The organism is Agrobacterium sp. 16-2014-1-2a (genome assembly GCF_053522705.1).
Genome location: NZ_JBNWBX010000004.1, coordinates 114,533 through 345,218, shown reverse-complemented (window position 1 = coordinate 345,218; position 230,686 = coordinate 114,533). Strand labels below are relative to the sequence as shown.

Annotated in this window: 198 protein-coding genes and 2 pseudogenes (2 of these 200 cut by a window edge); 83 read left to right on the top strand and 117 right to left on the bottom strand. The window is 57.8% G+C overall.

Going from position 1 to position 230,686, the window contains the following annotated elements; genetic code table 11:
* The 9 genes and pseudogenes from ACQZ45_RS15740 to ACQZ45_RS15700 all read left to right on the top strand — a co-directional run.
* Nucleotides 1-211: pseudogene (locus tag ACQZ45_RS15740) on the top strand (integrase core domain-containing protein) (its annotated part extends 155 nt beyond the left edge of the window); the annotation flags it as partial.
* A gap of 255 nt (nucleotides 212-466) precedes the next feature.
* Nucleotides 467-1,354 (top strand): methyltransferase domain-containing protein, encoded by an 888-nt coding sequence (locus ACQZ45_RS15735; RefSeq protein ID WP_174047785.1) that lies wholly within the window; start codon nucleotides 467-469, stop codon nucleotides 1,352-1,354.
* Between the two features lie 46 nt (nucleotides 1,355-1,400).
* Nucleotides 1,401-2,450, top strand: a complete 1,050-nt coding sequence (locus ACQZ45_RS15730; protein ID WP_111801878.1) for a hypothetical protein — start codon at nucleotides 1,401-1,403, stop codon at nucleotides 2,448-2,450.
* Nucleotides 2,447-3,721, top strand: coding sequence for a capsule biosynthesis protein (locus ACQZ45_RS15725; RefSeq protein WP_174066353.1), 1,275 nt, complete (start codon nucleotides 2,447-2,449; stop codon nucleotides 3,719-3,721). The genes ACQZ45_RS15730 and ACQZ45_RS15725 overlap by 4 nt, the downstream gene beginning before the upstream one ends.
* A gap of 6 nt (nucleotides 3,722-3,727) precedes the next feature.
* Nucleotides 3,728-4,381: an ABC transporter ATP-binding protein gene (locus ACQZ45_RS15720; protein ID WP_065660364.1), complete on the top strand. Its 654-nt coding sequence runs from the start codon at nucleotides 3,728-3,730 to the stop codon at nucleotides 4,379-4,381.
* A gap of 36 nt (nucleotides 4,382-4,417) precedes the next feature.
* The gene (locus ACQZ45_RS15715) at nucleotides 4,418-5,680 is read left to right on the top strand and encodes a capsule biosynthesis protein (RefSeq protein WP_174066351.1); all 1,263 of its coding nucleotides are present in this window, start codon (nucleotides 4,418-4,420) and stop codon (nucleotides 5,678-5,680) included.
* Nucleotides 5,681-5,686: 6 nt separating this feature from the next.
* Complete coding sequence (locus tag ACQZ45_RS15710) at nucleotides 5,687-6,796, top strand: hypothetical protein (protein ID WP_174066349.1); 1,110 nt, start codon at nucleotides 5,687-5,689, stop codon at nucleotides 6,794-6,796.
* The gene (locus ACQZ45_RS15705; RefSeq protein WP_236759694.1) at nucleotides 6,797-7,603 is read left to right on the top strand and encodes an ABC transporter permease; all 807 of its coding nucleotides are present in this window, start codon (nucleotides 6,797-6,799) and stop codon (nucleotides 7,601-7,603) included.
* A gap of 5 nt (nucleotides 7,604-7,608) precedes the next feature.
* On the top strand, nucleotides 7,609-9,873 hold the full coding sequence (locus ACQZ45_RS15700; RefSeq protein ID WP_174066347.1) for a glycosyltransferase: 2,265 nt from the start codon (nucleotides 7,609-7,611) through the stop codon (nucleotides 9,871-9,873).
* A 21-nt stretch (nucleotides 9,874-9,894) separates the two neighbouring features.
* Here the strand turns inward: ACQZ45_RS15700 and ACQZ45_RS15695 are convergent, their stop codons facing one another.
* The 5 genes from ACQZ45_RS15695 to ACQZ45_RS15675 are packed head-to-tail and all read right to left on the bottom strand — an operon-like array spanning nucleotide 9,895 to nucleotide 22,442.
* Entirely contained in the window at nucleotides 9,895-11,184 is a 1,290-nt protein-coding gene (locus ACQZ45_RS15695; RefSeq protein ID WP_174066345.1) for a capsule biosynthesis protein, read from the bottom strand.
* Nucleotides 11,181-12,788: an LTA synthase family protein gene (locus ACQZ45_RS15690; protein ID WP_174066411.1), complete on the bottom strand. Its 1,608-nt coding sequence runs from the start codon at nucleotides 12,786-12,788 to the stop codon at nucleotides 11,181-11,183. Before ACQZ45_RS15690 ends, ACQZ45_RS15695 begins: the two co-directional genes overlap by 4 nt.
* A gap of 2 nt (nucleotides 12,789-12,790) precedes the next feature.
* Complete coding sequence (locus ACQZ45_RS15685) at nucleotides 12,791-13,579, bottom strand: SDR family oxidoreductase (protein WP_174066343.1); 789 nt, start codon at nucleotides 13,577-13,579, stop codon at nucleotides 12,791-12,793.
* Between the two features lie 25 nt (nucleotides 13,580-13,604).
* Nucleotides 13,605-15,005, bottom strand: coding sequence for an aminotransferase class I/II-fold pyridoxal phosphate-dependent enzyme (locus tag ACQZ45_RS15680; RefSeq protein WP_421414308.1), 1,401 nt, complete (start codon nucleotides 15,003-15,005; stop codon nucleotides 13,605-13,607).
* Nucleotides 15,006-22,442 carry an SDR family NAD(P)-dependent oxidoreductase gene (locus ACQZ45_RS15675; protein ID WP_448742354.1) on the bottom strand — a complete coding sequence of 2,479 codons (7,437 nt, stop codon included), beginning with the start codon at nucleotides 22,440-22,442 and terminating at the stop codon, nucleotides 15,006-15,008. It abuts the gene before it with no gap.
* A 276-nt stretch (nucleotides 22,443-22,718) separates the two neighbouring features.
* Here ACQZ45_RS15675 and ACQZ45_RS15670 point away from each other — a divergent pair, with 276 nt between their 5' ends.
* Complete coding sequence (locus tag ACQZ45_RS15670; RefSeq protein WP_419458342.1) at nucleotides 22,719-23,897, top strand: polysaccharide biosynthesis/export family protein; 1,179 nt, start codon at nucleotides 22,719-22,721, stop codon at nucleotides 23,895-23,897.
* 555 nt (nucleotides 23,898-24,452) lie between these two features.
* Nucleotides 24,453-24,812: a DUF982 domain-containing protein gene (locus ACQZ45_RS15665; protein WP_111803963.1), complete on the top strand. Its 360-nt coding sequence runs from the start codon at nucleotides 24,453-24,455 to the stop codon at nucleotides 24,810-24,812.
* Between the two features lie 450 nt (nucleotides 24,813-25,262).
* Here ACQZ45_RS15665 and ACQZ45_RS15660 read toward each other — a convergent pair whose 3' ends face one another.
* Nucleotides 25,263-26,369 carry a citrate synthase/methylcitrate synthase gene (locus ACQZ45_RS15660; protein ID WP_174066337.1) on the bottom strand — a complete coding sequence of 369 codons (1,107 nt, stop codon included), beginning with the start codon at nucleotides 26,367-26,369 and terminating at the stop codon, nucleotides 25,263-25,265.
* Here ACQZ45_RS15660 and ACQZ45_RS15655 point away from each other — a divergent pair.
* Nucleotides 26,332-27,639 (top strand): citrate/2-methylcitrate synthase, encoded by a 1,308-nt coding sequence (locus ACQZ45_RS15655; RefSeq protein WP_236759693.1) that lies wholly within the window; start codon nucleotides 26,332-26,334, stop codon nucleotides 27,637-27,639. The genes ACQZ45_RS15660 and ACQZ45_RS15655 overlap by 38 nt on opposite strands.
* Before the next feature lie 313 nt (nucleotides 27,640-27,952).
* Here ACQZ45_RS15655 and ACQZ45_RS15650 read toward each other — a convergent pair whose 3' ends face one another.
* The 3 genes from ACQZ45_RS15650 to ACQZ45_RS15640 are packed head-to-tail and all read right to left on the bottom strand — an operon-like array spanning nucleotide 27,953 to nucleotide 29,799.
* A complete protein-coding gene (locus tag ACQZ45_RS15650) occupies nucleotides 27,953-28,654 on the bottom strand; it encodes an SDR family oxidoreductase (RefSeq protein ID WP_448742353.1) in 702 nt (233 codons plus the stop codon).
* 19 nt (nucleotides 28,655-28,673) lie between these two features.
* Nucleotides 28,674-29,204, bottom strand: coding sequence for a lipocalin family protein (locus ACQZ45_RS15645; RefSeq protein WP_448742375.1), 531 nt, complete (start codon nucleotides 29,202-29,204; stop codon nucleotides 28,674-28,676).
* 31 nt (nucleotides 29,205-29,235) lie between these two features.
* The gene (locus ACQZ45_RS15640) at nucleotides 29,236-29,799 is read right to left on the bottom strand and encodes a hypothetical protein (RefSeq protein ID WP_421386970.1); all 564 of its coding nucleotides are present in this window, start codon (nucleotides 29,797-29,799) and stop codon (nucleotides 29,236-29,238) included.
* Between the two features lie 246 nt (nucleotides 29,800-30,045).
* On the opposite strand from ACQZ45_RS15640, the gene ACQZ45_RS15635 reads away from it, so the two are divergent.
* The 3 genes from ACQZ45_RS15635 (at nucleotide 30,046) to ACQZ45_RS15625 (ending at nucleotide 31,529) form a co-directional block, all read left to right on the top strand.
* Nucleotides 30,046-30,483, top strand: a complete 438-nt coding sequence (locus ACQZ45_RS15635; RefSeq protein WP_013761025.1) for a curlin — start codon at nucleotides 30,046-30,048, stop codon at nucleotides 30,481-30,483.
* Between the two features lie 65 nt (nucleotides 30,484-30,548).
* The gene (gene csgH, locus ACQZ45_RS15630; RefSeq protein WP_421386957.1) at nucleotides 30,549-30,947 is read left to right on the top strand and encodes a curli-like amyloid fiber formation chaperone CsgH; all 399 of its coding nucleotides are present in this window, start codon (nucleotides 30,549-30,551) and stop codon (nucleotides 30,945-30,947) included.
* Between the two features lie 168 nt (nucleotides 30,948-31,115).
* Nucleotides 31,116-31,529, top strand: a complete 414-nt coding sequence (locus ACQZ45_RS15625; protein WP_162685982.1) for a curlin — start codon at nucleotides 31,116-31,118, stop codon at nucleotides 31,527-31,529.
* Between the two features lie 218 nt (nucleotides 31,530-31,747).
* Here ACQZ45_RS15625 and phrB read toward each other — a convergent pair whose 3' ends face one another.
* The 6 genes from phrB to ACQZ45_RS15595 all read right to left on the bottom strand — a co-directional run bounded on the left by phrB (nucleotide 31,748) and on the right by ACQZ45_RS15595 (nucleotide 38,543).
* Nucleotides 31,748-33,271, bottom strand: coding sequence for a (6-4)DNA photolyase (gene phrB / locus ACQZ45_RS15620; RefSeq protein ID WP_421386955.1), 1,524 nt, complete (start codon nucleotides 33,269-33,271; stop codon nucleotides 31,748-31,750).
* A 44-nt stretch (nucleotides 33,272-33,315) separates the two neighbouring features.
* Nucleotides 33,316-33,876, bottom strand: a complete 561-nt coding sequence (locus ACQZ45_RS15615; RefSeq protein WP_421386953.1) for a GNAT family N-acetyltransferase — start codon at nucleotides 33,874-33,876, stop codon at nucleotides 33,316-33,318.
* Nucleotides 33,877-33,972: 96 nt separating this feature from the next.
* Nucleotides 33,973-34,968: a hypothetical protein gene (locus tag ACQZ45_RS15610; RefSeq protein WP_448742352.1), complete on the bottom strand. Its 996-nt coding sequence runs from the start codon at nucleotides 34,966-34,968 to the stop codon at nucleotides 33,973-33,975.
* 150 nt (nucleotides 34,969-35,118) lie between these two features.
* Nucleotides 35,119-36,444, bottom strand: coding sequence for a putative bifunctional diguanylate cyclase/phosphodiesterase (locus ACQZ45_RS15605; protein ID WP_121557539.1), 1,326 nt, complete (start codon nucleotides 36,442-36,444; stop codon nucleotides 35,119-35,121).
* Between the two features lie 288 nt (nucleotides 36,445-36,732).
* Nucleotides 36,733-37,758 (bottom strand): SAM-dependent methyltransferase, encoded by a 1,026-nt coding sequence (locus tag ACQZ45_RS15600; RefSeq protein WP_448742351.1) that lies wholly within the window; start codon nucleotides 37,756-37,758, stop codon nucleotides 36,733-36,735.
* A complete protein-coding gene (locus ACQZ45_RS15595; protein ID WP_421386949.1) occupies nucleotides 37,755-38,543 on the bottom strand; it encodes a DUF1295 domain-containing protein in 789 nt (262 codons plus the stop codon). The genes ACQZ45_RS15600 and ACQZ45_RS15595 overlap by 4 nt, the downstream gene beginning before the upstream one ends.
* A gap of 192 nt (nucleotides 38,544-38,735) precedes the next feature.
* Here ACQZ45_RS15595 and ACQZ45_RS15590 point away from each other — a divergent pair, with 192 nt between their 5' ends.
* The 7 genes from ACQZ45_RS15590 to ACQZ45_RS15560 all read left to right on the top strand — a co-directional run bounded on the left by ACQZ45_RS15590 (nucleotide 38,736) and on the right by ACQZ45_RS15560 (nucleotide 44,387).
* Nucleotides 38,736-40,109 carry an NAD(P)/FAD-dependent oxidoreductase gene (locus ACQZ45_RS15590; protein WP_333704709.1) on the top strand — a complete coding sequence of 458 codons (1,374 nt, stop codon included), beginning with the start codon at nucleotides 38,736-38,738 and terminating at the stop codon, nucleotides 40,107-40,109.
* On the top strand, nucleotides 40,106-40,924 hold the full coding sequence (locus tag ACQZ45_RS15585; RefSeq protein WP_065705574.1) for a DUF1365 domain-containing protein: 819 nt from the start codon (nucleotides 40,106-40,108) through the stop codon (nucleotides 40,922-40,924). The genes ACQZ45_RS15590 and ACQZ45_RS15585 overlap by 4 nt, the downstream gene beginning before the upstream one ends.
* Entirely contained in the window at nucleotides 40,911-42,143 is a 1,233-nt protein-coding gene (locus ACQZ45_RS15580) for an SAM-dependent methyltransferase (RefSeq protein WP_065705577.1), read from the top strand. The genes ACQZ45_RS15585 and ACQZ45_RS15580 overlap by 14 nt, the downstream gene beginning before the upstream one ends.
* Nucleotides 42,144-42,173: 30 nt before the next feature.
* On the top strand, nucleotides 42,174-42,551 hold the full coding sequence (locus tag ACQZ45_RS15575) for a DUF2147 domain-containing protein (protein WP_019566744.1): 378 nt from the start codon (nucleotides 42,174-42,176) through the stop codon (nucleotides 42,549-42,551).
* Nucleotides 42,552-42,571: 20 nt separating this feature from the next.
* Nucleotides 42,572-43,003 (top strand): DUF2177 family protein, encoded by a 432-nt coding sequence (locus ACQZ45_RS15570; RefSeq protein WP_025594888.1) that lies wholly within the window; start codon nucleotides 42,572-42,574, stop codon nucleotides 43,001-43,003.
* 131 nt (nucleotides 43,004-43,134) lie between these two features.
* A complete protein-coding gene (locus ACQZ45_RS15565) occupies nucleotides 43,135-43,677 on the top strand; it encodes a sigma-70 family RNA polymerase sigma factor (protein ID WP_004431393.1) in 543 nt (180 codons plus the stop codon).
* Nucleotides 43,674-44,387 carry an anti-sigma factor gene (locus tag ACQZ45_RS15560; RefSeq protein ID WP_013761042.1) on the top strand — a complete coding sequence of 238 codons (714 nt, stop codon included), beginning with the start codon at nucleotides 43,674-43,676 and terminating at the stop codon, nucleotides 44,385-44,387. Before ACQZ45_RS15565 ends, ACQZ45_RS15560 begins: the two co-directional genes overlap by 4 nt.
* 45 nt (nucleotides 44,388-44,432) lie before the next feature.
* Here the strand turns inward: ACQZ45_RS15560 and ACQZ45_RS15555 are convergent, their stop codons facing one another.
* The 3 genes from ACQZ45_RS15555 to ACQZ45_RS15545 form a co-directional block, all read right to left on the bottom strand.
* Nucleotides 44,433-45,149, bottom strand: coding sequence for a DUF72 domain-containing protein (locus ACQZ45_RS15555; RefSeq protein ID WP_065705678.1), 717 nt, complete (start codon nucleotides 45,147-45,149; stop codon nucleotides 44,433-44,435).
* A 66-nt stretch (nucleotides 45,150-45,215) separates the two neighbouring features.
* Nucleotides 45,216-45,809, bottom strand: a complete 594-nt coding sequence (locus ACQZ45_RS15550; RefSeq protein WP_013761044.1) for a general stress protein — start codon at nucleotides 45,807-45,809, stop codon at nucleotides 45,216-45,218.
* A gap of 21 nt (nucleotides 45,810-45,830) precedes the next feature.
* Entirely contained in the window at nucleotides 45,831-46,148 is a 318-nt protein-coding gene (locus ACQZ45_RS15545) for a PepSY domain-containing protein (RefSeq protein WP_013761045.1), read from the bottom strand.
* Between the two features lie 289 nt (nucleotides 46,149-46,437).
* On the opposite strand from ACQZ45_RS15545, the pseudogene ACQZ45_RS15540 reads away from it, so the two are divergent.
* The 3 genes and pseudogenes from ACQZ45_RS15540 to ACQZ45_RS15530 form a co-directional block, all read left to right on the top strand.
* A pseudogene (locus tag ACQZ45_RS15540) lies at nucleotides 46,438-46,539 on the top strand (DUF892 family protein); the annotation flags it as partial.
* An 85-nt stretch (nucleotides 46,540-46,624) separates the two neighbouring features.
* Complete coding sequence (gene katE, locus ACQZ45_RS15535) at nucleotides 46,625-48,769, top strand: catalase (RefSeq protein WP_065705580.1); 2,145 nt, start codon at nucleotides 46,625-46,627, stop codon at nucleotides 48,767-48,769.
* A 117-nt stretch (nucleotides 48,770-48,886) separates the two neighbouring features.
* Entirely contained in the window at nucleotides 48,887-49,696 is an 810-nt protein-coding gene (locus ACQZ45_RS15530) for a transglutaminase-like domain-containing protein (RefSeq protein ID WP_004431379.1), read from the top strand.
* A gap of 158 nt (nucleotides 49,697-49,854) precedes the next feature.
* Here the strand turns inward: ACQZ45_RS15530 and ACQZ45_RS15525 are convergent, their stop codons facing one another.
* From ACQZ45_RS15525 to ACQZ45_RS15515, 3 genes are all read right to left on the bottom strand, one after another.
* A complete protein-coding gene (locus ACQZ45_RS15525) occupies nucleotides 49,855-50,778 on the bottom strand; it encodes an SRPBCC family protein (RefSeq protein WP_448742350.1) in 924 nt (307 codons plus the stop codon).
* Entirely contained in the window at nucleotides 50,775-51,116 is a 342-nt protein-coding gene (locus tag ACQZ45_RS15520; RefSeq protein WP_065705679.1) for an ArsR/SmtB family transcription factor, read from the bottom strand. The genes ACQZ45_RS15525 and ACQZ45_RS15520 overlap by 4 nt, the downstream gene beginning before the upstream one ends.
* A 132-nt stretch (nucleotides 51,117-51,248) precedes the next feature.
* Nucleotides 51,249-53,039, bottom strand: coding sequence for an ABC transporter ATP-binding protein (locus ACQZ45_RS15515; RefSeq protein ID WP_448742349.1), 1,791 nt, complete (start codon nucleotides 53,037-53,039; stop codon nucleotides 51,249-51,251).
* Here ACQZ45_RS15515 and ACQZ45_RS15510 point away from each other — a divergent pair.
* Nucleotides 52,971-53,204, top strand: a complete 234-nt coding sequence (locus ACQZ45_RS15510; RefSeq protein WP_162163082.1) for a hypothetical protein — start codon at nucleotides 52,971-52,973, stop codon at nucleotides 53,202-53,204. The two genes, ACQZ45_RS15515 and ACQZ45_RS15510, sit on opposite strands and share 69 nt — an antisense overlap.
* Before the next feature lie 282 nt (nucleotides 53,205-53,486).
* On the opposite strand, the gene ACQZ45_RS15505 is transcribed toward ACQZ45_RS15510, so the two are convergent.
* On the bottom strand, nucleotides 53,487-54,476 hold the full coding sequence (locus ACQZ45_RS15505; RefSeq protein WP_025594897.1) for a Bug family tripartite tricarboxylate transporter substrate binding protein: 990 nt from the start codon (nucleotides 54,474-54,476) through the stop codon (nucleotides 53,487-53,489).
* 176 nt (nucleotides 54,477-54,652) lie between these two features.
* Between ACQZ45_RS15505 and ACQZ45_RS15500 the strand changes: the two genes are divergently transcribed.
* The 4 genes from ACQZ45_RS15500 (at nucleotide 54,653) to ACQZ45_RS15485 (ending at nucleotide 57,309) form a co-directional block, all read left to right on the top strand.
* On the top strand, nucleotides 54,653-56,131 hold the full coding sequence (locus tag ACQZ45_RS15500) for a PAS domain S-box protein (RefSeq protein WP_004431372.1): 1,479 nt from the start codon (nucleotides 54,653-54,655) through the stop codon (nucleotides 56,129-56,131).
* Nucleotides 56,132-56,271: 140 nt separating this feature from the next.
* Complete coding sequence (locus tag ACQZ45_RS15495) at nucleotides 56,272-56,451, top strand: CsbD family protein (protein ID WP_004431371.1); 180 nt, start codon at nucleotides 56,272-56,274, stop codon at nucleotides 56,449-56,451.
* A 31-nt stretch (nucleotides 56,452-56,482) separates the two neighbouring features.
* Nucleotides 56,483-56,806 carry a BON domain-containing protein gene (locus tag ACQZ45_RS15490; protein WP_004431370.1) on the top strand — a complete coding sequence of 108 codons (324 nt, stop codon included), beginning with the start codon at nucleotides 56,483-56,485 and terminating at the stop codon, nucleotides 56,804-56,806.
* Nucleotides 56,803-57,309, top strand: coding sequence for a DUF992 domain-containing protein (locus tag ACQZ45_RS15485; RefSeq protein ID WP_004431368.1), 507 nt, complete (start codon nucleotides 56,803-56,805; stop codon nucleotides 57,307-57,309). Before ACQZ45_RS15490 ends, ACQZ45_RS15485 begins: the two co-directional genes overlap by 4 nt.
* Nucleotides 57,310-57,390: 81 nt before the next feature.
* Here the strand turns inward: ACQZ45_RS15485 and ACQZ45_RS15480 are convergent, their stop codons facing one another.
* Nucleotides 57,391-57,939: a hypothetical protein gene (locus tag ACQZ45_RS15480; RefSeq protein ID WP_448742348.1), complete on the bottom strand. Its 549-nt coding sequence runs from the start codon at nucleotides 57,937-57,939 to the stop codon at nucleotides 57,391-57,393.
* 135 nt (nucleotides 57,940-58,074) lie between these two features.
* On the opposite strand from ACQZ45_RS15480, the gene ACQZ45_RS15475 reads away from it, so the two are divergent.
* The 3 genes from ACQZ45_RS15475 (at nucleotide 58,075) to ACQZ45_RS15465 (ending at nucleotide 60,715) form a co-directional block, all read left to right on the top strand.
* Nucleotides 58,075-58,737, top strand: a complete 663-nt coding sequence (locus tag ACQZ45_RS15475) for a response regulator transcription factor (RefSeq protein WP_065705589.1) — start codon at nucleotides 58,075-58,077, stop codon at nucleotides 58,735-58,737.
* Complete coding sequence (locus tag ACQZ45_RS15470) at nucleotides 58,734-60,092, top strand: sensor histidine kinase (protein WP_065705591.1); 1,359 nt, start codon at nucleotides 58,734-58,736, stop codon at nucleotides 60,090-60,092. The genes ACQZ45_RS15475 and ACQZ45_RS15470 overlap by 4 nt, the downstream gene beginning before the upstream one ends.
* A 170-nt stretch (nucleotides 60,093-60,262) precedes the next feature.
* Nucleotides 60,263-60,715 (top strand): GNAT family N-acetyltransferase, encoded by a 453-nt coding sequence (locus tag ACQZ45_RS15465; protein ID WP_065661923.1) that lies wholly within the window; start codon nucleotides 60,263-60,265, stop codon nucleotides 60,713-60,715.
* 53 nt (nucleotides 60,716-60,768) lie between these two features.
* Here ACQZ45_RS15465 and ACQZ45_RS15460 read toward each other — a convergent pair whose 3' ends face one another.
* The 8 genes from ACQZ45_RS15460 to ACQZ45_RS15425 all read right to left on the bottom strand — a co-directional run bounded on the left by ACQZ45_RS15460 (nucleotide 60,769) and on the right by ACQZ45_RS15425 (nucleotide 70,415).
* Nucleotides 60,769-62,421 carry an OFA family MFS transporter gene (locus tag ACQZ45_RS15460; RefSeq protein WP_448742347.1) on the bottom strand — a complete coding sequence of 551 codons (1,653 nt, stop codon included), beginning with the start codon at nucleotides 62,419-62,421 and terminating at the stop codon, nucleotides 60,769-60,771.
* A gap of 132 nt (nucleotides 62,422-62,553) precedes the next feature.
* Complete coding sequence (locus ACQZ45_RS15455) at nucleotides 62,554-62,892, bottom strand: formate dehydrogenase subunit delta (protein WP_019566726.1); 339 nt, start codon at nucleotides 62,890-62,892, stop codon at nucleotides 62,554-62,556.
* A gap of 71 nt (nucleotides 62,893-62,963) precedes the next feature.
* Entirely contained in the window at nucleotides 62,964-65,846 is a 2,883-nt protein-coding gene (gene fdhF / locus ACQZ45_RS15450; RefSeq protein ID WP_065705596.1) for a formate dehydrogenase subunit alpha, read from the bottom strand.
* Between the two features lie 4 nt (nucleotides 65,847-65,850).
* The gene (locus ACQZ45_RS15445) at nucleotides 65,851-67,407 is read right to left on the bottom strand and encodes a formate dehydrogenase beta subunit (RefSeq protein WP_448742346.1); all 1,557 of its coding nucleotides are present in this window, start codon (nucleotides 67,405-67,407) and stop codon (nucleotides 65,851-65,853) included.
* A complete protein-coding gene (locus ACQZ45_RS15440; RefSeq protein WP_448742345.1) occupies nucleotides 67,404-67,883 on the bottom strand; it encodes a formate dehydrogenase subunit gamma in 480 nt (159 codons plus the stop codon). Before ACQZ45_RS15440 ends, ACQZ45_RS15445 begins: the two co-directional genes overlap by 4 nt.
* 112 nt (nucleotides 67,884-67,995) lie before the next feature.
* Nucleotides 67,996-68,931, bottom strand: a complete 936-nt coding sequence (locus ACQZ45_RS15435; protein ID WP_004431358.1) for a LysR family transcriptional regulator — start codon at nucleotides 68,929-68,931, stop codon at nucleotides 67,996-67,998.
* Nucleotides 68,932-69,046: 115 nt separating this feature from the next.
* Entirely contained in the window at nucleotides 69,047-69,763 is a 717-nt protein-coding gene (locus ACQZ45_RS15430; protein WP_065661919.1) for an aspartate/glutamate racemase family protein, read from the bottom strand.
* A gap of 22 nt (nucleotides 69,764-69,785) precedes the next feature.
* Nucleotides 69,786-70,415 carry a flavin reductase family protein gene (locus ACQZ45_RS15425; RefSeq protein ID WP_004431356.1) on the bottom strand — a complete coding sequence of 210 codons (630 nt, stop codon included), beginning with the start codon at nucleotides 70,413-70,415 and terminating at the stop codon, nucleotides 69,786-69,788.
* Nucleotides 70,416-70,544: 129 nt separating this feature from the next.
* Between ACQZ45_RS15425 and ACQZ45_RS15420 the strand changes: the two genes are divergently transcribed.
* Nucleotides 70,545-71,222, top strand: coding sequence for a GntR family transcriptional regulator (locus ACQZ45_RS15420; RefSeq protein ID WP_065705601.1), 678 nt, complete (start codon nucleotides 70,545-70,547; stop codon nucleotides 71,220-71,222).
* 8 nt (nucleotides 71,223-71,230) lie between these two features.
* Here ACQZ45_RS15420 and ACQZ45_RS15415 read toward each other — a convergent pair whose 3' ends face one another.
* The 7 genes from ACQZ45_RS15415 to ACQZ45_RS15385 form a co-directional block, all read right to left on the bottom strand.
* Nucleotides 71,231-72,241, bottom strand: a complete 1,011-nt coding sequence (locus tag ACQZ45_RS15415) for an ABC transporter ATP-binding protein (RefSeq protein WP_065705603.1) — start codon at nucleotides 72,239-72,241, stop codon at nucleotides 71,231-71,233.
* Nucleotides 72,238-73,221: an ABC transporter ATP-binding protein gene (locus ACQZ45_RS15410; RefSeq protein ID WP_065705605.1), complete on the bottom strand. Its 984-nt coding sequence runs from the start codon at nucleotides 73,219-73,221 to the stop codon at nucleotides 72,238-72,240. Before ACQZ45_RS15410 ends, ACQZ45_RS15415 begins: the two co-directional genes overlap by 4 nt.
* Nucleotides 73,214-74,707 carry an amidohydrolase family protein gene (locus tag ACQZ45_RS15405; RefSeq protein WP_065705607.1) on the bottom strand — a complete coding sequence of 498 codons (1,494 nt, stop codon included), beginning with the start codon at nucleotides 74,705-74,707 and terminating at the stop codon, nucleotides 73,214-73,216. The genes ACQZ45_RS15410 and ACQZ45_RS15405 overlap by 8 nt, the downstream gene beginning before the upstream one ends.
* A complete protein-coding gene (locus tag ACQZ45_RS15400) occupies nucleotides 74,707-75,900 on the bottom strand; it encodes an amidohydrolase family protein (protein WP_065705609.1) in 1,194 nt (397 codons plus the stop codon). The genes ACQZ45_RS15405 and ACQZ45_RS15400 overlap by 1 nt, the downstream gene beginning before the upstream one ends.
* A 5-nt stretch (nucleotides 75,901-75,905) precedes the next feature.
* Nucleotides 75,906-76,856, bottom strand: a complete 951-nt coding sequence (locus tag ACQZ45_RS15395; RefSeq protein WP_448742344.1) for an ABC transporter permease — start codon at nucleotides 76,854-76,856, stop codon at nucleotides 75,906-75,908.
* Between the two features lie 18 nt (nucleotides 76,857-76,874).
* Complete coding sequence (locus tag ACQZ45_RS15390; RefSeq protein ID WP_004431345.1) at nucleotides 76,875-77,843, bottom strand: ABC transporter permease; 969 nt, start codon at nucleotides 77,841-77,843, stop codon at nucleotides 76,875-76,877.
* 171 nt (nucleotides 77,844-78,014) lie between these two features.
* Nucleotides 78,015-79,580 carry an ABC transporter substrate-binding protein gene (locus ACQZ45_RS15385; RefSeq protein WP_112493222.1) on the bottom strand — a complete coding sequence of 522 codons (1,566 nt, stop codon included), beginning with the start codon at nucleotides 79,578-79,580 and terminating at the stop codon, nucleotides 78,015-78,017.
* A gap of 168 nt (nucleotides 79,581-79,748) precedes the next feature.
* On the opposite strand from ACQZ45_RS15385, the gene ACQZ45_RS15380 reads away from it, so the two are divergent.
* Complete coding sequence (locus ACQZ45_RS15380; protein ID WP_112175604.1) at nucleotides 79,749-81,239, top strand: amidohydrolase family protein; 1,491 nt, start codon at nucleotides 79,749-79,751, stop codon at nucleotides 81,237-81,239.
* Between the two features lie 244 nt (nucleotides 81,240-81,483).
* On the opposite strand, the gene ACQZ45_RS15375 is transcribed toward ACQZ45_RS15380, so the two are convergent.
* From ACQZ45_RS15375 to ACQZ45_RS15345, 7 genes are all read right to left on the bottom strand, one after another.
* The gene (locus tag ACQZ45_RS15375) at nucleotides 81,484-82,539 is read right to left on the bottom strand and encodes a porin (RefSeq protein WP_448742343.1); all 1,056 of its coding nucleotides are present in this window, start codon (nucleotides 82,537-82,539) and stop codon (nucleotides 81,484-81,486) included.
* 507 nt (nucleotides 82,540-83,046) lie between these two features.
* Entirely contained in the window at nucleotides 83,047-85,197 is a 2,151-nt protein-coding gene (locus ACQZ45_RS15370; RefSeq protein ID WP_448742374.1) for a putative bifunctional diguanylate cyclase/phosphodiesterase, read from the bottom strand.
* Nucleotides 85,198-85,537: 340 nt separating this feature from the next.
* Nucleotides 85,538-86,473, bottom strand: a complete 936-nt coding sequence (locus tag ACQZ45_RS15365) for a 2-hydroxyacid dehydrogenase (RefSeq protein WP_065688576.1) — start codon at nucleotides 86,471-86,473, stop codon at nucleotides 85,538-85,540.
* Between the two features lie 23 nt (nucleotides 86,474-86,496).
* Entirely contained in the window at nucleotides 86,497-87,228 is a 732-nt protein-coding gene (locus tag ACQZ45_RS15360; protein ID WP_065688575.1) for an amino acid ABC transporter ATP-binding protein, read from the bottom strand.
* Complete coding sequence (locus tag ACQZ45_RS15355; RefSeq protein WP_025594916.1) at nucleotides 87,209-87,868, bottom strand: amino acid ABC transporter permease; 660 nt, start codon at nucleotides 87,866-87,868, stop codon at nucleotides 87,209-87,211. Before ACQZ45_RS15355 ends, ACQZ45_RS15360 begins: the two co-directional genes overlap by 20 nt.
* Nucleotides 87,865-88,569 (bottom strand): amino acid ABC transporter permease, encoded by a 705-nt coding sequence (locus ACQZ45_RS15350; RefSeq protein ID WP_004431329.1) that lies wholly within the window; start codon nucleotides 88,567-88,569, stop codon nucleotides 87,865-87,867. The genes ACQZ45_RS15355 and ACQZ45_RS15350 overlap by 4 nt, the downstream gene beginning before the upstream one ends.
* A 66-nt stretch (nucleotides 88,570-88,635) precedes the next feature.
* Nucleotides 88,636-89,439, bottom strand: coding sequence for a transporter substrate-binding domain-containing protein (locus ACQZ45_RS15345; protein ID WP_004431321.1), 804 nt, complete (start codon nucleotides 89,437-89,439; stop codon nucleotides 88,636-88,638).
* 296 nt (nucleotides 89,440-89,735) lie between these two features.
* On the opposite strand from ACQZ45_RS15345, the gene ACQZ45_RS15340 reads away from it, so the two are divergent.
* Together ACQZ45_RS15340 and ACQZ45_RS15335 are read left to right on the top strand one after the other, a co-directional pair.
* A complete protein-coding gene (locus ACQZ45_RS15340) occupies nucleotides 89,736-90,056 on the top strand; it encodes a hypothetical protein (RefSeq protein ID WP_004431319.1) in 321 nt (106 codons plus the stop codon).
* A gap of 157 nt (nucleotides 90,057-90,213) precedes the next feature.
* Nucleotides 90,214-91,236, top strand: coding sequence for a LacI family DNA-binding transcriptional regulator (locus ACQZ45_RS15335; RefSeq protein ID WP_019566709.1), 1,023 nt, complete (start codon nucleotides 90,214-90,216; stop codon nucleotides 91,234-91,236).
* A gap of 61 nt (nucleotides 91,237-91,297) precedes the next feature.
* Here ACQZ45_RS15335 and ACQZ45_RS15330 read toward each other — a convergent pair whose 3' ends face one another.
* The 7 genes from ACQZ45_RS15330 to ACQZ45_RS15300 all read right to left on the bottom strand — a co-directional run bounded on the left by ACQZ45_RS15330 (nucleotide 91,298) and on the right by ACQZ45_RS15300 (nucleotide 98,323).
* A complete protein-coding gene (locus ACQZ45_RS15330) occupies nucleotides 91,298-92,326 on the bottom strand; it encodes a trans-3-hydroxy-L-proline dehydratase (protein WP_065688573.1) in 1,029 nt (342 codons plus the stop codon).
* 10 nt (nucleotides 92,327-92,336) lie between these two features.
* Entirely contained in the window at nucleotides 92,337-94,046 is a 1,710-nt protein-coding gene (gene lhpI / locus ACQZ45_RS15325; RefSeq protein WP_065688572.1) for a cis-3-hydroxy-L-proline dehydratase, read from the bottom strand.
* Nucleotides 94,047-94,157: 111 nt separating this feature from the next.
* Nucleotides 94,158-95,399, bottom strand: coding sequence for an NAD(P)/FAD-dependent oxidoreductase (locus tag ACQZ45_RS15320; protein ID WP_065688571.1), 1,242 nt, complete (start codon nucleotides 95,397-95,399; stop codon nucleotides 94,158-94,160).
* Entirely contained in the window at nucleotides 95,399-96,121 is a 723-nt protein-coding gene (locus ACQZ45_RS15315) for an amino acid ABC transporter ATP-binding protein (protein WP_004431309.1), read from the bottom strand. Before ACQZ45_RS15315 ends, ACQZ45_RS15320 begins: the two co-directional genes overlap by 1 nt.
* Nucleotides 96,114-96,767, bottom strand: coding sequence for an amino acid ABC transporter permease (locus ACQZ45_RS15310; protein WP_004431304.1), 654 nt, complete (start codon nucleotides 96,765-96,767; stop codon nucleotides 96,114-96,116). Before ACQZ45_RS15310 ends, ACQZ45_RS15315 begins: the two co-directional genes overlap by 8 nt.
* Nucleotides 96,768-96,779: 12 nt before the next feature.
* Entirely contained in the window at nucleotides 96,780-97,445 is a 666-nt protein-coding gene (locus tag ACQZ45_RS15305) for an amino acid ABC transporter permease (protein ID WP_065688570.1), read from the bottom strand.
* A 71-nt stretch (nucleotides 97,446-97,516) separates the two neighbouring features.
* Entirely contained in the window at nucleotides 97,517-98,323 is an 807-nt protein-coding gene (locus ACQZ45_RS15300; protein ID WP_013761084.1) for an ABC transporter substrate-binding protein, read from the bottom strand.
* 326 nt (nucleotides 98,324-98,649) lie between these two features.
* Here ACQZ45_RS15300 and ACQZ45_RS15295 point away from each other — a divergent pair, with 326 nt between their 5' ends.
* Nucleotides 98,650-99,687, top strand: a complete 1,038-nt coding sequence (locus tag ACQZ45_RS15295) for an Ldh family oxidoreductase (RefSeq protein WP_065688569.1) — start codon at nucleotides 98,650-98,652, stop codon at nucleotides 99,685-99,687.
* A 112-nt stretch (nucleotides 99,688-99,799) separates the two neighbouring features.
* Here the strand turns inward: ACQZ45_RS15295 and ACQZ45_RS15290 are convergent, their stop codons facing one another.
* From ACQZ45_RS15290 to ftsZ, 3 genes are all read right to left on the bottom strand, one after another.
* Nucleotides 99,800-100,765 carry a dihydrodipicolinate synthase family protein gene (locus tag ACQZ45_RS15290; protein ID WP_065688568.1) on the bottom strand — a complete coding sequence of 322 codons (966 nt, stop codon included), beginning with the start codon at nucleotides 100,763-100,765 and terminating at the stop codon, nucleotides 99,800-99,802.
* Between the two features lie 108 nt (nucleotides 100,766-100,873).
* Complete coding sequence (locus tag ACQZ45_RS15285) at nucleotides 100,874-101,572, bottom strand: GntR family transcriptional regulator (RefSeq protein ID WP_004431295.1); 699 nt, start codon at nucleotides 101,570-101,572, stop codon at nucleotides 100,874-100,876.
* Between the two features lie 202 nt (nucleotides 101,573-101,774).
* The gene (gene ftsZ, locus ACQZ45_RS15280; protein WP_019566702.1) at nucleotides 101,775-102,737 is read right to left on the bottom strand and encodes a cell division protein FtsZ; all 963 of its coding nucleotides are present in this window, start codon (nucleotides 102,735-102,737) and stop codon (nucleotides 101,775-101,777) included.
* A 378-nt stretch (nucleotides 102,738-103,115) separates the two neighbouring features.
* On the opposite strand from ftsZ, the gene ACQZ45_RS15275 reads away from it, so the two are divergent.
* Complete coding sequence (locus ACQZ45_RS15275) at nucleotides 103,116-103,559, top strand: response regulator (RefSeq protein ID WP_004431292.1); 444 nt, start codon at nucleotides 103,116-103,118, stop codon at nucleotides 103,557-103,559.
* Nucleotides 103,560-104,001: 442 nt separating this feature from the next.
* Here the strand turns inward: ACQZ45_RS15275 and ACQZ45_RS15270 are convergent, their stop codons facing one another.
* The 8 genes from ACQZ45_RS15270 to melA (ACQZ45_RS15235) all read right to left on the bottom strand — a co-directional run bounded on the left by ACQZ45_RS15270 (nucleotide 104,002) and on the right by melA (ACQZ45_RS15235) (nucleotide 114,146).
* Nucleotides 104,002-104,148 carry a DUF1127 domain-containing protein gene (locus tag ACQZ45_RS15270; protein ID WP_004431290.1) on the bottom strand — a complete coding sequence of 49 codons (147 nt, stop codon included), beginning with the start codon at nucleotides 104,146-104,148 and terminating at the stop codon, nucleotides 104,002-104,004.
* 214 nt (nucleotides 104,149-104,362) lie between these two features.
* Nucleotides 104,363-104,965, bottom strand: coding sequence for a hypothetical protein (locus ACQZ45_RS15265; protein ID WP_448742342.1), 603 nt, complete (start codon nucleotides 104,963-104,965; stop codon nucleotides 104,363-104,365).
* Nucleotides 104,966-105,178: 213 nt separating this feature from the next.
* Nucleotides 105,179-106,552: an alpha-glucosidase/alpha-galactosidase gene (melA, locus tag ACQZ45_RS15260; RefSeq protein ID WP_065688631.1), complete on the bottom strand. Its 1,374-nt coding sequence runs from the start codon at nucleotides 106,550-106,552 to the stop codon at nucleotides 105,179-105,181.
* A 21-nt stretch (nucleotides 106,553-106,573) separates the two neighbouring features.
* Nucleotides 106,574-108,238, bottom strand: coding sequence for an ABC transporter ATP-binding protein (locus tag ACQZ45_RS15255; protein ID WP_111828774.1), 1,665 nt, complete (start codon nucleotides 108,236-108,238; stop codon nucleotides 106,574-106,576).
* 12 nt (nucleotides 108,239-108,250) lie between these two features.
* On the bottom strand, nucleotides 108,251-109,387 hold the full coding sequence (locus ACQZ45_RS15250; protein WP_013761093.1) for an ABC transporter permease: 1,137 nt from the start codon (nucleotides 109,385-109,387) through the stop codon (nucleotides 108,251-108,253).
* Nucleotide 109,388: 1 nt separating this feature from the next.
* Complete coding sequence (locus tag ACQZ45_RS15245; RefSeq protein ID WP_448742341.1) at nucleotides 109,389-110,396, bottom strand: ABC transporter permease; 1,008 nt, start codon at nucleotides 110,394-110,396, stop codon at nucleotides 109,389-109,391.
* Nucleotides 110,397-110,483: 87 nt separating this feature from the next.
* Nucleotides 110,484-112,571, bottom strand: coding sequence for an ABC transporter substrate-binding protein (locus tag ACQZ45_RS15240; protein WP_065688565.1), 2,088 nt, complete (start codon nucleotides 112,569-112,571; stop codon nucleotides 110,484-110,486).
* Nucleotides 112,572-112,679: 108 nt separating this feature from the next.
* Nucleotides 112,680-114,146: an alpha-glucosidase/alpha-galactosidase gene (melA, locus tag ACQZ45_RS15235; protein WP_065688630.1), complete on the bottom strand. Its 1,467-nt coding sequence runs from the start codon at nucleotides 114,144-114,146 to the stop codon at nucleotides 112,680-112,682.
* A gap of 197 nt (nucleotides 114,147-114,343) precedes the next feature.
* Here melA (ACQZ45_RS15235) and ACQZ45_RS15230 point away from each other — a divergent pair, with 197 nt between their 5' ends.
* Complete coding sequence (locus ACQZ45_RS15230; RefSeq protein ID WP_013761096.1) at nucleotides 114,344-115,237, top strand: AraC family transcriptional regulator; 894 nt, start codon at nucleotides 114,344-114,346, stop codon at nucleotides 115,235-115,237.
* A 73-nt stretch (nucleotides 115,238-115,310) separates the two neighbouring features.
* A complete protein-coding gene (locus ACQZ45_RS15225) occupies nucleotides 115,311-115,778 on the top strand; it encodes a hypothetical protein (protein ID WP_065688564.1) in 468 nt (155 codons plus the stop codon).
* A gap of 12 nt (nucleotides 115,779-115,790) precedes the next feature.
* Here ACQZ45_RS15225 and ACQZ45_RS15220 read toward each other — a convergent pair whose 3' ends face one another.
* Genes ACQZ45_RS15220 through ACQZ45_RS15210 form a run of 3 tightly spaced genes read right to left on the bottom strand, consistent with a single transcriptional unit; the run spans nucleotide 115,791 to nucleotide 120,347 of the window.
* A complete protein-coding gene (locus ACQZ45_RS15220) occupies nucleotides 115,791-116,702 on the bottom strand; it encodes a DMT family transporter (protein ID WP_448742340.1) in 912 nt (303 codons plus the stop codon).
* Nucleotides 116,699-119,101, bottom strand: coding sequence for a PIG-L family deacetylase (locus ACQZ45_RS15215; protein WP_448742339.1), 2,403 nt, complete (start codon nucleotides 119,099-119,101; stop codon nucleotides 116,699-116,701). Before ACQZ45_RS15215 ends, ACQZ45_RS15220 begins: the two co-directional genes overlap by 4 nt.
* A gap of 19 nt (nucleotides 119,102-119,120) precedes the next feature.
* Nucleotides 119,121-120,347, bottom strand: a complete 1,227-nt coding sequence (locus ACQZ45_RS15210) for an ROK family transcriptional regulator (protein WP_013761100.1) — start codon at nucleotides 120,345-120,347, stop codon at nucleotides 119,121-119,123.
* A 244-nt stretch (nucleotides 120,348-120,591) separates the two neighbouring features.
* Here ACQZ45_RS15210 and ACQZ45_RS15205 point away from each other — a divergent pair, with 244 nt between their 5' ends.
* Genes ACQZ45_RS15205 through ACQZ45_RS15180 form a run of 6 tightly spaced genes read left to right on the top strand, consistent with a single transcriptional unit; the run spans nucleotide 120,592 to nucleotide 127,109 of the window.
* Entirely contained in the window at nucleotides 120,592-121,857 is a 1,266-nt protein-coding gene (locus tag ACQZ45_RS15205) for an extracellular solute-binding protein (RefSeq protein ID WP_019566690.1), read from the top strand.
* Between the two features lie 16 nt (nucleotides 121,858-121,873).
* The gene (locus ACQZ45_RS15200) at nucleotides 121,874-122,815 is read left to right on the top strand and encodes a carbohydrate ABC transporter permease (RefSeq protein WP_004431252.1); all 942 of its coding nucleotides are present in this window, start codon (nucleotides 121,874-121,876) and stop codon (nucleotides 122,813-122,815) included.
* A complete protein-coding gene (locus ACQZ45_RS15195) occupies nucleotides 122,812-123,654 on the top strand; it encodes a carbohydrate ABC transporter permease (protein ID WP_019566689.1) in 843 nt (280 codons plus the stop codon). The genes ACQZ45_RS15200 and ACQZ45_RS15195 overlap by 4 nt, the downstream gene beginning before the upstream one ends.
* 4 nt (nucleotides 123,655-123,658) lie before the next feature.
* Entirely contained in the window at nucleotides 123,659-125,173 is a 1,515-nt protein-coding gene (gene argH / locus ACQZ45_RS15190) for an argininosuccinate lyase (RefSeq protein WP_421439852.1), read from the top strand.
* Nucleotides 125,173-126,213, top strand: coding sequence for an ABC transporter ATP-binding protein (locus ACQZ45_RS15185; RefSeq protein WP_448742338.1), 1,041 nt, complete (start codon nucleotides 125,173-125,175; stop codon nucleotides 126,211-126,213). Before argH ends, ACQZ45_RS15185 begins: the two co-directional genes overlap by 1 nt.
* The gene (locus ACQZ45_RS15180; RefSeq protein WP_174003802.1) at nucleotides 126,210-127,109 is read left to right on the top strand and encodes a carbohydrate kinase family protein; all 900 of its coding nucleotides are present in this window, start codon (nucleotides 126,210-126,212) and stop codon (nucleotides 127,107-127,109) included. Before ACQZ45_RS15185 ends, ACQZ45_RS15180 begins: the two co-directional genes overlap by 4 nt.
* A 12-nt stretch (nucleotides 127,110-127,121) precedes the next feature.
* Here the strand turns inward: ACQZ45_RS15180 and betC are convergent, their stop codons facing one another.
* Together betC and choX are read right to left on the bottom strand one after the other, a co-directional pair.
* Nucleotides 127,122-128,636, bottom strand: a complete 1,515-nt coding sequence (gene betC, locus ACQZ45_RS15175; protein WP_112295970.1) for a choline-sulfatase — start codon at nucleotides 128,634-128,636, stop codon at nucleotides 127,122-127,124.
* Between the two features lie 14 nt (nucleotides 128,637-128,650).
* Nucleotides 128,651-129,604: a choline ABC transporter substrate-binding protein gene (choX, locus tag ACQZ45_RS15170; protein WP_111809831.1), complete on the bottom strand. Its 954-nt coding sequence runs from the start codon at nucleotides 129,602-129,604 to the stop codon at nucleotides 128,651-128,653.
* Nucleotides 129,605-129,698: 94 nt separating this feature from the next.
* Between choX and ACQZ45_RS15165 the strand changes: the two genes are divergently transcribed.
* Nucleotides 129,699-130,595: a choline sulfate utilization transcriptional regulator gene (locus ACQZ45_RS15165; RefSeq protein ID WP_004431240.1), complete on the top strand. Its 897-nt coding sequence runs from the start codon at nucleotides 129,699-129,701 to the stop codon at nucleotides 130,593-130,595.
* Nucleotides 130,596-130,625: 30 nt separating this feature from the next.
* Here the strand turns inward: ACQZ45_RS15165 and ACQZ45_RS15160 are convergent, their stop codons facing one another.
* Nucleotides 130,626-132,077, bottom strand: coding sequence for an aldehyde dehydrogenase (locus ACQZ45_RS15160; protein WP_065688559.1), 1,452 nt, complete (start codon nucleotides 132,075-132,077; stop codon nucleotides 130,626-130,628).
* 16 nt (nucleotides 132,078-132,093) lie between these two features.
* Nucleotides 132,094-132,291 (bottom strand): hypothetical protein, encoded by a 198-nt coding sequence (locus ACQZ45_RS15155; RefSeq protein ID WP_448742337.1) that lies wholly within the window; start codon nucleotides 132,289-132,291, stop codon nucleotides 132,094-132,096.
* 132 nt (nucleotides 132,292-132,423) lie between these two features.
* On the opposite strand from ACQZ45_RS15155, the gene ACQZ45_RS15150 reads away from it, so the two are divergent.
* Entirely contained in the window at nucleotides 132,424-133,299 is an 876-nt protein-coding gene (locus ACQZ45_RS15150; protein ID WP_421476213.1) for a helix-turn-helix transcriptional regulator, read from the top strand.
* A gap of 87 nt (nucleotides 133,300-133,386) precedes the next feature.
* Here the strand turns inward: ACQZ45_RS15150 and ACQZ45_RS15145 are convergent, their stop codons facing one another.
* Both ACQZ45_RS15145 and ACQZ45_RS15140 read right to left on the bottom strand, forming a co-directional pair.
* Nucleotides 133,387-134,130, bottom strand: a complete 744-nt coding sequence (locus ACQZ45_RS15145) for an SDR family NAD(P)-dependent oxidoreductase (RefSeq protein WP_004431234.1) — start codon at nucleotides 134,128-134,130, stop codon at nucleotides 133,387-133,389.
* Between the two features lie 26 nt (nucleotides 134,131-134,156).
* Entirely contained in the window at nucleotides 134,157-134,546 is a 390-nt protein-coding gene (locus tag ACQZ45_RS15140; protein ID WP_025594944.1) for a DoxX family protein, read from the bottom strand.
* A 153-nt stretch (nucleotides 134,547-134,699) separates the two neighbouring features.
* Here ACQZ45_RS15140 and ACQZ45_RS15135 point away from each other — a divergent pair, with 153 nt between their 5' ends.
* On the top strand, nucleotides 134,700-135,083 hold the full coding sequence (locus tag ACQZ45_RS15135; protein ID WP_035200376.1) for a winged helix-turn-helix transcriptional regulator: 384 nt from the start codon (nucleotides 134,700-134,702) through the stop codon (nucleotides 135,081-135,083).
* 5 nt (nucleotides 135,084-135,088) lie between these two features.
* Here the strand turns inward: ACQZ45_RS15135 and ACQZ45_RS15130 are convergent, their stop codons facing one another.
* Genes ACQZ45_RS15130 through ACQZ45_RS15115 form a run of 4 tightly spaced genes read right to left on the bottom strand, consistent with a single transcriptional unit; the run spans nucleotide 135,089 to nucleotide 138,985 of the window.
* Entirely contained in the window at nucleotides 135,089-135,901 is an 813-nt protein-coding gene (locus tag ACQZ45_RS15130; RefSeq protein WP_313594710.1) for an ABC transporter ATP-binding protein, read from the bottom strand.
* A complete protein-coding gene (locus ACQZ45_RS15125) occupies nucleotides 135,898-136,932 on the bottom strand; it encodes a FecCD family ABC transporter permease (RefSeq protein WP_448742336.1) in 1,035 nt (344 codons plus the stop codon). Before ACQZ45_RS15125 ends, ACQZ45_RS15130 begins: the two co-directional genes overlap by 4 nt.
* A gap of 2 nt (nucleotides 136,933-136,934) precedes the next feature.
* Nucleotides 136,935-137,978, bottom strand: a complete 1,044-nt coding sequence (locus ACQZ45_RS15120) for a FecCD family ABC transporter permease (protein WP_448742335.1) — start codon at nucleotides 137,976-137,978, stop codon at nucleotides 136,935-136,937.
* Nucleotides 137,975-138,985 (bottom strand): iron-siderophore ABC transporter substrate-binding protein, encoded by a 1,011-nt coding sequence (locus ACQZ45_RS15115; RefSeq protein WP_448742334.1) that lies wholly within the window; start codon nucleotides 138,983-138,985, stop codon nucleotides 137,975-137,977. Before ACQZ45_RS15115 ends, ACQZ45_RS15120 begins: the two co-directional genes overlap by 4 nt.
* A gap of 222 nt (nucleotides 138,986-139,207) precedes the next feature.
* Between ACQZ45_RS15115 and ACQZ45_RS15110 the strand changes: the two genes are divergently transcribed.
* A complete protein-coding gene (locus ACQZ45_RS15110) occupies nucleotides 139,208-141,328 on the top strand; it encodes a TonB-dependent siderophore receptor (protein WP_065688551.1) in 2,121 nt (706 codons plus the stop codon).
* A 131-nt stretch (nucleotides 141,329-141,459) separates the two neighbouring features.
* Here ACQZ45_RS15110 and ACQZ45_RS15105 read toward each other — a convergent pair whose 3' ends face one another.
* Entirely contained in the window at nucleotides 141,460-142,353 is an 894-nt protein-coding gene (locus tag ACQZ45_RS15105) for a helix-turn-helix domain-containing protein (RefSeq protein ID WP_198927936.1), read from the bottom strand.
* Between the two features lie 252 nt (nucleotides 142,354-142,605).
* Between ACQZ45_RS15105 and ACQZ45_RS15100 the strand changes: the two genes are divergently transcribed.
* Complete coding sequence (locus ACQZ45_RS15100; protein ID WP_004431216.1) at nucleotides 142,606-142,782, top strand: hypothetical protein; 177 nt, start codon at nucleotides 142,606-142,608, stop codon at nucleotides 142,780-142,782.
* Nucleotides 142,783-142,837: 55 nt separating this feature from the next.
* Here the strand turns inward: ACQZ45_RS15100 and katG are convergent, their stop codons facing one another.
* Nucleotides 142,838-145,009 (bottom strand): catalase/peroxidase HPI, encoded by a 2,172-nt coding sequence (gene katG / locus ACQZ45_RS15095; RefSeq protein WP_060642599.1) that lies wholly within the window; start codon nucleotides 145,007-145,009, stop codon nucleotides 142,838-142,840.
* A 216-nt stretch (nucleotides 145,010-145,225) separates the two neighbouring features.
* Between katG and ACQZ45_RS15090 the strand changes: the two genes are divergently transcribed.
* Complete coding sequence (locus ACQZ45_RS15090) at nucleotides 145,226-146,146, top strand: hydrogen peroxide-inducible genes activator (RefSeq protein WP_013761123.1); 921 nt, start codon at nucleotides 145,226-145,228, stop codon at nucleotides 146,144-146,146.
* A gap of 31 nt (nucleotides 146,147-146,177) precedes the next feature.
* On the opposite strand, the gene ACQZ45_RS15085 is transcribed toward ACQZ45_RS15090, so the two are convergent.
* From ACQZ45_RS15085 to ACQZ45_RS15075, 3 genes are all read right to left on the bottom strand, one after another.
* A complete protein-coding gene (locus ACQZ45_RS15085) occupies nucleotides 146,178-147,158 on the bottom strand; it encodes a DUF535 family protein (protein ID WP_112152740.1) in 981 nt (326 codons plus the stop codon).
* Between the two features lie 326 nt (nucleotides 147,159-147,484).
* Entirely contained in the window at nucleotides 147,485-148,819 is a 1,335-nt protein-coding gene (locus ACQZ45_RS15080) for a sensor histidine kinase (protein ID WP_112152741.1), read from the bottom strand.
* Nucleotides 148,816-149,490 carry a response regulator transcription factor gene (locus tag ACQZ45_RS15075; protein WP_004431205.1) on the bottom strand — a complete coding sequence of 225 codons (675 nt, stop codon included), beginning with the start codon at nucleotides 149,488-149,490 and terminating at the stop codon, nucleotides 148,816-148,818. Before ACQZ45_RS15075 ends, ACQZ45_RS15080 begins: the two co-directional genes overlap by 4 nt.
* 189 nt (nucleotides 149,491-149,679) lie before the next feature.
* Here ACQZ45_RS15075 and ACQZ45_RS15070 point away from each other — a divergent pair, with 189 nt between their 5' ends.
* The 5 genes from ACQZ45_RS15070 (at nucleotide 149,680) to ACQZ45_RS15050 (ending at nucleotide 156,337) form a co-directional block, all read left to right on the top strand.
* On the top strand, nucleotides 149,680-150,828 hold the full coding sequence (locus ACQZ45_RS15070; protein ID WP_065688629.1) for an efflux RND transporter periplasmic adaptor subunit: 1,149 nt from the start codon (nucleotides 149,680-149,682) through the stop codon (nucleotides 150,826-150,828).
* A 1-nt stretch (nucleotide 150,829) separates the two neighbouring features.
* Complete coding sequence (locus tag ACQZ45_RS15065; protein ID WP_448742333.1) at nucleotides 150,830-153,967, top strand: efflux RND transporter permease subunit; 3,138 nt, start codon at nucleotides 150,830-150,832, stop codon at nucleotides 153,965-153,967.
* A gap of 624 nt (nucleotides 153,968-154,591) precedes the next feature.
* Entirely contained in the window at nucleotides 154,592-154,726 is a 135-nt protein-coding gene (locus ACQZ45_RS15060; RefSeq protein ID WP_269085635.1) for a hypothetical protein, read from the top strand.
* Between the two features lie 69 nt (nucleotides 154,727-154,795).
* Entirely contained in the window at nucleotides 154,796-155,347 is a 552-nt protein-coding gene (locus ACQZ45_RS15055) for a hypothetical protein (protein ID WP_139104363.1), read from the top strand.
* A 225-nt stretch (nucleotides 155,348-155,572) separates the two neighbouring features.
* On the top strand, nucleotides 155,573-156,337 hold the full coding sequence (locus ACQZ45_RS15050; RefSeq protein ID WP_081308588.1) for a class I SAM-dependent methyltransferase: 765 nt from the start codon (nucleotides 155,573-155,575) through the stop codon (nucleotides 156,335-156,337).
* 162 nt (nucleotides 156,338-156,499) lie between these two features.
* Here ACQZ45_RS15050 and ACQZ45_RS15045 read toward each other — a convergent pair whose 3' ends face one another.
* Nucleotides 156,500-157,042 (bottom strand): NUDIX hydrolase, encoded by a 543-nt coding sequence (locus tag ACQZ45_RS15045; protein ID WP_019566666.1) that lies wholly within the window; start codon nucleotides 157,040-157,042, stop codon nucleotides 156,500-156,502.
* Nucleotides 157,043-157,155: 113 nt separating this feature from the next.
* Here ACQZ45_RS15045 and ACQZ45_RS15040 point away from each other — a divergent pair, with 113 nt between their 5' ends.
* The 3 genes from ACQZ45_RS15040 to ku (ACQZ45_RS15030) all read left to right on the top strand — a co-directional run bounded on the left by ACQZ45_RS15040 (nucleotide 157,156) and on the right by ku (ACQZ45_RS15030) (nucleotide 159,693).
* Nucleotides 157,156-157,800, top strand: coding sequence for a DUF47 domain-containing protein (locus ACQZ45_RS15040; protein ID WP_112152743.1), 645 nt, complete (start codon nucleotides 157,156-157,158; stop codon nucleotides 157,798-157,800).
* A complete protein-coding gene (locus ACQZ45_RS15035) occupies nucleotides 157,800-158,804 on the top strand; it encodes an inorganic phosphate transporter (protein WP_004431194.1) in 1,005 nt (334 codons plus the stop codon). Before ACQZ45_RS15040 ends, ACQZ45_RS15035 begins: the two co-directional genes overlap by 1 nt.
* Before the next feature lie 97 nt (nucleotides 158,805-158,901).
* Nucleotides 158,902-159,693, top strand: coding sequence for a non-homologous end joining protein Ku (gene ku / locus ACQZ45_RS15030; RefSeq protein ID WP_065660285.1), 792 nt, complete (start codon nucleotides 158,902-158,904; stop codon nucleotides 159,691-159,693).
* 3 nt (nucleotides 159,694-159,696) lie between these two features.
* On the opposite strand, the gene ligD is transcribed toward ku (ACQZ45_RS15030), so the two are convergent.
* The 9 genes from ligD to ACQZ45_RS14985 all read right to left on the bottom strand — a co-directional run bounded on the left by ligD (nucleotide 159,697) and on the right by ACQZ45_RS14985 (nucleotide 171,715).
* Nucleotides 159,697-162,189: a DNA ligase D gene (ligD, locus tag ACQZ45_RS15025; protein WP_065688542.1), complete on the bottom strand. Its 2,493-nt coding sequence runs from the start codon at nucleotides 162,187-162,189 to the stop codon at nucleotides 159,697-159,699.
* A gap of 3 nt (nucleotides 162,190-162,192) precedes the next feature.
* A complete protein-coding gene (gene ku / locus ACQZ45_RS15020; RefSeq protein ID WP_019566663.1) occupies nucleotides 162,193-163,023 on the bottom strand; it encodes a non-homologous end joining protein Ku in 831 nt (276 codons plus the stop codon).
* Complete coding sequence (locus ACQZ45_RS15015; protein WP_065688540.1) at nucleotides 163,020-163,304, bottom strand: hypothetical protein; 285 nt, start codon at nucleotides 163,302-163,304, stop codon at nucleotides 163,020-163,022. The genes ku (ACQZ45_RS15020) and ACQZ45_RS15015 overlap by 4 nt, the downstream gene beginning before the upstream one ends.
* 19 nt (nucleotides 163,305-163,323) lie before the next feature.
* A complete protein-coding gene (locus ACQZ45_RS15010) occupies nucleotides 163,324-164,217 on the bottom strand; it encodes an SDR family oxidoreductase (RefSeq protein WP_448742332.1) in 894 nt (297 codons plus the stop codon).
* 207 nt (nucleotides 164,218-164,424) lie between these two features.
* The gene (locus tag ACQZ45_RS15005; RefSeq protein ID WP_111789932.1) at nucleotides 164,425-166,764 is read right to left on the bottom strand and encodes a bifunctional diguanylate cyclase/phosphodiesterase; all 2,340 of its coding nucleotides are present in this window, start codon (nucleotides 166,762-166,764) and stop codon (nucleotides 164,425-164,427) included.
* Between the two features lie 186 nt (nucleotides 166,765-166,950).
* A complete protein-coding gene (locus ACQZ45_RS15000; protein ID WP_448742331.1) occupies nucleotides 166,951-168,054 on the bottom strand; it encodes a hypothetical protein in 1,104 nt (367 codons plus the stop codon).
* Between the two features lie 244 nt (nucleotides 168,055-168,298).
* Nucleotides 168,299-169,837, bottom strand: a complete 1,539-nt coding sequence (locus ACQZ45_RS14995; protein ID WP_370953851.1) for an ABC transporter substrate-binding protein — start codon at nucleotides 169,835-169,837, stop codon at nucleotides 168,299-168,301.
* 116 nt (nucleotides 169,838-169,953) lie between these two features.
* On the bottom strand, nucleotides 169,954-170,934 hold the full coding sequence (locus ACQZ45_RS14990; RefSeq protein ID WP_013761138.1) for a mannonate dehydratase: 981 nt from the start codon (nucleotides 170,932-170,934) through the stop codon (nucleotides 169,954-169,956).
* A 67-nt stretch (nucleotides 170,935-171,001) separates the two neighbouring features.
* Nucleotides 171,002-171,715: a FadR/GntR family transcriptional regulator gene (locus ACQZ45_RS14985; RefSeq protein ID WP_004431172.1), complete on the bottom strand. Its 714-nt coding sequence runs from the start codon at nucleotides 171,713-171,715 to the stop codon at nucleotides 171,002-171,004.
* A 205-nt stretch (nucleotides 171,716-171,920) separates the two neighbouring features.
* Here ACQZ45_RS14985 and ACQZ45_RS14980 point away from each other — a divergent pair, with 205 nt between their 5' ends.
* From ACQZ45_RS14980 to ACQZ45_RS14965, 4 genes are read left to right on the top strand one after another with little or no spacing between them, the layout of a single operon-like run.
* Entirely contained in the window at nucleotides 171,921-172,949 is a 1,029-nt protein-coding gene (locus ACQZ45_RS14980) for an ABC transporter permease (RefSeq protein WP_004431168.1), read from the top strand.
* Complete coding sequence (locus tag ACQZ45_RS14975; protein ID WP_448742330.1) at nucleotides 172,946-173,845, top strand: ABC transporter permease; 900 nt, start codon at nucleotides 172,946-172,948, stop codon at nucleotides 173,843-173,845. Before ACQZ45_RS14980 ends, ACQZ45_RS14975 begins: the two co-directional genes overlap by 4 nt.
* Nucleotides 173,832-174,677, top strand: coding sequence for an ABC transporter ATP-binding protein (locus ACQZ45_RS14970; protein WP_025594967.1), 846 nt, complete (start codon nucleotides 173,832-173,834; stop codon nucleotides 174,675-174,677). Before ACQZ45_RS14975 ends, ACQZ45_RS14970 begins: the two co-directional genes overlap by 14 nt.
* The gene (locus tag ACQZ45_RS14965; RefSeq protein WP_025594968.1) at nucleotides 174,674-175,411 is read left to right on the top strand and encodes an ABC transporter ATP-binding protein; all 738 of its coding nucleotides are present in this window, start codon (nucleotides 174,674-174,676) and stop codon (nucleotides 175,409-175,411) included. Before ACQZ45_RS14970 ends, ACQZ45_RS14965 begins: the two co-directional genes overlap by 4 nt.
* 108 nt (nucleotides 175,412-175,519) lie before the next feature.
* On the opposite strand, the gene ACQZ45_RS14960 is transcribed toward ACQZ45_RS14965, so the two are convergent.
* The 7 genes from ACQZ45_RS14960 to ACQZ45_RS14930 form a co-directional block, all read right to left on the bottom strand.
* Nucleotides 175,520-176,572, bottom strand: coding sequence for an ABC transporter ATP-binding protein (locus tag ACQZ45_RS14960; RefSeq protein ID WP_448742329.1), 1,053 nt, complete (start codon nucleotides 176,570-176,572; stop codon nucleotides 175,520-175,522).
* Nucleotides 176,573-176,590: 18 nt separating this feature from the next.
* Nucleotides 176,591-177,433, bottom strand: a complete 843-nt coding sequence (locus ACQZ45_RS14955) for a carbohydrate ABC transporter permease (protein ID WP_035200343.1) — start codon at nucleotides 177,431-177,433, stop codon at nucleotides 176,591-176,593.
* Entirely contained in the window at nucleotides 177,423-178,355 is a 933-nt protein-coding gene (locus ACQZ45_RS14950) for a carbohydrate ABC transporter permease (RefSeq protein WP_111789927.1), read from the bottom strand. The genes ACQZ45_RS14955 and ACQZ45_RS14950 overlap by 11 nt, the downstream gene beginning before the upstream one ends.
* 10 nt (nucleotides 178,356-178,365) lie before the next feature.
* Nucleotides 178,366-179,637 carry an ABC transporter substrate-binding protein gene (locus ACQZ45_RS14945; protein ID WP_448742328.1) on the bottom strand — a complete coding sequence of 424 codons (1,272 nt, stop codon included), beginning with the start codon at nucleotides 179,635-179,637 and terminating at the stop codon, nucleotides 178,366-178,368.
* A gap of 49 nt (nucleotides 179,638-179,686) precedes the next feature.
* On the bottom strand, nucleotides 179,687-181,288 hold the full coding sequence (locus tag ACQZ45_RS14940; RefSeq protein WP_448742373.1) for an FAD-dependent oxidoreductase: 1,602 nt from the start codon (nucleotides 181,286-181,288) through the stop codon (nucleotides 179,687-179,689).
* Nucleotides 181,289-181,293: 5 nt separating this feature from the next.
* Entirely contained in the window at nucleotides 181,294-182,364 is a 1,071-nt protein-coding gene (locus ACQZ45_RS14935) for a LacI family DNA-binding transcriptional regulator (RefSeq protein WP_448742327.1), read from the bottom strand.
* 210 nt (nucleotides 182,365-182,574) lie between these two features.
* Complete coding sequence (locus ACQZ45_RS14930) at nucleotides 182,575-183,312, bottom strand: carboxylesterase family protein (protein ID WP_448742326.1); 738 nt, start codon at nucleotides 183,310-183,312, stop codon at nucleotides 182,575-182,577.
* Nucleotides 183,313-183,599: 287 nt separating this feature from the next.
* Here ACQZ45_RS14930 and ACQZ45_RS14925 point away from each other — a divergent pair, with 287 nt between their 5' ends.
* On the top strand, nucleotides 183,600-185,666 hold the full coding sequence (locus tag ACQZ45_RS14925) for an ATP-dependent helicase (protein ID WP_448742325.1): 2,067 nt from the start codon (nucleotides 183,600-183,602) through the stop codon (nucleotides 185,664-185,666).
* Between the two features lie 23 nt (nucleotides 185,667-185,689).
* Entirely contained in the window at nucleotides 185,690-186,769 is a 1,080-nt protein-coding gene (dinB, locus tag ACQZ45_RS14920; RefSeq protein ID WP_076846020.1) for a DNA polymerase IV, read from the top strand.
* Nucleotides 186,770-187,067: 298 nt separating this feature from the next.
* On the opposite strand, the gene ACQZ45_RS14915 is transcribed toward dinB, so the two are convergent.
* Nucleotides 187,068-189,239 carry a TonB-dependent siderophore receptor gene (locus ACQZ45_RS14915; protein WP_448742324.1) on the bottom strand — a complete coding sequence of 724 codons (2,172 nt, stop codon included), beginning with the start codon at nucleotides 189,237-189,239 and terminating at the stop codon, nucleotides 187,068-187,070.
* 272 nt (nucleotides 189,240-189,511) lie between these two features.
* On the opposite strand from ACQZ45_RS14915, the gene ACQZ45_RS14910 reads away from it, so the two are divergent.
* The 10 genes from ACQZ45_RS14910 (at nucleotide 189,512) to ACQZ45_RS14865 (ending at nucleotide 198,888) form a co-directional block, all read left to right on the top strand.
* A complete protein-coding gene (locus ACQZ45_RS14910) occupies nucleotides 189,512-190,336 on the top strand; it encodes an ABC transporter ATP-binding protein (RefSeq protein WP_448742323.1) in 825 nt (274 codons plus the stop codon).
* Nucleotides 190,333-191,376 carry a FecCD family ABC transporter permease gene (locus tag ACQZ45_RS14905; protein WP_448742322.1) on the top strand — a complete coding sequence of 348 codons (1,044 nt, stop codon included), beginning with the start codon at nucleotides 190,333-190,335 and terminating at the stop codon, nucleotides 191,374-191,376. Before ACQZ45_RS14910 ends, ACQZ45_RS14905 begins: the two co-directional genes overlap by 4 nt.
* On the top strand, nucleotides 191,373-192,413 hold the full coding sequence (locus ACQZ45_RS14900) for a FecCD family ABC transporter permease (RefSeq protein WP_448742321.1): 1,041 nt from the start codon (nucleotides 191,373-191,375) through the stop codon (nucleotides 192,411-192,413). Before ACQZ45_RS14905 ends, ACQZ45_RS14900 begins: the two co-directional genes overlap by 4 nt.
* 7 nt (nucleotides 192,414-192,420) lie before the next feature.
* Nucleotides 192,421-193,380, top strand: a complete 960-nt coding sequence (locus ACQZ45_RS14895) for an ABC transporter substrate-binding protein (protein WP_448742320.1) — start codon at nucleotides 192,421-192,423, stop codon at nucleotides 193,378-193,380.
* A gap of 96 nt (nucleotides 193,381-193,476) precedes the next feature.
* On the top strand, nucleotides 193,477-194,373 hold the full coding sequence (locus ACQZ45_RS14890) for a MurR/RpiR family transcriptional regulator (protein WP_448742319.1): 897 nt from the start codon (nucleotides 193,477-193,479) through the stop codon (nucleotides 194,371-194,373).
* A 152-nt stretch (nucleotides 194,374-194,525) separates the two neighbouring features.
* Entirely contained in the window at nucleotides 194,526-195,095 is a 570-nt protein-coding gene (gene rfbC / locus ACQZ45_RS14885; protein ID WP_112199234.1) for a dTDP-4-dehydrorhamnose 3,5-epimerase, read from the top strand.
* 2 nt (nucleotides 195,096-195,097) lie between these two features.
* On the top strand, nucleotides 195,098-196,153 hold the full coding sequence (gene rfbB, locus ACQZ45_RS14880; protein WP_448742372.1) for a dTDP-glucose 4,6-dehydratase: 1,056 nt from the start codon (nucleotides 195,098-195,100) through the stop codon (nucleotides 196,151-196,153).
* A 5-nt stretch (nucleotides 196,154-196,158) separates the two neighbouring features.
* Nucleotides 196,159-197,052 (top strand): dTDP-4-dehydrorhamnose reductase, encoded by an 894-nt coding sequence (gene rfbD, locus ACQZ45_RS14875; protein WP_448742318.1) that lies wholly within the window; start codon nucleotides 196,159-196,161, stop codon nucleotides 197,050-197,052.
* Nucleotides 197,049-197,915, top strand: a complete 867-nt coding sequence (gene rfbA / locus ACQZ45_RS14870; RefSeq protein ID WP_065660259.1) for a glucose-1-phosphate thymidylyltransferase RfbA — start codon at nucleotides 197,049-197,051, stop codon at nucleotides 197,913-197,915. Before rfbD ends, rfbA begins: the two co-directional genes overlap by 4 nt.
* Before the next feature lie 127 nt (nucleotides 197,916-198,042).
* Nucleotides 198,043-198,888 (top strand): glycosyltransferase family 2 protein, encoded by an 846-nt coding sequence (locus ACQZ45_RS14865; RefSeq protein WP_065688627.1) that lies wholly within the window; start codon nucleotides 198,043-198,045, stop codon nucleotides 198,886-198,888.
* 40 nt (nucleotides 198,889-198,928) lie between these two features.
* Here ACQZ45_RS14865 and ACQZ45_RS14860 read toward each other — a convergent pair whose 3' ends face one another.
* The 4 genes from ACQZ45_RS14860 to ACQZ45_RS14845 form a co-directional block, all read right to left on the bottom strand.
* Entirely contained in the window at nucleotides 198,929-199,852 is a 924-nt protein-coding gene (locus tag ACQZ45_RS14860) for an NAD-dependent epimerase/dehydratase family protein (RefSeq protein WP_065660258.1), read from the bottom strand.
* A gap of 15 nt (nucleotides 199,853-199,867) precedes the next feature.
* Nucleotides 199,868-202,936: a glycosyltransferase gene (locus tag ACQZ45_RS14855; RefSeq protein ID WP_448742317.1), complete on the bottom strand. Its 3,069-nt coding sequence runs from the start codon at nucleotides 202,934-202,936 to the stop codon at nucleotides 199,868-199,870.
* Between the two features lie 223 nt (nucleotides 202,937-203,159).
* A complete protein-coding gene (locus tag ACQZ45_RS14850; RefSeq protein ID WP_065688518.1) occupies nucleotides 203,160-203,897 on the bottom strand; it encodes a class I SAM-dependent methyltransferase in 738 nt (245 codons plus the stop codon).
* A gap of 85 nt (nucleotides 203,898-203,982) precedes the next feature.
* Entirely contained in the window at nucleotides 203,983-204,366 is a 384-nt protein-coding gene (locus ACQZ45_RS14845) for a GtrA family protein (protein ID WP_448742316.1), read from the bottom strand.
* A 451-nt stretch (nucleotides 204,367-204,817) separates the two neighbouring features.
* Between ACQZ45_RS14845 and ACQZ45_RS14840 the strand changes: the two genes are divergently transcribed.
* Together ACQZ45_RS14840 and ACQZ45_RS14835 are read left to right on the top strand one after the other, a co-directional pair.
* On the top strand, nucleotides 204,818-206,581 hold the full coding sequence (locus ACQZ45_RS14840) for an ABC transporter ATP-binding protein (RefSeq protein ID WP_065688517.1): 1,764 nt from the start codon (nucleotides 204,818-204,820) through the stop codon (nucleotides 206,579-206,581).
* A 433-nt stretch (nucleotides 206,582-207,014) separates the two neighbouring features.
* The gene (locus ACQZ45_RS14835) at nucleotides 207,015-207,794 is read left to right on the top strand and encodes a 2-keto-4-pentenoate hydratase (RefSeq protein WP_065688516.1); all 780 of its coding nucleotides are present in this window, start codon (nucleotides 207,015-207,017) and stop codon (nucleotides 207,792-207,794) included.
* A 143-nt stretch (nucleotides 207,795-207,937) separates the two neighbouring features.
* On the opposite strand, the gene ACQZ45_RS14830 is transcribed toward ACQZ45_RS14835, so the two are convergent.
* Nucleotides 207,938-208,888, bottom strand: a complete 951-nt coding sequence (locus ACQZ45_RS14830) for a bile acid:sodium symporter family protein (protein ID WP_004431095.1) — start codon at nucleotides 208,886-208,888, stop codon at nucleotides 207,938-207,940.
* 208 nt (nucleotides 208,889-209,096) lie between these two features.
* Nucleotides 209,097-209,897: a hypothetical protein gene (locus ACQZ45_RS14825; RefSeq protein WP_065688515.1), complete on the bottom strand. Its 801-nt coding sequence runs from the start codon at nucleotides 209,895-209,897 to the stop codon at nucleotides 209,097-209,099.
* A 138-nt stretch (nucleotides 209,898-210,035) separates the two neighbouring features.
* Between ACQZ45_RS14825 and ACQZ45_RS14820 the strand changes: the two genes are divergently transcribed.
* Entirely contained in the window at nucleotides 210,036-211,103 is a 1,068-nt protein-coding gene (locus tag ACQZ45_RS14820; protein WP_065688514.1) for a linear amide C-N hydrolase, read from the top strand.
* Between the two features lie 32 nt (nucleotides 211,104-211,135).
* Here ACQZ45_RS14820 and ACQZ45_RS14815 read toward each other — a convergent pair whose 3' ends face one another.
* The 4 genes from ACQZ45_RS14815 to ACQZ45_RS14800 form a co-directional block, all read right to left on the bottom strand.
* Nucleotides 211,136-212,092: a hypothetical protein gene (locus tag ACQZ45_RS14815; protein ID WP_065688513.1), complete on the bottom strand. Its 957-nt coding sequence runs from the start codon at nucleotides 212,090-212,092 to the stop codon at nucleotides 211,136-211,138.
* 99 nt (nucleotides 212,093-212,191) lie between these two features.
* Nucleotides 212,192-213,877 (bottom strand): ABC transporter permease, encoded by a 1,686-nt coding sequence (locus ACQZ45_RS14810; protein ID WP_035200257.1) that lies wholly within the window; start codon nucleotides 213,875-213,877, stop codon nucleotides 212,192-212,194.
* On the bottom strand, nucleotides 213,874-214,959 hold the full coding sequence (locus tag ACQZ45_RS14805; RefSeq protein WP_004431090.1) for an ABC transporter ATP-binding protein: 1,086 nt from the start codon (nucleotides 214,957-214,959) through the stop codon (nucleotides 213,874-213,876). Before ACQZ45_RS14805 ends, ACQZ45_RS14810 begins: the two co-directional genes overlap by 4 nt.
* A gap of 116 nt (nucleotides 214,960-215,075) precedes the next feature.
* On the bottom strand, nucleotides 215,076-216,068 hold the full coding sequence (locus ACQZ45_RS14800; protein ID WP_013762397.1) for an ABC transporter substrate-binding protein: 993 nt from the start codon (nucleotides 216,066-216,068) through the stop codon (nucleotides 215,076-215,078).
* Nucleotides 216,069-216,362: 294 nt separating this feature from the next.
* Between ACQZ45_RS14800 and ACQZ45_RS14795 the strand changes: the two genes are divergently transcribed.
* A complete protein-coding gene (locus ACQZ45_RS14795) occupies nucleotides 216,363-217,496 on the top strand; it encodes an ROK family transcriptional regulator (RefSeq protein WP_448742315.1) in 1,134 nt (377 codons plus the stop codon).
* 91 nt (nucleotides 217,497-217,587) lie between these two features.
* On the opposite strand, the gene ACQZ45_RS14790 is transcribed toward ACQZ45_RS14795, so the two are convergent.
* From ACQZ45_RS14790 to ACQZ45_RS14765, 6 genes are all read right to left on the bottom strand, one after another.
* Nucleotides 217,588-218,382 carry an inositol monophosphatase family protein gene (locus ACQZ45_RS14790; protein WP_025594993.1) on the bottom strand — a complete coding sequence of 265 codons (795 nt, stop codon included), beginning with the start codon at nucleotides 218,380-218,382 and terminating at the stop codon, nucleotides 217,588-217,590.
* Complete coding sequence (locus tag ACQZ45_RS14785; protein WP_065703303.1) at nucleotides 218,370-219,266, bottom strand: glycerophosphodiester phosphodiesterase family protein; 897 nt, start codon at nucleotides 219,264-219,266, stop codon at nucleotides 218,370-218,372. Before ACQZ45_RS14785 ends, ACQZ45_RS14790 begins: the two co-directional genes overlap by 13 nt.
* A 47-nt stretch (nucleotides 219,267-219,313) precedes the next feature.
* Entirely contained in the window at nucleotides 219,314-220,177 is an 864-nt protein-coding gene (locus ACQZ45_RS14780; RefSeq protein WP_065688511.1) for an ABC transporter permease, read from the bottom strand.
* Nucleotides 220,177-221,031, bottom strand: coding sequence for an ABC transporter permease (locus ACQZ45_RS14775; RefSeq protein WP_060642645.1), 855 nt, complete (start codon nucleotides 221,029-221,031; stop codon nucleotides 220,177-220,179). Before ACQZ45_RS14775 ends, ACQZ45_RS14780 begins: the two co-directional genes overlap by 1 nt.
* The gene (locus ACQZ45_RS14770; protein ID WP_065688510.1) at nucleotides 221,031-222,071 is read right to left on the bottom strand and encodes an ABC transporter ATP-binding protein; all 1,041 of its coding nucleotides are present in this window, start codon (nucleotides 222,069-222,071) and stop codon (nucleotides 221,031-221,033) included. Before ACQZ45_RS14770 ends, ACQZ45_RS14775 begins: the two co-directional genes overlap by 1 nt.
* 85 nt (nucleotides 222,072-222,156) lie before the next feature.
* Entirely contained in the window at nucleotides 222,157-223,386 is a 1,230-nt protein-coding gene (locus ACQZ45_RS14765) for an ABC transporter substrate-binding protein (protein ID WP_065688509.1), read from the bottom strand.
* Between the two features lie 145 nt (nucleotides 223,387-223,531).
* On the opposite strand from ACQZ45_RS14765, the gene ACQZ45_RS14760 reads away from it, so the two are divergent.
* A complete protein-coding gene (locus tag ACQZ45_RS14760; RefSeq protein ID WP_065688625.1) occupies nucleotides 223,532-224,680 on the top strand; it encodes an ROK family transcriptional regulator in 1,149 nt (382 codons plus the stop codon).
* 57 nt (nucleotides 224,681-224,737) lie between these two features.
* Here ACQZ45_RS14760 and ACQZ45_RS14755 read toward each other — a convergent pair whose 3' ends face one another.
* The gene (locus ACQZ45_RS14755; RefSeq protein ID WP_065688508.1) at nucleotides 224,738-226,720 is read right to left on the bottom strand and encodes a phosphatase PAP2 family protein; all 1,983 of its coding nucleotides are present in this window, start codon (nucleotides 226,718-226,720) and stop codon (nucleotides 224,738-224,740) included.
* Nucleotides 226,721-226,951: 231 nt separating this feature from the next.
* Nucleotides 226,952-228,232 carry an ABC transporter substrate-binding protein gene (locus tag ACQZ45_RS14750; RefSeq protein WP_004431072.1) on the bottom strand — a complete coding sequence of 427 codons (1,281 nt, stop codon included), beginning with the start codon at nucleotides 228,230-228,232 and terminating at the stop codon, nucleotides 226,952-226,954.
* Nucleotides 228,233-228,426: 194 nt separating this feature from the next.
* Here ACQZ45_RS14750 and ACQZ45_RS14745 point away from each other — a divergent pair, with 194 nt between their 5' ends.
* Nucleotides 228,427-230,686 carry the 5' portion of a hypothetical protein gene (locus ACQZ45_RS14745; RefSeq protein WP_065688507.1) on the top strand. The gene runs 266 nt beyond the window's last position, so only the first 2,260 of its 2,526 coding nucleotides appear in the window; its start codon is at nucleotides 228,427-228,429; its stop codon lies off the right edge, out of view.

Here is a 230,686-nt window from a genome sequence, read left to right as displayed (position 1 = left end):
GCCGACCGACAATGCGTTCATTGAAGCGTTCAATGGCCGCTTCCGCGCCGAATGTCTGAATCAGCACTGGTTCCTGACCCTTGCGGATGCCCGCGAAAAGATGGAGGATTGGCGTATAGACTATAATGAGTTTCGGCCGCATGGTGCGATCGGCAATAAGGTGCCGATCTCGCTGATGAAATCAGGAGGCTCAACCAGCCCGCCTCCCTGAATGAAGCCGGAAAACTCTAGCCTCAGTTGGTCCAGAAACCTGGGGCGGTTCAAAAACGCCGAGGCTCTAATCGCTGCCGGATGAAATTTCAGTGGCAGATCATTCTGGAGCAACGAAGCCCAATTCTGCCAGAAGATGATTGATTGACAGCGCTGTTGGATGATATCCCCAGTTGCGTTGATGGATGTGACTTCTCTATTTGCGGCATCCCGCCACGACCGAACAATGCTTAGTTTCCAAACAGACAGGAATTTGATGAAAGTCTTTCCTAATATGTCGGCGAGTTTTCTATCGCTTCTTAGCCGACTTTCATCTTGGGTCTCGAACACTGCAACCCACAACGCTGGTTCAGCCAACGAAGACAAAGTAAACGCCGGGGTCTTCGCGCAATTTGAGATGCGGCAACCTAGTCACCAAAATGCTATTGATGCGATACCGGGCTGGAGCTCCTCCTTTCCGGTTCCGGGGCTGCAGGCAGGAAATGTTCCGCTATTTCAGGATGGACGGATATTGTCCGCGCTAAATGCCTATGGATCGCTCGAAGGGGCCGAGGTCCTCGAGGTCGGCCCTCTCGAAGCAATGCACACGTTCATTCTCAACAAACAACGGCCAGCCAACATCGACGCTATAGAAGCCAATCAATCATGTTTTTTGCGGTGTCTTGTAACTAAGGAAATCCTGAAGCTTGATAAGGCTTCGTTTTATCTGGGCGATATCCAGAAATGGCTCCAGAGCACTCAAAAGACATACGATTTTGCTCTTGCCTCCGGCGTCCTTTATCACATGCCAGATCCGGGAGAGTTTCTTCATCTACTTTCCAAACGTGCCAATGCATTGTTCATATGGACTCATTTCTTCGATGAAAGTGCTATGCCACCTTCGGATGTCCGTAGGCGTCCATTCAGCGGTAAGATCGAACTCCGCTCGGTGGCTGGTATGGAACTCCACTACCACGAAAGGAGCTATCAGAACGCGGACCAGAACGCCTCATTCTGCGGGGGCATGAAGGATCGCCATTTTTGGCTAGAAAGAAGTGAAATAATATCGCTGCTCGAGCGTTTGGGGTATTCGAAAATTGAAATTCAGGCCATAGACAACAATCATCCTGGTGGCCCATGCTTTTCGGTATTCGCCAGACGATAGTTAAGTCTAGGGTGGTGACTTTAGGTGTAAGAGCGGACTCGGACGATTGCTGTTCAACGTCGAATATGATCATGGGAGCGTCATAGAGGGGTACTTGATCCCCGACGGCTTTTCTGAAGAAGCTACGATCTTCGTCACTATGGACGATGGCAGAGACGTGGCAATTGCGTGTGACCAACCGAAACCAGCTGTCGTGCAATCAGGTCGCCATGCGACCGGGATGGTTGGGTTCCGGATTGATGCAACCCGAATTTTGGATCTCGCCAAGCAGCGGAGACTATCTATTCGAGATTCAAAAACGGGCCTCCTGATCTATCGTCGTTCGCCGATCGATAATCCGGTTCAACACAAGATTTTGCGTCTTGAGCTTAGCATTTTGCCGATGATGAAGTTCGACGCTTTTTGTGAAGAAAGTTTTCAGTACGCTATTTCAGGCGTAGAACGTTTTGGTCACGAAACGACAATGCAGGCATTTCACCTCAATGCAGGGTCGTCGGTCTATATCAGCGGCAGGATTCTGCTGCGCAACTACGAAGACTTCCTTGACAGGGGATTCCAGGCTATCGCCGATATTCCCGACCCGTACTACGAGATGGCTTGCCGCCTCTTTACCCTCAATCGCCTCACCAGAAGCATGCCAAATTTCCTTGGAGATCGTGATCGACTGATCTTATCCCCGGCTGCTGAATACTTTTCTGAAATTAACTTAGCGGATGACCGGGCATTGAAACGTGCGCTACAGAAGGCACCGGATAAGGTCCGACGGGTGCTGATTTCACCCATCACACAGCAATTCGTCTGTACATATCCCGAGCAAAGAATAACACGTAAAGATATTGCGCCAGCGATCGGCGCACTTGCCCGCTTTACCGTTGTTGGTCATGGAGACAACAGCGTTCATTTCCAACAAGGCGTGGGAGAGCTTCTTTCTGTACCTCCCATTGACGTCCCTGTGGTCAGCAAGCACTCTATCCTCAAAGATTTGGCCTTGAGGTTACGCCAAATACCTGTTGCTGAGACGATGCTGGAAGAAGATCTCATCTTCGACCACTATGTGCGCCAAGCTGTTGCGCCCGATGTTAAGGTGCAGGGATGACCGATACGATTACGAAGTCCGCGAAAACCAAAGCGGAAACCGATCAAATTCCGCTCGAGCTTCAAGAGACACCAAAAACGACGGGGTGGCTTCGTCTCTATGAGTCGGGAAGAAGGCGTCTACTCACGAAGGCTCCGCCCCAGATCGAGATCGAGACCGCAAACGAACCCGAGCTCCAACATGGCGGCAAGACGCCATGGGGTCTTATTACATTTGTGCTGCTTGTTCTAATTCCGTTCTTGGCATCGCTGATATATTTCATCTTGATTGCGTCCGATCAATATACATCGGAGGCGCGCTTTGCCGTGCGATCCTTGGCAGATGATGGTTCAAGTGAACGGGTCGATACCGGGATCATGAGCATGCAGTCGTCCTCCCAGGACGCGTATGTTGTGACGAGTTTTATCCACTCGGCTGAAATTTTACGACGTCTGGACGGCAAAATTGACTATCGGGCTATTTTTCAGCGAGATGACGCGGATTTTTTGGCGCGGTTCGACAAGCGTGGCTCTCATGAAGACTTCCTGAAATATTGGATGAAACACGTAGTAGCCTACATCGACGGACCCTCCGGAATTATCATCTTAAAGGTTCAGACCTTTACACCCGAGGATTCTGTGAACCTTGCCAAAGCTATCCTCGAAGAAAGCGAAAAGCTCGTCAATGAACTGACGGTTCGCGCGCGCGAAGATATGATGTCGAGTTTTCGCGACGAAGTAGAACGAACGGATCGCTTGTACCAAGCGGCACTTGGTAACCTGAACCGGTTCCAACAAGGTAGCGGTCTTCTGAATCCGACCGAACAGGCTCAACAGAAAGGTACTTTGCTCACTGGGCTGTTAGGCAGAAAGCTCGAAATGGAAAGCCAAATTTTTGTGCTGCGCCAAGCTAAAAATACGGATTCTCCGCGCTATCGACAACTGAGCCTTGGCCTTGAAAGCATCAATCAGCAGATCGATGGTATCCGTGCACAGATTACGGGCGGGGCCGACGCTTCGCTCGCCAATGTCATATCGAATTTTTCGGTAGTTGAGACAGATCGCGTGGTGGCGGAGAAGCTCTATGAAGCCGCGAGACGAAACTATGATCAGGCATTTGCCGCGGCTCTTCGGAAGGCACTTTATCTCACGGTGTTCGTCAATCCGGCCTTGCCAGAAGAGGCGCTCTATCCCCGTCGCTTCCTTTCGCCTGTTCTGATTATGCTTGGATTGCTCACAGCCTGGACCATTCTCGCGCTTGCCTGGGCGTCGGTTGAAGATCACAGGCTCTAGAACAAAATGATCCGTTTTCAGAATGTTTCGAAACACTTCAAAACCCAAAGCCACAAGAAAGTAATTCTCGATCGGGTGAGCCTCGAATTCGAACGCGGTTATTCCTATGGAATCCTCGGCGTCAATGGTGCTGGCAAATCAACAACCATGCGCATGATAGCAGGAACAATACTGCCGAACTCTGGTCGTATCAGCAAAAACGTTCGCGTCTCCTGGCCGCTCGGCTTTGCCGGCGGTTTCAACTCTGCAATGACCGGCAAAGAGAACCTCAATTTCGTCGCCAGGGCATATGGTGAAAATCCCGAACGCGTCTCAAGGTTCGTAGAAGAATTTGCAGAACTGGGTGACTATATCAACGCGCCTGTTCGGACCTATTCATCTGGCATGGGTGCTCGTCTTGCCTTTGGTCTTTCCATGGCCATCGAGTTCGAATGTTATCTTGTCGACGAAGTCACGGCCGTTGGCGACGCACGCTTCCAAAAACGTTGCAAGGAGGCATTTGACAGCAGGCGTAGGAATTCTGACATCATCATGATTTCTCACGGTATGGAGACAATAAAGGCTTATTGCGAAAAAGCTTTTTTGCTCGTGGATGGCCGAATGATGTATTACGATGACGTTGAGCTTGGAATCGAAGCCTATTACCGCCTCAACAGATAGCTATCTATCGCGACGCGATACATTATGGAGGCTTATTTGGCGCCGCAGAATGAAAGCAGCAATGGACCGGTGAGCGGGCTTGAGGCCAGTAGAGTTATTTCCCAGCGTCTGACTTCGTCAGCGCGTAAACTCCGCTTTTCAACCTCTTCAAGAAGCAGCCTTTTTAAGGCAGTCGGCCTTCGGCCTAGGCTGAGTGACCGACTTTTCACAGCGACCGTGCTCTTATTTGCCGTCCTTCTTTTTGCCATTCCGAACGTAACCGCATTGCTTTATTATGGCATCTTTGCTTCCGATCAATATGAATCGGAAACTCGTTTTACTGTCCGTTCCTCGACACCGGCCCTCGGCAGAGACCAAATTGCGCGAGTAACCGGTGTTCCTTCTGCAAAAATCGTCCAGGACACTCAAATTGTAACTAACTTCATCAACAGCCACGAAATGATCGATATGTTGCGTGATCGCAACATTGACCTGCAGAAGCTTTTTGGTAGTGCCGACATTGACTGGTGGGCTCGCCTCCCCGGTGATGCAACTGCTGAGGAGACGAGGGATTACTGGGCGCATATGGTCACAGCGACCGTCAATGCATCAAGCGGGATTGTCACGGTAAAGGCCAGGGCATTTGCTGCCCGGGACGCTGCTGTTCTAGTAAGCGAGATCGTTAAAGCGTCCGAAGTCATTGTGAACCAAGTCAACGATCGCATCTGGAAAGATGTCATTGCAACCGCCGAGACAAGCCTCGAAAACGCAAAGCAACAGCTTCAAAAGGCTCGCGAAACAGTCGCCTCGACCCGCAATAGAGAAGGCGTTTTGAGCGTCAGTAATAGCTCCCAGATTATTTCGACTTTGATTGGTACGATCGAGAATGAACGGCTGAATCTTCAACAGCAATACAATTCGCGGATTGCGGTTGTCTCAGCTGACTCGCCGCAAATGCGCGTGCTGAAACGCGAAATCAGCAGCAAGGAACAGCAGCTCTCCGATCTCAATGCGCAACTCGCCGGCATCGGGAGTGAGCGTAGTCTAGCAGACGTATCACAGGACCTTTCACAGCTTGAGTTGGCCCAAAACCTTGCCGAACAACAGTTCTCGTCGAGTGTCAGGACACTTGAGCAGGTCCGTTTTATCAGCAAGCAACAGCTTCTCTATCTTGACAGTTTTCTCGCACCGCGTGTTCCGGATGAAGCGAACTATCCTAAGCGTCTTCTCTGGATAAGCCTGACCGTCATTGCTAGCTTGATCACCTGGGCTACAGCGACCAGTTTGCTTTACTTTGCCCGCAGCCGTCTGATGCAATGAAGTCCTATGGCTGACAGCTCAATCCGACAACGCCTTTATGCTGCATTGCCGAAACCGACGGCAAGAGTGGGCCCGATCAACAATCAAATATCAATCCGGCGCCTGCTGGTGCTTCGCAATGGGCCAAACCCTACCTTCAGTTACTATCTTGAAGAGAGGCTCAAACGAACGCCCATTCCCGCAGAAATACGCAATCTCGACGAATTCCTGGGTGACGTCGATCCTGACGGCCTTTTTGTGATCGTTTGTCGATATATCAGACCTCGACAGTTACTTTGGATGTACAGGCATCGAAAAAGTTTCGCAGGGACCAGTCTCATGATCGATGACGATATTGCCGCAACTGTCGTCGACAAGGAAGGAACGCTCGGGTACAAGGCGTACTTGGCTGCGATCGGGCTTGTGCCCATCCCTGTCCTAAACAATATCCTGTCTGATATATGGGTCTCGACTCCCCGCCTCGCTGACAGATTGAAGAGGGACGACGCGCGTCAACCCGTTGTTCTTCCACCCTTCCCACCCGCTGACACCTACACACCTTCGCCACCCGGAGACGATGGGAAAGAGGTGAAAATGGCGTTTCATTCAACGGGCAACCACGATCTGGAACATGAATTTCTGGTCCCAATTGTGCGAGATGCTCTGGCGCTGTGTCCTAACCTGTCATTCGAGGTAACGGCGTCATCGCATCGGCTGGAACGATTATGGATCAGTGCAAGACTTCCCCCACGGCGCTTGACCGTAAAATCTCACAGGAGTTGGAACCAGTACCTGTCTGAGACGAAACAACAGCATATTGATATTCTGCTGGTTCCTCTCTTACAGAGCAGAATGAACAATGTCAGATCCGGCACGAAACGTTTCGATTGCGCTCGCATGGGCGCCGCGGCAATTTTTTCTAATGGACAAGTCTACGGTGAGGCCGAATCCGCTGGCGAGATATTGATTGAGAACAACCCAAGAATTTGGCTAGAAACAATTCTCAACCTTGCGAGGAACAGCGAGCTGCGACGCAAGGCCAGAAATGCCACCGAAGCTTCGATTATGGCCCATCTCGCGAAAACTCAAAGCCAGCTCCCGTTCCACCGGAATGAGCAGAGATCCCAGGACACCTGAATGACAGGGCATAATACTATTGAGCGAACGAGCATCCTCAATGCACTTTCCGAGAAAAAAAATGTGATGACAGCTGTCATCCTGCGGGATATGCGCAGCCGCTTTTTCAATCACGGGCTAGGGTTTTTGCTCGTCTCCCTGTGGCCTCTCGCTCATATGCTTATTCTGCTAACTATCTACACGGTAATGGGCCGTAAAGCGCCGTATGGTGACAGCCTGAACGTATTTTTTGCGACAGGATTAATCCCGACGCTGGCGTTCATGTACGTTTCGCGATTCATGTCGCTGTCGCTGATCATGAACCGCACTATGCTGTCGTTTCCCGTTGTTACGGTAGTCGACATTATGATGGCACGCGCTTTTCTGGAAGTCGTGGCCGCAGCTCTGACCTTATTTTTTATGTTTATGATTTTGCTCGCACTTGGCGACAATCCCTTTCCGGCAGATCCTTTCGAGGCGGTATATGCCTATCTTGCAATTATTCTGCTAGCAGTCGGTGTCGGTTTCCTTGCCGGTGTAATCGCAATGTTCGCGCCCTTTTTCGTAACGATCTATGCGCTGACTATGATCGTTGTCTACATCTCATCTGGCACCCTTTTTGTTTCTGCTGCTCTTCCCGAGCGCATTGCTTACATTCTGTCCTGGAACCCGGCCTTCCATGCAGTGGAATGGATGCGTCTTGCCTATTACCCAGGGTACAGCGACAAATGGCTAGACAGGAGCTATATCATTGGTTTTGGTGCAATATCTTTGTGTTCCGGCCTCTTTTTGGAAAGGGTGCTGAGAATGAAAATGCTGGAAGGATAATAGATATGACATTGCGAATTCGCTCCAGCAGAGATCTTATTTCAATCAATCTTCTCGATCCCAACCGGTGGGAAAGCACCGGCGACGACCCATTTTTTGATATCCGCTTCAACACCCTTCGAAAGCCAATACTGGTCGCGTTTCTCCGTACAACGGATGGAGAGATGATCGAGCCAAAAGTCTACCTGAACAGGGGGCACGGTTACCGAGAGCGCGATACAGTGCAGCACGAACCCGGCCATAGTTTCATTGTAACCGCAGATGTTGGACGTTTGGGTTTAGTGAAGTCCCTGCGGATAGATCCATCGGCTCAACCTGGGGAGTTCTCCTTCCAGATAGAGGCCTTTCCAAACTGGGATAGCGCAGAACATGTGATCAAGCTCAGAATGGAAGCCGATATGCAGAGCGCGAAACGCTGGGATATCGGCCGACTGCCGCGGTTTCGGCTCAAGCTGCCATCGCCTCGCCTCCGACATGCTAGATCACAGGTCCTAGAATTTATCGATACACAGTATGGACTGGCGCAAAAACTACACGTTGCTCGCCCTGAGCCAAATGACAATGTATGGCTCAGTATTGTAGTCCCGGTTTATAATGCCCCGAAGCGCTACCTCGACGATCTCGTGAAGTCATTCGAGAGGCAGCACACAGAGGGCGTCGAACTGATTCTCAGTGACGACGCCTCGACCTCAGAAGAGACGTTGCGCTTTTATGAGGTATTGGCCAAGCGTAATACCATCAAGATTGCTCGTAGTGGCGTGAATAGAGGTATCGCCAACGCGACGAACGAGGGCCTCGCTCTGGCTTCAGGTACGTGGGTGACGTTGCTCGACCATGATGACCTTATCGCTCCGCATGCGTTGAAGATGATTGCTGCGACGATCGTTGCAAACCCTCAATGCCAATTCCTCTATACGGATGAGGTTGTCGTCAATGATCGCCTTGTTCCTGATGGATTAATGCTGAAGCCTGCCTTCGACCCGGTCCTGCTGACGGGCGTGAATTACATCAACCATTTCTCGGTTTATCGTCATGATCGTTTACGTAGGATTGGATATCTCAGAACGGCTTTCGATGGGTCGCAGGATTATGATCTTCTGTTGCGTTATCTTGAGGGGATTCCAGAGCAGCATGTTATCCATATCCCCTATCCTGCCTATTGGTGGCGCCGGACCGGCCAGACCTACTCCCGCCGTTTTATGGATAAAGCGACTGAAGCCGCGCGTCTTGCACTTTCAGAGAGATTTCAGCGCGAAGGCCAGGTGATCAAAGTGGTGCCGGCCCTAACCGAAACCCTCCACCGCGTGGAGTTTTCTCTTCCCAAAGGACTCGACTGGCCAAAAATTTCGATCATCATCCCTAGTAGAGATAGTTTCGACCTCATAAGCACTGTCCTCAAAGGACTGTTTGAGGACACAGATTACCAAAACCTAGAGGTCATTGTCATTGACAATGGAACCACTGATCGACGCGTTCTGGAACTATATCGAAGCTACACGGAATCAAAAAAGAACTTCTCAGTCACCATAGCCGAAGAGGCTTTTAATTTCGCCCGGGCGATAAATCGCGGGATGGAAAAGGCCTCCGGCGAACACTTCCTGATACTCAATAACGATATTGAAGTTATCGATGCAGGTTGGCTGAAAGAAATGGTCTCGTGCCTGAAATTTGACGCCACGGGGATTGTCGGCGCCAAGCTTCTATATCCTAATAAGAAAATTCAACATGCTGGTGTGATTGTTGGTTTTGGCGGATTAGCTGGGCACTGGTATCTCAACAAGCCAGCCAATTTCGGAGGGCCAATGAATCGACTGCATTTGCGAAACTCGGTAACGTGTGTGACTGGCGCTGCAATGTTGATATCCGGGGATTGTAAGGAGATAGTTGGTTCTTGGGACGAAGAGAATTTCGCCGTCGCATATAACGATGTTGACTATTGCATCAGGGCCCATAAGGCGGGCTTCAGGATTGTATGGACGCCGTTTGCGTGCATGTACCATCATGAGTCAGCCTCTCGTGGGTCAGATCTCGTTGGAGACAAGAAACGCCGTTTCGAACAGGAAAAAGAAAACCTGCGCCTATTGCACGGCACTGATACATTTGAAGATCCTTCGATCAATCCAGGCTACGAAAAGAGGCATTCGACGCCAGGTTTGGAGTTGCCCGTTCACCTTGCGCCTGCCCGCGCAGGTCTGAGGATCCAGCCCACGCGCGATCGTAACCAGATTAGTTCTGCAACAACGCGAGACAGGCCGACAGAGAGAGATTGATAACCTCCACCTGCTCCCACCTCAGGCTTCGAGGTACAATCGGGGTGAATGTTTCTCAGGCTTTTTCCGGGGGGCATGACCGCTGTCCCCGCCCGGAGAGTTTACGGTTCCATCGAGTATTCGCACTGCGATGCCTTCAGCTGCCGCCGAAGAACCTGCTTTTGAAGAGAGATTGCCTCGAACCTGGATTGAAGCTGCCAACAAACGATAGAACGCTGCCGCCAATTCCTTATTTGGTTTTTGAGGGTCTTCCCAAAATTGGTCCAGCTTCTTTTGATCCGTCATACCGGCGACGTCGTAAATCGCCGTTCCAAGCACTTTGGCCGGAATTCCATCAGAAATCCCATGAAGGGCTGCGGTAGAGTTGACAGTGACAATTCCAGAGCACCCAGAAATCAACGCGGCAAGGTCACCTGCACCAAAGTAATAGACCCGATCGCCAATGCTCAACCTCTTCGACATTTTATCTATAAATCGGCGCCATGAAATCAGTCCATTGTCAAGCGGGTGCACCTTAATCACAAGCCGAGTATTTCCTGGGGCAAAAGAGGCAAAAGAGGTCAGCACTTCGGCAATAGCTTGCTTTTGACTGCGATAGGGTGAATGCGCACGAAGCTGGAAATCCGTCTCAAGTTGAAGCGGATACACAAACCACGGTTGATCCGCTTTATTTAACGCGAACAACATTTCTTGCGCCCTGGATGCTCGGTGTCGTTTTGTCGCGAGTTGAAGGATCCAGCCTGCATACTCTACCAGAGGATGAAACAACGAGTGTCGCTGATAATGAGGATAGAGCGGGTGGAAAAAGACAGAGGGAAGATAGTAGGCGAGATCGTATAGCGCTTCTGCGAGAAAGGTTTGGCGATAACGAGGTGTCCGGTCAATTTCGGGCAAGAGGGCTGCGGCAGACAAGATCACCCCCGGCTCATTTGGAAAATGGGAATTGGACGATGTACCATTCATCTCCACTGTGACCCAATCAGGACGCAGGTAGCCCATCTCGATCGCGACGATTGCTATACCATGCGCCTTGGCGGCCATAATGGCCTCCTGATGGTATGGTCTTTCCTCACCGAACAAGATGATGGTTTTGATATCCTGATCCTTCAGGAACTTGCGGATGAAGTTGCCCCAGTTCTGCGGACGACCACGATAATTGACTGCCTCTCCCCTGCTCCAGAAGAGCTGGTCGCCGAAATTGAGATTGATGCGATAGCACGCATGACCTGCCCGAGTGAGATTCCCGGCGATCATGGAAAAAAGCGGAGAAGCAGGCCCTTGGAGAAAGAGATAAGGTCCCTGCGAAGTCATTTGAATCGCTCCTTGTATAGATGCGCATGCCAAAGGAGCGTCTCGAACAACGTCCACGGGGCCTCGATCCGAGATGCCGTTGCGACGTGCTTGCTCTCTTTTGCTCTAGCGAGCGGCACGATAAAATAGTCTGTACGAGGGTCAGGGAAAGGGTCGGCGTATTCTTTTAAAAGCGGTGCATGGTCGCCATAAAATGCTAGCCAGACCGGACGATCATACTTATCCAACTCCGCGACAAGACGGGCTAGGGCATCATCCGCTTTGCGCAATAGTTCCTTGTATATCTCAATCGGATCATTCATGCCTTCGACGCGACCCGCCTCCCAAGGGCCGTGATTGGCCATGGAAGCTACGAAAAGAAGGGCTGACTGCCGTTTCTCCAACCCCTCGGCAATTTCCAGAACTTTCTCGGTCAGGCGCATGTCCGACACGTAGGCGCCATCACGTGCAGGAACATGATCGAAATCATCGAGCATCGTCATTTCGCCAAAACCGAAAATTGGCATGGCCTTGTGCCTAAGAAAGAAGGTTCGGTCATACGGATGGATGAAATGTGTATACCATCCAACCTTCCGCAGCTTGTTGGGCCACACAATATCCGCGTAATGCGACGCGCGAAGATAAGGATAACTGGCATCGGCGTGAACGTCGTCCGGCTGGAGACCACTCAGAACAGCAAACTCGGTCCTCAGCGTATAACCACCTTCAAATACGCTGATAAGCCGGCCCCACTGCGCGGCCCGCTCCTTTAAAACATCGATGGTCGGGAGATTTAGGTCGTCGCATCCGACGTTGCGCAGATCCATGAAGGATTCCGACTGCCAGAAAATCACCAGAGGCGATTCACGGCTGGGCTCTCCTAAAAAATCGTGAATAACGCTTTGAAGGCCCTTGGCGAGTTCTTCAATAATCGCCTCTCGCCGCATGCCAAGCCACATCATGAAATGGTAGCTGACGGAGGTGAAGGTTCCGAACCGGGTCGTGTTCGACTTGACGTTGAGTGTCCTGAGAAGCCATTGCGCGACCAATGCCGCGACACGTCCGATCGGCTTTACAAAAAGCATGAGAATGCAGAGGCTCGGCACGAGTACACCGACCAGAATCCACAACCATGTGTGATGCGACGGTATAATCGAGGGCTCGGCAATCATAAACAGCGCGGAAACGCCAAAGACATACGACAGCGCCATGATCCAGAACAGCACATTGAAGTTCGTCGCGTAAAAAATGCTCTTATACTTGAATACATCAACAACCAGCGCGATATCCGAGAATACGAGTGGCTCGCGGATAAAAATATATTTTGCTCGTGATATGCCGGTGAAGATCACGAAAAAGCTGATCGTTCCAAGTCCCGAGTAGAACGGCCGCCAGGATATGGCGAAGAAAATTGAATACACGAACAATATGATTGGAAGCCTGGCGAGTTGTTCGACAACAATCCGCTGGGGGCTGTGTTGCAGACGATTTTCCTGCCTAACCCGTTTCGGTATGGCGAACGGATCGGTCAGGTAAACAATCATTGCGGCCACGACAAAGGATACGGCCGTAAGAGAAACGGGTTGATCCTCGTGAAGAGAAATGTCGAACAGGAGTGATTCCATCGTCAAGCCTGCATCCGCTGCAAGCGCCGATATAGAACCGGTTTTATGAATGCAGAAAACCACCATAAAAGGGTCAAGGAGGCCCCAAAGTGCACTTGCGCCGTTCCCCTGTCTATACCAATGACAATCTTTCTTGCTACCTGATCCGCCGGCCAAGGCGCAACTGCACCCATCAGGTGCCGGGCAGCTTGCGGGCGCAGAGGTATCTCACGCTCATATTGCGGCGTAAGCGTATCGGGCGGAAAACTAACGCCGACGGTGACGCCCGCATTCGCGACCTCAATCCGCAGGGATTCCCCAAATGAAGATAGCGCCGATTTCGACGCACAATAGGCGCTGTAGCCCGGAATGCCGATGAGGGCAGCACCGGACGATACCAGCATGATGTGGCCGCTGGCTCGCTTTTTCATGCCATTAAGGACCGTCCGAACCGCGTTCACGCATCCAAGAAAATTGACGGATAATTGTGCCTCAAAAATACCTGCCGATTGAGCATCGAACTCTTGCGGATCAACCCGCCCGGCTGACGCCACCAGTATATCGCAGGGACCGTGATTCGCTTCAGCGGCAATAATCGCCTCTCTCAATTCCCTTTCATCGCTCACATCCGCCGAGGCGATAAACACGCCCCCCCCTGCCCCGAGGTCCGCCCCGGTGAGCGCACGGGCAGCGGTAAGAAGCATCCCTCGCCTGCGGGCAATCAGAGAAACCCGGTAACCTCTACCTAAATAAATTTTGGCGACCTCCAGGCCGATACCACTCGATCCGCCCGTGATAATAATGTGAGGCATAGGCCGTTTCCAAACTCGGGTCTGACTAGCTGAATAATTTTGCGACTTGCTGCATATCGAGGCTTCCGAGTCCGACGTTGCGTTTCAACAGATCGTTCAGACTATTAGCCGTTAGATGCACGGCTGTCTCAATATGGCCTCTGGTGTGATCGCTAGTCAGAAAAAACCGGATCCGAGCCATGCCCTCCTGCACTGCAGGATAGATGATCGGCAGGGCATTGACACCTGCATTCAATAATTCGTTGGATAATTGCACAGCCCGCAGGGAGTCACCAACAATGACAGGAACGATGGAATGACCTCCGCTAGTGCCTGTATCCAGCCCGGCTCGGCGTGCAACATCGAGGAACAAGCTACCGTTTTCACGTAACCGTGCAACGCGATCCGGCTCGTTTTCAAGGATCGAAAGACTGGCTAGCGCGCTGCTTGCCAATACCGGCGGGAGACCCACGCTATAAACAAAGCCGCCTGCATTTGCCTTTAATATCTGGATGAGGGCGGAACATCCCGCTACATAGCCGCCGCAACTGGCGGCTGTCTTAGACAGTGTGCCCATCCAGATATCAACATTTGACGGATCGATTCCGAAATGTTCGAAGGTTCCTCTTCCCTTCTCGCCCAAAACTCCCAACGCATGAGCCTCATCAACCATGAGCCAGAATCCAAACTTGCCCCTCAGGCTGATCAAATGCGGAAGTGGAGTGACGTCCCCGTCCATCGAATACACGCCCTCGACAACCACGAGAATCCGCTCGAACTCGCCCTCAATACCGATCAGAATATTTTCCAGATCGGCAATGTCGTTATGGCGGAAAAAACGACGAGTAGCACCGGATAGCTTTATCCCGGCAAGAACGCTGTTGTGGATCAACTCATCATGGATCACCAGATCCTTTGGCCCCATTACGCAGCTGATGACGGTCGAATTAGTGAGATAACCGCTGACAAAACAGACAGACGCCTCCGTTTCATAGATGGAGGCTAGCTTCTGCTCCAGAAGTCCATGCTGTGGCCGCTCGCCCGCGACCAGTCGACTTGCAGATGCCGATATACCGAATTTATCGATAGCCTCGACGGCAGCAGCATGCACGGCCGGATGGCTGTTTGTGGCAAGATAATCATAGGACGCGAAGTTGATGACTTCCCTGCCGCCAATACGCGTGGTGGCGCCAGCTGCCCTCTCATGCGACCGGTAGAAAGGATTATCGACTCCTGCAAGCCCGCTAATCGCCTTTTGAGCGAGGATCTTCTTGTATTCCGCCAGATCCTCAAAACGCTTAGGAGCTTTTATCCGCTCCGGCATTCGCCTGTTGACCCGCGATAGCCGGTTCTGACCAGCCGCCTCATGTCGGTCACGCAGCAAGTTCAAATAGTTGGCGCCAGCATTTTTCGTCCCGTCGGCGTCGCCGTTTTCGTCATCCACCATCTAAACTCTTTTCCGTTCCTGCGTTGTGGCACCATGCTTTTCAGCCAACGCTGCCAAAAAGGACGCGTCCTCCGGTCCCCCGTCTTCTCTGTCAGTCGCGGAGCTTGACACCACCTTATCGTAAAGCTTCTGCACGATGTCACCGATCGTTGCGCCCTCTCCCATTCCCGAGAACGGAATATCTATCCCGCTCTTCTGCTGGAAACTCGCACCAAGTTCCATTGCCATCAAGCTGTCCAATCCGATGTCCTTGAGAGCCTTGTCAGACTTGATGCTGTCTTCCGCAACCTTGAGGATCGAGGAAATTTCAGCGGCAAGGAACTCGTGAAGAAGGGCGCTCGCCTCCTCACGTGTCTTTCCGGCGACGAGCGTAGCGAGGTCGATCCTGTCCCCTTCTCCTCCGCCCGCATTCGAGATAGCGGTGCGTGGAATGGCCGAAAAAAGTGGTTGCGACGCGAGCGGCAGCGACGCCGCGCTAGCCCAATCGATCTCGGCAACCATGACCACGGCTTCATCGATCGTTCCGCCATCCTTCAGGAGCACGCGCTCGACGAAACTGAGTGCACGCTTTGCCGTCAACGCCGTCTTTCCTATACGCCGCGCTAGAATGTCATTCACACCGGTGTTGCGCGTAAGAAATCCTGCGTCGGCAATCGCGCCGAAGCCAATCGCTACCCCAGGGAGACCCACAGCTCTTCGCGACCTCACCAGACCTTCGAGATATCCGTTCGCGGCAACATAGTTGGCTTGGCCCGGATTTCCGATCATCGTGGTTGCCGACGAGAACAGCAAAAACAACTCCAGTTCGTCTTTGCGTGTCAGGCGATCTAGATTGCCGGCGCCATTCGCCTTCACCTCGATGACCGCTTGATTGCGTTGACGATCCAGATTGGAAATCAGCGCATCATCAAGGACCATGGCGGCATGGACAACGCCCTTGACAGGACCGTAAACGCGCAATTTCTTAAGTAGCGCATCAAGCGAGGCTTCGTCAGTGACATCACATGAATGAACACTCGAAGCGATACCAGCAGCATTCCACCGAGCAGTGGCCGCAAGGGTTTCCTCATCAGGAACACCACGTCGGCTGCAAAGAGCAACATGCGTCGCGCCGCGACTCGCTAACCAGTCCGCCGCCGCGAGCCCGAAACCACCAATGCCGCCGACGACTAGGTACACACCCGGGCTCAATTCGAGATGGTGCGCTCCTGATTTTTGCACTGCGTCCCTTTTGGGCTGCGGTGGACGAATGATGATTTTGCCAATATGCCCGGCATTCTGCATCAGACGAAATGCGGGGGCGGTTTCGTCATAATTGAAGGACCGGTAAGGCAGCGGAACGAGCTTGCCCTCAGCGAATAGTGCCCCGATCTCTCCGAAAATACGTCTCGTAAGCTCGGGCGCATTGATCAAAAGCTGGTCGGCATCGATCCCAAAATACGAGATATTGCGGCGGAAGGGTCGAAGAGCAAGCTTGCGGTCGGAGTAATAGTCCCTCTTTCCGAGTTCCAGGAAACGACCGAAAGGCTTCAGGAGCTCGAAACTGCGCTCCATTGCTTCGGCGAACAGGGAGTTCAGCACCAGTTCGACGCCCTTGTCGTCGGTAACGCGTAGGACGTCACCGACAAATGCAAGAGAGCGGGAATCAAAGACGTGATCGGCACCAAGCAGCGACAGGAAACGTCTTTTTTCGACGGTACCCGCTGTTGCAATCACTTTTGCCCCACGAAGCTTTGCGATCTGGAGCGCCGCCAGCCCGACGCCTCCGGCTGCGCCGTGGATAAGGATCGTCTCACCCCGGCCGATGCGGCCAAGCTCAACCATCGCATAATACGCCGTCAGGAACGCTACAGGAACCGTGGCGGCCGCCGCCGGATCTATCCCTGCCGGTATCTTGGTGAGCCCATCTCGAGCTACCGTGATGTGCGTCGACAGGGCCTGAGATGCGATGCCCATAACCTCATCGCCCGGAACAAAGTCTGTGACGCCCTCGCCCACAGCAACAACGGTTCCCGACATTTCCATACCGATCGTGGCGCCGGCAAAACCGTCCTCCAAAGCTTCTTCCGGCAACAATCCCATGGACCACATGACATCACGGAAATTCAGCCCCGTCGCAGCAACCCTCACACTGACTTCGCCAGCCGCCGGCGCTGGTATCCTGTTTTGCTCCCAAGAAATCGAATCGATGCGTCCCGCAAAAAGCTGGCGGATCGTCGCGCTCTCGAAATTTTTTGTCTTCAAACTCGCAGATCTGGCGTGGCCGGGTACAGCCCGCACGACGGAGAGCAGCGCGGTTCTCCGATCCTGTACCCATTCCCTGTCTCGGCCGTCACAAGACAGTATCATAGAGACTGCGTTGAACCTCATCGCGCCATCGGCCACCGGGTCCAGCAGAAAAACCTCCAGTTCGTCATATTCATTCTGCAAGACGCGACAGAAGGTCCAGACACCGCTTGCCGTGGGATCAGGTTCTGCCGAACCGGCAGGCGAACCACCTTCGGCAAGGACGAGCAGTCTCATCCGAGAAGGCGAATTTTGGGACCTCATATGTTTGCGTGCGGCCTCAGCAAAAGCGCTGATGATTTGGATCGCATCCTGCAAACAGTCAGACCCTTTACACTGGCGTCTCGTATCGAACACGAACGCGAGCGCGCCCTCCTTGTCCGTGAAGAAAGTTGCGAACTCCGCTTCGGCACCCCTTGTCGTACAACGCAGTGGCTCGAAGACCGTCGAGGAAGCGTGTTCGCCATCAACTATTTCCACTACGGCCGCAAACGGCATTGTCTTGGCCGATTCAACCGCTAGAGCGCCCGACCCCTGAGCCTCTACGAGCAAAAGCGCACCGTGGGCACTCTCGTGTTGCCGGATATGTGTTTGCGAGAAGCCGCACTCGGCAAGAAGCGCGCGCCATTGTGCCTCGGTGGCAAATTTCCCAATCGGAAACTCGGGCGTGGCGCTGCCGGAGAACCAGCCATCCGTAAGGCCGAAAACAAAATCCGCAAACCCGGACGATGCCAGATCAACGATAGCAACGGTCGCAGCGACAGAGCCGGCGATACGTTGAACGGCTTGCAGGCGCTTGTCCCGGTGCAGCTTTCCATAGACATCGCCGCTGGCGCTAACGACAAGGTCAGCCCGAGTTAATGAAACAGGATTATCGAGGTCCAGGCAGGAAATCGACGGATTGCGCTCAAAAGCGATCTCGAGCGTCCGACGCAAATGGTCGGAGGGCTCAGCGATGATGAGCTGCGCACCTTTAAGCGCCGCCAGTTCGGCCAACCTTTGACTGAAAGCCGGCGATACCGCGCAGATCTCAATGATCGTAAAGCCATCACCTTGCTGGATATCTCCCAGCGCGTTCTCGACTGCTGCCAACACAAGTAACTCGCGCTCGCGCGCGAAGGCGGTATGGTGGCGAACATGGTCCATTGTTGCTTCGCTCACGAACGAAACGCTGTCCTCAGTCCGTGATAAGGAAGACTGAACGGAAAGCCGCGCCAGCGTTTCTCTATAAGCGTTATTGACGAGCACAGCCTCGGCAACACGGTCGGGAAAACGGATGTTGATCTGGCCAAGAAGTTCTTCGACCGACGGCAGTTCGCAGGGCTGCTGCAACAGCCACCCCTCCTCATTGGACTGCACCATTCCAGCATCCTCGAGCGCATAAAGACAACTCGAAAGATAGCATTGAAAACCCTGATTTCCCGGCAGCGCAGAAAACGTAACAGCGTCCTTGCCATCTGCTAGCAGCCGGGCGACATCGAACGAAGCCCGAAGCACGGCGGCAGTGAGAATAATCGTGCCTTCAGCGGGAGCGATGGAATCGACCATTGGCAGGTATCCGCGTCCATCCACTTTGGCGGGCTTACTCGAAACGGTCGCTTCGACGGCGTCCGGCACCGCCTCATAATGAAACGTGGCCGTTTCCAGGGTCGTATGTTGTCGCAGCCAAGTGCGGCGAAAGCGACAGTCATCAAGAGATGAAACCAGTGTTCCGTCTGCTGCGATGAGATCGATTCTTGCTTTGAGACTGTGGGGGCTGAAGCGTTGAATCTCGATGACGGCGCTTGCGATAGCCTTCGCTGATGAAGCGAACCGAACCGAACCAAACCGCACTGGAATATAGGGGGCACCGTCGGCCTCGCCCGTCAACAAAGCGAAAAGAGCAACAAGGCCATGGAACGCAGCATCGGTCGAGACCGGATCGAGACCATAGCTAAGATAGGGATGGACAGGAGCGGCAGCAGGCTGCAACTCTACCAGGATATGCTTTTCGTTGTAGACTTCGGCCTTATTCAGAAGTTGGAAACAGGCGGCATAGTCCAGACCAAAACTCCGGGCCGTCTGATAGGCCTCCGCGCCACCGATCTGATGGATTTTTGCGGTACTGGAAGGCCGAAGCCTCACACTACCAATACTTTCAGTCGGCTTGCGACTGCGTGCCGTGGCATGGATCGTCCACCCATTGTCACTCAGATACTCACGTGAGGCAATTTCGATAAAACCGGTCTCAGGTGAAAGTTTGGTCGACAGCTCGATGAGCTTGGTTTCCCGCAGCTCCAGCGGGCGGAAAATTTCGAGGTTCGTGATCTCTACGTCCGAAACGCCGTAAAATTGCCGTGCAGCCTGAAGCGCTATTTCTATAAATGCGCTGCCCGGCAGAATGGGTTTGCCGTCAACTACATGCCCGGCAAGATCCGGAAACAGCTGTGCGTCCAAATGGTTCTTCCAGGCGGAGGAGTTGGGATCGGTGCGCCAACCAAGCAGGGTGTATGTGCCATCGGCGCCATCGCGCCCAAACAAGTTGATTCCGTCCGTGGTCGAATTTGGTCGATAGCTGACATTCTCGAACGGAATGATCGGTAGGTCGCATGGTGCTATGTAATTCATCGAAGTCGATGGTACGTCGACGCCGTGTGCCACTGCGCGAAGTACAATGGACGTGACGGGGTCAGAATCGCCATCGAGCCCAGGGCGGCTGAGTGTGGGCAAAACCACGGCAGCTGCGGATTGCTGCCTTACAGTTTCTGTCACATAGCTCGACAGAATGGGTCGAGGGGATATCTCCAGGAAAAGGTTGCCACCATTCTCAACGGCAAGACTGACCGCCGCCTCGAAGGCAATCGGTTCACGGACATTCTTCCACCAGTACTCGGAATCGAGCTGGGCGCCGTCGATCAACGATCCAGTCACTGTTGAGATGAAGGGTGTATGGCCGGACTTCGGCGTTAATGGGGGCATATCCCGCAGAAACGCCATCTTCTCGCTATCTATGATAGGATGATGGAAAGGGTAATCGATATCAAGTACATGCACGACCTGACGCGACACTTGAGACAAAGCCTTGAATTGCTTGATCTCTTCAATCGGACCGGAAATCGTCACCGAGTTGCGGGCATTTATCCCGGCCACGACAATGTTATCCAGACCATGCTCTTTGGCAAAGGCGACGGCAAACGCCTCCGACATCACGGCGGCCGCCATCGCGCCCTGGCCCGCCAGGGAATGCTGATGCCTGGACCGAACAGCGACGATCGTAACGGCGTCCTTTGCTGAGAGGATACCCGCCGAGTAGGCAGCTGCCACCTCCCCTACGGAATGGCCCAGCACGAGGTCCGGTTTGACACCCTTTTCTACAAGGCAGTCCGTCAAGGCAGCCTGAAGGGCAAAGAGTATCGGCTGCGCCACTCGAGTGTCGCGCAGGGTCCTTTCCAAATCTCCAGCCTCAAGCAGTGCTGAAAGGTCAAGGCCGGCCTGCTTTAAAAACAGGTCGCTGAAGGCGTCAAATTTGGCCCTGAAGTCTAGATTGCCCTTGTAAGCGTCAAGTCCCATTCCAGCCCATTGGGATCCGTTACCAGCATAGACGAACACAGTCTTGACTGACTTGCCCGGCGTTTGGCCAACGTGAGCTCGATCACCTTCCCCGTCGCTCAGATAACCCGATAGAACTGACGCTATGTCACTGGCACTATCGCCAAAGGCTGCGAAACGGTGTTTGAGCGCCATGTTATTACTGGAGGAAACAAGCTGCTCAACCTGTTCGGCCGAAGACGAAGACAGCCGTGAACCGTAGTCCTGCAACAGCGACTCAAGCGCCGACTGCGTGTGTGCGGACAGAACAAACAAGCCGTTAAATGGCGCCGTATCGACAGAAATAGGTTCCGGTGGATCGGAGATCACCACGTGCACGTTCGTGCCACCGAACCCGAACGAGTTTATGCCCGCAAGTCGGCGCTTTTCGCCCCGTTCTATTGGGCGTGCGGCACGGTTCACCTCAATATTCAAACCATCGAAGTCAATCGTCTGGTTTAGGACATCAGCGTGCAATGTGGCGGGCAGGAAGTCATTTTCCAACGCCAGCATCGCTTTGATAAGCCCCAATATTCCTGATGCAGGCTCCGCATGTCCAATATTGGACTTGATCGACCCGATCGGGAGCGGCTTGGACCTGCCTTGCGCGATGACGGTTCCGATAGCCCACAGCTCCGCCGGATCGCCTACCTTAGTCCCAGTTCCGTGCCCCTCAACGAACACTAGATCGTTGCAGTCAAGGCCAGTGTCATTATAGAGTGCACTCAATAGCTGCGCTTGCGCTTCTCTGGATGGCAACGAAATACCATTGGTCCTGCCGGACGAGTTAACACCGCTGGCGACTAATGTCGCGCGGCTGCGTGCGCCCTCGCCGGCTACACGGTCCGCGCGCCTCAATATGACGGCCCCTGCACCCTCGGCGCGAACATATCCTTCCCCATTCTCCGCGTAAGCTCGGCAGAGCCCCTCCGGCGACAGCATTCTGGCCTGCGAGAATCCGACGAATGGAAAAGGATGCAGAAGAAGATTGACGCCACCGACGATAGCGGTATCGATTTCTTCGTCCTCGAGAGCCTGCCTGGCATGATGAAGCGCTACGAGCGACGAAGAGCATGCCGTATCAATCGTCATGCTCGGTCCTTTGAGACCGAATATATGTGAAATACGATTTGAAATGATCGAAAGTGTGTTGCCGGTCATGAAGTGAGGCCCGCCGGAGGCCGGATCCTCAACCTGGAGGTTGCCACTATCCAAAGACGACGCGCCAATATAGACGCCAACGCGCTCCCGCTTGAGTTGTTGAGGATTTACCCTTGCATCTTCAAGCGCACGCCAGACCGTTTGGAGAAGAATGCGCTGTTGCGGATCCATCTGAGCTGCTTCGCGCGCCGATAGCCCGAACAAGGCGGCATCAAATTCGAAAACATCATCAATCACGCCAGCCGCGAATGTGTATGCTTTACCCTGAACGCTTCTTGCAGGATGCCAGAAACGCGCCGGATTCCAGCGTTCAGCGGGTATTGCGGTAACTGCGCACTTCTCTTGTTTTAAGAGAATAAGCAGTTCCTGCACATTTTTTGCGGAGGGAGCAACGCATGCGCGTCCGAGAATTTCGACTGCCATAATTCATCCACTTAGGGCATCACCGGCACATGATCTGTCTCTAGCTTAGCCCCGAAAAAACTCAAATTTTGCAACTTTGCGTAGCCGCAAGAAAACGGCCAATTGGTTCGCAGCGAAAACACTGACGAACGAGTACAACTGATGCGCTGCTTTTCTGATGCCAAATTTTCGTCCCGCTGCAAAGGTTTTTTTTGGAGAAGGGTTTGGCAGGGTAGCCATCATTAATAGTTTCTTGCTATTGGGTTTGCACCTTTGAGTTTTATGTATGGGGAAATTGTGAAGAAAGCTGGCTTGTTATTGGTGGGGCTAGGACTGACATCGTGCAACAATCTTCCCGGTGACGGACCATTGGCATCTGACGTGCTTGAACAGTCCAAACAGTCGATGACGCGCACTTCCGCAGGGCAAAATGTTGTATTCGATGTCATCGACATCGACGTAAATTCCGCGACGCTGATATCAAAATTCGACGGAAAACTGCTGCAAAGTCGGTTCGGTATCGGCGGAGGTGTGAAAAGACCGGTGATTGGCATCGGAGATCAGTTGAAGATCACGATCTTCGAAGCGGGCTCCAATGGTCTTTTTTCGACAGGCGACTCTAAGCAGACTACACTGGACATCGTGGTGCAACCGGACGGCAAGGCAGCGATCCCTTACGTTGGCCTCGTGACGTTTTCAGGCAAGACGTTGGAGCAGGCGCGACAAACAATTTTGACGGCACTTGCAAGTAAGGCTGTCGAACCGGACGTCATTATCAACACCACTAGCACTGCGTCTCGAAACGTCACAGTCTCCGGCGCTGTCAAGAGCCCCGCCGTGGTGCCGCTCAATCTGGTTCCCGAATCGATTATGGAGGTGCTTGCCAAGGCGGGTGGACCTACGGCACAACCTTACGAAAGCTACGTGACACTGACACGGCAGTCGAAGACGGGAACAGTGCTTCTCAAAACGTTGGTGCAGAACCCGCAGGAAAATGTCTACGTTCAACCGGGGGACCAAGTCTTCGTCACCCGCGAGCCTCGCACGTTCACCGTCCTTGGATCAGTGAAAGCAAACAACCGGCTCGAATTTGGCGCGAACGACCTTAACCTGTTGGAAGCCGTTGCACTTGCTGGAGGTGGCTCGGCGGGTACAGGCGACATGAAGGGATATTTCGTGTTCCGGTACGAAGAGCCAGACATCATCATAGACCTCGTTGGCCAGCAGAAGTTTAATGACTTAATCCACCGGGGTATGCGCCCGGACAAATTCGGCCGCTACCCCATCGTTTATCGTTTCGATATGACGCGAGCCGGAAGCATGTTGGTCGGTCAGAACTTTGATGTGAAAGCTCGCGACGTCATATATGCGTCGCGCCATCCATCTATAGACTTCACGCGCTTTGTGACGATAATCGGCCAGCCAATTAGCATCGTCTCCGGTGGCGCGGGTATTTACAATAACTTCAATGACTAACGAGCGCACTTCACGTTAACCCGCTTTCGTACCCATCAAAATTGCGTGGCGCAAACAGCTCTTCTATTCGGACACACCGGATCGTCAGGCTTCTCCGATAGCATAAACGAGCCAGTCTGCGCAGTGGCGAAGCCCTCACTGTAATTCATCGCGGCGTATCGCGTCAGCTATCAAGGGGCGTATTCCCTACATCGCTTGTAGCATTTTCGGCACGGGACCCCGCAGCCAGTCAAAGCCAAGCGTCTCTTTAGAAACGAATCTACCTCCACCGAGGCGGAATCGTACATCTTGCAAATAGCAGTTTTTGTTGGCCACAATGGCACTGGCCAATCCCCACCATCAGCGGATATCGGCAGCGATTGACTCCTCCGGTTTGTGCTTTCGATCTTCTATTTCTGATGAGTGTCCTGTCGAAAGCAAGGAAGGTTCAGTAACTAAACATAGGGTGGAGAGCGACAGGAAATCTTTTCAAATTTACGGTTTTCTCTTGATTTTGAACAAGCTCCACGCAAGGGCAACAAAGTAATATGCTCTTTATTTGTTTGGAGAACATCAATGGAATCTGGAAGGTGGTACAGCACTGTCAAGATCGAGCTCGGCGGCCAGAGTCGGATTTATGCCCGCATCTCGTCGACACGTGGTGCGGCATCGTATCTCCTTGATCAATGGCCAGGCGCTCGAGATATGTCGTACAAAGAGGCCGTAGTATCGTGCACGAAAGCGCTTAAAGGCGAGGTGAATGACGAAATCGCGTTCACCAGCTTCATCCATGCAGCCTCTATCTCCGGGCTTAGATACGTAAGCACTCCAGAAGCATCGCCCGATAAGTTCGAACAGGACATCAGAAAAGCGTTGAGGCAATCGATTTTGAGCGATTTCGGAGCGATGCTTGTTGTCGATCGTCAGCGGGACTAGGACAACCTAGTTGCGCGTCCCTATAAACAGGCCCCCACTGTAGGCTGCGGCATTGTTAAACGCCTGGCCTCTCTGCATTTTGGAAATGCGACTTTTAGTTTAGGTGACACAAGGTCTGCGCAATGCAACTTGTGCTTAATTAAGCCAAGACAAATGGGTTTTGTGCAATGCCGGTTGAGCAGAACGATTATCCAGAAGATGTGAAAATGATGGCTTGGGTCATCACGTCCAAGCACCTCTGCCGTGGCGAGAAAGATGTAAACAGAATTGTCGCCGATGCGATCTGGCAGGAGCGCCAGAGATGGCTCGGTCAAACGACAAACCAAACGTCTGGCATTCAATCTGCTTGGTAAGGGTGGGCCGACGCAATTTCGATGACATTATGGACTCACACTGTCAATCGGCGACGTTTGGATTAGTGTTAACACGCGTCACACCGACGTAATGATCTCATCTCGGTTGAGGGCCTATATAGCGGGACTGTGGCCGGATGAGCCGTCCAGTGCGCTCCTGTTCCAGCACGTGCGCTGTCCAGCCCGCCATTCGTCCTGCTGCAAACACATTCGTAAAACTGTCGCGGGGGAAACCAACGGCCTCCAGTACAAGCGCCGTATAGAATTCTACATTTGTCTGCAGTGGGCGCAGGGGCTTCTTTTCCTTTAGAAGCGCCAGCGCCTCCTCCTCCACCTTAGCCGCAAAGGCAATGCGATCGGAGCCGTCCGCGAGAGCCGAAACAGCCCCTTTTAACACGTCTGCACGCGGATCTCGCACGCGGTAGATCCGGTGGCCGAAACCCATCAAGCGCTCGCCCCGGGCCAATGCAGCTCGCAGCCAGGTACTTATGTTTGCCTCTGATCCAATCGCGTCAAGCATATCGAGCACTGGACCCGGCGCTCCGCCGTGGAGAGGCCCCTTCAAGGCACAAAGCGCCCCAACCACAGATGAAAAAAGCCCCGCCCCCGTCGAGGCAATTACCCGCGCGCTGAAGGTGGAAGCATTCAATCCATGATCGGCAACCGTGGTCAGGTATGCATCAAGCGCCCTCACCTTATCTGGCGACGCCTGAGCACCGGATATCATGTACAGAAAGTCGGCTGAAAAGGAGAGCATGGCATCGGGCGCAATCGCGACAAGACCCCGCCTGCTTCGGACGATGGTCGCGGCAAAGACCGGAACGGCCGCAACAGCCATCACGTGATGCGGAGTGCTTTCCTCGTCTGGCAAAGAAGACAACAGAAGGCGCAACGCCTCGACAGAGGAAAGATTGGGCAGGACGGGAAGCAAGGGCTGCATGAGGTCGAACGCGCGCTGCCGTGCCGCTCCCAGTTTAACTCGAATGCTCTGCATAGTCATCACCTCCGGGGTCTGCCCGTCCCAGAGGAGTTCCAGCATCTGCTCGAAAGACCAGTCAGCCAGTTCCGCCAAGTGATGTCCGCGAATGATCAGTTCACCCGCCTGTCCATCCACGTGACTGAGGATGGTTTCGGCGGCGATGACTTCATCAAGGCCGGAAGCCGGAATGCGGCCAACGAAAGCGGGTATTGCAGACACTGTCATTCTCCTCAGTTCAACGCGAACGGCCTTGAAGATGGTGCAGCGCATATATATCGTCAATCTTGATTCATATAATCAATATGAGAACGCCATGCACCATTCTGACAAATTCATGACAGCCGCTCACGCCGCTTCCGAATTGGGCATAAGCCGGGCAACACTTTATGCGTATGTGAGCCGTGGACTTATCCGCACCAGCGGCTCGCCGGATGAACCCCGTCGCAGGCTCTACAGCGCACATGACATTGAAGCGTTGAAAAAAAGAAAGGCCGTTGGGCGGCGGCCGAAACAGGTGGCGGCGACCGCACTGGACTGGGGACTGCCAGTGCTGGAATCCTCAATTACCGAGATCGCCGAAGGCCAGTTGCGCTATCGTGGCCGAGACGCCCTAGAACTTTCACAGGATGCATGTCTCGAGGATATTGCCCGACTACTCTGGGATTGCGGCAACGATGATCCTTTCGCTGACATAAAGGCCGCTCCATCGCCATGGCCACATGCTGTCCTCGACCACGCGCGGGAGCTGCCGCTGACGGAGCGGTGTCAGACGCTCCTTCCTTTGGTTGAAGCTGGCCGCCTCACCGCCTGGCAGCGCGACAATCGTCGTCTATGGCCTGGCGCCGCTAACATGTTGCGAGCCACAGCTGCCGCCTGCGCCTCACGTCAGCCGGACAAGCGGCCAGTTCACCTGTTTCTTGCAGATGCCTGGCAGGCGGACAGCCTCGGCGCGGATCTTATCCGTCGGGCCCTCGTTCTGCAGGCCGACCATGAACTCAACGCCTCGACATTTGCCGTACGCGTCGTTGCGTCCACAGGCGCGTCGCTCGGCGCTTGTCTGAACGCCGGACTATCCGCCCTGAGTGGGCCCTTGCACGGTGGAATGACCAGCCTTGTCGAATTGCTTTTCGATGAACTGGAGCAGTATGGGGATGCTGAGCGCGTGATCGATCAACGTCTCCGGCGAGGTGAAACAATTCCTGGCTTTCACCATCCGCTTTATCCGGAAGGGGATCCAAGAGCGAGCGGTTTGCTTCCACATCTGCCGCCTGGAGCACTGCGGGACGAACTGTTGCAAGTCATGAACGAGACCGCCGGACAATTACCGACCTGTGATGTCGCTCTTGTCAGCCTGCGCCGTAGCTTAAATCTTCCCCGCGGTTCAGCTCTGGCCCTTTTCGCGATTGCTCGAACTGTGGGCTGGGTCGCGCATGCTCTGGAGCAAAAGCTCGATGGCAAGCTAATAAGACCTCGAGCCCGGTACTTGGGGCATTAGGTAGGCCGGCTTGATATGTTGCCTAAGAGCAGTTGAGAATCAAGGTCGTAGCAGCTGGAGGGGCAAAGTCGATTCGGGATTGCGAGCGTCGCGATTCTTTTCAACAAAACCTTATTTGGTCGTTCCAACAAGGGCGCCTTTGCATCGTAAATTACTCTTGTTCAATAGCCCCGACGCTAATTGCGCGCCTCCTCAGCCGGACACACCGTTATGGGAGTGAGCAAATCACGAGACAACCAGGAAAGAGTTTCAGCGGTATGATGGCCCATCATTCGCTCACTTCAAATTCGCCGGCGTCAACGAATGCCGGCACTCACCATTCGATCCTTGAACCGTCATAGGCAAAAAACTGCCCTGTTTGTGCCGGTGTGAGACCATCGATTGTTTCCATCAGGCGCGCGGCAGACTGCTGCGGGGTGAACAAGTCTTTGCCCTTCGAAAATTGCTGGGACAGCTCTGTTTCGACTGTTCCGGGATGAAGCGCCACGATGATGGCCTGTGGGTTTGTGCGGGCGATTTCGATGGCTGCGGTTCGGATGATCTGATTTTGAGCGGCCTTGGACGCCCTGTAGGAGATCCATCCGCCCAATCTGTTGTCGCCAATCGAGCCAACACGCGCGGACAGGGAGGCAAAAATAGTTCGCCTGTCTCTGCGCAGAAGCGGGGTGAGATACTTCAAGAGCAAAGCAGGGCCTATGGCATTGACCGCAAACTGCCTCGCCATGTGAACTTCGTCGATCGCCCTTATCGACTTTTCTGGACCGGCACCATCGACCGTCAAGGCACCGGTTGCATTGAAGATCAGGTCGAAGGAGCCGCGCTGAGCCTCCAGACGGGCGGCAACTTCGCGCACTGTGGTTTCGTTCGTTATGTCGAGACCATCGACGCTTCGCGAGAGCGGCAAGGCGAGCGCGCAACGAGGGTCGGCATCGAAGTACGACAACAGGGCTCCACCAATGCCGCCGGATGCGCCCAAGACGATCGCCCTGTAGCCATTTTCAAGCGACTGCATCATCCATGCGCTCCATCAGCTGTTATTTCTGGACCGGAAACTCGAGCTTGGTGACGTCGTAGCCAAGCTCACGTGCTTTCGTGATCATTTTATTGAGCTTCGTTTTGGACGGGATGTTGCGGGCGTAGATCCACACATCGTCGGTTGACGGGTTGGCGCTGATGAACCAGGACTTATCAGGCGATTTGTAGAAAACCCAATAATTGAATGTGATGAAAAGAGGGTAGCGAACGCGCATCTTCGCATTGGTTGATCCAAAATCCTCGATCTTGCCAACGCCGTTCACCGTCTTGAGGCGACCCTTCGGATTTCCTGCTCGACAGCCATCTTCTATCAGCACTTCATCTGCCGATGCTCCCTGCCGATAGGTGGAATATCCTGCAACACATCCGTCTGTCAGCAACATGGGTGTACGGCCGATTTCAAGCCAGGTACCGCGGTAATGATCGAGACCCACGGCAACTGGTTTGGGGGCTGCGGAAACCGCAGAACCGGCAAACACAAACAGCGAAAATGTCAGGGCACCAATCACACGGTTACAATTTCTAAGCATAAACTCCTCCTGTCGATGGCACGGCTCTTGTTCAGATTTCGGTTCGCCGTGAAATGCCGGCATATCTAAGGGCGATAAAGACCATGAGGCTGGCGGCAGAGAACGCATTCAGATTGAGAAGCGTTGCAAGATCATCTGCCGACCAGGATTGCAGCGGCGCGCCCAGAAACGTCCGCGAGAAAAAGAAAGCGATGAAGACGAGGATTGCCATCGCATATTGCCAGAGCTTCTCGTCTGCGCGGAACGACATGGCTGAAAGCATGATGCAGGCTGCGAAGAAAAATTCGGTGCCAGAAGCATGGCCGAATATTTTGGTTTCAAACAGCGTGTCGATTGTTCCCACCAAAGGGAGAGCGAGGCGCGCGGCCAACGGGGATTTTTTCGCCAGGAATGGTATCGCGAGAAAGAATGGCACCGACAATAGGGTGACAAGCGATGCCATGGCTCCGTCATCGACCAGATACCACACGTAAAGCGGATAAAATGGCTTGTTGAGGATGATGACCCAGGCAACGGTTATGGTTGCTCGTGTCAGATCATCTCTTGCAGCAGACCCTTCATTTGCGGGCTGGCTAGCGCGGCTTTGAAGCTCCATCGGACCCAGATTCGTCTCCCTTTTCGCCTGAACATTGAAGGCGCAAGCCATGTACGAAAGGCGAGCCAATTTGGTTTCATCCTGCCAAGAAAACTTTAGTCATCATGTTCGTCACCATTGTCGCGACGCTGGTGACCATACCCCGCCAATGAACCACGACTGAATAATCTCTTCAGCTTCCGTTCCAACGGGACCGTCTACAACAAAGACGTTCAACCGCGGTCTTATCCGCCTGAGGAGACAGTCATGATCCGTACGTCTTTCGTTGCAATTGCACTCTCCGCTCTCGTTGGCTTCACCGCCACGGCCCCCGCCATGGCCAACGATGTGCGCATCGAACAATATGGCTGGTCGAACTCTGCCGGTGGCGCACAGGAAGGTTATGGCAACCGGATCCGCACCTACCAGAACGGCGGCTATAACCGGATCGTCGGCCATCAATATGGTCGTCACAACCTTTCGGCTGTGGGTCAGGAGGGGCACGACAATTATGGCTCCACCTATCAGAACGGCAGTCGCAACGTGGCGGGCATCGGCCAGTTCGGCTCTAACCACACCACCATCCTGACTCAGGACGGCAACGGCAACATCGCGGCCGGCGTTCAGGTTGGCCGTGGATGCAGCGCGAATGTGAACCAGGGCGGTAATGACAATGTAGCGGCCTTCGTGCAGGCCTGCCCTTAAGCAGCCACGGGCCTTGACGAGCAACTGGTCGAGATCAAGTCAACAGATCATCAAGGAGACTAGCCATGCCCCATAGCGTCACACATCCACGCCGCCTGCCGGCTATCCTTGCCGTTGCACTGCTCCCCTTCGGCGCCATTGCAGCCATGTCGACCGCAAATGACCTGAGCGAAGGCAAGCTTTGCGAGATCAAGGCAACACCACAGGCGGGCATGGTCAGGTTGGAGGCCTTCGCAAAGGGCAACACCGGTGCTGGAGGTACCTATGCCTTTCACGTCGAAAATTCAGGAGGCAGCGGGAGTTCCGTCATCAACCAGGGCGGCGGCTTTGATGCCGCTGCCGGGCGTTCGCAACTTCTGAGTTCGGTAACGCTTGGCGCAAAGGGAGCGCAGTACAAGGCAGTGCTGGATCTCGAAATCGATGGCAGGCGCTTCAGCTGCACGAAGCAGGTTGGCGGCGACTAGGCTGACCTCAACCATACATTTCCACCAGAGAGGGCGCCAGTTGAGCGCCCTTTTCTTTGATCCTCCTGCAGCGACTGAACGACATGTGAATGGGCAATTCCGTTCGGGTTCAGTTGCAGGATGCGAAAGTGGATCATCGGCAAGGGCGCTGACAGAATGGAGATCAGAATGACCCGCAACGTGTTGAAACTTCTCACCGTCACTCTGCTTGTTGGAGGCCTTGCGCCGCTCGGATTTACGGCTCCCGCCCATGCCGGTGGCCGCATTTCCTTTGACCTCGCGCCCGGCAATTCCGGGGATGGGGATCTGTTCTCAACCGGGCTGCGCGCCTACTCGCTTTATCGCGATCTGAAAGACGCAGACATCCGGCAATTGGGCCGGGGAAATGCGGCAGGCATCGCGCAGAACGGTCGCGGCAATCTCGGCTTTATCCGGCAGCGGGGCAACGGCCATTCCGCAACGCTGCAGCAAAACGGCAATAACAATGCCTATGGCATTTTCCAGTATGGGCGGAACACCGAAACCAACGTGGAGCAGAACGGAGACAACGGCAGCGGCCTGACATTCAGCTACGGCTGGTAAGTGATAGTTTAAAGTAAGCTGAGAAACCCGGCAGGCTTCACTTCGTTTCCGATAGCTCGCCTTCGCCGCTCTCATCATTGGCGCCATTGCCGCATGGACCGGCGGCGCTGTCGGTACCACGCGGAGCCGAGTTTACGAGCCGCGTCATGACGGAGACATGCGCAGCGACAGCTCTGATCGGGTATCCCGCCGTCGGCAAAAACAGAGAAAGAGCCGCGTCAGCTCAGACGATTTAAAAACAGAGCCGCCTTTGCCCTGATATCATGGCGGACGTCTTCGCTCATCCGGGACCATGTGGCGTAGGGCTGCGCCAGCCGATGGTTGGATTTCAGCCTTTCACGGTTGCGGGCCAGAAAATCCCAATAGAGCGCGTTGAATGGACAGGCCTTGTCACCGAGACGCTCCTTGGGATCATAGCGGCAATTACTGCAATAGTCCGACATGCGATTGATGTAGTTGCCACTTGCGGCATAGGGTTTTGTTCCGAGAAAGCCGCCATCGGCGAACTGGCTCATGCCGATCACATTCGGCAGCTCAACCCATTCATAGGCATCCGCATAGACCTCGAGATACCATTGATGAACGGCCTTCGGATCGATGCCGGCGAGAAGGGCAAAGTTTCCCGTGATCATCAGTCGCTGAATATGGTGAGCATAGGCATTTTCGATGGTTTCCGTAATTACGGTCGCCATGCAGTTCATGTGGGTTTTGCCCGTCCAATAAAAGTCTGGCAGCGGCCTGTCGTTTTGGAAGAAATTGCTGTCGACATAGTCCGGCCCGGCAAACCAGTAGATGCCACGCATATATTCCCGCCAGCCGATGATCTGGCGAATGAAACCCTCGACGGCATTGAGCGGTGCCGCGCCCTCGTAGTAGGCGCGCTCCGCCGCCCTGCAGACCTCCAGCGCATCCAGCAGCCCGCAATTGATGTAAAAAGACAGAAGCGAGTGGTTGAGATACGGGTCATCCTGCAGCATGGCATCCTGCGTGGCGCCGAAATTCATCAGGAAATCGTTTATGAAGGCACTGAGCGCCCGCTCGGCATCGGCGCGGGTGACGGCGAAACCAAAGTTCTCAAGCTTGCCGAAATTGTCGGGAAACAGCCGCTCGACGGTGTCGATGACGTCCCTTGTTATCCTGTCCGGTGCGAAGACCGGGTGTCTTGGCCTCAGCAAATCCGGCTTGGCGGGGCTGCGGTTTTCCGAGTCAAAATTCCAGCGTCCGCCGACCGGCTCTTCGCCATTCATCAACAGGCCAGTCTTGCGGCGCATTTCCCGGTAAAAATATTCCATCGTCAGGCTTTTGCGCCCGGCCGCCCAGCGCTCGAACTCCTCGTGGCTGGCAAGAAAGCGCCGATCAGCGCGGATATCGACCTCGATATTGAAGGCACTGGCGAAGCGCTCGATCTCTGACTTGACGCGCCATTCTCCAGCCTCGGTGACGCAGATCCTGGAAGGGGTCAGGTCGTTTAACGCCCGCTGCACCTCGCCGGAGAAGGTGCCCGCATTGTCGCGATCATCAATCCGCGTGTAGCGAACCCGGTATCCTTCGCCACGCAGTTCCTCGGCGAATTGGCGCATGGCGGAAAAGATGAAGGCGATCTTCTTTTTGTGATGGCCGACATAGGTAGCCTCCGCCATTACCTCGCAAAGCAGGATCGTGTCGCGCGTCTTGTCGACCCCATCCAGCGAAGATAGGGAGAAAGATAATTGATCGCCGAGGATCAAGACCAGTTGAGACACCGACAATTTCCTTCAAAGCCGACATAATCATCACCTGCGCAAGATCACGGGCTAGACGCCCACTCCCTCCTCAGGGTGGCATAGATGAATTCGTCCCCCCAGGTGCCGCCAAACCGGTCATTCTCGATCAAATGCGCTTCTTTGCGCAGGCCAAGGCGTTCAACAACGCCGATCGATCCGTGGTTCAGGGCATCCAGCCGCGCGAAAATCCGGTGATATCCGAGCGTCTCGAAGCCGAGGCTGATCATGGCCCGGACGGCTTCCGTCGCATATCCCTTGCCTGAAAAATCAGGATTGAAGACATAACCGACTTCCGCCTGCAAAGCTGCCTTGCTCGCGATTTTAAACAGGACTTCACCGATCAACGTGTCATCGTCACTGCGCGTAACGGCAAGTCGCAACGTGTCGCCGTCCTCTTCGAACGGAGCCTCGAGCAGCGCTGCGAATTGGGTTTTCACCGCATCATCCGAAGGGGGTTCGGCATAGAGGAAACGGTAGACGTCATCGCGCGTGTGGTAATCGGCGTATGATGCGAGATCAGCGGCCTGGAATTTACGAAGGATCAGCCGGTCGGTCTTTATCGGTAGGTAGGTCTCAGGGTTCATTAATGCGCACTTTCAATAATGCGCGATATCTGGGGTCGCGGGCACCTGATCGCAAGAGAGACCTCCATCGAGATCGTTCAGAGTATCTGGTCCACGCTAGTCGGAAAGGATAGCGAGAATCTCTCCGTCTCTGTTCAGCACGCTTGACCGAGGCGACACCGGTTCAGAACCGGTGGACGCAGAAGATGGTGTTATCAACCATGCACCGGGATAATCAGTCCGGATGTGCCGGGAATTGAGGCGAATTCCACTACCGGCTGCGAAGTGGAGCGCGCCCGCCGTTGCTCCCTTCGACAAAACCGCGCTTCGGATTTCATAGAGTTTTCTTTCGCCATCAAGGGCGAGCGTGACATCCTCAAGAGCGAAATCATCAATGCGGATAGCCTGGCCCGTGGGCGTTTCGAGAACCCACCTGTCGGAATCAACGAAACCGTCAGTATAGACATTGCCGGAGGAGGCACGCAGAAACGTGCCCTTCGGCAAGACAATGCCGTCGACGATATTCCCGTCGGCAAGGACACATCGGCTGAAAGCGGATACATCCCCGTCAGCCTTCAGGTCGAACTCCACCGGTTGTGCCGCATCGCAGCGCCAGCCGCTCTGCAGGGTCACGCCGTTGCCCGTCACCCGCATCGTCTCCGGAACAAAGCCGACGGTCTCATAATTCCCGTTGGTTTTTATCGCGATATAGCGGGCGATCTCGACGGCATCGACATTCGCGACCAACACGGGATGGGGGAAGACCGCGCGGTTGAAGGATTCCCTGGTGTCGGCCACGGCCAGTTCAAGTTTCGTGCCTTTGGGCATGTCGATCTGGCCAAGGCGCACCGGCTCCCCAAGCTCCGGGCGATAGCTAGACGCCATTTCCCTGTCATAGGCACGCATCTGGAGATAGAAATTACCGAACTGCCAAAGTGTAAAAATCGCAATGGCGGTCGCCAGACCATAGGGCAGCATCATCGGGCGCGCCCAGCGGCCTCCTGCGTATCGTGCAACCAACACCACTGTCCAGATACCCCAGACCAGTGTCGTGGCAAGAAGGAAGGCAAGCAAAAGCAGCGTTTCGACGGAGGGTAGTGCTACTGGGATCATGCGAACCAACGAAATGATGCGGATCGGTTGCGATCCTGACAGGCAAGATAGCTCTACCCGACGAATGGTGCATTGTTCAACGCCCGGATCTGCCTGCCGGCACACCACTGAATTCGATCCGGATGCCTCACCCTGTCGCAAAACGTCCGGTCAGGACGATGGACGGGCGGCATATTGCTCGAACTCGACAAGGCTCGTCGGCCTCGCAAAAAGATAGCCCTGAAACAATCGGCAGCCGTAGGACAGCATCATCCGCAGCTCCGCCTCGGTCTCCACGCCTTCGGCCAGAACTTCCAGCGAAAGGTCGTGCCCCATCTGGACGATGTTTCGCGTGATTGTCGCCATACGCCCGCTTTCGGTCACACCCGTCACGAAGCTGCGATCAATCTTGATCTGTTTGAGCGGCAATTGCCGGAGGTAGCTCAGTGAGGAGTAGCCAGTGCCGAAATCGTCGAGTGAAATCGTGAAGCCGGAACGATCAAGGAGCTTCATTTTCGCGATCGCTGCCTCTATGTCGAATAGGAAAACGCTCTCGGTCAGCTCCAGCTTTAGAAGCTGTGGCTTGATGCCCTGAGACGAGGCGGCATCAAGAAGCTGCCCGGAAAATCCCGCGTCGACGAAATGATCGGCAGTGATGTTGATCGACAAGGTGAGATTCTGGGTTGCCGGGTTCTCCTGCCATCTCGCAAGTGTCTTGCAGGCTTCCGCAATGACCCAAGCGCCGATTGTCGGCATGAAACCGGTTTGCTGCGCAAGCGCGATGAAATCGGCTGGCGGGATGTATCCCCGTTTCGGGTGGTTCCACCGCAACAGCGCCTCTGCGCCAAGCAGCGTGCCATCCGCGCGAACCTGCGCCTGGTAGAAAAGTTCAAACTGGCCATTCGAAAGCGCGGAGCGAAGTTCCAGGGCTTTTTTCGTATGACTGCGAAACTGCGCCTGCATGGCGGCGACACCGCCACACAGCATCAACGCTGCGAAAACGCTGTTGAACCAGGCGCTGATGCTGCGCACATCCTGCGGCATGGGGCTACTGAACGAAAACCGCGCGGCGGACGCGCAGAAATAAACAAAGGCCGCGAGACTTGCCGCGATGACCAGAAACTGGGTGGCGGAACGCTGGCGTTGAAAATTCATGTAGCCGACGAAGATGATGACGAGCAGGTAGAGATGCGTCGTCCTCGGTACGGTATCGTCGGAGACATCGATAGCGACGGAATACCAGCAGACGAACAGGATGCAGGCGCTCTGAGCCAGAATGAGTCCGAGGGAAAAGTGGCCCATCAGGCAAGTCAGCCAGCACGGCACGATCGCAATCCCTAGAATGAGGAGGCTGAGCGCAATGCCCCATCTTTCCGTGAGAATGAAAAACACGAACCAGCCAGTCGCCAGCGCCACGCCCATCCAGGCTGCAACTCGACACAGGAGAAGAAGATGCTGCGAATATTCCTCTCGGTCTTTTGTTTTCTGAAAAGGCATGCTGACCCTTGGCTTGGACTACGGGGCGAGCCCGCTCCTTGATGCAAAAGCCGAACGGAAGCTAGACGAGGTCGCCGAACTTCGCAGATTTCAAAAAACGGGGTTAAGCAAACAGGAATGAAATACACAAATTTTGCACGATCAAATCATGCACAATCAATCGCATATCCATTTTTCCCGCTTCGCCGGCCTCAGCGGCCTGCGCCAACCGAGGAGACACCTTCGCCGCATCGCGACGAAGGGCGAAGCGGCGCCGGATTGGGTTCGCATGCGCGTGTTTGCAGCGATCTAGACGCGCGCCATGAGGTAGTGTCCAACGCCCCAGACCTTGCCGTCTTCGTGCCCGAAAAGACCTGCCGTCGCGAGGAAGAACAGTCTCCAACGCCGTTCCCACAAGCGCGCATCGTTGCCGTAGACCCGCTGCAGGATCGGTCGGATACGGTCGATCTCCCGGTCGAAATTTCCAAGCCAGTCGAGGGCCGTCCGGCTGTAATGTGATCCCGACCAGCGCCACTCCTGTTCCACGGTGAAAAGCGCTGGGAAACGGTGAGGAAGATCGAAGGCAGGCATAATGCCGCCGGTGAAGAAATGCTGCGCGATCCAGTCTGCCCGGTTGCCATGGTCGAAACGATAGGATCGATCCCGGTGATTGAAGACGTGAAGGAAGAACTTGCCCTCGGGCGTCAGCCACGAGCGGACGCGTTCGAACAATGCCTGCCAGTTCGACATGTGCTCGAACATTTCCACCGATACGACACGGTCGAAACGCTCGTCAGTGGTGAAATCATTCATATCGGCCGTCACCACCGAGAGGTTCGATAGCCCACGCTCGTTTGCGCGTTCGATTATATACTGGCGCTGTGAAGCAGAATTTGAAACGGACGTAATCCGCGCATTGGGAAACCGGCCGGCCATATAAAGGGAGAGCGAACCCCAGCCACAGCCGAGTTCGAGAATATTCATCCCGTCCTGCAATCGGGCATGGGAAACGGTCTCTTCCAGCGCCAATGTTTCAGCTTCATCCAGCGTTGTCTGAGCATTGGGATAAAAGCAGCACGAATACTTTCTTTGCGCGCCAAGTGCGATTGCAAAGAATTCAGCCGGCACCTCGTAGTGCTGCCTGTTCGCCTCGTCGGTGTGTGTGGCGACGGGAAATTTCGCCATATCAGTCACAAAAGCGTTTTCTTCCGCCGCCGGAACGCCGGCAAGTCGCCGTTTAGTGCGCGCGCAGAGCATGTCGATGCCGGCAAGCGTCATATTGTCACTCAGCGGTGCGCGTTCGGCAGCATTGATGGCGAATGCGAGCATGTTCATGGCGTGTCCTCATTCTTGCGTGGCCCCGGAAAGAAGGCGTTGACGCGGTTTTGCAGGGCGCGGAATTTCTCTCCGCGTGATTTCAGCATGTGTTCTTCGAGCGGGGGAATGCCGGAGACGTGGACGAGCAGCCAGTACATCATGGCTGGCGCAGCAAGCGACAGCCATGACCACGGCTGCGCATGGATGGCCAACAACGGAAAGCCGCACCAGAAAAGCCACTCGAAAAAGTAGTTGGGATGACGCGAATAACGCCACAGACCAGCCTCGCAGACGCCGGTTTTGGCCTCCGGGGTTTTTCTGAACTGTGAAAGCTGTGCATCGGAGGTCGCTTCTCCAACAAGCGCACCAGCCGCGACGATCAACGCTATCACATCGATAATGCTTGGAAGTGGCAGAGGATTGCTGGCGGCAAGATAGACGGCGAGAACCAGCACAAAGGCGGCAACGGCCTGAATCTGAAGAAAGGCGAATAGCCGCAACGAGGCATTGCTGCCCCATTCTTCTATAAGCTTCGCGTAACGTGGATCTTCGCCACCTCCCCTCGTCCGCATGCCGATGTGTCCCGCGAGCCGCAGCGACCACACCAATACGAGAAAGAGAACCGCTCCCCGGCGCCAGCTATCTCCATCGGAAAACAAGACGGCAACCACGCCGCCGACCCCGACACTCGCAGACCAGACGGTGTCGATCCAGCCACTCGATCCTGTGTAACGCTGCAACGCCCAGGCTGCCGCCATCAGAAGCGACATCAGCACGGCAAGGGCCAAAACAACAGACATCATCACCATTCCGCTCACTGTATTCGAAGGACTTCAGACCAAGTTTCCAGTGGCAACTACGGGCGAGACGGCAAAAGAGTTTCAAGCGCCTGACAAAATTCTGAAAAATTTGCGCGCCGCTGAAACTTATCGATCCGCTCCTTCGTATCTGTCGCAGGCCGTAAAACTGAATTGTGAATGCAATAGCGAGGAACCATGTTCGATACCGAAGCCAAAAGAAAAGACAGCCGGCGAAACATCGCCGTGATCGGAACAGGCATTTCCGGTCTGTCTGCGGCCTGGCTTTTGTCGAAACGGCATGATGTCACGGTTTTCGAGGCTGCGGACCGCGTCGGCGGCCACAGCAACACCGTGACGTTCAAAACTGAACAGGGTGTGGTGTCTGTCGATACGGGGTTCATAGTCTATAATGAGGTGACGTATCCCAATCTGACGGCACTTTTCAAAACGCTGGGAGTGACGACCGCGGCATCCGACATGTCCTTTGCCGTTTCACTGGATGATGGCGGTTTCGAGTATTCCGGCGGCTCTGGCTTTGGCCTTTTGGCGCAAAAGAGAAATGCCGTTAGACCGCGCTTCTGGGCAATGCTTGCCGACCTCTTGCGCTTTTATCGCAATGCCCCGCGCGATCTGCCGATGATGGGCGACATGTCGCTCGATGAGTATCTTTCTCAAAACAACTATGGCGACGCCTTTCGCAACAATCATCTTTACCCGATGGCAGCAGCCATCTGGTCTACCCCGGCCATGGAAGTCGGCCGTTACCCGGCAGCACATTTCGTGAAGTTCTGCAGCAATCACGGCCTGCTGTTGCTCCGCAACCGGCCCGTCTGGCGCACCGTTGTCGGCGGCAGCCGGGAATATGTGAAACGACTCACTGCGCCATTCGCCGATCGCATTCGGCTCTCGACACCTGTGACGCGCATCCACCGCCTGGCGGACGGGGTCGAGATCGCCAACACTAACGGCGAATTCGAACGGTTCGACGATGTGGTGATTGCCACACACGCAGATCAGGCGCTGGAGATGCTGACGGACGCGACGCAAGCCGAACGGCGCATTCTCGGCGCGTTTGGCTATACGAAAAACAGGGCGGTACTGCACACGGACAGCAGTTTCATGCCCCGCAGGCGCACCGCCTGGTCAAGCTGGAACTATGTGGCCGATACACGCATTGAAACGGGGCAGCCGAGCATCACCTACTGGATGAACAAGCTTCAGCCTCTGGGTGCAATCCCTGACACCTTCGTAACGCTGAACCCGACGCGCGAACCGGAAAAGGGAAAAATCATCACCGAGGAAACCTACCACCATCCTGTTTTTGATGCCGGCACCGAGCAGATGAGGCAGGAACTTTGGGCCTTGCAGGGTTTGAGAAACACCTGGTTCTGCGGCGCCTATTTTGGGTCGGGTTTTCATGAAGACGGCATTCAGGCAGGCCTTGCCGTCGCCGAGGATCTGGGCGGCCTGTCGAGGCCCTGGAAGGTTAACGATGATAGCGGCCGGATCGTCCGTCTGAATTTGGCTTCGCGGAAAAGAACGATCAAACTCGTTGAGGCGATCCCATGACGTCTCATTTCTCCTCCGCCCTTTTTCCCGGACATGTCATGCATGCGCGCTTCAAGCCGAAAGCGCACAGGCTCGCCTATCGCATTTACTCGCTGCTTCTCGACCTTGATGAACTCGACGCGCTTGACCGTAAGCTGCGGCTGTTCTCCGTCGATCGTTTCAACCTGTTTTCCTTTCACCGCCGGGACCGCGGCGACGGGAGCAAGATGGAATTGCGCAACCAGATCGAAAACGCCATGACGGCGGCAGGCATGACCGTCGATGGTGGTCAGATCCGTCTGCTCACCATGCCGCGCATCCTTGGCTGGGCCTTCAATCCACTCAGCGTTTTTTTCTGCCACGGCCGGAACGGGTCTCTCAAAGCCATTCTATGGGAAGTCGACAATACGTTCGGCGAGCGGCATTCCTACCTTATCCCGGTGGAAACCGAGGGTGCGGCCGAGATCGTCCAGCGCTGCGACAAGGCCTTCTATGTCTCGCCCTTCATGGACATGGATCTCCGTTATGTATTCCGGGTCATTCCACCCGGCGACAAGCTGAAGATCGTTATCGATACATTTGACGATGAGGGGCCAGTCCTGACTGCAAGGCATCTGGCGCGGCGTGTCGAGCTGACCGATGGCGCGCTGCTGAAGGCTTTTGTCACCATCCCCTTTCTTACCCTCAAGGTTGTTGCAGGCATCCATTGGGAAGCACTTAAAATATGGCTCAAGGGTGTGCGGTTGAGAAAACGACCGCGTCCACCGTCTGCCCCTGTCTCCTTCATTCACCCATCACCATCGCAAATCGAGGCCAAACTTCATGACCCCGTTTGACAATCTCAACGAACTATCGCTGGAAAACACGCAGATGCGGCAACGCACCGGTCCCGAAGGCTGGCTCATGGCCAAGCTCTTGAACAACGTCTCCAAGGGCAGACTGCGCGTCATGCTGCCCGGTGGCGGCGTGATTGAGAAATCCGGGGAACATGAGGGCACAGAGGCGACGCTTGTTCTCCATCGCTGGCGCGCGCTACGGCGGCTTATCCTCAATGGCGACATCGGTTTTGCCGAGGGTTACATCGAAGACGACTGGTCCACACCGGATCTGACCGCCCTGATCCGTTTTGCGGCACAGAACACCGACGCTTTCGGGGGATCGACGCGCGGTAGCCTGCCCATGCGCCTCATCAATCGCCTTGGCCACCGGCTGAACGCCAATACAAAGCGCGGCAGCCGCCGCAACATCGAGGCCCATTACGATCTCGGCAACGAATTCTACCGGCAATGGCTCGATTCCTCGATGCTCTATTCGTCGGCGATTTTCGACGATACGACGCCGACGCTTGAGGCGGCCCAACTCAAAAAACTCAACCGCATCGTCGACAAGCTGCAATTGAACGGCGGTGAGAGCGTATTGGAGATTGGCTGCGGCTGGGGGGCGCTTGCAATTCACCTCGCGACCCAGGCGGATGCCAACGTTACTGGCCTCACCCTTTCGCCCTCGCAGTTGAATTGGGCAAAGGCGGCAGCGGAGAAAACCGACAAGGCTGAGCATATCGATCTCAGGCTCGAGGACTACCGCGATGTCGAAGGCAAGTTCGACCGCATCGTTTCCGTCGAGATGTTCGAAGCGGTCGGTGAGGCCTATTGGCCGAGCTATTTCGAAACACTGAAACGCTGCCTGAAACCCGGCGGGCGCGCGGTACTGCAAATCATCTCCATTGAACCTGCCCGGTTCGATAACTACCGGCGAAACGCGGACTTCATCCAGAAATACATCTTTCCCGGCGGCTTTCTGCCATCTGACGAAGCCCTTGAAAGAGCAATCGGCAGGGCGGGTCTGAGCCTCACCGATACCGAGCTTTTCGGCCAGTCCTATGCCCGCACGCTGGCGGAATGGCGCCAGCGTTTCCATGCGCGCTGGCAGACAATCTCGCTGCTGGGTTTCGATGACCGCTTCAGGCGGCTCTGGGATTATTACCTCTGCTACTGCGAAGCCGGCTTTACCGAGGGCACCATCAATGTTGGCTTCTACACGATCGAGCACAAATAAGAGGCGGGGCAACAACTGCGGAGAAAGACGATGAAAATCAATCCTTTGATAATCGCATCCGTCCTGGGTCCGATGCTCGCGGCCTCTGGTGCCGGAGCAGCCGACATCGACGGAAACTGGGCGCGCGGCGACGGCAACGCGAAAGTGCTGATCGCGCCCTGTGGCGACAATATATGCGCCACCAATACCTGGATCAAACCGGGCACTCCCGAGGAAAAGACCGGTGACCGGCTGATCATGACCATAAAGCCAGATGAAACAGGCGTCTATTCGGGCACCGCCTTCGATCCGCAACGCGACAAATCCTACAAGATAACCGTGACGGTTGATGGCAACAGCATGACCACCAAGGGCTGCATTGTCGCTGGTCTCCTGTGCAAGGGCATTACCTGGGCCCGCATCAACTAGACTCTGGAAAGGACAAACCGATGAAGACCTATATCTCAGCCTACTTCTTCACCCTCATCGCCTTTCTGGTGATCGACTTCATCTGGCTAAGCACCATGGCGTCGCGGCTTTATCGCCCGGCGATCGGCGATCTTCTGGCTGAGAACTTCCGACTGGCCCCAGCGATCATCTTTTATCTCATCTACGCGGCCGGACTGACCTTTCTTGCGGTTCGTCCAGCCCTCATATCAGGCCAGTGGACGACCGCGTTGGTTTATGGTGCAGCCGTCGGCTTCATGGCCTATGCCACATATGATCTCACCAATCAGGCAACGTTGAAAAGCTGGTCCACGACATTGACCATCGCAGATCTTCTGTGGGGCACTTTCGTGTCCGCGGCCGCTGCCATCATCGGTTACCTCGTCACGGTACGGCTGGTCGGTCCACTGCAAAATCCGGCAGGTGTGTTATGACAGCGACCATCCCTGCCGCCTGCTTCCACCCGGCCAATTTTTGGCCGGGAAGACGTGAACTTCATTTCGCGCATGCCTTGCCTTCCCACAAAGGACAACCCTATATAGGAGGCGCAAGAAGGGATGTTCGAATGCAGGGTACAGAGATAGCAACGCTCATAAACCGCGTCGGCATGGGCGATCGCTCGGCATTCGTTTCCCTCTATCAAGCCACCAGCCCGAAGCTTTATGCCATCTGCCTGAAAATCCTGCGTGACAGGACCGAAGCCGAAGAAGCGCTTCAGGAAGTCTATATCAAGATCTGGCAACGAGCCCTCACATTTGCAGCAAGCGCCGGCACACCGTCGACGTGGCTCGCCGCAATCGCCCGAAACCATGCAATCGATACGATCAGGGCCCGCAAACCCGTGGGCGACGACATTGACGAAGCCTATGACCTTGCCGATGACAGCATCCGCAATCCGGAGCAGCAGGTCGTTCTGGCCGATGAGGGTCGCAGGATCGACAATTGCATGCAGGAACTTGAAACCGTTCATGCGCAGGCGGTGCGTCGTGCCTATATCGAAGGGCTGAGCTATATCGAACTCGCCAAGGAATTGCGGGTGCCACTCAACACGGTCAGAACCTGGCTGCGGCGAAGCCTTCTCAAACTCAGAGAGTGCATGCAGCGATGACCACGAGCGAAAACAGCGAGGGCATGCATTCGCGCGACGAAATACTCGCTGGCGAATATGTGCTCGGCGTGCTGCCGTTTGAAAAGCGTCGTGAGGTCGAGCGGCGCATGCAGGACGACAGGGTCTTCGCGCAGCTGGTCCACCGTTGGGAAAGCGAATTTTCAGACTTCAACGTGGATTACGAAGAACAGGCGCCGAGTGCGGCCATTCTCGCTCGCATTGAAGAACGCCTGTTCGGCAGCAAGACCAGCAACGCCAATGGCAGCCTGTGGAGTTCCGCATCCTTCTGGCGATGGATATCGGTCGTCACGAGCGCGACTGCCGTGGCAGCGATCGTTTACGCCGCATTTCCCGAAAAATGGCAGGGCACAGCTCCGCTGGTAGCCGAACTTTCGACAACGGACAGCCAGGTCAACCTGCTTGCATCCTACGATGCAGAGACCGGCAGGATGCACATTATACCGGTTGCGACCGGCAAGGCCGATGAGAAATCACTGGAATTGTGGCTTGTGATGGATGGCGGCAAGACCCGTTCGCTCGGTGTCTTCCAGCCCGGGACGAATGGCGATCTCATTATCCCGGCGGATATGCGTAACAACATTTCGGAAGGCACGACCTTCGCGATCAGCGTGGAACCCTTCGGTGGATCACCAACTGGTCAGGCGACCGGCCCTGTTATCGCGATCGGCACCGCACGAAGGCAGCTTTAAGGCGTCACGCCTTCATGCGCTTTTGCCAACTGCTGAAACATGATTTCAGTCCGCGCACCGTCTAGTGGTTGCGCAATCGTCGAGCATTGCCAGAGCGTTCGTTATTGCGGCACCGGAGGCGGTATTGTCGAAAACGCACCAGGATTCGGCGGAAAGGCTTTTTCTAAACGAGAGGATTTCGGCGGCGCTGTAGTCGGAATAATAAATCCGGGGAGCGCCGTGGAGCCGGACATATTTGGGCGGCTCGGAGAAATCACTGGCCGGCCAGACCGGTGCAGGATCGGCCAGCACACGATCAATGGCATAGCGTTGCAGAACCTCTTGCGCTGACTGCGTGGCCCAACTTGTGTGACGCGGTTCGAGTACGAGCATGCCGGGAAAGGTCTGACGCATAGTATCAAACGCGGCCTCCGCGTCGGAGACATCAAATGCGAGATTGGGTGGCAACTGGCACAATAAGGGTCCAAGCTTGCCATCCAGCGCCGCAAGTTCTCCAACAAATGCCTTGAAGACTTGTCCGATTTCTCGCAACCGGCGCTCATGCGTGATCTCGCGCGGCAGCTTCACGGCGAAGCGGAAGTCATCGTACACCGAATTTGCCCAACGCTCGAACGTCGTCGGCCGGTGTTGGCGATAAAAGGTGGAGTTGATCTCGACGCCGTTGAATACGGCAGCATATCGGCTAAGCCCACTTCCCGTTTCGGGAAAACGGTGCGCCACAGTCTTGGGGATCGACCATCCAGCTGTTGCAATGACCGGCACTTTCACCTGCCCCCGAGACTTTCAAAGAGAAGGCCGGCACATGCCGACCTTCTCTGATTTTAACGCTTAGCGTCTGTAACGCAGACGTTCCTGTTCGATTTCAGTGGGCTCATAAGGATCGAGCGTGTCGTCAAACCGTGACCAACCGTCTTCGGCATAGGCCGCGCGCCGCTTGTCCGGATCGACCCAGTTGGACTGGCGCAGGACTTCCTCGGCGTCCGTATAAAGGCTGTCCTCTACTTTCGCGGTCACGAGCGTGCCACCCCGGCGAACGCCTTCTGCGTAAACATGGGCGTGGTCTTCGGAAACGCCTGCGTCCGTCAGCGCGCCGATAAGGCCGCCGGCGGCACCGCCTGCAACGGCACCGGCCACAGCGCCTGCCGCCGTCGCGGCAAGCCAGCCCGCCGCAACCACCGGTCCGACGCCGGGAATTGCCATGATGCCAAGGCCTGTCAACAGGCCGCCAACACCACCGACGGCAGCGCCGATGCCGGCACCCGTGCCTGCGCCTTCGGCAGCTTTTGTATCATTGCCATGGCGTTCGTCTGCATTGTTGGAAACAATGCTGATATCTTTAGACGGCACGCCGCGTTGTTCCAGTGCAGTAACGGCGGCGCTGGCATCGGAGTAGTCGTCGAAAAGTCCGGTAACGGTCTTCATAGGATTCTCCCAAAGATTGAATTAGTTAGCGACAATATTGCCCTGATAGTCGAGCGCCACGTTTACGGACTTGCCGTCCTTCGAGGCCTTGGCCTGCCACACGCCCTTGTCGTCGAGCGTAAGACCGGTCACTTCGGCATATCCGGCGTCCATAAGGCGTTTATTCGCCTGTTCCTCGGTAAAGCTGTTTGCGCCTTCCACAGGCGCAGTCGCATTCTTGGTGTCTGGCGTGGCGACGGCAGGCTTGCTGCCATCGGTGGCTGGAGCGGTGGACGTCTGAGCGAAGGCGCCAAGGGTCGACGCGCCGAGAAGCGCGGCGGCTAAAAGAAGCTTTTTCATGATTTTTCCTCGTTGTAGCCTTCAGTGCAGGCTCGACAGGGAAACAACATGTCGGGCCTCATGGTTCCGCCAATCTGAAAATAGAATTTGCAGGCCTTGCCGTTCCATCATCGTCGAAACGCAACCGAACTATCTCTGCCGGATGAGGAACGTCCGCCTATTCAACCGGTTACTGGCATCGCTGTGATGCCACCGCGGACCGGAATGTGAATTCTTTTCCGGGAGCAGGAACATCGTCTCCACTCAGGGGTTGTCCAAGTACATCATTCAAAGTTGATCGGATTCCCACATGCCTGCGGAAACTACATTGCATGACCTGTTCCTCGATACGCTCAAGGACATCTGTCTCGCCGAACAACAAGTGCTGAAGGCTCTGCCGAAGACCGTGCGGGGACCCTTCCAAGCTTAGGCCGCCTTTTAGGGCGGCTTTTTCATTTCCGGGTCGGATAGGCCCCTTCCAATTCAGGAGCCACACCATGGCCAAGACCACCTCCACATCACCAAGCGACAAGACCGAAACCGTGACGATCCATGACCAGAAGCTGGAGCGCGGTGCTGGCGGCGAGCTGCATCAGACAGCCGAAAACGACGCGCCGGTGCTGACGACCGCTCAAGGGGGGCCGGTCGCGGACGACCAGAATTCTCTAAGGGTCGGGCCGCGTGGTCCGCTCGTCGTTGATGATTTCCATTTCCGCGAAAAGATCTTCCATTTCGACCATGAGCGCATTCCCGAGCGCGTCGTGCATGCTCGCGGTTACGGCGCGCATGGCTTCTTCGAGACCTACGAGTCCTTCTCCGCATACACAAAGGCGGATTTCCTGCAGCGCGCCGGCGAAAAGACACCAGCCTTCGTCCGTTTCTCGACGGTTGCGGGCAACAAGGGCTCAGCTGACCTTGCGCGCGACGTGCGCGGTTTCGCAGTGAAGCTCTATACACAGGAAGGCAACTGGGATCTCGTCGGCAATAATATTCCTGTCTTCTTTATTCAGGACGCCATCAAGTTTCCCGACCTGATCCACGCCGCCAAGCAGGAACCTGACCGGGCTTTTCCGCAGGCGCAGACGGCCCATGATAATTTCTGGGACTTCATCAGCCTGACGCCGGAAAGCATGCACATGGTCATGTGGGCCATGTCGGATCGTACAATACCGCGATCTTTCCGCTTCATGGAGGGTTTTGGCGTTCATACCTTCCGCCTGGTCAACGCCAAGGATGAATCGACCTTCGTCAAGTTCCACTGGAAGCCGAAGCTCGGGCTTCAATCGGTCGCCTGGAACGAGGCGGTCAAGATCAATGGCGCCGATCCCGATTTCCATCGCCGCGATCTGTGGCAGGCGATCCAGTCCGGCAACTTCCCGGAATGGGAATTGCAGGTGCAGCTCTTCGATCAGGAGTTTGCCGACAGCTTCGATTTCGACGTGCTCGATCCGACAAAGATCATCCCCGAGGAAATCCTGAAGCCGCAGCCGGTCGGACGACTGGTGCTCGACCGCATGCCCGACAACTTCTTTGCCGAAACCGAGCAGGTTGCGTTCATGACGCAGAACGTGCCGCCGGGTATCGACTTCAGCAATGATCCGCTATTGCAGGGCCGCAACTTTTCCTATCTCGACACCCAGCTGAAACGCCTTGGCGGGCCAAACTTCACCCATCTGCCGATCAATGCACCGAAATGTCCCTTCGCGCATTTCCAGCAGGATGGCCACATGGCCATGCGCAATCCTGTTGGCAGGGTGAATTACCAGCCGAACTCGTTCGGTGAAGGCCCGCGCGAGTCGCCGAGCCGTGGCTATCGCCATTTTCCGGCAGAAGAACAGGGGATCAAGGCGCGGCTGCGCCCCGAGAGCTTTGCCGACCACTACAGCCAGGCAAGACAGTTCTATATCAGCCAGACCCCGCCAGAACAGCGTCATATCGCGGCAGCCCTGACATTCGAACTGAGCAAGGTGGAAACAGCCGTGATCCGCGAACGCATGGTGTCGCATCTCATGAACATCGACGAGACGCTGGCAAACACCGTCGCGCAGAAGCTGGGTTTCAAGTCTATGCCGAAGCCGGCGGATGCCGCCATGCCGACACGTCAGGATCTGGAACCCTCGCCGGCGCTCAGCATCGTTGAGCGTGGTCCGAAACGCTTCGAAGGCCGCAAGCTTGGTATACTCGTCACCGATGGTGTCGACGCCAAATTGCTGAACGGCCTGATGTCGGCGATTACCAAGGAAAAAGCCGTCTGCGAATTGATAGCCCCGAAGGTCGGTGGCTTCACCGCCTCAGACGGGAGCTGGATTGCGGCCCATCACATGATCGACGGCGGGCCATCGGTTCTCTTCGATGCAGTTGCACTGTTGACTTCTGCCGAGGGGATAGACGATCTGGTCAACGAGGCGACGGCGCGTGACTTCGTGGCCGACGCTTTCCAGCACTGCAAGTTCATAGGTTACGACCAGTCGGCGCTGCCATTGCTGGAAAAGGCCGGTATCGCAGGCGATCTTGACGAGGGCACGATTATCCTCCCAGGTGAGGGAGGCCTCGCTGGCTTCGTGTCGAACCTTGGCAAGCTGCGTGTCTGGGGACGGGAACCTTCCGTAAAACTCGGCAAGGCGTCACCGCCGGTAAAGTGAAATCACAGGCGGGCGCGGCTACAATGCCGCGCCTTGATGACGCACGATCGCTCGCCCGAGGGCGTGAAAACGTTTCAGCGTGAACAACATCAAGATGGCTCATAAAGGATGTACTGAATGAAGATTCGCGCCGGGTTCGATATTGCTTATGAATGCGAGAATGAGACGGCAATGCTGCTTGTTCTCAATCTCCACCCCAGCCGGCGCGCAGATCTGCTCACCGAACAGGTGCTGACCTTCGACAGGCCGATCGAGGCCTGGGGTTATATGGATATCTTCGGGAACGCCTGCAGCCGCATAACCGCACCGCCAGGCGTGACGACGATCTCGACGCGGTTCGACATATATGACGGCGGCCTGCCAGATCCGGTTCCTGAAAACGCTTTCCAGCACGATATCAAGGATTTACCAGACGATGTTCTAGTGTTCCTGCTAGGCAGCCGTTACTGCGATACCGACCGCCTAGCGGACTTCGCTTGGAAAAACTTCTCGGCAACACCGCTCGGCTGGCCCCGTGTGCAGGCGATCCTCGATTTTGTGCATTCCCATATTGTCTTCAACTACGAGAAAGCCGATCCGCTCAGGACGGCATATGGCGGCTTCATCGACCGGACCGGGGTTTGCCGCGATTTCGCACATCTTGCGATCACCCTCTGCCGTTGCATGAATATCCCCGCTCGCTATTGCACCGGCTATCTCGGTGATATCGGCGTGCCGAAGGACCCCAATCCGATGGATTTCAGCGCCTGGTTCGAAGTCTATCTCAGCGGCCGCTGGTATACGGTCGATGCCCGTCACAACAGGCCCCGCATCGGACGCATCTTGATGGCGACAGGACGAGATGCGACAGACGTCGCCCTGTCCACCGCCTTCGGGCCGGCTATCCTGAAGCGGTTCGAAGTCATTACGGAAGAACTGGCCGGATAGCGACGGGTAGCGTCAAGACGCTCAGGTCTCGCTCGACCTAGACCGACGCGACCTGAATGACCTCGGGAGCGGAACCGTATGTCGACTTGTTCTGACGGTGAAAGGCGATGAATTCATCGGCCGGAAGCGGCCCCTGTCGAAGTTCAGCCCCGGTGCGATTACGATGCGAAAACAAAGCGTTCCAGTTTGCCGAGCGTCTGCTGACCCAGTTCGATAGCTCCAAAACCCTTCGCGTCCTGGAACTCGGCTTCCGTGCTGAACACCATGCCGAGCACGACCTTCGTCGCGCCGTCCTGATCCTCGAACGAAGCCCAGGCGTCGGCATGTTTCGGCCCGTTTTCGCCCCAGAGCAGCGTGTAGCCGATCCTCTCCTCAGGCCTGACCTCGATATATCGATGATGGTTCGGGAAGACAGTGCCGTCAGGTCCGATCATGTCGAACACCCACTCGCCGCCGGTTCGCAGATCGATCCTCTTCGTGCGACACGAAAACCCTTCCGGTCCCCACCATTGCGGCAGCGTCTCGGAATTCATCCAGGCCTTCCAGACGATGTTGCGCGGCGCCCTTATCGTTCGCTCCAGCACCATTGTCCGTTTGGCCACCTCGGTCAGATTGTTAAGACCAGCACCGAAGCCCTGCCGGTAACCCGCCTGCATATCCGCAGCCAATGAGGAAAGCTGCACGGTTACGACAACGCGACTGCCCTGCTCCGTCGCCGAAAAATCAGCGGTCACCAGCGCCGCAGACTGCGTCACGTCACCGGACGACACCACCTCGTAATTGACGCGGCGCAAGGCTGGCTGCAATTCCAGCCACCCGCATTCGCAGCGAATATCAGGCTGCCCATCGACCTTGCAGAGCGAAACTTCGCGTCCGCCAACTCTAGTATCGGCTTCCAGAAACTCCACGGTCACGGCGGGCGTGGGCGCTGCCCAGACAGCCCGCGCGGCAGGCGACGTCCACACTTGCCAGAGGACCGACAATGGAACAGCGACCACCCTTTCGAAGCTCAGCGTTGCAAAGCGGCCATCGCCAAGATGGGGTTCAGCACGGGTGCCGTCCTGATTTAGTTTCGACATCATTCCGTGCGCTCCTTCGCAGCCTGCATTGCAAATGCCTCCAACCGGTCGAGCCGGCTCTCCCAAATGGCCCGCTGTTCATCAAGCCATGTCCGCACCGGCTCCAGAGCCTCGGGCACGATAGCGCAGGTGCGCACCCGCCCATCCTTGGAGCTGCGGATAAGCCCCGCCTCCTCCAGTACCGACAGATGCCGCATCACGGTCGGCAAGCGCAGCCCCGTGGGAGCGGATAATTCCATGACGCGGGCAGGCCCTTGCGCGAGCTTCGTTAGAATAGACCGGCGTGTCGGATCGGCCAGAGCCTGAAAGATCAGCGATAGTTCGGGCGAATGCTTAGTCATAATGCTAACTATCATGCAGCACGGCTCTAACGCAAGGAAAACTTCGTCGATTAGCTAAGTGTTCGACCGTGAGCATTTGTTGGCCGCCGCGCAAAAGAAAAACGCCGGAGCATTGCCCCGGCGTTTCATTTTTTAAGCCACCAGACCCTTGGTCAGTTCCAGCGCCTGCCGCTCGAACAGCCGGCGATAGATGCCGTCATTCAGACGGATCAGCGCCTGGTGGTCGCCCTCTTCGACAATCTTGCCCTTGTCGAACACCAGCAGACGGTCAAGCGCCCGCACGGTGGAAAGCCGGTGCGCAATGACCAGCGTAGTGCGGCCATCCATCAGACGTTCCATGGCCTCCTGGATCTGCACTTCGCTTTCGCTGTCGAGGCTCGATGTCGCCTCGTCCAGAATCAGCACCGGTGCATCCGCGAGGAAGGCACGGGCAATGGCGACACGCTGCCGCTCCCCGCCAGACAATTTAACGCCGCGCTCACCCACCATCGTCTCATAGCCCTTGGGAAGGGACATGATGAAGTTATGGGCGCTTGCCTGCCTCGCCGCCCGCTCGATCTCACGCCGTGAGGCGCTCGGCCGGCCATAGGCGATGTTTTCCGCCAGCGTGCGGTGGAACAGGATGGGTTCCTGCTGCACAATGGCGATCTGGCTGCGCAGGTTTGCCTGCCTGGCCTTGGCGATGTCCTGGCCGTCAATGCGGATCGAGCCGGAATTCACATCGTAAAGCCGCTGGATAAGCTTGACGAATGTCGTCTTTCCCGACCCCGAATGCCCGACCAGCCCCACACGCTCACCCGACCTGATGGTGACTGAAAAGTCCTCATAGAGCGGGCTGGGATGCGCGCCGTATTGAAAAGTGACGTTGTCAAAAACGATTTCGCCCTTCTCTATCCTGATCGGCCTGGCATCCGGCCTGTCTTCGACACCCAAAGGCATCTTGTCGAGCAACACCAACTCTTCCATGTCGTTGACGGCACGTTGCAGATTACGGATGTGTTGACCGACATCACGCAGATAGCCCTGCAGGACGAAGAACATCGCCAGCACGAAGGTGATGTCGCCCGGCGTCGCCAGCCCCTGCTGCCACATGACAAGGCCTGTTCCCAGAATACCGGCCTGCATGGATACCATCATGAAGCCCTGGATCGTGCCGTTCAGCGTGCCGCGTTTCCATGTCCTTCGCGTACGGTTGTCCCATTTGGCCAGCACATGGCGCAACCGCGCCTCTTCGCGAGTCTCGGCGCCAAAAGCCTTGACCACCGAATTGCAGCTGACGGCATCTGCCAGGGCGCCACCAAGCTTGGTATCCCAGGCGTTTGCAAGTCTTGCGGCCGGCGATACGAAGCCCATGGAGAGCAACACGGTGACGCCGACATAGATCAGCGACCCCGTGCCCACGATCAAGCCCATGATCGGCCAGTAACTACCCAGCACGACGGTGGCGCCCACCAGCATGACGATGGAGGGCAACAGGGCGATAAGAAGCACGTCATTGAGTGAATCAAGCGCCCACATGCCACGCGTGATCTTGCGAACCGTGGAACCGGCAAAGCTGTTGGCGTGCCAGTCGGTTGAGAACCGCTGCACCCGGTAGAAACCGTTATTCGCCACATCCGCCATGGTTTTCAGCGTCAGCCTGATGATGCCGTTAAACACGAACCAGCGCAGGACTACGCTTGTCAAGCCCAGCGCCACGACGACGACAAAGGCGCGCAGCGCCCGGTCAGCCCCGTTGCCGCCGGCAATGGCATCGACGATCTGGCCGGAGAAAACCGGCACCATGACTTCGGCCAGCGTGCTGGCAATCACCAGCACAACAATAAAGCCCACCAATGCCCGCCGGTGGGTCCAATGGTGGAAAACAAAGCCGAGCACATGGCGATAGGCATCGGCGCGGAAATCGAGCTTCTTGCGAGACATTTTAACCAGCACGGCGCCATGCGTTCGGCAACCGGTCCTCAAAAACGGAAGTTGGATGGCACAGCCCGGGCGGAAAACAAAATGATCCCGTCAGATCAATCGGGCTATGAAGGAAAACAAAACCGCATGTGGGGCGCGCTCGGGGCGGGCCACGAATGGAAATGACCTAGTGTCGGTTCATTCCACGCGGGAGGAACTTGATGAATGATGATGTCATGCAACGCCTCCCTATGTTCGATCTGACGCGGTGAGAAATTTGTACCTGAGCTGTTCGCCGTTGCCAACCGGGTAATTGCAACCTTATGGCAAGTGATGCGAAAACGACACATCAGCTGGTGTGACGGCAACGAACGTGGCCGATGCCAATGAAAGCTTCGGCCACGTTTTTTTGCGTGGTGGCGCTCCCCGCCGCACCCAGGCTCCGGTGCGCGGCGAGAACATATCTGGTCAATCCATCTGGACGTTTGCGTTCTTGACGACCGGTTCCCACTTGGCGATTTCGGCTGCAACGTGGCTTTTCAGCTCATCGGGCGAAGAACCGACGATCTTGGCGCTGAATTCGGCCATGCGGGCCGCCACACCCGGATCGGCAAGCGCTTTCTTGGCCGCCGCATTCAGTGTGTCCACCACATCGGCCGGTGTGCCGGCAGGCGCAAACAGCGCGTTCCACGTGTAGGTTTCATAACCGGGTACTGTTTCGGCAATAGTCGGCAGATCCGGGAATGATGACGCCCGCTCGGCGGTCGTTACGCCAAGCGCCCGCAATGTGCCGGATTTGATGTGGCCGGACGACGACGGCAGATTGTCGAACATGATCGAAATCTGGTTGCCGAGAAGATCGTTGAGCGCGGGGCCGGCACCTTTATAGGGAACGTGCTGCATGCTCACACCGGTCATGCTCTTGAACAATTCCCCTGAAAGATGCAGCGGCGTGCCATTGCCGGACGAGGCGTAGGCATATTTGTCGGGTTCGGCTTTCAGAAGCGCGATCAATTCCGCGACGCTGTTGACGTTCAGCTTCGGATTGACAACAAGCACATTGGGAACCACGACCAGAAGCGAGACCGGGGCGAAATCCTTTTGCGGATCGTAAGGCTTTGTCTTGAGAATGAGCGGGTTCAAGGCATGGGTAGCAACGGTGCCCATCAGGATCGTGTAACCGTCAGGCTCTGCGCGTGCGACACGGTCGGCACCGAGATTACCGCCTGCACCGGCAACATTTTCAACGACGATCTGGTGACCAAGCTCATCACCCATTTTCTGTGCGATGACACGCGCAACCACGTCGGTTGAGCCACCTGCCGCGAAGGGAACGACCAGCGTAATCGTTCGATCAGGAAAACCCTGCGCGCTCGCCGTCAGTCCCATCATGCAAAACGAAGCAGCCGTAGCCGCAAGTTTCAACACCATACGCCGTTTCAAAGACCGGTAATTCATGAACCCTCCTGTAGAATGGCCTCCCCGCCATCAGCGCATAGTAGCTCAAATGGACCTGAGAGCAAGCAACCGGCATCGCAAACCATGCTGGAAGGCCACGCAACACGCCTGCCCTGCAACGCTTGGCGGAACCGCGCGTTATAGCGGGCACAAAGCATTGAAATACCGGGGGCAACATGGACGACAGCGTAAACATTCCCAAGATCAACCGGCTCGTGTTGCAAAACCTCATAGCTGGCCTCAGCGACGGGTTGATCCTGCTCGAAAACGACGGAACGATAGCCTGGGCCAACAAGGCCGCCCTTCAGATGCACCGTATAGAAGCAATGCCTGAGCTTGGGGAGGATGCCGCTGCCTATCGGCGAAATTTCACGCTTCGATACCGCAACAACCACCTGCTCGACGAGGGACAATATCCGCTTGAACGGCTTCTGGCGGGCGAGACCTTCGAAGATGTGACGGTAGAGATATCGCCAAGCGGCGATGAAGCGGAATGCTGGGTCCACACGGTGCGCGGCCTCGTTCTTGAAGATGCTGGCGCAAAACCGGATGTTCTGGTCCTGATCATCCGGGACGAAACGCCGCGTTTCGAGGCGGAGGCGCGCTTCGAGAGCGCCTTCAATGCCAATCCGGCGCCGGGGCTGATATGCCGGCTGGAGGACAAGCGTTTCATTCGCGTCAATCAGGGTTTCCTTGAGATGACCGGGTTCAGCCGTGAAGAGATCATCGGCATCAGTGTCGAGGAACTCGGACTGTTTTCCGAGTGCGACACAGGCGAGGACGCCCTGAAAAAGCTGGAGGATGGCCGGCTCATCCGTCAGCGCGAGGCGCTCATTCCCATCCCCGGAGGCGACAGGCTGGTCATCGTGGCCGGCGAAACGATCGCCGTTGCCGAAGAACCCTGCATGCTGTTCACCTTCGCCGATCTGGACGGCCGCCGCAAAGCCCAGAACGCTCTGCGACAGAGCGAGGAGCGCTTCTTCAAATCCTTTCGCCTGTCGCCTGTCCCGGCAGCAATTTCGAGGCTGGACGACTTCGTTCTGATGGAAGTCAATGACGCGTTTCTGGTGCTGTGCGGACGCAACGAGGCCGAAGTCGTGGGCAAGACGGCCAGCGAATTGCGGCTGTGGGAGGACGCGGGCGCGCGCCGCGATCTCGAAAAGCGGCTGAAGGACAACATCCCCATCCGCGATGAGAACATGCGCATGAATCTTTCCGGTGGCGGTTTGGCCGAATGCATCGTTTCCGCCGAACGCGCCGAGATCAACGATCAGCTCTGTGTCATCTGGGCGATACAGGACGTGACTGAGCGGCGTAGAACCGAGAACGAACTGATTGAAGCGATCGAAAGCGTCATGACCGATACATCCTGGTTCAGCCGGACGGTTGTCGAGCGGCTGGCAGGGCTGCGGCAGAACTCCCGCGGCACAACGTCTTCAGCCTCCCTCAAGGATCTCACCGAGCGCGAGGAGCAAATCCTGTCACTGATCTGCGATGGATGCAGCGACAAGGAAATGAGCGACAGGCTGAACCTGTCCAAGCATACGATCCGCAACCATATCGCCTCACTCTACGGCAAGATCGGCGTCAACCGCCGCACCGCCGCCGTGATCTGGGCACGCGAGCGCGGTTTTACCGGCCATAGGGAAAAATAACCGCAGCCGAACGCGAAAATAGGTCAGTTTGTACCAGTTCAACTAGTAGCTATTGCTCTGCAAACTGTGATTTTTCCGAACTACCTTACCATCATGCCGCTACCAACAGCGGCACCCTCTAACGATGGAAGGAGTTCGTCATGGACAATAACCGTATCGAAGGTATCGCCCGTCAAGCCAAGGGCACCATCAAGGAAGCAGCCGGCAAGATCACCGGCAACGACAAGCTTCAGGCAGAAGGCAAGGCCGAGAAACTGGCTGGCCAGGCGCAGGAGAAGCTCGGACAGGCAAAGGACGCCGTCAACAAAGTTCTCAAGTGAACCATCTATGTTCAAGGCAGGAGGTTTCACGATGATGCTCTCGTGCGATGCAAACCAGGTGTCAAGCTGCGATCCCCAGGAGATCAGCCTGTGCGCCGCGTTGCAAGCCGTGATCGCCTATGCGGACGGGCAGGAAAAAAGCTCGATCTCCGTCACCTCCGTGGAGGGCCGTATCGTGCTCTCCGGAGAGGTGGAAACACTCTCTGCCTTCGAACATGCGGTCATCATCGCAGAATGTTTCGCGTCGCGGCCCATCATCGCCGATCTGGCGATACGGCAGCGGCCTTGCACCTATCTGGAGACGCCGTCCCGGCGCATCCATCTAGCGAATAACAACAGGAGTGAAAAACAATGAAGACATTCGTTCTCGCAACCGCGATTGCAACCCTGGCCCTTGCCCCGATTGCTTCAGCCGAAACGAAGCACAATGCAAAGCGCCCTATGGAAACCGCGCAGAAGGAACGCGTCGGCACCCTGTCGTGCGAAATTGCCGGCGGCGTCGGCCTTGTGGTCGGCTCCAGCAAGAGCGTGGCCTGCGAGTTTCGCCAGCGCTCCGGCAAGACCGAGCGTTATACCGGCACGATCGGCAAGCTCGGTCTCGACATCGGCGTAACCGGCAAGACCTATATGAGCTGGATCGTGCTGAACACCGCAGCCAGCCGCGTGGGTGACGGTGCGTTGAGCGGCAACTATGTTGGTGCCTCCGCTGCCGCATCGGTCGGCGTGGGCTTGGGCGCCAATGCACTGATCGGCGGCAATGCCAAGAACTTCGCGCTTCAGCCGCTCAGCGCCGAAGTCGGCACCGGCGTTAACATCGCTGCGGGTGTCTCGCGTCTGCAGTTGAAGCGTGCAGGCTAAACCTTAAAAAACCGGCGGCGCGGGCTCGGGACGGTTATCGTCTTCGAGCCCGCGCCGTCTGGCGCAGATCAGGCCCCGATATCAGGGTTTGGGGTGAGGCATCATCTCGCCCATCGGGCCGTCGCCTTTTGGCCCGCGCATCATATCCTCTTTAGGACCATGATGCGGCGGACGGCCTGCCGGTCCTAGTGCCTCGATACTGCCATCCTGACGGACGACATAGCTTGCCCGCAGGACACCCCTGTCGAAACGGCCCTGAACGCTGACCGCTTCATCGACAGTCACGACCTTCCCATTGTCGCCCTCGGGGCCGGTATCGATGAGTGCGCGGCCGCTATCATCCTGAACGATGAACTTGTTGTCGAAAATCTCGGCGACCTTGCCCTTCAGGGTCACGAGATTTCCTTCCTTGACGGTGGAAATGGCAACGGGTGTCATCGGCGCCATCTCGGGCGTCGGCCGTGTCAGCTTCACCGCACCGGCTCCGGCAGCTGCCCCAACGGCCAGCATGGCAACGGCCGCAAAGGCGAACGCGGCGGTTTTACGGCGATGTTTCCGGTGCGGCGGCACGGGAGTGTCAGAAGTGGCCTTCGGTGCTGCGATTTCGTTATTCTCTTCAGAGTGGGACATGGTGGTCTCCTGTTTGATTGACAGGGCCTTTTTACCTGCCAGGCGCCACCAGCAGCCTGAACCTTGTGGTTCAGGTTGAGTTAAGCCTTCCGGGCCTAGTTAAAACACCGCCCACGAAACCGAAACGGCAGGATCATGCGCATACTTCTCGTTGAAGACGATACCGATCTTTCCCGGCGCATCGCAGCCAGCCTGCGGGCGGAAAATTTTGTCGTCGACATCGCGCAGAATGGCGAGGATGCCGAACATGCCGGGCTTACCGAACTTTACGACGTGGCCGTCCTCGATCTGGGATTACCGAAAATCGATGGCGTATCGGTTCTGAAATCATGGCGGTCGGCGCAGCGGAACCTGCCCGTGCTCGTTTTGACCGCGCGTGACGGATGGCCGGACAAGGTGGCGAGTTTCAAAGCGGGAGCAGACGATTTTCTCACCAAGCCGTTCAAGGTGGAAGAACTGGTGCTGCGGCTGCGTGCACTCGTTCGCCGTGCCACCGGCCACGCCGCCTCCGCCATCACCTGCGGTTCGCTCATCTTCGATGCGCAGCTCGGAACCTTCGAACAGGACGGCTTGCCGCTGAAGCTGACCGCGCTGGAGTGGCGGGTCCTCTCCTGCCTCATCCTGCGCAAGGAAGTGGTGGTCGACCGCCGCGAACTCATCGAACGGGTCTATGAGGGCGATGCGGAAGTGGATTCCAATTCCATCGAAGTGATCATTGCCCGCCTGCGGCGCAAGATCGGTGCCGGGCATATAGAGACCGTTCGCGGGCGCGGTTACATGCTGAAGGCAGAGCCATGAGGGAGTTTTCGGCCATTCCGGGTTCGTCGATCTCGCGCCGCCTCACGGTTTTTTCCGTGGTTTTCGTCACCGCGACCGTGATCGTCGCTTCCATCATACTCTATCTCATCGTTGCCGCCGTGGTGCGTGAACAGATCGACCAACGGCTCGACACGCAGATAGAGGGATTGCGGAGCGCGCTCTCCGGCAGCGCAAGCGGCGGCGTGACACTCAACGCCGCGCTGGACGGCCCGCCATTCGACAGGCGCGGCTCCGGCTGGTACTGGCAGATCACCGGCGAGGGTGTAGCGATCGTCTCTCGGTCGCTCGCGGGGCAAACCATAACCAACCCGCCCTCCCCGTTCGAATGGCGCAAAATGATGGGCCACGGCCCTCGTCCCGGCGCGAATACCGATTTTCACGGCGAGAAGCTCTATCTCAGATCCATTCAAACCATGGTTGGACAGCGCCTCGTCGAAATCACTGCCACTGCGCCGCAATTCGCGCTGGTTGCACCCGCCCGCAGCGCGCTTCTGTGGTTGATACCTGCCATGACCCTCTTGGGCGCGAGCCTCGTCGGCGGTATCTTCTTGCAGGTCAGATATGGTCTGCGACCACTGCGGCAACTCACCGCCGATATTTCCTCGATTTCGGCAGGCACACTCGACAGGTTGCCGGAGGCGGATGTCGAGGAACTGCGTCCCGCCTCGGGCGAAATCAACCGTCTCGTGGAGCAGAATAGCGAGAGGCTTGCGGAAACACGTCTGCACTTTGCAAATCTCGCCCATGGTCTGAAAACTCCCGTGACAAGCCTCTACCTTGCGCTCGACGAAACCAACGACCCGGACCGCGAAATGCGTGCGCTGGTGGACAGGATCGACCAGCGCATCCGTCACCATCTGGCAAGAGCCCGCAAGACCGCGGCAGGCGGCACGACCACGGTGACCGCGCTCAAACCGAGGATCGACGATATCGTTGATATCATGTCGCGTATTCATGCCGACCGGGGGATTGTCGCAACAGTCGATGTGGACCCCGAGTTGCTATTGCATGTCACGCCTGAGGATCTGGACGAGATCGTTGGCAATATCATCGACAACGCATTCAAATGGGCCAAAAGCGCGGTTTGTATTTCCGCGAAAAAGACCGGACGCGACGTCTGGATCGTGATCTCGGACGATGGACAGGGCATCGAGGACAACCGGATTTCGGAGGCTTTCCAGCCGGGCAGACGCATGGACGAGACCGTTCCGGGTGACGGCTTCGGTCTTACCATCGTCAAGGAACTTGTGGAGCTTCATGGCGGCAGCATCAGGCTGGAGCGCGGCGAAAATGGCGGGCTTACCTGTTCGCTGGCCCTGCCGGCAGGAGCTTGAGGAAAGCCCGCCTTTCCCTTTGTTGACCCTGATGCGCAGCAGCGTTAAATACAGGTTTCGAAGCAGGGAGATTTATGCGCAGAGGTTGAAAATCTGACCGCCCATCGCGGTTTCAGCCGGCTCTGAAAACGGAGCTGACCCTTTGGCATGTCTAATTCTGCGGAATTTCCATGAATATCAAATCTATCGACATCCGGCCGTTTGACGCGGCAGCGGATACGCAAATCCTGTCACGCATCTGGCTCGATGCCTCGCTGCTGGCACATCCCTTTATCGGCACGCAGCGTTTGCGCGAGCAGCAAAGACTGATCGAAGATACCTATCTGCCGCTATCGGAGACTTTCGTCGCGGCGCAGGCCGGTGACCCTGTCGGCTTCATCAGCCTGCTCGACAGTTTCATCGGAGGCCTGTTCGTCGCACCGGCACAACAGGGCAAGGGTATCGGGCGCAGGCTCATCGCCCACGCGCTTGATCTCAAGGGTGAATTGTCGCTTGAGGTCTATACCGCCAATGAGCAGGCGATGCGGTTTTACCGTTCGCTCGGCTTCCTTGAAGTCTCGCGCAGGTCGACTGACGATGACGGCCTGCCCTTCGAGAATGCCCGCCTGTCACTCAAGGCCTGAAAACAAATCCGGGCAGCCACAGGGCTGCCCGGACGATCTGATGCTTGTCGCAATCAGCCAAACAGCACAAGGCTGCTTTTGACCGTGACCCACACGCCCCAGAGAAGTGGTATGCCGACGGCTGCCCAGGCCAATGCGGCCTTGGCGTCCAAACCACCCCTGCCGATACCGAAGGAACCGGTAGGCCCTGCATTGGCGGCTGCAGTCTTGGCCTGAAGTGTCGCAACCTCCGCATCCGACATGAACCATTTCTCCGGCAGCGGTCGGACAAACGCGTTGGCGACGAGGCCGATCGCGAGCATCCCCGCCAGGATGTACATGGTGCTGGTATAGAGCGCGGGACCCGGCGCGACACCGGCCGCGATCTGTGCTTCGCGGATGTAGTTGACGACAACAGGCCCGGCGATACCCGCCGTTGCCCATGCCGTCAGCAGGCGGCCATGGATCGCGCCGACGAACTGCGTGCCGAATATGTCGGCAAGATAGGCGGGAATGGTTGCAAAGCTGCCGCCATACATCGACAGGATGATGCCGAGGGCAAGAACGAAGAACGCCTTGGAACCCATCGTTGCCAGCGTCGGGGCCAGCGCATAAAGAATGATGCCAAGCACGAAGAAGCAGAAGTAAGTGTTCTTGCGGCCGATTTTGTCGGACATGGAAGCCCAGAAGAAGCGGCCACCGATGTTAAACAGCGACAGCAGGCCCGTGAACCCGGCCGCGATGGCGGCGATCGATGCTTTCTGCTCGATATTGAGGTCAGCAAAGCCAACGCCGGGCAGACCGATCAACGAACCCGCGAAAATCTCCTGCAACATTGGCGATGCCATGCCGATCACGCCGATACCCGCTGACACGTTGAGGCACAGAACCGCCCAGATGAGCCAGAACTGCTTCGTCTTGTGCGCATCACGCAGATGAACGTGACGATTGGTGATCATGGCACTTTTGGCCGCCGGGGCCGTCCAGCCTTCCGGACGCCAGCCCGCCGGTGGAATGCGGTAACCGAAGGCACCCGCCATCATGAAGACGAAATAGATCAATGCCATGACGACGAAAGTTTGCCAGACACCGACTGAAGTATCCGTCTTGAAGGTATTCATGAGCAGATTGGCAAGCGGTGCGCCGATCATAGCACCGCCGCCGAAGCCCATGATGGCCATGCCGGTTGCCATGCCGCGCCGGTCCGGAAACCATTTGATCAATGTCGATACCGGCGAGATGTAACCGAGACCAAGACCAACGCCGCCGATGACACCTGCCCCGACCCACATCAGCCAGAGCTGGTGCGTCATCACGCCAAGCGCTGCAACCAGAATGCCGCCGCACCAGCAGCAGGCGGAAACGAAGCCGGCCTTGCGCGGCCCGACCCTTTCCAACCAACCGCCCCAGATCGCCGCCGAGCATCCCAGCAGGACGAAGAAGAGCGTGTAAATCCAGCCAAGATCGGCCACACGCCAGTTGCACTCGGTGGTGAACAGCGCCCCGACAAGGGTAAGGCTGGAGCAACTGGGGTCCGTTGCCGGCAATGCCTTGGACAGCGGCAGCCAGAAGACGCTGAAGCCGTAGGCCATGCCGATACACAAGTGAATGGCCAAAGCCGCCGGCGGTACCAGCCAGCGGTTGAAGCCCGGTTTTGCTATGATCCGTTCGCGGTCTAGAATCCCGGCTTGCGCCGGCCCTCCCGCAGATACGCCTGCTACTGCCATCGACACTACCTCCCTCGTGAATGTCTGGACAACCATGATACGCCCGCATTGGCCGCATCGACCGGGCGTTACCGAGATCGCCGGATGTCCCCCATCCGGCAATACCTGTTTGCGGCGTGTTACCGCCTGGCTTTACGTGGTTTCGGGAATGCTCGGTTCGGACAAGGACTCGCCCGCAGCAACGCCCTTGCCCTCCGGCGTTCCCGTGGCATCCTTGCCAAGCCCGACCGCATCGGCGGCGGGCACCCCGGGCCTCTTGATCTTGAGCGCTGCTGCGAGCACCAGCGGCAAAAACTCCCCGGCACCGGCATCAACCATCTCGAAAAACCGTTTGCGCATACGGGGTTCCCAGAATTTGTTAATGTGCGTGGCGACCCCCTCAACGCGGATATCCTCCGGCTGGGAAAGGAAAAAAGTCGCGATCTGGTTCGCCATTCTCACCAGTTTTTCGTCGGTGTGATTAAGCAACATGGCTGTTTTCCCCGCGCCGCCTGACGGACGACGTTCACGTTTTCAAAAGGCCGAGATTGCCCCGGCCCCGATTATTCGGCCGCCTCGAGCTTGCCAGCGATCCGCCGCGAACGGCGGCTGAGCGCGTCATATCCTTCCTGCCATTCGGTCGGCCCGTTCGAGGGCGAGACCTGAACTGCAGTGACCTTGTATTCCGGACAGTTCGTCGCCCAGTCGGAGTAGTCGGTGGTGATGACGTTTGCCTGCGTGCCCGGATGGTGGAAGGTGGTATAGACCACCCCCGGCGCAACGCGATCGGTGATCAGCGCCCGCAGCGTAGTATCGCCCGAACGGCTGGCGAGCTTGATCCAGTCACCATCCTTGACGCCACGCTGTTCGGCATCATGCGGATGGATTTCGAGACGATCCTCCTCATGCCAGACGACGTTTTCGGTGCGCCGTGTCTGCGCGCCGACATTGTACTGCGACAGAATGCGGCCGGTGGTGAGCAGCAGCGGAAAGCGCGGGCCGGTACGCTCGTCCGTCGCCACATATTCGGTGCGGATGAACTTGCCCTTGCCGCGCACGAACCCGTCCACATGCATGATCGGCGAGCCTTCCGGGAATTTTTCGTTACACGGCCACTGCACCGAGCCTCTGCTCTCCAGATAGTCATAGGAAACGCCGGCAAAGCTCGGTGTCGTCGCCGCGATTTCATCCATGATCTGCGACGGGTGCGTATAGTTCCAGTTCAGCCCCATGGCCTGAGCCAGCTTCTGGGTGACCTCCCAATCCGAATAGCCGTTTTTCGGCGACATGACCTTGCGCACACGATTGATGCGGCGTTCGGCATTGGTGAAGGTTCCGTCCTTTTCGAGGAAGGTGGAACCCGGCAGGAAGACATGCGCGTAGTTTGCCGTCTCGTTCAGGAACAGGTCGTGCACGACAACACATTCCATAGCGGCAAGACCGGCTGAAACATGCTTGGTGTCCGGGTCCGACTGGAGGATGTCTTCGCCCTGAATGTAGATGCCCTTGAAACTACCATCGACGGCTGCATCCAGCATGTTGGGGATGCGCAGCCCCGGCTCGTTGTTGAGGGTAACACCCCAGAGCTTTTCGAATATTTCCCGGGTGGCATCGTCGGATATATGACGATAACCGGGAAGCTCATGCGGGAAGGAACCCATGTCGCAGGAACCCTGCACATTGTTCTGGCCACGCAACGGATTGACGCCGACACCAAGGCGACCAATGTTGCCGGTCGCCATGGCAAGATTGGCAATCGCCATGACGGTCGTGGAACCCTGGCTGTGTTCGGTAACGCCAAGCCCGTAATAGATTGCGCCATTGCCGCCCTTGGCAAACAGCCTGGCGGCACCGCGCAGCTCATCGGCGGGAACGCCGGTAAAGCTTTCTGTTTCCTCCGGGCCATGCTGCGGTTCGGCCACGAACGCGGCCCAGTCCTCGAATTCCGACCAGTCGCAACGCTCGCGGATGAAGGCCTCGTCGAACAATCCTTCGGTAACGATGACATGGGCAAGGGCTGTCAGCACCGCAACATTCGTTCCGGGCTTCAGCGGCAAATGGAACGACGCCTCCACATGCGGCGTGCGAACGAGATCGATGCGGCGCGGATCGATGACGATCAGCTTGGCGCCCTGGCGCAGCCGCTTCTTCAGGCGTGAGCCGAACACCGGGTGCCCGTCCGTCGGGTTGGCGCCGATGACGAGGACAACATCCGAATGTTCGACGGAATCGAAATTCTGCGTTCCGGCAGAGGTGCCGAACGCCTGCCCCAACCCGTACCCCGTCGGCGAATGACAGACGCGGGCGCAGGTATCTACATTGTTGTTGCCGAAACCGGCACGGATGAGCTTCTGGACCAGAAAGGTCTCTTCATTGGTGCAGCGAGAAGAGGTGATACCGCCGATGGATTCGCGGCCATAGGTTCCCTGAATGCGCTGGAATTCGGAGGCGACATGGGCAAACGCCTCGTCCCACGTCACTTCGCGCCACGGGTCGCTGATCTTTTCGCGGACCATCGGGTTGAGAATACGGTCGCGGTGGCTGGCATAACCATAAGCAAAGCGACCCTTGACGCAGGAATGGCCACGGTTTGCCTGACCGTCCTTCCACGGCACCATGCGAACCAGCTCTTCGCCACGCATTTCCGCCTTGAACGAGCAGCCGACACCGCAATAAGCGCAGGTGGTGACCAGCGAATGTTCCGGCTGGCCGATGTCGATCACCGATTTTTCAGTCAGCGTCGCCGTCGGACAGGCCTGCACGCAGGCGCCGCAGGAAACGCATTCGGAATCAAGAAATGCCTCGTGGGCGCCGGGCGAAACGCGGCTTTCGAAGCCGCGCCCTTCGATCGTCAACGCGAACGTTCCCTGAACTTCCTCACAGGCGCGCACGCAGCGTGAACAGACGATGCACTTTGACGGATCGTAGGTGAAATACGGGTTGCTCTCGTCCTTGGGCATCCAGTTGGCGTTGAGGTCGCCATCGCCGGCACGGGCCTTCACATGGTTGTCGCCATCATAGCCGTAACGCACGTCACGCAGGCCGACGGCGCCGGCCATATCCTGCAATTCACAGTCGCCATTTGCGGCGCAGGTGAGACAGTCGAGCGGGTGGTCGGAGATATAAAGCTCCATCACGCCCTTGCGGATCTGCTTCAGGCGTTCCGTCTGGGTGTGGACGACAAGACCGGCCGCCACTGGCGTGGTGCAGGAAGCGGGGGTGCCATTGCGGCCCTCCACCTCGATGAGACAGAGGCGACAGGAACCGAAGGCATCGACCATATCGGTGGCGCAGAGTTTGGGAACATCGATGCCCGCTTCTCTCGAAGCACGCATGATCGACGTTCCCGCCGGCACGGTGATCTCGCGGCCGTCTATCGTTAGCGTGACCATCTCTGTCGAGGTGGATTTTGGTGTTCCGTAGTCGATTTCAGATATAAGGGCCATGGTCTTACTCCGCCGCTTCGACACGTGGGATGGGTGCAAAATCCTGCGGGAAGTGCCTGAGCGCGCTCATCACGGGATAAGGCGTGAAACCGCCTAGCGCGCAGAGCGAACCGAACTTCATGGTTTCGCAGAGATCCTCAAGCAGCGCCGTATTTCGCTCTGCTTCTATTCCAAGGGAAATCTTGTCGACCGTCTCGACACCGCGTGTCGAACCGATCCGGCATGGCGTACACTTTCCACAACTTTCGACGGCACAGAATTCCAGGGCAAAACGCGCCTGGCGCAGCATATCGGCGGTGTCGTCAAAGACGACGATGCCGGCGTGACCGATCAGGCCGCCTGCGGCGGTAAATGCCTCGTAGTCGAACAGCGTATCAAACAGCGACACCGGGAAATAAGCGCCCAATGGGCCGCCGACCTGAACCGCCTTGACCGGCCGGCCAGTAATGGTACCGCCGCCGATCTCGTTGACCAATTGCCCGAGCGGCAGACCGAAAGCGGTCTCGTAAAGCCCGCCATGTCTGATGTTTCCGGCAAGCTGGATCGGGATTGTGCCGTGCGAACGACCAATGCCGAAATCCCGGTAGAACGCCGCGCCGCGATCCATGATCACAGGGATCGAAGCGAGAGAAATGACATTGTTGACTACCGTCGGCTTGCCGAACAGCCCCTGCAGGGCGGGAAGCGGCGGCCTGGCGCGCACCGTGCCGCGCTTGCCTTCGAGACTGTTGAGCAGCGAGGTTTCCTCACCGCATACATAGGCTCCGGCGCCCATGCGCACCTCGAGATCGAACGCGCGACCCGAACCCAGCACAGACGCGCCGAGAACCCCTTCTCGCCGGGCAATGTCGATGGCTTTTTCCATCGTCCTAACGGCATGGGGATATTCGGAGCGGGTGTAGATGTAGCCCTTCGTTGCACCAACCGCGAGGCCGGCAATGGCCATGCCCTCGATAAGGACAAAGGGATCACCTTCCATGATCATGCGGTCAGCAAAGGTGCCGCTGTCGCCCTCATCCGCATTGCAGACAATGTATTTCTGACCGGCGGTGGCATCCGCCACGGTTTTCCACTTGATACCGGTCGGAAAACCGGCGCCACCCCGTCCGCGAAGGCCGCTATCGGTGACCTGTTTGACGATCTCCGAGGGGGTGAGTGCAACGGCTCTCTCCAGCCCCTTCATGCCCTTGTTGGCACGGTAGTCTTCCAGCGAAAGCGGATCGGTCACGCCGCAGCGCGCAAACGTCAGGCGCGTCTGATTCTTCAGGAAAGGGATTTCTTCCGTCAGCCCAAGACAGAGCGCATGATCGCCGCCATCAAGAAAATCCGCATCGAACAGCCCGGAAACATCAGAAGCTTTGACCGGACCATAAGCAACGCGGCCATGATGGGTGTCGACCTCTACCAGCACTTCAAGCCAGAGCAGGCCGCGCGAACCGTTGCGGACAAGGCGAATATCAAGATTGCGGGCCGCGGCCTCACCCTGGATTGCTTCGGCAACGCGGTCGGCACCAACGGCGAGTGCTGCGGAATCGCAAGGCACGAAAACGGTCACGCTCATCGACGCACCTCCGCCAGAATGTCGCCAAGACAGTGCTCATCCACTCTGGCATGAACCTCGCCATCCAGCATCAGCGCGGGTGCCTGGGCGCAGAGCCCGAGACAAAAGACCGGCTCGAGTGTGACCGAGCCATCCTTTGCCGTCTGGTGCCAGTCGAGACCAAGTCTCCCCTTGATGGTGTCGGCAAGAGACTCGCAGCCCCTCGACTGGCAAGCCTCGGCCCGACAGAGCTTCAGCACATGGCGCCCGCCGGGATGGTCGCGAAAATCGGGATAGAAGCTCACAACACCATGCACTTCGGCACGCGATACGTTGAGGGCCAGGGCGATCACCTGTTTGACGCTATCAGGCACATAGCCGAATTCTTCCTGCACCCTGTGCAGGATGGGCAGCATTGGCCCTTCCATATGCAGACAGTCGTCAATGATAGCCTGCACACGCGTCGCCTCATCTGCGGCGACAGCACGAATATTCATGAGCCAGTCCTCCCAAACCGACAGGTGGCGGGCGTTTGAACCGGAGGACCTCCACATCCTTATCCGGCGCGCCGCGCTGCCTGATGGCGAAAGAATGGCGAGCGGAGCAAGATCAGGTCAATATCGTCTTTCCGTCAGTCGATAGGAAATTTCTATCAAAAGCGGAGGCCGCGACGCGCAATCGGGCCTCATGCAGCAGTGCGGAAACGAGTGGCGTATGCGGTTCACGATAGGTGGCGATGAGGCCGACAAGATGCTCGGCATCGGGCTCGACAATCGGGATCATTCGGATCTGCTTTGGAAAACCAAACGATTCCGCGATGTTACGCGGCATAATTGAAGCCCATTGTCCGGTTCGGATATGGGAAAACAGTACAATCATCGAATTGGATTCGAGCGTGGGTTTCGCTTCAACACCCGCTTCGGCCATGTGCTTGTTGATAATGCGGCGGTTTTGCATGTCGGAAGTCAATAGGCAAAGCCGAAGACCAGAAACCTGCTTCCAGGTCACGCTCTCTTGATCGGCAAGGGGCGTGCCTGCAGCCGCAATCAGGTGATATCGCTCCGAGTAAAGCGGAACCGTCGTCACCCGGCCCAGAGGTTCGTTGTCGAGATAGGTGATTCCCGCGTCGATTTCGAGATTTTCGATCTGGCTGAGAACCTGCAACGACGTGCGGGAGGTGACGGAAAACGTGACTGCCGGGTGACGCGCCTGAAAGGGTTCGGTGAGCCTGGGCACCATGGCGAGAGCGGTGGGAATGACGGCCAGCCGGATGTGGCCGGCGAGGCCTTTACGCGCGGCGCGCATTTCCTCCCGCATCGTGCGTGTATCGGCAACGATGCGCCTTGCCCATTCGAGCACCCGCTGCCCCTCCGGCGTCAGGCCCTGATATCGGGCCGCGCGCACGACGAGCACGACACCGAGCTGATCTTCCAGTTGCCGGATGGCCGCAGACAGCGTCGGCTGCGAGATGCCGCACTCCTCCGCGGCCCGCCCGAAATGCTCCGCGCGCGCAAGTGCAATGAAAAACTCCAGCTTGTCGATCATCCTGCCTCCCATCCCGCGCGGCCATTCTGCGGACCGGCGCGAAAGCAGACACTAGAGCGAGGCGGGCTTTGTCGCAAACGCCGTGGAGGCGCTTTGCCGCACCCGCGTTTCCTGGTCAGGCGACGAGCTTGGTTTCCTTCACCCGCGGATAATCATAGGCATTGACCTTGGATGTCACGTAACCCGCGCCCACCAGGGCTTCGGCCAGCTTGACGGCGGCCGTGACACCATCGATGACAGGGATGCCGGTTGCCTCGCGCAGCCTGTCGCACAGTGCGGACATGCCGGCGCAACCGAGGATGATGGCTTCTGCCGCATCTTCTTTCTTGGCCGCTTCGATTTCACGGATCAACATCGCCTCGGCTGCAAGCGGATCCTCATCAAGACCCAGCACCGGCAGATTGATGGCACGAACCCTGCGGCAATGCCGCTGTGCACCGTAGCTATCGACGAGATCTTCGATAATGGGGATGGAGCGCGGCAGCGTTGTGATGATGGAAAAGCGGCGGCTGATCGTCATCGCCACCTGAATGCCGGCCTGGCAGATGCCGATCACGGGACCACGCGCGACTTCGCGCGCCGCATGCAGGCCCGGATCATCAAAGCAGGCAATGACATAGGCATCGACGCCCAGCCGCTCGCCCTTGCGGATTTCCTCCAGCATGCCGGGAACAGCCAGCGCCTCATCGGCCCCGCCTTCGATACTGACCGGCGTATCGACAGGATTTGCGGCGGAAATCTTCGTATCCGCCTGCCTGACGCGCAAGGCGCTCTCGAGCGCCTGCGCCGTCATCGAGGCGGTTGAGTTCGGGTTGATCAGACGAATATGCATTCAGGTCAGCCTTTCGGGACTGTCACTTGCCATCTGGCTTGATGAAGTCGGTAATGGGTGGCGCCTTCAAGACGAACTGGCGATCCGAGGTAATGTAATTGTCGGCATGGAGGCGTGCGATCGGCTGGTATCGGTCCGGATCGACATAATGCCCCTCCTTGTCGAGGCAGTCCCTGTGGACATGCATGTGCACGACCTCCCCCAGCACCAGCGTCCGGCGCGGATAATCGATCAGACGCTCCACCCGGCACTCGAAGGCGCAGGGCGATTCCGCTGCAAAGCTTGCATCGATCTTGTTGCAGGGCGTCGGCGTCAGCTGCGCCATGGAAAGTTCGTCGACCTCGCTGTCGAAACCGAGGCCGCAGACAAGCATATGTTCGGATATAGTCATATCGACCATGTTGACGACAAACTCGCCGGTGCGGCGAATATTGGCCATCGTGTCCTTCTCCTCGCCATTCAGACGCGGCTGGATTCCGAGAACAACGATGGGCGGATCATGGGAGAAGACGTTGAAAAAGCTCATCGGCGCTGCATTGTTGTGGCCCGCTTCCGAGCGGGTCGTGACAAGCGCTATCGGCCGTGGACCAATAAAATTCGTCAGCAACCGATAGCGGCTCTGTGGCTCAAGCGTGGTGAAGTCGAATTCCATGACGTTGTCCCGTTTATAGTATACAATATTGTTTCATATTGTTGACAATTATGCAACCAAAACCCTGTTGAAACAGTTGACTTTTTCGGCGGCATCACGCTTTTCTAACCCTAATGGAGAGCGAACAAAATGACCGAGCAGAACGGCCAGTCCACACAGCAAATTGTCGAGAAAGTCTGGCTGTCCATCGCTGAGCGGCGGCTGCGTCCCGGCGTGCAGCTGAAGGAAGAACAACTGGCGACAATTTTCAGTGTCAGCCGTGCACGTATCCGTCAGGCCCTGTCCGTTCTGGAGCGCGACGGTCTCGTCACCATCGTTCCCAATCGCGGCGCCTTCGTTTCGAAACCATCGGTCGAAGAAGCCAGAGACGTGTTTTTCGTGCGTCGCACCGTTGAGCAATGTGTCGTTGAACGTCTGTGCAGATCGGCAACCAAGGCCGATCTGAAACGGCTTCGCGACCATGTTGCCAAGGAGCGCGTGGCCAATGCTCACAACATCACCACCGATATCATCAAGCTCTCCGGCGGGTTCCATCTGCTGCTTGCGGAAACGGCCGGTTCCGATTTCCTGTTCACCACCATGCGCGACCTCATTTCTCGTTCCTCCCTCATCACCGCCGTTTACCGCAACACCGACCGCTTCAATTGCGGACCGGACGAGCATGCGGAAATCGTCGATGCGATTGCCAATAACGACCCGGCGAAAGCCACGCATCTGATGACCCACCATCTGGAACATGTGGAAGCGGAACTCGATCTCAGCGAAATCCGCGACCTTTCCCACGATCTGCGCGCCGCACTCGCCTGACCCGACGGTCAGACGAGTTCTCTTTCCTTCACAACCCGCTCTTCTTCGTCCGCCACCAGATGGCAGGCGACACGTGTGCCGCCGGCAAGCGTGCGCACCTTTGGCACCTCCGCCGAACAGCGCGCCGTTGCAAGCGGGCAACGCGGATGAAACGTGCATCCCGATGGCGGTTTGAGCGGGCTTGGAACTTCACCGGCAACCAGTTCCCGGTCACGGCGCGGCGCGTCGATATTGGGAATGGTCTGCAGCAGAAGCTGGGTATAGGGGTGACGCGGGCGGGCGAACAGCTCCTCCGTGTCGCCCTCCTCCACGATGCGGCCAAGATACATGACCGCGATGCGATCCGACATGTGGCGAACCACGCTCATGTCATGGCTGATGAACAGATAGGTCAGCCCCAACTCGTCCTGAAGGCGTCGCATCAGGTTCAGCACCTGCGCCTGCACCGATACATCGAGTGCCGATGTCGGCTCGTCACAGACCAGAAACTCGGGCTCACTTGCCAAAGCGCGGGCAATGGAGATGCGCTGACGCTGGCCGCCTGAAAATTCATGCGGAAACTTTTCGCCGTCCGAAGCAGACAGACCAACCGTCAGCAACAGTTCCTCCACCCGTTCCATGGTCTCGGCCCGGGTCGCACGAAGTTTCAGTTCGCGGATGGGTTCGGCAATGATATTCTTCACCCGCCAGCGCGGATTGAGCGAGGCATAGGGATCCTGAAAGATCATCTGCGCCGAAAGCGGTGTATCCTTGCGGCCCTTGGCAAAGTGGAAATTACCAGCACTTGGCCGGAACAGCCCGGTCACCAGACGGGCAACCGTGGACTTGCCGCAGCCGCTTTCCCCCACGATGCTGAGACAGCCGCCCGCCGGAACCGTAAAATCGATGTCGTTTACGGCCTGGACGAATTGCCGGGGCTTGCGCTCGATGACCCGATTAAGCCAGGGGGCAGAGACATCGAAGGTCTTGGTGAGGCCCTTGACCGTCAATGCGGGTGTTCTTTGAACCGGCGTGTTCATGCTGTACCTCCTGCATTCATCCAGCAAGCGCTGGCGCCATCACCCACCGCTTCCAGTTCCGGCCGCTCGCGAAGACAGCGCGGTCCTGAGAACCCGCAGCGCGGATTGAAGGCGCATCCGGGCGGGATGGCGTCGAGACGCGGCATGGCACCGTCGATCTGGTTGAGCCGTTCCACTCGCGCGCCGAGCGAAGGAATGGAGGCCATCAGGCCCTGCGTATAGGGGTGCCTAGGCGCATGGAGAACCTGTTCGACCGGCCCCACCTCTATCAGCCTGCCGGCATAAAGCACGGCAACGCGATCGGCTGCCTCGGCAATGACGCCCATATCATGCGTGACCAGCATGACAGCCGTCTGCTTTTCCTTGCAGAGCTTGCGCAGCAGCGAGATGATCTGCGCCTGGATCGACACGTCAAGCGCCGTCGTCGGTTCATCGGCGATGATCAGTTTCGGCGACGCCGCAAGTGCGAGCGCTATGACGACACGCTGGCGCATACCACCGGAGAATTGATGCGGATGGTGATCGACGCGCTCTTCCGGAGATGGAATACCGACATCACGCAAAAGCTGGACTGCGCGTGCCTTTGCGTCCCTTTTCGAAAGCGGCAGATGCTGGCGGATCGTCTCCACAAGCTGCGCGCCGACCGTGAACAGCGGATTGAGTGAGGTGAGCGGATCCTGAAAGATCGCGCCGATTTCCCGGCCACGGATGCTTTCCATCGCCCTGTCATCGAGTTGATCGATACGACGCGACCCAAGCCATATTTCGCCATCCGCGATGCGGCCCGGTTTTTCGAGCAGGCCCTGTATCGCAAGGCCGGTCATGGATTTTCCGGCACCGGACTCCCCGACCACACCGAGGATTTCGCCGGGGCGGATGGAAAGGCTGATATCCGAAAGTGCCGTCACCGTTCCCCGGCGGCCGGGAAACTCGACTTTCAAATTGCGGACATCGATAACCGACTGGTTCATGTTATCCATTGGTATTCACCTCCACCGGGTAGCTCGGGGGGAAGATTTCCGAAACGGGCGGATTGGCCCAGCTTCGCTCGGGATATTTCGCGATCAGCCCATCGAACTGTGCCTGCGCCTGAATGCGGGCGCTCGCCATGTCGATGTTCGCGACCTGTCTTTCCCGCATGGAGAGACGACCATCGACAAACACGGTGCGCGTGATTTTGCCCGAACCGCCAGTGACAATCGTCGTGATCGGATCGAGGCTCGGTGCCATGACCGTGTCATCCAGATCGAAGACCGCGATATCGGCGCGCGCACCCTTGGAAAGATGCCCGAGATCGGAGCGACCCAGCGCCCGAGCGCCGCCGAGCGTGGCGGCGTCGAACAGATCGGCCGAGCGGACCTTATCTGGAGCACCGTCGTTGATGCGGCAGGTTATGAGACCGACAAGCAGGTTCATCAACATGTCGGCGGGCGCCGTATCGGTGCCCATCGCAATGTTTATTCCAAGCTGCCGGCACGCGGAGAAGGACGACAGCGTACTGCCGCTTCTGGCCGACACCAGCGGACAGTGGACGATGGACACGCCATTTTCCGCATAGAGCGCCAGATCTTCCTGCGTCGCATTGGTGGCGTGCGGCGCGATAAGGCGGTCGCTAAGCAGGCCTGCCTTGGCGAGCCACACCGGTGCAGTCGAGCCATGCAGCTTGCGAACCGTGTCGACCTCCATGGTACCCTGCGCCATGTGCAGCCGGAATTTGCAGCCGAGATCACGGGCGGCCGCATCGGTTCTTTCCAGCAGGGTGAGCGTCGATGTTTCAACCCGATCAGGTGCGAGAAGGCCGCGGACGAGATCACCGTACCTTCCGGTCTGCCGTTCGATGAACGACACCGCTTCCTTCAGCCCCTGAAGACCTCGTTCCTCGTCGAACACTGGCACCATGCGCCCCGGCTCTTCCAGCACCATGCCGCCGGAGCGGAAGGCGGGGCTGAGATAGACCCGGAGACCAAGTTCGCCGGCAGCATCGGCCGCAGCCTCGAATTCAGCGACCGTTTCTCCCCATTCACGATAAAACAGCGAGGCAATGGGTGCCGCCGTGGTGATGCCGTTGAGGAGAAGCTGGCCAAAGGCGAAACGTTTCTGGAAGGCAAGCTCCTCCTCGGAATACATCTCGTAAGGACCGGCCTCGACATAGGAGCGCGGCCATACACGGCCCTTCGCCCAGCCGGGGTGATTGTCGATCCCCAAAATAGTCGTATCGAAATCGGAAAGCGCATCGAGGTCGATCAGGCCGGGGCTGATCAGGGCATTGCCGAAATCGACGCGGCGCGCGACCTCGCCCGGAAAGCCATGGCCGACAAAAAGGATTTCGCCGTTCTCGAAAACCACTTCGCCGTTTTTCAACAGCCGGTGAGACCCGTCCTTATGACCGACCACCCAGCTTGCGGTTAGCAGCGTGCGACCGGAGGGCCGTTCACCGAGTGCGATAGACTGTAGCGGATTGCTCATCATGGCGCCTCCACCACCGCCTTGCCGCCTCTGGCGGTCACGCGTCCGCCCTTTACGACCAGCGGCCGCGGCGCGACATCGACAACGGCATGGGCCAATGTTTCGCCGGTCAGCAGCGTGAAGTCTGCGGCACAGCCAACCTCAAGACCGTAATCCTTGAGGCCCATGACATCGGCACCGCCCTGCGAGACGACATGGAGGACATGCGCAAGCTCGATATCCGAGCGCAAGCCGTTCTTCATGCCGATGATCTTGGCCCGGTCGAGCATATCCGGCTGGCCCCAAGGTCCCCAGGTATCGCGAATGCCATCACAACCGCCGCCAACGCGAACGCCGGCTTCCTTCAACCGCATGATCGACGGCACGGTTGCCGAGGGCGCGCCCGTCGTCAGGATCGCCACATCGAGCCGGGCGATTTCATCGATCAGCTTGCCGACCCTGATGTAATCATTCATGCCCAGCGCAAAGGCGTGGCTGATTGCGACCTTGCCTTCCATGCCATTGGCACGAATACGCTCGAAGATCAGCTCCATCGTGAAGGCGCCGAGATCGGCAGCCTCATGCAGATGAATGTCGATCGGCACGCCGTGCCTGACCGCGAGTTGAAAGAGAATATCGAGCTGGCCTTTGGGATCGCGATCGATGCCGCAGGGATCGATGCCGCCAAGGACTTCGCATCCCTGTTTCAGGGCCTCGTCCAGCAACTCCACCGTGCCGGGCATGACCATGACGCCGGACTGCGGGAAGGCAACGACCTCGATGTCGATGATGCCTTTCAGCTTCTCACGTGTTTCCCATATGCCTTCGACAAGCTTCAGGCCGTGGGTCGGATCGATATCCACATGGCTGCGGATATGCGTGCCGCCGTTTGCAGCAAGGCCGATGGCGTGGCGCATGGACTGGCGGTGCGGATCGATACCGATCTGGGTGCGGTTCTCGCGCTCGAAATCGATCCGTCCGCGCAGGATGGCGGCACGGTTGTTCTCATGCCAGGGCATACCCCATGTCGTCTTGTCGAGATGGGTGTGTGCATCGATGAGACCGGGCGCGACGATTGCGCCGTTGCCATCCTCGACCGCCATGCCGGGTTCGGCTTCGAATTTTCCAAAACCGTCAATCTTTCCCTGTCTTACCAGAATATCGCAGGTGTCGCCCGCCATGGGCCTGACGTTGCGGAGCAGAAGATCGTACATGGAACTCACCTCAGTTTCGGATTGAGCGCATCGCGCAGCCAGTCACCCAGAAGGTTGACGGTGACGACGAGCAGGCAGAGCTGGAAAACAGGAAACAACACGATCCACCAGGAACCGGAAAACAGGAACTGGTTGCCGATGCGGATCAGCGTTCCGAGCGACGGCTGGCTGGGTGGCATGCCGATGCCGAGGAACGACAACGTCGCTTCAGTCAGGATCGCCATGCCGAAGTTGAGCGTGGCGGCAACCATGATCGGCGTCAGCGTATTAGGCAGAATATGGTTTGCCATGATGCGGCGCGCGGGAACGCCGATCAGCTTCGCCGCCTGCACATAGTCCTTGCCGGTTTCGACAATCGCCTGGGCACGCACGGTGCGCGCATATTGCACCCAGGCGGAAAGCGCGATGGCGAGAATGAGCACGGCAGATGCGCCGACCTCGCGAAGATTGTCCGGAAGCATCTGTCTGACGACCGTGGAGACGAGAATTGCCACCAGAATTGTCGGAATGGAGAGCGTGATATCGCCGATGCGCATCAGGAGATTATCGGCAAAACCGCCAAAATAACCGGCCACAAGCCCGGCAGTCATGCCGATGACCAGGGAAAGCGCCACCGAGGCGACACCAATGACGATCGATATGCGCGTGCCGTAGAGGATAGCGGAGAGCATATCGCGCCCTTGCGTATCCGTGCCGAGCAGAAAGGGCCATTCGCCGCCCTCCTGCCACACCGGCGGCAGTTCGGCCTTCCACATGTCGAGCGAAGCGCCGTCATAAGGGTTCTGCGGTGCGATCAGGGGCGCGAAAACGGCGGCGAGGATGAGGACTGCAAGGATCAGCGCGCTGATCTTGGCCGATCTGCTGTGGCTGAACGAGCAGTAGAGATCGCTGTTGCGTATGCGCTTGATGAGCGACGGGCGGGCAGCTTTTGCCGTTTGCGGAAGGTCTGTGGCCATGAAACCGGCTCCCTTCGGTTAGCGCGCAGTGCGCAGACGCGGATCGATCACCGCATATGCAATGTCGACGAACGTGTTGAGGACAACGAAGATGAAGGAAATGATGCAGAGATAGGCCGCCATGACGGGGATATCGAGAAACGTCACCGCCTGTATGAACAGCATGCCCATGCCCGGCCACTGAAACACCGTCTCGGTGATGAGCGCAAAAGCGATGAGCGAACCGACATTCATCGTCGTCAGCGTCACAACAGGCATAAGACAGTTGCGCAGCGCATGGCGGAAATATATGCGCCAGCGGGGAATGCCGCGTGCACGGGCGAACTTCACGAAATCGGACCGCAGCACCTCCAGCATCTCAGCGCGGACCAGACGCATGACGAGCGTGATCTGGTAAAGCGAGAGCGCGATGGCAGGCAGAATGAGTGCGGCACGTCCCGATGAGGTGAGCAGGCCGGTGGACCACCAGCCGAGCTGCACGACATCACCGCGACCAAAGGCCGGCGCCCAGCCGAGGCTGACCGAAAAGACAAGAATAAGCAGAATGCCGACAACGAAGCTTGGCAGCGAGACGCCGACAATCGACAGGAATTGCAGGCCCTCCGTATACCACTTTCCGCGCCTGATCGCCGTCAGCACCCCGAGCGGCAAGCCGACGACAAGCGATATGATCGTGGCCACCAGAACCAGTTCCAGCGTGGCTGGAAACCGCTCCGCGATCAGCGGCAGCACCTGCTGGCCGTTGCGATAGGAAACGCCGAAATTGCCCTGAGCGGCATCTTTGACAAACCGCAGATATTGCGTTGGCAGACTGTCGTTAAGACCAAGACGCTCACGCAACGCGGCGCGATCTTCCTGCGATGTCTGCTCCCCCACCATCAGCTCGACGGGGTCTCCGGCAAGCCTGAAAATGAGAAATGCAATAAGCGCGACGGAAAGCATGACCAGAATGGCATTTCCCATACGCTTGATGATGAAAACCAGCATTGTAACCTCTCGGATGCAAACCCGTGGCCAAAAGGCAGGCAGGTTTGCCCATTTTTGCAAGAGACGGGGTACGGGCCGCATGCGCCCGTAACATTGTCAACAATTGCACCGGCAGCGGAGCATTCAGGGAGGCATTCAGCGAAATGCCCAATGCCTCCCTGATAGTCCGGATTACTTGCCGACCTGCGTCAGCCAGTGGCGCGGCTTGTTGTCGGCGCGGAAATCAACGCTCTTGACCTTTCCGAGCATGGCCCAGGCGATGGGCTGCTGGTGCAGCGGAACAAGCATCGTCTCGTCCTTGGCGATTTTCAATGCAGCTTCTTCAAGCGCGAGACGCTTGGTATTGTCCTGCTCGTGTGCTGCCTGATCCACCAGCTTGTCGATCTCGGGGTTAGACCAGCCGCCATAGTTGGATACGCCCATCGCGCCCTTGCGGGTCGACAGGATCTGCGACAGGAACGAGAAGGCATCGAGCGTGGGCTCGTTCGCCCAGCTAAGGTTGAAGACATCGGCCTTGCCACCATTGCGCTTGGGAGATTGTACCGAACGCGGGGCGATGTCGATTGTCGGCTGGAAACCGCCGCGCTTGAGCATGTTGGCAACGCCGGAGCAGATGTCTTCCTCGTTGATGCTTTCGTCATTCATGCAGGTATAGGTGAATGCAAGGTTCTTCATCCCCGCATCGGCAAGCAGCTTCTGCGCCTTTGCCGGATCGGCAGGCTGATAGGTATCAAGCGACTTGGCGTAACCCGCAATCTCAGGCGCAATAAGCGAGCCGGATGGTCTTGCAAGATCGCGCATGACCTTCTTGTTGATGAGATCACGATCGATCGAGGCCTCGAATGCCTGGCGAACGCGAAGATCGTTGAACGGGTTAGGCTTGCCGTCTTCCAGCTTTTCGCGGCGATTGAAGCCGATGAACAGCGTGCGCAGCTCGGTGCGCTTCTTCACCGTGATGTTGGGCGAGGATTCCAGACGCGGCAGATCCTGGATCGGCGCGGAATCGATCAGGTCGATTTCGCCGGAGAGCAAAGCTGCAACGCGGGTTGCGGCCGAGGCAATCGGCACGAATTCGATGCGATCGAGATTGTGTTTTTTCTGATCCCACCAGGAATCGTTCGCGACAAGAACCGTTTTGCTATCGGGAACGCGGCTCTCAAGCTTGAACGGGCCGGTGCCGTTGGTATGCATCGTCGTGTAGCCATCGACCTTGGAAGCGAAGTCGGTCGGCTTTTCGCTGTTGTTATCTTTCAACCACTTGGCGTTGAAGATGAAGATATTGGTGATGTCGTTGAGGAAAAGCGAGGTGGGCGCGGTGACGTTCAGATCGACGGTGTAATCATCGACCTTCTTCACGCCCGCAAAAACCGGAATATTGCCGCGCAATGGCGAGGTGGCATCCGAAGCGCGCGTGAAAGATGTAACGACATCGTCAGCGGTAAACTCAGCACCGTCGTGGAACTTCACGCCTTTGCGCAGGGTGAAACGCCATGTTTTTTCATCAACAAGTTTCCACTCCGTCGCAAGCGCCGGCTCAATCTTGAAGTCCGGCCCGTAACGCACCAGCCCTTCATAGATATGATTGAGAAAGGCGAGGTTGGAGGTGGAAGGCACCGAATACGGATCAAGCGAGTAAAGATCCGCGCGGCCGCCCCAACGCAAGGTTTCTGCGTGTGCGGGAACGGCAATGGCGGCGGCAGCCATGGCGGCCAGAACGAAACTTCTAATTCGGGACATTTGATCCCCCCTTTTTATAAATCATTGGATAGCCGGCAGACCTACCGGCCGGGCAAGGCGGAGTATTGTTTCGCACAGCCGTATTGTCAATAATATTGTTGACAATTATCGTATCCAAAATCGCGAGGTTCTGGATACAAGCTGCACTTCAATGGGGGAGAGGACGAAATGGGAAATTTTCTGCTGCTGCACGGCACGATGGTGACGGTGGATCGTGAAAGACGCATCATCGAGGATTGTGGCCTTGCCATTCAGGGCGACCGTATTGTCGACATCGGTACAGCAGCGGAACTGGCGCCACGTCACACCGACAAGCAGATCATAGATTGCCGGGGAAAACTCATCATTCCCGGCCTCATTGACGCCCATGGCCATGCAGGGCACGCGCTGATCCGCAGCATTGCGGCCGACACCAACGCCATGTGGATGAAGGTCGTGACGCCGACCTACTATCACTACGTCACACGCGATTACTGGTATGCGGACGGCCTGGTCTCCGGCATCGAGCGGCTTCGCGCCGGCGTGACGACAGGTGCCAGCATCATCACCTCGATGCCACGCGCCGACGACCCCGTCTTTGCCATCAACCACGCCCGCGCTTATGACGAGATCGGGCTTCGTGAAATCATCTGCGTTGGACCTTCCGGCCTGCCCTGGCCGCACCCGGTGACCCGATGGGAAAGCGGCTCTCCGGAGCGCCGCAATGTAAGCTTCGAGGAAATGATCGAAGGCAGCGAAGCCACGATCGACGCCCTTAACGGAACGGCAGACGGACGCATCAGTGTTTTTCTGACGCCCTTTACCATCGTTCCCTCGGTGGAACCCTCCAACGCTTCAAGCCCCGACCAGGCGGTGAAACTGACGGAAAACGACCGCATGCAGGCACGCCGAATACGCGAGACGGCCCGGAAAATGGGCGTCAGGCTGCATTCGGATGCATTTGCGGGACAAATCCGCATGGCGTTTCAGGATAAGGAAAATGCGCTTCTCGGCCCGGATATCCACCTCCAGCACTGCTGGGGCATCTCGCATGAAGAAATCGACATTCTGGCGGAAACCGGCACGCGCGTTACCCACGCCCCGCCGGGCCGCTCAACTCCGATCATGGAAATGATGTCCAAGGGGATTCGAGTCGCCATCACCACCGACGGCGCGGCACCCAGCCGTCACTTCGATATGCTCCAGACCGCCCGTCTGGCGCAATTCACGCAGCACCTGCTGCACAATCACGATCGCTACCTTTTGCCGCCGGGCAAGATATTCGAAATGATTACCATCGACGCCGCCCATGCCATCGGCATGGAAGATGAAATCGGTTCGCTCGAAATTGGCAAAAAGGCCGATGTCGTCATCATCGACATGCGCAAGCCACATCTAATGCCGATGTGGATGCCGGTGCACCGTCTCGTGCATCAGGTTCTGGGAAGCGATGTCGACACCGTTTTCGTCGATGGCAAGATGCTGATGGAAAACGGCCGTGTTCTGACGACCGACGTCGATGCGGCTCTCTCCTTTGGACAGGAAGAGGCACTGGCACTCGCCGCCCGCGCGGGTCTTGAAGCGCATATGCATGATCCGGGCTGGGGACGTTTGCTGCGAACCTTCGAAGAGCCAGTGCACCCTCCCCAGCCGCCGGTACCAATGCCTGGCGAGCGATAGCGCAACCTGATCTCCAGGACCGGCAACCCGCCAACCCAGCGACCCGCCCGCAGATGCCCGCAACGACATTGTTGACAAAAATCTGCCGGAACCTTTCTCAAAACAAAATCTCCCCGGCCTGGAGGGGTCCGGGGAGCAAACCTGACATCATGTCAGGAACTTTGACTGGAGCTAGCACTCACCCGCTCAAGAGCGGGGTGGATCTGAGTCATCTAACCCGGTTTGGGCTTTTTTCTTATGGCTATTAGAATGCGCGCTGCAGGCGAACGAAACCGGTCCAGGCTTCAGGCTTGGTGTCGACGTCGAGGTAGTTTGCAGCAACCTTTGCCGAGAGGCCGTCCGTGATCTTGTAGTCAACCGTCAGGCCAGCCTTCCAGGCGTCGTTGTTCGAGAATTTGTCGAACGAGACGAGGCCGTAGCCACTGTAGTACTGAAAGCCGGGGGTGATCTTCAGCTTGTCGGTTGCGTTGATGGCGTATTCGGCAGCAACAGCCCACTCGGAAGCATTGTAGTAAGCGTTTGCGCCGGAAGCCCAAACACCAGACAGGCCAAACGTGCCAGGACCAACACCAGCTGTTGCGATCAGGCGAACAGAGCCGTTTTCGCGGTCAGTGTCATAACCACCGATGAGCTGAAGAGAGACGCTATCGATCTTCGCGCCAGCGCCAACAACGACGCCGACATTGTTACTTGTGTTGTTGTTCTTGTTAAACGTGCCGACCGCGATACCTTCGAGTTCGTCAACCGAGACACCAGCCCAGAAAGAACCCGCTTCATAGCTGTAACGAACGGAATTGAACAAAGCGTTGGTCGCCACATCGTCCGTTTCACCGGAGAGACCATCATCCCACCAGCTCAGGAACTTACCGACCTTCAGGCCGGCGATTTCGATAAAGGCCTGATGAACGAAAACTGCGGATCCCTTGTCGCTGGAACCAGAAGTGGTGGAAGCAGCGGCAGAACCGGTATCAGCATCACCACGCAGGCCGATGAAGCCACGCAGAGCGCCGAGTTCAGTGTCGGTACGGGTGTCAACTTCGAACTGGGCGCGCGTGAATGCGTCCCAATCAGACTTGCCAGCCTTGTCACGGCCGAAGTCGGTCTGGAAGCGAACGTAGCCCTGGAACTTCAGGCAGGTTTCGGTGCCGGGGATGTAGAAGAAGCCGGTGCCGAAGGCGTCGCAGACGCGAACATATTCCATGGGCTCGGGTTCGGCAGCGACGATAGCGTCAGCGGCCTGTGCGCCGGATACTGCTGCGAGAGCGGCAGCGGAGCCGATGAGGAGGCTCTTGATGTTCATTTTTAATCTCCAGTCAAAAATTTTTCAACGAATGCGCAAAACCGAGGGCTGGTCTTTTCCCTGCCGCCCACTTCTCTGCGCTGATTCAGCAAATGGCAGAAATTACGGGAGACTCGCAATTCAAATCTAAAGAATACAAATACACTTATAGAATATATTCAAATCACGTAGTAAAATTACAACAAATTAACAGATTAATATATAATACATAAATGTTTTATTTGGTGATTTCGATATTTATTACTTAGTTATAGCGCAAATTATTTCTAATATTTTTGAATTATAATACTAGAGCAAACTTGCGCCCAATCCCGCAATCGCTTGGGAAAGGCATCAAGTTTCATGGATGAAGATGAGGGGATGCGGGCTTTTAATGCCGCGTGGGGTCGCAAGACGGGTGATATAGCCGCACTCCCTCCCGACACTATGCGGCAAAGACAGCGCAACGTGCCTTCCGCCAATTCGCGCCCGGCGAATCCGGTTAGAGGCAGGCCACCGAGGTGGGAATTATTGCCTGTCGTTCGATAGACCAGCGGGGAAAGTCATCATAGTCCCCAACATTGCCTCGATCGCATCCGCCTGCACCGGGCGGCTGAAGTAATAACCCTGACCATAGGGGCAGCCGGCAGCGCGCAGAAACGCTGCCTGCTCGCCGGTCTCGACGCCCTCGGCAATGACATCGATGCCCAGAGACCCCGCAAGCTGGATCATGATGGAGACGATGGCGCTGTCCTTGGTTTTTTCCGGCAGATGGGTGAGGAACGACCGATCTATCTTCATGCACGACAGGGGGAAGGTCTTGAGCATGCCGAGACAGGAATAACCAATGCCGAAATCATCCAGTGCCAGGCTGACGCCCATCTCCTTGATGACGCGCATGATCCGCACGGATGTTTCCACATCCTGAATGATGAGGGTTTCGGTGATCTCAATTTCCAACAGAGACGGTGCAAGGCCGGATTGCGTGAGCGCAGACCTGATCTGCTCCACAAGGCCGCCCTGAAATTGCCTGGGTGAAATATTGACCGCCATTTTGACGGGCGGCAGCCCGGCATTGCACCATGCCTGCGCCTGAAGACAGGCTTTCTTCAGAACGCTTTCCCCAAGTTCCACGATCAGGCCGGTTTCTTCCGCAAGGCCGATGAATTCCGCGGGGCCGAGCAGACCTTCCACCGGGTGCTGCCAGCGCACCAGCGCCTCCACGCCGCTGATGCGACCGGTCAGAAGGTCGACCTGCGGCTGATAGTGTAGAACGAATTCGTCCCTTTCCACCGCCTTGCGCAATTCCTCGATGCGGGTGAACTTCTTTCTCAGATCATCCGCCATGCGCGGCGTGAAGGTTGCAATGCCATCTCGCCCGCTATGCTTGGCCTCATACATCGCAAGATCGGCCGCAGCGACAATTTCCGCCGTGGTTTCCCCGTGCTCCGGGAAAAATGCCATGCCAATGCTGCATGTGACCTTGATATCGTAGTTGCCAAGGCGCAGCGGCTGCGAGACCGCAGCCCGGATATGTTGCAGGCGGCTTTCGAAATCGTCCTTGTGCTTATGCAGGATGATGACGAACTCATCCCCGCCCACCCGCAGCACCAGATCGTTTCGACCGAGACTGCGCGAGATGCGCTCAGCCGTTTTGGACAACAAAGCATCGCCAACGCTGTGGCCGAGCGTATCGTTGATCTGCTTGAAATTATCGAGATCAAGAAAGCCGATGCCGACATGCCGCTTCGCTTTTGCCGATGCTGCCAGTATCTCCGGCAGTCTCGTATCCAGAAAGCGGCGATTGGGCAGCCGTGTCAGCATGTCGTGATCGGCAAGAAACGCGATATGTTCCGCCGCCCGTTTGCGATCGATCGCAAGACCCGCCATGCGCGCGGCGGCGGCGATGAACTCCAGAAGCCCCGCATCCGGTGTGCGGCCCGCCAACATGCACCAGACGAAACCGTGCGCATTGCCTTCGCTGGCGGGAATATCGAAACTGAAGGCCACATTACCGGCGGGATAGGTCAGGCTTTCGGGATCGCTGACGCTGGAGATGAGTGCTGTCACCCCCGCATTCTGTGCAAGCGCAGGTGAGGCATAGACCGAGGGTTCGCCGGCCGCGGCATCGAATACGCGAACAGCGCAGGCAAGACCCGTAGCGAGGTTTTCGATGGCTTTCACGAATTCTTCGAGAAAATCCTCGATACGCGCCGCCCCAACAATCATTTCGAGAATATGCGCCTGCGCCTGAAGCAGTCGCTCCGAGGCCTTCTTCTGGGTAATATCCCTGGATGCACCAACCACACCGATGATCGCGCCGTTCTTGTCCTTAAGCGGCACGCGCGACATCATCAGCCAGCGGTCGATATCGCCGCGCATTGCGCGTTCCTCAAAACCGAGATCCGGCTCTCCCGTGCGCATCACCCGCGCCTCGGTCTCTGGAATGCCGGCACGCTGCGCCGCATCGCCGTTAATATCGTAGTCGGTGAGACCGATCAGTTCCTCGACTGTGTCGAAGCCGTTTTCGGTGACGATGGCACGGTTGGCGAAGAGAAAGCGGCCTTCCAGGTCCTTGGCATAGATGAAATCCGGCACATGATCGATCATCGCTTCAAGCAGCGCATGCCGGTCGGATGGCGGCGCATCGGACTTCGTCCGCGGCGGCCGGTTCTGCAAGCGTGACTTCGGGCCTTTGGAACGCAACTATCCGCCTCGTTACTGTATAAGGAAGCAGAATAGTAGGATTATACATATTATATAAATATGAACGACGGCGGGGGATTGAAGCGAAATGGCGCGACAAATACCGCGCGATCAGATTGTCGGGAAAGGCAAAACCTCTCCTGCAACATACCGGCCTTGAGCCGGCATTGAGCCACGGCGCATCTGCGCCGTGAAGCAAGCTTTTCCCATTCAATACTTCATAGCACTGAACCGTGAGCTGCAGGACTTCGTAGTCAATCTCATGAGCTGCAACGGCTGCAGCGTTTGACTGCAACCGTCAATTGCTTATCCATCACACGACAGGTGTGGGGAGCTCTTTACCGGCAAAATGCGCGTCGAGATTGGCGAGAACCAGATCGGCCATGGCGCGCCGGGTCTGGTGCGTGCCACTGCCGACATGCGGCGCGAGCGTGACGTTTTCGAAGGCGAAAAGCGCCTCCGGCACACGTGGCTCATCCTCAAAGACGTCAAGCGCTGCGCCACCGATCGTGCCACTCGAAAGCGCCTCGACCAGTGCCTTTTCATCCACCAGCGAACCACGCGCCACGTTGACGAGCACACCCTGGGGACCGAGAGCCTTCAGCACATCCGCATTGACGATATGGCGCGTTTCGGCGGTGGCGGCGGCGGCAATGATCAGCACGTCGCAATTGGCGGCCAGCGCTTCGATGCTGTCATGATAATCATAGGGAACATCGCGACGGTTTCTGGCGGTGTAGGAAATGCGCGCATCAAAGCCTTCCAGCCTTTTGGCGATCGCCTGACCGATGCGGCCAAGGCCAAAAATGCCGTAGCGGCGGCCGGCCACACGGGTGGAAAGACCCATATCACCCTTCAGCCATTGCCCCGTGCGCACATGCTGGTCAGCCTGCGGCAGCTTGCGCGCCTGCGCCAGAACAAGTCCGAGCGCGAGGTCAGCGACATCCGCCGTCAGAACATCCGGTGTGTTGGAAACGCGGAAACCGCGTCGCTTGGCTTCCGCCAGATCCACCTTGTCGAAACCGACGCCGTTGATGGCGACGATCTCGAGACTGGGGAGTGCGGTGCCGATATCCGCCGGCAGGCCGATATGGCCACCGGTGACGACGCCGCGGATTGCAGCACCCTTTTTAGAAAGGAACGCCGCCTTGTCTTCGGCCTCAAACAGGCGATGAACAGTGAAGCGTTGCGCGAGTTCTTCTTCCAGTGCCGGGATCAGCGGGCACAGTTGTACGATTTCAGTAGTCATGGATATGTCCTTGTGATCAGGCGCTATTTCACATCGGCCTTGACGAATTGCCGGAGTTCCGGTGTTTGCGGATTGGCGAAGAGTTCTGCCGAGTGGCCCTGTTCCCAGATCTTGCCCTTGTGCATGAAGATGGTTTCGGTCGCCACACGGCGTGCAAAGGCCATTTCATGGGTAACGAGGATCATGGTCATGCCGCCCTTGGCGAGGTTTTCCATGACCGTCAGCACTTCCTCCGTCAGTTCGGGATCGAGTGCAGAGGTGACCTCGTCGAACAGCATCACCTTCGGCCGCATGGCAAGCGAGCGGGCAATCGCCACGCGCTGCTGCTGGCCGCCGGAAAGCTGGTCGGGATAGGAATCGAATTTCTCCGACAGGCCGACGAGTTGCAGAACCTCGCGGGCAATGTCCTTCGTTTCCGACTTTGCCACGTCCTTGACGATGCGCGGAGCGAGCATGATGTTTTCGCCGACCGTCAGGTGCGGGAAAAGATTGTAGCTCTGGAACACGATACCGACATCGGTGCGCAGCTTGCGCAGCGCTGTGGCATCTCCCCCCAGCGCATGGCCGGCGATTTCGATGCGGCCCGAATTGATCTTCTCCAACCCGTTCATGCAGCGCAGCAGCGTGCTCTTGCCCGAGCCGGAGCGGCCGATGAGGGCGAAAACTTCACCACGGCCGACCGTCAGCGACACGCCTTTGAGGACTTCCAGAGCGCCAAAGCTCTTGTGAACGTTTTCAACGATTACTTCCGGCATGAAGCCTCCTTTCCAGCCAACGCGATAGCTGGGACAACGGGTAGCAGACGATGAAATAAAGCACGGCCACCGCGACGAAGACGCGGAACGGCTGGAACGTGGCATTGTTGATAAGCTGCCCCGCTCTCGCCAGTTCGACGAAACCGATGATCGATGCGATGGACGTATTCTTGACGACCTGAACGGCAAAACCGACGGTCGGCGGCAGGGAAATGCGGATCGCCTGCGGCAGGATGACGTAGCGATATTGCTGGGCGCGGGTGAGAGCCAGCGACTCCGACGCTTCCCATTGCTGCTTCGGCACCGCCTGGATGCAGCCGCGCCAGATTTCGGCGAGATAACCCGACGTATAGATCGTCATCGATGCGCCGGCAGCAATCAGTGGTGGCAGTTCAAGTCCGGCAAGGCTTAGGCCGTAATAGGACAGGAACAGGATCATCAGCACCGGAATGCCCTGGATGACCTGGATATAGGTGCCGGCAGCGATACGCAGCGCCTTCAGATCCGAGGTGCGGGCAAGCGCCACGAAGAAACCGACGATGCCGCCGCCGATGAGCGCAATGATCGTCAGAAGCACGGTCCATTGCAGGGCGGTGAGCAGGAAGCCGAACTCGTTCCAGCCGAAAGTTCTGAGTGTCATGACTGCACCTCCGGCAAGGCGGTCATCGTCTTGCGCGCCACGCGGCGGCCGAACAGCCACATGCCGACAAGGGCAAGGATGAGCCGCAGGCTGAGCGCCAGCGCAAGATAGATGAGCGTGACGACGATATAGACCTCGAAGGAGCGATAGGTCTGCGATTCCACGAAGGCAGCGGCGGCCGCAAGCTCATGGGTGGAGATGGCCGAACATATGCTCGATGCCAGCATCATCAGCACGAACTGGCTGCACAGCGACGGATAGACCTTGGCGATGGCAGGCACGATGATGACGTGACGATAGATCTGATATTTGGTGAAGCCCAGAGCCTCGCCTGCCTCGATCTGCGACTTGTGCACCGCCTCGATGCCGGCGCGGATGATTTCCGTGGAATAGGCGGCAAGATTGATCGTCATGCCGATCAGCGCTGCCGTATCGGCTCCAACGCGAAAGCCGAGCCCCGGCAGACCGAAATAGACGATGAAAAGCTGCACCAGAAATGGCGTGTTACGGATCACCTCAACATAGCCGTCCACGATGATGCGGACGATGCCGCCATTGATGGAACGCAGCGAGGCTAAAAGAATGCCGAACGCGCAACCGAGCACGATGGAGAGGACCGATAGCTTGATCGTCAGCCATATGCCGCTCAACAATTCGTTCTGATATTGGGCAAGCGCGCCGAATTGAAATGTATAGGACATGCGTCACTCCGTGGACATTTCCCGGCCCGCCGGAATTTCTCCCGGCGGGCGCGTTGAATGGCTCAATCAGAAGCTAGGCAGTTGCGGCAGCGGACGGCCGGTCCACTTAACCGAGATGCGGTCGAGATCGCCCGACATCTTCATGAGATAGATGGAGGTGTTCAGCCACTGACGCAGCTCGAAATCCTCAATCTTCGTCGCCATGGAATTGCCCTGCTGGAAGAAGGTGAAACCGACCTGCAGACCGGCTTCCGGACGCTGCTTGATGATCGCCTCACCCACCGTGGACGGCAGGGCGACGGCATCCACCTGACCGGCAAGCAGAGCCTGGGCGCTGGTGGAATCGTCTTCGTAGACGACGATTTCGAGACCTTCGACATTGGCCTTGCGCAGCGCGGTTTCCTGCGAGGAACCGCGATTGACCGAAACACGCTTGCCCTTGAGGCTATCAAGATTTTCGAATTTCTGGTCCTTGCCGGAGATGATGTCCATGTTGAAGGCGCTGTAGGGCTGCGTGAACATGACGGTCTTGGCGCGTTCACCGGTCGGGGCGAGCGTCGCGACAAGGAAATCGACCTTGCCGGTCTGGAGCGCCGGAATACGTGCTGGCGGCGTCAGCGGCACCAGTTCGACCGGCAGCGACAGGTAAGAGCCGATCAGATTGGCGACATCAACGTCGTATCCAGAAGGATTGCCCTTCTCGTCCACCATACCCATCGGCGGCGCGCCGGTGAGAACGCCGATCTTGACCTTGCCGCGCGCGGTGATCTCGCTGAGCGAGACGGCATGGGCCGAGGTGGTGGCGGCAAGCGTTGCTGCGGCAACACCGACTGCGACGGTCATGTTCTTCAAAAATCTGGAAATGCTCATGGTTTCTCCTCCAACCCTTTATTTGCCGTCCGCACGGGAACAGCGGCCTTTGCGCAAACCGAAAAATGTTCTCGATAACATTTCAACCCGATTTGCAAAAAACTCCTCCCAAGAAGATGCGAAGATCCAAAACCATTAGAATTCCCTATAAAATTCAATGATTTTGGCTGGTTATCGATTTTCCTCTGGTCGACACCATTTCGCGTTCTTGGCAGGATCAATAATGCATGTTATCGGTATCATTGCAAGTCCGATCTACAGAACTGTTGCATCGGGCATTAATTCGGGAGGGAACCATGTATACACGCTCGGCAATTTTTGAAGGCAAGATCCACGCCGGTCGGGAGGAGGAGTTTTTCCGCATCGTCGAGGAAAAGCTTCTGCCGGTCTGGAAACGCATGCCGAACGCGCAGGCCGTGCGCGTCATGCGCACAGAGCGTACGGACCCGGACGCGGCGGCCATCATTATGGTGCAGGAAATCGACTATCCGTCGATTGAGGCTGTGGAAGAAGCGCTGGTTTCGCCGGTCAGACTGGAAGGCCGGGTGCTGACGGACGAGATGATGAGCATGTGCGACGGGCGCTTTTATCACCTCGTCTACCGTCGCATCGCATAAATCCGGTGCACGCCGCACCGATCTGCAATCATGCGGCGTGCTTTCCCTTGATATCTTCGTGTATGTCTTGTCCTGAACCGGTTCTAATTCAGGGAGACATGCTTTGGTGGAGCGCACGCCCTTGGCCGCAGCGTTAGTCACGTCAAAAAAAGCAACCATGAGCGACGTCTCGAAACTCGCGGGCGTCTCCAAGATGACCGTTTCGCGGGTGCTGGCCGATCCGGCGCTGGTGTCTGAGGACACGCGCCAGAAGGTGATGAAGGCCATCGAGAAGCTTGGCTATGTGCCTGACCGGATCGCCGGTTCGCTGTCTTCCCGGCGCACCAATTTCATCACCGCCATCCTGCCGACGCTCACCAACTCCAACTTCGCCGACAGCGCACAGGGGCTCGCCAATGCTCTGCGGGCGGCCGACTACCAACTGCTGATCGGCTATACCATGTACGATCTCCAGGAGGAGGAGCGCGTCATCCGCACCATGATGGAGCGCCGGCCAGACGCCATAGTCGTTGCCGGAACGGTGCATACCAAGATGGCGAGCGAAGTTTTGATGCGCGCCGGCATCCCGATTGTGGAAATCTGGGACGTGCCCGAACATCCCATCGACCACGCGGTCGGCTTTTCCAACTATGAAGTGGGAAGAAACGCCGCCAAATATTTAATATCGCTTGGATTTAAGAGAATTGGCGCACTGGGATCGCGTGCGGATGGCGACGTGAAGGACTGGCGCGGCGAAAGCCGTCTGCTCGGTTTTGGTGCTGCACTTCGCGAAGCCGGGATTGCCGACGACCTCATCATCCGCGAGGGCAGCGCCCCAGTCTCCTACGACCATGGGGCCAAAACGCTCGGCTCATTGCTGGCGAAGGCGCCGGATGTCGAAGGTATTTTCGCGGTCTCCGATATTTCCGCTGTTGGCGCACTGATGGAGTGTCATCGTCGCGGCATTCGCGTGCCCGAACAGATTTCCATCCTCGGCTTCGGCGATTTCGACATCGGCCGGCAATGTTATCCGGCGATTTCAACGATCCGTGTAGACGCCCAGATGATCGGCCGCAAAGCGGGCGAATTGCTGCTTTCCATATTGGAAGCAGAAAAAGGCGCTGCCGTTCCCGAAGGTGCGCGGGTGGATGTCGGGTTCGAGTTGATCGTCAGGGAGACAACGAAGCGGGTGGGCGGGTGAGGAGTTTCCTCCCTCATCCCTGTGCTGGTCACAGGGATGAGGTAAGTACGGTGTATCGTCCTTATCGAGCGCCCCAAGTGTCCGTCAGACGATATCCTTCCGGCCATGGATCCGAAGGATCGAGCATGTGCTGGTGAATGCCGGTGATCCAGCCGCGGCCGGAAATTTCCGGCAGGATGGCCGGGCGGTCGCCCACCGTTGTCGTTCCCAGAATGCGCCCGGTAAAGGTGGAGCCGATGAGCGACACGGCCGTCAGCGTTTGGCCTTCTTTCATCTCACCGCGTGCATGCAGCACCGCCATGCGCGCCGAAAGCGCCGTACCGGTCGGTGAGCGATCCACCTTGCCGGGCTGGATGGCGACGGCGGCGCCTGCCCTCAGGCCCTCAGCGGTGCGCTCCACCTTGCCCGCAAATAGGCAGAAGGAAAAATGACGCCAATCGGGGTTTTCGGGATGCTCGAAACCAAGAGCCTTGTTGGCGGCATTGGTGATGCGCACGCCGAGACGGGCAATCTCGTGCGCTTCATCCGGCTTCAGGCTGAAGCCCATCGCCTCGGCGTCGACGATGACGAAACTGTCGCCGCCATAGGCCGTATCCACCTTCAACGTACCGAGACCCTCGACCTCAAGCTCTACATCGAGCTTCGCGGCAAAGCTCGGCAGGTTCTGCACGAAAATGCGTTCGGCCTTGCCATTGCGGCATTCGGCACGCACCCTCACAAGCCCGCCCGGCGCTTCAAGCAGCATATGGGTTTCAGGCTCCTGCATTGGCACGATACCGCCATCCAGAAGCACGGTGGAAACGCAGATGGAGTTGGAGCCCGACATGGGCGGGGTATCTTCCGGCTCCATGATAATGAAGGCAGCATCCGCGTCAGGATGTTTTGGCGGCACCAGAAGATTGACGTGGCGGAACACGCCACCGCGCGGCTCGTTGAGCACGAAATTGCGCAGGGTCTCATCGCGGGCGATGAAACGGCTCTGTTCCCAGATCGTCTCGCCCGGCGGCGGCCTGACGCCGCCCACGATCACATCACCCACCTCGCCTTCCGCATGGGCGGAGATGACGTGAACTGTCTTGATACTGCGCATTTAGTGCTCCTCAGGATAGCCAGGATGGAAGACGGGAAATAGCACGACCGGTCAGTGCGCTTTCAACACAGTCGGCAAGGCTGCCGAAACGCACCGCGCGGCCGCTGAGGCCAGGACCGTAGTGGGCGTACTTGCCCGAATTGGTCATCAGCGCGCGCGTCCTGGTCGGAAAGACCGGTTCGGAAATCGAGCACCAGCACAGATCAGGTAGTACCTGGACGCCACTGTCATGCAGGCTTTGCAGGGTGCCGTCCCGTTCTGCTGCGTCGATGACCTGCTGTCCGGCAGTGACGATGACGGCAACATTTGCATGACGCCTGCGTCCGTTGAAGGCGGACGCCAGCGCGCGGCACTCCTCCAGCGAGGCATGCGGGCTGCCGATGGCAACCAGTTGCACATCCTCTGGTCCCTCATTCAGAAGCGACCAGCCTGCGGCCATATCAGCAAGCGAAACTGTGACAGTTTCCGCCGTTTCGACCGGCTCCAGTCCCGCTTCCGGGGTGACGCCACCGATATGCAGCATGGGAGCCGCAGACGTGGTGCCGAAAGCGGCGCAGAGCGCCTTCAGATCATCCCGCGAAGGCTTTGCTGCACCAAGACCGCGCAGAAGCGGAATGCAATCGGGGGCTGCCTTGCCAGCGAGATAACCGATGAGCGGCCAGAAGGCGTCATTGATATCCTCAGGCAAAGCGACATCGACAATGCGTTGCGGTCGGCGGTTTTCCTCAAGATAGACGCCGGACAATGGCGCCCTGCCCGTCAAGGCAATGCAGAGATCGAGAAAATCCGGATGTTTAGCCGTGCGTGCGCCGAGAACCGTATTTGCGAAAATCACTGCATTCGATTCGGCCCAGGCGATCATGTCGCCGGCCTGCGGCGCGCTGTCGAGCAGATATGGCGAACAGGTGAAGGTGGGGCGACAGCCCATGCGTACATAGGCATCTGCCAGCCTTGCGGCGGGATCGCCGAAATCCTCCGGCACGCCCTGCGCGCGCCAATGCGCCTTGTCCACCGAGATGGCGTTCATGGTCGTCGGCACGCGCACGCTTGCGCCCATCTCCGCCATCTTCTCCGCAAAGGTGAGATTGGCGGGGCTCGCATAAATGCAGCCGTCAATATGACCCTGCGTGACATCAACGAGCGCTGACGCCCCCTGCTGGGCGGCCATGGCGACAATGATGCGCATGGCCTGCTGCACGGCAATGCCGTCGCCGCCCTCGAGCATTGCCCTGTCGTCATTCTTGAGATCGAGATGCGTCGTCGCAGGCGGCGCGATCGCGAGGGAAACGCCGTCAGCCTCAATGGTATTTTCATCGATACGCACATGAGAGGCTTGGGAGAGCCGCGCGAAATTCTCCGCGTCCAGGCGCAGGACCGGCAAAGGCTTGCCGAACATTTCCGAAGCGATCAGCGCGCCGAGCGTCAGCACGTCTTCGGCCTCGCAGAAGACAAGCGCTGAGGGTGCGCGGCCCGTCAGGATGAGATCGAGCAAAACGCCAGAACCGGTGCAGGAGCCACGGCTTGACGGCATGAACAGCACACCGCCGGTGAGACAGACGCCGTGCAGCGGGTGGTGCACGTCAATCACCTTGCCGGTGGCGGGATCGACACCGCCCCAGAAACTCAGCGCCTCAGTCGTGGCGATCACCACGCCTTCAGCCGCGCCCGGCAGGATGCTGCGCGCCTGAGGAACGGCTGTTGCCGAACCGGAAGAAGACATCGAAAATCTCCCCAAGAACATTTCCAGTAAAAGTGCGTAGCGGTTTTACGTCTGGAAAATGCGTAAAAAAAACCAGAGAATTTTTGCGTTTCCGAGAAAAGCCAAAATTCTCTAGAAACGTTGTGGCGAAAATGCCCTTGTATCGATGGCGGGTTTTTGCCCCGTCAGTAGATCGGCGACGATGCGGGCCGTGCCGGCCGATTGCGTCAGCCCCAGATGGCCGTGACCGAAAGCATAGACCACCCGCGCCGTGTGGCGCGCCGCACCAATCGCCGGCAGGCTGTCGGGCAGCGACGGGCGAAAACCCATCCATTGCTTGCCGCCTTCGGTTTTCAGGCCTGGCAGAAAACTTGCCGCCTTGGCGAGAAGCGCCTCGGAGCGGGCGAAATTGGCCGGAAGCTCGATCCCGCCCAGCTCCACTGCACCGCCGACGCGAATGCCGGTCGAAAGCCGCGTGACAACGAAACCATGACCGCCGAAGGTCACCTGCGTGCGCAGATCGAAGGCACCGGACGGCAAGGTGGTATTATACCCCCGTTCCGTTTCCAGCGGAATTTTTTCCCCAAGCGAACGGGCAATGCGATGCGAAAATGCGCCCGCCGCAAGCACCACCTTGCCGGCCTTGCGGGTGCGCCCGTCATGGCTCACCACTTCCACACCGTCTTCCAGCGGCCTGAGCGCTGCGATGTCGAGACGTTCGATACGACCGCCGATGCTGCGGAAATGCTCGGCAAGAGCCAGCGTATAGAGCTTTGGATCGGCGATGGAATGCCAGCCGGGCGTAAAGGTGCCGCAGGTGAAACGCGGTGCGATGCCCGGCTGTATCTCGGCCATCTGCTCGGCATTGAGGTGCCGGAACTCGATGCCATGACGCTCGCGCGCCTTCCAGCCGGCAAGCGAGCCTTCGAATTCGGCTTCGCTTTCATAGACCTGGAGATTGCCCTCCTTGCGCAGCATGGCAATCGTGTCGGTTCTCCTGAGAAACGGCTCAAGTTCAGATTTCGACAGGTCCATCAGCGCCGTCTGGGCGGCGGTGGAATGTTCAACCTTCGAGGCGGCACAGGCGCGCCAGAACCGGAACATCCATGGTGCAATCTTCAGCGCATAGGCAGGCGGTACGCTGAGCGGCCCGAGCGGGTCGAGAAGCCACTTCGGCGCTTTCCAGAGAATGCCGGGGGATGCGAGCGGCAGGATATCGGTGAAGGCGAAGGCACCGGCGTTACCGGCGGAAGCGCCGGCCGCCGGGCCTTCGCGATCGATAACCGTGACCGAAAGGCCGCGTCCCTGCGCGGCAATAGCTGCCGAGAGGCCGACAACGCCGGCCCCTATGACGATGACATTGTTTGCAGACATTACCGCACGCTCGACAGGAATTTCTGCGTCTCGGGGTGCTGCGGCGCGCCGAAAAGCTGATCCGGCGTGCCGATTTCCGCCATCACGCCCTGATGGAAAAAGGCGACACGGTTCGACACATCGCGGGCGAAGGCCATTTCATGGGTGACGCAGATCATCGTCATGCCCTCGTCGGCCAGCATTTTCAGCGTATCGAGCACTTCGCCCACCAGCATCGGATCGAGCGCTGAGGTGACTTCGTCGAACAGCATATATTCCGGCGACATGGCAAGAGCGCGGGCAATCGCCATACGCTGCTGCTGACCGCCAGACATGCGGTTCGGATAGACCTTCAGCTTTTCGGCAAGACCGACATGGGTCAGTTGCTTGACCGCGATTTCCTCGGCCTGCTCTTTCGAAATGCCAAGCACCTTGCGCGGCGCCAGCATGACGTTTTCGAGCACCGTCAGATGCGGAAAGGCGTTCCATTGCTGGAAGACGATGCCGACCTTGCGACGCAGCTTGTTGAGGTCGGTCGATTTGGCATGCACCTCGGTGCCGTCGATGACGATCTTGCCGCTATCGATCGGCTCCAGGCCGTTGATGCAGGTCAGCAGTGTCGACTTGCCGGAGCCGGAACCACCGATGATAGTGACGACCTCGCCGTTGTTGACGGTCAGGTTGATCCCTTTCAGAACCTCCAGCGGGCCGAAGGATTTGCGGACGTTTTCGATCTCAATCATTGGGGGACCACCGTCTTTCGAGATACCCGCCGAAACGGGCGATGGGGAAGCTGATAAGGAAATAGATGGCGCCGCAGATCATGAGAATGGTCAGCGGTTCCTGCAGGCGGGTGACGAGGATCTGCGAGGCACGCAGAAGCTCGATAAGTCCGAGCCACAGCACCAGCGCCGAATCCTTCATGACGCCGAGTGTCAGGCCGATCCAGGCGGGCAACGACACGCGAGTTGCAAGCGGCAGCACGATGTAGCGCATGTCCTGCGACCAGGTCATGCCGAGCGAACGGCAGGCACGGCGCGTGTTCGACGGCACCGCTTCGATGCCGCCACGCACGATCTCGGTGCAGTAGGCCGCCGTATAAAGCGACAGAACCACGCATGAGGTGGTAAATGGCGGCCAGCCGAGCTTGGCGATCGACTGGAAGGCATTGCCAAGCACCAGCTGGATGAGGAGCGGCACGGAGCGGAAAACATCCAGCACGAAGGTCAGCGGCAGCGACCAATAGGCCCCGAGCTGGAAGCGGATGACACCGAAGATGATACCCATGAGGGTGCCAGCCGTCACGGCAACGGCGGTGACGGCAAGCGTCATCCCCGCGCCCTTGGCAAGGAAGGCAAGATCACTCCAGGTGAGAGCGGTTTCAAACATGGCGCACCTCTCTCAGTAACGAAACAGACGAGCGGCCAGCAATCTGGCGGCAAGCGTGACGATCTTGGCGATCACGTAATAGATGACCGCGGCAAGCGCGAAGAATTCGAAGGTGCGGAACGAACGGGCGTTCAAGGCCTGCGTGACACCGGCAAGATCCGTATTCATGCCGACGGTGACACCGAGCGAGGTCATCAAGATCGCCCAGACCATCTGGTTGGTGGCAGGCAGGAAGGCGACGCGCAGCATCTGCGGCATGATGATGAGGCGGAAGGTCTGCATCGACGTCATGCCGAGCGAACGGCCGGAGCGCGTTTGCGTATCCGGTATCGCCTTCAGCGCTCCACGGAAGTTCTCCGCAAGATAGCCCGCATTGTTGAAGGCGATGCCGGCCAGAAGCGCCGTATAGGGGCTGAGATGAATGCCGAAATTGCCAAGGCCGAAATGGGCCATGTAAATCTGGAACAGCGCCGGCGTGTTGCGGGCGATTTCCACCCAGACGGCGGCAATGGCACCCAATACCCGGTTACCGGAAAGCCGGAACAGGGTCAGCACGATGGCGCAGGAAAGACCGATCACCATCGACAGGATCGCGATCTGCAGCGTCACCACCGCACCGTCCAGCAGCTGCGGCAAAGCCTTCAGCGCCTGATTCCAGTGGAATGTATAATTGAACATAACCGTCTCACCTTTTCAGAAACGATCAACGGCGCGATCGATCCGACCGCGCCGTTTGGGAAAAGTTCCGATCAGCGATAGACGCCGTTGACGGTGAGCGAAGGAACTTCGCCGCCAACCCATTTTCCGTAGAGTTCGGCGTAACGGCCGGTGCGAACCTGCTGGTTGATGAACAGGTTCAGGTAGTTGATGAAGCCATATTCATCGCGGTTGGTGAAGAGAGCGACATAATCGATGTCATAGGGTGCCTTGCCGACGACCGAGATGCCGGCAAATTTGCCGGTCTTGACGTTGGCCTGTGCAACGGTCGAGGTCGAAACGGTGGCGTCGATCTGGCCCTGGCTGAGCGCGAGGAACACATCGGCCTGCGTCTGGTAAGGACGGAACTCGCCCACGCCCCATTCCTTGACGGTCTTTTCGAGCGCAATGGCTTCGAACGTACCGGCAGTCGCGCCGACGGTCTTGCCCTTCATGTCCTCAAAGGATTTGACGCCGGACTTGTCGTTGGCGGTGACTGCCATTTCGAAGGCGAAGTAAGGCACGGTCATGCCAACCGTCTTGGCGCGCTCAAGCGTATCGGACGTGGAGGCAACGCCAACATCGACGCGGCCGGACATCAGCGCCGGAATACGTTCCGGGAAAGGTGTCTCGACGATTTCAGCCGTGACGCCGAGCGCCTTGGCGAGATCGTTGCAATAATCGACATCGAAGCCGATCGGGTTGTTGGCGTCATCACGCGCGCCCATGGGCGGGAAGTCGAGCACGACCGCACAGCGCAGCGTACCGGACGAAATGATGTCGTCAAGCTTGTCGGCCTTGGCCGGAGTAATAGCGAAAGTGGCGGCCAGCAGGCCGGCGACGATGACCGATTTTTTCATTGTTGATTTGCTCCCAGAATTGCTCTGCCATTGAAGGCGAGGTCACTATTTCCCCATGGAGGCGATAAATCAACATAAAAATACAATGAGTATACAAAAAGAATTTTTGCAGCAGCGAACAGTGCTACGGGAGCGAGCTTGCAATTCGGGACCGAAGAGCACGTGAAAATGGCGCCCTGGGTGGACAAGTCTGCCCTACTCTCATCCCGGCGCTTGTGGCAGGAATGGGCACCGGACGCAGAATGCCGAAAAGACGAGTTGCAATAGAATAACCGTTGTATACTTTATGTATTCAAAATGTGCGAGCCCAATATCGGAGGATTATGATGAGCGACAACACCACATTGACCATCGACGGGCTTTTTCAGCGGGTCGAAGCGATTTTCCGCAAGGCGGGTCTCAATGCCGTGCAGGCGGGAGCGCTTGCGCGGGTTATTGTTGCCGGTGAGCGCGACGCCTGCAAATCGCACGGCATCTACCGCATCGAAGGCGCCCTGCGCACCGTCAAGGCAGGCAAGGTTAAGCCCGATGCGATGCCGGAGGTGGCCGATGACGACGGCACAGCGATCGTGAAAGTCAGCGCCAATGGCGGTTTTGCCAATCCCGCTTTCGAGCTTGGCCTGCCTGTTCTGGTGGAGCGGGCGAAACGCACCGGCATCGCCGCGCTCGTCATCAATGATTGCACGCATTTCTCGGCGCTCTGGCCGGAAGTCGAGGGGCTGACAGCGAACGGTCTAGCGGGTCTGGTCATGTGCCCGAGCTATTCCACCGTCGCCCCCACTGGCGGAACCAAGCCGCTGCTCGGCACCAACCCCTTCGCCTTCGGCTGGCCCCGTAAGAACACTTCACCCTATGTCTTTGATTTTGCGACATCTGTTGCGGCGCGCGGCGAGATAGAACTGCACCGTCGCGCAGGCAAATCTTTGCCTGAAGGCTGGGCCGTGGACGCCGACGGAAACCCGACGACCGACCCGGAGGCTGCGCTTGCCGGCGCCATGCTTCCGTTCGGCGGCCACAAGGGTTCGGCCATCGGCACCATGATCGAGCTTCTCGCGGGTATCATGATCGGTGACCTGACAAGCCCTGAAGTACTGGAGTATCTCGGCACCACAACGCTTGCGCCCTTCCATGGCGAGCTGATCGTCGCCTTTTCCCCGGAAGCCTTTGCTAAGGGCCGTCCGGGCGATCCTTTCCATCGGGCGGAAATCCTGTTCGACGCCATTATCGGCCAGGGAGCCCGCCTGCCCTCCGGTCGCCGCTTCACTGCACGCGCCAAATCGGAAAGCGAAGGCATTACCTTGACCGCCGCCGAAATCGCCGGTCTCGACCGGCTGCTGGAACAGGGGATGGACGCCGTCTCCTGACATCAGTCCTTCGTCATGCGAACCCAATCAGGCATGACGAAGGATATCTATCGAACCTCATAAAACGAAAAAAAGGCCCGCAAATGCGGGCCTTTTTCACTGCAGAAAGTAATCAGGCAGCCTTGCAGGCCTGCACCGCACCCGGAAGCTTGCTCCAGTCGGCGTACCAGCTGTTGAACAGCTTGAACTGCGCCTCGACATAACCGCGCTGGCTGTCGCTGAGGGCATCGGTCTCGTTGAAGTGCAGCGTATATTCCTTGTCGCCCTTCAGCACCATCATGTGCTTGAAGTAGAGAACCAGATCCGGGCCTTCATCGAAGGAGGAGAGGACGGCGAGCGCCTGCTCCAGTTCCAGCGCGCGGGCGCGGGCGTCCGCATCGCCCATGGCGGCGGCCTGCGACAGCTTGCAGAGATGAATGACTTCCTTCGGCAGGACATTGCCGATGCCCGTGATCGCGCCGGTTGCGCCGCAATTGACGAAGCCGTGGACAACGGCAGTATCGACGCCGATCATCAGGGTGACTTCATCATCGCGGCTGGTGATGTTTTCAGCAGCGTAACGCATATCCGCCGGACCACCGAATTCCTTGAAGCCCACGAGGTTCTTGTGTTCCGCACGCAGCGCGAAGAAGAGATCTGCACGGGTGGCGAAACCGTAATAGGGGCTGTTGTAGATGACAGCAGGCGTTTCGGGAGCGGCCGCAAGGATGGCCTTGAAATGCGCCTTCTGGGCAGCGATGACCGAGCCGCGCGAAAGAACACGCGGGATAACCATCAGGCCCTTTGCGCCAACCTTCTGGGCATGGGCGGCGTGCGCAACGGCAGATGCCGTGTTGACCGCGCCGGTGCCGACGATGACCGGAATGCCGGCTTTTACCAGACGTTCCACACCTTCCATGCGCTGCTCATCGGAAAGAAGCGGCCAGTCGCCCATGGAACCGCAATACACGACGGCAGACATGCCATTGGCGATCAGCTCTTTGCCCTTGCGGACAAGCGCGTCGAAATCGGGGGTGCGATCATCTTTGCAGGGGGTCATCAAGGCGGGAATCACGCCGGAAAAAATGCTGGCCGTCATTACTAGCTCCTAAGGGACAGTTTTTCGGGAATGGACGCACCTCCGCGCCACCCTTTCAACAAGGACATTACAATCTTGTATTTTATTTGTCGACAAGAAATCGACAAGCTACAGATTTATTTCCAGCCGCTCATTGCGCACCAGTAGTTTCTGCACCTGCTGCACGATCTGTTCGGCATGCTCGCGGGCCAGTTTCTCGGACAGAACGGTGTCGCGCGCGGCAATCGCCGCGATGATCGCATCGTGATCATCGACGAAACGTTTCGGCAGGCGATCATCATAGGACTGGTAATACAGCCGCAAGATGCGCCGTCCCTCATCCAGCAGACGCTTGAACAGACTGGTGAAATAGGGGTTGCGCCCGGCTTCGGCGATGGAAAGGTGCAGGGCCGCATTGGTGGAAATCATCGCCAGCGCGTCTTGCTCTTCCACCGCAATGGCAAACTCCGCATTATGGGCGCGGATGCCGGCCAGATCTTCCGGACGGTGATATTGGGCAGCAAGCTGGGTCGTCACCCGGTACATCAGCACCAGCGCATCGAAATAGGTATGCATATTGAGGAAATCGATGTTCGACACCATGGTCGAACGGTTCGGCAGCGTATCGATCAGCCCCTCGCCCGAGAGCCGCACCAGCGCTTCGCGAATGGGGGTGCGCGACATCTTGAACCGCTCGGCAAGCTGCACCTCATCGATTGGACTACCCGGCGGCAGAACCAGATCGAGAATCTCGTCGCGCAGCAGATCGTAGACCATCTTCACGCCGGAGCCACGCTTACGCTCGGCAGAAGCAATTATATCCGTCATAACCAAATCCCTCTTGTCGACATAAAGAGTACTATTATATTTTTTCCATATCAACGCCGCGTTGCAGCACCTGCCCTTCGAATGGCGGAATAATTGTTCAAAAACAACAAAAAGCCGTCACGAAAATTACCCGCGACGGCTTCAATAATTCAATTTGTGACATAGCTGCTTTTTTACGAAGCACCGCTTCGAGGTAGGGACCTCAGTTACGCAGGCCGGTGGCCACGACGGAAATCTTGAAAGCGCCGTCCAGCGTCGGATCGAAGGACGCGCCCATCACCACATCGGTCTCTTCGCTGACTGCCTCGCGCACAAGCGTCATCGCCTCGTCGATCTCGTAAAGCGTCAGGTCGTTGCCGCCGGAAATCGACACAAGCGCGCCGCGGGCCTCCTTCAGCGACGGTTCACCGAGCAGCGGGTTGGCGATGGCGGCTGCTGCCGCTTCCGAAGCGCGTTTTGGACCCTTGGCCTGCGCCGTACCCATAAGCGCGCGTCCGCCATTCTTCATGACGTAACGCACATCGGCGAAGTCGAGATTGACCAGGCCTTCGCGCAGGATGAGATCGGTAATGCAGCGCACGCCGAGGGACAGGACCTTGTCCGCCGTCTTCAGGGCGCTTTCAAAGGTCGTGCCGGCATCCGCAATACGCAGCAGGTTCTGGTTGGGAATGACGATGACGGTATCGGCGGTATTAAGCAGATTGGCGAAACCATATTCGGCAGCACGCATGCGGCGCGCGCCCTCGAAGCTGAACGGCAGGGTGACGACACCGACGGTCAAGATATTCTTCGCACGGCACGCTTCCGCGATGACGGGCGCAGCACCGGTGCCGGTACCGCCGCCCATACCGGCGGTGATGAAGCACATGTCGTAACCGTTGAGGTGATCCATGATCTCGTCAAGCGAATCGATTGCCGCCTGCCGGCCAACCTCCGGATCAGCCCCGGCACCCAGCCCGCCTGTGAGTTCGGAGCTGAGTTGCACGAGCCTTGGCGCGTTGGTTTTCTTCAGCGCCTGCGCATCCGTATTGGCGGCGATGAAATCAACGCCGCCGATGCCCTCGTCGATCATGTTGTTGATCGCGTTTCCGCCGCCGCCACCGACGCCGATAACAGCGATATTGGGCGTATTGCGGGCGATTGGAGCGCGCGGAGACTGGGTCATCGTCTTATTCTCTTTCTAAACTCATAGGGTCTCGCGCCGTTTTTTAACCGCGGCACGCGAATGATCGGCAACGTTCCTGCATGTCCTTCCTGGCGCGTGAAGGACGCTGTAACGCTTTGAATTTGCATGCAAGCCTTTGCCCCGCTTGCGGCTAAAGGCTTGTGCTCCAGGGGCGAAAGATGCGCTACGGCGACTGTCTCCGACCCCTTCCCCGGATGAAAACCAAACCGAATCAACTGCTTCGCTATCTAGAGGTGATAGCCGAAAAGCCAGTCCGTTTACACTGTATTCACCATGTTTATCTCACTTTGGAACGAGTTGCTTCGGCAGGTGTTTGCCTTCCGACCGCGCTAAAGCGCATGGAATGGAGGCAGTCATATGTCCGCATACATCCTGCAAAACGAACCGGGTTTCCGCACGGAACAACCGCGTGTGCTGATCGTGGAGGACGAATTTCTCATCGCCATGGATATCGAAGATTCCATTATGCAGGCGGAAGAGGAAGCTGACGTCATCGGCATCGCCAACCGGCTGGATCAGGCCGTGGCACTCGGCAGCCGCGCAGATATTGCCTTTGTCGACGTCAATCTCGCCGACGGCCAGACCGGCCCGGAGATCGGGAGGCGGCTTTCGCAGGATCACGGCGTCGTGGTGATCTTCATGACGGCAAATCCGGAAGTGGTGGTCAATCTCGGTATCGGCGCAGGCGTTATCGTAAAACCTGTGCCGCAGGACGCCGTGGAGCAGTGCCTTTCTTACGCACTTGCCAAGCGCGCGGGCACGCGGGCGGTTACGCCCATCGGCATGATGGCTTTCGACTGAACCATTGTCGTGGAGATAAAAAGCGGGTTGCCTGAAAACGCCGCCCGGCGCTGAAAACAAAAAAGCCTGCCGCGGGAGGAGGTGCGGCAGGCTTCTTGAAAGATTGAACAGCGATATGGGAGGAGGAAACCGCTGTCCCCGGGGCAATCCTTGGGAGGAGGAGTAGGATCACCCGCATTACCGAAAGGATGTGGGAGGAGGTACATCCGTTTCGATGATTTGAAGATATCATTTTTTTCTGCATTTCACAGACACAAGCTTGCACCTCAGACATGCATCAAACGCATGGCGATTTTTCCAACGCGAAACATCAATGCAACAGGCTGATTTTCGCCTTTGCATGGTATGCCCCGTGGGAGACACAAGCGTCGACGGTTCGCCAAAAACAAAAACGCCCGCGAAGCGGGCGTTTAGTCATTCAAAAGCGGCAATAGCTGCCTGATTACTTGCCGACGGCGGCGCGGGCAACGCTGTTGATCTGGCTACGGTCGATACCGAGATCGTGCAGTTCGCGGCTGCTCATGCGGCCCAGTTCATTGACGGTCTGACGATACTTGCGCCAGTTATTAAAGCTGCGTGCTACGTTCATGACATTACCCTTTCAAGGTGTTGGCGACGTCAGTAACGTTTCGTTCCGGCGTCCTTTGATGTCCCTTATATGCGCCTTGTCGGGACCAAAGAACAGACAGAATAAGGCAGGCCACCCATGCGCTGAATGCAAGGGTCATCCTCCGAGGGGCGCGGAAAAACAGAAGTATGGCGTAAATTCAGTCATATCCGGGGCCGCTACCGGCACCACGTCGTCAGAACTTGTAGCGAACGCCAAACACATTGGCATTCGTCGCGCCCTTCATATTGCCCAGCGTCTTGCCGCCGCCGGAACGGTGGTGAAGCCGCCAGAAGAACTCCGTCGAGGATTCTTCGCTGAAGGAAACGTTGATTTCCGGGCCGAGGTAAAACAGGACATTTGCGTTGCCGTTGTCCTTGATTTCTTCTTGCCTCTCCCGCCCCGGCTGCGCATCCGAGACGAGGCTCAGACCCGCCGTGAAACTCGGCGAAACGAACAACCGTTCCCCGAGCCTGATCTTGTCATAACGCGCGACAGGCCCCGCCCAGACTTCACCGGTGAAACCCTTGCCAAATCTGACGGCAACGCCGACTTCACCGCCCAGCTTCACATTGCCGATGCGATAGGGATAGAACTGATAACCGCCACCCAGAATGGCGTTCTTCTCATAGTCGACCGGAATGAGTGCTGCGCTTTTCAGCATGTCTTCCGTGGTGAGGGCGCCGCCAAAACCGAATATCGCTTCGCTTGTCTCCGAGCCCATATCCTCCGAAGAAAGAGACGGCGTCGCGACCAGGGCAATCATGGCTGCCAGTGACAGACTTGGTGCGATATTCATTTTGCTACTCCTGAACATGGCCGCTTTTATCCGCCCTCATAAGGGTATTCACGTAAGGCGAACATACCCTTACCGAACACAATTAATTTAACACATTCGGAAATGGGCGAGAAAAGTCGTCCACCGTTGCCGTCGTGGGGGCATAGGTGAAACAGAAAAAGGCCGTGGATGAAACCCACGGCCTTTTGCATTCAGCAGTCCGGCGAAGCGAGCTTACACCGCGCGAGCGCGCTTCACCTCCACCTGCGTCCATTCCGGCAACCAGTCCCGGTGCGCGACAAGCAGATCATCCACAAGCGACCAGATCTGGTCGAGATCGAGTTCCGCTGCCGTATGCGGGTCCATCATCGCCGCGTGGAAGATATGCTCGCGGTTTTCGCTCATCAGCGCCCGCACCGTCAGCTCCTGCACGTTGATGTTTGTGCGCATCAGCGCGGTCAGCTGCGGCGGCAATTCCCCGATGAAGGTTGGTTGCACGCCGTTATGATCGACAAGGCAGGGCACTTCCGCAGCGCAATCTGATGGCAGCGAGGTGATGCAGCCATTGTTGCGCTGGTTGCCGTAGATGACAGACGGTTCGCCGGTCCAGACCGAGTTGATGATTGAGGAGGCATATTCCTTGGATTGCTTAACCTCGATCTTTTCGGCTGAGCGATAGGCCGCCGCCTGCCCCTTCCAACGCTCGATCTGTTCGATGCAGCGCTTGGGATATTCATCGAGCGGAATACCGAGTTTCTCGATCAGGTCCTCGCGCCCCTCCTTGATGAAATAGGGTGTGTATTCGGCGAAATGCTCGGAGCTTTCGGTGACGAAGTAGCCGAGACGCGTCAGCATCTCGTACCGCACCTTGTTGGGGCAGCGCGGGTTCCAGCCGGGCTTCGGCGCACGGCCTTCGCGATAGCCGCGCACGAGATCGGGATAGAGGTTCTTGTAGCTGCCATCAGGCTGGCGGTGCTCAAATTCCAGGAAAAACGCCATGTGGTTGATGCCGGCCGAACGATAGCGGATTTCCTCATAGGGAATATCGAGGTCATGGGCGAGTTCCATGGCCGTGCCCTGCACCGAATGGCAAAGGCCGACCTGCCGGATGGTCGGGTATTTTTCCGCAATCGCCCAGGTGTTGATCGCCATCGGGTTGACATATTGCAGCATGATCGCATTGGGGCAGACGGCGAGCATATCCTCGCAAATCTTCCACAGATGCGGCACGGTGCGCAGGCCCCGCATGATGCCGCCGACACCAAGCGTATCTGCAATGGTCTGACGCAGGCCATATTTGCGCGGCACCTCGAAATCGGTGACTGTGCAGGGCTCGTATCCGCCGATCTGGAAGGCGACGACGACGAAATCGGCACCGGCGAGCGCCTTTTTCTGGTCTGTAAAAGTCTCGGCTTTCGCCTTTGCCCCCAGCGTCGAAATCAGCTTGTTGACGACGATGGCGCTTTCTTCCAGCCTTTCCCGGTTGATGTCCATCAGCGCGATCGTTGCGCCTGAAAGGGCTGGACGTTGCAGCACGTCGCCGATGATGTTCTTCATGAACACCGTGGAACCTGCGCCGATAAATGTGATCTTGGGATCTCGTACCATATTTGCCTCCGGCATCTTGAACTATGCGATTTCAAAGGCGGCCCGGACGAGCCGCTGGGTGTATTCGGTTTTCGGACGGTTCAGCACCTCCTCGACGGGGCCTTCCTCCACGATCCTGCCGCGCTGCATGACGATGACGCGGTGGCAGAGAGCGCGAACGACCTTCAGGTCGTGCGAGATGAACAGGTAGCTCAAGCCCCGCTCGTCCTGCAGCTTGCGCAGCAGGTCGATGATCTGCGCCTGAACGGAAAGGTCGAGCGCCGAGGTTGGCTCATCGAGCAGGATGAATTCTGGCTCCAGCGCGACTGCACGCGCAATGGCGATGCGCTGGCGCTGGCCGCCTGAGAACTCGTGCGGGAAACGCGAGAGGATGTTGCCGGGCATGCCTGCCGCTTCCAGCGCGTCGCGCACCCGCTCCAGCCTTTCGGCCTTGGTTTTACCAAGCCCGTTGATAACCAGCCCTTCCTCGATGATCTGGCCGATGGTCATGCGTGGATTGAGCGAGGCGAAAGGGTCCTGAAAGACGACCTGCATGCGAGAGCGCAGAGGCCGCATTTGAGACCGGGAGCGGCCGTCGACCCTCTCGCCATCGAAAATCACCTCCCCGGCCACCGGCTCGTTCAGCCGCAACAGGGATTGGCCAAAGGTCGTTTTGCCAGACCCGGATTCGCCGACAATTCCCAGCGTTTCATGGCGCTTGAGGGTAAGACCAAGATCGTCGACGGCAACAAGTTCCTTTAATTCCGGCTTGAACAGGCCACCGTAGCGCATCATGAACGACACCCGCACGCCATTCGCCGTCAGCAGCACACCGGAATTTTCCGGCAATGGTTTGGCGGTGCCATGCGGCTCGGAAGCAAGCAGCTTTCGGGTATAGGGGTGCTTCGGCGCTGCAAACAGCCGCTCAGTGGTGTTGTGCTCACGCATCTCGCCATGCTGCATGACGTAGACGTAATCGGAAAACTGCTTCACGATCGTCAGGTCATGGGTGATGAGCACCACGGCCATGCCGCGCTTCTTCTGCAGATCGCGTATGAGGTTGAGGATCTGCGCCTGTACTGTCACATCCAGTGCTGTGGTGGGTTCGTCGGCGATCAGCACATCCGGATCGTTGGAGAGCGCCATGGCGATCATGACACGCTGTCGTTGACCGCCGGAAAGCTGGTGCGGATATTGCTTCAGCCGCGCCTCGGGTTCCGGAATCTGCACCTGCCGCAAAAGATCGAGCGCCCTTGCCTCGGCCTGCTTCCTGCTCAGCTTCGAGTGGACGCGGATCGCCTCGACGATCTGACTGCCGATCGTATAGATCGGGTTCAGCGAACTCATCGGCTCCTGAAAGATCATCGAGATACGATTGCCGCGCAACGCCCGCCGCTGGCGACTTGAAAATTTCAGGATGTCGTCGCCGTTGAAGCGCACGGTCGCGGTTTTCGAAACCGAGGCCCGCTTCGTCAAAAGCCCCATGATGGTGCGGGCGGTCACCGATTTTCCCGAACCGGATTCGCCAACGATGGCGATCGTCTCCCCCCGGTAAAGCTGGAAGGAAATGTCCTTCACTGCCTCCACCGTGCCGTGCTCAACCTTGAAAGTCACGGCAATATTGCGTGCATCGATGATGGCCTGGTCGTTTCGATTATCAGCATCGAAGCGGATGGCAGGGGCGTAGGTGTTCTGTGCAGCAACCATGTTACGCACCTCTCAATAGGGATCGACAGCATCGCGAAGGCCATCGCCCAGCGCGTTGAAGGCAAAAACGGTGACCAGCACAAAGCCGACCGGCGCAAGGATCCATGGATAGGAACCAATGACTGAATAGGTGGCCGTATCCTGAAGCATCAGCCCCCAGGAGATCAGCGGCGGCTTGACCGCGAAACCGAGAAAGCCAAGGAAGGATTCGAGCAGCACGACGCTTGGAATATGCAGCGTGACGGCAACGATCACATGGCTCATCACATTCGGCAGGATGTGCTGGAAAATGATGCGCCGGTCGGTGGCGCCGACGGCAATCGCGGCGCGGACATAATCGATACGCGCCAGCGCCAGCGTCTTGCCGCGCACTTCGCGAGACATCTGCGCCCAGCCGAGCGCCGACATGACGCCGACCACAAAGAGGAGGAAAACAGTCGTCGGGGCGGTGACCGGGATAAGCGACGTCAAGGCGAGATAGAGCGGCAATTGAGGAAAGGCCAGAACCACTTCCACGAAACGCTGCACCCATGCATCCAGCGGCCCGCCGAAATATCCTGAGATCAACCCGACGCTGGTGCCGATGACGGTAACGATGGTGACGACACTGAGCGCGATGGCAAGCGAGATGCGCGAGCCATAAATGGCGCGTGACAGCACATCGCGTCCGAACTTGTCGGTTCCGAGAAAATGCACCGGCTGCCCGTCCGTGGTGCCGAAGAAGTGCCGGTTTGCCGGGATGAGGCCGAACAGCCGATATTCCGCGCCTTTCACGAAAAAGCCGAGATAAAGCGGATTGTCGTAATCCGGGCCGACGATAGGCTGGAAGGTCACCGGATCGAGCTCGTCCGTTTCAGCGGTGGCATAGACCCGAGGGAACAGGCTGATATTGCCGTCCTTGTCGGAGAACCGCACCACCTGCGGCGGGGAGAAACTGTCATTGGTTTCAAGCGGGTTCATCGGCGCGAAGAAATCGGCGAAGACTGAGATCGTGATCAACAGCACCACCAGCACCAGCCCCACCATGCCGGTGAAAGAGCGTCTGAGGCGCCGCCACACCAGAGCGAGATAGGTCTCGTTACCCTGAACACCCCGCTCGGGCTTCGCTGCGGCAGCCGATTCATTCTTGAGTTCGTCAACGGCCACCATCTCAAGCCCTCCCGAATTCGCGCACACGCGGGTCGAGCATGGCGAGCAGCATGTCGGCGATGATGTTGCCGATGATGAGCGTGGCGGCCAGCACCATCATGAAGGTTGCGGTGACATAGACATCGCCGACCGCCATGGACCCGACGATGGCGGGACCGACGGTCGGCAGCGCAAAGATGATCGCAGTTTCGATTTCGCCGCTCAGCATATAGGGCAGCACGACGCCCTGATACATAATGAGCGGATGCACGGCGTTCGGCACGGCGTGGCGCATGATGACCGCGCCTTCCGAAAGGCCCTTGGCGCGCGCCGTCTCCACATATTGGGCGTTCAGCGTGTCCAGCAGATTGCCGCGCATCACCCGCATATTATAGGCAAGTCCACCGAAAACGGCGATGGCAACCACCGGCCAGACATGGCTGACGAGATCGACGAACTTCCCCCATGACCATGGCGCACCGCCATATTGCGGCGAAAAGAAGCTGCCGATTTCCGACACGTCGAAATGAAACACCATCAGGTAAACGAGGATCAGCGCCATCAGGAAGCGCGGAATGGTCATGCCGAGGAAGGCGACGGTCGAAAGCAGATTATCGATCCAGGAATATTGTCTGGTGGCAGCCCAGATGCCGAAACCGATGCCGAGAAGCGATGAAAGAATGTGGCAGACAAGGGCGAGTGCGATGGTGCGCGGCAGGCGTTCGCCGACCACATCGGCAACCGGCTTGTTGTAATAGAAGCTGTAGCCGAAATCGCCGCGTGTGATGATACCGCCGATCCAGTTGAAATATTGCACGACGATCGGCTTATCGAGACCGTGTTCGATGCGGTAGGCCTGCGCCTGCGCTTCCGCCTGTTCGAAGGACGCACCGCCCTGGTTCATCAATTGCGAGCGGATGTAGTCAGCATAGTCGCCGGGTGGCGCCTGAATGATGGCGAATGTCACCACGCTCAGGATAAGCAGCACCGGAATGGCGGAGGCTATGCGTATTGTCAGGAATCTCAGCATCGAACGGGTATCCTCCGCTTGGCTAGTCCGTGTGTCTCCGGCCGCGCTTCACGCGCGACCGGTACCGGGTTTTCTCCGGGAGGAGTTCTAGTTGATCGGGCCGCCCTCACCCGGCTTGCCGGGAAGCTGCTCGGGGAAAAGCTCGTATTTGCCCTGCTTGTCGGCCGCGACCCAAAGGCGTTCGCGGATGATGGCGTCTTCAGCCCAGTTGAACATGAAGATCGGCGTACCCTGCGGCACATTCGAGAACCGCTTGTTGACGATGAGCGCGCCGGGATATTCGGTAAGCCCGATCGTGTAGAGGTTCTGCGTGTAGACCTTCTGATATTGCTTCATCAGTTCCGCCCGCTCGGCATTGTCCTGCGAGGAGATGAATTTGCGCACGATATCGGCCATCTCCTTTTCGAACGGCATCAGATCCAGTTCCTTGCCTTCAGGTGCGCGATGGTTCCAACTGGTGCGCGGGCCAACGGGTGCCAACTGCTCGGTATTCTGCACCACGGACGAAAGCTCGGTGGAGTTGCGACGCACCAGCCAGTCGAACTGACCGCCATAATGGGCCGCATCGCGCTGGTTGGAATCAAGGCTGTTGATGACGAGGCGAAGGCCAAGTTTCGCCATTTGCCCGACAAGGCCTTCCGCGATGCTCTTGTCCGTTGTGTAGCCGTTATTGACCAGAAGAATGATCTCGACGTTTCGTCCGCCCAGTGTCTCCTTCGGGAAGTTCAAGAAGCCGTCGCCATCGGTGTCCTTCAGGCCGATTGATGCAAGGGCGGCTTTCGCTTCCTTAAGGTTGAAGGGGTAATAGACCGTGGAATTGCGATCGTAAAAACCGGTGCCCGAGGAAATGCCACCCGGATAGATCGCCGTGAACGGGCCCTTGACGAGCGAGTCGCCGATTGCCTTGCGATCAAGGGCCGAGGTCACCGCCTGACGGAACACCTCGTTGCGGTTCAGCTCGCGAATGGCCTGCCCGCGCTCGTCCGGATTGCCCCAGCCATTGGCGGAAAAGTTCATCTGCAGATTATAGCCGATCAGGCGTGGCCCGAAGGCAAGGCGAGCCGGCGCATTCGGGTCAGCTGCGCGTTTCAGCGAAGCGACGAAATTCTCCGGCTGCTCGAGATTGGAGAAATCGCCCGATCCCGCCACAGCCTGCACATCGCGATCGGCCCAGGTGGAGAGCTTGTAATGAAGCTCGTTGAGATAAGGCAGCTGCTGGCCCTTCTCGTCGACCTTCCAGTAGTATGGATTGCGCCTGAGCACGATGATGTCGTCGGGGCGATATTCCACCGGCACCCAACCACCCATGACAGGCATGTTCATATATTCCGGCGGAAAGGCGTTCTTGAACTGGTTATAGGTGTTCTTGGAATATTTCGGGTGCTGTGGTTTCAGAATATGCGCCGGTCCGGGGCAGAAGCTCGGATAAGCCATGGTATAGAGATATTGCTTCGGGAAAGCGGTCTTGAAAGTCCACTCCACCGTATAGTCATCGATCTTTTTGAGCGTGGTGCCTTCGCCGAAGGCTTCAGGCGACGCGCCGCCGCCGAGCGGCGACACGTTGGGATCGAGAACCGCGTCTTCCCAGTAGAACATGACGTCATCGGCGTTGAACGGCTCACCGTCAGACCATTTGGCACCCTTGACCAGATGCATCGTCAGCTTGTGGCCATCCTGCGACCATTCCCAGCCTTTGGCGAGATTGGGCAGCGGTTCGGTGTCCTTGGCATTCACCTGAAACAGCGGCGCTGTGCGCGTCAGGCATTCGGAAAGCGCAATATCGATGCCGCCCCAGCCCTGGCTCTGGCCGGCAATGTAGTTCCAGCCCTCGGGCCGTCCGCCGATCACATGGCGCATCGTATCGCCATAAACGCCGATGCCATCCACCATGTTGCCGGTCTTGTAGACCAGCGGCTCCTCAGGCAAGCGTTCCTTCAAGGGCGGCAGCTTGCCTGTCTTCTCGAATTTTTCGGTGATCCAGTCTGGCTCGCTGTAATCAGGCAGGGCCTTGAATTCGAGGATCGAGTCGCGCGCCACATAATTGATCTTGCCTTCCGCCGGAAACTGCGGCGGCTCCGGCGGCGTGGTGGTTTCGAAGGCGTTCGCACTGAGTGCGATCATCGAAACACCAAGACCCAATGCCGAGATGATACCGATCTTGCGTTGAAGTTGCATCGTCATTCCTCCCAAATGGCAGCTCTTCGACCGCCCACCCTCTGTTGTCGCGATAGCCACGGCGGCGAACTCCCTTTTCACCACCGGCCTGTTCCCATGCCTTTTCCTTCAAACGGCCTTTTTCAGCGCCGATTTCTCGGCCCGTAGTTCCTCGATTGAGCGCACATTGCGGCGCGCCGCACCCGCCCAGTCGCGGGTCTTGACGGTGGATTTCGCAAGCCGCTCCTTGGCATCAGGCACGGCATCCGCATATTGCGGCAGCCAGCGCGCCTGTGCGACGACCATCTCGTCCACCATCTGCCAGACCTCCTCCGGAGTGGCGACGGCGCCGACTAGCGGGTCATGCAGCACGGCAAGCTTCAGAAGATCGATATCGCCGCTGACCGCCGCATGTACCGACATGCGCTGCACGTTGATAGACGCCATGCAGGTCGCCGCGCAGGCTTCCGGCAGCGTGATACCCGAGACCATGTTGATGCCGAAACGATCCACGAAACCGGGCGACTCAATGATCGCGTCAGAAGGAAGGTTGGTTATGACGCCATTGTTCTTGACGTTGAAGTGGCCGCGATAGACACGCCCGGTTTCAAGCGCTTCCAGAATGTGGCTCGCATGTTCGTTGGAGCGCTTCTCCGGTTCGATGGGCTTGGCGGCTGACGCCAGGAACTGCGGGAATTCCGTTTCGAACCAGTTCCGCGTCTCGGTGGAGTGACGCAGATAACCGCCGGTTTCGCCGTGAATCCAGTCCGACATATCGATCCAGCGAGCGATTTCATCCGGGCGCTTGCGGTACCACGGCAGATATTCGGACAGATGGCCGTTGCTCTCCGTCGAATAGACACCGAAGCGCTTAAGCACGTCGATGCGCAGCTTTTCCTGCTGTGAAAAAACCGGATGCGCCTCGAAAGCGGCGACCAGCTCTTCTTTGCCGATCTTGCGGCCATTCAGCCTCAGATCGATGAACCATGTCTGGTGGTTGATGCCCGAGCAGATGTAATCAAGTTCGGACGGGGATTTTGCGCCGAGAATTTCAGCGATCTGCTCCGCACCGTGCTGCACACCGTGGCAAAGACCAACCGTATCCACCTTGCCGTATTCGATGGCTGCCCATGTATTCATGGCCATGGGGTTGGCGTAATTCAGGAACTTGGCACCGGGTTCGGCAACCTCGCGGATATCCTTGCAGAAATCCAGAATGACCGGAATGTTACGCTGGCCATAGAGAATGCCGCCGGCGCAGATGGTGTCACCGACGCACTGGTCGATCCCGTATTTCAGCGGAATACGGATGTCGTCCGCATAGGCTTCCAGACCGCCGACCCGCACACAGCTTATGATGTATTTCGCACCCTCAAGCGCGCGACGGCGGTCGGTATGCGCCGTCACTTTCACCGGAAAACCGTTGGCTTCCACGACCTTGTCGAGGATCGCCCTGATCATATCCAGATTGTGCTGGCTGATATCCGTCAGCGCGACCTCGATGTCGCGAAACTCCGGCACGCACAGGAGATCGGTGAACAGTTTTTTCGTGAATCCGACGCTTCCGGCGCCGATTATAGCGATTTTGAAACTCATAACGCCACCTCTGTTGCAAATCGAACGGGTGAAACGGGCCAAACGATCATAATAAGGCGATGCGAGAATATACCTGTAAGAACCCCGGAAAACCGGCACTCCTGAAAAATTCTCCGCAACAATATCGCGCTGGCTGTCTCCTCGGTTCGGGATTATGCGTATAATGACGAGCGGAACCAGAGAAGGATTATGCTTTCATGGGTAATTTTGTGCTGCGCGATTTGATCGATCAGGGGCCGGGGATGCGGACCGTCTCGCTGCCCCGCGGCCGCCAGACCCTGCACACAATGCCCACCAGCAGCGGCTATGAAATCCGCAGCAGTGGCAATTATGACTGGGACGGACGAAAGCGCGGACAGACACCATTCACTGTGCTGCAATATTGCATTGGCGGACAGGGAAACCTTCGTTACGAGAACCGTCATTACGTGGTGAAGCCGGGCGAAACTCTCCTCCTGCTCATCCCGCACAATCATCGCTACTGGCTGGAAGCGGGAAAGCAATGGGAGTTCTTCTGGATCTCCATGAATGGCGAAGAGGCGTTGCGCATTCACCGCAATATTCTTGCCGTCACCGGGCCGATCCTCAAGCTGCAACAGGAAACCGTCGATCATCTCGCCCATTGTTGCTCGCGCCTCGTCAACGGCGCGGAAACACCAGGTGCGGCCTCCGCCGTCGCCTATGAAGCGGCGATGACGCTTTATGACGACGTGTTCGGCTCGCATCCCTCCTTTGGCGGTGAATATCGCACCATGCAGCAGGTGCTGAGCTATATAGACGGGCATCTCGGAGAGCGTCTTTCCGTCAGCGATCTTGCCGCCGTCGCCGGCCTCAGCCGTGCGCATTTTTCCCGCATCTTCACGGCAAGCGAAGGCCTGCCACCGGCCGAATTTGTATTGCAGCGACGGTTGAGGCGGGCAGCCAAGCTTCTCACCACAGCCGAAAACATCCCCATCAAGGAGGTATCCGTGCTATGCGGCTTCGAAGACCCGAACTATTTCTCGAAGGTCTTCCGCAGGCTATATGGCATCAATCCAAGCGAATTCCGCACCACAGGCATGTATGCGAGCGTTCAGCAGAGCAGATCGTAAAAAACAACTTCGTTTTGCCACGTTTCAGGCGATTAAGAATTGGCCATACAGCCCCTTTTGGAGACCGAATGAGGTGAACAACAAAATCAGGAAGATCCTCATCTTTCCGCTTCGGGCAATCATCGTGCTTGCCCTGATCCTCGACGGCATTTTTCGCCCGCTCTATCGGCCGATCATCAAGGCGATATCCAGACTGACATTCATCAGGAAACTGGAAAGCCGGATTGGCGGATTGCCGCGTCTTGCCATTCTTCTTTTGCTGGCGGTGCCATTTGCCATCGCCGAACCGATGAAAATCATCGGCCTGCTCCTCATCGCGCACGGCACCGTCAAAATGGGAATTGCGCTGACGATCCTCGCTCACCTCGCCACATTCCTGATTGTCGAGCGCATTTACCACGCCGGTCGGGAGAAGCTCCTCACCTACGCCTGGTTCGCATGGATCATGAGATATGTGCGCTTTGCCCGTTCGTTTTACGATCGCTTCAAGCGCGCGACACTGGGCTGGATCCGGCTGAGCGTTCTGGCGCGTCAAAGATAAAAGCGGCACTTCTCACCGCCGGCCGCGCAACTTCTTCAAAAGATATTCCGCAAAGGCGGTTGCCTGCAAGGAGACGAGAATGATGGCAATGCCAAGAACAACACGGGCTTCGGGCACCTCGTCAAACAGGAAGTATCCCACAGCGGTCACGAACAATATCGACAGATATCCGACGGGCGCCAGAACACTGGCGTCAGCGATGCGATAGGCCCGCAGGAAGCAATATTGCCCCATTTGCGCAAGCAGTCCGATGGCGAGCAGCGCCACCCAGTCGAGCGGCATGACCGGTTTCCACGTCCAGATCGCCGGAACGGCGGTAATGACGGCAAGACCCACCGTGTAGAACACCATCATGACAGTGGTGTTTTCCTGCCGCAGCGCCCGGGTCTGGATCACCGCAAGCGCGCCGAACACGACGGAGACGAGGACGACGAGCACGCCTGCGTTAATCTCCGCGCCGCCCGGCCCGATGACTACAAGAACGCCAACAAATGCGAGGCAAGCGCCGACCCAGCGATATCGGCTTACCTTTTCACCGAGAAAGACAACCGCCATGGCCATCGTCACCAGCGGGCGTGAGAAGCCGACAGCATTGACGGTGGCGAGCGGCAAGAGGGTGATGGCGACGAAGTTGCTGGTGAGTGCAATGGCGTTGCAGCAGATTCGGAAAAGGTTACGCCAGGGATATTTGACGCGCGCCATTTCCCCCCGGTGTCGCCAGATAAGCGGCAGGATGAAGATCAGGCCGATCATCGCTCTTATGAAGACGAGCTGAAATGCCGGATAGGTCACACCCTGCGCCTTGACCAGGGCCGTCATTCCGCCCGAAACGAGGGCCATATCCATGAGCAGCCAGCCGATGCCCGCGCGAGCATCGTTTTCGCGCGGGTTTTTCTGTTTTTCACTCTGGTCCTGGCCATTCACGCGGGTTGCGCAAGGTTTGCCATGAGGCGGAATGCCCCCGGCACCAGCTTGTCCATCTGGTGGTGCAGCACGAGGCTTGTATGCGTATGCCGACCCCTGCCAATGGCTGCCGAGACCAGCGCCCCCTTCAGAGGCTGTTCATCGACATCGTGCATAGCGAGCAGGGGTTCATAAGCATCATCCCAGCGCGCAGCGAAATAGAGCCCTCTCTCCTTGTCCCAGCCCGTCCAGTCGGCAGCACCGATCGTGTTGGGCCCGACAAGCAATGGGTGATCGGGCAATAGCACCGTTACCTCCGCATTTGGGTCCGTCACCCGCCAACGCAGGGAAGGCTTACCGATCTCAAGCCGCCTGACGGGCGTCGTCTCGGGATTCCATCCGTCGGTTGGACGGTGATAGAGCGTGACAAGATGGCCGCCCTCTTCGACGAAGCGGTGAAGCCTTTCGGTTGCCGCAGCCAGATCCTTGCGAATGCCGAAGGCAAAGATGCCCACAACAATCGTCGTGAAGGACGAGAGATCACCGCCAAGCGCCTGCGCATCGAGTTCGGTGACATCAAGGCCCATGCGCGAAAGCCATGACCCGACCCGGTCGGCACCGCCGGAGATATAACCGACGCGCGCCCCCTCGGGCAGCTTGAGATCGAGCGAGAGGATTTTCAGAGCGGAGGGCGCCAGAAACCGCGCCCGGCCTATATGCGGATAAGCGATGGGCGTGATCTGGAAGGCAGGTTGCGAACCGACAAGCGCTCCGATCTGGGCAAGGCCGTCCGCTGCCTCACCGGTACGTTCGGCCATCCAGTTATTGCCGGTCTTGCGCAGGTTCCAGCCACCCGTACTCCTGAACGACAGCGGTGCATCGGCACCCTTTATGTGTGCCTGAAAAACATGGGAATCCTGCCCCTGTCCAAGTGGAACCAGAAGCGCATCGGGCGAAATCGTCAGCGACTGCGCCGGCGTCACGAAAAACGGCTCCTCCAGATCGAAAGCGGCCGAAACCTCCCTGCCCCCAATCCTTACGGACAGGCGCACCGAGGCATGACCATTGCCGCCTGAGGCTTTCCAGTCGGGCTGGTAAAGCCCGGAAACGGCCGCGTCCTGATCGGCGGCAAGTGAGAAGACCATTGTCTGGCCACGCGACTGAACCGAAGACGATACGCCAGCCGGAAGGACCGGGGTAACCTCGACGTCAAATTCAGCCGCCTTTCCCGCGAGTTCCACATAGAGAGATGACGTCCCACCCGGAACGATCTCGGCTGGCTCGGCATAGGCCCGCTCGAAAAGATCGAGTGCCGTCAGGATAGCGGCATCGACCTGCGCCCGTTTGCGCGCGATCCGGTGCCCATGCAACTCCCTGAAGTCCGGCGCTGCGACCTCGTCGACCTCTTGCAAAAGGGTTGCCGCCGTCAGAAGTGAGGCCGTAATCCGCTGCGTGTCGGGAAAGGCATCGATTGCGTCAGTGATTGCCTGTTCGGCCGCAACCAGCGCCTTTGCCAAATCGGCGGTAAGACCCGGAAAAGCCGAGAGATCAGCCAGCGACGACGACAGGCTGTCGAGGATCGAGCTTTCCTCACCGACTGCGACGTTGGAGAGTTCCAGATGCAGTGGCCATGCTTCCTGCGCCCGCTTCGGCCAATGCCCCATTCCCTGTGAGGCATGATAATAGCGCGACCATTCGCCGATGCGGTCATATTGCGCGCCGGTTGCCCGCTCCTTGCCCACCGCATTGACTGTCAGCGTCGTTTCCGGCGGAGGCACCTCGTCATCATAGGTGTCACCACCACCAGACCATGCAGGAAGATAATATTTGGCCACCTTCCACGGCTTCAGCCCCTCGGAGAAATGCTCGGGATAGGCGGCAGGATCAGCCGCCAGCGCGATTGCGCTTTTCGCCGCGCGCGTCATGGCGCGGTGATGCCCGTGTTGTCCCGGCACATCGAGAAATGTCGGAATGACGATATCAGGCCGTTCCTTTCGATAGGCGCGCACCAGCCGCTCGACGATGCGCTGCTGCCCCCATCGACCGAAGGTCTGGTCGCCATCCTTGGAGAAGCCGAAGTCGTGGATGATATCCACCGGGCCATGGCCGAGCCAGCTTATGTCCGCATCGATGATGCGGGCCGCCTCCTCCAGCTCCCGCGACCGGATGACACCAAGCGCGCCCAGCCGCTCCGGCCCAAGCGCATTCTGCCCGCCTTCACCGCGCGTCGAGCAGGCGATGATGATCCGCATGCCCAGTTCCATCCGGAAATAGGCAAGAAGCCCGTTCTGCTCGTCGTCCGGATGCGCACCGGTGTGCATGACGGTGACAGTGGATTTCAGTGCGCTCAGTTTACGGTGCAGACGCACGAGCCATGGATCGGCCATCTGCCGTTCGATGCGCTCCCGGGGGTTAAGCATGGGCGGTCTCCTCCAATATTCAGCCGGGCACCTGCGCTGCGGCGCCCAGGGACGTCTCAAGTTTTGGTGTGACAATGTCGAACAGCGGCAAGGCGGCAGCACCAAGCGCCGCCGTCAACTGTCCGGACTTGCCGTGGATGACGCGCGGCAACTCTCTTTGCCGCCGGCTTGCAACCGAAGTCGGCAGATGCCCCATCCGCGCAATGATCTCGCTGATGATGTTTTCAGGCAGCGCACCGCCGAGAATGACCGTCTGCGGATCGAGAATGTTCTCGAGCATCGCCACCATGGGCGCCAGATGGACGGCCGCCTCGTCGATCCATTCCATCACGACCGGATTGCCCGCGCTGAACAGGGCTTCAAGATCATCAAGCTCCGTGTCCGCAACACCGGCGCAGACGAGCTTTTCCTTGAGCACATAGACGGAAGCATAGGCCTCCAGACAACCTCTTTGCCCGCAAGACGGGCAAGGCCTTCCCTTGGGCGAGACCGTCACATGGCCGATTTCGCCGGCGTTGCCGAAAGCGCCGCGATAGGGTGAACCATCCTGGATGATGCCGAGACCAATGCCGACGCCGAAATAGATCATGCAAAAATTCGGGATAGCCAGCCCTGCACCGAACAGGCGCTCGCCGACGGCAGCCGCCGTCGCATCGTTTTCCACCACGACCTGTTGGCCGCAGGCATCGCTCAGCATCTGGCGGGCATCGATACCCACCCAGCCAGAAAGCGTCGTCGGACCGACAGAGGTCATGCCGTCAATCTCGAAAGGCCCGGGCATGACGACGCCGGTACCAAGCAGCCTGCACCCGACATTCTTCGCAACCGCTGCATGTTCCGCCGCAAAGGTTTTGAGTATGGCGTCCGGCGTGGTGTCCTTGAGCGGGGTAACGCGCTGCGTGCGCAACACGCCGGCCAGATCAAGACCGACGGTGACCATATGGTCTGCGGCAATCTCCACCCCGATCGTTGCGCCACCATCCGGGTTGACAGCAAACTGTATCGGCGGCTGGCCCCTGCCGGTGCGCCGGCGACCAAGCTCTTTCAGGAGCCCCTCGCCCACCAGCTCATCGACGATATTGGCGACCGCCTGGGGTGTGAGATGCGTGATCTTGGCTAACTGGGCGCGACCGAGCGAGCCGTGCCGCCTGACGATGTCGAGTACGACTCGCCTGTTGTGTTCGCGGCTGCGCTCAGGATTTTTTCCGATTGCTACGGGATAGGTATCCACCGTGTGCACCGTCATCTCTTCAACTTCCCGTCCGTTAGAAAATTCATAGCGTCGAAGTGAGGATAAGCGCAATATAATAATTCAAGTAAATTATGTTATTGACAAATGCTCGCCTTCAGAGAACCGTAGAGAGCGACCGGGGGTCAGAATTGCAAGGGGCGGAACGCGTAAAATCCCGCTGCCGGCAAATCGATGAGAGCGCGCGAAAGCGCGGATAAAGGGAACGATCACTCCGCATCCGGAAGACCGGGCGGAGAAAATGGAGGCTTACATGCGCAGGGCAACTTTGTTCGCCGGCTTGGTCGCCGGTTTCAGCACATTTGCATTCAACGCCGCGCAGGCGGTTGAAATCGAATATTGGCAATATGTCTTCGACACACGCGTCAAAGCGATGGACGAGCTTATCGCCGAGTTTCAGAAGGCCAATCCGGATATCACCGTCAAACAGGTGACCTTCCCTTATGCCGACTACCAGACGCGAGTGATTGCCGCCAACATGTCCGGTAAAGGCCCTGACGTGATGCAGCTCTTCTACGGCTGGCTCGACAAGTTTGCAGCCGGCGGTATCTTGCAGCCGCTGCCGACAGACGCTTTCCCGCATGACAAGATCGAAAGCGAATTTTTCCCCATCGTCGGCGCCATGAAGCGCGGCGACGATTATTACGGCCTGCCGACGGCGGTTCGCTCGCTCGCACTTTTCTACAACAAGAAGCTCTTCACGGAAGCCGGTCTCGACGCCGCCAATCCGCCGAAGACGCTGGACGAATTTGTTGCCGCGGCGGAAAAGATTGCCAAGCACGATGCCGCTGGAAACCTGACCGTTGCAGGCTCCACGCTCGATATGGGCGGTCAGGACCACCAATGGTGGCGCGAAGTTCTTATCCGCCAATATGGCGGCGAGCCCTACACCGACAACGACCAGAAAGTCACCTATGACAGCGAGGCGGGCATCCAGGCGCTGAAGTTCTATACGAGCCTGCAGCTTGAAAAGAAGATCGGTCAGGTGGGCTTCATGGACGAAGGCCAGGCTGCCTTCCGTGCGGGCAAGGCAGGCATGACCATCGACGGCACGTTCAGGCTTGGATCTTTCAGAACCATCAAGGACTTTGAGTGGGGCGTGACCGAGCTTCCCACCAACGACAAGAATATCCGCTCCAACTATGCCAGCTATTTCGCCAATGGCATCAGCGCCAAGACAACCGGTGAAGAACTGGAAGCATCGAAGAAATTCCTCGCTTACATCTCCTCACCGGAAGCGATGGCGATCTGGCTGAAGACGGTTGGCGAGTTGCCGGCGCGGCGATCTGCGGCGTTGACCGAAGAGAACCTGAAAGACCCGATCTATGCACCGTTCCTGAAGGGTCTCGAATACGCCCATACGACACGGTTCATGGATGAGGCAGCCCAGCGGCAGAACGCCATCGACATGACGAACCGGATTTTGCTCGAGGGTCAATCCGTCGAGGAGTCCATCAAGCAGGCCGCCAGCGCCGAGCAGGAAATCATCGACGCGGCCAAACCGTAAAACCGCAGGTCCAATCATGACAGCGATCGATCAACAGGGGGCGGCATCCGGCCGCCCCGGCGGCTCCTTCGGGGATCGCTTTTCCATGCGCACGAAGCGGCTTGTGTGGATCTGGAGCTTTCTGGCTATCCCGATCCTGTTTTACAGCATCATCCGTTTTTACCCGACGTTGCAGGCCTTCTGGTTGTCCTTCACCAACTGGGACCTGCTGCGCCCGGCAAAGTTCATCGGCGTTGCCAATTACGTCAAGCTGTTCAAGGATCCGCAATTCTGGAAGGTTTTCAAGAACACCTTCACCTATCTCATCGTCGGCACGCCCATCAGTCTGGTTCTGGCTTTCGTCATCGCCTTTTATCTGGATCGGGTGCGCATCCTGCACGGTTTCATCCGCGCGCTTTATTTCCTGCCCTATCTGACGACGGCAGCGGCAATGGCATGGGTCTGGCGCTGGTTCTATCAGCCGCCGCCGATCGGCATCATCAACGACGTGCTTGGCATGATCGGAATTCCGCAACAGCCGTTCATCCGTTCTACCGATCAGGCGCTTTATTCGGTCATGGTGACGTCCATCTGGGCGGGGCTTGGTTTCCAGATCATCATCTTCATGGCGGGCCTGCGCTCCATTCCGACGACATTTTATGAGGCCGCGCGCATCGACGGACTTGGCGAATGGGCGATCCTTCGAAAGATCACGCTGCCGCTCCTGAAACCAACTACCGTTTTCCTGGTCGTCTTCTCCTCAATCGGGTTCCTGCGCATTTTCGATCAGGTCTACAACATGACCACCAACGATCCGGGTGGACCGCTAGGCTCAACCAAACCGCTGGTGCTGATGATCTACCAGACCGCGTTCAATTCTTATGCGATGGGTTATGCCGCCGCGCAGACGGTTGTCCTGTTCACCATTCTTCTTGTCGTGTCGCTGGTCCAGCTCTGGGTTCTGAGGGAAAAGAAATGAGCGAAGCGTTGCCACTCTCCCACGCCCGCGTCCGCCCCGGCCGCATCCTTGCCTGGACGCTGCTGTTCATCGGCGGCCTGATCATGATTTCGCCGCTGCTCTTCATGTTTTCGACCTCGTTCAAGACCGCGGATCAGGTCTATGATCTCAGGCTCATTCCCGCAGCACCGACGCTTGCGAATTACATGACTGTCATGGCCGACGGCCGTTTTCTCCGCTGGTTCTTCAACTCGATGTTCGTTGCGGTCATCGTCACCGTCTCCAACTGCTTCTTCGACAGTCTGGTCGGTTATACGCTGGCCAAATTCGAGTTTCGCGGTCGCTACTTCATCTTCCTAGCTATCCTTTCCACACTGATGATCCCGACCGAAATGCTTGTTATCCCCTGGTATCTGATGTCCAGCCAGCTTGGCTGGCTCGACAGCTACTGGGGCATCATGTTCCCGGGAATGATGACGGCCTTCGGCACCTTCCTGATGAAGCAGTTCTTCGAGACGGTTCCGAACGACTTCCTGGAGGCAGCGCGTGTCGACGGGCTGAACGAATTCCAGATCTGGTGGAAGGTAGCCCTGCCGCTGGTGACGCCTGCCCTTTCGGCGCTTGCGATCTTCACCTTCCTCGGCAACTGGACAGCATTCTTCTGGCCCCTGATCGTGACTACCAGCAAGGAGCTGTACACGCTGCCCGTCGGCCTATCGAGCTTTGCGGTGGAACAACAGATCCAGTGGGAAATGATCATGACCGGCGCTGCCATTGCGACCATCCCAACCCTTATCGTCTTCATCGTCCTGCAACGCTACATCGTTCGCGGTGTGATGCTGGCAGGCCTGAAAGGATAACATCATGGCCGATATGAACCCGCGCCTGTCGGATACCAGCAAGTTTCCCGACCCAGTTTACAAGGAAACCGTGCTGCGTCCGCTTTTCGATGGCGCTAAGAACCACCATGTCGACGGTTTCCGCCGCATCGACCGCGCCCATCTGGTCATGCTGCGCGAGACCGGCATTCTCGATGCGGACACGGCAGCAAAAATCGCCGGAGCGCTTGATGACATCGACAGGACCATCAATCCGTCGGAGCTGGTCTATACCGGCGAGGTCGAGGATTTCTTCTTCCTGATCGAAAAGGAGCTGAAAGCCCGCATCGGTGTCGATGTGGCAGGCCGCCTGCACACGGCACGCTCGCGCAACGACATCGATCACACGCTTTTCAAAATCGGCCTGAAAGACAAGATCGACACGCTCACTGCCAAGGCGCGGCTTCTGCTGGCCGCCCTGATCGACGCCGCCGAGCGCAATGAGAAGACGTTGATCGTCGCCTATACGCACGGACAACCGGCCCAGCCCACCACCTTCGGCCACTATCTTTCCGCCGCCATCGAAGTGCTGATCCGGGATATTGACCGCTTCACTGAGGCCCGGCGCATCGTCGATCTCTCACCCATGGGCGCTGCGGCCATCACCACGTCCGGCTTTCCCATCGACCGGGCACGTGTCGCCGAACTTCTCGGCTTTGCGGCACCCTTGCGCAATTCCTATTCCTGCATCGCCGCCGTCGACTATACGACAGCGACCTATGGCGCCATCGAATTGATGTTTCTACATCTCGGCAGGCTCATTCAGGACTTCCAGTTCTGGACGAGTTTCGAAGTCGGGCAGATCTACGTACCGAATTCGCTGGTGCAGATTTCGTCGATCATGCCGCAGAAACGAAACCCGGTCCCGATCGAACATCTGCGCCACCTTGCAAGCCAGACATTCGGGCGGTCAAGGACCATGCTCGACGTGATGCACAACACGCCCTTCACCGACATGAACGACAGCGAGGGCGAAACCCAGGGCATGGGTTACGAAGCCTTCGCCTCTGCCGGCCGGGTGCTCGATCTCCTTGCCAGCCTCGTCGGCAAGATCAGTATCGATCCGGAAAGGGTCGACCAGAATATTCGCCGTTCCTGCATCACCATCACGGAACTGGCAGATTCTCTTGTCCGCATCGAAGACCTGTCATTCCGCCAGGCCCATGAAATTGCCGCAACCGTCGCCAAAAGCGTTGTCGCGCTGAAGGGTGACCTGCCGAACGACGGTTACCAGCCGTTCCGCAGGGCGTTCGAGGAACTGGCAGGACGCGAGACCAGTGTCGATGAGGAAAAGTTTAGGCAGATCGTCTCGCCCGAGCACTTTGTCGCCGTGCGCAGCCGCTTCGGCGGCCCTGCCCCGGAGCCGATGCGCGAGGCGATTGCGGCCTATCGCGACAAACTTGCTGCGTTTGAAGCAGAAGCACAGCGATCCGCCGACTACGCAGCGACAAAAGCCGCTGAGCTTGCAGAGAAATTTACCGCCCTGACGGGAGCGCGATAATGGCGACAATCGAACTCAATCAACTCGTAAAGCGCTACGGCAAGGTGGAGGCAGTCAAAGGCATCGACCTTGCCATTGAAGACGGCGAATTCGTCGTATTCGTCGGCCCTTCCGGCTGCGGCAAATCCACGACACTCAGAATGATCGCGGGTCTGGAAGAGATTTCGGGCGGAACGCTGAAAATTGCCGGAAACGTCGTCAACGAGAAAGAACCGAAACAGCGCAACATCGCCATGGTCTTCCAGAACTATGCGATCTACCCGCATATGACGGTTCGCCAGAACATCGGCTTCGGGCTCTATACCTCAAAGCTCGACAAGGCGGAAAAGAACCGGCGTATCGAGGAGGCCGGTCGGGTGCTCGGACTTGAGGCATTGCTAGACCGTCGGCCCGCGGCTTTGTCCGGCGGGCAGAGGCAGCGCGTCGCCATCGGCCGCGCCATGGTGCGCGATCCCTCAGCCTTCCTTTTCGATGAGCCGCTGTCCAATCTCGACGCCCAGTTGAGATCGCAGATGCGCATTGAAATCAAGCGCTTGCACCAACGTCTTAAGACAACCACCGTCTACGTCACTCACGATCAGGTGGAAGCGATGACCATGGCCGACCGGATTGTCGTGATGAAGGACGGCCATATCCTTCAGGTCGGCACGCCCTCGGAACTTTACGAGACGCCGGTGGACGTCTTCACTGCGCGTTTCATCGGCAGCCCGTCGATGAACCTGCTGCGGGGCAAAAGAACGACGAACAGCGTTACACAGTCTGCCGATGGCGATCTGCTGATTGGCATTCGCCCCCATGATCTGCTGGTTGGAGGAGGCGAGGCAACTCAAGGGTCCTTCTCGCTGGAGGGAACAGTGACAGCCGTGGAGCCGCTCGGCCCGGAAACGCTGGTTCATCTGGACACGCCCACGACCTCGGTCATCGCGACAGCAAGGGGCAAGGCCATTCCCCAGGTGGGTAGCCGCTTGCAATGCGAGGCGCAGGCAGGCGCGCTCTATCTTTTCGATGCCAAGACGGAAAAGCTTCTGGGCCGCGCATGATGACGACAGACACGGAAAAGTCAGCGGTCATCAGTATCGGCCGGATCTATTGCGACCTCATTTTCACCGGGCTTGACGAATTGCCGGTGCTTGGACGGGAGCTGTTTGCCAGCGACATGGAAATCGCCGCCGGTGGCGGGGCTTTCATTGCGGCTGCGCATTTCGCCCATATTGGCCGCACGGCCACGCTGCTGGCAAGGCTCGGCACCGACACCTTCTCACGCGCCATCGGCGAGAAAATGCAGCAAAGCGGTGTAGACCTGCAATTTCTGGAACACTCGGCAGATGCGGGCCCGCAGGTCACCGTCGCGACGGTGGTTGGCCATGACAGGGCGTTTTTGACACGGCGCGCCGGTATCGCCCGGCCATCGACCCTTGATGCCGCCTTTTCGTGGAACGGGGCCTGCCATCTGCACATCGCAGAATTCGCCACACTGCACGAAATCCCCGATCTCGTCGCCCGCGCCAGGGACAGCGGACTATCCGTCTCGCTCGATCCCAGTTGGGATGCCTCGCTGATTTATGACAAAGGCCTGCTCAAGGCGTGCGATGGCGTCGACGTGTTTTTGCCCAACCTCGAAGAAGCCGAGGCGATCACAGGCCATTCTGACCCTGAGTCGGCGACCAGAGCCTTGTCGGGGTCGTTTCCTGTTGTCGCCCTGAAAGGCGGGGCAGAGGGCGCCTGGGTGTCCTCGCAGACAGGCCTACACCATGCGGCGGCGAAGAAGGTACCCGTCGTCGACACGACGGGCGCGGGTGATGCCTTCAATGCCGGTTTCATCGATGCCTGGCTTCGGCAGGCGGACGAGAAGCAATGCCTTGAGGCAGGCGTCGCGGCGGGTAGCCTTGCCGTGCAGGCCACGGGCGGCGCGCCGAGAACGACCGCCGCCGCATAATCCCTGCCAGCGTTATTCCCCGCGTGGAAAACGCTGGTTTTCCTCCAGCACGTTCAAGTCCATGTGGTTGCGCATGTAGCGTTCCGAGGCTTTCTGCAACGGCTGATAATCCCACGGGAAATAGGCGCCGTTTCGCAGCGCCTTGTAGACCACCCAGCGCCGCGCCTGACTTTCCCGCACCGATGCGTCGAAAACGGGCAGCTGCCAGCGTCGGCCGATTTCAGCCGAAAGCGATGACAGCACATCCGCGAATTCAGGATTGCCGGCAAGGTTTATCCGCTCTTCAGGATCCGTCTCGAGGTCGTAGAGCAACGGCGGATCCGCTTCGCAGACTGAGAGCTTGTAACGGCCATCCCTGATAGCGACCAGTGGCGCGATCGAACCTTCGGCGGCATACTCCATCGGCACCGGCCCGCGCTCGCCTGTTCCCGCAGCCAAAGCCGCAAGGTCTTCGCCATCCGTCCAGCGTTTCAGTGAGGTAATATCGAGGCCTGCCAGACCGCACAGCGTCGGTGTGACATCCAGCGTCGAAACCGGCGCGTCGATAAGCGCCGGTTTCCAGCCGGGTGCTGCGATCATCAAGGGCACGCGGGCCGAACCCTCGAAAAAGCACATCTTGAACCACAGGCCGCGCTCGCCCAGCATGTCGCCATGATCGGAGAGGAACAGGATGATCGTGTCCTCCTCCATCCGCGTCGCCTTCAATACGTCGAGAATTTCGCCGACCTTCTCATCGATATAGGAGATATTGGCGAAATAACCGCGCCGCGCCCGGCGTATCTCGTCGGGTGAAATATCGAAGGCCTGATGATCACAGGCTTCCAGCAACCGCTTCGAATGCGGATCCTGCTGCTCGAAGGGAAGCGCCCCTATCTGCGGATCGAGTGCCGGGCAATCCTCATAGAGATCCCAGAATTTCCGCCGTGCCACATACGGGTCATGCGGATGGGTGAAGCTGACGGTCAGGCACCATGGGCGGTCATCGAGCCGGCGCGACAGATCGTAGAGCTTGCGGGTTGCGTGATAGGCAACCTCATCGTCATATTCCATCTGATTGGTGATTTCGGCAACGCCCGCGCCGGTGACCGAACCGAGATTGTGATACCACCAGTCGATCCGCTCGCCCGGCTTGGTATAATCAGGCGTCCAGCCGAAATCCGCCGGATAAATATCCGTCGTCAGACGCTCTTCGAAGCCGTGCAGCTGGTCCGGTCCGACAAAATGCATCTTTCCGGAAAGGCCGGTGTAATAACCAGCTGCCCGCAGGTGATGCGCATAGGTAGGAATATCCGACGCGAATTCGGCGGCATTATCGTAAACCCGCGTCCGGCTGGGCAATTGACCGGACATGAACGAAGCCCGGGCCGGCGCGCAAAGCGGACTTGCCGTATAGGTATTGGCGAAACGGACAGACCGCTCCGCCAACGCTTTCAGATGTGGCGCATGAAGAAAGTCGGCCGGGCCATCGGGAAAAAACGTCCCGTTGAACTGGTCGGCCATCAGGATCAGGATATTGGGACGCGGCATTTCACCCTACAGTCTCAGAGGCCAAGCTTGCCTTTGACGGCATCCGCACCCGGCTTGCCATCCAGCGTGGTAACGCCCTGCAGCCAGCCATCCAGCGATGTCGGATTGGCTTTCAGCCACGTCGCTGCCGCCGCCTTGGAATCCTCGCCACCGAGAATGGAACCCATCAGGGCATTTTCCATGCCGATATCGAATTTAAGGTTCTTGAAAAGCGTCGCCGCATTCGGGCATTGCTGCGGCCAGCCGGTACGGGCAAGTGTATAGACCTCGGCGCCACCGAAATTCGGGCCGAAATAGGCGTCACCGCCGGAGAGATAGGCGATATCGATCTTCTCGTTCATCGGGTGCGGCGCCCATGCTAGGAAGACGACCGCCTTTTTGTCTTTTCCGGCCCGTTCCACCTGCGCCAGCATCGCCTGCTCGCCGGATTCGACAAGCTGCCAGCCCTTCAAGCCGAAATCATTGGCATCGATAATCTTCTGAATGTTCTGGTTGGCGGGTGCGCCCGGCTCGATGCCGTAAATCTTGCTTTCAAATTCGTCAGCGTGTTTGGCAAGATCCGAAAAATCCTTCACGCCCTTTTCGGCCATATAGGAAGGCACTGCCAGGGTGAACTTGGCGCCTTCAAGGTTTTTCGTCATCACGTCGGCCGCCTTGGCGGCGTTGAGGTCGTCAACGAAGGATTTCTGGGCGGGCATCCAGTTGCCGAGAAAGACGTCGATCTCGCCGTTTTTCATGGCCTGATAGCCGATCGGCACCGACAGCGTCTTGACGTCAGCCTCATACCCCAAAGCATCGAGCAGAACCGAGGCGACGCCATTGGTGGCGGTGATGTCGGTCCAGCCGGGATCGCTGAGGCGAATGGTCTTGCAGGCCGCATCATCGGCGGCATAAAGCGGGGTGGAGAAGGCCGCCACGGACAAAAACAGACCGGCGGCGATGCGGTGCATGCGAGAAACGGTTTTCATTGCGGCTCCCCTTTTATTAGTCCAGTTTATTGAACACCACATTGTTTTTGGCTGTGAAGCGGGTATTTTTCGATGACTGATATAAGGAATTTCTATGACAGAGCGGCCGCTCGATCTTGGATGGATGCGCATTTTTACCGAGGTCGCCCGTCGCGGCAGCCTGACGGCAGCGGCGGCGTCCCTGCGGCTGACCCAGCCAGCCGTCAGCTATCAGATCCGCCGGCTGGAAGACGATCTGGGCGTTGCACTGGTGCGGCGTAAACATCGCGGCATCGAGTTGACGGCCGAGGGGCTAAAGCTGTTCGAGATCGTCTCGCGCAATGTCGATGCCATCGATCTTCTGGCCCAGCAACTTCGCAGAACGGAGGAGCGGCAGACAATCCGCCTGCACACGGACTATGCCTTCTCCTCTCTCTGGCTGATCCCACGCATGCATGGTTTTCGCGCGCTCAATCCTGACATCAACATCCAGATCGTCGCCACGCAGGATCCGCTCGGACAGGGCAAACACGACAGCGACGTGATGATCATCTTCGGCACGCGGCAGGATGCCGGCGACGGCGCGGTGCTGCTGCTTTCGGAGAAGGTCACGCCCGTCTGCTCGCCGGCGCTTTTGGCGGAGCAGTCGGCACCAGAAACCGTGGCTGATTTTTCGCGGCTGAAACTCATCCACCTCGAAAATACCTCACAGGCGCACTGGTTCGACTGGGCCTCCTATTTCAAGCATTTCGGCGTGCTGAGAGGCGCGGAAAACGAAAGCGGAGACATCAGCTTCAACAATTACACCATGGTGGTTCAGGCAACGATCGGCGAACAGGGTTTTGCCCTCGGTTGGGCGGGACTGGTCGATCCGCTGGTCGAGGCAGGCGTGCTGGTGACCGCAGGCCCGAGTCTGGATGCGCCGGGTCGCGGCTACTGGTTGCTGAGGCCGAAAAGCAGCGACAGTGCGGTCAGAAAACTCACCGGCTGGCTGATCGACGAGAAGCGTTGACGTGACCAGCCAGCCGGTGATGCTTCCGGCTTAAATCGGGTAATGCAACGGTCCGTCCTGCAGCGTGACCCATCGCAGTTCGGTGAATTCCGCAATGCCCGCCGTGCCGCCGAAACGGCCGTAACCGGAGGCCTTCACCCCACCGAACGGCATCTGCGCCTCGTCGTGAACGGTGGGTCCGTTGATGTGGCAAATGCCGCTTTCGATGCGTCCGGCTACCGCGAGTGCTTTTGCCTGATCCCTGCCGAAAATAGCTGCGGAAAGACCAAACTCGGTTTCGTTGGCGATACTGACTGCCTCGTCGACGCTGCCGGCGCGAATGATGGAAACGACCGGGCCGAAGCTTTCTTCGGAATAGAGCCGCATGGCAGAGGTCACACCATCGACGGCAAGCGCATCCAGCATGGTACCATTGCCGCCTCCGCCGGCCACAAGGCGTGCGCCTTTGGCAACGGCGTCATCGACCAGCGCCCGGATGCGGGACGCGGCCTCGGCGCTGACCAAGGAGCCAAGCGGCATTTTTCCCTCGCGAGGGTCTCCAGCCTTCAGGCTCGCCGCTTTTTTGGCAAAGGCCTCGACAAAGGTGTCGGCAACGCTGTCGAGTACGATGATGCGTTCCGTCGACATGCAGATCTGGCCCTGGTTCATGTAAGCGCCAAAGGCGGCCGCAGCCACTGCCGCATCGATATCGGCATCATCAAGCACGATGAAGGGTGCCTTGCCGCCAAGCTCCAGAAGCGCTGGCTTCAGGTAACGGCCCGCCGTTTCCGCAATGACACGACCGACGCGGGTCGAACCGGTGAAATTCACCCTTCTGACAGCCGGATGGGCGATCAGTGTTTCAACGATTTTCGCCGCATCTTCCGGCGCATTGGAGACGGCGTTCAGCACACCTTTCGGCAGACCTGCCGAAGCGGCGGCCTCGATGATCAGCGCATGGGTGCGCGGGCAAAGCTCCGAGGTCTTCATCACCACGGTGTTGCCACAGGCAAGTGGCGTGGCGATGGAGCGTACGCCGAGAATGACCGGTGCATTCCATGGCGCGATGGACAGAACCACGCCTGCCGGCTGGCGAAGTGCCATCGCCGTGGTTCCCGGGCGGTTGGAGGGAATGATTTCGCCCTTTATCTGGGTCGTCAGGCTGGCCGCCTCGACCAGCATGTCGCTGGCCAGCATCACGTTGAAACCGGCCCAGGCATCCGTCGCGCCAATCTCCTCTTTCATCGCCAGCGCAATCTGCGGCCCGGCATCGCGTAGCGCCTGCGCCGCGGCAAGAAGCAGACGACGGCGTTCGCCGGGCGGCGTTGCCGACCAGACGGGAAAGGCTGCGGCTGCGGCATCGGCCGCACGTGTGGCATCCTCAGGCGTTGCCGCCGCCGCACTGGTTGCCAGGTCCCCGGTGATCGGATTGTTGCGCTCGAAACGCTTGCCGTTTGCGGCTGGGCAATGGTCGCCACCGATGAAAAGATTGACAGTCTGCATAGTCTTCCTCCTGAATTCAGAAAATAGTGGCGGCGGCACCGCCGAAACCCGCCCGTTGCACGGAGGGACGGGAGGAAAGGGCTGCTGCCGTCCCCGCCCCTGTGATCCTTCCGGCCTCCAGCAGATAATCGCGATCGACAAGGGCAGAGCTTCCGCGAACAACCTGTTGCGCCAGCGCAAGGCAGGACAGCGTTCTGCGCTTCATACCATTCATGATTTTCCTCCAACGGCGCAGTAGCGGGATTGCCATTCTCCTCAAGGCTTCCCTGCGCTGATGGAAGTTTAGCAACGACAGGCGCATATAAAATGCACTAATGTAATGCATTATTGTACTTTTGGAGGGTGAATGCCGCATCACGGCCAGATAGCTGCTAACAGGATCGAAACGACGGCGCGCATACTGACTTCGTCCCTGCGCGTGTCGGAGTTCAAGCTGGAACAGGGCGCAGCCCATCTTGTCCTCGTCTCAGCCGGTGAAGCGGAGATCATTCAGGGCGAAAAGACACTTGTGGTTACCGCGCCGGGGCTGGCCTGGCTGCCTGCCTCCGGCCCCGCCGGCCGCCTGCGGCTGAATGCCGGAAGCCGCGGATCACTGCTGAAAACGACCGAAATCGGCCTTGCGCATGCCATGCCAACCGGAACGAGCGCAATCATGGTGCGCAGCACATTGCAGCGCGTTCTGACCCGGACGCTGGCTGAAAAAGACAGCCTAGAACTGGCGGGTTATCTCGACACCATCGCGGATGAGAATTTCCGGTCATCGACAGGATCGGATACGATCATCGCCAGCCTGTTATCCGTCACCCTTATCCGCATCTGCCAGCATGCCATGGCCGACGTCGCGGGCGCGGCTTCCACCGCAGGCAGCCTTACGGAGCGGTTTGTGCTACTTGTCAGTCAGCACAAACGCGACCAATGGGGCGTGGAAGACTATGCGGGTCAACTCGGCGTCAACCGTGAACGTCTTGGATTTGTGGTGCGCAAGGCAACGGGGCTTTCACCACAGGCCTATATTCACCGCGAACTGCTTTCCGAAGCGCGTGACCTTCTTCTTAACTCTTCACTGCAAGTCGCTGAAATTGCGTTTCGATTGGGATTTCAGGATCCTGGGTATTTCAACCGCTTCTTCACCCGCAATGAAGGCACGTCTCCCGGCCGTTTCCGGCGAACGGCGGTGCGCATACAGAACGTAGCACCGCCGTCCTATGCCGCATGGCCTTGATTTCTGCCCGGCGGGTGCAAATCAGGAGCGGCAGAAGAGATAACGGAGCGAAGTGCCGGCCTGTTTGCCCGGCACTCCAACGGGGCGTTAGCGGGCGCTGTCGATAATCTGGCCCCCGTCGGGGGTCAGGCTCGAGCCTGTAATGAACCTCGAATCGCTGCTTGCGAGGAAAAGAGCGACCGGAGCGACATCCTCTTCAGGGGAACCGTAACGACCAAGGGCATTCGTGGGAGCAGGAGCGTCGACGCCCGCACCCCAGGTGTCGGCAACGGGAAGCAGGTTGTTCACGGTGATATTGTCAGGACCCCATTCGCGCGCAGCAGATCTCGTCAGGGCGCGGACGGCCTCCTTTGCAAGATTGTAAGGTCCATACGGCGACATGCCGAGAATACCGGCCAGCGACGCGAAATTAATGATCCGGCCCTCGCCACTGGCCTTCAAGTACGGATAACAAGCCTGCATCATGCGAAGATAGGCGATCGGCCCCATATCGAGGTTTCGTTGCAGTTGCTCGACTGTCAGCTCGAGGATCGGGGAGTGGACGACAGTCGGGTCGAACGCGACATTCACGAGAATGTCGATGCCGCCAAATACCTCCGCTGCCTCAGCCACAGCCCGGGTGATCTGTTGACCATCGCCAAGATCACAGACGATGCCGAGCGCGGTGCCACCACTGGATTGTATCTGACTGACGACCGCGTTCACATTTGCAGGCGTCAAGGACAATACCACGACCTTGGCGCCCTCCCTTGCAAAGAGTTCTGCCGTCGCACGGCCAATCCCTCTGCCAGCGCCCGCCACGATGGCTACTTTTCCGGTCAGTTTTCCCATTTTGATTTCCTTTCGTGATGGATGCGTCAGAGCTGCCGTGCAAGGGCATAGGGGGATGGGACTTCGCGTGCAGCGTTCTGCATGGCGAAGGAAACGACGAGCAGCCCGAGGCCGATGGCGGCAGGCAGTGCGCCGGCAGGTTTGCGGACGCCGATATGTGCAAGGCCGGACAGCAGCAGGTGAAACAGTACCCCCGCATACGCCAGATCGCTGATGGCGACGTTGAACCGCGCAAGGATGGCGATGACGGCGGCGATCTTCACCGCCGTCAGAAGAGGCACGAGGTAGGCAGGGTAACCGAAGCCGGTTATCGTCTCCCTCACCCAGTCGGATTTGACGACGTAGGTGACTGCCGACGCCAGATAGAGCAGGACGAGAAGGGTTGTTGCGACCCAGTAGATGTAGAATGAAGACATGGGATATCCATTGCCGCCGAATGTCTTCGGCAGCTTGATTTGTTCAATATTTTCGTTGTTCCGGAACAGCTTGCGGCTCATGATCCGGCGTTCACATGGAAAATGTGCTATTGAATGAATATGCGCAAGTAGGATGAATTTGGCGTGGTAAGTATGGAAAACCAGACTAATGGCGGTGAAACCATTAACATGCACGAGGAAATGCGTCGCGCTTTCGCGCTGCTTTCCGGCAAGTGGAAGCTCGAAATCATGTGGCTTCTCAACCAGCGGATCTATCGTTTCAACGAGCTGCGCAAAGCCATTCCCGGCATCACACAGCACATGTTGACCTCCCAATTGCGTGAGCTCGAGGCCGATGGACTGGTCTCTCGCACCGTCTTTGCAGAGGTTCCGCCACGCGTGGAATATGAAATTACGGCAAAGGCGAAAGGACTTGGCCCGACCATGGAGGCATTGATGGCATGGTGGAACGAGTACGGCGCGAGCGTTCCGGTTAAGACCACCACCCGTGGACGCAGACGGTCACCGCAAAAATAGATGGATTATTGCGGCCGTTGCGCCGCCGTCCTGTGCCGCCCGATCGGCAGCATCATTGGTTTGCCAGACGTCGGGTCTTCGATGACACGGCTTTCTATGCCGAAGACGTGCCGCACGTTTTCTTCCGTCAGCACCTCCTCCGGCGTGCCGCAGATATGCAGCTTTCCACCGGTCATGGCGACCAGATGATCAGCGTAGCGCGCCGCGAGATTGAGATCGTGCAGCACCATGACGATGGTGGTCTGACGGGCCTGGTTGAGGTCCGTCAGAAGATCCAGCACTTCCACCTGATGGCTGATGTCGAGGAAGGTGGTGGGTTCGTCGAGCAGCAATATCTCGGTCTCCTGGGCGAGCGCCATGGCGATCCATACGCGTTGCCGTTGCCCGCCGGAGAGTTCGTCCACCGGCCGCTCGGCAAGTTCGACCGTATCGGTGGCGACGAGGGCTGCGGCCACGGCCTCATCATCCTGGCGCGACCACCGCGCGAAAAGGCCGTGATGCGGGTGACGGCCGCGGCTGACCAGATCGGCAACGACAATGCCCTCGGGCGCAATCGGTGACTGCGGCAAAAGACCCATCCGTCTTGCAAGTTCGCGCGAGGGAAGACGGTGGATCGACTTTCCGTCGAGCAGGACCTGACCGGCGCGGGGAGAGATAAGCCGCGACATGCTGCGAAGAAGCGTGGACTTGCCGCAGGCATTGGCACCGACGATGACGGTGATCCGTCCGCGCGGAACGACAAGATCCAGCCCTTCGATGATGAGGCTTTCACCGTATCCGGCCGAAAGACGGTTCACGGAAAGGGAGTGGCTGGTCATAAAGAGCCTCCGCTGCGGTTCACCCGCACGATAAGGTAGATCAGATAGGGCGCGCCGAGCGCGCCGGTGACGACGCCGACCGGGTAACGGCCCGGCAGCAGGAACTGGCCGCAATAATCGCCCACCAGCACCAGGGCTGCCCCAACCAGCGCGGCCGGAATGAGCAGCGACCCATTGCTGCCAACGATACGCGCGGCAATCGGCCCGGACAGAAAGGCGACGAAAGCAATCGGCCCCGACACTGCCGTGGCGAAGGCGATCATGCCGACGGCGGCGATAATCACGATGATGCGCGTTCTCCCCACCTGGACCCCAAGCGCCGCGGCCGTATCATCGCCAAGCCTCAATGCCTCGAGATCGCGCGCGCGACTGAGCAGCAGGCCGCCAAAGAGGATGAGCGCAACGAAGAGCGGCAGCGTCTGGGCAAGTTTTGCGCCGTTGACGCTGCCCGTCAGCCAGCGCATCGCCTCCTGCAGCGTCCAGGCCGGTGCAACGGACAGGATATAGGCGATGAAACTTTCGAGCATTGCCGAAACGCCGATGCCGACAAGGATCAGCCGCGTTCCGGCAACCCCGTTGCGGAAGGACAGTAGATAGACCAGCAATGCGACGCCAAGCCCCGCGACGACCGCGAACACCGAAACGAGCGGTCCACTCAGATGCAGGACAACGATGGCAAACACCGCTGCCACGCTTGCGCCGGAACTGATGCCGATAATGTCAGGGCTGGCAAGCGGGTTGCGCAGCATGATCTGGAAGGCGACACCACCCAGCCCGAAGCTCATACCCGCGAGAACGGAGAGCAACGCGCGTGGCAGGCGCAACTGCCCGACCGTGAAAGTGACCCCGGCAATGTCCTCTCCGAGCAGCACCCGCAGGACGTCACCGGGCGGCGTGAAGGATTGTCCCAGCATCAGCGTCAATGCGAAAACCGCGATCAAAAGAGCTGAAAGGGCTGCTATGACAAGGCGACGCCGGCGCTGGCGGTCGTGACGATTGGAAACCAATGTTTCCATGACGGACGTGTGCATGTTCACAGTTCGCGTACCCGCTGACGTCTGACGATCCAGATGAAGAAAGGTGCGCCGACAAGGGCGGTGACGATACCGACATCGAGTTCGGACGGTCGCGCCACGATGCGCCCGACAATATCGGCCGCAAGCAGCAGACAGGCGCCGCCGAGCGCGGAAAATGGCAGAAGCCAGCGATTGTCGACGCCAACGAGCAGGCGGCAGAGATGCGGAACGACCAGCCCAACGAAACCGATTGGCCCGCAGATGGCAGTCGCCGCACCGCAGAGGAGGATAGCTCCAAAGGATGCGATGACTCTCGCGACTACGACATTCTCGCCAAGACCGGCAGCCAACTCATCACCAAGCGCCAGAGAATTCAGCTTGCGTGCCGAAAGAAGGCTGATGGCAAAACCGGCGGCGAGAAACGGCAGCACGGTCTCAATCCGGTCAAAGGTCGCACCACCGACACCGCCGATCTGCCAGGAACGGATGCCGCCGGCAATATCGCTGCGCGGCAGCACGACGGCAATGACGAGTGAGGAGAAGGCGACAGAGGTGGCGGCACCGGCCAGAGCGAGTTTCAGCGGCGTGGCCCCACCGCGTCCGAGCGAGCCGACGACATAAACGAAAACCGCAGCTGCACCCGCCCCGACAATCGCCGTGATGATAAAGGCCTGCGCCGAGGCAATGCCGAACCAGACGATGGCGATAACGACGGCAAGTGATGCGCCCATATTGACGCCAAGAATACCGGGATCGGCAAGCGGATTGCGCGTAACGCCCTGCATGATGGCGCCAGCGAGCCCGAGCGCTGCCCCAGACAGCAGGGCAAGCAGCGTTCGCGGCAGGCGAACCGCGACAGCCGCTTCCGCCACCGTCTCGACGCGACCGGCAAGCGCTGCCGTGATGTCAGCGAACGTGACGTCACGGGTGCCAATCGCCACGGAAAGCGCACATAGCAGCGCCAGAAGCGCCAGCACGGCGCTGAGCCATGCGGTCCGCATGCGGTTGGAGCGGCCACCTGGCAGCACGGCCGGACCTTTGGCAGGCCCTTCCATTGTCATTTCGCTTTACCAGAGGACTTATCCGCTGCTTTCGCCAGAAGATCGGCGTAATCCTTCATAACCCAGGAAATCGACAGCGGTGTGGGATTGGATGCGGTGCCGAGCGGATCACGCCCCAGCATGACGATGGCGTCATCGGCAACGGCGGGCATGCGGGCAAGCAGCGGATCGGCCCGCATCGCCTTGAGCAATGGCTGGCTGCCATAGGTCACGACGATATCGACATCGTCGAAGGCATCGACTCGCTCGGCGCTGACGCCGGCGGCAAATTGCCCCGGTTTCGTCGCCTCCGCCACGCTCTTCGGCGAGGTAAGCCCAAGATCGGTGAAAAATTTCACCCGGCTGTCATTGGCGGTATAAAAATTGACGACACTGAGATTGGTGGCGTCGAGATGGGTGACGAACATCGCAGACTTGCCTTTCAGCTGCGGATGGCCGGCAACCACCTGCGCGATCTCACCTTCGATGCGTTTGATCAGCGCCTCACCTTCCGGCGCCATGCCAAGCCCGGCACTGTTCAGCCGGATCATCTCGCGCCAGTCGGTTGCCCACGGTGACACGGGATAGGCAACGACCGGTGCGATCTGGCTTAGCGTATCGTAGTCGGACTGGCTGAGGCCGGAATAGGCGGCGAGGATGACATCCGGCTGCGTTGCCGCCACGGCCTCGAAATCGATACCATCACCCTCGTCAAACAGAACAGGCTTTGCAGCATCCAATTCAGAAAGCTGCTTCGCCACCCACGGCAGCAATCCATCACCGTCATCATCGCCGAAATTGGCAGCGGCAAAACCGACGGGCACGATGCCGAGCGCCAGCGGCACCTCGTGGTTTGCCCAGGCGACGGTCGCGACACGCTGAGGCTTCCTCGCAATCGTGGTCGTACCGAAGGCGTGTTTGATGACGACGGGATAGCGCGTCGCTTCTTCCGCCGAAGTAATGGCTGGCGCGATCATCGACAGGAAAAACACGAATGCCGGCGCGAGGCAGCGAAACAGGAAAAGCATGGGCGAAGCTCTCAACGGTTCAAAAGTGGACTTGAACTCTCAGCTTCACATGCCCCCGTCAACCCCGGTGAGGAAATGCCGCCACAACAGTGGTGAAATTTCCGGGGTTTTGTACAAAACCGCAAAAAGTTACAATACCGGACAAACTTTCTCAAGTTATTGGGCGCTTCGAGAGCGGGCCGTGGAAGCGGCGATTGGGGCATCAACTTCTGGAATTTAGCAATGAACACTGAAATGAATGGCGTCAACGGCAGGACCGCGCGACTGCGCTACGGGCAGGCAGCCCTTCTTGCCTGCACGGCGCTTGTGACGGTACTGCCCGCTCGTTCGCTGGCGCAGGAGGCCGCCAATACGGGCGGAAGCACGGTTCTCGAGCGCATCACCATCGACAGCGGTGACAATGACCAGAAGTCGATCGTCGCATTCCGCACGACAAGCGGCAGCAAGATGGCAACCGACATTCTCGATACGCCGGCCGCCGTTTCCGTCATCACCGCCAAGGAAATGCAGCAGCGTGGTGTGCAGACCGTGGAGGAAGCCTTGCAATACACGGCAGGTGTGACCACGGATTTCTACGGCTCGGACGACCGTTTCGACTATTTCAAGATTCGCGGTTTCGACGCCTACACCTATCGCGACGGGCTGACGCTCGGCCGTCCCTTCGGCGCGCTGCGCGAAGAGACCTATGCCTATGAACGCGTGGAAGTCCTGAAGGGCGGCAATTCCACGACCTTTGGCGTGTCCGATCCCGGCGGTTCGGTGAACTACTCGACCAAGGTTCCCAAACGCAGCCGCTTTGGTGAGGCCTATGTGACAGGCGGTTCCTATAGCCGCGCTGAAACCGGCTTCGATTTCGGTGACAACATCACCAGCGACGACACCCTGTCATACCGCCTGACCGGCAAGCTCAGAAATGCCGACGCGGAATATGACTATTCCCGCGACGATGAAAAATTCTTCATGGGCGGCCTGACATGGCGGCCCACCGATGCCACCAGCCTCACCGTCGTTTACGATCATCTCAACAAGGACGGCGTTCCCGGCGGCGGCGGCCATCCGGTCGGCTCGCATTTCGACAGAAGCCGTTTCTTCGGTGAACCGGACTATAATTACCGCGGCACCAACCGCAATTCGCTGAGCGTGATGTTCGACCATGATTTCGGCTCTGGCCTGACGCTGAGTTCGAACGCGCGGTACAGCAAGGCAAATACCGATTTCGGTTATGCGTATATCTCGTCCACACCGACCGATGGCTCGACCATCGCCAACCGTTCCTATTTCGGCAACGAGACCGAAACCGAGAATTTCCTGATCGACACCCGGCTGCAATATGACGCGACGTTCGAAAGCGTCGAAAGCCGCAGCCTTGTCGGCGTTTTTTATAACGACTACTCGTCCGGCAGCAAAAGCTACTTCGGTCCTGCGCCAGGCATCAACTGGCTGAACCCGGTCTATACCGGTGCGCCCGCTTCGGTGCCGCTCTACGCCAGCTCGTTGACGGATCAAAAGACAAGGGCACTCTACCTCCAGCAGGACCTGACCTTCTTCGACAGGCTTACCGTCAGCGCCGGTCTGCGCAATGACTGGATCGACACCGACCAGACCAACAGGCTGAACGGCACGACGGCAAGCGGCGACATCAGCGAACTGACAAAGCGCATCGGCGTATCTTACAAGGTCACGAACGAGATCGCGCCCTATATCAGCTACGCCGAATCCGTGGTGCCGGCCTCGGGCCTGACCGTCGAGCCCGAACGCGGCGAGCAGATCGAGCTTGGCGTGAAGTATCGCCCGGATGCCTTCCCTGCCCTGTTCACGGCATCGATCTACGACCTCAAGAAGAACAATATTACCGTCACCAGCCCGATCACCAGCCTGCCCACCACCATCGGCGAGGTGCGCGTGCGCGGTCTCGACCTCGAGGCCAAGGCGGAAGTTACCGACGAGCTGAGCCTGACGGCGGCCTATTCCTATCTCAACGCGGAAATCACCGAAAACGGCATCGCTGGCAATGTCGGCAACCGCCCGCAATTCGTGCCTGAACATCAGGCCTCGCTTTGGGTAAACTACACGCTGGCCGGCAACGACAAACGCGGCGACATGACCTTCGGGCTCGGCGGACGCTTCACCGGCTCGTATTATTTTGATGACGCGAACAAGGTTTCGACCGGCAGCAGCGTGACCATGGACGCAGCGTTCAGCTACAAAATCCAGGAAACCACCTCGCTGGAGGTGAATGTTTCCAACCTCTTCAACGAGAAGCACGTCTCTTATGGCGGTTTCGGCGCAGACTTCTACAACCCCGGCCGAGCGTTCTCAGCTACGCTGCGCAAGACGTGGTGAGGGTAAGTATATCCCTACTTTTCAACATACTACGTAACCATCCTAACGTTCCACGTCATCCCCTGGGGTGACGTAGAACGAAGCTCGAGGCATGCGCCGAACCCGCTCCGCATAGACGGCAAGGCGCCCGTTCAAAGCAGCCTGTGCATGCGCCGCCAGGCGGCTGGCGTATTGCCCACGGACTGGCGGAAGGCTTTGGTCAAATGGGCCTGATCGGAAAAGCCTAGCTGGGCGGCAATATCGGCCACCGTGAGATCGCCTTCGAGCAACAGTTTCTGGGCAAGGCTTATCCGCCGCTCCAGTTGCCATTGCAGCGGCGTCTTGCCCGTTGTCTGGCGGAACACCGTTGCGAACCAGCTTTCCGAAAGCCCGACGATGTCGGCCATTTCTGCAACCGTCATGCGGTCGTCACCGCGGCTTTCGACACGGGCAAGCAGCTTGTTCATCTGCGCCTGCGTCAGCCTGCCATTTACCTGTTCCGGCGAAGATCCGGGAATATCGAGAAGACCGGCAACGATGCTGCCAACAAGGCTTTCCGCATAGACCGCATGTTTCGAAGGCTCGGCGAGTTCATCGACAAGCAGTCCAGCCAGTGTTTCGACAGAGCCGATATCCTGTATCTCGACCGGGCGGCGCAAGGCTGTCATCGCCGCCGAACTGCCGACCGATGGCGACAGGAAACGCAGCAGACGGTCCTTGTGGATATGCAGATTGAGGTGCGAAAACCTGTGCGTAGCATTGCTGCTCGTCCACATCGGCACACCGGCCGGCACATAGACCGCCCGCGTCATGGGGCGGGAGTGCTGCGTGAACTCGCCGTCGCGGTTGGAAATGCTGATGCGCGACGAGACATCGTTGAAAAATATCATGATACGTGGATCGGCGGCCAGGTAATAACCCTTCGCGCCCATCTGGCTCTCTGCCTCCCAGAAGGCGCTGACGAGCCCGTCCAGCTGGCGCCATTTGACCGGCGCAGTGACGCTGATCCCTTCCGTGTGCCAGGTCATGGAGTGCCAGAAACTCAATGCGGGTACCGTTCAGTTGTCGAGCCGAGGTTGAAGCCATGTAAGACATGCGCGTCACGATAACGGCGCCGCACGCTCCACCATATGAGGCCGCAATAACATGACTTATCAATTCATGTTAATAGCAAAGATGGTTGTAATGCAAAACATTGCTGTGCTGGCAGACGATCCCGCTCCAATGTGAGCCTTGGAACCTCTGCCCCGACCAGCCGTTTGATCTCCAGACAAATGAAATCACGAAGGGAGATCACTATGAACGACAAAAAGGAACCCGGCGATTTCGCCGACAAGAAGCGCGAAGAGCAGGGCCGCGGCGTCATCGTCGCTGGGCCGGATGCGCATGAGAATGAAAAGGGCGGCAAGGCGCCGGGGGATAGTGGCGAAAAGCCATCACCCGGAAAACCGGTTCCATCCTCAGACCGCAGATAGAAAATTGCCCCTCCCTGATCGCTCAGGGAGGGGCTTTTTGGACTAGTCAGCCTTATCAGACAAGGTCAAAACGGTCGGCGTTCATGACCTTCGTCCAGGCGGCGACGAAATCACGCACGAACTTTTCCTTGTTGTCGTCCTGCGCGTAAACTTCCGCATAGGCACGCAGGATGGAGTTGGAGCCGATAACGAGGTCCACGCGGGTCGCCGTATATCGGGTTGCTCCGGACTTGCGATCGCGAATCTCATAGAGATTGCCGCCGGTCGGAACCCAGGAAAAGGCCATATCCGTCAGCGTTGTGAAGAAATCGGTGGTGAGAGCACCTGGGGTCTGCGTGAACACACCATGCGCTGCGCCGCCGTAATTGGCGCCAATGACGCGCAGGCCACCGATGAGAACTGTCAGTTCCGGCGCCGTGAGGCCCAGAAGCTGAGCGCGGTCCAGCAGCAGTTCTTCAGGGCTGACGACATAGTCCTTCTTCACCCAGTTGCGGAAACCATCCGCCAGCGGCTCGAGCGGGGCAAAGCTGTCTGCATCAGTCTGCTCGGCTGAGGCATCGCCACGACCGGGTGCAAAAGGCACGGCGACATCGAAGCCGGCTGATTTCGCCGCCTGCTCAACACCGTGGTTGCCGGCGAGAACAATGACATCAGCGATGCTGGCGCCGGTTTCACGGGCAATCGGCTCCAGCACCGAAAGCACATGGGCCAAACGGGCGGGCTCGTTGCCTTCCCAGTCCTTCTGCGGGGCAAGGCGGATGCGCGCACCATTGGCGCCGCCGCGCTTGTCCGAGCCACGGAAGGTACGGGCGCTGTCCCATGCGGTCGAGACCAGATCGGCGACCGCCAGACCGGAAGCGGCGATCTTTGCCTTTACGGCAGCGACATCGTAGCTCGTGGAACCTGCCGGGATGGGATCCTGCCAGATCAGGTCTTCTGCGGGAACATCCGGGCCGAAGTAGCGGGACTTCGGGCCCATGTCGCGGTGGGTCAGCTTGAACCATGCGCGGGCAAAGACCTCGGAGAAGTGGTCCTGGTCATCCTTGAACTTCAGCGAAATCTCGCGGTAGATCGGATCGACCTTCAGGGCCATGTCGGCATCGGTCATCATCGGGATGGTGCGGATCGAGGGATCCTCGACGTCAACAGGCTTGTCCTCTTCGGCAATGGTGATCGGCGCCCACTGGGACGCGCCAGCCGGGCTGTGCGTCAATGTCCACTCATGCTTGAACAGCATGTCGAAGAAGCCGTTGTCCCACTTGGTCGGTTCGCTTGTCCAGGCACCTTCAATACCGGACACAACGGTGTCACGGCCGATGCCGCGACCCTTGGTGTTGATCCAGCCGAGGCCCTGAAATTCGGGGCCTGCTGCTTCCGGATCGGGGCTGAGGTTGGCGGCGCTGCCATTGCCGTGCGACTTGCCGATGGTGTGGCCGCCTGCGGTGAGCGCAACGGTTTCTTCGTCATCCATGCCCATGCGGGCAAAGGTTTCGCGCATCTGCGCGGCTGTCGCAAGCGGATCGGACTTGCCGTTGACGCCTTCCGGATTGACGTAGATGAGACCCATCTGCACGGCGGCAAGCGGATTTTCCAGCGTCTCGGGCTTGGTCACGTCACCGTAACGACCATCGCTCGGTGCCAGCCATTCCTTTTCGTCACCCCAATAGGTGTCTTTTTCGGGAGCCCAGATATCCTCGCGGCCGAAGGCGAAACCGAACGTCTTCAGACCCGCGACATCATAAGCGATCGTTCCGGCAAGCGCGATGAGATCGGCCCAGGAAATCTTGTTGCCGTATTTCTTCTTGATCGGCCACAGCAGGCGGCGGCCCTTATCGGTGTTCACATTATCAGGCCAGGAATTGAGCGGTGCAAAGCGCTGGTTGCCGGTGTTGGCACCGCCGCGTCCGTCCGTCACGCGGTAGGAACCGGCTGCATGCCAGGTCACGCGGGCCATCATGCCCACATAGCTGCCCCAGTCGGCCGGCCACCAGTCCTGGCTTTCCGTCATCAGGGCGCGCAGATCAGCCTTCAGGGCTTCCACGTCGAGCGTCTTTAGCGCTTCGCGGTAATTGAAGGAGGTGCCGAGCGGATTGGTCTTGGTGTCGTGCTGATGCAGGATATCGAGGTTCAGCGCGTTCGGCCACCATTCGGTAACCGATTTACCGGAGGCCGTATTGCCTCCATGCATGACGGGACACTTGCCAGCCGGTTTTGAAGTTGCGTCCATTTCGCCCTCCGATGGGTTTAGTAATTAAACGACATAGTCAATTCGACATGCGCAGCATGTTGGAACCACAGCCCACAGCAGGTCATTCTTACGGAAACCGCGCAGTGACGCTGGTGATACCGAACAGCTACATCCTCTTTCTGTCATGACGATGACTAACAGCCGGGTTCCATAATTTCCAATTGTATATTCTAAAGGCTGCGATATGCTCAGCTTATGATTGGACTATCGATGAAACACCTGCGTTATTTCGACGCCTTGGCGAAGATCGGCCATTTCGGGCGGGCGGCGGAGGCATGCGCCATTTCCCAGCCAGCACTTTCGCTACAGATCAGGGAACTGGAAGAGCTGATCGGCGCGCCGCTCGTCGAACGGGGCAGCCGCCAGATCAGGCTGACCGCTCTCGGCGATGAATTCGCCGAACGCACCCGCCTGATCCTGCGTTCGGTGGATGAATTGCAGGATTTGGCGAGGGCAAGGCACGGCCCGCTCAGCGGCCGCCTGCGCATCGGCGTGATTCCAACGGTCGCGCCCTATCTTTTACCGCAGGTCATCAAGACGCTCACCCGGCATTATCCGGGACTGGAAACGCGCCCGCGCGAGGCGGTGACACAGAAACTGATCGAGGACCTCCTGGAAGCCCGGCTGGACATGGCAATCGTCGCGCTTCCGGTATCTGAAGCGTCGCTGGAAGAGGTTCCGCTGTTTTCCGAGGAATTCATTCTGGTCCGGCCGATGGAGGATGCGGGGATGCCGGTGCCGAGTGCCGGCAAGCTCGGTGAAATGCGCCTACTGCTGCTCGAGGAAGGCCATTGTTTCCGCAATCAGGCACTGTCTTTCTGCAGTACAACGAACGCGCCGCCGCGCGTGCTGATGGAGGGCAGTTCGCTCTCGACACTGGTCCAGATGGTCGGCGCCGGCATCGGCGTCACGCTCATTCCGCAGATGGCTGTCGATATGGAAACGCGGCAATCCACCGTCTCGGTATTTCGGCTGGCAGAGCCAAGACCATCCCGCACCATCGGCATGGTGTGGCGCAAGAGCAATCCGCTCTCGGCGCAGTTTACCCACATTGCCGAGATCGTCCGCGAATGCGGCCTGCAAAAACTCGGCCGTGTTGCCGATGCAGCGGCGTGACGGTGTCGAGGGCCAACTCGGATCTGCGGCCTCAACTCTTCGCAGCACTCCCAGCTTTGCCCTCGCAAAGCCGGCCGGCCATGGCAAAAAAGGCAAGCTTCATCTTGCTGCGTTTGTCCGCGCCCTCGAGGGTTGAAACCGGCACCTGAAAACCGAACACGTCGTCCGGCTCAGCGGAACGTTCCCGCCAGAATGCGTCTATGTCGGAAAGCAACATTCTCTGCCGCCGCGCGCGACGATAATTGATCGGATGTCGGGCGTGGGAGACTGCGAAATAGGAACCCGCTTCCGTCTCGATTAGGCCTTGCAGCAGCATCAAAACGGCATCTTTCGGGCGAAGACCCGCAAGGTCGCGCGTTACTGCCACCATCTCCTGCTTTGCGGAGCGTGGCCCCTGCATGCCGCCAACAGCAATCGTCCTGTACCCGCCCCCATCCTGCGTCACGAAGATAAACTTCGTCGTCCACAAGGTGACGTCGTCACGGGTTCTGATCAGCCGAACCGCGAGAGCGCCTTCGTGGCGGCCGCCACATAAATCCGCAAGAGCAAGCGTGCAGCGATATTCGTAAGCACGGCCGCCTATGGTGCCGATTTCGATCGTTTTTCCACTCCAGAGCGCAGCCATAACATCTCTGGAAAAACAACCGCTGGCGATGACGAAATTCTTCATGAGAAAATCCAGCCGTCTTCCATAGGAGATTTTGCCGACGAGGAATTTCGACAGGGGTTTCTGAAGAAGCTCGTCATGCGGCGGTGGCAGTTTTTGCGTCGCCGAGAATCGGGACAGAAACCGCCACCACCGCAGGGTTACAAGCGGATGAGCCAAAAAACGCATCCAGAAAAGGAAGCCCCGTTTCCAGTGGGCGCGCATAACGAAGGTCGCAACGCTCCAGGCCAGGGGAAAACGGAGGAGTTCCAGCCCATCGCCAGTCATGGTTTGCGCAGCGATGACCGGCTCGGGTTTCGCCGAGTTTTTTTCCGCAGCGAATGCGGCGATTTCAGTATGCGACATCGTAAAATTCCGGGGAGTATGACTGTTTGGACTGGGGCGTGGAGTGATTTGGCCGGGACTGTGCGCGCCCAGGATGAACCGAATATGAAATCGGATTGGTGCTCTGCTGCGATTATTGGCGCTGCAGCATTGCGCGAGGTTCCGGGCCGGCGACGCGCTTTCTACGCGCCGTCTTCTCGCCGGCAATCCGGAAGAAAACGATCCGGTGGGTGGGTCACTGTATGTACTCCGGTTGGCACGGTTGATCCCGTGCCCACACATTATGACCGCGAACGTTGCGGCAGCATTACAATCGCCGCGACCGGTCTACAGCGCGCAAAGCGCTATCAGAATCGAACCCGGAACGTGCTTCCAGAGGGGTTGCTTTCCAGCACGATACGGCCGTTATGATTGGCGACGATCTTCTTGACGAGGCTGAGGCCAAGTCCGGCACCCGTGCTTTTCGGCGTGACCCGATAGAAAGGTTCGAATATCCGCTCCTGCTGGTCCTCGGGTATGCCCTGCCCCTCGTCGGAGATCGCGATTTCGCCGTTTGCGAGAACCGAGACATGGATCAGCCCCTTGTTTCCACCATGGTCGATGGCGTTGCGCACAATATTGCTGATGGCGCGCGGCAGGGCGAAGGGGTTGCCTTGCATGTCGTATTTTTCGATCTGCGTTTCGAAGGAGATGTCGTAACCTGCCGAAAGCGCAAGCGGCGCGAGCTCTGCCACCACCGTGCGGGCGATATCGACCAGGTCCACCACCTCGCGCCGGTCGTTCACCTGATCGTTTCGCTCAAAGGCCAGAAGCTGTTCGGCGGTTTCACCGAGCCGCGCGACATCCCCCATCAGGCGCTGCTGGTCTGGTCCGGGCAGGCCCTCTATCCGGGTCTGCATGATTGCAATCGGCGTCCTCAATTCGTGCGCGGCATCGATCAGAAAACGTTGCCGCGCCTGGAACTGCTCTTCGAGCCGCTCGAGAACGCTGTTGAAGGAAACGATCAACGGAACGACTTCGCGCGGCACATCTTCGACGGGAAGCTTCGAACCCGGTCGTCGCGGGTCGATCTCCGGTGCTTTTCTGACGACGGAGCTCAGTCCGGCAAGCGCCCGGCGCACGATGTGCGGCACGGAGAAAAACACCGCAGGCAAAAGAACCGCCAGCAGGGGGACATAAATCGGATAGGTGCCGGCAAGAAGCGTCAGAAACGACGCTCGTGCATTTGAGGTTCCGCCGAACATGATCCTGACGGGTCCCGACGTCGTCTCGATACTTTCAGCCGAAGCAACCTCGGATATGCCGCTGCCGCCGCGAATATCGGCGTCCGTCATCAGATGGACGTAGCGCGCCAGTTCGGCGTAAACAGCCGGGACGGTTCCGAAGGTCGCCGCGTGACCGTCAGGTGTCGAGACCACGAACCACAACGTTTCATTCTTCGCCTTCAAGGCGCGTAATGCCGGCCCCTCGGTAACGACCAGACCCTTTTGCGGATCAAGCGACAGCGACTCGTCAAGCGTCGCCGACAAATCGTTCCAGAGCCCGATATTGGGCGAGAGCTTCATCACCCCGTAAACGCAGAGCCCGACGGTGACGACAGCGATCATGGAGGAGACGACAATGCTGAGCTGCCAGCTCAATTGCCACCACAGGGACGGATTGGACTTGCCCTGCGCTTTCATGTGTCTTCCCTGAGCAGATAACCGATGCCGCGAATATTATGCACGCTGACCCCGGCCGAAGCGTCGAGCAGGCGTTTGCGTAGTCGCGATATATGCGCATCGAGCGCATTGGACTGGATTTCCTCCTCGTAATTGTAGACGGCGGCCTCGAGCGTCGAGCGCAGCACGGATTTGCCTTTTCGTTTCGCCAGCGTGATGAGGACCATCAACTCGCGCCTTGGCAGATCGAAGGGAAGCGAGTTGATCGTGACGCTGAGATGAAGCGGATCGATCACGATGCGGCCTGCAGCGATCTGCGACGGGGCGATGCTTGCCGGCCTTCTCAAAACCGCGCGCAGCCGCGCCAGCAGTTCGCCGACGAGAAACGGCTTGCCGAGATAGTCGTCGGCGCCGCCATTCAGCCCCTCGATCCGCTCCTCCGGTTCGTTCATCGCCGTCAATAAAATGATCGGCGTATCGATACCGGCGCGGCGCAGCTTGGGAATGAAGGTAAGCCCCTCCCCGTCCGGCAGACGACGGTCGAGCAGAATGGCATCATAGACATGCTGGCGCGCCAGCTCCATCGCATCGCCGAGCCGCATCGTATGGTCGATGACGATCCCCTGCTTGCCGAGCGTCGTCGACAGCGCATCCGCCATTTCCTTTTCGTCCTCAATCAACAGAAGTCTCATTTGCCACCGTCCCTTCGCCCCCTCCTTGTCTGCCAGAAAGGTTGCGACAGTATTGCGGCGCAGAAGATGCGGGCGGGTAATGCTGCTGCAATTATCAACACTTATCCAGAAGCCATCAGCCTGCAAGACAGGCGACATGACCGCTCGATCGGCGGTCACAGGATGAGTTTTGCCTGGAAGGATTATGTTATGTGGGTGAAAAGAACGATCAAGGCGGGGATCGCGCTTGCGGGCTGCGCTCTCGTCGTCACGGCTCTTGATCCGGCGCGCGGAAGCGTCGATGCGAACGAGCGCGTGAAGGGAATCGTGGCGTCAACCTCGATGAGCCCGGCCGGTATCCCGTTCGAACTGACGGCTGCGGAAATCGCAAGGATCGGCATACGAGCGATGGCGGAGCGGCTCAGCGTCAGTGGCGAACTTCAGCCGGTCAGCCGTGTCGTGATCCGCGCCCGCGAGGCTGGAAAAATTCTGGATATGAATGTCCGGGACGGACAGGCGGTGCGGGCGGGCGACCTGCTGGTACGGTTCGAAACCGAGGAACTGCAATCGACTCTCCTGCTGCGGCAGAGCGACCGGGATGCGGCCGAGGCCGAACTGACACTAGCGATGCAGGCCCTCACCCGAACCGAACAGCTAGCGTCAAAAAACATCGCATCGGCTGAACAGCTCGACAAGGCGAAGAGCGATGTCGTTGTGAAAACGGCAAGGCTTCAGAGCCTTTCGGCGCAGGTGGATATCGCCCGCCTTGCCCTTCGCAATGCCGAAATCCGCGCGCCTTTTGAAGGTACCATTACCCGCCGGCAGGCAGAAACCGGCTCCCGCGTCAGTGCCGATGGTGAACTCATGACGCTGGTCGATACAAGCATGCTTGAGGCGAAGGTTCTCGTTGCCACGCGCGATATCCCACGTGTCGCCGTTGGCCAGACCGCCGAACTCGATATTGACGGCATCGGCGGCCAGCCTCTCAGAAGCACCGTTGAGCGCATCAGCCCGGTCGCCGAAGACGGGACGCGCTTTGTCGCCGTCTATCTCCGGCTTGCCAACCGCGACGGCCGGCTGTGGGGAGGAATGTTCGCCAGCGGGTCCATCCTCGTGCGCGAAAAGAACGATGCGCTTGTCGTTCCTGCAATCGCGCTTCGCAAGGACGAAACCGGCTACCATGTCCTTAAAGTCATGAACGGCCATCTTCGCCGCCAGACGGTGGCGGTGGGATCGCGCTGGAACGATGGCAGCCTGATCGAGATAGGCGCCGGTCTAGAGGACGGCGAAACGATCCTGACCGCACCGCTTCCCGAATTGCAGCCCGACATGGCTGTTACGGTCGACAAGGCAGGCTGAGATGTTTGTGACCCGCATATCCGTCTCGCACCCCGTTTTCGCCACCATGATGATGGTGGCGCTTCTGGTCATGGGTCTTTTCTCGTTGCAGCGGCTGGGGCTCGACCTCTACCCCAATGTCGACGTTCCGGTCGTTGTGGTGTCCACAGCTTATCCGGGCGCCACGCCGGAAACGGTGGAGACAGAATTGACGCGCCCGGTCGAGGATGCGCTGAACGCCATCGGCGGTCTGGACGAGATCACGTCAACCTCCTACGAGGGACGCTCTGTCGTCGTCGCAAAATTCAAGCTCGAGGTTAAGAGCGCGACCGCGGCACAGGACGTGCGCGACAAGATCGCCGCCATCGACGCGAATTTCCCGCAAGAGGCCAAAAAGCCTGTCATATCCCGGTTCGATCCCGCCGCCGAGCCTATCCTGTCGGTGGCGATAAGCTCGACGTCGCTCGACGTACCCGCACTCACCACCCTTGCCGACCAGAAGGTGGTGCGGCAACTGACGACTGTTCCCGGCGTCGGGCAGGCAACGCTGGTCGGCGCCCGCAAGCGGCAGATCGACATTGTGATCGACGATACCCGTACGCGCGCGCTTGGGATCGGCATCAACGAGGTGGTGAGCGCGCTACGCACCGGCAACAGCAACAGCCCGGCTGGAAGCCTTGTCGATACCGTTTCCGAACGCACGATCCAGGTGCAGGGCCGCATCGCCGAACCGCAGGCGCTGCTGGACATGGTCGTCGCCCGGCGCGGTGGCGCAGCCATTTATCTTCGCGACATCGCCGCACTCTCCGAAGGGGCTGCCGACGCCGAAAACCGTGCCCTCTATAATGGCCAGACTGCGCTGGCGATCGACATCGTCAAGGTTCAGGATGCCAACACGGTTCAGGTTGTCGCGGATGTGAGAAAGCGCCTGGACGCCCTCAATGCCGACCTTGTTCCACAAAACGTGCAATTGCGAGTCATTACGGACACATCCATTCCCATCCGGGAATCCGTCACCCAGGTGCAGACGACGTTGATAGAAGGGGCGGCACTTGCCGTGGCCATCGTCTTCCTGTTCCTCAATTCCTGGCGCAGCACCGTCATCACCGGACTGACGCTGCCGATTGCGATCATCGGCACGCTGGCGGTCATTGATGTTATGGGCTTCACGCTCAATACACTGAGCCTCCTGGCGCTGACGCTTTCCATCGGCATTCTGGTGGATGACGCCATCGTCGTGCGCGAAAACATCACCCGTCACCTTCACATGGGGAAATCCCATATCCGCGCAGCACTCGACGGCACGAACGAAATAGGACTTGCGGTTATCGCGACAACGGCGACAATCGTGGCGGTCTTCCTGCCGGTCGCTTTCATGGACGGCATCGTCGGTCGGTTCTTCTATGAATTCGGCATCACCGTTTCAGCTGCCGTGCTGATCTCGCTTTTCGTCGCCTTCACGCTCGATCCGATGCTGTCGAGCGTCTGGTACGATCCGGATGCGCAACCCAACGCCCCGCGCGGGCCGGTGGGCCGGCTGATCGCCCGTTTCGATCACGGCTTCGAATGGCTCGCCGATCAATATCGGCACGTGATCGGTTGGACATTGCACCACCGGCTCGTCACCCTGCTCGTCACATCAGGCATTTTTGTCGGCAGCCTGCTCATGGTGCCGTTGGTCGGTGCGGAATTCGTCCCGAATACGGATGAAGGCCGCTTCCAGATCAACGTCACGGCACCGGTCGGCTCCTCGCTGGATTACACCACGGCGAAGGTGCGGCAGGTCGAGAAGGCACTCCAGGAATTCCCGGAGGTCGAAATGCTCTATTCCACCGTCAATACCGGCGGCACCGTCGGTAAACATCGCGCCGCCGTTCTGGTGGGGCTGGTGCCGCTGGAGATGCGCACCCGAACTCCGGTCACGCTGGCCGATCCGATCCGCAAACGCCTGTCGGCCTTATCGGGCATAGAGGTCGCGATCCTGCAAAACGGCCTCGGCGGTGGCGAAAGCCCCGTCCAGCTCAGCATTCTTGGTGACGACCGGGCGATCCTCGAAAAGATCGCCGACGGTCTGATGGAAGACATGAAAAAAATCCCCGGCCTGGTGGATGTGACCTCAAGCACCCGCGACGTAACCTCCATCCTTTCGGTACGCCTGAAAAGCGAGGCGGCAAGCGATCTCGGCATTTCCCGATCCGATCTTGCCGCAGCGCTCTCGCCGCTCATCGCCGGTGAGGACGTGTCGAAATGGACGGATGCGGGCGGTAACAGCTACGACATCGTCGTGCGCCTGCCCGGCGAGCGGCGTGCCGACACGACGAGGATCAGCGAGTTGATGATCGCCACCAGCCGCACGGCATCCAACGGCTCGCCCCTGATGGTGCGTCTGGATCAGGTCGCCGATATCACCACCGTGGAAGCACCCGCCGAAATCCGCCGCATCGACAATCGCCGCGAGGTGCTGATTTCGGCCAACATATCCGGACGAGCGCTTGGCGAAGTGACAGATGTGTTGAAAACCCTCACCGCCGCCCACGACCTGCCGGACGGCTACCGTATCCGCTTCGGCGGCGACGCCGAAACCATGGAGGAGACGGTTAGCCACATGGTAACCGCGCTCGCAATGGCGGTCATATTCATCTACATCGTGCTCGCCTCGCAATTCGGCAGTTTCCTGCAACCGCTCGCCATCATGGCGTCGCTGCCGCTATCTCTCATCGGCGTCCTCGTCGGGCTCTTGGTTGCCGGCAGCACGATCAACATGTTCTCGCTGATCGGCTTCATCATGCTGATGGGCCTCGTTACCAAAAACGGCATCCTGCTTGTCGATTTCGCTAACCGCGAAAGGAAGCGTGGACTTCCGCTCAACGAAGCGCTGGCGAGCGCCGGCATCATCCGCTTCCGCCCGATCATCATGACGACGCTTGCGATGATTTTCGGCATGATCCCGCTCGGGCTGGCTGTTGGCGGTGGCGGGGCGCAGCGCGCGCCAATGGCGCACGCAGTAATCGGCGGCCTCATCAGCTCCACCCTGCTCACCCTGATCGTCGTGCCGACAATCCTGTCTTACATCGACAGCATCACCCGGCGTTTCGCCCGCCTGCTACCGAAGGCACCGGACGAGATGGGGGAGACGGAACTTCCAGATCACCCGGCTTAGCGTTGCTTTGGTAGGTTTTTAACAAAGAGGGTCCTGTTCGAGCAAGGTTTGGCGTTGGTCGAGAGTCCAGGATTCTTTTTTTCCCGTCGCTTGTCTGAGGCGTAGAGATCGCAGGAAGGCACAAGCGACCATCGTCATCAACGCGTGCAAGTGTCTGTAGAAGGTCGCTTTGGATATCCGTGCTTCCGGCGGACATCGGCCGCCAGGCCGCTCACCTGCTCTCTCGATATCTCGATAATGTGCTTATCCGTGAACATGAACGCTTTATGCTGTCCGTCTCGGCAGGGCAAAGTACCATTAATCGCGAACAGCGTTTCACCGGCGTATACCAATCACCTATAGCGGCAAACCAAGCGCAAGCAAGCGCTGCTATACTTCTCGTACATGGTCATGGTGGTCTCCTTATTGTAGGTCTCGGGTTCTTCCTGTAGGGTAAAGTCGTATGTAAGCCGCGAGCGAGGGTTGCGAAATAGAAATGAGACCTGACGAGATTGTCTTGGCCGATATCCTGCCTCGCGACAAAAATGGCTTCGACCTCGTGCGTCTCGCCGCCGCTGCGCAATGGTTTTCGGGCACTCCTTCTATATATTCCAGACGGGCGGCTATTCGGAGCTGGAAACGCAATTGATAGAGAAGAATTACACCGGCACGCTTGCGGTCGGCGTTTTCTTCTTCCTGAGCGGCATCCTGGTAACGCAAAGCTATGCGCTTAACGCCTCACCGGCACGCTTCCTTCTTATGCGTGCATTCCGCATATAACCCGGCGTCATCGTCTGCTTGGCTATCATATCATTCGTGATCGGGCCGGTCGTAACCACGATGCGTGTGATGGACTATTTCGCGAGCCGGCAGGTCTTTTGCTATTTCGCAGACCACGTCAGCTTGCTGAGCATCTTCCCGGTAAAGTGCTGGGATTCGCCGGGTGCTTTCGCGGAAAACCGCATACCCTCAGCACCGAACGGGTCGTTGTGGGCTCTCACGCCCGAAATCATCTGCTATGCGTATGTGCTGGCGTTCGAGGTGCTCGGGCTCATCAAAACGAGGATCAGGATAATGGCCACGTTGGCCGCAATCCTGGTGGTTCATTCAGTTGCGCCGCGTGCAGTCCTTTATTTTTCGGACGTAGAATATTCCGACATTCTGAAGGTTGGGCTGTTTTTCATGCCCGGCGTCTTTGCCTGCCCTTTTCGCCATGCTGTTGATCGTTGCCGCTACCATTTTGCAGAGGGCCTTCGTTCAGGAGTATGCCCTTTTCTATTCGGTGCTTGTATTCTCGGCATCCCAGACCTTTCATCGGATCAAGCTCCCCGGTGGCTATTCCTATCGCCTATGGCGTCTACATCTATGGTTGGCCCATTCAGCAAACCGTCGCGCATTTGATTACGATTCCTGCCGCTCTCTTGGCTGGATATCTGTCCTTGACGTTTGTGGAAAAGCCAGCATTGGCTTTCGTTCGTAGCTTCAGTTTCCGGCGCCGCGCAAGCACAGTATAATAGTTGCGGGAGACGCCCAACACTTCTGCACGTCCCGCAAAGTCCTATTTTGCGTTGCCACTATCTCGGCTTGATTGTACTCTTCGCCCTCTAGTTGACTACGGAGGAGCTAATGAATGCGTTTGATCAAGATGGCGAAACGAGCCGCCCAGCATTAACGTGGGTGGACGGAGCAACCTTTTCCGTCGGTGGTCACACAATCACGATGGATTACGAGTATGGCGGCAGCAAGCGTGAATCCGGTCAATCCGATTTCACAATGATGAAATCAAGAACCTTTCTCGATCAATATCTCGCCCATGAGGGCGAAGACTTTCAGCGGATTTTCGAACTCGGCGTATATCAGGGCGGCTCATTTGTGTTCCTGAACGAAGTGTTTAAGCCAAGCAAAATCGCTGCCGTCGAGCTGTCCGAAGTGCCGATCCCCGCGCTCGACACGTACATTGATGCCCAACAGGGGCGCGCCAAGCTCTATTACGGGACCTCTCAGGATAATGAGGCAAGACTTGCCGAGATTGTGCAAACCGATTTTGGCGGCGAGCTTGATCTGGTGGTCGATGATGCCTCGCATTTCTACGATCAGACAAAGGCAAGCTTCAGAACGCTGTTCCCGCAATTGCGCCCCGGCGGCCTGTACATCATTGAGGATTGGAGCTGGAGTTTCTTTGACGACTACCAAGCACCAGATCATCCCTGGGCAGAACACCACTCTCTCGCCAATCTGGCTATCGACTTGATGGAAGAGATGGCACTTGGCCCCATGATCGAGGAAGTGATAGTGTCTCCACATATGATCAAGGTCAGGCGCTCGAGAGAAAAATCAGCCCCTGTTTTTGTAAAGGAGAACCGCAGGGGCCGCGAGTTCAAGCTGATCTAATGACGATAATCCGTAGATGCCAGAATCGTTACAGCCCGAAAGGCGCCCTCGGACCTCGTTCAAAAAGATCATTCCGAACCGCAGCCACAGAACTGGCTACTCATGAGACGCCGGTCCATCACGGCATCAGGCTTTCCTAATTTCGACCAGTCAACACTGCCGTCAGGACTTTTCTTCGGTCAGGCGTTTCCTCTTCCCCCTCGGGCGGAAGTCGACCAGAAGCGATTTCAGTTCGATTTCCCGGACGCGCCTTGCTGCCTCGTCCGGGCGAACCCATTCCAGAAGGCGTTCGCCGCGCTCCTTGAAACTCGTTTCCTCCCCGGTGATCTCGATCTGGAAGACATCGACAACGCAGGGAACGACATCGCCATTGTCGAGCATCTTGAGATAGGTGTAGCGGCCAACGGCGTCCTTCCTCACGCGGCCGCGAACGCCCGCTTCCTCCCACGCCTCGATCGCGGCAGCCTCATGCGGCTTCTTGCGTTTCATCGGCCAGCCGCGCGGAATGATCCAGCGTGCGCTGGTGCGGGAGGTGACGACGAGGATTTCGATCTCTTCGCCGCTTCCGGTATAACGGAAGCATAAGGCGGCATATTGCTGCCGGAAAGAGCCGGTGAACAGCTTTTCAGGAACAGCAGCAAGTTGCTGAAGCAATGTCAGGGAACGCGCCGGACGGGCTTTCCGGCTTTTCTTCATGGATTTCATATCCGTTGATACTGCCGATTTTCCGGGTTGCATCAATGCCCCGCGTGCATTTATGACAGTTTTATGACAGTCACCCCCCACAACTAATAAAGCGCCATTGAGGGCCAATTCGCATGATGAGCATTTTTCGCAAGCTGATGCCGCGCGAGGACCGTTTCTTCGACATGTTTAGCAAACATTCGGAAACGGTCGTCAAAGCCGCCGCAGCTCTGGACCACCTTCTGAGCGGCGTCGCCGTCGAGAAAAACTGCGACCTTATCGTCGCCCTCGAAGACCAGGCGGATGATATTACCCGCGACGTTCTGCTTGCGGTGCGCCGCAGCTTCATAACGCCCTTTGATCGTGGCGATATCAAGGACCTCATCCAGTCCATGGATGACGCCATCGACATGATGCACAAGACCGTCAAGACGATCCGGCTGTTCGAGCAAACCGAATTCGACCCGCTGATGCGCGAGATGGGTCACGAGATCGTGCGTGCGGCAAGCCTCGTCGCCGAAGCCATCCCGCTTCTGGAAAAGGTCGGCACCAATGCCCAGCGCCTGTCGGTGATTGCCGAAGAGGTTACCCGCGTCGAAGGGCGCTCCGACGAGCTTCATGACCAGGGCCTGAAGGACCTCTTCCGGCGCCATGGTGCGACCGGCAATGCCATGGCCTATATGATCGGCAGCGAGATCTACGGCGAACTCGAAAAGGTCGTCGACCGCTTCGAGGACGTGGCGAACGAGATCAGCGGCATCGTTATCGAGAACGTCTGATGGATGTCGCGCTTGCACTGCCACTGCTTGTCGGCCTTATCGCCATCGCGCTGTTCTTCGATTTTCTGAACGGTCTCCACGACGCCGCAAATTCCATCGCCACCATCGTCTCCACCCGTGTATTGCGCCCGCAATATGCGGTGGCATGGGCGGCCTTCTTCAATTTCATCGCCTTCCTGTTCTTCGGCCTGCATGTGGCCGAAACGCTCGGCACCGGCATCATCGATCCGGCCATCGTTTCCCCGCAGGTCATCTTCGCGGCATTGATGGGCGCCATCGTCTGGAACATCGTCACCTGGATTTTCGGCATTCCCTCCAGCTCGTCACATGCCTTGATCGGCGGTCTCGTCGGTGCGGGCTTTGCGAAGGTCGGTTTCAATTCCATCGTCTGGTCGGGTCTTCTGAAAACCGTGGGCGCGATCTTCATGTCGCCGGCCATCGGCTTTTTCCTGGCACTGCTGCTGGTGCTTGCCGTCTCCTGGCTGTTCGTGCGCCAGACACCCTTCGCCGTGGATCGTACCTTCCGCATCATGCAGTTCATTTCCGCCTCGCTCTATTCGCTCGGCCACGGCGGCAATGACGCACAGAAGACCATGGGCATCATCGCTGTGCTGCTGTTCAGCCAGGGGCATCTTGGAGAGAGCTTCTACGTGCCGTTCTGGGTGGTGATCTCGTGCCAGTCGGCCATGGCGCTCGGCACGCTGTTCGGTGGCTGGCGCATCGTGCACACCATGGGGTCGAAAATCACCAGGCTGAACCCGATGCAGGGGTTCTGCGCCGAAACCGGCGGTGCGCTGACACTTTTCGGCGCGACGTGGCTCGGCATTCCGGTGTCCACCACCCATACGATCACCGGCGCCATCATCGGCGTCGGTGCCGCGCGTCGCGTCTCGGCGGTGCGTTGGGGCCTTGCGGGCAATATCGTCATTGCCTGGGTCGTGACCATGCCGGCCGCTGCCCTGATATCCGCATCTGTCTATGGTCTTACATCGTTGTTCGGCTGAGACAGAGTACCGCCCTCTCTGCCAAAGCTCCCGGAACAAAAGCCACCCTGTGGTTGTTGATCCGGGAGACAACAGGCGACAAGGCGGATCGCGGATCATGGCACGGCAGGTTTTCTGGAAGGGCTATCTGAAGCTGTCGCTGGTGACGGCCGCAGTTTCGCTGACGCCTGCCACAACAGAAAGCAACAAATACCGCTTCCACGTTCTCAACCGCAAAACCGGCAATCGCGTCGAAAGCCGCTATGTCGACAGCGTTACCCACAAGCCGGTGGCCGCAAAGAACCAGGTAAAGGGGTTTCCCCGCGCCGAAGACGATTATGTGTTGCTGGAGGATGACGAGATCGATGCGGTCGCGCTCGAAAGCACCCGCACCATCGACATCCAGACCTTCGTACCCACAGGCTCTATCGACTGGATATGGTACGACCGGCCGCACTTCCTGCGCCCGGAAGACAAGATCGGCACAGAAGCCTTCAGCGTGATCCGCGAAGCCATGCGGGCAAACGGCGTTGTCGGCATTGCGCGGCTTGTTCTCTATCGCCGCGAAAGAGCGGTTCTGCTGGAACCGTCAGGCAAGGGCATCATTCTGTGGACCCTGCACTATGGCGAGGAAGTGCGCGAAAGCATCGACGCGCTGGATCCGAAGATGAAATTCGAAAAGCCGCTGCTGGACGCGATGGAAAAACGCATCGGCAAACAGATGACGGGATGGAAACCGGCGCTGGTGCAGGATCCGATCCAGAAAAAGATCAGCGCTTTGCTGAAAACCAAGAGTAAGACCGTCTCTTCCCCGGAAAAGAAGACCGGCACGAAAACCCGGACCGGCGGCAATGTCATCAACATCATGGATGCCTTGAAGAAAAGCCTTGCCTCGGACAAGAAAGGCTGACGCTCATCGGGCCTTTTTCGGCAGGGGTCGCGCGGCAGCGAAAAAGCCGTCCCATGGATCCTTCTTCAGGGCAGAAAGGCGCGCGCCGATATTGCTGACCGTGAAGTGTGCCGGACCTATCTCATCTGAGAGTTCCGTCCATTCGATTGGCGCTGAAATGGCGGCTCCCGGTCGGGCACGTGTCGAATAGGGCGCAACAGCCGTATTGCCCCTGCCATTACGCAGATAGTCGAGGAAGATGCGGCCCTGGCGTTTCGCTTTGGTTGCCACCGCAAGATATTTCTCCGGCTCCGCCTTGGCCATGTCATCCGCCATGGTCTTTGCAAAGGCCTTCAAGGCCGGCCATCCCGCTTCTGGTTTCAAAGGTGCCACGACATGCAACCCCTTGCCGCCGGAGGTTTTCACGAAAGCGGCCAGACCGGCATCTTCGAAACGCCGCTTCAGTTCCAGTGCCGCATCGATTACATCCTGCCATGACACGTCCTCGCCGGGGTCTATATCCATGGTGATCATGTCAGGCTTTTCCCAGTTCGCGGTTGTCGCCCCCCATGGGTGAATTTCAAGCGCAGCGGACTGGACCAGGGCCATCATGCCATCGAAATCCTTAATCCTGATCAGCGGTTCCCCGCCCTTGTCCTTCGGATCCTTGATCTGTTCTATCGCCTTGTTCACACCGCGCCAGGCGTGTTTCTGGAAGAAACGCTGCCCATCGATCCCTTCAGGACAACGCAGCAGCGCCAGAGGCCGGTTGACGACAAAGGGGGCCATATAGCGCCAGACCTGGGTGTAATAATCGGCAAGCCCTTCCTTGGTCACGCCATTGTCCGGCCAATAAAGTCGTTCCGGATGGGTGAACTTGATCTTTGACTGCGGCGTCCCTTGTTCCGACACGGCTTTATCCTCGCGTTCGATTTCGCCCGCCGGCTTGTCTTCCCGCAAGCCGCGGAATGATGCATGGCGCAGATTGCCATCTCCGGACCAGGCACGAAACTCCACTTCTGCAACCAGTTCCGGCTTGACGAAATGCAGGTCGCGGCGCGCAAGTGCCGTGAGCTTTTCGCCGAAAGGGCTGTCATCGATGCCCAGCGGCTTCAGGCGGCCAAGCAGCATTTCGGCAATGTCAGCGGTATAGCCGGTGCCGACGCGGCCGACATGACGCAGCTTGCCTTCCTCATAAACGCCGAGCGCCAGCGAGCCGATGGCATGGTCCGACGCGGAGGAAAGCGTATAGCCGCCGATGACGAATTCCTGCCGCATCGAGCACTTGGATTTCACCCAGTTACCCTTGCGGCCAGAGACGTATTTGCTGGCCTTGACCTTGGAGATAACGCCCTCGAGGCTGAGGCGGCAGGCATGATCGAGAACAAGCCCGCCGCTTTCCTCGAAATGTTCGCTGTAGCGAAGATGCGGGTTGCTGGCGGGCAGCAGCTTTTCCAGTAGCGCCTTGCGGTCCGTCAGCGCCGCCCCGCGCAAATCCGTGCCATCCAGATACAGGAGATCGAAGGCATAAAAAACGAAGCGGTCGCTGCGCCCTTCGCTCAAGTCCTTTTGCAAGGCAGAGAAATCCGAGGCGCCGCTGTCCCGTTCCACCACGATTTCACCGTCGATCATCAGTGTTTCTGCCGGCAGCGACTTGAGCGCTCGAGCCACGGCATCGCCGAACTTTTCGGTCCAGTCCAGTCCGCTACGGGTCAGAAGCTGGAGTTTGCCGTGGTCGATACGGACCTGCAGGCGATAGCCGTCGAACTTGATCTCATGCAGCCAGCGGGAGCCTTCCGGTGGCTTGGGTTTCAGCGTCGCAAGTGCCGGCGGCACGAAGGATGACAGCGCCTGTTTGCGGGCACCTTTCGGCAGGGCATGCGCCTGTTTTTGGCCCGAGGAAGAACTAACGGCCTTTTTCGATACGGGCTTCGAATTCCAGGTGTCTTTCGGCTTGGCGGCAACTTCTTCAACACTTCGGCCAGTCTTCACGGATTCCGGCCGCTCCTCCAGAATATCGGCGCCGCCATCATGCCTTGCCTCTTCGTCGTCGCCCTTGATCAGCAGCCAGTTTTCACGGCTTTCACCGAGCTTTCCATGCATACGTACAAGATGCCAGCGGCCTTTAAGCTTTTCGCCCTCCAGTTCGAATTCGAGATGGCCTTTGCGGTAGCCTTTCTTCGCGTCGCCAATCGGGCGCCAGACACCACGATCCCAAAGAATGACGGTGCCGCCGCCATATTGACCTTTCGGGATTACGCCTTCGAAGTCGCCGTAGCTTAAAGGGTGGTCCTCGACGTGGACCGCAAGGCGCTTGTCCTCAGGGTCAAGGCTCGGCCCGCGGGTTACCGCCCAGCTTTTAAGGACGCCGTCCATCTCCAGCCGGAAATCGTAATGCAGCCGGCGGGCATCGTGCTTCTGTATGACGAAACTCGATCCCTGCGCATCGACCTTGTCGCCCTTCGGCTCCGGCGTCTTGTCGAAACTGCGCTTGGCGTTATAGCTCTGCAAACCCATGGATCAGCTCGCTTTCCGGGAGGATTTGCGCCCCGCACCAGCGGTAGATTTTCCGCTGTCGCCGTCACCGGCGCTGCGGCGCAAAGCCTCCTTCAGGTCGATGATGTTATCTTGCTTGCGCGGCGGCTGTTTGCTGATTTCCCTGCCCTCGATCTTCGCCTTCACCAGTTCCGCCAGCGCATCATTGTAACGATCGGTATATTCCGCCGGATCGAATGTGCCTGCCCGTTTCCCGATGATGTGACCGGCGAGTTCAAGCATCTCTTCATCGAACTGAATATCGGGAATGGACTTGAAAACGGTGGTTTGCGAGCGAACCTCGTAGCCGAAATTCAAGGTCGTCGCCACGAGCGCCTTGCCGCTTGGACGGATCAACAGCACGCGGTTTCGGCGAAAGAGTACCGCTTCGCCAAGTGCCGAGACCTTCTCGTCGTCCATGGCTTTTGCCAGCAGCGTCAAAGCCTCTTCGCCACCTTCCTGTGTCGGCGCCAGATAATAGGATTTATCGAAATAGAGCTTGTCGATCTCGTCGTGGCTCAGAAAATGCCTGATGCGGATGACCTTGTCGTTTTCCGGCATCAGCGTTGCGATCTCATCTCCCTCGATGACGATATGGTCGCCATTGTCGAGTTCATATCCCTTAACCTGATCCTCGCGGTCGACAGCGTCGCCGGTATCGCTATCGACATATTGCCTTTCGACGCGATGGCCGGTCTTTCGGTTGACGATGTTGAAGGAGATCTTTTCCGATGAAGTGAGCGCGGAATAAAGACCGATTTCACAGTTGAAATCGCCGAATGTCAGATGACCCTTCCAGCTCGCTCTCCGGTTCATGATGGCCGCCCATGGTCGTCTTGAGAGGATTGGCCTCTGCCCCGGTCCGCAGCAAGTATTCGCTCGATAGCGGGAACGTCTGCCTCCGCCAACACCGGCACAGGGTCGGATGCCATTGCCTCCAGGACCTCTGGCGAAAGCCCGCCATTGCGGATGACCCATTCCATGGCCTCGCGCGTTTGCCGCTCGGCCTTCAGCTGCGCATAAAGCGCCAGTATCAGCCGGTCGCGGACATCGAAGGGCTTCACATCTCTTTCTGAACGTTCTGTCTGTCGTTTCATGTCAAGTCCTCAAAGCCGATCAGGCAACGCCCCGGCCTCCGGTCACACCATAGACCTCGCCATTGATGAAGCTGCCATCCTGCGAAGCCAGCAGCACATAGACCGGTGCCAGTTCCACAGGCTGGCCTGGACGGCCAAAATCGCTGTCCTTACCGAAATTCCTGACCTTTTCGTCCGGCTGCCCGCCGCTTGGCTGCAAAACCGTCCAGAAGGGACCAGGCGCGACGACATTTGCCCGCACGCCTTTTTCGATAAGCTGTTTGGCGAGCGCTTTCGTATAGGCAACGATGCCGGCTTTCGTAGTGGCATAATCAAGAAGAATGGGAGACGGCTCATAGGCCTGTATAGATGCGGTGGTAATCACCGACGATCCGGGCTCTAGATAAGGAACGGCGGCCTGCGCAATCCAGTGCAGCGCGTAGAGATTGGTCTTCATCGTGCGGTCGAAATCTTCAGTCGACAACTCGGCGATACCCTCGCGATATTGTTGTCTTGCGGCATTGATCACCAGAATATCGAGGCCGTTGAGATCACCTACCGCTTTTTCAACCAGTTCGCGGCACCATGCCTCATCGGTAATATCTCCGGGTAAGGCGACCGCCACGCGGCCTTCCGCTTCGATAAGTGCTACCACCTCTTCGGCGTCCGATTCTTCCTCCGGCAGATAGGATATCGCGATATCTGCACCTTCTCGCGCAAAGGCAATTGCCACGGCGCGACCGATGCCGGAATCACCGCCGGTTATGAGCGCCTTGCGCGCGGCAAGCTTGCCGCTGCCGCGATAGGTCTTTTCACCATGATCAGGGAAAGGCATCATGTTCGTGACCAGCCCCGGCATTTCCTGAGTCGGCGTTGAAAAGGGCGGGCGCGGATACTGGTTGCGCGGGTCCTGCGGCTCAAGGCGGTCTGTCATTGGTTTCTCCCAGAGATAGAATTCCATCCTTGGTGCGTCTCATGACCAGCGAATTCATCATCGGAAGGTCAGGGCTGTCGTCTTCCGCCGGCTGCGGCGGTGGCGACACGGACGCACCACACACAATCCTAACGATCTGCGTTCGCTCTCGTTCCATTGGCGTAGGAGAATGGAATTACGACGGCATCACGCCGCCGCACTCCTCTTTCAGACGGAATGTTTCTTCCGCTTGCCGGTACTTGCCGCCGCGGCAGGAGCCACATCCGGCCTGCCGAAGAGATAACCCTGCGCCTGCGCGCAACCTTCATCGACAACCATGCGATATTGCGCGTCGGTTTCGATACCCTCCGCCGTCACTGGCAGATCGAGGCTGCGACCGAGGCCGATCACCGCGCGCACGATGGCGCGGGCATTATCATCCTCGCTCATGGCGGCGATGAAGCTGCGGTCGATCTTGATCTTGTCGAAGGGGAAGCTCTGCAAGTTGCTGAGCGAGGAATAACCGGTGCCGAAATCATCCATGACGATGGCCACACCCAGCGCCTTCAACTGGTTGAGGATGATCAGCGTCGCCTTGCGGTCCTTCAGCAACGCGGCTTCGGTGATCTCGAGTTCCAGCCGGTTCGGCGAAAGGCCGGACTGCATGAGAACCGTGCAGACGACATGGCCGAGATTTGCGAGCGAAAACTGCAAGGGTGAAACATTGACTGCGATTTTCAAGTGCGGCGCCCAGGTGCTCGCCTGGCGGCAGGCCTCGCGCAGCACCCATTCGCCGAGCGAGATGATGATCCCGCTTTCCTCTGCAATCGGAATGAAGACATCCGGAGGTACGACACCCCTTGTCGGATGCTGCCAGCGTACCAGCGCCTCATAACCGACGACCTGACCACATTCGACGGAAAGGACAGGTTGATAGTTCAACACCAATTCGTTGCGGTTGATGGCGAGCCGCAGATCCGTTTCGAGCTGGCGGCGCTCGCGGGCCTCCTGATCCATCAGGGGATCATAGAAGGACAATATTCCGCGCCCACCCATCTTGGCGCGGTAAAGCGCCAGATCAGCGGCGTGCAAGATGCTTTCGTTGCTGTTGCCATCCCGCGGAAAGACGGCGATACCGATGCTGACGCCGACAGCGGTCGGGTCGTTGGCCGCATTCATTTTCAACCCGAACATGGCAAGGATTGTCTCGGCAAGCAGACGTGCCTCCTCCGATTTGGTGTGCCGGGCAGTCAGGATAACGAATTCATCGCCGCCGAGACGGGCGACGATATCTCCCGGCCTTGCGCATTCATCGAGGATGGTCGCAACTTTTTTCAGCACCCGGTCGCCCTCGGCATGGCCGAAAATGTCGTTGACCGCCTTGAACCGGTCGAGATCGAGCGCCAGCAAGGCAAACTCATCCTCCGCGTCGCAATGTTCGATCTGCTGGTGCAGCCGCGTCTGGAACATGGTGCGGTTCGAAAGGCCGGTCAGCACATCGTGGCGGGCCAGATATTCGATCTCCCTTTGCGCCTCCCGCTTTTCCGTCAGGTCGCGGATGGCCAGCACTTCGCAAGGATGGCCGCGATACTCGATGGTGCGCACGGCAAGCTCGAACACCTGCGGCCGGTCGGTGCGTTCGCGGATTGCCTCAACCGGCGCCAGGCGCGGCAGATAGGTGGGCTGTCCGTCCATGGCCTTGAAGAGATCATCGGGATTTTTACCCATCAGCGATGCCTCATCGCTGCCGACAAGCCCGGCAAAACGGGTGTTCAGCTCAACAATGCGACCATCACGGACCACGGCAAGACCATCCAGCGTCGCATCCACAAGCCCCTTGAGATCGACAAGGTAACGGTCAACGAGAGCGGCGGTGGCAGTCGCCGCGAGGACCAGGAAAGTCACGCCCGAAACGGCAGCAATCATGATTACTCTGGCGAGATTGTCGGGATCCGGGCCAGCGACGGACGGATCCGGCGACAGGATCGTGGCCGACATGGCGGTGAAATGCAAAGCGCAGATTGCCAAGATCGAACATCCAGCCGGAATGACGATGCGTTTCCATGCGGCGGAACGAAGGAACAGGAAAAAGGCCAGCAGAAAAAATACCCAGGCAACGGCAAAGCCACCCAAAACGGGGCCCCAGCGATAGCTGATCGTAGCGGCCACATCCATGCCCGCCATTCCGACGAAATGCATGACGGCAACCGAAAGGGTAACCAGCGTTCCGACGATAACGGGACTGTAGCTCGCCTGCGAGCGCGCCCTGAGCGCCAGCCAGAACCCCAGAACGGCCAGAACCGCCGACAGCGCCGTGAACTGGAAATCAAAGCCGATCGGGACTGAACCCTTATAAGCAAGCATGGCAACGAAATGCGTGGCCCAGACGCTGAGCCCCGCTGCAAAGGCGGCAACCAGCACCCAATAAGGCTTGCGGCCAGCCGGGCTTTCTTCCGCACGCAACAACAAATGGAAAAAAGCATGCATGCCAAGCAGGCAAATAACCGCTGCAAGCAGTACGATCGCATGATCGTGTTGTACCGCAACGCATTCCAGAACCGTGAACATGATGCACTCTCCCAGCCTCGAGAACCGCCCACGATCGCACTATGGAGTTGGTTTATTTATAAATCTCTAATGCAACTTTGGATAATTGATCGATCTCATCGACAAAGAGCCAGGAGACGCCGGGGCCGACGCGCCAGCCCATCAAGCTCTTGCGACCGGCCCGATAAACGCCAAGAGAAAAAGCCTTTATTTCCAACTTCGAAAATCGTTCCCGGCACAACCGAAAGGTGCTGGACCATCAGCAAAACGCTCCTGCAGACGCGCGCAGCCCCACTCGTTGAGCGCCGCGGGCATCATGTTGTTGAGGTCCATGCCCGGAGAGTTGAATTGCGAAGGTGCGCTGGTGACGTACCACAGCCAGTACCCCAAGGTTGCAACGACGATAAAGGCGACAATTGCAACGAACATTGCCAGCCGTCGCGCAAGGCTTGGGGCCTTTGTCACCGCCGCGCCGGGGGCGGATACGCCCTCCTGCCCACGGTTCGCAAGCACCGGTTCGAGCGAGGCAAGTGCTTCCGCTCTTTCCTGTTCCGATAGGTCAATTCGCTCCAGCTGATCGTCAAGCAGAACAGGCAGCGGGGTTTCATCGTGCCAGACCGCCAGTGCGACATCGTGTTTGCCGGTGTGGCCGACGACGACCGGGATTCGCCCTCTCTCCAGGTAGGTAAAGGATTGCCTCTTCGTCTTCCCTTCCCTGACCGTATCGGCATAGGTCACGAAGAGACGGCTGCGTTTTTCGGCGACCGCCGTCAGCGCCACCGGAATAACAGTCAATGGCGCCGGGTGCCGCAGACGCAGACGAGCCCGCAAGGTGCGGATAAGTGTAAGCAGCAGTGCGAAACAGCCGAAACCGAGCAGGGCAACGAACACGCCCAGGGTTATGATCCGGTTCCAGAGCATATCGAGGCCAAGTGAAATCGTTGCAAGTTCGGGATTCTTCGCCGAAATGACCAGACCGGTTTCATAGTCACCTGTATGGAAATCGACGAACATGACCTCGACATCCTTCTTGTAGCTCACACCGCCATGGTCGTAGGAAAGCTCCGCTTCGCAATTCGTGAAGATCGCCTTGCGGGTCTTGCAACTGCCGTTGATATCGCCGCTTTCGATCTCCAGCGGGTCGCGGCTGATCTGATAGTCGCGCAACACACCCGGGCCTTCGGCCACGAGCAGGACGACTGTAATCACCAGCAGCACGGGAATGGAGAAATAATAGGCCGCCGGTACCGAAATGACACCGCGCTTCAAACTGAGCGGCCTTGCGGGAAGTTTTATTTGTGGGAAGCTCATGGTGCCAACGCATTTAGTGGAATGTGAGCGAGCGGGGTTTGGGAATCCCGCTCTGGGAAAGGGTCGATCGCTGCACGGTCTAACCCGCTGGAGCCATCGCGAAAACCCCAAGAATTCAAGGATGGGGGCGTAATAGTTCGCACGGCGGCCCTGTCTTAATTGGCCAGCAAGCAGTCGGGGGACCCAAAAAAAACGGGCGGTAAATTCACCGCCCGTCACATGTTTTTCGTCTAGTGGTTTGCAGTCACTGCTTCGTCACGTTTTCCAGTCGTGTCGTCTGACTGGGGTGACCGACATAATCCTTGACGCGCGACGTCAAAACGATCGGCTCGTATCTCTCGAAGAGAGGCAGAACCGCTGGCTTCTGCGCGACGAACATTTCCTGCATCTGGGTGTAGATTTCCCCACGTTTCTTGGCATCGGGCTCAAGGGAAGCCTTTGCGGTCAGAGCCGTCAGTTCCGGAATGTCCCAGGCAGAGCGCCAGACGAAATTGCCGGCATTGTTGGCAGCAAGCGAGTTGTCGGGGTTACTGGAGAACTGCTCCATCGAGCCAAGGACGTTGGGCATATAGGCGCCCGTCTGCGGAATGAGCAGATCGAAGTCCCGCGCACGGTGAGCGGCAATCACGTCCGAACCGTTACCCTGCTGAATGTTCACCTTGATACCGACCTGGCTGAGCGATGCCTGGATGGCCGTAGCAAGATCGATGCGCGGCGTTTGGGCAATCGTCTTCAGATTAAGCGTGAAGCCATTCTCATAACCGGCTTCCTTCAGAAGAGATTTCGCTTTCTCGACATCAAGCTTCCAGTCGGGGCTTGGAATGGCATATTCGAAATTCTCCGGAACCGGCACCGTGCGCGCCCTGCCATAGGGGCCCATGATGGTCTTTTCCATTCCCTTGTAGTCGATGCCGTAAGCAATCGCTTCGCGAACCTTGGGGTTGGAAAGAGGCTCCTTGCCGGCATTCATGGACAGGACGTAGAAACCACCCGTCGGCACGCGCTGGATCTGAAAACCTTCCTTGTTGTTGAAGGTCGCAAGGTCGGATGCCGTCAGCGCGCTGGCAATGTCGATGTCGCCTCGCTCCAGCATCAGGCGCTCCACCTGACTTTCCGGTACATGCCGCACGATCACGCGGCGCATTTTCGGGCTGCCGGCTACATAGTCCTTGTTGGCCTCAAGAATGATGATTTCGTTCGGCGACCACCGGTTGAGGGTGAAGGGGCCTGAACCGGCGGAATTTGTTCTGAGCCACGCATTGCCCCAGTCGCCATCAACTTCATGGGACTTGAGTTCCTTGCTGTCGACGACGCTGGCAATGACCATCGCCAGACGATAGAGCAGTAGTTCGGAGGTCGTTTGCCCTGACAGTTCGATGCGGACCGTCTTTTCGTCCGGGGCGCTCACCAGCTTGTCGACATTTTCCGCGTTGTAACCAACGCGCTTGAGGTTGGCGGCCGCCGCCTGATTCATCTTCAAAAGGCGGCTGAACGAATAAACCACATCTGCGGAGGTAACGGGATTGCCCGAGGCAAAGTTGGCGGCGCGAAGATGAAACGTGATACCCTTGTCATCTGTCTCCCAGCGCTCTGCCAGCTGCGGCGAAACCTTTCCCGAGCCATCGACCGAGATCAGCCGATCGTAAAGATTGGCCATAATTTCGTTGGCTTTCGCTTCGGTAGCCTGATGGGGGTCTAGCGACAGCACCTGGGCAAGCGATGTCCCGACGACGAGCTGGTCGTTGGGGGTCTTGGCCGCCACCGGCGACGCCTGCACCAGCATGGCTCCCAGAACGGTGGTGAATGCGAGACGGATCATTGATTTTTTCATACCTGCTCCTCCTACAGATCGGTAATTGCAAGCCGGCAGCGCCACGTGCGCCAACCGGCCTGAAACAGTCAAAGATGGTTGTTGTTGAGCGCCTCGATGAGCGCGGCGATGTAGCCGTAGCAAAACGCAAAGGCGACACCGACGGGATCGCGGCCCGCAATCGTCGGCACATGATCTGGCATGATCATGTAACGGTAGCCGAGTTCATGGTAGAGCTTCAGCGAACGGACCATGTCCATGTCACCCTCGTCGGGAAACGTTTCCATGAACGACAGCTTGCCGCCGCTGATGTTGCGGAAATGGACATTGAATATCTTGTCGCGGCTGCCGAACCAGCGGATGATCTCGTCGATCTCCTCGCGCGGATTGTCGAGCATCTCGCCGATCGATCCCTGGCAGAAATTCAGGCCGTGATAAGGGCTTTCCCGCATCTGCACGAATTTCTTCAGGCCCTCGACGGTACCGAGCACCCGGGTGACACCCTTGTAGCCGGGCGGGGTGTAGGGGTCATGCGGATGGCAGGCGAGCCGCACCTTGTTGCTTTCGGCAACCGGCACCACGCGTTCGAGGAAATAGTCGATGCGTTCCCAGTTTTCGTCCTCGGATAGAACACCGGCAAGGCCCGGAGCCGCGTCATGGTCCGCCTTGTCCCATCGCCAGGCTTCATTGAGCGAACCACCGCGCCCACGCTCCATTTCAGTGCGCGGGATGCCGATGAGATTGAGGTTGTATTTCGCCGCCGGGATGCCGGCCCTGGCGATATCCTCAATCATTCTGCAGACGGCATCGATCTGCCGGTCGCGTTCTGGCCCGGCAAGCAGGATATCGGGAAACGATGCCTGTTCGATCGGCCTTGATGGCAACGGCAATTGCACCATGTCGAGCACGAGGCCAAAGCTCTCGACCTTGTCACGGTGGCGCTCAAAATCCTCAAAGGTCCAGCTTGCGGGTGCACCAGGCGGATCGGCGTTGATATTCTTGACGCCAAGCTGCGCCCAAACCTTGAAATCCTCGTCATCGCGCGCTGTCACCTGGGTGCCGACATACATCGATTCTCTCCTCACTCCATGCTAGTCATCATATGACATCGCATGAAATAAGATGAGTGTCGAGATGCTATTGCGCCTCGGAAAGCAACCTGTATCGACGCTGGCTCGCAAGCATATGATCGCGCATGGCTTTCCGCGCGGCATCCGGATCCTGCTCTACGATGGCGCGCAGGATTGCCTCATGCTCGGCCTGCACTTTGCGCAGATAATCCGCGTCGCCCGTCTCCGGCAGGGTGGGAAACTGACCGCGCGGTATCGAGCGTGACCCGAACTGGCGCAGTGCCTCGAGATAGAACCGGTTGTTGGTCGCTATCGCAATGGCCGTGTGAAACTCGTAATCGGCACTGACGGTGCTTTCGCCCGCATCGATGGCTCGGCCCATTTTCCGATGGGCGGCCGAAATCGCCGCTTCCTGCTGGGCTGTGCGGCGATAGGCGGCAATTGCCGCTGCCTCGCCTTCGGTTGCGAGCCGAAACTCAAGCATTTCCAGCGTTTCCGCAATTGTGCCAACTTCGGATTGCGTCAGCTTCACACCCGCCCACTCGCTGACATTGCTGACGAACACGCCCTTGCCGTGGATGGGAATGACATAGCCGGAAGAGCGCAGATCCGCGATCGCCTCGCGAACCACTGTGCGGCTCACGCCGTAGGTACGCTCAAGCTGCGGTTCCGTGGGAAGCTGATCGCCGTTCTTCAGTTTTCCACTGCGAATTTCTGCACTGAGATTATCGATGATCTGTTGTGCCCGCCGCTCCCGCGGCTTTTCCCTATCGCCCATCATGCCACTCTTCCCTCTTGCAGAAAACGAATCCCTTCGTTACTCATATGATGACGTGGCGTTACGTCATATGTTTTCATGTTAGCTCAGGGAGGAGTTGGGATGAAGTACCATCAAAAGTTTTTGCAGGGTAGAATTGCTCGTCTGCGGCGAGCCGTTCAAAAAGTGGCATCGCTGACAGCGTTTTCTCGTGGAAGTGCGATTTGCGATGACTGAAATTTCATTGCGCGGGCTTGGACATCGCTTCCTGCAACTTGTCGTCAGCCTCTTCATCCTGCTCTGCATCACCTTCATCATTGGCCGGGTGATGCCGACCGATCCGGTCGGGGCAATCGTCGGTGAGCTTGCAGATCCCAAGGCCTATGAAGCCATGCGGGCTCGGCTTGGGCTTGATCTCCCTCTCTACCAGCAGTTTTTCATCTATCTCCGCGGGCTGCTGCACGGCGATTTCGGTATAGCTATCCTGACCGGAAACCCGGTAACGCGGGACCTGGCGCAGGCCTTCCCGGCGACGCTTGAGCTTGCAACGCTGGCAATCATCATCTCCACCGTCATCGGCGTCCCGCTCGGTCTCGCCGCGGCCCTGTTTCGCGACACGTTCATCGACAAGTTCGCACGTGTCTTTGCGCTGGTGGGGCATTCGATACCCGTATTCTGGTTCGGTATCGTCGGGCTCGTGATTTTTTATGCGAATCTCAACCTTGTCGCCGGGCCCGGTCGCGTGGACGTCTTTTACGAAGGCCTCGTGGAGCCGAGAACAGGGCTGATGCTGGTCGACACTCTTCTCGCAGGTGAGACAGAGATTTTCTGGAATGCGCTCGCGCATATCATGCTGCCGGCGATCATCCTTGCCTATATGGCAATGGCCTACATTACCCGCATGACCCGCGCCTTCACCCTCGAACAACTCAGCCAGGATTATGTGATCGCGGCGCGTGCGAAAGGCGTCAGCCCGGCGCGCACCGTAACCCGCCATGTACTGCCGAATATCGCGGTTCAGCTGATCACCGTTCTCGCCATCTCCTATGGCAACCTGCTGGAAGGCGCCGTTGTGACCGAAATCGTCTTTTCCTGGCCCGGCATCGGACAATACATGACGAATGCACTGCTTATCGGTGACATGAATGCGATCCTCGCAGCCACGATCGTCATCGGCTTCATCTTCATGATGCTCAACTTCCTCGCAGACGTGGCCTACACCACGCTTGACCCGCGGACACGGGAGGTCGCTCGATGACCGATATAACTCAGAACACTCCCGTGCGGAGCCGCAGCACATTGTCTCGGATATCCACAACGACGGCGCGGACGCTGCGGAAGCTTGGCGACGAGCCGCTTGGAATGTTCGGCTTTGCCATTCTCGCCATTCTGGTCGTGGTTGCCATTTTCGCTCCCCTGATTGCGCCATATGATCCGGTGCGCCAGGTGCTCGAAAATGCGCTTCAGCCTCCCAGCTGGGCGCATCTGGCGGGAACCGACGAATTTGGCCGAGACATTTTCAGCCGCCTCGTCTATGGCACCCGCATCACGATCCAGACCGTTTTGTCGGTCTCGATCATCGTCGGCCCTATCGGCCTTGCAATCGGTGTCATGGCCGGTTTCTTCGGCGGCAGAACCGACGCCATTCTGATGCGCGCGACTGATATTGTCCTTTCCTTCCCTTCGCTCGTTCTGGCACTTGCCTTTGCTGCTGCAATGGGAGCCGGTCTCGGCACCGCAATCATCGCGATCTCGCTGACCGCCTGGCCGCCCATCGCACGCCTGGCGCGTGCCGAAGCGCTGGTCGTGCGCAACACCGACTATGTTGCGGCCGCACGCCTCTATGGGGCCTCGCCGATGCGCATCCTGTTTCTTTATATCGCGCCGATGTGCATTCCTTCGGTCATCGTCAGACTGACATTGAATATGGCCGGTATCATCCTGACGGCCGCCTCGCTTGGCTTCCTCGGTCTTGGCGCGCAGCCGCCGCTTCCCGAATGGGGGGCGATGATTTCCAGCGGCCGTAAATTCATGCTCGATTACTGGTGGGTCGCCGTCATGCCCGGCATCGCGATCCTTTTGACGAGCCTTGCCTTCAACATCGCTGGCGATACGCTGCGCGACCTACTGGATCCGCGTCATGCCCGTTCCTGATAGCTCTCCCATTCTTTCGGTCCGCGATCTTAACGTTCGCTTTGGCCGCAACGCCATCCCCGCCGTCTCCAATGTCAACTTCGACGTCGGACGCGAGCGTGTCGGTATCGTCGGCGAATCCGGGTCCGGAAAGTCCACGACCGGCCGTGCCGCCATGCGCCTTCTGCCCAAGAGTGCCACGGTGACGGCAGAACGGATGGATTTCCTCTCCGAACCCCTGCTTGAAAAATCCGAGCGCCAGATGGGTGCGATCCGCGGCAGCGAGATGGCGCTCATCATGCAGGATCCGCGTTATTCCCTCAATCCGGTCCTGCCGATCGGAAAGCAGGTGGCGGAAGCGGCCGAGCTGCATCTGGCCCTCAAGGGCAAGGCCGCCAGAAATGCCGCGCGCGACATGCTGCTGCGCGTGCGCATAAACGATCCTGACCGCGTGATGGGGCTTTATCCCCACCAGATTTCAGGCGGCATGGGACAGCGCGTGATGATCGCCATGATGCTGCTTGCCAAACCCAAGCTGGTCATCGCCGACGAACCGACCTCAGCACTCGATGTCAGCGTCCGCAAGGATGTCCTTCTGCTTCTGGACGAGATGGTGCGCGAAAACAATTCGGGCCTCATCCTCATCAGTCACGATATCCGCATGGTCGCGGCCTTTTGCGAACGCGTGCTGGTCATGTATGGCGGACGCGTCGTGGAGACGCTTTCCAAGCTCGAAGATGCGCAACACCCCTATACACGGGGCCTGATCGCGGCCATGCCCGATCCCCGCAATCCGGTCCGGCGCCTCAAGGTGCTGGATCGCCAGGCAATCGATGCGGAGGTGATGCGATGATCACGGTAGACAAGCTTGATGTAGTCTACGGCACGAAGGAAAACCGCAATCACGTCGTGCGTGACGTCAGCTTTCGGGTCAATCGAGGCGAGACACTCGGCATCGTTGGCGAAAGCGGTTGCGGCAAGTCGACATTGCTGCGATCGCTTGCCGGCCTGGAATCCGGCTGGACCGGATCGATCTCTTTCGAAGGCAAGCCTGTGGGCAAAGTGCGTAGCCGCGACGAGCTGAAGCTGGCGCAGATGGTGTTCCAGGACCCCTATGGTTCCCTGCACCCACGCCACCGCATCGGCCGGGCTCTTGCCGAACCGATCCGCTCCATGGGGCTTGGTGACGGCTGGTCGAAGGTTCCGGCCGCGCTGCAGCAGGTTGGCCTGCCCGCGCATTTTGCCGAGCGCTTCCCGCATGAATTGTCCGGAGGCCAGCGTCAGCGTGTTGCAATCGCCCGCGCGCTTATCCTCGAGCCGCCGATCCTGCTTCTCGACGAGCCGACATCCGCTCTCGACGTCTCCATTCAGGCGGAAATCCTGAACCTGCTGGCCGATCAGCGCGACGAGCAGAACCTCACCTTCGTTCTCGTCAGCCACGACCTGTCGGTTATAGCCCATATGTGCGACCGCGTTCTGGTCATGCAGAATGGTGTTTTTGTCGATGAGTTGACCAAGGCCGATCTTGAAGCGGGCATCACCCACGCGGCCTATTCAGGCGAACTCTTCGAGAGCAGCTTCCTTTGAAAACCGTCATGGGGTGAGCCATTGGAACAGCTGGACTGCGAGGTTTTCCCTAGCAGTCCAGTATCTGATCAGGCCGTCGGCCCGCGCGAAAGGCAGATGGCCCCGTGATCAGTTCAGCCGTGCTCCGTCTTCACTCGAAAACAGATGGACGCAGTTAAGCGTCGGCGAGACCATGATGCTGTCGCCGACTGCCTGCCCTATGCGTTCCCGAAAGACGCCGAGCACCTTGGTATCGCCGAGTTTCATGGTGACCTGCGTTTCCGATCCTAATGGTTCAACCAGCATTATCTCGGCAGGCACGCCGCCGGCATCAAGCAGGAAGTGTTCCGGGCGGATGCCGTAAACGGCCTGTTTGCCGGCAAAGCCGGCCGCGGAAACTGGCAAGGGCAACACGATACCTGCGGTTTCAAAACCTCTTTCAGTTATCGCGCCGGTCAGGAAGTTCATCGATGGCGAACCGATGAAGCCCGCAACGAACTGATTTGCCGGGCGGTCGTAAAGTTCGAGCGGCGTGCCGATCTGCTCGACCCTGCCGCCATTGAGAACCACGACCCTGTCGGCCATCGTCATCGCCTCGACCTGGTCGTGCGTCACATAGATCGTGGTGGTCTTCAGCTTCTGGTGCAGCGCCTTGATCTCGCCGCGCATGACGACGCGCAACTTCGCATCAAGGTTTGACAGGGGCTCATCGAACAGGAACACCTGCGGATTGCGAACAATGGCCCGGCCCATCGCAACGCGCTGGCGCTGGCCGCCGGAGAGCTGGCGCGGATAACGGTCGAGCAGCTGCGCAAGGCCAAGAATATCCGCTGCCCAGTTCACCTTTTCAGCAATTTCCTGCTTGCTCGAGCCGCGGTGCTCCAGCGAAAAGCCCATATTGCTGGCCACCGTCATATGCGGATATAGGGCATAAGACTGGAACACCATGGCAATATCGCGGTCCTTGGGATCGAGATCGTTGACAACCCGTTCTCCGATCCTGAGCTCTCCGCCGGTAATCGTTTCGAGACCGGCTATCATCCGCAGCAGGGTCGACTTGCCGCAGCCGGAAGGCCCGACAAGCACAACAAACTCGCCGTCCTTAATGGCGAGATCGATGCCGTGAATGGTTTTCACCGCGCCATAGCTTTTGCGGATGTCGGAGAGAGTAACGTCAGCCATCAATCGGTTTCCGGTTCTTCAGCCCTTGAGGCCGGTATGGGCGAGGCCTTCGACAAACTGCTTCTGGGCAATCACGAAGACGATGAGCACGGGCAGCGCAGTAAGCGTCGCTGCGGCAAGCTGGATGTTCCACATCGGCCCGCCATAGGCGTCGGTATATTGCGTCAGTGCCTGCGGCAGCGTGAACATCTCGGCGCTGGAGAGAAAGACGATGGGTTCGAGGAACAGGTTCCAGGAATGCAGGAACGTAAAGATCGCGACCGAAGCAAGCGCCGGCTTCGCCAGCGGCAAGGCAATTTTGCGAAATATCTTGAAACGTCCAAGACCGTCGACGCGCGCCGCCTCCTCCAGTTCCCCCGGCAGTGTCACAAAAAACTGCCGCATGACGAAGGTGGCAAACACGCTTGGCGCCCCGAAAATCGGCACTAGGATCAGCGGCCAGTGGGTGTTGACCATGCCTGCCTTCAGGAACATCTGGAAGAGCGGCACGATCGTCACTTCGGACGGGATCAGCAGGCCAAGCAGCACGATCATGAAGATCACATTGGCGCCCGGAAACCGGATCCGTGCGAAGGCATAGCCTGCCATTGAGGAGATGATCATCGTGCCGATCGTCACCACAGCGGCAATGTAGGCGGAGTTCCAATATTGCCGCACGAAGGGCTGCAACTCGAACACCTTCGCATAGGTCGTCCAGTCGTGGCTCTGCGGTATGAGCTGCGGTGGGAAGGCGAAGATGTCGCTTATGGGCTTGATGGAGGAGGTAACCATCCACCAGGTTGGAAAGACGAAGGGGACAAGCAGCACGCACAGCAACCCGTAGAGCGCCACCTGCATGCGGGGGGAAAGGTCAGCTTTCATAAAAGACGATCCTCTTGCGCATCTGCCATTGGGCAAAGGTCAGCACGGCAACGATCAGAAACAGCAGGATGGACAGCGTCGAGCCGTAACCGAAGAAATGGAACTGGAAGGCCTGCTGATAGAGGTAGTAGACCAGCACCGTGGTCGACAGACCCGGCCCGCCCTGGGTCAAAACAGCGATCTGAGCAAAAACCTGTAACGAGCCGACAATGGTGATGATCGAGGTCAACAGGATCGTCGGGCTGATCAGCGGCAGGGTAATGCGGCGGAACTGTTTGAAGGCTGGCGCGCCGTCGATGCGGGCGGCCTCGTAGAGTTCCTTCGGCACGCCCTGAAGTGCCGCCAGAAACAGGATCATGTTGAGCCCGACATTCTTGAAGACCTGTACGACGATGACCGAAATCATCGCTGTCGTCTCCTCGCGCAGCCAGTTGGGGCCTTCGATGCCGACCATCAGCAACATGCCGTTGATGCCACCGTTCTTCTGCAGCAGGAAACCCCAAACGATCGTCCAGGCAACCAGAGACACGACGACGGGCGAGAAGAACAGCGTTCTGAATATCGCTATGCCGGCAAGCTTCTGGTTGAGCAGCACGGCAAGCAGCAGCGCCAGCGACAGGTTGAACACGACGAGGCCGGCGGAGAATATCCCGGTCGCGCCCAGCACCTCCAGAAGATTGCCATCTTCGATGAGCATCCGGTAGTTCTGCGCACCGGTATAGGTGAAGGTATTGGCGAGCACGTTCCACTCATGCAGCGAATACCAGAACACCAGCCCGAGCGGAATCAGCACGAAGATGATGATCCCGATCAGTTGCGGGGCGATGAACAGAAAGCCAGCGAGACTGTCGCGCCGCGCGATGGTCCAGAACGCCGATACCGGGCGATGCCGGGGACGGGTAATCTCCTGCGCGACAGCCATGGCTTTCTCCTCAGCGCTTCAGGAGCGGTGCGATCTGGCCGCAGATTTTTTGAAGCGCTCCCGCGACATCGGCCTCCGGCCGCCAGACCGCATCGAGGTTTGAGCGCACGATCTGCTGGATCTGGGCAAAGCCGGTGTGGCCGGGCATGACCTTGCCCTTGGCGATGCCTGATATGACGACCTTTTCGATCTGTTCCTGGCTGAGTAGCGGATTGGTTTTTTTCAACACCTCCGCATTCAACAGCGACTTGCGTGCCGAGGGGAAGAACTGGCTGAGCTTTGCCGAATTTTCCGGATTGGTCATGTAAGCAACAAATTCGGCCGCCGTCTGCGCATTCTTGCCAGACTGCATGACGCCGATGCCGGCCTGCCCGATCAGCGCGTATTCACCGGCCGGTCCTCTCGGCAGCGGCACGAGGTCCCAGCCGAAAGGCTTGTCGTTCGGCAAAAGCGAGGCCCGGCTGATCTGGGTAATGGTCATCGCGGCATTACCGGCGAAGAAATCGACCGTCTCGCCGGGGCCGGGCATGGCCTTCTTGCTGAAGATGGCATCATGGATGAACGATACAGCATCCGCCATCGGCTGTTCCGCCATGGTGCACGTTGCGCCATCTGCGCTCCAGGGCGATGCGCCCCAGCTGTTCCATACGGAGGTCAGATATTGCCAGCTCTGGTAATTGAAGTCGCGGACGACAAGCCCGCCCTTGCCGGATTTCGCGACCGCCGAGGCGGTGGCGATGGCGTTTTCCCAGGTCCATTCGCCGGCAGCGATCATCTCCGCCGGCGTCTTTGCACCTGCGGCCTTGATGAGATCATTGTTGACGAAGACCGCAAAGGGCGACGTCGAGAACGGATAGGCGAAGAGCTTTCCGTCCTGCGACCAGCGTTCCGTGGCCCCGGCGCTGACTTCGTCGAGATTGTAACCCTGAGCGGCCTTCAGCGTGTCGGTGAGCGGATAGAGCGCGCCTGATTTGACGAAATCATAGGCCGAGGTCTCGAAAATCCAGGCCATGTCAGGCGCATTGCCGCCCGCAATCTGGGTCGTGAGCGCAGTGGTATAGGTGTCGAAAGGCAGGGACTCATAGGTCACGCTGACATTTGGATGGTCCTTTTTGAAGCCGGCTGCGATGTCGTTGAACAGCTTTAGATGCGCCTCGTTGGCGCTCCAGATCGTCATGCGCAGCTTGACCGCATCCTGCGCCGCCGCTGCCCCTGCCAGCGCAAACGAGCCTATAAGGGCCAGCGCGCAGGCCGTGGTTTGCATTTTCCAATGACTATTCATTCCCAGTCCTCCTCCAAAGATGGGTTCGATCGAACGACAGTCCGCCGTCCTAATAGGCCGCGATATCCGGCCAGCGTATTTCAATGCCTTCGCGGGTCAGCGCCGTCTGGAAGGCATGAAGATGGTCATCGTCTTCCTGCACCTGATGCGGTGTGAGACCTTTTTCCAGGCAATAGGCCGCCAGCATTCCAGCCACTTCGCCGATATTCCATTCGACTGGATGCAGGCGGTAGCAGCCATTGGTGATATGCGTCGTGCCGATGTTCTTGCCCGCCGGAATAAGGTTCTTCACGCGCTCGGGTATGAGTGCGCCAAGCGGAATCTCGAACGGGCAGGAAGGCACATCGATATAGTTGTCGCCACCGGTCGATGGGTGCAGATCGATGCGGTACATGCCGATGCCGATGCTGTCGCGATAGCGGACAGCCCCCCTGTCACCGCGAACCGTGTAGGAAAGATCCTGTTCGACGATGCGCCTGACCGGCTTGATGCGGCGGCTTTCCCGGATATAGGGCGCCATGGCAAGGCCGTGTTCGGTGCCGGTAATATCGCCTCTGAGGCGCAGGCCGCGAAAACCCTGTCCGCCATCAAGGCGCGGCGCTTCGGTCTGCAACCAGTAAAACACCGAATAGGAAAGTTCGGCCGCCGCCTTCAGATGCCGCGCCTTTTCTTCTTCCGACACATCAATGATGGTGCCGTCCATGTAGTCGATCATCGGCCAGTTCACGAGGCAGATGTCGGACTTATAAAAACCTGGCGCAAAGTTCTTGCGTGCCGCGATGCGACGGAAAATCCAGAGGTTTTCATCGCCACCGCCTTTGCGCTGGTCGGCATCAACCAGCAACGGATCGTCGTCCGGATTGGGCGTGAAGGAGCGGGTCGTGTGTTCCAGCGTGCGCGGATGCGGCGCGGTGAAACCGAGCATCGGCCCACCCCAGAAATGCGGCTGGTACTTGCGCCAGTAGTCGTAATTATCAGGCTTGTCGATCGTCTGATCGCCGTCGACATGATCGATTGCAAAGCAGATCGACACGGCCTGCACATTATCAGGCTGGGCGCTGGCCGGCGCACTGGGCTCACCCGTGTCCGATTGCGCCTCGAACCCCTTGGCATATTCCGTGCCCGTCATCGGCAACAGATCGCCAAGCTCGGTGGCATCAAGAATGTAGTCGGCGGAAATGACGATCTCCGCTCCGCTGTCGCGATGACGCAGGGTGACCGAGCGCACCCGGTCGCCATCCACATCGGCAGCAACCGGCCGATAGGGCTTGAGCACCGTCAGCCGGTCGGCGCCGATATATGGCATAAGCATGCTTACCATCACCGCAAGGCTGACGCGCGGCTCGGCGCAGATGCGGCTGACCCAGCCGCCACCCGGATTGAGGTCACTCCAGGAGCGGGCGCCTTCCGTCAACGGATAATGGTCGCGGTAATATTGGCGCACGCCGTTGCGTAGTGCGCGATAAGAGCGGGTGATGCCGAACTGCTCGACCCAGCTATGTTCGTCCGATGGCACGGCCTGGCTGGTCAGCTGACCGCCGATCCAGTCATATTCCTCGGTCATGATCACGCGCTTTCCGGCGCGTGCGGCACCGAGGGCCGCCGCCACGCCGCCAAGGCCACCACCGACCACAAGAATGTCTGCTTGCATCTCTTTCACGTCGTCTCATCCGTTTTGTTGACTGGGGACTTATCTGGGGAGGCCACTGGAGCCGGCCCCAATGTTTCACCCTTGACGGGTTGGCACCTGAGTAGAATTTGACTTCCCGGGCTGCCGGTCTCGATGCGGTTCACCAGCATTGCGGTCGCCTGCCGGCCCATCTCTTCACGGGGAATTTCATAGGATGTGAAACGCACCGGGCTGCGGCCGGCACGAATATGGCTGCCAAGCACGACCATCGAAAACACGTCGGGCACCCCAATTCCGCGCTCCCGTGCCAAAGTCTCGACGCGCACCGCATCCGCCAGTTCTATGAAAAATGCCACCGTCGCGCCGCTTTCGATGATCGCGTCGAGGATCTTTTCGGCAGGCCGGTTTACCGCCTTTATGTGCAATGCAAGCGTCGCCGCCGTGCCGAGCGCATCACTGAAACCTCGCCAGCGGTCGGCAATCGATTCCGCCGGACCCGCAGGGCCGATATAGGCGAGTTTGGAATGCCCGAGCATCATGGCATCCTCAACAAGCTGCCGTGTGCCCGCGGCATAGTCGCCGCCAACATAGGGCACGGGCCCGCCAGCATCGTTGCGTCGGCCGATCGCCACGAATGGATAATCTTCCGAGACCAGCCGGGTAAGCTCCTTGCGGTCGAATTCACGGCCCAGGACCAGGCAGCCATCGGCGATCCGGAGCCTGTTGCCCTCGGAAAAAATCTTGCGGTTGTTGCCGACGCCGGCACTGGTCAGCAGCAGAAGATCGTATGCCTGCTGCTGCGCCTCTTCCTCGATGCCCAACAGGAACGGCGTAAAGAAGTCCGCCTGTGCGCTTGGAAAAGCAGGCTCGTAGGTGAAGACGCCGAGGATGCGATTAAGCCCCTTGGCCATGCGGCGCGCGATCGGGTCGGCGACATAACCCGTCTTGCGAATGACCGCCTGTACGCGTTCGCGTGTTTCAGCCGGGATACGTGCAATCGCGGTCGGCGCGCCGTTCAAAACAAGCGATACTGTTGCCTGACTGACGCCGGCAAGCTTCGCAATATCGTTCTGAGTAAGGCGTTTATGGCTGGTCACGCAATGCCCTCCCCGACATTCGTTGCCTGCTAATACGTATTAGCTGTTAATGCGTATTAGCATGGCCTCCCTACTCTGTGTCAAGAGGGGAAAGACACGCTTGCGGAGAGATGTTTTGACGAAGGCTTATGAGGCGGCCAGCCCGGCCTTATGACGGCCGCGCTGGGTTATGGGCTTTCATACCATCGGTAAATGGTGCCCGCTGCGGGTTCAGGGTACCGAAGGCGTCTTTGCGTCTGCAAGCTTTTGCTGGAGAAGCCAGGTCCACATCGCCTCATCGTCGAGCACTTTTGCCTCCACCTCTTCATGGTTCGTATCTTCAAAAACCGTCAGCCGCACATTACGTTTCAGTTCCTGGAGACGCTGAACGAGGACAACAGTATCGGACAAAGGAATCACCTCATCCCTTGAGCCGTGAAAGGCCCAGAATGCTGTCTTTTCATTGGTGCGGTTGAGGTAATGGCGGATGCCGCCACCGGCAATTGGGACGACCGCAGCAAAAGTTTGTGGAAACTGCTCGGCCATTGACCAGGCGCCGAACCCTCCCCGGCTATATCCAATCAGATAGATACGGCTGCGGTCCACCCGATGATCCGCCACAACGGAAGCCAGGACGCTTGCGACACGTTCGATCGGATAAAGCAGTTCCTCGCTCGGATTTTGTGGCGAAAACACCATGAAAGGAAAATCACGGCCCCCTTCGATCAATTTTGGCAGACCGTTGCGGCGCAGCTTTTCGACGTCGCTCCCGCCCTGATCGCCGCCATGCAGCCATACCACGAGAGGATAGGTTTTGTCCGAACCGGCATAGTCTTTGGGCGTATAAAGCAGATAATTGATATCCGACGCGATCGTGGCGTCAGACCTCATGGCCTTCTGCTCGGCAAACGCAAATGTCGATGTGGCCAGTGCCGCAACAGCGATCAGGCATAGTTTAAGATGCTTCATGCTTTTGTCCTCCCAACAAACACGTCTTCCAAGACGCGACTGGTGAACTCATCAGCCGCCGGGTTGGTTCAGTGGTTTGAAAAGCATGCCGGTCAACACGCCATGCGGAACCCGATTGAGGCTGCGACTATCGATCAGCCAGGCTTGTCCACCGCAGTGTGGAGGACAGAGACATGCGTTCATTATTTGTTCTGGCCTGCTGTTTGAGTTTTTGCTAATCATTGCAACAAGAGTGCTTTTGAAAAATGCCGTCTTCGTGCGGATAGGCAAATATCAAGGATGCAGGCATGGCGGTTGCCTATCTGGACAAACTGAACGAGCAGCAACGCAAGGCCGTGGAACATGGCGTTGGGCCTTCAGGCGGACACACGGCGGGACCGTTGCTGATTATCGCCGGTGCCGGTTCCGGCAAGACCAATACGCTGGCGCACCGGGTGGCGCATCTGATCGTTAATGGCGCTGATCCTCGCCGCATCCTGCTGATGACGTTTTCACGGCGTGCCGCTTCCGAAATGTCGCGTCGTGTCGAGCGTATCTGCAAGCAGGTCATCGGCGCTAACGCCGGAGCCCTCACGGATGCGATGACCTGGTCCGGCACGTTTCACGGGATCGGCGCGCGCCTCTTGCGAATCTATGCGGAACAGATTGGACTGGACGTGGATTTCACGATCCACGACCGCGAAGACAGCGCTGATCTGATGAACCTTGCCCGACACGAACTGGGTTTCTCCAAGACCGAGAGCCGTTTTCCGACAAAGGGCACCTGCCTTGCGATCTATTCGCGCGCCGTCAATTCACAAACGCCGCTGAAAGAAATCCTGCGCCAGCACTATCCATGGGTGTCCAGCTGGGAAGAAGAACTCAAGCAATTATTCGCCGCCTATGTGGAGGCCAAGCAGGCCCAGAACGTTCTCGATTACGACGATCTTCTGCTCTACTGGGCCCAGATGGTCAGCGATCCCGACCTTGCAGGCGATATCGGCAATCGTTTCGACCACGTGATGGTCGACGAATATCAGGATACCAACCGGCTGCAGGCCGCGGTGCTGATGGCACTGAAGCCGGGCGGTCGCGGGTTGACCGTGGTGGGTGACGATGCCCAGTCGATCTATTCGTTCCGGGCAGCAACGGTGCGCAATATCCTTGATTTTCCGGCATCTTTCAGCCCGCCTGCCGATATTATCACCCTTGATCGCAACTATCGCTCGACACAGCCGATACTGGCTGCCGCCAATGGTGTCATCGACCTTGCCCGTGAGCGATTCACCAAAAACCTCTGGACCGAACGACAGTCACTCGAGCGGCCGAAGCTCGTGACAGTAAAAAGCGAAACCGAGCAGGCGAACTTCATTATCGACCAGGTGCTGGCCAATCGTGAGACCGGCATGACGCTGAAGCAACAGGCCGTGCTGTTTCGCACCTCCAGTCATAGCGGGCCGCTTGAAGTTGAACTTACACGCCGCAACATTCCCTTCGTCAAATTTGGCGGCCTGAAGTTTCTCGACAGTGCCCATGTAAAGGACATGCTGGCGGTATTGCGGTTCGCGCAAAACCCGCGCGACCGCGTCGCAGGTTTCAGGCTACTTCAGATGCTGCCGGGTATCGGGCCGAAGAAAGCCGGCAATATTCTCGATACGATTGCGGCAGACCCGGAACCTCTGCTCGCCCTTGCCGAAATTCCGCCGCCACCCAAAACCGGTGATGACTGGGTATCCTTCGTGCAGTTGCTGGCGAACATGCGAAAATCGCACGGCGGCTGGCCATCAGATATCGAGCAGGCGCGGCTCTGGTACGAGCCCCACCTCGAACGCATCCATGTGGATGCCGAGACGCGGAAGGCCGATTTGCTGCAACTCGAGCAGATTGCCGGCGGCTATCCTTCCCGCGAACGCTTCCTCACCGAACTGACGCTCGATCCACCGGATGCCACCAGCGATCAGGCAGGCGTGCCGCTGCTCGATGAGGATTACCTGACGCTTTCAACCATTCATTCGGCGAAAGGCCAGGAATGGCGCTCCGTCTTTATCCTGAACGTGGTCGATGGCTGCATACCCTCCGATCTGGGCGTCGGCTCCACGCATGAAGTAGAGGAGGAACGCCGGTTGCTCTATGTCGCCATGACTCGCGCCAAGGACAGTCTGTCACTGATAACCCCGCAACGGTTCTTCACCCATGGCCAGAACGCGCAGGGCGACCGGCATGTCTATGCCGCTAGAACCCGCTTCATACCGGCAACTTTGCTGCAGTTCTTTGAAACCGCCACCTGGCCCCTGGTTTCGGCCGCAGCCTCCGAGCGCAGCGCACAGCAGATCCGCATCGATGTAGGCGCGCGGATGCGGGCGATGTGGAAATAGGGAAGATCGTATAGGCTGGAACGATGGATAACACGGCTGTTCGAAAGATCATCCATATCGACATGGATGCCTTTTATGCATCGGTGGAGCAACGCGACAACCCCGCACTTCGCGGCCTGCCCGTCGCCGTCGGCGGATCGGCCGCACGAGGCGTGGTGGCTGCGGCAAGTTACGAGGCGAGAACCTTCGGCGTGCATTCAGCCATGCCGTCCGTCACTGCCAAACGGAAATGCCCGGATCTGATCTTCGTACCGCCACGCTTCGAGGTATACCGGCAGGTGTCGCAACAGATACGCGAGATATTTGCCGAATATACCCCGCTGATCGAGCCGCTATCGCTCGACGAAGCCTATCTCGATGTCACCGAAAACCTGAAAGGCATGGAGATCGCCACCGAAATTGCGCTGGAGATCCGCGCAAAAATCAAGGCGGTCACCAGCCTCAATGCATCTGCCGGCATCTCCTACAACAAATTTCTGGCCAAGATGGCAAGCGACCTGAACAAACCGAATGGCCAGGCTGTCATCACGCCAAAGAATGGGCCTGGCTTTGTTGAAGCCCTGGCCGTCAAGAAATTCCATGGCGTAGGACCCGCCACGGCCGAGCGCATGAAACGGCACGGCATCGAAACAGGACTCGATCTCAAGTCGAAATCACTCGGTTTTCTGCAACAGCATTTCGGGAAGTCCGGCCCTTATTTCTACAACATCGCCCGCGGCATCGATGAACGGCAGGTCAAGCCCGATCGCATCCGCAAATCTGTCGGCGCCGAGGACACATTCGTCGAGGATATCGACGATCTCGACTTGGCGAAGGCGGAGCTTGGCCCTTTGGCTCAGAAAGTCTGGCGTTATTGCGAGGCCCACGACATCACGGGAAAGACGGTGACCGTGAAAATCAAATATTCGGATTTCAGCCAGGCGACACGCAGCAAAACAGTGTCGGGAGCCGTGTCTGACCTCGCAACGATCCAAGAGATGTCAGAGACCCTGCTTGCCTCCGTCTTTCCATTCAAACGTCCGGTAAGGCTGTTGGGGATTACCCTTTCCTCGCTGAGCACCGAAGAGAGTGAAGAGGAAGCGCAGCTCGCGCTTGGCCTGTGATGCCCCTGTCCCGAAAACGAAAAAGCCCGCCGCGGGAGGAGGTGCGGCAGGCTTTCCGAAATTTCGAACAACGGCTGGGAGGAGGAGTGCCATTGTTCACAAGACAACCCTTGGGAGGAGGATAGGGTCATCTCAATCCGAAGCTTTGCGGGAGGAGGTGCATCGCTTCGATGAAAATAAGATACCCGGTTTTACCGCATATTAAATAGGCTTTAATGCAGCGCAGCCATGCAAGAAACGCACGAGTCTGCTTTCATCAGCAGCGGCAAGACCCAGATGGACTGCGCCGCCTGTACCCTTAGAATTTCACGCTGGCCGTGAGGCTGACGTTGAAGGGCTCGCCGACAGCATTGGCGTAGCTAGTGGAGCCAATGGATGAGGTATAATAGCTTTTGTCGAAGATGTTCTTCAGATTGAGCTGTAGGGTCACCGGTTTCTCCAGCTGAAGCGTATAGGTCGCAAAGGCGTCGAAGACGGCATAACCCGGCAGGTCATAGGAATTGTCGTTGATGCCGGCACGCTGGCCGACGGCCCGCACTCCTCCGCCGATCCGCAGCGTGTTGCCGTTCGGCCCGACCTCACCGACATCATAGGCAAGAAACAGCGAGCCGGTGTGACGCGCGACATTCGGCAAGCGCTTGCCGGCATAGGTGGAATCTTCGAGAACGAGAGCGTCCGTATAGGCATAACTTGCGATTAGATCGAGACTATCGGTAAGGTTGCCGGCAATATCCACCTCCACCCCGCGCGAGCGAACGAGACCGGCGGCCTTCACCGTCGACACACCGCCTACATCCTCCGAATAGGCGACATTGCGCTTGCGGGCATTAAACAAAGCAATATTGGCATTCAAACCGGTGAACAGCTCGAACTTGGCGCCCACCTCATAGGAAATGCCGTCCTCCGGATCTAGCCCGCCATAATAGGCTCCGATCGAGGATTGCGGGCGGAAGGTTTTCGCCACATTGGCATAAAGGGATGCATCCGGCGTGATCTTGTAGACGAGACCGGCATTGGGAATGAGTTCGCCGCCATTGTTCTGGGTGTTGACGACGAAGGGGCGGCCTTTGCTGGCATAGATGTCGTAATACTGGTAGCGCAAACCGCCGACAGCGATCCATTGATCGCCCAGATGCACGGCATCCTGCATATAGATCGAAGCAGTGGAAAGCTCCTCCGTCTGGTCGCTGTCGACGTCCCTGACCGTCGTGCACGCCGGCAACCTGCCGTAAACGGGATTGTTAATGTTGAAATTCGAGGAATTTGCGCATCGCAACATGTTGGTGCGCAGCGTGTCGCTGTAATCGTAGGACATGCCGAACAGCAGATCGTTGCGCAGGCCACCAATATCAGCCTCACCGGTCAGGTCAGCGCGGGCCGCGTGGTTGTAGATGGTGGAATATTGCGTGGCGTCAGCGCGCCGCGTCACCTGCCCCGTGCGGGAATTGTAACCCATCACGCGGGCCTGGTTGTCGGAATATTCGTTTTGGCTATAGGCGTAGTTCAGCGACAGTTTCCAGTCTTCGGACAATTGGCGGTCTATTGAGATACTCGCCAGATCGGATTTGCCATCGGTGATGTTATAGGCCTCGTCCAGCCTGAGACGTAGGCTGACATTGATTGCCTTTCCTGTCGCCGGATCGAAGATCGTGCCGCGATCGAAGGGCACGCTGTAATCCTCATGCATATAGGAAACCGTAATGTCGGTATCCTCGCCGCTCCATTTTAGCGAGGGTGCGATCAGCCAGTTCTTTTTCTCACCAAAATTGCGCCAGTAGTCGCTGTTCTCCCCCTGACCGATCAGGCGATAGGAAAAATCCGTTCCCGCAATAGGTCCGGTCACATCGAAACCGCCGGATGTACCATACTTGCCCGCCCCAAAGGCTGAGAAGCGCGAATAGGCTTCGGCGGAGAAAATTTCTTCAGGCTCCTTCGTCACGACATTCACCATGCCGCCCGGATCGAGAATGCCGTAGAGCGTGGATGCCGGCCCTTTCAGCACTTCCACTCGCTCCGCCATATCGTTGAAGGAATGCGGCAATGCGGTCTTTAGCCCGTTGATGAGGATCGAGCCGTCGCGATTGTCACCAAAACCACGGCGGATAACGGCATCCTGCGTGCCGCCCAGCGTGTTTGACTGGGTAACGCCACTGACATTGGCGAGCGCATCATCCAGCGAGCGCGCCTGCTGGTCGCGAAGCACTTCATTGGTCACGACGTTGACCGATTGCGGAATATCGAGGATCGGCGTCTCGGTGCGCGTCGCAGTGCCCGTGGTTATCGGCTGATAGCCGCGTGCGCCTTTTTTGACGTCGGCATTGACGGTTATCGTCTCAAGCACGGTCGTCCCGTCGGCATTTTTCTTCGGTGCCGTGTTCTCCTGCGCAAAAGCAGGCAGGGCAGCTCCGGCCAGAAGCAACGCCAACAGCGCTCGCGAGCCTACCTGAATGATCATCGAACCGTCATGCATCTGTCTTGTCCCCGGCTGCCCCTTACGTCATCGCGACGATGATGCACCGCTCTTTCAATTGATGAATGTAGTAGTCAACTTTAATTCAGCTTGTGACGGGCGAAACATCTGGCGAATGCGCGCTCCCTCATGCCTCCACAGTTCTGATTCGAGCTCAAGATCGTCGCTTTTTGTGCAAATCACCGCGTAAAAACCGGCTTTTCGAAAGCTGTATACTTGACTACTACAGTCATCAATAATTCTGGTGGCGGCTTATTCAAACGGGGAAGATCTTGGACGACGGTGGCAAAAATAGACGCGCGGACATACGTCTTGCGGCCAAGGCAATTGAGTTTGCCTATGGCGACACGCCCGTGCTTGCCGACGTGTCCATAGACGTTGCCCCGAACCGATTCACCGTTCTGCTCGGTCCGAACGGGTCGGGAAAATCGACGCTTCTCTCCGCACTTGCCCGCCTGCACCGCCCGGCAAGCGGCTATATCCTTCTCGACGGCCGCGACATATTTCATCATCCCACACGGGAGGTGGCAAAGCGGCTGGGCATGCTGGCACAGCAGAACCACGCGCCGGAAGGGCTTTCGGTCTTCGATCTCGTCTCCCGTGGCCGCTACCCGCATCAGGGATTTTTGAAGCAGTGGAGCGAGGAAGACGCGGACGCAGTGGACGAGGCACTTTCTGTGACCGGAATGTCAGGCCTTGCTGAAAGAGCAATCGACAGCCTCTCCGGCGGCCAGCGCCAGCGCGCGTGGATCGCCATGGCGCTCGCGCAGCAGACAGATATCATCCTGCTGGACGAACCGACGACATTTCTGGATCTGCATCACCAGATAGAGGTGCTGGATATGCTGACTGGCCTCGTCACCCACCACAACCGCACGATCGTTGCCGTGTTGCATGATATTAATCTCGCCCTGCAATATGCCGATCACCTGATTTTTCTAAAGGATGGACGGTTGCGGCACCGGCTCGAAACAGCGACGCTGTGCGATGCCCAAATCATCTCGGACGTTTTCGACATGCCTGTCGCCCAGCTCACGCATCCGGTAACGGCGAGGCCGGTATTTCTTCCCCTGCCCGGACGGACTGGCGCGGCATGATGTTCGCCAGGATGAGCTACAGCAAGCCCGCCATGCAGGAAAAGGCCTATGGCCGCGCGCTTGCGGCAACACTGCTTATGCTTCTGGCCATGCTGCTTCTGATTCTGGCACATATTGGCTCTGGCCCGCGCGCCATTGCCCCACATGTTCTGAATGACCTGATATTTTCCTACGACGCCCGCAATTTTGACCAGCAGGTTTTGCTGCGTCTGCGGCTTCCGCGTCTGCTCGCGGCGCTGCAAGCCGGCGCCTGCCTTGGAGTGGCAGGGCTTTTGTTGCAGACCCTGCTTCGAAACCCGCTGGGCGAGCCGCATATTCTGGGATTAAATGCGGGCGCGAGCCTCGCGGTCGTCGCGGCGACCGTGACGCCGCTGGGGTTAATAGCAACGCCGGCCTTGCGCCCTGTGCTGGCGGCCACCGGCGCAGGCATCAGCTTCTCACTCGTCCTTCTGCTCGCATCCGCCGGACGGCAGGGTCTGACGCCAGCAAAACTCGTCTTTTGCGGCATCTCGCTGTCGACGCTTGCCGGAACCCTTACCTCCGCCATCCTCATTCTCAACGAGGAAACATTACAGCAGATGCGCTTCTGGCTGGTTGGCGATACGGCAGGCATTTCGATGGCAGCCGTCGCCGCCGCCCTGCCGGCCGCCATTATCGCACTTCTCCTTGCATTCGCCGTCGCGCCGCGGCTCGATCTGCTCGCTTTGGGTGACACCACCGCCACAACGCTTGGCGTACCTGTCCGCTCGACCCGGATCTTGGCGCTTACCGCAATATCGCTGTTCTGTGGCGCGGCCATAGCCGTCACCGGGCCTGTCGGTTTCGTCGGTCTGGTGGTGCCACCACTCGTGTCGCGGCTAAAAACGGGGCGGCTTCTGCTTGCCATTCCCATAGCCGCGCTCGGCGGCGCGGTTTTACTGATCGCCGCCGATCTCGCCGCCCGCCTGATCCTTGCACCAACGGAACTGCCGACTGGGGCAATGACCGGCCTTGTCGGGGCGCCGGTCTTTCTCTGGTTGGTGCGCAGGGTGCTTAAATGAACCGTTACAGGGTCATCAGACTGGCGCATTTTTCAATTCGCCTCTTGCCGCAGCGGCTGGTTTTTCTGGTGACGCTTACCCTTTGCCTTACGCTTGTCGCCGTCTGGTCGCTTACCGCCGGCAGCCAATATATCCCGGCCTCCTCCCTGTGGTCTTTATTGACCGCTGGAAATAATCATCCCGCCTCGAATGACGCCGTGATGCTTCTCGACTTTCGTTTTTCGCGTCTGGCGCTTGCCATGGTCTCCGGCGCCATGCTGGGCGTTGCCGGTGCCATCATGCAAGCGACCACACGCAACAGTCTTGCCGACCCGGGCCTGCTCGGCGTGCGCGAAGGCGCGTTGCTCGCGGTGCTGGGCTGCCTGTTTTTGTTGCCATCCCTGCCGGTGATATTACGCCCCCTGGCCGGTATCGCCGGGGGGATGGCGAGTGCTGCAATCGTCTTTTCGCTTTCCGGTGTCACCTCACGGCTGCGCTTCGTTCTGACGGGCATCGGCTTCTCATGGTTTTTATCAGCTTTGCTGCTTATCCTTATGGCATCGCTTGATATCCGCAATTTGCAGACGGCGATGATCTGGATGGTAGGAAACCTGCAAGGCGCATCCTGGAGCGCCGTCTCCATCCTTTCAGCCATCCTGGCCATCACCCTTTGTCTTGTTCTCCTCACCGCCCGCGCCGCCGATGTTCAGGCGCTCGGCGACAATAATGCAGCGGCACTCGGCGTTCACACCCGCTGGCTATCAGCGCTGCATGCCATCCTTGCGGTCGTTCTCACCGCGTCCTGTATCTCCTTTATCGGCAGCATCGGTTTTGTCGGCCTGATCGGCCCGCATATCGCCCGACTTTTGCTGCCGGGCAGCTCCAATACCGGGCTTGTTATGGGCGCGGGTTTGGCAGGAGCGACGCTGGTTGCAATTGCCGATACGATTGCCCGAACCGCTTTTTCACCGCTGGAATTGCCGACCGGGCTCGTTCTTTCGGCCGTGGGCGCCCCCACGCTTCTTACCCTTCTTTGGTTTCACCGGCACCGCCTATAGGTCATTCATGCGCAATACCATTCTCGCTTTCGTTTCAACCGCCGGACTTCTTCTGGGGGTATGCGTTGCTCACGCGGAGGGCAGCCGGACCTTTACCGACGACCTCGGCCGCACCGTGTCTGTCCCCTTACAGCCGAAACGTATCGTCGCCCTGCACGACATCGATCTCACCATCCCGCTGATAGAATTGGGTGTGATACCGGTGGGTAGCCATGGCCGCATGGGTGGAGACGGCAAACCCTACCTGCGCTCCAGCGCCATTCTGACCGGTGTCGATTTCGACAATAGCGACATCGCCTATATCGGCTCCATCAACGCCGATCTGGAAGCGATAGTCGCCCTCAAGCCCGATCTCATCCTGACCGAACCGGACCGCCCCACCCCTATCGAAAAACTGGAACAGATTGCCCCGACCGTCGCCATCGACAATACGAAGGACGGCGCGCCGCATATCTACAGGGTGCTGGCTGAACTGACCGGCACGCAGGCGCGACTTGCCGTTCTGGACCGACGCTACCGGGCGCAGATCGAAGCGCTGAAGGCATCGGTCGATACCGGCGCGAGCACTGTCTCTGTGTTCCAGCCACTGAATGGCAAGATTAGCGTCTACCATACGTATCGTGCGCTCGGCCGGGTGCTGCGAGATGCCGGTTTTCGTTTCCCAGCCATCATCGACGATATTCCAGACGGCGAGCGCATCGAGATCAGCGCAGAGCGTTTGCCGGAGCTCGACGCCGACTTCATTTTCGATCCCTATCGTTCCGATACCGGCGCTTCTCCGCAGGCCGAAATCGACATGATGGAAGCTGTAATGCCGGGTTTCTGCAATTTTCTGCAGGCCTGCCGCAACGGTCGCTACATCCTTCTGCCGCGGGAGGAGGCAATCTCCAACTCCTACGCCGCCCTCAGCCTCATGGTCTCCGCCATCCAGTCGCATCTCACGGTAAGGCCCACGGCTGAAAAGTAGGGGGAACGATTGCCGCGACAAAAGCGCTTGCCTGGGAGCTTGGCGCACTGCTAATCCGTGAAGAAGAGTAAGAAACTCACCTTCACGGAAAGTCCCATGACGACTGGCGAGACCCGTACATCAAGGCCTAGACATACAGACCGTTTCGGTGAGCAACTACGCAAGCGCCGCGACCGTCTTTCGCCAGGGCTGCTTGCCGTTGCCGAATATATTGACGGCCACCGCCATGCCGTTCTCGGTAAATCGGCGCTGGAGATCGGCTTTGAGACCAATACCTCCGATGCGACGGTCATTCGCGCCATTCAGGCACTTGGGTTTCAGGGGCTAGTCGACCTCAAGGAAACTCTGGAGGCCTATCTCGGCGTGACGGATTCGCCGGTTGAAAAATTGGCCGCTACCACGAAATCCATTTCGGGCAACTGCGACGCGGCAATCGACTTCGTTCTCGAGAACCAGAAAAACGCGCTGGAAATGCTGGCCACTGTGGAAAACCGCGACGCCATGGCCGCCGCCGTGCGTCTTCTGGCGGAAGCACACGGCATCGGTGTCCTCGGCATCGGAGCCTCCGGCGTCATCGCCACCTATGCCGCCCGGCTGTTCCAGCGCTCAGGCGTTCGCTCCTATGCGCTGAACGCCACCGGCATTACGCTTGCCGAACAATTGCTCGACCTTGAAAACGGCCACGTCCTCATCATGCTCCTGCACGGCCGCGCCCACCGCGAAGCCCAAACCGCAATCGCTGAGGCTGGTCGCCTCGACATCCCGATTATCATGCTGCTCGGCCAGGAAGACAGCGTTCTCAAAAAACACGCCAACGCTTATCTCCTGCTGCCCCGTGCAAAGAACGAAGGGGTAGCACTACACGCCCCATCCTTCATCGCCATGGAAACCATGGCGCTCGCCCTCTCCGCTGCCCGTCCCGATCGAAGCCTTGAGACACTGGAAAGGCTGGTGGAACTGAGAACGTCGATCAGGCCGCACAAGCGGACATAGTGTCGAGGCGAGGTTCGGACCGGCAAGCTATCCGTTATACTCCCTGTCGGAGACGAGATACTCTTGTGTGGTAGACTGATAAAGCGTTATTGACTGTCCGAAGCGATGAAGTCATATCACCGTAAGCAGGCAGACCAGACAGGATCCGCGACGTGCAGGTAGAAGCATTCTCGATATCAGGCTTAAAAAAGATAACTCCAGCTCGGTTTGGAGACAGCAGGGGTTACTTCAGCGAAGTTTTCAAACGGGAATGGTTTCGCGAGAATGTCTCGGATGTCGAATTCGTGCAGGACAATGAATCTCTGTCCGCGCAGGCCGGAACTGTTCGTGGCCTTCACTTCCAGACGCAACCCTTCGCACAGGGCAAACTCGTCCGCTGCCTTCGTGGACGACTATTGGACGTTGCGGTTGATATCAGAACCGGATCACCCACGTTCGGACAATGGACCGCCGTTGAGCTTTCACCGGAAAACGGCGAGCAGCTGTGGGTTCCGGCAGGCTTTGCCCACGGTTTCATGACGCTGGTTGACGACACCGTTATCTCATACAAGGTGACAGCTCCCTATAGCGCCGTCCATGATCGCGGTGTCAAATGGGATGATCCCGCCATCGGCATCAACTGGCCAAAGATGGACAGTTGCGTGCTTTCCGACAAGGATGCCAAGCAGCCGTCTCTGTCCGAATTGCCTGAATATTTCACCTATCAAAAAACTGGAAATTGATGATGCGCGTTCTAGTCACCGGCGGCGCCGGATTTATCGGGTCGGCCCTTGTGCGCTATCTCGTAAGCGAGGTCGGCGCGGATGTTCTCACAGTCGACAAGCTGACCTACGCGGGAAATCTGGCTTCACTGAAGCCTATCGAAAACGCGCCAAACCACCGCTTTCTTCAGGCGGATATATGCGACCGTGCCGCAATGAATGACGCTTTCGCGACATTTCAGCCGGACTACGTGATGCATCTGGCGGCCGAAAGCCATGTCGATCGCTCCATCACCGGCGCGGCTGATTTTATTCAGACCAATATCAATGGCACTTTCACGATGCTGGAAGCAGCGCGGCAATATTGGAACGGTCTTGTCGAAGACGCAAAATCAGCCTTCCGCATGCTTCACGTCTCCACCGACGAGGTCTACGGTTCGCTCGGAGAGCATGGCCTCTTCGAAGAAACAACGCCCTACGATCCCTCGTCGCCCTATTCCGCTTCAAAAGCCGCAAGCGACCATCTCGCCACGGCATGGCAGCGGACCTATGGCCTTCCGGTCGTGATTTCCAACTGCTCCAACAATTACGGGCCATTCCACTTCCCGGAAAAACTCATTCCGCTGATTATCCTAAACGCCTTGGAAGGCAAGCCGCTTCCGGTCTATGGAAACGGCGCTAACATCCGCGACTGGCTTTATGTGGAAGACCACGCCCGCGCTCTGTGGCTCATTGTCCAGACGGGGCTCGCCGGCGAAAAGTACAATGTCGGCGGTAGAAACGAGCAGAAGAACATCGATGTTGTGAATTGCATCTGCTCCATTCTGGACGAACTGCGCCCGCAGTCAAAGCCTTATGCCGAGCTTATCAAATACGTCACGGATCGCCCTGGTCACGATGCCCGCTACGCTATCGACGCAACAAAGCTCGAAACGGAACTGGGTTGGAAAGCACAGGAAAATTTTGCGACTGGAATTCGCAAGACCGTTGAATGGTACCTCGACAATGAATGGTGGTGGGAGCCGCTGCGTCAAGGCGTCTACTCAGGTGAGCGCCTCGGCGTTCTGACGAAGGACTGAACCGGATGCGGCTGGCAGTCACCGGGAAAAATGGACAGGTCGTTAGTGCCCTTCAGGCACTGGCCGGACCCGGTCTGGAGATTGTTGCTCTTGGCCGGCCGGAGCTTGACCTTGCGCGACCTGACACCGTCTTCAAAGCGCTGCGGGAGGCGAAACCCGATGTCGTGGTATCGGCCGCTGCCTACACCGCCGTGGATAAAGCGGAAAGCGAACCAGGCATCGCTTTTGCCGTCAATCGGGACGGAGCAAAAGCCGTCGCGCGAGCCGCAAATGTCATCGGTGTTCCCGTCATTCATATTTCCACAGATTATGTGTTCGACGGCACCAAGACCACTGCTTACGTCGAGAATGATCCCACAGGACCGGCTTCCGTTTACGGCCGCTCAAAGCTCGCAGGCGAACACGCCGTTTCTGAAAACACCGACAACTACGCCATTTTGCGAACGGCATGGGTCTATTCGGAATATGGCAGCAATTTCGTAAAAACCATGCTGCGGCTAAGCGAAAGCCGCGACGAGATCAATGTGGTTGCGGACCAGTTTGGCTGCCCCACCTCGGCAAATGACATCGCCATCGCAATTGTGTCGATCGCAAAAAGACTTGCGACGGATCCTTCGGCGCATCTTCGCGGCGTTTTTCACATGTCAGGCACAGGTGAAACGAACTGGGCGGGTTTTGCCAAACAGATATTCGAGTTTTCTGCGGAAAACGGCGGAAAGTCGATGATTGTCAATGACATCACGACCGCACAATACCCTACCCCGGCCCGACGCCCGGCAAACTCCCGGCTTGATTGCAGCAAGCTGGAAGTAGTTTATGGAATAAGATTGCCGGAATGGCAGACATCAACGCGCGCGGTCATGGCCGCCCTAGCGCAGAACAAAAAGGAAATGCCATGAAGGGCATCATTCTTGCCGGAGGCAGCGGAACCCGTCTGCATCCTATGACATTGGCGGTCTCGAAGCAGATTCTGCCCGTCTACGACAAGCCGATGATCTATTATCCGCTGACGACGTTGATGCTGGCCGGCATTCGCGAGATCCTCATCATCTCGACTCCACATGACATGCCGCTTTTCCAGAACCTTCTGAAAGACGGTTCCCAATGGGGTCTCTCGATCGAATACGCCGTTCAGCCAAGCCCGGACGGGCTTGCCCAAGCATACATGATAGGCGCCGACTTCATTGGTGGCTCCCCGTCCTGCCTGATCCTCGGCGACAATATCTATTACGGGCACGGACTGCCGGAGCTCTTGCAAAGCGGTACCGGCGTCAATGACGGAGCCACCGTTTTCGCCTACCACGTCAACGATCCTGAACGTTATGGCGTCGTTGAGTTCGATAGCGAGATGCGCGCGCTGTCCATTGAAGAAAAGCCGTTAAAGCCCAAATCCAACTGGGCCGTTACCGGTCTGTATTTTTATGACGCCGATGTCGTGGACATCGCCGCCAATCTCAAGCCTTCCGCGCGCGGCGAGTATGAGATAACGGACGTGAACCGCGTCTATCTGGAACGCGGAAAGCTGAAGGTATCCATCATGGGTCGCGGTTACGCCTGGCTTGATACCGGAACGCCGGATAGCCTGCTCGAAGCCGGGGAATTTGTGCGCACCCTGGAAAAGCGTCAGGGCTTCAAGATAGCTTGCCCTGAAGAAGTTGCCTTCAGCAAGGAATTCATTACGAAGGCCCAGTTTTCAGAAATCGCCGAAAAGGCCGGCAAAGGTGATTACGGTGTTTACTTGAGAATGCTTGCGGCATCCTAGCAAGCGCTTTGATCATCTGCCATTGATGTAAGATGGAGACTGAATTCGTTAGACGTCTGTTCGTTGGACAGGCTTGAAACAATAATGAATGCAGGCGCACACTCGCTACCCACCCATTGGATACGAAATGGCAAAACTCCCACTTTCAGCGGTGACAATCGTTTCCGTTTGCTACAAGAGCGATGCGCTCATTGTTGACATGATCGCATCGATCCCCGCGGAGACGCCAATCGTTCTTGTCGACAACGGGCGGACTAACAGTTTCGCAAGTCTTCCTAAAGGAAGAAACATCGACATCGTCCGGCTTGATGAAAATTTAGGCTTTGGCCGAGGCTGCAATGCAGGAGCGGAAGTCGTCCAGACACCCTGGATCCTGTTTTTGAATCCAGACGCGAGATTGAAGCCCGGCGCTCTTGAGGCACTGCTGGAGGCAATAGAGCAATATCCTTCAGCAGTCGCTTTCAATCCGCGAATCGCCAACGCGGATGGAAGTGAGTACTTCAAGCGTCGCTCATGGCTCCTGCCGCGCAGCGACTACATGAAGAAGGGATGGCCCGACGCCGACCGCCCCGTGCCGGTCCTCAGCGGCGCCGCATTTGTTGTTTCGAAGCAAAATTTCGAAAAAGTTGGAGGCTTTGACCCCAATATTTTCCTCTATCACGAAGATGACGACCTTTCCCTGCGTCTTGCGCAACTGGGGCCACTCATGTTCGTGCGCAATTCCCTGACCGTTCATGCGGCGGGACATTCTTCAGGGCGTTCACCTCAGATCGCGCATCTGAAGGCCTTTCACATGGCTCGATCGAGGATTTACACGGGCATCAAACACAAGAGACCCTTCCCAAAAACTTCGACATTCGTTCAGGCGCTTGCGCTTCTACTTTCGCCAACCGTTCTTTTTTCAGCGCGGCGTCGGGCAAAGGCTGTCGGTTTTTTCAAGGGGGCGACCAGCAAGAATCCCATCGGCCTCTAACAGAGTTCAGCACTCGCAAGTTTTTCACTCTCCAAGTACCTTAGGATTTTACCTGACTTTCCTTGAGCCAAGACCATACGCCAGCAATGCCTTCCCTAAGGCCAATCTTCGGATTCCAGTCGAAATCCATCTTTGCCCGCTCCACATCCAGAACCGATACAGGAACATCCAGACTGCGATGGGGCTTGTAGATGATCGGTATGGGATTTCCGGTAATCTCCTGAACCACTTCCGCTATATGCAGGACTGACGTGCCAGTACCACTGCCGCCGTTGTAGATCCCGATCTTGTCGCTTTGCAGCGCGGCGACACAGAGGCTGGCGAGGTCCTTGACGTGGATATAGTCCCTGATGGTCGAACCATCACCCCAAATTTCGATCGGTTGATGCTTGAGAGCGAGATTCAGATAAGTCCCAATGATGCCTTGCACCCCAAGATTGCCCTGATACGGGCCGTAGGGATTGGACGCACGTATCACGATCGGTTGCAAGCCGGCCTTCATCTCGTAGAGCTTGAGATAGGACTCAATTGCGACTTTCACCACACCGTATGAACATATCGGATCCAGAATGTGGCCTTCCGGAATCGGAATTTCCTGCGGTTTTCCATAAACCGTGCCACCGGACGACAAATACAATATCCGTTTTACGCCGCACGCGGCCATATCTTCCAGAAGACTGAGGGTTCCCAGCAGGTTGACTTCCACGTCTCTTCCTGGATCCTTGTCACCCGTAGACGGAACCGTGCCACTTACAAGATGAGCGACGGCATCGACATCTCGTAAGACCTTGCGCATCAGTTTGCTATCGGCCAGTTCTCCCGAGATGTACTGAACCTCAGTTGAAAGAGGACGTGAGGATAGCCGGCTTCTTCCCATAACCGTGACGGCATGCCCTGCCGCCACCAGATCTTCCACAAGATGGCAGCCTATGAAGCCGCCTCCGCCGAGAACCAATATGTTCATGAAAAGCCAATCACCTTAATTCGACTGCGGAGAGGAACGTCGCGTCAGGATCGTACAATACTCATCCAGATACTCGCCAGCCAACACATCGATGTCGTATGTCTTCCCCAAAGCTTCTGCGTTTTCCTTCAGCCCCTCGCGAAGCGTTTTGTCCAAAATCTTTTCCATTGCTGCCGTCAACTCTGCCACGAACCGGACATTATCGCTATCATTGGCGATAATGATGCCAGCTTGCCGATCGTCGATCTGAGACATGCCCCTGATCTCACCGATATCGGTTGCAACGCAGGGCACACCAACCTGCAGCGCTTGTATCAGGCAAAGAGGATAAGATTCCCCCGGAAAGCGCGTGGGTATCAGGGCGACATCACTCATGCGATAGAGACCATAAATCTCTGTCACGTAGCCGAGGAAGTGAATTGTTGAATCGGAAGCCGCCAACTGTTTTGCAGCATCGGTTGCAGGTCCTTCGCCAACCATCAGCAATGCCATCGGCACCTCTGGCCGCCGTTCACGCAGGATAAGGTAGGCCTTTACAGCTTCAGCCCAACCTTTTCCTTCCGCTCCTCTTGCGACGAGAGCAAATACCACCGCATCATCCGCGACACCGAGTTGCGCTCGATTTTTTGGAAATGAGACATCATCGACAGGCATCGCATTTTTCACTTTTAGAAATTTGTCCTGCGGAATCTGCAAGTTATTGAACGGCGTCAAATTTCGATCAGCCGTATACGCGAACCGATCAATTTTTTTACTCCAACGCGAAATCCTGGTCGTTGCAACATCCATAGCTTCGTAGGAGCCGTGCAGCGTAGAGATGAAAGGAACTGAAACGCCTACACCATCGAGCAAAAACCCCTCGACATTGGCAACGTGCGAATGGACGATGGAGATACCGGCATTTTTGATAAAGTTGTCTACGCCCATGTCACGAACCGCATTTGCCGTGTAGACGGGAATTCCCGGATTCAGCATCCGTTTGACATCTCTATGGTCATCGACATCGTGCATCTGCAGAATAGAAACCATCACGCCTTTGCGGCGAAGCGCGTTTGCGAGATGAATAGGGAATATCTCGCCGCCGCCGAAAGAAAAGCCTAAAATACCAATAAGCACATGGATGTTGTCGCGCGGTATGGCGCGAAGTGCCGGCGCATTCAATAATTCGTCAAAATTTGCTCCCTGCAAGCCGGCACCTTTTGAAACACTGCGGCATACCTCGATAAAGCGCTGCAGAGTATCATCCGGAATATCCCAGCGGCCTTTCAATGCCGCCATCAGTCGCGCGTATTCCTTGTAATATTCGGGTTTAGACTGGGCACTGCTGCCGGACGTATTGCTCTCATGAATTCGGAAATAGCTTATTGCGCTCGGTTCATATGCAATCTGTCCACCACCGGCAATAACCGAGTAGAGATACCAATCTCCCATTATCTTAAAGCTGCGCGCTTCTTCCCAGACTTGGTCGGAAATGTCGAACCGGCGCCACAAGCTGCCGCCGACATTTGCAATCACGTTCTTTACTCCAAAGCCGCCACGGAACCATTCCGCCGCGGGGCGGACGGTTCGAACGTCCCAGATCCCGGGTTCACTATCTTCCCGATAGTGATCCAGTCCCGCGAAATAATTGCCATCACTGTTGGCAAACTGAATGCGGCCAAACGCTAACATCACGCTTGGATCTCGGAATGCACTTATCGTCCGCTCAACAAATGTGGGCTCGCAAAAATCGTCGCTTTCACAAATCCAGACGAGGTCACCTTTTGCCTGGGAATGGCCCTTTTGCCACTGGCGGAAAACATTGCCGGAGTTCTCGGTATTGTAAATTGCCCTGATACGCTCTGGAAAACGTTTGACATAGGAATCGATCACCGACCGGCTGTCATCGGTGGAACAGTCGTCAAGGACCAGAATATCGATGAGAGGATAAGTCTGCGCCAAGATGCTGTCGAGGCGTTGAGGTAGATAACGGGCATGGTTGAAATTGGGAACAATAGCTGTCACCCTCACGCCGCTACGCGCACTGAGGTTTGAACGGCTAGCCGCGATAATTTTGTTTGTTGTGATCTTTTGATAATAGTCGAGGCAAAACTGATCCACCTTGCGCGACAGCAACATGGGATCGCGTTTCTCAGCAGACTTCAAAAATCTTTTCCGTCGACGCGTACTGAAAGCTTTTATTTTCGACAGTGTATAAAGCAGCCGGGCGTAAATCAGTCGCTTCAACAGTTTTGCCAAAGAAGCACTGCTCATCCAATTGCTTCGCTGAAGCGCATCTACTTGACCGGAAATATGGTCAATATCCTTCATCAACGCATCAGACCACTGTGCTTCCTCGAACTCTACGCGCTTCAAGACGGGTTCGGAAGACTGAATATCCTGCGAGAAAACCCCGCTCATGCTCACATTCTCAACGGGTCGATCTGATGCGACACCGATCATATACATCGGCGCATCGATACCGGCCGCAGTTGCGCCACTTCCAGAGTCTGTTTCAAAAAACCGCGCAGACTGGTTTTCTGATGCGATGATCGAGCCGAAACCTATCTTCTGGCCATGCATCGAGACATGAGCAAAATGTTGCCCCAAGAGTTCATTGAATTCGTTCTTAAAAAGTTCTTTTACATGAAAGGGATTTACCAGCCCCGTCGCGACGGTGTAGGCGTGTTTTTCCGGCGTCGAAATGATCAGTATTCCATCAGCCCGCAGGACGCGTTTGATCTCTTGCATAAAGCGATCATGGGCCTCAATATGTTCAAGTGTCTCAAATGAGACGACGACATCCACAGACGCCGACGGGAGCGGGATGTCTTCGCACGACCCCGTCTTAAACGAAATGCTCCCGGTTTTGTACTTCACTTGCGCGTGTCGGACTGCTTCATCTGAAATATCAACGCCAATCACTGATCGGGCAGTTTCCGCCAGGAGTGCAGTGCCAAAACCCTCACCACTTGCGATATCCAGAACGTCTTTACCTCTGACAAAATTTTTTGCCAGATGATACCGATGCATATGTTCGAGATAGATATTGCCACCAATCGTCGGTAGATAGCGTTCGCCGGTGAAATCAAGATCGTCGGTCATACTGTTCCTCGGCAAAATACGCAGCTGTTATGTTTCGAGGCGGATACCCTATTCTCTGGCTCAAGTCGAGACAATGATCCCGCCCCTAAAAACAAGTGGGATTATTTGCAGCTGTTGTGCGGAAGTTCAGACACACCTCACGCTTCTCAAAACGCCGTGACGGATTCGGGAGGCGCTCAGAGGCATTATTGATACCTCCAAGCGACGGCCATCTGAGAAAGACTTACGATTTTTTTCCTCTTGAAAGGAATTTTCCCAACCACGAGGCTTCCGGCTGATGATCGCTTGCGCACGATGCACTAATTGCAATTCCCGCGGGATAGTCGAACGTGCTCAGGCAGACATCTTCAAACCCAGCCTCAACGACATGCTTCCAAGCGTCAGCTCCATATTCGGTAACAACCTGAAAGTCGGATGCGTTGGAGCTTGGAGCACCATGATAGCTGTTTGGCAATCCCTTCCGATCACGCGTCAGCCTGTCTACAATTATCGGAACCGTGTAGGCTAGAAGACCGCCCGGTTTCAAAACCCGTCTGCACTCTGACAGGGCTTTCACAGGGTTTTCGACATGCTCGAGAGTATCCGAATGGACAATCAAATCGAAAGTTTGATCCGCGTATGGGAGCGAATGCATATCGACTTCCGGATATTCTCCAAGTGTTCGATCAGGCATTTGCCTCAGGTAGTTCGATAGCTGTGCGCACTCATTGAGTTCTAGAACTTTTTTTCCCTTACTATCAATAACGAAGTCCGCAAATCTACCCTTCCACGACCAATGACGCATTATAGAACGCGCAAGGGCCTGACTGCGAATATTACACCCGCAACCCAAACACTGCGTACCCTGTTGTCGATCAATATAGCCCCGTTCGAAGCTGTTTATGCCCCATTCCTCAGCGAGCTCATCCCAAATTACATTGTTATTGACGAATTCGTCGCTGCCGCAAACCACACATTGCATTTTATTTCCACCGCTTCAAAAACATGAAGTTAAACCATTCCAGATCACGTTACTCTCGAACACGTTTGATTTTATAGCGTCCTCGCTAAAAGTAACTCGTAGCGACCGGGTTTAAGACACCGATTACACGAGCCACGGCCTGCGAATGAACACCGAACCCGGCGCATGGGAATAGCCGTGTGGCCAGTCCGACGCTCACGACCCATACCGGTGCAAACGCAACCACGTTCACCAAGCCAAAGCGCAGGTATTCCGCCTCTTGTCGGGAACCAGACTCCTCGAAAACGAATAGCTTCATGAGGCCATAGGCCGTCGTCATCCCGAAGATATAGGCTATCACGATGGCAGCAGAGTAGCTGGTAATTGTGGACAATGCTGCCCGCGATAGGACGTTGACGCCTGCAGCTATGCCACCAGATAACACGAAACGAACGAAAGGCGATGGGAACATTTCAGAAATCGACTTCATTTCGACGCAGCTTCTTACACCCTGTTGGACACACTCATCGCCGTCTCGCGATAGTCTCTTTTACGGCAATGGCGGATCTAATATTACGATTCAGTCGGAGCACGCAATTGGAAGGCAGATCGCGCTTTGCCCGAGAACTAGGCCAAAACGCCGATATTGACAGACAGAATGCGGGAGACTATTTGCTAGCAGCTAATGCGGGCCACATATAGCTCTGGACAGAAGCGTCTCGTCCTGACATGCGCAAGTCGTTACCGGAATATCTGGATTCGCGCGCCGGATATCCCTAAGTAACGGTCGAGTTAAGTAAGCGCAACGTGGATTGACCAGTGTAGCAAGGTGAATACAAGTGACATGCTGACTAGGTGACACGACATTTACCTTTGCCATGGGGCGGTGAGCAGGTCTTATCTTGGAACGTTATTTATCTTGAATTCGCAAGGATATTGCAGTGATCGGATCGTTTTTGTCGGCAGACGACAAAAAGCTGCTAGCGCGGCTCTTTAAGGAAAACTTCAAAAAACACGTTGGCTGGTATTCTGCGGCGATTGCGGCAATGGTTGTTGTTGCCGGCACGACATCTCTCAGCGCTTGGATCATGCGCGATATCGTCAACAGCGTTTATTTGAAGCAGGGCTTCGACGTTGTCCTGAAGATTGCCTTCGCGGTTGCGACTATCTTCATCGTGAAGGGCCTCGCCACGTTCGTGCAGAGCTATTACCTGAGCAAAGCAGGCAACAGCATTGTTGCCGAGCAACAGCGCAAAATCTACGACAGGCTTTTGAAGCAGGGTGTTTCCTTTTTTCAGAACCTGCCCTCCTCGGAACTGCTAATTCGCGTCACCTATAACGCGCAGGCAGCCCGTAGCGTCATAGACACCATCGTTACATCCTTTATCCGTGACCTGCTTTCGCTCGTCGGCTTGATCATCGTGATGTTCGCCCAGAATTTCCTTCTGAGTGCGATTTCCATGATTATCGGACCGATCGCGATTCTCAGCGTTCGCCTTGTTCTGCGTCGCGTTCGCAAAATCATGGAAGCGGAACTTGCTTCGCTCGGCGAGATCGTCAACGTCGTGCAGGAAACCAGCATTGGGGTTCGCGTTATCAAGGCGTTTTCGCTTGAAAAGCTGATGCGCCAGCGCATGAACAAGGCGGTATCCGATGTCGAGCAACGCGCCAATGGCATTGCGAAGCTTGAAGCGGCGACCAGCCCGATCATGGAGACACTGTCCGGTCTCGCCATTGCAGTCGTCATCGCCGTATCCGGTTACACCGTTCTTGAAAAAGGTGGTTCGCCGGGCGACCTGATGGCCTTCATTACTGCCCTGCTTCTCGCCTATGAGCCAGCCAAGCGTCTGGCACGCATGCGTGTCCAGATCGAGGGCGGTATGATCGGCGTGCGTATGATGTTCGAGGTTCTGGACGCTCCGTTGACACTTGCCGAAAAGAAGGATGCCCAGCCGCTCCCCAAGGCAAGCGGCAATGTGGAACTCAAGAACGTCAGCTTCGAGTATGTTGCTAACCAGCCGGTTCTGAAGGACGTCAGTGTCCTCTTCGAGGGTGGCAAGATGACTGCGCTGGTCGGGCCTTCCGGCAGCGGCAAGTCGACGATCATCAACCTCATGATGCGTCTTTATGATCCGCAAAGCGGTTCGGTCGAGATCAACGGAATGGATTTGCGCGACGTGTCCTTCGCAAGCTTGCGCGAGCATGTTTCTTACGTGGGTCAGGAAACCTTCCTCTTCTCGGGAACGGTGAAGCACAACATTTCTGTCGGTCGTGACAACGCTACCGATGAGGAAATCATCGCTGCGGCCAAAGCGGCCAACGCACATGATTTCATCATGAGCATGCCTGATGGTTATGACAGCAAGCTTGGCGAAAACGGTTCCGGTCTGTCCGGTGGCCAGCGTCAGCGTGTTGCCATCGCCCGCGCCATGCTGAGAGATGCGGACATATTGATCCTCGACGAAGCTACGAGCGCGCTCGATTCCGAATCCGAAGCGCTTGTCCGGGACGCGCTTGAGCGGTTGACGTTTAACAAGACGTCGATTGTCATTGCCCACCGGCTCTCCACGATCAACCGGGCCGACAAGATTGTCGTCATGGATAATGGTCAGGTTGTGGAGCAGGGAAGCCGTCGCGAGCTGCTCGCAACGGATGGTCTCTACAAACGCTTGCACAGCATCCAGTTCGATGCGGACGTAGCCTAAGTCAGACAGTTATTGGGCGGCATTGCCGCCCGATCCTTATTAAGCTTGCCTGTTACGTCAGATACCTTCGGACGGTTATGCCGATTACAAGGCGATATCCATATCGCTCGCTTGCCCTCACCAGGAGCGGCAGAATCTGCCACGCGTTCATCGCTCAACCCTATTAGCGGCGCGGCAACGCTCATGGTGCCGACGACTTCCTTCCCCTGACGGATAAATCGACAATCTACAAAACCTAGTGCTCTGGCTCGATGCGGCTCATGCCCGGTGACGTCGTCACAACCGGCATGCCGCCACGCGTCGGCCATGGAAGTAAGCCGCCGGTCTTCCTGAAAGCCGGAGAGTCGTCGAACTTGGCATGGATGGCCTTGGCAAGCAGCGCCAAATCGTGACAGCATTCGGCCAATAGACAGAATGAGGGATGATGACTGGAATGACGGCGATCGAAAAACTGGCCCGGCGCCTTCTGAAAGCAGGCCTGAACAGCGGCAAAATTCCGCTGGCGTCAATCGAGGTGGATGGCCTAGTTCCAGACAGCCTTGAAGATGCCATGGCCGTTCAACGCGCTTTCGTTGAAGCTTCAGGCAAAACAGTGGGAGGCTGGAAGCTGGCGATCCGGCCGGACGGGAAGGCGGTTGCTGCGCCGATGGTCGATTGTTATGGCGTCGATGAGGATAACGTCGCGTCTTTTACGGGAAGAGACATTGAAGGCATCGAAGTGGAAATCTGCTTCACCCTCGCCTCCGATATTCCTGCCCCAACGACGACCCCGTTCAGCAGAGCCGATATATTAACGCATATCGATGCGGTGCACCTCGGCGTCGAGCTCCTCGGCTACCGGCTGGTGGAAAAGAACCAGGTTCCCTTCCCGCTTTTTCTGGCGGATCGCCTTGCCAATCGCGGATTTGTTCTAGGGCCGGAAATCAACGCGGCAATAGTTGATACCTTTGCCGAAAATACCGGGGATCTGCCGCATCTTACGGTGACCGAAGGTACAGAGCTTCGTTTTGATGCGGTGGTGAAACACCCAAATATCGATCCGCTAGCGCCGCTTATCGCTTTCGCCAATTCCCCCCTCAACAGAGATGGAACGCTGAAGCGCGGACAGATCGTCACCACCGGCAGCCTTTGTGGGGCGATAACAAGCGACCTTGCCGCCGACACCTATATCGATATGAAACCGGTCGGGGCTTTCACGCTTTCATGCTCTTGATCGTCGCCTGCCGCCATAGACGCGGATAGTGCTTCCGCGTCGATGGCGATTTTGGTCGAGGCGTTGCGGACCTGCAGCGTCATATCCCGAAGAACCTCTTCAGGCTGCTTCACATCCCTTCGGCCAGTCTCCGGCCGGCGATTCTATCCGGCTTTCGTCGTCGCCGTCGTGTCCACGCGGCCCGAAAACCAGTTGGCCAGCAACGCGCCGGAGATATTGTGCCAGACGCTGAAGATGGCGCTGGGCACAGCTGCGAGAGGCGAGAAATAGGCTGTCGCGAGAGCGGCACCGAGACCGGAGTTCTGCATTCCCACCTCGATGGCTATTGCCTTGCGCTTGGCGAGGGAGAGACCGGTCGCCTTCGCCGCAAAATAGCCAAGCAGATATCCAAGACCGTTATGGAGAACCACGACGGCAAATATCATCAGTCCGGACTGGGCTATCGCACCTTTCGATGCGCCGACAACCGCCGAAACAATCAGAACGATACCGATCACGCTGACAAGCGGCAGCGCAGGCACAGCCGCCTTGACGACGTTCGGCAACAGCTTCTGCAAGGCGGCTCCAAGCGCCAGCGGGACCAGCACGACCTTGACGATGCTCAGGAACATTGCCCAGCCATCGACAGGCAGGAACTGGCTGGCGAACAACCACACGAGGAATGGCGTCACCAAGGGAGCAGCAAGCGTCGTCACTGACGTGCAGGCGACGGAAAGGGCGACATCGCCCTTCGAAAGATATGTCATGACATTGGACGATGTGCCGCCCGGGCAGCAGCCAACCAGGATGACACCTGCTGCCACTTCCGGTGGCATCGGGATTAGCAGAGTCAGCAGCACCGCAAGTAACGGCATGATGAGGAATTGGCCGAGCACACCGATGGTGACATCAACAGGGCGCCTCACGACTTCACGAAAATCGTCGACCGAAAGCGTGAGCCCCATGCCGAACATGATGATCGACAGAAGCGTAACGATCCACGGCGCAATCTGCTTGAAGGTTTCTGGAAAATAAAAGCCGAGAACGGCAAACAAGATGACCCAGACCGCAAAGGTTCTTCCCACGAAAGCCGAAACGGCTGCCAGCGATTTCATGTCTATACTCCCAAAATGAACATGAGACCCCGTCTAGTCGGCATGGTCGCTGTGTCAAGGTCACGCGGGACGGTCAGTGGCCCATGCGCGGATGAGATCAGGACGAGCCCCAACAAACATCAGTGCAAAGCGCGGCCGCAGCGGGTGAAGTGCATCTTCACAACCACAGGCGGGTAGACCGCACAGGGTGTGCGTCGGGCGTAAACCGTCAAAACCTGTAGGTCAGCCCGACAACAGGGCCACTCAGCCGCGAATCGAAGACGTAGCCGCCATGCGAATAATCGACATCAAGCACCTTGTAGCCGGCCGAGACAGAGAGTGTATCGGTAAAGATGTAGTTCACCGTCGCCAGGGCCGACCATGTCAGATCCGATCCTGCGCCAAATCCGCCGATGTCGACCTGACCCTGAAGTGAAAGCCGGTCCGTCACGCCAAAAAATACCCTTGCGCCGATGACTGGATCCACCCAGCCGAAGTTTTCCTTATGGGTTGCCGACACGCTGCCGATCAATGGGTGACTGGCCGTAACCGCGACCTCGTTGGAAATATGCCAGAAGCGTGCGCCCGCCAGCGCATCGAGCGTGAAGCCTTCGGTATCCACCATCCGATACCCGGCCTGCAGCGTTGCCATGAATTCCTGGGTATCGACATCAGCGTTGATGGCCGCCCCCGGGGGCAGCGTCGGCAAGCCGGGAATTTGCAGGGCCGGCAACGGGCCGGTGGCCTTGCTGTCGGTCGTGTCGACATACATCAAGTCGCCGGACAGAACGAAGCGGTCGTACCGCCCCCAGATATTAACAAATCCCCCGAAGTTGAGATCATCCATGACGTCGGAAAATGATTTCTCGACGTGAAGCGTCGGCGCACGCCGGAACGGTGAAATGTTGCCGTTCAACCCGGTTGCCCACAAATAGCCCGTGACCTGAAGCGCCCAATCGGGTTGATCAACTCCCGCGGGAGTGAAACTCTGCGCATCCGCACCTAAGGCCAAGCTTGCGGAAAAAACCATAACGGTCGAAAAAATAGATAATTTTAGCAAAGGCTTACCCCCCGTCCGGCACCGAAGGTAAACCGATTTGACATCCGGCAACAAGTCCGATTTTCTATCATACGCTGCAATCGCGCCGCGAGCACCGGAGGATGCACCATGCGACCGAAGACCATTCCTTTTTTGTCTGCCTGCACCGCCACCGTTTTTTCCATTGCCACGCTTGCGACATCGGTGGCTGAAGCCTGCACACGGTTCGTCTATCTGGGTGAAAACGACCAGGTCATGACTGCCCGCTCCATGGACTGGAAAACAGATGTTGGCACGAACATCTGGGTCTTTCCGCGCGGAATGGAGCGATCTGGCGAGGCCGGGCCGAACTCGGTCAAATGGACCTCGAAATACGGAAGCGTCATTGCCTCGGGCTACGATATATCCACCACGGATGGCATGAACGAAGCTGGCCTTGCCGCCAACGTGCTCTGGCTGGTCGAGTCGAGTTACCCGGCCTATGATGGCAAGTCTCCGGGACTTTCCATTGCGGCATGGGCGCAATATGTACTCGACAATTTCGCCACGGTCGGCGAGGCCGTCAGCGCACTCGAAAAGAACCCCTTCACGGTGGTGACGGACAGTGTGCCGGGGGAAGAACGTCTCGCAACGCTGCATCTATCGCTGTCGGATGCCAGCGGTGACAGCGCAATCGTTGAATATATCGATGGCAAACAGGTCATTCACCACAGCCGCAAATACCAGGTGATGACCAATTCACCGACTTTCGACAAACAGCTGGCCCTCAACGAATACTGGACGCAGATCGGGGGCACGGTGATGCTTCCCGGCACGAACCGGGCATCGGACCGATTTGCCCGCGCAGCATTTTACGCCAATGCAATCCCCAAAAGCGAAGACCCGGTCGAGGCAATCGCCAGCGTGTTCAGCGTCATCCGCAACGTCTCGGTGCCCTATGGCATAACCACCCCCGACCAGCCGAACATTTCTTCAACGCGCTGGCGCACGGTGATCGACCACAAGCGAAAGCTCTATTTCTTCGAATCCGCTTTGACGCCGAACATCTTCTGGATAGACATGACTAAGCTCGACGTCTCGAAAGAAACAGGCTCCGTGAAGAAACTCGACCTGGGGCCAAATCAGATCCACATCTACTCCGGCATGGCGAACGACAGGCTGAAGGACAGCAAGCCTTTCAAATTCCTCGGACTTTAAGAGTGCCGCGGCGACGGCACCGCACCCTGCCCTTACCAGCCATTCAGGCAGACGACCGTCCTGTCATCGCTGAATTCGGTGCTTGTCGAGCCTTTTACCGAAGGATAGTCGGCTAGTTTGTGAAAATCGGCCGTCTCGACGCGGGCAAATTCCGCTTCCCAGTCAGCGACATCGGTTCCAGTCGGCAGAGACAGATAACCGTCGGAAAAGATTTCAAGGCTTACAAGCGTGTCCTTGGCGATGCTAAGATCGACCGTCCCCTCTTCTATGACCGTTCCGCCATTGACCGAGGCGTATCCCAGTACGTGTCCCTGCCTGTTTGCGAATTGCGGCTGGACGCGAATTCCTCCCATCAGGAATTCCTCGACCGCTTCGATATCGCTCTCAAGACCGCTCATGCGGGCTGCGGCAATGACAACATTCTCCGCCTCCTGCGCAGTCATGATGCCGTTTTCGACAGCGGAACGCAGGCCGGAAAAGATGGTCGCACGCGTGCGTGCCTCGGCTGCATCACCATCCCCCATAAAGGCAAAAAGCTGCTTGAAGACAAGGATGCGCGCCGATGTACTTACCTTGTCTATAAGCTTGGCATGCTGCAGCAACCGGGAGCCGTTGATACGCACACCGGAATCGCCAGCCAGAAGCAGGCGGAAACTGTCTCCCAGGTCGGCAACAATTGCCAGGGTTGTCGACGGTGGATGGCTGGCATTGATGCGCTCGGCCTCCTGCTTCAAGATATCGCTGATGTTCTGAAAGAGCTTGGGCGCGGCAATTGTTTCCAGTGTGCCATCGAGGCCCATTTTCGCCACGGCATTTGCGGCAGCAAGTGCTGCGATACGGCCCGAGCTCAAGCCGCCGTAACTTGCACCGGTCGGGTCGGTCGCACCGTCAAAAACGGCCAGAACCCGTCCCGGTATGATCAGTGCCACATCGTCCCCGGGCGTTGCGGCGTTCTTATATTTCGATTGCGAAAAGCTCGCGATATTCATCGTCGTGTATTCCTTGCAAAGGGAGGCTGGGCAGAGGGAGGCTGGCGGCGACACGTATGTCGCCGCTCCTGCAGGCTTTTGGTGAGGGCTGGTATGGTTTCAGACGAAAGAGGCTTCTTTGTCTTCCGAGAGGCGGAACACGATGAAGACGCAAAGTCCGGTGCTGACCAGAAGGACGGTTGAAAGCGCCGCAGCCGTGCCAAACTCGCCGTCAATCACCTGAACATAGATGAGAACCGGCATGGTGATCGTTCGTGCCGTGTAGAGGATCAGCGTCGAGGACAGCTCGTTGATAGCCGTTATGAAGCTCATCAGCGAACCGATGATGAGACCGGGCAGCATCAGCGGCACCGTCACCGACACGAAGGTCTTTGCCGGCGAAGCCCCGAGATTGACCGCAGCCTCCTCGATGGACGGCTTGATCTGCCTGAGGATCGATGTCGTGGAGCGGACGCCGTAGGGCAGCCGGCGGATGAACACCAGGACGATGATGATGAGCGCCGTCCCCGTGATGTCAAACGGCGGATAGCGGAACGTCGTGACGTAGCCGATCGCCATGACAACGCCGGGAATGAGGTAAGGCACCATCAGCAGGAGATCGAGCGAGCCGGAGACAGCATTGTCGCGTCGCACCACGATGAAGGACAGCAGGCCGGAAACGATCGCAATCAGTACCACGGCAGCCAGTGCAAACGTGAAACTGTTGGCAATCGCCTGCGGTGAATCACGAAGGATACGGGCATAGCTGTCCAACCCGAAGCCGCCGGTGAAGACGGGACCGCTGGTTGCGAGGAACGAGGTGTAGATGACCGTGAGCGACGGCAGCATGGCGATGAAGACGACCAGATAGCAGAAGCCGTGCACGATGAACGACTTCAACGGGCGCATGGACTGCTTTACCGGCCTGTTGGTCAGTGAACTGGCGTAGCGGCGCTTGGCAAGAATGTGCCGCTGCAACAGAAGTGCCGCCATCGAAATTGCAATCATCACCATGGAAATCGTCACCGCCATGGTCGGCGTACCGGCCATTTCGGAGGTGTATTGCGCATAGGCGATTGTCGAAAGCGTTCTGATGCCCTTGCCGAGGATTGCCGGCGTTCCGAAGTCGGCGATGGACAGCACGAAGCAGATGATCGCGCCGGTGCTGACTGCCGGAAAGACCAGCGGCAAGGTGATCTTGCGGAAACGTTCGAACGCCGTGCAGCCGAGATTTTCCGCCGCGTCCTCATAGGACTTGTTGATGGTGTTCAGCGCGTTCTCCGTCATCAGGAAGATGTAGGGAAAGAACTTCAGGCTGAAGACCATCACGATGCCCGGGATCCCGTAGATCGTCGGCAATGAAATGCCGGCGAAGGACAAGAGATTGGTGACAGCACCATTGGCACCGAACAGCATGATCCAGGCGTAAGCACCAATGAACGGCGGTGCGCACAGAACCAGAACCGCGAAGGTGGCAATGAAAGTGCGCCCCTTGATGCGATAACGGGACGTGCAAAAGGCAAGCGGAATACCGAGAAGGCAGGCGCCCAGCATGCCCAGCACGCCGATCAGAAGCGTATTCCAGAGTGCGACGGTGTAAAAACGTCGCGTGAACACTTCCGCATAGTTGCTGAGACCGAAGGCCCCGGTTTTGGCATCGAAGAAACTGATGAAGAAGACGCTGAAAATCGGCAGGATCAGGAAGATCGCCAGCAGGATGACGGCAAACACCGTCACGCTTGTCCAAAAACCTGGCAGTCGCAGGCGGAAACCGCCGGGAGTTGCAGTCGCAGTCATATCCGTCATGACAGGCGCTCCCCGGTTACGCCCTCGCCGAACAGCTTCGCATCGGCCGCGCGCCAGGAGAAAGTGGTCTTCTGGTTGGGCTGCAGTGCAATGATCTCAGGCGATGGCTTGGTGATCGCCTCGATTTCCTCGCCCGACGAGAGAACGGCTGCAACGTTCATCTCACGCCCTGTAAAGCTGACCAGTCTTATGGTCACGGGCAGTTCGATGCGCTCGTCACCATCGATCGCGGCAGGACCGACAGAAATCGCCTCCGGGCGGATGGCGGCGACGATCTTCCGTTGCGGGGAAATCGCATCCGCCTGCGGCAATGCGACCTTGTGGCCGGAAATGGATGTCTGCCCGCCTGCACGGTCAAGCGTCAGGAAGTTGTTTGCGCCCACGAACGACGCGACGAAGCGGTTGGCGGGATTGTTGTAGACTTCCCAGGGTGGTGCAGCCTGCTGAATGACGCCGCCATACATGACGCAAACCAGATCGGACATGGCAAGCGCCTCTTCCTGATCATGCGTGACATAGACCGTGGTGATGTTCATGGCCTGCTGGATTTCACGCAGTTCCCGGCGCAGGTCCACGCGAAGTTTGGCGTCGAGGTTGGACAGCGGCTCGTCCATCAACAGCACTTTCGGGTTGATGACGAGTGCGCGTGCAAGACCCACACGCTGCTGCTGGCCGCCGGAGAGTTCGTGAGGCATACGCTTGGCATAGGGAGCGAGCTGCACGACATCGAGAATCTTGCCGACCCGTTCGCGGATCTCGGCTGAAGACGCCTTGCGCTGTTTCAGACCGAAGGCAATGTTGTCAAACACCGAAATATGCGGAAACACCGCATAATCCTGAAAGACCATGCCGACATCGCGCTTGTGGGCGGGCACATGTTCGATCGCCTGTCTTTCGATGCTGATGCTGCCGCTATCCTGCTGGTGAAAACCGGCAATCGTGCGCAAAAGGGTCGTCTTGCCACAACCGCTGGGTCCAAGAAGCGTAAAAAACGATCCGGAGGGAATGGAGATGTTGATGTCGGAGAGGGCAACGACATCCCGGTAACTTTTCTTGATGCTGGTAATTTCTACGGCGGCCATGTGCTGCTCCATGACATATCCTGCGCGGCACGCGACCACGGTGGACGGAACGAAATGCTGTTGTGAAAGAGGTAAGCAGGGGACGGCTGCCTGACGCGCCGCCCCCGGCAATGTTCTTACTGGACGTCGAGCAGGATCTCGTTCCACTTTTCCATCAGACGCGAGCGGTTGTCCGCAGCCCACTTGAAGTCGTATTTCGCATCCGGAACATCGGACAGCGGAACGAGCGCCGAATTGGCAGGAACATCGGTTCTGACCGAGCGACGACCGGCTTTCACCACGACTTCCTGCGCTTCCTTGGAGACGATGAAATCGATGAAGGCCTTGCCGTTTTCGGCGTTCGGCGCACCCTTGACGAGCGCCATGCCGTCAGGCGCGATTGCCGTGCCTTCTTTCGGATAGACGATCTCTACCGGGGCGCTGCCAAGCTTGTAGCGCAGGGCGGCGTCTTCGAGCGTAATACCAACCGCCTGCTCGCCATCATTGACGAAACGCGGAACAGCGCCTGAAGAGGTGGAAAGAACGGAGTTGCCGAGAATGCCGGTATAGACCTCCCAGCCCTTCTCTTCACTATCGAAATCCTGCAAAACCGTCGCCATCTGGATATAGGCGGAGCCGGACTGATCGGCACGGGCCGAGGAAATCAGACCCTTGTATTCAGGCTTGGCAAGATCGGCCCAGGATGTCGGAACCGGCGCACCTTTCAGCGCTTCCTTGTTGACGATGAAGGCCGTAACGACTGCGGTAAAAGGAACCCAGTTGGTGCTCGGCGAAAAGGCAGGGTTGATCGATGCTGCCTCGACAGGCTTGTAAGGTTCGAAGAGGTCGGCGGAAAAGTCGATGACGGTGCCATCAACGCTCCAGATCACGTCGCCAGCCGCCTTGCCGCTTTCCGCCTTGATGCGGTTCATCAGCTCACCGGAACCGGCTTTGACAAGCTCGACCTTGGTGCCGGTCTTCTTTTCAAACATGGGCAGCAACTCATCCATGAGCTGCTGGGGCGCTGCCGAATAGACCACGACGGTACCTTCCGCATGGGCGAAAGCCGCACTGGCAAGGAAAGTTGCGCCAGCAACAAGGCGCGCGAAAATAGTGCATGATTGACGCATAAAGGGTGCTCCGTTTTTTTGTTCCCTGACTGGCAAGGCAGTACGACATAATTTCTTATTGATTTTGCGTGTCGCTACCCGCCGTCTGTTATTTATTTTCTTTACGTAAATTAATTAGTCAAGCTGCAATTTATCTTGAATACAAAAATTGAATATCCGTCTGAAAAAACTCAACATTTGAAGACAGCCGCGCTTAATCTTCGAACCTGAAAAGTCAGGACGTTCCGGAAAACAAGGTGCACAGCCGCTGAAATTGCGCTAATCATCCGACTTAACTTCTCGTGGGAGACCTGGTTGATCGACCTCGGCTACAATGAACGGCGTCTGCTCGAAATCCTGCGCGGCAAGGGAGGCATGTCGCGCATCGAACTGGCGCGCGAGATGGATGTTTCCGCACCGACCCTCACCCGCCTGACGGCCAATCTTCTGGAATCCGGCCTGATCCTGGAAGCCGAGGAAGCGCGCAGCGACGGCAAACGGGGGAAGCCATCCACTGCCATCGAGATCAATCCGAACGGACTTTTCACGCTCGGGGTCTATTTCAACCCGGACGATCTGCGTATCTGCCTGGCCGATCTCAACGGCACGATCAGGCAGGAAATCAGGTCCGAGCTTGAGGGGCACAGTTTCGAGCATATCATGGAGATGGCCGAGACGGCCGCCCGACAGGTGGTTGAAAAGGCAAAGATCAAAAAGAAGGATGTGCTTGGCTGCGGTATCAGCTTTCCAGGCCACTTCAAACGTGATCGAGGCCATGTCTTTCGCATCAAGCAATTCGAGAGCTGGCGCGACATCGACGTGGACAAGGACTTCCAGCCCTATTTCGATTTCCCGGTCTTTCACGAAAATGACGGCAATACCGTCATCCTCTCGGAGCTATATTACGGAGCGGGTCGAAGCATCCGCAATTTTGCGATGATCTGGCTGACATACGGCATAGGCGGCGCCGTTGTGGTTCAGCGCCATCTCTATCGCGGCACGAACGGCAATGCCGGCGAGTTTGGCGGCCTGTTTCCCAAATCCCATCCACGTCCCTCTGGACAGGACCTTTGCGACACGCTGGCCGCCCACGGAGTGGGCATCCGGCGTTTGAAGGATATTGATGAAAGCTATTGCGACCACCCCGCCGTGGTTGCCTGGCTGGAAAGGGCGACCGACCAGCTTCGTCTGCTGGCGCTGACGGTTGCCAGAACGATGGATCCCGGCGCCATCATTTTTGGCGGATCGCTACCTGACTGGGTTCTTGAACATATCGTGCAGCGCATCGGCTCGCTGGAAATGCTCGGCGAAGACTTTTTCGTCGAGCCACCTGAAATACGCAAATCGATGATGAGCGACCTACCCCATCTCGGTGCCGCCAGCATACCGATCTACCGCGCCACAACGCCCAGCTATTATTCCGGCCGGGCGTTGAAGGGTTGGGCTTAACCGCCAGTCGTCAGAGGCTTTTCGGTCCAGTTGCCGGTGGAAGGCGCCGGGTGTCTGAATCTCTCACCCGGTACCGGTTTTTATGGGAATTTCAGGCAAGTTCGGCCGGGACCAATTCCGCGATCTCCGGCCAGAGCGTCTCCGTCACGGCCATCAATTCAGGCGTTGCGGCGGCAACCCAGGGAATGCCGGTTTCGCCGCGCGTTCCAATCCGCACGTCAAGACCCGCCTCTTTTGCCAGAACAACGCCACCGGCGATGTCCCACATGGTCGTCAGTTTTTGCAGATGGCCATCGAAGATGCCGCGCGCCGCAAAAACCAGTGAAATCGAGGTCGAACGGATGGATTCCACCACCCAGCCGGCATGCCTCAAACCGACATTGAGCGCCGCCACCTCCGCGGCATCGGCAGACGCGCTGTCACCGAGCGACATCACCTGCACTTCCTTAAATGGAACATCGCGCGCAAGCGGCTTGCCGTTCAGCAGCAACCCTGTTCCTTCGGCAGCCGAATAGATCTCCTGGAAGACTGGCATGGCGACGACCCCGATTTCCGGGCAGCCGTTGCGCACGAAGCCCAGCGAGATGCCCCAGAGTGGTGAGCCGCGAAGGAAGTTTGCGGTGCCGTCGATGGGATCGATGATCCAATAGGCGTCATCTGCGATCCCGCCCATCTCCTCGCCGAGAACGGTTTCACCCGGAAATGCCGCCGCCAGCCGGTCGCGCACCAGCCTTTCAACCGCGGTATCCGCTTCCGAGACGAAGTCCTGAAAACCCTTGGTGCGGGTGGCGATGCTGCCGCGCGCTTCGAAAAAGCGAAGGGCAAGCCCCATCGCCTCCTCTATGATGCCGGCTGCACGCTCGAGGCGCTGGTTCATCGTGTCCATGACCTGCCCGTCTCGCCTGCATCAGCCTTCAGCCAGCCCGTGAAGGCCTCGACTTCATCCGTCTGGATTGCACCGACGCCGACCTGCGCCAGTGCGCCCCACACACCTTCTGCATCGGAAAGTGCGCGCGTGTCGTTGAGATCGAGGCAATGGGAAACGTCGAGCGTGTTAATCCAGAGGCGGATATTCTGACGCTCCATTTCGGCGCGGCCTTCGACCAGATCAGCGATATCGGTAAATTTTACCTCTATCATCGGCGCGCGCAACGCTTCGATGCGGCGCAGATCCTCGGCAAACTTGCCCTTTCTCACCGGAAACATCGGCATATGCGGGATTTTGCCGAACCAGTCGGTATCCAGCACATCGAAATGCGCGGCTTCAGGATCGATATCGGTTTTCACCAGAACCTGATCCGCGACACCGAGGCGCAGTACGGTTTCCATGACCTGAGGCAGGTCACGGGTGAACTTGGTATCGATATTGACGGTGATTTTGCCACGCGCCTCTTCCAGCAATTCTTCCAGCGTCGGTACGCATTCCTCCGTCACATCGGCTGCATCGCCGCCAGCACCTGCCTTGAGCCGTGCGGAACGGACGACATCAAAGGCCAGTTCGCTCACTGTCCCCCGCCCCGTCGTCGTGCGGTCGAGCGTCTCGTCGTGAATGACGACCAGCCGGCCATCGGCTGTCGCCTGCGTGTCGATCTCGATCATCTCCACACCGGCAGCGACCGCTGCGCGAACCGAAGCCAGCGAATTTTCAGCGGTCGCGGTCCAGAACCCACGATGGGCGATGGTGAGGATCGCGGGATTGTCGCGCGAGCAGAGGGCGAGAACATTACACGGATTGGAGACTTTTCGTTGGGCTGCAAGGGTTTGAGGCATTTTTTTCACTTTCGGATGTTGCGTTTACCGGAGTTGGGTTGCCCGGATCAGATTTTCCCCATGCCCGCCGCCATCAGGTCGTCACGCAGAATGCGGCCGGCGATGATGAAAACGACGAGTGCGGGAAGAAGCAGGATGAAGGAGACGATGGAGGCGAGCGGGATCTGCATCGAATAGGGGTCGAGATACATGTAGAGCTTGATCGGCAGCGTCTGCACGACAGGCGCGCCGACGATGAAGGACTTGTCGAATTCCTCGAAGCTGCCGATGAAAGACATCAGGCCACCGGCCAGAAGGCCGGGCACCGCAAGCGGCAGGATGATGTGGATGACGATGCCGGCCGTTCCCGCGCCGAGCGAACGGGCGGCATGGATCAGGTCGTCGGGAATGGTTTCGAGCGTCGCCGTCATCAGCCGTATCATCAGCGGCAGCGTGCCGACGATCTGCACAAGGATGACCCCGGTCACCGAATAAGCGAGACCGAAAAGAAGAAACACCTGGCCGATGCCGACAGCGACGACCAGCCCCGGAATGATGATGGGAGCCAGAATGAAGATCTCCACCAGCCGTTTCAGCCGGAAGGGAAAACGGGCCATGGCCCACGCGGTCGGCAGGGCAATAGCGGCCGTCGAGAAAGTCACGACGATGGCGATGAGGATGCTGTTGACGGCGGCCTGGATGAGGCTTGCATCGCCAAGAATGCTCGCCCAGCGCGTGGTGGTGTAATCCGTCGGCACCACCAGAGGCGGCGTCCATCCATCGGCAATGCTCCACAGGAACATCAGCACCAGAGGCACGGCGATAGCGAGCGCCAGCGCGGTAAAGAGCCCGATGGAGACGAAAATCCGGTCGTCCGGCGTGAAGGTGCGGCGGCGTGTCATGGTGACGGGATCGAGGGCAATGGCGCTCATTATGCGTCTCCTCGGGTTTGGCCGGGGCCGATGCGGGATGTCAGGGAGTAATACAGAAGCAGGACGGAGACCGCGAAGAGGCTCAGCACCATGCCCATGGCATAGACCTGATTGAATCGCCCCTGATTGAACTCCGTGACCATGAGAACCGAAAGCGGCCGGGCAGTGGGCGGACCGACAATATCGGGAATGGCGTAGGAGCCCATGGAGCCGATGAAAGTAAGAAGGATGGCGGCGGTGATGCCGGGCATGGCAAGCGGAACTTCGACGAACAGAAAGGTCTTCAGCCGCGAAGCCCCAAGCGTGCGCGACGCGTAACGGATGTCCTCCGGAATGGCGGCAAAGGCACTGGTGATGATCAGCGTCATGAAAGGTATCTGCTTCCAGACACTGGCGAGAATGACGCCAATGCCCCAGTCGTCACGCACGAGTTTGGGCAATTCAAGCCCGAGCGGCGCGACCAGCCGGTCGAGAAAACCGCCCCTTTCGAAAACGACGATCACCATCAGGCCGACGATGATGCCCGGCACCGCCATCGGCAGCTTGTAAAGGCCGCTGAACAGCTTGCGGCCGAGAAAGCTCTTGCGGATCAGAAGCGCCAGCGGCACCGAAGCCGCAAGCGACACCATCACCGGCATGACACCGTAATAGATGGACGTCGTCAGGCCGCGGATCATCGAGGGACGTGTGAAGATCCGCTCGTAGAACATCAGCGTGAAGCTGCCATCGTCCTGCCTGAAGCTGCCGATCAGTGCCGAAAGCAGCGGACCGCCGAAGAAGATCAGCAAATAACCCACCCCCGGCGCAAGCAGGACCAGCAGCTGGGCGCGCCTGTCGCGCAGCACCCCGCGCATCACGCCGCCTCCCCTGCCTGCCCGTCATCGAGCAGATGCACCGATCCGGGAAAACGCAAGGCGACCCTGCGTCCCGCATCGATAAGATTTTCCGCACCGGACTGGCTGATCTTAATCTGGTGGCCGCCGATTTCGACCGTATAGAGCGCATTGGCGCCCATGAAGGAAACGGCAGAGACCGTGCCGGCACCCGCCTCGTCGGCGCTGATGTGGATGTTTTCCGGGCGAACCGAAATCTGTGCGGGGCCGGCAGCAGTCGCATCCAGAGTTACGGACTGCCCCCAGGGCAATTGCACGTGCCTACCCTCAGCCAAAACCGGCAAAAGGTTGGTCTGACCCAGAAAGCCGGCGGTAAAGGCGTGTTTGGGCGCACGGTAAAGTTCGAGCGGTGTTCCCACTTCGACGACGCGGCCGGCATTCATCACCACAATCCGGTCCGACATCGCCATGGCCTCGGCCTGATCATGCGTCACATAAAGGCTGGTCGCGCCGATCCGGCGGTGAAGTTCAGTCAGTTCATGGCGCAGCGTGTCGCGGAGCTTGGCGTCGAGGTTCGAGAGCGGCTCGTCGAACAGCAAGAGGCTTGGCTGCATGACAATGGCGCGCGCCAGCGCCACGCGCTGCTGCTGCCCGCCGGACAGTTGCCGCGGCATGCGATCCACCAGACCGGCAAGATTACAGATTTCAAGCGCATGGGCGATGCGGCGCGCGCGCTCGTCCTTCGGGACCTTCTTCATCTTCAGGCCGAAGCCAAGGTTTTTGGCAACCGACATATGCGGGAAAAGCGCATAGGACTGAAAAACCATGGCGATGTCGCGCGCTTCCGGCGGCGCCTGATCGATGCGCTTGCCGCCCAGCCGGATTTCGCCTCCCGAAGGCTGGCTGATGCCGGTGAGGATGCGCAAAAGCGTGGACTTGCCGCAGCCCGAGGGGCCGAGAATGGTGACGAATTCGCCCCGCTCGACAGTGATCGACACGGGATGAAGCGCCCGGCTCAAACCGTAATCCTTGCTGATATTGCTGATCTCGAGTTCACTCATGGCGAGGCTCCCTCATGGTTTCGACCAAGGCTCCCGGACCGTTTGGCGGTTTCCAGCCCCACGGCCCGGTCGATCCGGGCAGGTGTTACTGGTTGAGCACTTTTTCATCGAGCGCTTCGGCAAGGGCCGTCGACATGTCCCAGAACGCCGGAACCGACAGGCGCGGATAAACGCTTTGCGGCAGAACATGCTCCTGTACGGCTTTGGGCATCAGGTCGTTGGTGACATCCGCCCGCGGAGACCGCGAAGCCTTGTTCTCCAGCTTCCAGAGCTGGAACTCCTTGCTCATCGCCATATCGATGAGAAGGAGCGCGGATGCGACGTTCTTGGCATTTGCCGGCACGAAAATGGCATCGCCCGAGCCGACCTGGCCTTTTTCCAGCAGCGTGACGCGGAAGCTCTCCGGCAACTGCTTGGTGCCGAGGAAGCTCATGACCTGGTCTTCCCAGACGGTGCCCATATAGAGCTGCTGGTTGTTGATCAGGTTGAGCGTGTCGGCGTTGCCGTTGGTCAGTTCAGCCACGGCAAGAAGACGACGGTAATAATCCCAGACCGGCGTAAGGCACTCGGACGTCATTGCCCAGTCTTCGGCCTGCTGCAGCGTCTGATTATAGTCGGTAAGCTGCTTGCGGCAGTCGCCGGTGAGATAATTGAGCGCCACCGAATAGATGAAGCCGCCGCCGGAGCCGCCCTTGGCTGGCAGGGTGACGCCAAGGCGCTTCGGGTTCTTTTCAGCCCAGACGAGAAGATCGTCGAAGCTCTTCGGCACGTCTTCGGCTTTCACGAAGGCGGAATCGTAGCCGAGTGCGGTCTGGTTGAGATGCACCAGAGGGAAACTGCCGCCATGCGCCTTGCCGAAGACGGTCTCGGCCAGTTCCGGATTGTAATTGGCCATGTTGGGCAAGATCTTCGTCAGCGGAATATTGCCGACGACGCCCTTGGAAGACAAAAGCGGATAGCCGCCGCCGCCAGCGAAATAGGCGTCGACAGGCGAATCTTGCCCAGCCGCCTGCACGGCGATGAGCTGCTGGTTCGCCTGATCTCCCTTCACGTCGCTATAGGTAACCTTGATGCCATATTTGGCCTCGAACCGGGTGATCAGTTCTTTCCACGTATCCGCGAAACTTCCGGCGAAATTGTACATCGTCACCGTGCCTTCCGCTTTGGCAGCGGGAACGACGATGTCATAGAAATTTTCGCGCGTGACCTTCGACAGATCGAAGTCGAGGTTCTTCATGTTGGTGTCCGCCGCAAGGCAAGGCGCTACCGTCGTCGCCAGCGCAAGCGCGGCGACCGCAATAAATTTAATGCTCATTGAATGGTTCCTCCTGGGGATCCGTTATTGACCGGCTTCTTATTACTACACTCTAAGTGTATTATTTATGACAGTCCAGTGAAAAATGCCGTCCCCGGCGCGCGGCCCGAGTTGCGAAGGCCTTGTGCAGCCGCTATCCAAGGCCATGACAACAGATAAGACACCGCGCCAGACCTTCGACCGCCAGCCGCTTGCCAGCGAGAATGAGCGCCTCATTCTCGATATCGTGCGCCGCCACGGCCCCATTGCCCGTGCAACAATCACCGGTCACACGAACCTGACGCAGCAATCCGTGCATCGGTTGATCGAAGGCCTGCTGGAACGCGGCCTTTTGCGTACCGGCGCACCGCTTAAAGGAACGCGTGGCCAGCCGAGCCCGACCATTGAACTGGTGCCTGAGGCGGCCTATTCGCTCGGAATTTCCATCAACACTGACTCCGTGGTGATCTGCATTGCCGATTTCCGCTGCATGGTGGTTGTCGAAGAAAAATTGCGGATGCTTCCCAGCGATCGCGAAATGACGCTTGCCGCACTGTCGCTCGCTCTGGACCGGTTGCTGGCGGACCACGGCATCCCGCGCGAACGCCTGCTCGGCCTCGGCTTTTCCATGTCGGGATTTTTCGTGTCGGAAGATCGGGCGTTCAACGCGCCGGAACCATTGCGCGACTGGTCGCTGATGGACCTGAAACCGATCCTTGAAGAGAAATTCCGTCTGCCAGTCTGGCTGGAAAACAACGCAACCACCGGCGCGATCGGCGAAAGCCTTCGCGGCGTGGGACTGTGGTGCCAGACCTTCGCCTATCTATCCTTCAACTATGGTTTCGGCGGCGGCCTCATTCTGGGAGGTCAGCCTTTCTACGGTTTTCACGGCAATGCCGGTGAATTCAGCGGCATCTTCAACCCGGATGAAGCCGACAGGCGGCCGGCGCTGCAATATCTGATCGCGACGCTACAGAAACACGGGAGCGAGATAGATTCGATCGAAGCGCTCTATCAGCATTTTGACCCTGCCTGGCCGGGCGTCGAGGAATGGCTTGAGCGGACCATGCCGCAGGTGGACCGGCTGGTGGCGAGCCTGATTGCGGTTCTCGATCCACAGGCGATCGTCTTTGGTGGACAATTGCCGCGCGCACTCGGCCGGATGATGATCGAACGTGTACACATGCCCTCGCAACGCGAACACCGTTACGGCATCGGCCCGCAGGAAGCAAAACTGGTGCTCAGCGAGACAGAAGGCGATTCCTCGGCACTCGGCGCCACATTGCTGCCGCTCAGGATCCGTTATTTCCTGTAACCAGGGTCGGCCGGGCGCGGCGATTAAACCGCGCCCGCGAAACCTTGGCCTCGCAGCCTATTCGACCACCACGGACAGCGACGAGCCGGTATAAACCGGCCGCACCTTCAAATTGCCCGCGTCGATCGCAGCGAAGGTGCCAGTCAGGCCGTCTGCGGCGATGACGTTGAAGCGCTTGCCGGCAGCGGGTGCGGCGCCATCGAAGGCGAGCCGCAGGGTTGCGCCATCAAGCGTCGCGTTGCCCTTGACCCGCAGCGGAGCCTTTTGCGGATCAAGCGCCAGCGTGCCGCCCGTCTGGGCATAATCGCCGCCAATGACGATGTCACTTTCACCGTTCAGCAAAAGCGTTCCGCCGGAGACCAGCACGCCACCTGTACCAAGCGCATTGGCGGAGGATGCCACAAGCGTTCCGTCCTGCAAGACGGTGCCGCCGCTATAGCTGTTGGCGCCGGTGAGCGTGAGCGCGCCACTGCCGGATTTGACGAGACGCCCTGCCCCGGAAATATCGTTCGTCCAGCGGTCAGCCGCATTGAACCCGCCGGCTGCAGCATCCATCGTCACGTCGACATCGCCGTTAAAGGCACCGTAACCGGCAGCGGCGGCCACCAGATTGATCCGGCCCCAGCCATTGCTGTCGTCAAGCAGCGGATAACCGGCCTCGATACCGGTGGAGAACAGGACTGCGCGGCGTTGCGCGGCATCGAGATAAGGCAGGCGTGTCTCCAGCAGAACCTCGGCACCCTTCGGCACCACCATGGGCGCATCGCCAACGGTTTTGTCGCGGCTGAAGGACATGGTCATACGCCGGCGATAATCAGCCTCGTTGATCGCCGCATCGGCAAAAGGGTCTACATCCGGTTTCGCGCTATGGGCAAAGTCGATCAGGGACTGTCCCGCTGGTAAGCGTTTGGCAAAATAGGCCTGCAATTCATCATGCGCGGTCTTCTTGAGATCGGCGTTTTTCGGATCCTGCAGAATAGCGGCGGCTATGGCGGTGGCCGTAATGCGGCCGCCGATCACGTCGACTGGCGAATGCATCCCTGCAACGATACGGCTTTCGCCAAGCTCGGAAGCGGCAGTCAGCAATTCGGAAAACCGCTCCGGCACAACGTAAGCATAAGTGATGGCAGCGAGATAGGCGGCATTGGTGTGACCGCTCGGAAAGCCGCCATCCTTGCCGCGTCCACGGTTCTCGCGCGCATATTTGAGCGCGGGCACAATGACGCCGGGATCGGTTTCGTAAGTTTCAAACTTGCGGTCGCCGATGGTCTCGGTGCCTGTCTCTATCACCTCGCCCTTGGCATTCATGCGCCATGGGCGCGGCGTGGAATAGAAATATTTCGCTGGCGACGTCGTGCCTTCCGGGCCACGCATTACCTTCATGAGGGCCACGACATCCTTCAACTCGGAATCGGCCGCTCCAGCCTCGGTGCCCTTGTCCTCTTCCTTGCGCGTGATGACCTCGTTCGGATCGAAATCCGCCAGGGTGTGGTTGATGGTCGTCGTCGCGCCCGCGCCTTCGCGATACCACGGAGCAAGCGGCCCCATGCCGTCGATCATGCTGTAACCCTGCGAGCGGCGGTCTTTCATATAGGCGTTCAAGGCCGCGGCGGGGGTGCGGTTCTCACCGGTTACGGAAAGCACGTAACGCATGTTTTCCTGCCACACAGCGGGATTGACGGCCTTCACATGGCTGAAATCACTCGGACCGTCGCCATTGGCGCCGCCAGCCGCCCATTTTTCATCGCCCAGCGTCCAGATGCGATTAAAACCCGAGAGGATTTCGATGACGGGATTGTCGCGGTCGTCATAGGCACGGACGTCTTCGCCCTTGGCATTCTTGCCAGTCTGGTTGCGATAGGTGTCGGAAAGCGGCAGCGGATATCTTGCTGCGGGTTCGGGTACCGTAATGGCATAACCCTGACCTGCGGGTTGAGTGCGCTCGAATGCCTGTGCGTTCGGGACAAGAACCAACAATGCGACGGAGGCAAGCAAGGCCGACCGCACGAACGGAAAAGACGACATCTTCAGTTTAGCCATGACGAATCCTATGATTTCAGCGAATGACGCGTGACGAAGCGCGCACGCAGCTTCCGGCGCACCTCGCCGTCAGCGTTTATGCCGGGCGTATTGCAGTTTTTTTTCGACTTGCTGATTAAGTCAGATCGCATATGCCACAACAGCCGGCGAACAAGCGGTGACGTATGCCCGGAGCATAACTCCGGGCAGATCGAGAGCATCGTTATTTCGTGATGAAAGAACGGGCGCTCATCATTTCTTGACCGCAACGGCCTCATTGATCTTGGCGACATCGTCTTCCAGAACCTTGTAGGTCTGGTCGAGCGTCAGTTCGCCGACGATGAGCTGGCTCATGCGCTGGACGATCTGCTGATACATGGCAGTGCCACCCTTGGCGTGCTCGAATTCGCGGGCGGCCTGCGGCACATTCTTCTTGTTGTCCAGGAAGACCTTCATCGCCGCCTTGGCGTTTTCGCTCTTCAGTTTGTATTGCGGATCGACGATTTCGGCGCCCGTCAGAATCACGTAATTTTCGGCGATTTCCCGCTGCACCTTTTCAGAGCCGAGAAATTCGACGAAATGGGCGACGTCTTCGGGATATTTGGTGCGCTTGAAGCCGACAATCGCAGTGCCGCCGGGCATGGCATAGCAACCGGCATCGCCGCAGGGGGCGTTGATCGCGGTCCATTCGAAGCTGTCACCGATCTTGTTCTGGAATGGATTGACCATCCAGTTGCCGGCCAGATAGGTCACGACATTGCCGTTGACGAATTCATCGCCCATGTTCTTGTATTGCGAGCCACCCGCAGCACCCCACATTTCCTTTGGGAAGCTGCCGTTCTGCGTCCATGAATAGATGTCGGAGATGTATTTTTTCGCCGCGTCGTCAGGGAAGCTGAACTTGCCGTCCTTCACATAGGTCGCACCATAAGCGAAGGCTCCGCCGGAGAAGCGGTGGCCGGAGCGGTCCATGGTGAAGGGAATCTGCACGCCGGTCGACTTGGCAACGCGCGCGGACGCCTCGACAATCTCGCTCAATTTCGCGGTCGGGCCGGGCAAGGGTTCACCCGCCTGCTCGAACAGCGTCTTGTTGACGAAGGGCAGGTTCAGCGTCTGCGAGGCCATGTAACCGTTGATCGACTGCGGATCGTTGACACCAGGCAGACGAAGCTGGGCAAGGCTCGAGCCGTGCAGTTTGGCAAAGCCATCCGCATCCTTCATGTAGGGGCGCATGTCGAGATAGTAGGAAGCGAGCTGCCAGTCGGTGATCTTGGCAACATCCGGCCCCTCGCCCACCGCTAGCTGTACCGGCAGCTGCTTGGAAACGGCATCATAACCGGAAGACACGAAGTTGATCTTCACGCCCGGATTTGCCGCCTCGAACTCCTTGCTGAGTTCAGACATGCGCTGCACATAACCCTGGTCGTCATCCGTAAAAAGGAACGTGATCGTTCTTGTCTCGGCCTCTGCGACCGAAAGGCCGGCGATAGAGGCCAATACGAGGGCGCTAACGCCCGAAAACAGTTTCAGCATACTCATCCTCCCAATGAAAAACTTTTCACAAATCAAATTGAAGCTCCTCGTCTTAATTCGATTTCGCTTGTTTTGCGACTTGACAGAATAAACGTCAAGCTGTTTGTTTCGGCTAAATCGCACAAATCGCCGCAACAAAGCGAAAATAGATTTGTGAAAATAATTTCATAAAGATCGACGGGAGGCGATCCATTATGACGGATGGACCATTGGCGACGGGCATGTCGCAGCCCACATATACCGTGCCGCCAGGCGAAACGGTTACCGCCTGGATCGTCTCGGATCTGGTGGAAACCTCATTTCCGGGAATTGCGGCACCGGCGGAAGACCGGGTCGATTATCGCTTCATCAACGGCTTTGTGGATGTTGGCGACCTGCCCTGCCGCAAGGCCTTTCAAGAGACGATGATCGGCCGTGACATCGCGCCCGACTCCAGCTTTACGGTTTCGCACCTCAACCTGCCGGGTTCTAACCGACGCGTTGAATTCACCGGTTTCTGGCACGTTCCGACCCATGTGCAGCGCTGGCTGAAGGGCACGTTCCGCAGCGACACCACAAGACAGGCGCATTTCCGGCTGCGCACCTGCGGCGGCGTGCGCATCTGGGTGGGCGGCGTGGAACAGGTCCGCTTTGAGCCCTTTATCCGCAATGTCGAAAGCAGCCGCGATATCACGCTCGAACTTGCGGCCGGCGATAACGAAGTGCTGCTGCTTTGCGAAGATCTGGCGGAACGTGACATCATTTGGTTCTTCGAGCTTGAGGTTACGGACGCCACGCCGCTCACCGTCGTGCTGCCGGTGCCGCTCGACCGAGAAGAAACGAAACGTCTTGCCGCACTGGTGCGCGATGTTCGCCCCGCACGCGACGTTTTTTCCGGCGCGGCCCTCGAGCTGGTTTTCGGGGCAGCACCTGCCAGCGACCTTCCCGTCCACATTGCGGTGAAAAGCCACGGCCACGAGCGCGCCGCCCTTGCCGAGGTCGATACCGTGCTGAAAGCCGGGCAATCGACCCTGACGATCCCCGAGACGGCAGGCATTTCGGACGGATATCATGGCGTCAGGATCACCATCGGTTCAGGTGCCGGAACGGTAACGCGCGTCATCGACGCAGCCTTCATGGGCGATATGGCGCCACAACCGGCCGCCACCGATATTGCCGAGCGAAAGAAAGCGGCATTGTCCTTCAGCGCCCGCTTTGGTGCATGGCGCATCGGCCGCGCGCTGGCAATGGTCGCTACCGGCAGCGGTGACATGAAGACGATTTCCGGCATCGTCGACGCAACGCTGCGGTCCATCGACCGGCGCGAGGATTGCTCCGATTTCGTGCTGGTGCCACTTCTCTGGCTGGTGCGCGCCTATGGTGACCGGCTTCCCCCTCAGATGCTTGAGCGGATCAACTCTTCTATTCTCTCCTATCGCTACTGGGTGGACGAACCCGGCAACGACGTCATGTGGTTCTGGAGCGAGAACCACGTTCTGTGCTTCCATACCGGCCAGCTGCTCGCGGGAGACTATCTGCCGGACGCCATCTTCAGCGCCTCCGGGCGCACCGGCAGGGAGCAGACGGCGCTGGCCGCAGACCGGCTGCAGCGCTGGTTCGACAGCGTCGAGGCGCATGGTCTCGCCGAATGGAATTCGGCCGCCTATTACCCGGTGGATTTCATCGGCCTTCTCGCCATCGAACATTGGGCCGAACCGGAACTTGCCGCCCGCGCCCGCCACCAGCTCGATCTCATTTTCGAAATGATCGCTCTGCACACGCTTGGTGGCGTTCCCTCCGGTTCCCAGGGCAGAGCCTATGACAAGGAGCTGCGCGCCGGGCCGCTGACGGAACTTGCACCTTTTGCGCAAGTTGCCTTCGGTCAGGGCTGGCTCAACAATGGCGTCGCCTCGCTGCCGATGTTCTGCTGTGGAGATTACCTGCCGCCACCGCATCTTGCCGCCCTGTCGCAACTGACAGGCGGCCGCATGGTCGAGGCGCGTTATGCGCAGGGACTGGAGCCGGGCAAACTCGTGCTTTTCAAGAACGAAGCAGCCCAGCTTTCCACTGTGGTGGACCACAAGACAGGTCGCAAGGGCCACCAGCAGCACGTCATGGACATCAAGCTTGCCGGCCATCCGATGGCGCGGCTGTGGGTCAACCATCCCGGCGAAGATGATCCGTGGGGCACACAGCGCCCCTCTTATTGGGCCGGCAGCGGCATCCTGCCGCGCGTGGCGCAGCACCGGGATATCGCCATGATGATCTTCGATACGGATGATCACCGCAATGATTGGACCCATGCCTATCTCGGTCGCGACGGGCTGGACGAGGTGGTGACGAAGGGTAACTGGCTCATTACCCGCGCGGGCCGCGGCTTTGCAGCACTTTATGCGACCAATGGGCTTGAACCTGTAACAGCAGGTGCCACCGCCGACCGCGAGATCAGATCACCTGGCCGCCGCGCTGGCTGGA

Coding starts and splice junctions, on each gene's coding strand:
- ACQZ45_RS15300 (WP_013761084.1), bottom strand. CDS start 98,323: ATGAAAAAATCGGTCATCGTCGCCGGCCTGCTGGCCGCCACTTTCGCT.
- ACQZ45_RS15320 (WP_065688571.1), bottom strand. CDS start 95,399: ATGTCTGCAAACAATGTCATCGTCATAGGGGCCGGCGTTGTCGGCCTC.
- ACQZ45_RS14760 (WP_065688625.1), top strand. CDS start 223,532: ATGACAACAGATAAGACACCGCGCCAGACCTTCGACCGCCAGCCGCTT.
- ACQZ45_RS15000 (WP_448742331.1), bottom strand. CDS start 168,054: ATGAGCTTCCCACAAATAAAACTTCCCGCAAGGCCGCTCAGTTTGAAG.
- ACQZ45_RS14895 (WP_448742320.1), top strand. CDS start 192,421: ATGCGCAATACCATTCTCGCTTTCGTTTCAACCGCCGGACTTCTTCTG.
- ACQZ45_RS15195 (WP_019566689.1), top strand. CDS start 122,812: ATGAGCGAAGCGTTGCCACTCTCCCACGCCCGCGTCCGCCCCGGCCGC.
- ACQZ45_RS15040 (WP_112152743.1), top strand. CDS start 157,156: ATGATGAGCATTTTTCGCAAGCTGATGCCGCGCGAGGACCGTTTCTTC.
- ACQZ45_RS15075 (WP_004431205.1), bottom strand. CDS start 149,490: ATGAGACTTCTGTTGATTGAGGACGAAAAGGAAATGGCGGATGCGCTG.
- rfbB (WP_448742372.1), top strand. CDS start 195,098: ATGCGCGTTCTAGTCACCGGCGGCGCCGGATTTATCGGGTCGGCCCTT.
- ACQZ45_RS15245 (WP_448742341.1), bottom strand. CDS start 110,396: ATGCTGAGATTCCTGACAATACGCATAGCCTCCGCCATTCCGGTGCTG.
- ACQZ45_RS14855 (WP_448742317.1), bottom strand. CDS start 202,936: ATGACCGACGATCTTGATTTCACCGGCGAACGCTATCTACCGACGATT.
- ACQZ45_RS15725 (WP_174066353.1), top strand. CDS start 2,447: ATGACCGATACGATTACGAAGTCCGCGAAAACCAAAGCGGAAACCGAT.
- ACQZ45_RS15610 (WP_448742352.1), bottom strand. CDS start 34,968: ATGATCCCAGTAGCACTACCCTCCGTCGAAACGCTGCTTTTGCTTGCC.
- ACQZ45_RS15375 (WP_448742343.1), bottom strand. CDS start 82,539: ATGAACATCAAGAGCCTCCTCATCGGCTCCGCTGCCGCTCTCGCAGCA.
- ACQZ45_RS14915 (WP_448742324.1), bottom strand. CDS start 189,239: ATGCATGACGGTTCGATGATCATTCAGGTAGGCTCGCGAGCGCTGTTG.
- ACQZ45_RS15315 (WP_004431309.1), bottom strand. CDS start 96,121: ATGATTGAGATCGAAAACGTCCGCAAATCCTTCGGCCCGCTGGAGGTT.
- ACQZ45_RS15390 (WP_004431345.1), bottom strand. CDS start 77,843: ATGCTGGTTTTCATCATCAAGCGTATGGGAAATGCCATTCTGGTCATG.
- ACQZ45_RS15705 (WP_236759694.1), top strand. CDS start 6,797: ATGACAGGGCATAATACTATTGAGCGAACGAGCATCCTCAATGCACTT.
- ACQZ45_RS15110 (WP_065688551.1), top strand. CDS start 139,208: ATGAACACTGAAATGAATGGCGTCAACGGCAGGACCGCGCGACTGCGC.
- ACQZ45_RS15575 (WP_019566744.1), top strand. CDS start 42,174: ATGAAAATCAATCCTTTGATAATCGCATCCGTCCTGGGTCCGATGCTC.
- ACQZ45_RS14815 (WP_065688513.1), bottom strand. CDS start 212,092: ATGAATATCGCGAGCTTTTCGCAATCGAAATATAAGAACGCCGCAACG.
- ACQZ45_RS14770 (WP_065688510.1), bottom strand. CDS start 222,071: ATGAGTGAACTCGAGATCAGCAATATCAGCAAGGATTACGGTTTGAGC.
- ACQZ45_RS15340 (WP_004431319.1), top strand. CDS start 89,736: ATGTATACACGCTCGGCAATTTTTGAAGGCAAGATCCACGCCGGTCGG.
- ACQZ45_RS15615 (WP_421386953.1), bottom strand. CDS start 33,876: ATGAACCCTGAGACCTACCTACCGATAAAGACCGACCGGCTGATCCTT.
- ACQZ45_RS15415 (WP_065705603.1), bottom strand. CDS start 72,241: ATGAACACGCCGGTTCAAAGAACACCCGCATTGACGGTCAAGGGCCTC.
- ACQZ45_RS14800 (WP_013762397.1), bottom strand. CDS start 216,068: ATGCGTCAATCATGCACTATTTTCGCGCGCCTTGTTGCTGGCGCAACT.
- ACQZ45_RS15710 (WP_174066349.1), top strand. CDS start 5,687: ATGGCTGACAGCTCAATCCGACAACGCCTTTATGCTGCATTGCCGAAA.
- ACQZ45_RS15240 (WP_065688565.1), bottom strand. CDS start 112,571: ATGCAACTTCAACGCAAGATCGGTATCATCTCGGCATTGGGTCTTGGT.
- ACQZ45_RS14925 (WP_448742325.1), top strand. CDS start 183,600: ATGGCGGTTGCCTATCTGGACAAACTGAACGAGCAGCAACGCAAGGCC.
- ACQZ45_RS14805 (WP_004431090.1), bottom strand. CDS start 214,959: ATGGCCGCCGTAGAAATTACCAGCATCAAGAAAAGTTACCGGGATGTC.
- ACQZ45_RS14830 (WP_004431095.1), bottom strand. CDS start 208,888: ATGAAATCGCTGGCAGCCGTTTCGGCTTTCGTGGGAAGAACCTTTGCG.
- ACQZ45_RS15525 (WP_448742350.1), bottom strand. CDS start 50,778: ATGATGTCGAAACTAAATCAGGACGGCACCCGTGCTGAACCCCATCTT.
- ACQZ45_RS14955 (WP_035200343.1), bottom strand. CDS start 177,433: ATGAAAGCTGACCTTTCCCCCCGCATGCAGGTGGCGCTCTACGGGTTG.
- ACQZ45_RS15505 (WP_025594897.1), bottom strand. CDS start 54,476: ATGAATTACCGGTCTTTGAAACGGCGTATGGTGTTGAAACTTGCGGCT.
- katE (WP_065705580.1), top strand. CDS start 46,625: ATGGCCAAGACCACCTCCACATCACCAAGCGACAAGACCGAAACCGTG.
- ACQZ45_RS15650 (WP_448742353.1), bottom strand. CDS start 28,654: ATGATGCAGTCGCTTGAAAATGGCTACAGGGCGATCGTCTTGGGCGCA.
- ACQZ45_RS15455 (WP_019566726.1), bottom strand. CDS start 62,892: ATGTTGCTTAATCACACCGACGAAAAACTGGTGAGAATGGCGAACCAG.
- ACQZ45_RS15485 (WP_004431368.1), top strand. CDS start 56,803: ATGAAGACATTCGTTCTCGCAACCGCGATTGCAACCCTGGCCCTTGCC.
- ACQZ45_RS14825 (WP_065688515.1), bottom strand. CDS start 209,897: ATGGTTTTTTCCGCAAGCTTGGCCTTAGGTGCGGATGCGCAGAGTTTC.
- ACQZ45_RS15600 (WP_448742351.1), bottom strand. CDS start 37,758: ATGAACATGCTCGCATTCGCCATCAATGCTGCCGAACGCGCACCGCTG.
- ACQZ45_RS14975 (WP_448742330.1), top strand. CDS start 172,946: ATGACCGATATAACTCAGAACACTCCCGTGCGGAGCCGCAGCACATTG.
- ACQZ45_RS15090 (WP_013761123.1), top strand. CDS start 145,226: ATGATTGGACTATCGATGAAACACCTGCGTTATTTCGACGCCTTGGCG.
- betC (WP_112295970.1), bottom strand. CDS start 128,636: ATGCCGCGTCCCAATATCCTGATCCTGATGGCCGACCAGTTCAACGGG.
- ACQZ45_RS14995 (WP_370953851.1), bottom strand. CDS start 169,837: ATGCTGGTGCAGGCGTCGCCGGTGGCGGCCAAGACCCCCAACGACCAG.
- ACQZ45_RS15660 (WP_174066337.1), bottom strand. CDS start 26,369: ATGACAGTGTCTGCAATACCCGCTTTCGTTGGCCGCATTCCGGCTTCC.
- ACQZ45_RS15465 (WP_065661923.1), top strand. CDS start 60,263: ATGAATATCAAATCTATCGACATCCGGCCGTTTGACGCGGCAGCGGAT.
- ku (WP_065660285.1), top strand. CDS start 158,902: ATGGCACGGCAGGTTTTCTGGAAGGGCTATCTGAAGCTGTCGCTGGTG.
- ACQZ45_RS15100 (WP_004431216.1), top strand. CDS start 142,606: ATGAACGACAAAAAGGAACCCGGCGATTTCGCCGACAAGAAGCGCGAA.
- ACQZ45_RS15500 (WP_004431372.1), top strand. CDS start 54,653: ATGGACGACAGCGTAAACATTCCCAAGATCAACCGGCTCGTGTTGCAA.
- ACQZ45_RS15360 (WP_065688575.1), bottom strand. CDS start 87,228: ATGCCGGAAGTAATCGTTGAAAACGTTCACAAGAGCTTTGGCGCTCTG.
- ACQZ45_RS15205 (WP_019566690.1), top strand. CDS start 120,592: ATGGAGGCTTACATGCGCAGGGCAACTTTGTTCGCCGGCTTGGTCGCC.
- ACQZ45_RS14765 (WP_065688509.1), bottom strand. CDS start 223,386: ATGAGCATTAAATTTATTGCGGTCGCCGCGCTTGCGCTGGCGACGACG.
- ACQZ45_RS14930 (WP_448742326.1), bottom strand. CDS start 183,312: ATGAAGCATCTTAAACTATGCCTGATCGCTGTTGCGGCACTGGCCACA.
- ACQZ45_RS15640 (WP_421386970.1), bottom strand. CDS start 29,799: ATGGAGCTTCAAAGCCGCGCTAGCCAGCCCGCAAATGAAGGGTCTGCT.
- ACQZ45_RS15215 (WP_448742339.1), bottom strand. CDS start 119,101: ATGCTTAACCCCCGGGAGCGCATCGAACGGCAGATGGCCGATCCATGG.
- ACQZ45_RS15015 (WP_065688540.1), bottom strand. CDS start 163,304: ATGAAACGACAGACAGAACGTTCAGAAAGAGATGTGAAGCCCTTCGAT.
- melA (WP_065688631.1), bottom strand. CDS start 106,552: ATGGTACGAGATCCCAAGATCACATTTATCGGCGCAGGTTCCACGGTG.
- ACQZ45_RS14755 (WP_065688508.1), bottom strand. CDS start 226,720: ATGGCTAAACTGAAGATGTCGTCTTTTCCGTTCGTGCGGTCGGCCTTG.
- rfbA (WP_065660259.1), top strand. CDS start 197,049: ATGAAGGGCATCATTCTTGCCGGAGGCAGCGGAACCCGTCTGCATCCT.
- ACQZ45_RS15265 (WP_448742342.1), bottom strand. CDS start 104,965: ATGAATATCGCACCAAGTCTGTCACTGGCAGCCATGATTGCCCTGGTC.
- ACQZ45_RS15010 (WP_448742332.1), bottom strand. CDS start 164,217: ATGACAGACCGCCTTGAGCCGCAGGACCCGCGCAACCAGTATCCGCGC.
- ACQZ45_RS15520 (WP_065705679.1), bottom strand. CDS start 51,116: ATGACTAAGCATTCGCCCGAACTATCGCTGATCTTTCAGGCTCTGGCC.
- ACQZ45_RS15230 (WP_013761096.1), top strand. CDS start 114,344: ATGGGTAATTTTGTGCTGCGCGATTTGATCGATCAGGGGCCGGGGATG.
- ligD (WP_065688542.1), bottom strand. CDS start 162,189: ATGGGTTTGCAGAGCTATAACGCCAAGCGCAGTTTCGACAAGACGCCG.
- ACQZ45_RS15595 (WP_421386949.1), bottom strand. CDS start 38,543: ATGATGTCTGTTGTTTTGGCCCTTGCCGTGCTGATGTCGCTTCTGATG.
- ACQZ45_RS15290 (WP_065688568.1), bottom strand. CDS start 100,765: ATGACGGCCAGCATTTTTTCCGGCGTGATTCCCGCCTTGATGACCCCC.
- ku (WP_019566663.1), bottom strand. CDS start 163,023: ATGAACCGGAGAGCGAGCTGGAAGGGTCATCTGACATTCGGCGATTTC.
- ACQZ45_RS15590 (WP_333704709.1), top strand. CDS start 38,736: ATGTTCGATACCGAAGCCAAAAGAAAAGACAGCCGGCGAAACATCGCC.
- ACQZ45_RS15680 (WP_421414308.1), bottom strand. CDS start 15,005: ATGGTGGATGACGAAAACGGCGACGCCGACGGGACGAAAAATGCTGGC.
- ACQZ45_RS15510 (WP_162163082.1), top strand. CDS start 52,971: ATGGTGGAAAACAAAGCCGAGCACATGGCGATAGGCATCGGCGCGGAA.
- ACQZ45_RS14845 (WP_448742316.1), bottom strand. CDS start 204,366: ATGAAGTCGATTTCTGAAATGTTCCCATCGCCTTTCGTTCGTTTCGTG.
- ACQZ45_RS14965 (WP_025594968.1), top strand. CDS start 174,674: ATGATCACGGTAGACAAGCTTGATGTAGTCTACGGCACGAAGGAAAAC.
- melA (WP_065688630.1), bottom strand. CDS start 114,146: ATGAGTTTCAAAATCGCTATAATCGGCGCCGGAAGCGTCGGATTCACG.
- ACQZ45_RS15380 (WP_112175604.1), top strand. CDS start 79,749: ATGGGAAATTTTCTGCTGCTGCACGGCACGATGGTGACGGTGGATCGT.
- ACQZ45_RS15445 (WP_448742346.1), bottom strand. CDS start 67,407: ATGAGCGTGACCGTTTTCGTGCCTTGCGATTCCGCAGCACTCGCCGTT.
- argH (WP_421439852.1), top strand. CDS start 123,659: ATGGCCGATATGAACCCGCGCCTGTCGGATACCAGCAAGTTTCCCGAC.
- ACQZ45_RS14750 (WP_004431072.1), bottom strand. CDS start 228,232: ATGCTGAAACTGTTTTCGGGCGTTAGCGCCCTCGTATTGGCCTCTATC.
- ACQZ45_RS14990 (WP_013761138.1), bottom strand. CDS start 170,934: ATGTATGTCGGCACCCAGGTGACAGCGCGCGATGACGAGGATTTCAAG.
- ACQZ45_RS15690 (WP_174066411.1), bottom strand. CDS start 12,788: ATGGAATCACTCCTGTTCGACATTTCTCTTCACGAGGATCAACCCGTT.
- ACQZ45_RS14890 (WP_448742319.1), top strand. CDS start 193,477: ATGACGACTGGCGAGACCCGTACATCAAGGCCTAGACATACAGACCGT.
- ACQZ45_RS15345 (WP_004431321.1), bottom strand. CDS start 89,439: ATGAGCATTTCCAGATTTTTGAAGAACATGACCGTCGCAGTCGGTGTT.
- ACQZ45_RS14940 (WP_448742373.1), bottom strand. CDS start 181,288: ATGCAAGCAGACATTCTTGTGGTCGGTGGTGGCCTTGGCGGCGTGGCG.
- ACQZ45_RS15045 (WP_019566666.1), bottom strand. CDS start 157,042: ATGAAATCCATGAAGAAAAGCCGGAAAGCCCGTCCGGCGCGTTCCCTG.
- ACQZ45_RS15420 (WP_065705601.1), top strand. CDS start 70,545: ATGACCGAGCAGAACGGCCAGTCCACACAGCAAATTGTCGAGAAAGTC.
- ACQZ45_RS15165 (WP_004431240.1), top strand. CDS start 129,699: ATGACAGAGCGGCCGCTCGATCTTGGATGGATGCGCATTTTTACCGAG.
- ACQZ45_RS15155 (WP_448742337.1), bottom strand. CDS start 132,291: ATGAATGGTATGAAGCGCAGAACGCTGTCCTGCCTTGCGCTGGCGCAA.
- katG (WP_060642599.1), bottom strand. CDS start 145,009: ATGGACGCAACTTCAAAACCGGCTGGCAAGTGTCCCGTCATGCATGGA.
- ACQZ45_RS14860 (WP_065660258.1), bottom strand. CDS start 199,852: ATGAACATATTGGTTCTCGGCGGAGGCGGCTTCATAGGCTGCCATCTT.
- ACQZ45_RS15395 (WP_448742344.1), bottom strand. CDS start 76,856: ATGGCCACAGACCTTCCGCAAACGGCAAAAGCTGCCCGCCCGTCGCTC.
- ACQZ45_RS15480 (WP_448742348.1), bottom strand. CDS start 57,939: ATGTCCCACTCTGAAGAGAATAACGAAATCGCAGCACCGAAGGCCACT.
- ACQZ45_RS15565 (WP_004431393.1), top strand. CDS start 43,135: ATGCAGGGTACAGAGATAGCAACGCTCATAAACCGCGTCGGCATGGGC.
- ACQZ45_RS15185 (WP_448742338.1), top strand. CDS start 125,173: ATGGCGACAATCGAACTCAATCAACTCGTAAAGCGCTACGGCAAGGTG.
- ACQZ45_RS15210 (WP_013761100.1), bottom strand. CDS start 120,347: ATGACGGTGCACACGGTGGATACCTATCCCGTAGCAATCGGAAAAAAT.
- ACQZ45_RS14900 (WP_448742321.1), top strand. CDS start 191,373: ATGAACCGTTACAGGGTCATCAGACTGGCGCATTTTTCAATTCGCCTC.
- ACQZ45_RS14960 (WP_448742329.1), bottom strand. CDS start 176,572: ATGGCTGACGTTACTCTCTCCGACATCCGCAAAAGCTATGGCGCGGTG.
- ACQZ45_RS15365 (WP_065688576.1), bottom strand. CDS start 86,473: ATGACTACTGAAATCGTACAACTGTGCCCGCTGATCCCGGCACTGGAA.
- ACQZ45_RS15490 (WP_004431370.1), top strand. CDS start 56,483: ATGATGCTCTCGTGCGATGCAAACCAGGTGTCAAGCTGCGATCCCCAG.
- ACQZ45_RS14985 (WP_004431172.1), bottom strand. CDS start 171,715: ATGATGGGCGATAGGGAAAAGCCGCGGGAGCGGCGGGCACAACAGATC.
- ACQZ45_RS15665 (WP_111803963.1), top strand. CDS start 24,453: ATGGAATCTGGAAGGTGGTACAGCACTGTCAAGATCGAGCTCGGCGGC.
- ACQZ45_RS15460 (WP_448742347.1), bottom strand. CDS start 62,421: ATGGCAGTAGCAGGCGTATCTGCGGGAGGGCCGGCGCAAGCCGGGATT.
- ACQZ45_RS15305 (WP_065688570.1), bottom strand. CDS start 97,445: ATGTTCAATTATACATTCCACTGGAATCAGGCGCTGAAGGCTTTGCCG.
- ACQZ45_RS15530 (WP_004431379.1), top strand. CDS start 48,887: ATGAAGATTCGCGCCGGGTTCGATATTGCTTATGAATGCGAGAATGAG.
- ACQZ45_RS15550 (WP_013761044.1), bottom strand. CDS start 45,809: ATGAAGACCGTTACCGGACTTTTCGACGACTACTCCGATGCCAGCGCC.
- ACQZ45_RS15580 (WP_065705577.1), top strand. CDS start 40,911: ATGACCCCGTTTGACAATCTCAACGAACTATCGCTGGAAAACACGCAG.
- ACQZ45_RS15050 (WP_081308588.1), top strand. CDS start 155,573: ATGAATGCGTTTGATCAAGATGGCGAAACGAGCCGCCCAGCATTAACG.
- ACQZ45_RS15470 (WP_065705591.1), top strand. CDS start 58,734: ATGAGGGAGTTTTCGGCCATTCCGGGTTCGTCGATCTCGCGCCGCCTC.
- ACQZ45_RS15435 (WP_004431358.1), bottom strand. CDS start 68,931: ATGATCGACAAGCTGGAGTTTTTCATTGCACTTGCGCGCGCGGAGCAT.
- ACQZ45_RS15635 (WP_013761025.1), top strand. CDS start 30,046: ATGATCCGTACGTCTTTCGTTGCAATTGCACTCTCCGCTCTCGTTGGC.
- ACQZ45_RS15695 (WP_174066345.1), bottom strand. CDS start 11,184: ATGACTTCGCAGGGACCTTATCTCTTTCTCCAAGGGCCTGCTTCTCCG.
- ftsZ (WP_019566702.1), bottom strand. CDS start 102,737: ATGACCCAGTCTCCGCGCGCTCCAATCGCCCGCAATACGCCCAATATC.
- ACQZ45_RS15115 (WP_448742334.1), bottom strand. CDS start 138,985: ATGCTTTTCCTGTTTCGCTGCCTCGCGCCGGCATTCGTGTTTTTCCTG.
- fdhF (WP_065705596.1), bottom strand. CDS start 65,846: ATGGCCCTTATATCTGAAATCGACTACGGAACACCAAAATCCACCTCG.
- ACQZ45_RS15560 (WP_013761042.1), top strand. CDS start 43,674: ATGACCACGAGCGAAAACAGCGAGGGCATGCATTCGCGCGACGAAATA.
- rfbD (WP_448742318.1), top strand. CDS start 196,159: ATGCGGCTGGCAGTCACCGGGAAAAATGGACAGGTCGTTAGTGCCCTT.
- ACQZ45_RS15005 (WP_111789932.1), bottom strand. CDS start 166,764: ATGTTCACGGTTCTGGAATGCGTTGCGGTACAACACGATCATGCGATC.
- ACQZ45_RS14835 (WP_065688516.1), top strand. CDS start 207,015: ATGACGGCGATCGAAAAACTGGCCCGGCGCCTTCTGAAAGCAGGCCTG.
- ACQZ45_RS14790 (WP_025594993.1), bottom strand. CDS start 218,382: ATGGACACGATGAACCAGCGCCTCGAGCGTGCAGCCGGCATCATAGAG.
- ACQZ45_RS15735 (WP_174047785.1), top strand. CDS start 467: ATGAAAGTCTTTCCTAATATGTCGGCGAGTTTTCTATCGCTTCTTAGC.
- ACQZ45_RS15135 (WP_035200376.1), top strand. CDS start 134,700: ATGGAAAACCAGACTAATGGCGGTGAAACCATTAACATGCACGAGGAA.
- ACQZ45_RS15330 (WP_065688573.1), bottom strand. CDS start 92,326: ATGCGCAGTATCAAGACAGTTCACGTCATCTCCGCCCATGCGGAAGGC.
- csgH (WP_421386957.1), top strand. CDS start 30,549: ATGCCCCATAGCGTCACACATCCACGCCGCCTGCCGGCTATCCTTGCC.
- ACQZ45_RS15310 (WP_004431304.1), bottom strand. CDS start 96,767: ATGTTTGAAACCGCTCTCACCTGGAGTGATCTTGCCTTCCTTGCCAAG.
- ACQZ45_RS14810 (WP_035200257.1), bottom strand. CDS start 213,877: ATGACGGATATGACTGCGACTGCAACTCCCGGCGGTTTCCGCCTGCGA.
- ACQZ45_RS15625 (WP_162685982.1), top strand. CDS start 31,116: ATGACCCGCAACGTGTTGAAACTTCTCACCGTCACTCTGCTTGTTGGA.
- ACQZ45_RS15400 (WP_065705609.1), bottom strand. CDS start 75,900: ATGTACGATCTTCTGCTCCGCAACGTCAGGCCCATGGCGGGCGACACC.
- ACQZ45_RS15140 (WP_025594944.1), bottom strand. CDS start 134,546: ATGTCTTCATTCTACATCTACTGGGTCGCAACAACCCTTCTCGTCCTG.
- ACQZ45_RS15160 (WP_065688559.1), bottom strand. CDS start 132,077: ATGCAGACTGTCAATCTTTTCATCGGTGGCGACCATTGCCCAGCCGCA.
- ACQZ45_RS15410 (WP_065705605.1), bottom strand. CDS start 73,221: ATGGATAACATGAACCAGTCGGTTATCGATGTCCGCAATTTGAAAGTC.
- ACQZ45_RS15605 (WP_121557539.1), bottom strand. CDS start 36,444: ATGCCTTTTCAGAAAACAAAAGACCGAGAGGAATATTCGCAGCATCTT.
- ACQZ45_RS15355 (WP_025594916.1), bottom strand. CDS start 87,868: ATGACACTCAGAACTTTCGGCTGGAACGAGTTCGGCTTCCTGCTCACC.
- ACQZ45_RS15080 (WP_112152741.1), bottom strand. CDS start 148,819: ATGAAAGCGCAGGGCAAGTCCAATCCGTCCCTGTGGTGGCAATTGAGC.
- ACQZ45_RS15250 (WP_013761093.1), bottom strand. CDS start 109,387: ATGGTGGCCGTTGACGAACTCAAGAATGAATCGGCTGCCGCAGCGAAG.
- ACQZ45_RS14775 (WP_060642645.1), bottom strand. CDS start 221,031: ATGCGCGGGGTGCTGCGCGACAGGCGCGCCCAGCTGCTGGTCCTGCTT.
- ACQZ45_RS15585 (WP_065705574.1), top strand. CDS start 40,106: ATGACGTCTCATTTCTCCTCCGCCCTTTTTCCCGGACATGTCATGCAT.
- ACQZ45_RS15335 (WP_019566709.1), top strand. CDS start 90,214: ATGAGCGACGTCTCGAAACTCGCGGGCGTCTCCAAGATGACCGTTTCG.
- ACQZ45_RS15200 (WP_004431252.1), top strand. CDS start 121,874: ATGACAGCGATCGATCAACAGGGGGCGGCATCCGGCCGCCCCGGCGGC.
- ACQZ45_RS14980 (WP_004431168.1), top strand. CDS start 171,921: ATGACTGAAATTTCATTGCGCGGGCTTGGACATCGCTTCCTGCAACTT.
- ACQZ45_RS15545 (WP_013761045.1), bottom strand. CDS start 46,148: ATGAAAAAGCTTCTTTTAGCCGCCGCGCTTCTCGGCGCGTCGACCCTT.
- ACQZ45_RS15055 (WP_139104363.1), top strand. CDS start 154,796: ATGGACTATTTCGCGAGCCGGCAGGTCTTTTGCTATTTCGCAGACCAC.
- ACQZ45_RS15350 (WP_004431329.1), bottom strand. CDS start 88,569: ATGTCCTATACATTTCAATTCGGCGCGCTTGCCCAATATCAGAACGAA.
- ACQZ45_RS14970 (WP_025594967.1), top strand. CDS start 173,832: ATGCCCGTTCCTGATAGCTCTCCCATTCTTTCGGTCCGCGATCTTAAC.
- ACQZ45_RS15570 (WP_025594888.1), top strand. CDS start 42,572: ATGAAGACCTATATCTCAGCCTACTTCTTCACCCTCATCGCCTTTCTG.
- ACQZ45_RS14865 (WP_065688627.1), top strand. CDS start 198,043: ATGGCAAAACTCCCACTTTCAGCGGTGACAATCGTTTCCGTTTGCTAC.
- ACQZ45_RS14820 (WP_065688514.1), top strand. CDS start 210,036: ATGCGACCGAAGACCATTCCTTTTTTGTCTGCCTGCACCGCCACCGTT.
- ACQZ45_RS15120 (WP_448742335.1), bottom strand. CDS start 137,978: ATGACAATGGAAGGGCCTGCCAAAGGTCCGGCCGTGCTGCCAGGTGGC.
- ACQZ45_RS15645 (WP_448742375.1), bottom strand. CDS start 29,204: ATGCTTAGAAATTGTAACCGTGTGATTGGTGCCCTGACATTTTCGCTG.
- ACQZ45_RS15270 (WP_004431290.1), bottom strand. CDS start 104,148: ATGAACGTAGCACGCAGCTTTAATAACTGGCGCAAGTATCGTCAGACC.
- ACQZ45_RS15070 (WP_065688629.1), top strand. CDS start 149,680: ATGTGGGTGAAAAGAACGATCAAGGCGGGGATCGCGCTTGCGGGCTGC.
- ACQZ45_RS15035 (WP_004431194.1), top strand. CDS start 157,800: ATGGATGTCGCGCTTGCACTGCCACTGCTTGTCGGCCTTATCGCCATC.
- ACQZ45_RS15515 (WP_448742349.1), bottom strand. CDS start 53,039: ATGTCTCGCAAGAAGCTCGATTTCCGCGCCGATGCCTATCGCCATGTG.
- ACQZ45_RS15385 (WP_112493222.1), bottom strand. CDS start 79,580: ATGTCCCGAATTAGAAGTTTCGTTCTGGCCGCCATGGCTGCCGCCGCC.
- ACQZ45_RS15125 (WP_448742336.1), bottom strand. CDS start 136,932: ATGCACACGTCCGTCATGGAAACATTGGTTTCCAATCGTCACGACCGC.
- ACQZ45_RS15085 (WP_112152740.1), bottom strand. CDS start 147,158: ATGTCGCATACTGAAATCGCCGCATTCGCTGCGGAAAAAAACTCGGCG.
- ACQZ45_RS14905 (WP_448742322.1), top strand. CDS start 190,333: ATGATGTTCGCCAGGATGAGCTACAGCAAGCCCGCCATGCAGGAAAAG.
- ACQZ45_RS15720 (WP_065660364.1), top strand. CDS start 3,728: ATGATCCGTTTTCAGAATGTTTCGAAACACTTCAAAACCCAAAGCCAC.
- ACQZ45_RS15495 (WP_004431371.1), top strand. CDS start 56,272: ATGGACAATAACCGTATCGAAGGTATCGCCCGTCAAGCCAAGGGCACC.
- ACQZ45_RS15430 (WP_065661919.1), bottom strand. CDS start 69,763: ATGCATATTCGTCTGATCAACCCGAACTCAACCGCCTCGATGACGGCG.
- ACQZ45_RS15065 (WP_448742333.1), top strand. CDS start 150,830: ATGTTTGTGACCCGCATATCCGTCTCGCACCCCGTTTTCGCCACCATG.
- ACQZ45_RS15145 (WP_004431234.1), bottom strand. CDS start 134,130: ATGGGAAAACTGACCGGAAAAGTAGCCATCGTGGCGGGCGCTGGCAGA.
- ACQZ45_RS15475 (WP_065705589.1), top strand. CDS start 58,075: ATGCGCATACTTCTCGTTGAAGACGATACCGATCTTTCCCGGCGCATC.
- ACQZ45_RS15255 (WP_111828774.1), bottom strand. CDS start 108,238: ATGGTTGCTGCACAGAACACCTACGCCCCTGCCATCCGCTTCGATGCT.
- ACQZ45_RS14780 (WP_065688511.1), bottom strand. CDS start 220,177: ATGAGCGCCATTGCCCTCGATCCCGTCACCATGACACGCCGCCGCACC.
- ACQZ45_RS15285 (WP_004431295.1), bottom strand. CDS start 101,572: ATGACGGATATAATTGCTTCTGCCGAGCGTAAGCGTGGCTCCGGCGTG.
- dinB (WP_076846020.1), top strand. CDS start 185,690: ATGGATAACACGGCTGTTCGAAAGATCATCCATATCGACATGGATGCC.
- ACQZ45_RS15405 (WP_065705607.1), bottom strand. CDS start 74,707: ATGAGCAATCCGCTACAGTCTATCGCACTCGGTGAACGGCCCTCCGGT.
- ACQZ45_RS15180 (WP_174003802.1), top strand. CDS start 126,210: ATGATGACGACAGACACGGAAAAGTCAGCGGTCATCAGTATCGGCCGG.
- ACQZ45_RS15700 (WP_174066347.1), top strand. CDS start 7,609: ATGACATTGCGAATTCGCTCCAGCAGAGATCTTATTTCAATCAATCTT.
- ACQZ45_RS15295 (WP_065688569.1), top strand. CDS start 98,650: ATGAGCGACAACACCACATTGACCATCGACGGGCTTTTTCAGCGGGTC.
- ACQZ45_RS15440 (WP_448742345.1), bottom strand. CDS start 67,883: ATGAATATTCGTGCTGTCGCCGCAGATGAGGCGACGCGTGTGCAGGCT.
- ACQZ45_RS15655 (WP_236759693.1), top strand. CDS start 26,332: ATGCGGCCAACGAAAGCGGGTATTGCAGACACTGTCATTCTCCTCAGT.
- ACQZ45_RS15130 (WP_313594710.1), bottom strand. CDS start 135,901: ATGACCAGCCACTCCCTTTCCGTGAACCGTCTTTCGGCCGGATACGGT.
- ACQZ45_RS15685 (WP_174066343.1), bottom strand. CDS start 13,579: ATGCCTCACATTATTATCACGGGCGGATCGAGTGGTATCGGCCTGGAG.
- ACQZ45_RS15675 (WP_448742354.1), bottom strand. CDS start 22,442: ATGGCAGTCGAAATTCTCGGACGCGCATGCGTTGCTCCCTCCGCAAAA.
- ACQZ45_RS15425 (WP_004431356.1), bottom strand. CDS start 70,415: ATGGAATTCGACTTCACCACGCTTGAGCCACAGAGCCGCTATCGGTTG.
- ACQZ45_RS15150 (WP_421476213.1), top strand. CDS start 132,424: ATGCCGCATCACGGCCAGATAGCTGCTAACAGGATCGAAACGACGGCG.
- ACQZ45_RS14950 (WP_111789927.1), bottom strand. CDS start 178,355: ATGGCTGTCGCGCAGGAGATTACCCGTCCCCGGCATCGCCCGGTATCG.
- lhpI (WP_065688572.1), bottom strand. CDS start 94,046: ATGTCTTCTTCCGGTTCGGCAACAGCCGTTCCTCAGGCGCGCAGCATC.
- ACQZ45_RS14785 (WP_065703303.1), bottom strand. CDS start 219,266: ATGCCTCAAACCCTTGCAGCCCAACGAAAAGTCTCCAATCCGTGTAAT.
- ACQZ45_RS14945 (WP_448742328.1), bottom strand. CDS start 179,637: ATGAATAGTCATTGGAAAATGCAAACCACGGCCTGCGCGCTGGCCCTT.
- ACQZ45_RS15275 (WP_004431292.1), top strand. CDS start 103,116: ATGTCCGCATACATCCTGCAAAACGAACCGGGTTTCCGCACGGAACAA.
- ACQZ45_RS14850 (WP_065688518.1), bottom strand. CDS start 203,897: ATGCAATGTGTGGTTTGCGGCAGCGACGAATTCGTCAATAACAATGTA.
- choX (WP_111809831.1), bottom strand. CDS start 129,604: ATGAAAACCGTTTCTCGCATGCACCGCATCGCCGCCGGTCTGTTTTTG.